Source organism: Oceanicaulis sp. (assembly GCA_040112665.1).
Classification (GTDB): Bacteria; Pseudomonadota; Alphaproteobacteria; order Caulobacterales; family Maricaulaceae; genus Oceanicaulis.
The window spans coordinates 2,498,626-2,720,064 of record CP157796.1; the positions used below are offsets into that span (position 1 = coordinate 2,498,626).

A 221,439-nucleotide genomic window follows, 5' to 3' on the forward strand; every position below is an offset into this window, starting at 1 on the left:
ACGACAACACCGAGCGCTGGCGCGACGGCGATCTGGTGGGCCTGAGCGCCCGCACGCTGAAGGACGGCGAGACCTATGAGGTCGACGCTTCGCTCGATGGCGGTCAGCTGGTCGTCGACGGACGCTACGAAGAAGGCGAGCCGTTCACGGCGGAATACCCGGCCTCGATCCTGCCGTCCTCGCACTGGCACGGCTATCCGGCAGACACCGCGTCGATCCTGAACACCGAGTTCGGCACCGAGATGGACGTCACCGTCGAGTATCTCGGCGAGACCGAGATCGAGGGCGACGGCGGGATGATCACGGTCGATCACTACCGCCTTTCGAGCTCGCTCGTCGTGGATCTGTATTACGATAAGAACGGCCGCTGGGCCGGCTGCACGTTCGATGCGCGCGGCCAAAGCGTGCGCTATGTGCGCCGGGCCGATCCGCTGGCGGGGTGATGGCGACGCTGCGCCTCATTCTCGGCGACCAGCTGAGCGCGAACATCGCCTCGCTTCGCGACTACGAAGCGGGCGATCTCGTGCTCATGGCCGAGGTCGACGGCGAGGCCACCTATGTGCGCCATCACAAGAAGAAGATCGCCTATCTCTTTTCAGCGATGAGGCATTTCGCGTCCGATCTTGAAGGCCGGCAGATCAAGGTCCGCTATACGAAGATCGACGACCCCGACAACGCCGGCACGCTTGAGAAAGAACTTGCGCGCGCTCTCAGGGACGGCGATTTCGACAGGCTGGTCGTCGTCGAGCCCGGCGAGTTCCGCTTGCGCAAGACCATGGACGGCTGGGAGCACCGGCTGGGCGTCAGGACCGAGATCCGCCGCGACGACCGCTTCATCACAACGCTCGATCAGTTCAACGCCTGGGCGGACGGCCGTAAGCGCCTGACCATGGAGTATTTCTACCGCGAGCTTCGCAAGGAGACCGGCATCCTCATGGACGGGGACGAGCCCGCCGGCGGGAAGTGGAATTTCGACCACGACAACCGGGACTCCCTGCCTGACGACATCACGCTGCCTGAGCGGCTGAGGATCGATCCGGACGAGACGACGAAAGACGTGCTCGAAACGGTGGCCGACCGGTTCGGCGCGCATTTCGGCGATCTCGATGACTTCTGGTTCGCCGTCACCGCCAAGGACGCCGAGCGCCAGCTCGACTGGTTCATCAAGGAGGGGCTGCCCTGCTTCGGGGACTATCAGGACGCGATGAAGACCGGCGAAGCCTTCCTCTTTCACTCCGTCCTGTCGCTTTACATGAACGCGGGCCTGCTCGATCCGATGACGGTGTGCCGCAAGGCGGAGAAGGCCTATCGCGACGGCGACGCGCCGATCAACGCGGTCGAGGGCTTCATTCGCCAGATCCTGGGCTGGCGGGAGTATGTGCGCGGGATCTACTGGCGCTTCATGCCCGACTACCTCAAGCGCAATCACCTCGACGCCAGGCGCAAGCTGCCGGAGTTCTACTGGACCGGCGAGACCAAGATGGCCTGTCTGCGCGACGCGGTGCTGACCACCAGGCGGCACGCCTACGCGCACCACATCCAGCGGCTCATGCTGACGGGCAATTTCGCGCTCATCGCCGGGCTCGACCCGGTCGAGGTCAACGCGTGGTACCTGATCGTTTACGCCGACGCGTATGAATGGGTGGAGGTGCCGAACACCCACGGCATGGCGCTTTACGCCGACGGCGGGATCATGGCGACCAAGCCCTATGCCGCGTCAGGGGCTTACATCAACAAGATGAGCGATCACTGCAAGAATTGCAGCTATGCGGTTAGCAAGAAGAACGGCGACAAGGCGTGCCCGTTCAACTACCTGTACTGGAACTTCCTGATCGAGAACGAGAAGACGCTGCGCGGCAATCATCGCCTCGGCATGATCTACAAGACGCTCGACCGGATGAGCGATGAGAAAAAGACCGCCGTTCGCGAGGACTCGCGCCGGTTTTTCAAAGAGATCGGCATCGCCGGCTAAGGAGGCCGCCATGGGTTCGCCCCGCCCCGCCAAACCGAAAGACGGCATCGCCTGGGTCACAGGGGCCAGCTCCGGCATCGGCGAAGCGCTGACACGCAAGCTTGTGAAGAAGGGCTGGCGGGTCGCGATCTCGGCGCGCAGCGCGGACAAGCTTCAGGCGCTCGCTGCCGAAGCGCCCGATCAGATCATTCCGGTCCCGCTGGACATCACCGACGCCGACGCAGTGAAGGCCGCCGTTGAAAAGATCGAGGCTGAGCACGGGCCGATCGTCCGCGCGGTGCTCAATGCAGGCATCTACATCTCGATCAACGCCGAGACGCCGGACTTTTCCGACTACGCCAAGACCTTCACCGTCAATCTGAACGGTACGGCGGCGTGCGTCAGCGCGATCGTACCCAGATTTGTCGAGCGTCGCGGCGGTCAGCTCGTCATCGTGTCCTCGGCCACCGCGTTCGGCGGCATGCCCACCGCATCGGCCTATGGCGCGACCAAGGCCGCGCTTCTGAACATGGCCGAGTGCCTGAGGATCGAACTTCATCGCTACGGCGTGCTGGTCCAGTGCGTGACCCCGGGCTTCGTGGAGACGCCCGCCCAGGACGACAACGAATTCCCCAAGCCCTTCATGATCAGCCCGGAAAAGGCGGCGAACCGGATGTTTTCCGGGATGACCTCCAGCCGTTTCGAAGTGACCTTTCCGCGGCGCTTCACCTGGATGCTGAAGGCGATCTACGCGCTCCCCCGCAGCTGGCATATCGGGATCGTCCGCAAACAGACGGGCTGGGACAAGCCGATCGATTAGCGGTACGCGCATCGGAAAATTCAATGCGGTTCCGGGTGCTGATGGAAAACGCCACAAAGCACGCGTGGTGAAGACAATTTTTCTGAAAACTTGTTGAATTCAGCGCGTGGTCTGAAACGATGTTCGCCGAATCGAGTCCGGGGGGGCACAAATGGCGACGCAATTCCTCAAGCCGCTGACTGTAGCGGTCGGAGCAGCTTTTCTTCTCAGCGGCTGCCTGACCTTGCCGGACGGTGCGGAGACCGCCTCGGTCACCGTGTCGGATTTCAACCAGGCGATCGCCGACAGCAGGAACGAGCAGATCCTGCTCAATCTCGTGCGGCTTCGTTACCGCGACACCTCCCAGTTCATGCGTGTGCTGAACGTCTCGGATGCGCAGACCTATTCGATCGAAGCGGAAGCGGCCACGAACCTCTCCTTTATAGGGCGCGCCCTGTCTGGCGTCGGGCTCGGCGCGACGGCGAGCGCGGAGCGCAAGCCGGTCGTGTCGATGTCGCCGATGGACGACGCGGAGTTCGCCACTGCGCTCCTGACCCCGCTCACCACGGCCGATCTGGCGCTGCTGGCCAGTTCGGGCTGGTCGATCGAGCGGATTCTGCTGTGCTGCGTGGAGCGGGTGGGCGCGCTTTCGAATTCCCCACGCGCCTCAGGCCCGACACCGGCCGAAGTGCCCGACAACGCCGCCTTCCGCGCCTTCGCCGAAGAGGTGAGGGCGCTGCAGCGCGAAGAAGCCCTGTCGCTGATCTTCGACGGGGAGCGCACCTCGCTCGTTTTCTTCGGTGACGGCGTGGACGTCCCGCCCGCCCTGACCAGCCAGCTCGGCGTCGATATTGTCGATGACCGCGTGCCGCTGCGCTCGGTTTCCGAAACCGGCGAGACCGGCGTGCCGGTGCAGACCCGGTCGATCCTGGGCACGCTCTACGCGCTCTCTCACGCCGTCGACGTGCCGCCCGCGCACGCGCAGGCGGGGCTCGTCACCAACGCCTATCCGCTGTCGCCTTCGACGCCTGACTGGGAGACCTATCTCTCAGGCGCGTTCAAGGTGCATAGCGGCCGCGAGCGCCCCGACTCTGCGTTCGTGTCGGTCTTCTATCGCGGCCACTGGTTCTGGATCGACGACGCGGATCTCAATTCCAAGACCACGTTCAATCTGGTGGACTATCTCATCCGCCTGAAATCGGCCTCGGGCGGCGCCGCGCCGTTACTGACGCTGGGGCTGAACTGAGCGGTCTCAGTCCGCGCGCTTCAGCGCGAACTGAGCCACGTCGATCCGGCCCGTGTCGAAGCCCGCTTCGCAATAGGCGAAGTAGAACTCCCACATGCGCTTGAAGCGCTCGTCGAAGCCCATCGGGGCGATCTCCCCCCAGGCGTCACGGAAGCGTTCGAGCCAGCGTGACAGGGTGCGCGCGTAGTCCTTGCCGAACGCCTCCATGCTCTCGAAGGAGAGGTTCGCCTGGTCGAACTGCTCGCGCAGCTTCTCCACGCTCGGGAGCACGCCGCCGGGGAAGATGTAGCGCTGGATGAAGTCGGTGCGCCTGGCGTAGGTCTCGAACAGATCGTCGCGAATGGTGATGATCTGAAGCCCCGCCTTGCCGCCGGGCTTGAGGGTCTCGCGCACCTTGGAGAAGAAGCTCGGCCAGTATTCCTGCCCGACCGCTTCGAACATCTCGATCGAGGCCACCGCGTCGTACCGGCCGGTTTCGTCGCGATAGTCCTGCAGTTTGATGTCGACCTTTTCGCCGAGCTGATGCTTCTGGATCCGCTCGAGCGCGTAGTCGCGCTGGCTCGGCGACAGGGTGAGACAGGTCACCCGCGCGCCGACCTCTTTCGCCGCATATTCGGCGAACCCGCCCCAGCCGCAGCCGATCTCCAGCGCATGGCTTTCGGGTTTGAGGTCGATCATCCGGGCCAGCGAAGCGTATTTCTCGCGCTGGGCGTCTTCGAGGCTCTGCGTCGCGGTTTTGAAACGCGCCGAAGAGTAGGTCATTGAAGGATCGAGCCAGAGTTCGTAGAAATCGTTGCCCAGGTCGTAATGGGCCTCGATATTCTTGCGCGCACCCGCCTTCGTGTTGGCGTTGAGCTTGTGGTAGATCCAGTGAAACAGCCGGGTCAGCGGGCCGCCCTGTACGATCGAGTGCATCTCGTCGAGATTGGCGGAGAACACCGCGAGCACCGCCGGAAGGTCCGGGGTCGTCCAGTCCCCGTCCATATAGCTTTCCGCGAACCCGACATCGCCGCCCGCGAAGACCTTCCGGACGATGGCGTAGTTGGCGAGCTCGATCCTTGCGTCCGGGCCGGGCTTGCCGCCCTGAAACACAAGCTCGCGCCCGTCAGTCAGACGAACGGCGAGCGATCCCGCCCGTAATTTCAGAAGCATGCGCAATGCGAACCGCACCTGGCGGGGTACGTCGCGCAGCGTGTCGATGAGGGAGCCGTCGGCTCTTACGGCGTCGGAATAGGAGTTCGCGGCGTCGGTCATGAGGGGCGCTCCAAAGACGGGGCTTTCGACCCGTTACCCTAACGTTAATCGATGTCCGGGCCAAACCCGCTGCGACCGGCTTCGACGGTTTCGGCGAGGCTGGCGCGACCGGGCGGTTCCGGGCGGGAATGGTAACGCGCGCCCTTGGTCCAGAGCTTCAGGGCCTCGAAATGAATCGCGCCGATCGTCTTGAGCGTCGAGAAGGGCTGACTTGCGAACAGCCCCATGAGCGCGCCGGTGGTCAGCGCCCGGCGCTGCATCGCCATGGTCGCAAGAAAGTCCGGCTTGTCCGGGCGCTGCTTGAAGATGGTCAGCTTGAAGCGGTCGTCGGGCGCGCGCAGCGTGAAGTCGTAGCGGCCCGAGACGTCGAAGAAGGGCGAGACGTGGAAGACCTTGTCCGCGGCCTGGCGTTCGGAGCCGGAGCCGGCGCATGGCGCGACATAGGCGTGCGCGTCGCCAAACGTGTTGTGGACCTGATAGATCACGCCGGCCAGAGCGCCGTCACCACGCCGGGCGAAGTAGATAGAGAGCGGATTAAACACGTAGCCGAGCACGCGCGGCGCGCAGAGCAGTTCAAGCCGGCAGCCGGCGACATCAATGCCGGCCTCGGAGAATCGGTTTCGCGCCCAGCCGGCGAGCGGCGCGCCGTCGCGAGCGCCGTGATCGCGCTCGAAGAAGCTGTAGAGATTGAACCGCTCGACGGAGAACAGCCGGCTCATCCGCGCCGCCTCGCCGAGCCGTTCGAGATCGATCAAAAGCGAGGCGATCCGGTAATTGAACCGGTGCAGGAAGGGCGCACGCCGTTCGTGGACCGTCCGGCCCACATAAAGCGCGGCGGGCGCGGGCAGGGCGCTCATTCGGCCGCCGTGGTCTTGCCGGAGGCGCGTGCCGGGGCTTGCGTGTCGCGCTGTCCCCATGGGCCGCCGCTGATATCGCCCTCGGCGAACGCCCAGGGGATCTGACCGCCCAGGCGCAGGGCTGCGCGCAGGCCCGATCGAAGACCGTCCTCGTGGAAGCCGTAACCCAGCCAGGCGCCGGCGAACCAGGTGTGCCTGACGCCCTGGATGCGGTTGAAGATCCGCTGCGCGGCCATGCCCGGCGAGCTGAACTGCGGGTGGTCGTACTGGTAGCGGCCGAAGGTCAGCGCCGGATCTGGCTCACGGGCCGGGTTCAGCGTGACGAAAAGCGGCGTCTTCGCTGCAATGCCCTGAAGACGGTTCATGTCGTAGGTGACAGACGCCTTCGTCTCGCCCGCCTCGCGCAGATAGCACCAGGCGGCGCGCGCACCCTTGCGGCGGGGGAGAAGACGCTCGTCGCGGTGAAGCACCGCTTCGTTGGGCGCGTAGGGGATCGCGCCCAGCATGTCGCGTTCGTCAGGCGTTGCGTCGGCGAGCAGCTTTCGGGCCTGATCGGAATGGCAGGCGAGGATCACTTCGTCGAAGCCATGCTCGCGCCCCTCCGCGTCGGTGACGATCACGCCACCGGACGTGCGGCGCACCTGCGCGGCGGCCGGCGCGAAGGTGCAGCCGGCGGCATCGAGATCAGCGGCGATCTTCTTCACATACACCTTGCTGCCGCCTTTGACGGTGCGCCATTTCGGGCGCGTGGCGTGCATGAGACGGTGGTTCTTGAAGAACCGTACGAACGCCTCGGCCGGGTAGGCGCGCATGTCGTCCTCGGTCGAGGACCAGATCGCCGCGCCCATCGGCAGCAGGTAGTTATGCTGGAAGCGTTCTCCGACGCCGAGCTTGTCGAGATACTGGCCGAGCGACAATCCGAACAGCCGGCCCGCCTGAAGGTCGGCCTGTGCATTGGCGTTAAAGCGCAGGATGTCGCGGAGCATCCCGTGATAGCCGGGGCTCAGCGCGTTGCGCGGATCGGCGAAAAGGCCAGACAGCCCGTTCGAGGACCATTCGAGCCTGGCGTCCAGGCTGAACCCGAAACTCATGTCGGTCTCGAAGGTCTCGATCCCGAAATGCTCGAACAGGTTCGTGAGGTTGGGATAGTTCAGCGTGTTGAACACGATGAACCCGGTGTCGACGTCGATCGGCGAACCGTCATAGTCGATGCTCACCGTATTGGCGTGCCCGCCGAGGCGGTCGCGCTTCTCAAACACCGTCACGTCATGGACGTCGCGCAGCGCCCAGGCCGCGCCGAGCCCGGCGACGCCCGCGCCGACGACGGCGATCTTGCTGCGGCGGGAGAGAATCGGGTCCGGCGAACTCATGCGGCGTCCTTGATCTTTTCAAACGCCGCGAGGGCGCGTTTTCTGGCTTCGGCGTGATCGACGATTCGTTCAGGATAGGTCTCGCCCAGCGTCACGCCCGCTTTTCTCAGCGCGCTGCGATCCGCCTCCCAGGGGGCGTGGATCGCCTTCTTCGGCAAATCCTTCAGCTCGGGGACCCAGCGGCGGATATAGTCGCCTTCGGGGTCGAATTTCTGCGACTGGGTCACGGGATTGAAGATCCGGAAATAGGGCGCGGCGTCAGCGCCGGACCCGGCGACCCACTGCCAGCCTGCGGCGTTGTTGGCGAGGTCGGCGTCCACCAGCGTGTCCCAGAACCATTCCTCGCCGCGCCGCCAATCCACCATCAGATCCTTGATCAGAAAGCTCGCCGTGATCATGCGCACCCGGTTGTGCATCCAGCCGGTCGCCCAGAGCTGGCGCATGCCTGCGTCCACGATCGGATACCCCGTCATCCCCTTCGTCCAGGCGCGGAAGTGATCCTCCGAGCCGGACCACTCGAACTTATCGAACTTTTGCTGAAAGTTCGCCTCCGGAAAATCAGGGAAGTGGTACAGAAGGTTATAGCTGAACTCCCGCCAGGCGATTTCGGAAAGGAAGGTCTGAACGTCCTCCCGATCGCCCTTGTCAGAGGCGCGTATCGCCGCCCAGATCTGCCGGGGAGAGATCTCGCCATGATGCAAGTGGGCGGACAGCCCGGACGTGCCGTCCACGCCGGGGCGGTCCCTGGCTTCGGCGTAACCCTCCAGCCGATCGCGAATGAATGCGGCGAGCCGGCCCCGCGCGCCGGCTTCTCCGGGAGTCCACGCGTCTCTAAGACCGCCTGCCCAGTCAGGTTTGCTCGGTAGTAGCTTCCAATCCTCCAGCCGATCGGACTTCGGCGCATCGGCGAAAAGCCAGTCCTTCGGCGGGCCTGCGGCTTCGCTGGGTTCGTGTCCCGCCTTCAAGGCCTTCCAGAACGGGGTGTAGACCCTGTAGGGCCGCCCGTCCTTGGTTGAGACCTCCCAGGGTTCGGCGATGAGATTGGCCTTGAACGAGCGGACCGTGAGGCCGCGGTCGCTGAGATCAGACTTGATCTTCTCGTCGCGCCTTGTCGCCCAGGGTTCGTAGATGCGGTTCCAGTACACCGCCTCCGCGCCGGTCTCCTCGATGACTGCGTCCAGCGCCTTCGCGGCGTCGCCGCGGCGGAGCACGAGCGTTCCGCCGCGCTCCTCGATGGCTCCGGCCAGAGAGGCCAGCGAATGATGCAGCCACCAGCGCGACGCGCCGCCCGGCCGCCAGGTCCCGGCGCTCTCGTCATCAAGCACGTAGAGCGCGACGAGGGGGCGGCCGCTCGACACGGCGGCCAGCAGAGCCGGGTTGTCGGCCAGACGCAGGTCGCGGCGGAACCAGACGATGGCGGGGTTTTGAGATTTCTCTGAAGACATCGAGGTATGAAATGGGGCGCTGACAGGCAGGGTGACGCAACGGGCTTCATGTCGTAATACGCTGGTCTTTAAAGGGCGGATCACGCCGGATGCAGCCCGGCGCAGCGTCCGCGCCCGCAGAACATCGGAGCGTGCGCCATGCAGCCCAATTCAGTCGTCAGCGTCCCGCGTCCCAACGGCGAGGCGATCGAGGTCGGCAACGACAAGCCGCTGGTGATCATCGCAGGCCCGTGCCAGCTGGAAAGCCGCGAGCACGGGCTCGAGGTGTCCAGCGCACTCAAGGAAATCTCCGAACGCACCGGCGTGAAGCTGATCTACAAGACCAGCTTCGACAAGGCGAACCGCACCTCGCTGAAGGGCAAGCGCGGAATGGGGCTGGAAGCCTCGCTGCCGGTTTTCGCCGAAATCCGTGAGACCACCGGGCTGCCGGTCCTGACCGACATCCACACTGCAGAGCAGTGTGCGATCGCGGCCCAGGCGGTCGACATCCTGCAGATTCCGGCCTTCCTGTGCCGTCAGACAGACCTGCTTATTGCGGCCGCCGAGACCGGCAAGGTGATCAACGTCAAGAAGGGCCAGTTCCTGGCGCCCTGGGACATGGCCAACGTCATCGGCAAGATCACCGGCGCAGGCAACGCCAACATCCTCGCCACAGAGCGCGGGGTGAGCTTCGGCTACAACACGCTCGTGGTCGACATGCGTGCGATCCCGATCATGAAGGAAGCCGGCGCGCCGGTGGTGCTCGACGCCACCCACGCCGTCCAGCAGCCGGGCGGGCAGGGGACGTCCTCGGGCGGTCAGCGCCAGTTCGCCCCGCATCTGGCGCGCGCGGCGGTCTCTCTCGGGATCGCGGCGGTCTTCATGGAGACCCATCCCGATCCGGATAACGCGCCGAGCGACGGTCCGAACATGATCCCGCTGGACCGGTTCGAGGAGATCGTGCGCGACCTTCAGGCCTTCGACGCGCTGGCCAAGTCCAGCCCCGTCGTCAGCCTCTGACCGGCCGGGGCGGGGCGATGCAGCGCGAACGTGCAGCGCGGCTTCTCGCCGGCATGGCCGGCAAGCGCGCCCTCGTGGTCGGCGACCTGATCCTGGACAGCTTCGTCTACGGCAAGGTGGCGCGGATCTCCCGAGAGGCGCCCGCGCCGATCCTGTCGGAGGCCCGCCGCACGGCCATGCTAGGCGGCGCAGGCAATCTCGCGCGCAACATCGCCGCGCTCGGCGGCGAGGCGACCCTGATCAGCGTGCTCGGCGACGACGCCGAAGGTGCGGCGGGCGGCGAACTCGCAAGGCAGGCCTGCAAGGCGAAGCTCGTCACCGAACCGGGCCGATGGACGCCCACGAAAATTCGCTACGTCGCCCAGAACCAGCAGATGTTCTGCGTCGACCGCGACCCGCAGGGGCCGATCGCGGCTGAGACCGAACGCGCCGTAATCGACGCCGCCCGCGAGGCGATGAGCGGCTGCGATGTCGTGATCGTCTCCGATTACGGTCGCGGCGTGCTGACCCCGAAGGTGATCGCAGGGGTCGTCGCGATGGCGCGCGAAGCCGGCCTTCCGGTGACCGTCGATCCGCGCGGCGCCGGGTACGAGCGCTATGACGGGGCGAGCGTCATCAAGCCCAACGCCGACGAGCTTTCCGCCGAGACCGGCATGCCGGTGACCACCGACGCCGAGGCCGAAGCCGCGCTCGACGCGCTTCTGGGCCGGCTTGCTCGCACCGACGCGCTGCTGGTCACGCGCGGCGCGCAAGGCATGAGCCTGAAGACGCGCGGCGGCGAAATCGCCCATAACAGATCTCGCCCGCGAGACGTCTTCGACGTGTCCGGCGCTGGCGACACGGCGCTCGCCGCACTATCACTGGGGCTGGCCGCAGGCTATCCGATGGTCGAGGCGATGGCGCTGGCCGATCTCGCGGCGGGAGTCGCGGTCACCAAGCCCGGCACGGCCGTGGTCGCGCCCGAAGAGATCGTTCAGGACGCCGCACTCGGCGAAGACGCGCCGGACTGGCGTGTTATCGGACGCGACTCCGCCGCGGAGCTTGCGGACCGCTGGCGGGGGCAGGGGCTGAAGGTCGGCTTCACCAACGGCTGTTTCGATATCCTGCACCCCGGCCATCTCGCCGTGCTGCGGTTCGCGGCGAGCCATTGCGACCGGCTGATCGTGGGGCTCAATTCCGACGACTCCGTGCGCCGCCTCAAGGGACCGGACCGGCCGGTCAACGACACTCAGACGCGCGCGGTGATGCTCGCCTCTCTGGAAATGGTCGACCGCGTGGTCGTGTTCGAAGAGGACACGCCCGAGGCGTTGATCCGCAAAGTCCGGCCGGCGGTGATGATCAAGGGCGCGGACTACAAGGCCGACGACCTGCCCGGCGCGTCCTTCATGAAGGAGACCGGCGGCGAGGTTCTGCTGGCTCCGCTCCTCGAAGGGCGCTCGACGACCGGGCTCATCAACAAGCTGCGCTAGCCGCGCATCTCCGCCGGCGAGGTAGCGCCGCTTGGTCAGTCGGTCCGGCGGCCCGGATTTCTGAAGTCGTCGCCGAAGAAGATCGCGTTCGTCACCAGACGCGCGCTGCCCTTCATGTAGGCGCGGAAGACCGGGTTGTCGGAGAACAGGATCACCGATCCCGCCCCCTTGCGCTCGGCGTGCACCATGCCCGCGCCCTCGAGCATCTCGCGGTTTTCCTCCGACGCGTAGCCGGACAGGAGCGGGTCGTTATCCGCGAAACGGACCGGCAGGGCGAACGGGTTGTCGGACGGGGCGAACGCGCCGGTTCCGATCTTGTGAACGGGCAGCATCTCGTCGCTATAGCCGAAGCCGAGCGGATGGGTCGGATCGATCCGGGTCTCGAACAGCGCGCCGGAGATGAACACTTCCGCGTCCCAGGCGTCGATGTCTTCATAGCGGTCGGGCGCTTCGGCGCTGTCGGAGCCGCTGTCTTCCTCGCTCGCCTCATCGTTCTCGCCGAGGAAAGCGGCGGACGAGATGTCGTGCTCGGCCGCCCAGCGGGCCGCGCCGCGCGACGCGATCAGCACCCCGCCGCCGGAGATCCAGGTGTTCAGACGCTCCCGGAAGTCTTCGTCGAGCGCGCCATAGCGGCCGTCCGCCATCAGGATGTGGGTATAGCGGGCGAGATCCGCGCGCGAAAGCTCGGTCACGTCGATCATGCTGACGGGCATGTGCATCTCGTGATCGAGCAGGTGCCAGAGTTCGCCAGCGTCGTTCATCGACACCTCGCGGCCGGTGACCAGAAGGATTTCCGGTTTCTCCACATTGCCGAGCGCGAAGCCGCCGAGATCGGAACCGCGCGAGGTGAGGGCGGTCGTCGCCGCGTGTACGGTGACGGAGTCCTCCTCTGCGGCGCGTACCATCAGGGCGTGGATCTCTTCAGCCGAGAGGTCCTGTCCTGCGATCGGAACGACGATCGCGCCGCGTCCGGGCTCGACCTCGCCGGACGGGGTCCGGACCACCGTTTCGTCGGGGATCACGCGGGCGCGAAGCCCGGCGTCGAGCACACGGTAGAGCGCGCGTGGCGCGTACCAGCTGTCCCACTCCATCACATAGGCGTAGCGCGAACGCTCCGGTGCGGGCGCGGCGCGATCCATAGCCTCGACCGGCGCGCCGGCGACGTTTGGCGAGAACAGCCGCCCGCGAACTTCCGAATAGTCGAGATCCCAGGCCAGCGGCTGGGTCCAGCCCGACACGTCATAGAACTCGGCCTTGTCCTCGATCACGCGGGTCTCGAACAGGCCTTTCACGATGCGGTACTGGTCCTGGGCGACAGGGACGACGAAAGCTTCGCCGGGCTCGTAGACGCGGCCGTCCGCGCGGAGCGGCTGGCGCAGTTCGCGGACCTCGATCTCGTGAACGGCGAGCATCTCGAGGAAATCGGCGAGGCGTCCGCGATCGGTCGAGGTGAAGACGTAAGCGTTCACGGGATCGGAGGAGGCGAGCCGGCGGCTCTCGGCGAAGAAGGCGGCAAGATGCGCCTGCAGCTCTGACCGGCGCGCCTGACCGGCCCGGATCAGCGCCAGGGCCACGCGGGCCTGCTGGCCGACCTTGTCGTCATAGCGCAGCGTCCCGAATTCGGTCTCCTGGACGATGCCCCGCACCGAGCTTTGCTCGAACAGATAGGGGATCGACCCGACGAGACCCGGATAGCTCGATCCGTAGCCCAGGTAGAAATCGTCGAAGACCTCTTCAGACACGTAGAGCGCGCCCTCGCCGTCGAGCTGCTCGGCGAGGAAGCTGTTCATGTCGAGATTGAGCTCCAGCGCGTCCTGGCTCAGCAGCGGATGCAGCCCGTCGACCGGGCCGGGCGAGAAGAAGAAGGTGGAGTCCTTGCCCATCTCGTGGAGGTCGGCGGCGATATTTGGGAGCCAGTCGTGAGTGGCCGCGACGACGGCGCGCGCCTCCGGCTGGGTCACCGGGAGCCACTGCCGGTTGAGGTCGAACCAGTAATGGTTCGTGCGGCCCCAGGGCCATTCGTAGAAATGCTCGCGATGCTGGGGATCGGCGACCGGCGCGGCGGCGTGATGCATGTTCGTCCACTGCGCGAAGCGGTTCGCGCCGTCTGGATTGACCATGATCACGAGGTGCACGACCACCTCGTCCAGCAGGCGCTCGGCTTCGGCTCCCTGGGCGGCGGCCAGGTGATACAGGATGAGCTTTGCTGAGTCGTAGGCTGACGGCTCGGAGCCGTGCACGCCGTGCGTGATCTGAACGACGGCCGGATGATCGGCCGGCGGCTCGGGCGCGTTCGCACCGGACAGCGATTGCTGAACCGCGCGGATCTCATCGAGGCGCGCCTGATTGCGCGGCGAGGTGATCGTCACCCGGTAGATCGGCCGGCCGAAATGGCTCCGACCGATCTCGCTGACGCTCACCCGGTCCGACGCCGCATCGACGGCGCGGATATAAGCCTCGTGCATGTGCGGTGGGAAAACGATCTCACCGGCCTGGTAGCCGGTCACGTCCTCGGGCTTGGGAATGGACGCGGCGTAGCTGACGTTCTGATCGAGCAAGGCCTCGATCGGCTTGGGCTCGTAGGCGGCCGCGCCGGAGGCGGCCAGAACGCCGAGCGCGAGCCCGGCCAGCAGGTGACGCAGCATGGAGGTCTCCCCGACCCTTTGTGACTTTTGCGCGACGGTAAGCGGTCGTCACGGCCCGTCAAGCATGCCGGACCGCAGCGTGCAGCTACCGTTTGCGCTTCCGCGCGTTAGGTTCCGCCCAAGCCAAGGCACCTGAGGATGACCGACATCATGAACGCCCGCCGCACGCTTCTGCTCGCTTTCGCCGCCAGTTCTGTGCTCGCGCCCGCCGCCGCCGCCCAGAGCGACGAGGTGATCGTGGTCACCGCCACGCGCGCAGAGGAAAGCCGCGACGCCGCCATAGCGCCCGTCGCGGTGCTGGGCGAGGGCGAGATCGAGCGGCTTGGGGCGCATCACATGGCGGAGGCGCTGAACCGGCTGCCAGGCGTCTTCATCCATCGCGGCAACGGTGTGGAACACCTGACCGCCATCCGTTCTGCGGTGCTGAGCGGCGGGGCCGGGGCGGGCAGCTTTCTCTATCTTGAAGACGGCATCCCGATGCGCGCACCGGGATTCGCCAACATCAACGGGCTGATGGAGGCGGTGGACGGGCTCGCGAGCCGGATCGAAGTGATCCGCGGTCCGGGTTCGGCCGTGTACGGATCGAACGCGCTGCACGGGCTCGTCAACGTGATCACGCCCGAGCCCGCCGACGCCGGCGCGCTGTTCGAAGTCGAGGCCGGCTCGTTCGGCCGGGCGCGGCTCAGAACCTATGCGGGCGGCGAAACCGGATTCGGTTCGGCCTGGGGCGGGCTCTCGATGCGCCGCGAGGACGGCTGGCGGGATGACGCGGGGCTGATGAAGGCGGGCGCTCGGGCGCGGTTCGACGGGACGGTCGGGCGAACCGAATGGTCGCTGCGAGGAACGCTGATCGACATCGATCAGGAGACCGCCACCTTCGTGGACGGGTTCAAAGCCTATGAGGATGAAGACCTGTCCAGGCGTAACGCCGATCCGCTCGCCTTCCGCAATGTCGAGGCGGCGCGCGCGAGCCTTCACCTCGACCACGCCTTCTCCGATGCGCTGAGCCTTTCGGTTGTGCCTTACATACGGTCGAACCGCATGGATTTCCGCCTGCACTTCCTGCCGAGCCTCGCGCTGGAGCGGACCGGCCATGACAGCGCCGGCTTCCAGTCCGCGCTGACCTGGGAAAGCGCCGCGACCCGCATTACGGTCGGCGCCGACGCGGACCTGACCGAAGGCTTTCTCTACGAGTTCCAGGACGAGCCGACGCGCGGGCCGTTCGTGCAGGGTCTGCACTACGACTACGTGGTTGACGCCACGGTGCTCGCAGGGTTCGTGCAGGCGCGTCACGCTCTGGCCGACACTGTCTCCATCGAAGGCGGGGTGCGGGTCGAGGAGACGACCTATGAATACGACAATCGCGCTCCGGACGGCGCGATCGGGCGCTATCTGCGTCCTGCAGACCGGACCGACGACTTCACCACGGTGACGCCCAATCTGGGGCTGACCTGGCGAGCGCGCGAAGATCTCATCGTCTTCGCCCGCGCCGCACGCGGAGTTCGCGCGCCGCAGACCGCGGAGCTTTACCGGCTGCAGCCCGGCCAGCAGATCGAGGGCATCGAACCCGAAGAACTCGACAGTCTCGAGGCCGGCGTGCGCTTCGGGCTCGCCGATCGCGGCCGGATCGAGCTGACCGGTTTCGTCATGGAGAAGCGCAACGTGTTCTTCCGTGACGCGGACGGGTTCAACGTCACCGACGGCGCGTCCGAGCATCACGGGATCGAACTCGACGCCGCGCTCACCCTCACCGAGACGCTGAGCCTCGCGGCATCGGCGACCTGGGCGGTTCACGAATACGCCTTCGACCGGCCAGTGAGCCGGGGGTCTGAAACGATCGTCGATGGCGCGCGGCTGGACACCGCGCCGGAATGGCTGTGGAACGCGCGCCTGCTGTGGGAGCCCCGGACCGACATCGACATCGAAGCCGAATGGGTCCATGTCGGGGAGTATTTCGCCGACGCCGCGAACTCGGCCACCTATGAGGGTCACGACCTTCTGAACCTTCGAGGCGCCTACGAGCTGGGCGAACACTGGGAGGTGTTCGGCGCGGTGAGAAACGTCTTCGACACCCGTTACGCCGAGCGCGCCGACTTCGCCTTCGGCGGCTATCGCTACTTCCCCGGAGAGCCGAGAAGCGTCTCGATCGGCGTGCGCGTCAGCCGCTGAGCTTGCCCTGAGGCGGGCAAGCGGGCTAGCTCCCACCCGAACTTCAGGGAGAGCCTCATGCCCGTGCGCACCGGCGGACAACATCTCATCGACGCGCTCGCCGCGAACGGCGTGGACCGGATCTTCGGCGTGCCCGGGGAAAGCTTTCTCGCCGCGCTCGATGCGCTGCACGGCGCGAGGATTCCCTTCATCCAGTGCCGGCACGAGGCCGGCGCGGCGAACATGGCCGAGGCCGACGGCAAGCTGACCGGCCGGCCGGGGATCTGTTTCGTCACGCGCGGTCCTGGCGCGACGCAGGCCGCAGTCGGCGTTCACACCGCTCTTCAGGATTCGACACCGATGATCCTGCTCGTCGGTCAGGTCCGGCGCGAGGACGAGGGACGGGAAGCCTTCCAGGAGCTCGATTACGCCCAGGCCTTCGCCGGCATCGCCAAGGCGGCCTTCGAGATCCGCGACGCCGCCCGCATCCCCGAGCAGATCATGCGCGCCTTCTCGCTCGCCCTGAACGGGCGGCCCGGCCCGGTGGTGGTGGGGCTGCCCGAAGACATGCTGAGCGGGCCGGCGGACGCGCCCGCTGCCCGCCCCTTCATGCCCGCCCGCAGCGAACTCGGCGCACACACCGCCGCGGAGATCGCCGCCCGCGTCGAAGCGGCCGAGCGCCCCGTGCTGATGGTCGGCGGGCCGGGCTGGGACGGCGAGGCGCGCCAGGCGATCGTCGATTTCGCTACGACGCTCAATTGCCCCGTCGTCACAAGTTTCCGCGTCAAACATCTGATCGACAACATGCATTCGCATTACGCGGGCGAAGCCGGGATTGGCGCGTGCCCCGCGGTCGTGCAGACCCTGCGTGAGAGCGACTTGCTGCTCGCTGTCGGGCCGCGCCTCGGCGAGATGACGACGCAGAGCTACGACCTGTTCGACGTGCCCGACGGCGTCGCCGACCGGCTGATCCACATCCACCCCGGCGGCGAGGAGACCTCGCGCGTCTACCGGCCTTCTTTATCGGCGACCGCATCGCCGGGCGCGGCGATGGTCGCGCTGGCCGCGGCGGCGTCGCCGTCGGAGAACACCGGCGCCCGGCAAGCGTGGGTGGAGCGGGCGCGGGCGAGCTATGACGCCTGGATCGAGCCGGTGAGCGTCACCGGCGCGGTGAACCCCTCGATCATCTGGCGTCAGACCAGCGAAAAGCTGGGCGGCGAGGCGATCATGACGAACGGCGCGGGCAATTTCGCCGCCTGGCTGCATCGCTTCTGGACCCATCGATGCTGCCCGAGCCAGCTCGCGCCGACCTCCGGCGCAATGGGCTACGGCCTGCCCGCCGCGATCGCCGCCAAGCTCCGCCACCCGGAAAAGCCGGTCATCGCAGTCTGCGGCGACGGGGATTTCATGATGGCCGCGTCGGAGCTGGCCACGGCGGTGCAACACCAGGCGAACATCGTCGTTTGTGTATTCGACAACGGGGCTTACGGCACGATCCGCATGCATCAGGAGAAGCATTATCCGGGCCGCGTCAGCGGGACCGGCCTCGCCAATCCCGACTTCAAGGCGCTCGCCGAAGCCTGCGGCTGCGCCGGCTTCTTCGTCGAGCGGACCGAAGACTTCGCCGCCGCGCTCGACGCCGCGCTGAACGCCGGCCGCCCCGCGCTCATCCACGTCAAGCAATCACTCGCCGACATCGCCCCGGGCAAGACCCTTCAGGTGTGAGCGGGCGCACCGCATTGCCCGCCCGCCGCCGCTCGTCTATCTCGCCCCCAACGCCGCGCAAGACCGGAGCCCGTTCATGTCCCAGTCCTTCTATGATCGCCTGAAATCAGAGCTTTCCGAGATCGAGGCGGAGGGGCTCTACAAGCGAGAGCGGCTGATCACGAGCCAGCAGTTTTCCGAGATCGACGTGAAGACCGGCGCGGGCGAGAAGCACGTGCTGAATTTCTGCGCCAACAACTATCTGGGGCTGGCGAACCGCCCCGAGCTGATCGAAGCCTCGAAGAATGCGCTCGACCGGTACGGCTACGGGGTCGCTTCAGTGCGCTTCATCTGCGGCGCGCAGGAGATCCATCGCGAGCTCGAACAGCGCCTGGCGAAATTCACCGGTCAGGAGGACGCGATCCTTTATGCGGCCGCCTTCGACGCCAATGGCGGGGTGTTCGAGCCGCTGCTGGGCCCTGAGGACGCCATCGTGTCCGACGCGCTCAACCACGCCTCGATCATCGACGGCGTGCGCCTGTGCAAGGCCAAGCGCTACCGCTACGCCAACTCCGACATGAACGATCTCGAGGCCCAGCTGAAACAGGCCCGGGCTGACGGCGCGCGAACGATCCTGATCGTCACCGACGGCGTGTTCTCGATGGACGGCTATATCGCTGATCTGAAATCGATCTGCGATCTGGCCGATAAATACGATGCGCTGACCATGGTCGATGACTGTCACGCCCACGGCTTCATGGGTGCGAAAGGGCGCGGCACGCCGGAGCATTGCGGCGTCATGGGCCGGATCGACATCATCACCGGCACGCTGGGCAAGGCGCTCGGCGGGGCGATGGGCGGGTTCACGGCGGCGAAGCAGGAAGTCGTGGACATGCTGCGCCAGCGCTCTCGGCCTTACCTGTTCTCGAACTCGCTGGCGCCGTCGATCGTCGGCGCGAGCCTGACCGCGCTCGACATGGTCGAGGCTGGCGACGATCTGCGCGCACGCCTGTTCGACAACGCGAAGCGTTTCCGGACCGGCATGAGCGAAGCCGGGTTCGAGCTTCTGCCCGGCGAGCACCCGATCATCCCGGTCATGCTGGGCGACGCCGCTCTGAGCCAGAAAATGGCCGACGCGCTGATGGACGAGGGGGTCTATGTGATCGGCTTCTTCTATCCGGTGGTGCCCAAGGGCAAGGCGCGCATCCGCACCCAGATGAGCGCAGCGCACACACCCGAGATGATCGACCGCGCGGTGGACGCGTTCACCAAGGTCGGAAAACGGCTCGGCGTGGTCTGAGGCGCGCCGCGCCGCCGCACGGCAACAGCAGCGGTTCAGGAACTCTCCGTCTCCCTAAGGCGTAACGCAGCGGAACACCTGCGATTTGATGGGAGACGATTTGATGACCCGCACTTTCACGCTGATGCTCTCGGCGAGCGTGCTCGGTATCGCCGCGTGCGCCGAAGAAGCCGCCGAAACCGAGAACGCGGCCGAGAACGCCGCCGCTGAAACCGATCAGGCGGTCGAAACCGCCGCTTCCGAGACTGATCAAGCCGCCGAAAACCTGGCCGCCGAAACCGATCAGGCGGTTGAAGGCGCTGCGCGGGAAACCCGCGAGGCCGGACGGGACGCCGAACAGGCGATGGACGACTCCGACGAGCCCGAAGCGCGCCTCGAAGACGGCATGCGCTTCGACGAGGGTGATGAGAACCCCGAGGAAGACAGCCTCGGGCAGAACCCGGCCGTCAATCTCGCCCAGGATCTCGCCGCTGGCCCGACGGGCATGGCCGCAGGCGTCGCCGCCGGGCTGAGCGGCGATGCGGAGGCCTATGTCCGTAACGTCGCGCTCGGCAACATGTACGAGATCCAGGCCGGCGAAATCGCGATGGAGCGCGGCAACTCCGAAGAGGTCCGCGCGATCGGCCGGAAGATCGTCACCGACCATGAAGTGCTTCAGGACCAGCTGCGCGATGCGCTGCAACAGGCCGGGCTCGACTGGGAGCTGCCCACAGAGCTCGAAGGCCGGCGTCAGGGGCTGATCGACAATCTCAACGCCGCGTCCGACATCGATTTCGACGCCGCCTTCCTGCACCAGCAGGAAGCCGCCCATATCGAGGCTGTCGCCCTGCATGAAGGCTTCGAGGCCGCCGGCGATGTCGACGCGCTGACCGAATACGCCGGCCGGGCCGGGAACATGGTCCAGGGCCATCTGGCGCAGGTGACCGAAAACCTGCCCGCAGCCGTCGACGGCGAGTGAGGTGCGCGGCGTTTGCCGGGCCGTCGCCCGGAACAACGCGGCCGCCTCATACGTAATCGCAGCTGAAGCCGAATAGGGAGATCACCATGCTCCGCTCATTGCTCTTCGCCGCGTCGGCGAGCGCGCTGGCCGTCGCCGGGTGCGCCGACGACGAGGCGAGCGAAACCCGCACCGCCGACGCCGGCATGGACGCCGAAACCGAGTTCGCCGAGACCCGCGAGGAACGGACCGATCCGTCCGAGGCGGGCCTGCGCAACGCCGGGGTCGACTCGGAAAGCGGCGTCGGCGAACGCGCCGGGTCGGACATGAGCGGCGCTGAAGGCGATCCTGACGCGCCGCAGAGCGAAGCGGTGAGCGACTTTACTTACGGCTCCGACTACGCCGAATCCGGCATGGGCGAATCCCCGCCCATGGACGCCATGCAGATCGCGGCCGAAGCGGTCGGCGGGCTTTCCGGCGACGCGCTCGAAAATCTCTCCGCAGAGCAGTATGTCCGTCAGGTCCAGCTCGCGAACATGCTGATGATCGAGGCGGGACGCATCGCGGCCGAACGGGCCGGTGAGCCGTCCCTGCGAACGCTCGGCGAGGAGATCGTGGAGACCCACGAGAACCAGACCGAGTCCCTGAATGAGGCGATCGAGACCGCCGGTCTCGACGTCGATCCGCCCGAGGACCTGACCGAGCGCGGTCAGGAGATGGTGGATGCGCTGAACGAGACCGCGACGGTGAATTTCGACCCGGTCTTCGTCCGCATGCAATCCGGCGCTCACGAAGCGATGGGCCGGCTGCACCTGGCTTACGCCGACAGCGGCGAGGAAGAGGTGCTCAAGACCTTCGCTGAAGCCTCCGCCGAGCTCGCCAGCGAACGCTTCGACCAGATCCGCAACGACCACGAGGCCGCGCTCGACCCCAATTGAGGAGCACCGTATTCGTTAGGAAAGGCCCCGCCGGTCTGGCGGGGTTTTTTCGTATGGGCGATCCCGCTCTGGGCGAAAATCCGTGCCCTTCGCTCCGGTTCGTGGCAAGGTTTTGTTAACCGGCGAACAGGAGGGGACCTCATGGCCGCGATCGACAGCACCGCCGCAAACCCGGCGCGCCCGTCAGACGAGCTTCTGCCGTTTCTCAATAATTTCCACGACATCTTCACAACGATCGGCGTGGTAATCCTGTTCTCGGGCCTCGGGCTCGGCGCGGTTCAAGTGATGGACGCGGCCGGCTACGACACCGGCAGCCTGGCCTTCGACGTGCTCTGGAACGTGCTGGCCGTTGCGATGGGGGCGGCCGCATGGCTGCTCTCGTCGATTCTGGTGGGCAAGCAGCGCCGCATTCTTCCGGGCATTGTGCTCACGCTGGTTTTCGCGGGTTCCATCGGCGCCGTGCTCGCTTACGTCTACACCAAGCTGACCTTCGGCGAGGCGGACTTCGAGGCCGCCTTCGCCGGGTTCGACGCGCTCGGGGACGCCGAAGCGCCGACGCGGGCGGCGATCGCCGCGGCGCTGGCCGACGTGCCGATGGCTTACCGGATCTGGCCGGTCGGGGTCGCCGCCTGCCTGACGGTTCCGATCGCGATCTACTATGCCGCCTTCCGCCTGCCGTTCGCAGGCGGGCTCGCCGGGCTGGGCGTGGTCTGGATCGCTTTCGCCGCGCTGTTCGTGGCCGATCCCTACACCGCGCTCGTGTTCAATCCGCTGGTCAGCCTGCTGATGGGGCTGACCCTGTTTCTCGCCGGGATCTGGTTCGACGCGCGCGATCCGGATCGCCAGACGCGCCTCTCGGGCACCGGCTTCTGGCTGCACTTCTTCGCCGCGCCGACGCTTTTGAGCGCTGCGGTGACCATCGCCAGCGTCGGGCTGCGCCTGGACGAGGCCGACTTGGAGAGCGCGCAGATCGCCGGCGTGTTCGGCGCCTTCGCGATGGAAGACGCCGGCGCGGCGGTGCGGACCGCCGCGGTCACGCTTGCCGTGATCTTCGCGTTTGCGATCGTCTCGCTTCTGATCAATCGCCGCGCGCTGATCGTGTCGGGCCTGATCACCGCCGGCGTCGCGACGGCGGCGCTTGTGAACCTGCTCGGCTTCGACGGCGCGGTGGTCGCTGCGATCACGCTCCTGCTGCTGGGCGGGTTTGTGGTGCTTCTGGGCGCGGCGTGGAATCCGGTCCGGCGCGTGCTTCTCGCGCCGTTCCCGAAAAGCGGGCCGATCGCCCGGGTGTTTCCCCCGGCCGACGGGCGGGAGTAGGGGGCGCTGGCGAGAAGGTCTTTTCGGCGGGGCGGCTTCGTGCTGAAACAGCGCGCCGTTCCGCCGAACCAGGACCCCCGCCGATGAAAGCCCTCGTCAAAGCCGAAGCGAAAGAAGGCCTGTGGATGCAGGATGTCGACAAGCCCGAGATCGGGCCGGACGACGTTCTGATCCGGGTGCACATGACCGCGATCTGCGGCACGGATGTGCACATCTACAACTGGGACGACTGGGCGGCGAAGAACGTGCCCGTGCCCATGGTGGTCGGCCACGAATTCGGCGGGATCATCGAGGAGGTCGGCCGCGACGTGCATCGGGTGAAGCCCGGCCAGCGCGTTTCTGGTGAAGGCCACGTCGTGGGCGAGAAATCGCGCGCGGTGCGCGCCGGACGCTTCCATCTCGACCCCGAGACCAAGGGCGTGGGCGTGAACATGCCCGGCGCCTTCGCCGAATATCTGCGCATTCCCGCCTTCAACGTCGTACCGCTGCCCGACGATGTGGAGATGGAGCAGGCGGCTTTTCTCGATCCGCTGGGCAACGCGGTGCACACCGCGACCGCCTTTGATCTGGTCGGCGAAGACGTGCTGATCACAGGGGCTGGACCGATCGGCATCATGGCCGCCGCCGTGGCCCGCCATTGCGGCGCGCGCCACGTGGTCGTCACCGACATCAACCCCGACCGCCTCGCCCTGCTCGAACAGGTCGCGCCGACCGCCGTGCCGGTGAACACCGGCAAGGAAGACCTTAGGGACGTCATCGCCCGGCTGAAAATGACCGAAGGCTTCGATGTCGGCCTGGAAATGTCTGGCGCGGAGCCCGCCTTCAAGCAGATGGTCGATCACATGGTGATGGGCGGCAAGATCGCCATGCTGGGCCTGCCCGGAAAGCCGTTCACGCTGGACATGGGATCGCTGATCATGCGCGCGATCACCTTCAAGGGCATTTACGGCCGGGAGATGTTCGAGACCTGGCACAAGATGCTGGCGATGCTGCAATCGGGCCTGGACGTCTCGAAGCTGATCACCCACCGCCTGCCGGCCAGGGAATTCCAGACCGGCTTCGACGCCATGCGCTCGGGCAAGGCGGGCAAGGTGATCCTGGATTGGCGGAAGGTGTGAGCTGACAGGGCGGGGCGGTTCGGTGCAGGGTTCGGCCATGACACCGAACCTCCTGCCTCTTGATTTCACCGAACTGCCCGCTGAGCAGATGCGCGAACGCGCCCGCGCCTTTTACGAGGCGATGGCGGCACGCCGGACCGTGCGCGACTTCTCCGGCCGCGACGTGCCGCGCGAGATCATCGAGACCGCGATCCTCACCGCCGGAACCGCGCCGAACGGCGCGAACCACCAGCCCTGGCATTTCACGGTGCTGGGCAAGGGCCCGCTGCGGGCGAAGCTTCGCGAGGCGGCCGAGGCGGAGGAACGCGCCTTCTACGCCGGCAAGGCCGGGGAAGAGTGGCTCGAAGCGCTCGCGCCGATCGGCACCGATGCGAACAAGCCCTTCCTCGAGACCGCACCCTGGCTGATCGCGGTGTTCGGCCAGAAGCGCGGCGGGCCGGAGCCGGGCGACCAGAAGAAGAACTACTACGTCACCGAAAGCGTCGGGATCGCCTGCGGCTTTCTTCTGGCGAGCCTTCATCAGGCGGGGCTGGCGACACTCACGCACACGCCCAATCCGATGGGGTTTCTGACCGAGATCTGCGAACGTCCGTCTACGGAAAAGCCTGTGATGCTGATCGTCACGGGTTATCCGGCCGATGACGCGTCCTATCCCGAGCACGCCGCTCGCAAGAAACCCCTCGATCAGATTTGCGATTTCAGATGATCTGCCTGGCATGGCCGCCCGGCTAAGTGGGCGATGTCAGGCGCTGAACAGGTCCGCCTGGCCGTGCGTTGACCTTGCGAAGCGATACGCAAGGAGCTTTCCATGCCGATCCTCACCGCCGCGGCGCTGCTCACGATGCAGGCCGCCCAGCCCACGCCCGCCCCCGACGTCGAGGATTATCAGCGCCAGACGATGATCAAGGCGCGCTGCCGTGAGTACACCGCCGACACCGATGCGGACGGGGTGGTCGATTTCGACGAGTACACGGCCTACCGCGAAGAGACCTTTCACGGCTGGGATCTCGACGCCAGCGACGATTTGAGCCTCATGGAGGCTGAAACCTGCTGGGTCGTCCGCGGCGGCGAACGCGAAACCGCGCCGTTCCGCGACTTCGACCTCAATGACGACCGGATCATCGGCTACGAGGAATACCACCCCGAAGGCTGGTGGGAGCAGGCCGACGCTGATGCGGACGGCGTGCTCGAACCGGAGGAATGGCCGGAGGCCTTCCAAGACTAGGAAGAGGCGCGCGGCTAGACCCGTACCCGCTTTTCGCTGGCCGTCACCGACCAGATCAGCGCGATCACCCAACCGACGACTGTCCAGCCGAGCAAGAGGTTGGTGAGGAAGATCGCGAACCCGTTGTGATGGCCGCGCGCCAGCGCCACGATGGTGGGCAGGAAGTAGGTCAGCGCGGAGATCAGCAGCAATTCCATGGGGAGGCTCCCTTTATCGATTTTCGATAAAGATAGGGGCGCTCGGGCGGGTTCGCAAGTGACAGGGCCGTAACCTTATGAAAAAGCCCCGGCACAGCGCGCCGGGGCTTTCCCTGTAAGCGAAGGCGAGGGCGGTCAGGCGCCCTCGGTCTCCGTGCCGGGGAACTCGTAGTCCTTGAACATGTCCCGCAGCTTGGTCTTCAGGATCTTGCCGGTCGCGCCCAGCGGCATCTCTTCGATGAACTCGATCCCGTCGGGCAGCCACCATTTCGGCACCCGCTCGGCGAGGTATTCGCGGATGGAGTCTGCGGTCGGGCTCGTGTTCGGCCTGGGCTGCACGATCAGCAGCGGGCGCTCCTGCCATTTGGGATGGCGGTGACCGATCGCTGCGGCCATGGCGACGTCCGGATGGCCCATCGCGGCGTTCTCGAGATCGATCGAGCTGATCCATTCCCCGCCGGACTTGATCACGTCCTTGGAGCGGTCGGTGATCGTCATGTAGCCGTCTTCGTCGATATGGCCGACATCGCCGGTGCGGAACCAGCCGTCGTCGGTGAAGGCTTCGGGGCCCGCGCCGCGGTAATAGCTCGAGATGATCCACGGCCCGCGCACCTGGATGTGCCCGGCGGACTGGCCGTCGCGCGGCAGGATGTTGCCGTCGTCGTCGACCGCGCGCATGTCCACGCCGTACATCAGCCGGCCCTGCTTGAGCTTGATCTTGATCTTCTCCTCGTCGGAGAGATCGTCATGTTTGGGCAGGAGCTTACCGACCGTGCCCAGCGGGCTCATCTCGGTCATGCCCCAGCCCTGCTGCATCTCCACGCCGTACTCGTCCTGATAGGCGCGCAGCAGCGCCTCGGGCATGGCTGAGCCGCCCATCAGCACCTTGTCGACGGTGTCGATGCGCTTGCCGCTCTCGCGCAGATACTGCAGCAGGCCCAGCCAGACGGTGGGCACGCCGAGCACGAGATTGACCTTCTCGCCCTCGACCAGCTCCTGGATGGATTTGCCGTCGAGCTGCGCGCCCGGCATGACGAGCTTCGCGCCGGCCAGCGCCGCGGCGTAGGGCACGCCCCAGGCGTTGACGTGGAACATCGGCACCACCGGCATGATCACACCGTCGGCGCCGACCCCGACCGCGTCGGAGGTCGCCGACATCAGGGCGTGCAGTACGGTGGAGCGGTGCGAATAAAGCGCGCCCTTGGGCTCGCCGGTCGTGCCGGAGGTGTAGCACAGGCCCGCCGCCGCGTTCTCATCGAACTCGGGCCACTCGTAATGGTCGTCGGCGTTCGACAGCAGCGTCTCGTAGACGTCGACCTTGGTCTGGATCTGCGGCTTGGTCGGCTCGGCGGTCATCGCCACCCAGCGCTTGACCGTCTTGCAGTGCTTGGCGATCGCATCGACGATCGGCGCGAAGGTCACGTCGAAGAAGACGTGCTTGGACTTGGCGTGGTTGATGATCCACGCGATCTGCTCAGGGCCCAGGCGCGGATTGGCGGTGTGGATCACCGCGCCGACGCCGGAGACCGCGTAATAGAGCTCGAGATGGCGGTGGGTGTTCCACGCGATGGTGGTCACCCGGTCGCCCGGCTTCACCTTGAGCGGACCGGTCAGAACGTTTGCGAGCTTCTGCGCGCGGGCATGGCAGTCCGCATAGCCGTAGCGGTGAACTTCGCCGGTGTCGGGCAGGCGGGAGACGATCTCCCGGCGGCCGTGGTTCATGGCTGCGTGCTTGAGAAGGTCCGCGATCATAAGCGGACGGTCCATCATCTGGCCGCGCAACATGGTGTCTCCTCCCTCATATGTGCGCCGGGCCGGCCGCCGTCTGATCGCAGCGCGCTTCGGCCCGGTGGTCTCGAGCCCATCAAAGTCGCGCCCGGCCCGTCGCGCAATACCCGGACGCGCAAATTCTCGCTTGAAAAACCGCTGCGCGCAGTGTGGAAAAGCCGACCATGAGCGTTGCGATTCCAACCTTTGAAGACGTCAGCGCCGCCGCCCGGCGGATCGCTGGAGAGGCGGTCCGTACGCCGCTTCTGACCAGCGCTGCGCTGGACGCGCGGCTCGGCGGGCGGGTTTTCATCAAGCCTGAAGTCCTGCAGCGCACCGGCAGTTTCAAATTCCGCGGCGCGTTCAACGCTCTGTCGAAACTTGACGAAGCGCAGCGCGAAGCCGGCGTGGTCGCGTTCTCCTCGGGCAATCACGCCCAGGGCGTCGCGGAGGCCGCGCGAATTCTGGACATGCCGGCGATCATCGTGATGCCGTCCGATGCGCCGGAGATCAAGAAGGCCGGGGTTCTGGCGCGCGGAGCGCAATTGCGGCTCTATGATCGGGAGACCGAAAGCCGCGAAGCGATCGCGCAAGAGCTCTGCGAGCGCTCCGGCGCTGCGCTGATCCCGTCCTTCGATCATCCGGACATCATCGCCGGGCAGGGCACGTCGGGGCTTGAGATCTTCGACGACCTGCATGCGCTCGGGGTGGCCGCCGACCGGCTCGTCTGCTGTGTCGGCGGGGGCGGACTGATCGGCGGGATCAACCTCGCCGCAGCCGAGCTGTCGCCCGAAACCGAGGTGTTCGGCGCTGAGCCCGAAGGCTTCGACGATCACGCCCGGTCTCTGGTGTCCGGCGCAAGTGAGACCAATGCGCGCAAGTCGGGCTCCGTCTGCGACGCGCTGCTCTCTGAAAGCCCTGGAGAAATAACCTTCGCCATCAACCGGCCCCGCCTGAGAGGTGTCGGCGTGGTCAGCGACGAGGAGGCGCTGGCGGCCGTTCGCTACGCGTTCGAGACGCTGAAGCTGGTCGTCGAGCCGGGCGGGGCGGCGGCGCTGGCCGCCGTGCTGAGCGGGAAAATAGAGACCGCCGGCCGGACCACGGTGGTGGTCCTGACCGGCGGCAATGTCGATCCGGGCGTGTTCGCCCGCGCGATCTCGGCCTAGAGCCGGCTTTCCGACCCGCCGAAGGGCGCGCCGGAGGCTTCGCCGTCTTCGTCCTCAGGATCGCCGAGATAGGGGCCTTCGGGCGCGATCTCGGTCTCCTCGTCCATTTCCTCGGACATGGCCTGGGCTTCACGCAGCGCGTCAACGAAATCCTCGGGAAGGGCCGGCAGGTCGCGCCGGAACTGACCGCCGGTCATGTCGGTCTCGATGTTCAGCGGGGCAGCCATCCCTTCGGACAGGCGAGCGCGATAGACCTGCACGTTCTCGATCACGCGCTGCACGTAGTTGCGCGTCTCCGAGAACGGGATGCTCTCAACCCAGTCGATCGGGTCGATGTCGCCGGTGCGCGGATCGCCGTAGCTTTCCACCCAGCGGCGGACGCGGTGACCGCCCGCATTGTAAGCCGCCAGCGCCATCACCAGCGAGCCGTCATAGTCGGTGACGACCTCTTCAAGGTGCGCCATGCCGAGCGTGAGATTGTAGTCCGGGTCGTCGGTCAGCCAGTGGAAGCTGTAGGGCACCTGCAGCTGCCGGGCGGTCTGGCGCGCCGTGGCGGGCATCATCTGCATCAGCCCGCGCGCGCCCGCACCCGAGACCGCCTGGGGATCGAACTCGGTCTCCTGACGGATCACCGAATAGGTGAGCGCGGCTTCGGGAACGATCGGCGCGTTCTCGGGCAGATCGATCACCGGATAGGCGCGTTCGGCCAGCACCATGCCCTGCATCCGGCCGGCCTTGGCCGCGCGCACTGCCTGACGCACGCGCAGGAAGTCGAGCGCGAGGTCGGCCAGCATGGCCTGCTCGATGTCGGTCTCCATCTCGTCGTCGTAGTGGTAGGTGAACACCCGGAAGAAATAGTCGCTGTCGATCTCCCCGAGCATGCGCATCGCCTTCACCGCTTCACGCTGCTCGAACGCGGCGCGTTGTTCGGCGGTCGGCACCGGATCGGGCGGCAGCTCGAGCGCGGCGGCGTCGGGGCCGAGCGCCAGCACGGCCAGCTGGCCGTAATAGGCGGTCGGGTGCTGGGCGGCGGCGGTGAAGCGCTCGCGGGCGAGGTCGAGATCGCCGGCGGCTTCTGCGGCGCGGCCCTGCCAGTATTTCGCGCGCGACAGCGAGACCGGCGTGGAGACGCCTTCCTGGAGCCGCTCGAAATGATTGAGAGCGGTTTCCGCTTCGCCGAGTTTCGTCAGCGCCAGCCAGCCGGCGAGGAACTCCGCATCTGCGAAGTCGACGCCCTCGGTCATGCCGTTATTGGCGGCGAGCTGATAGGCCGTGTCGAAATCACCGTCCCGGATGAGATCGAGGATCATGAGCTTGCGCTCGGTCCACATCGCTTCGAGCGCGGCTTCATTGCCGTGCTCGCCGGGCAGTTCAAGAAGCAGGGGAAGGGAGGTGTCCAGCCCAGAGCGCCGGCGCCAGCGGGCGCGCTCGTAGACGAGACCCGGATGGCTCTGAAGACTTTCGGGCACGGCGTCCACCGCACCGTCCACGCCGGCCGCGCGCGCGGCGAGACGGATGCGCGCCTCGGCGACACGGCGGTCGCCCGAGGTGAGTTCAGGCATCAGCCGGCTCGCCGCGGTGCGCTGGCCCGACCAGAGCAGGTAGTCGACGCGTTCGGCGTGATCGTCCTGGGAGAACAGATCGCCGTGCTCGCGCAGGACCTCGCTCTGATTGGACAGGCGAAGGGTCTCGCTGCGCCATGCCTGACGGATATGCTCGCGTCCTTCGTCGACCCGGCCGATATCGATCAGCGCTTCGCCGTAGGCGACGCGGCCTTCGCCGGTGACGGGCGGGTGTTCCTCGAACCAGGCGACGACTTCCGCGTCGCTGAGCCGGGACTCCTCGATCTTCCACTCCGCCTCGCGGCGGACGGCCCACTCGCGCGGCCAGCCGTCGAGCTGATCGACCGCCAGGTCGAGTTCGGCGAAGGAGGTTCGTGGGTCGCTGGTGGCGATGCGCCAGAGCAGGATCTTGTCGGCGACCGGATCTGAAATGTCCGCCCGGGCGCTGCGCACCGCCTCCCAGTCGTCCTCGTCGGCCGCGCGCATCGCGCGCCGGAACGCCGCGAAGTCCCGGTCGTTGAGGACCTCCGAGTAGTTCGGCGCATCCGGCTTCAACCGCGGGACCGGCGTGTCGGCGAGCGCACAGGGCGCGGCCGCGGTCAGCAGGGCTGCGGCGAGAGCGGCGGATCGAATGATCATGCGGGCAAGCCTCCGGCTGGTAAGCCCCTTCCAGAGGGAAAGGTGGGGTATGGTGAACGTCCTGTCCATGACGATCGCTTCGTCTTGGCGCAGCGAATTTGCAGTCGTATGGTCCGCGACCCTTTTTCTTCCGGCTTTTCAAGGTGACGCATGATGTTCAGCGGGTCCTTCACGGCTCTGGTCACGCCATTCAAGAACGGCGCCGTGGACGAGGCGGCGTTCGCCGATCTGATCGAGCGTCAGATCGCGGCGGGCACGCACGGCCTGGTGCCGGCTGGAACCACCGGCGAAACCCCGACCCTGGAGGCGGACGAGCGCCGCCGGGTGGTCGAGCTGACCGTGGAGATCACGCGCGGCCGCGTGCCGGTGATCGCAGGAACCGGAGTGAACGCCACCGCCGGGACCATGGAATGGCAGAAACACGCCAAAACAGTGGGTTGCGACGCGGGCCTGGTCGTCGCGCCGTATTATAACAAGCCGTCCCAGGACGGGCTGGCGGCCCATTTCGAGGCGGTCGCCGAAGCTGTCGCCCTGCCGATCGTGGTCTACAACATTCCCGGCCGGTCGATCGTGGACATCTCCGCCGAGACGATGGCGCGGATCGCGAAGCATCCGAACATCGTGGGCGTGAAGGACGCCACAGGCGAGGTCGAGCGGGTGACGATGCACCGGCTTCTTATCGGCGAGGACTTCGTCCAGCTTTCAGGCGAAGACGCCAGCGCGCTGGGCTATAACGCTCATGGCGGGCACGGCGCGATCTCGGTGAGCTCGAACGTGGCCCCCGAGCTTTGCGCCCGGTTCCAGCAGGCCTGTCTCGATGGAAAGTGGGACGAGGCGCGCAAACTGAACGACCGGTTGCAGCCGCTGCATGAGGCGCTGTTCGCAGCCCCGAGTCCGGGTCCGGCGAAATACGCGCTCTCGTTGCTGGGCCTGTGCGAACCCGGCACGCGTCTGCCGCTCGTGGAGATCCCCGACGCGGTCAAGACGAAGGTCCGCGCTGCGATGGAAGGCTGCGGCCTTCTATGAGCAAGGACAAGAGCAACAAGGACGGCCTGGTCGCAGTCAATCGCCGGGCGAAGTTCGACTACGAGATCACCGACACGTTCGAGGCCGGCATCCAACTCGTGGGCACGGAGGTGAAAACCCTGCGCGAGGGCAAGGCGAACATCGCCGAGGCCTATGTGAGCCCGGAAAAGGGGGAGATCTGGCTTATCAACGCCGACTTTCCGCCCTATCACAGCGGCAACCGGTTCAATCACGAACCGCGCCGGCCCAGAAAGCTGCTCCTTCACAAGAGGGAGATGAACAAGCTCGCCGGCTCGGTGAACCGTGGAGGGCTGACGATCGTGCCGCTGCGGCTGTATTTCAACGACCGCGGTCTCGCCAAGATCCAGATCGGCCTGGCCAAGGGCAAGAAGACGATCGACAAGCGCGAGACCAAGAAGGAGCGTGACTGGCAGCGCTCCAAGCAGCGCATCCTCAAGCAGTTCGGCTAGCCGTAGGCGGCGACGGGCACCGGTCCGAACGGTGCGAGCGCGGCGCGGGCGAGATCTGCGCCGGTGCGCCCGGGTTCGGCCTCGAAAACCCGCGTACTCAGCGACAGGCGGAAGGGGCGGCTGGGATCGCGCCCCTCATAGGCCGTGCATTCGGTGATGGCGCTGATCCGGGACGCGACGAGGCGGGCTTCGTCCGCCCGCGTGTTGGGCAGCGCCACATAAAATCCCGTTCCGCCCGACCTGACCGCGAGATCTTCCGCGCGCACGCAGTGGCGCAGCATGGCGGAGAACTGGTCGAGCGCGGCCAGCCCCTGAGCTTCGCCCGCCTCCGTGGGCGCGGTCGCCTCGATCCCGATCATCGACAGCGTGCGGCCCTTCACCGACGCCGCGTCGGCGAGCGAGGCGAGGTGGCGTTCGCCGAACTCGGCGTTGAACAGGTCGGTGTTGGTGTCCAGGAGCGCGCTGGCGCGGCAGGCTTCGAGCAGCGCCTTGGCCGCACGACGTCGGCGGCGCTCTGCGGTGAGCGCGGTGACGCGCTCGCGCATCTCGTCTGATCCCGCGTTCGTGTCCAGAAGGTCGCTGGCCCCGCGGGCGAAGGCTTCGTCCGCGCCGGGATAGCCGTCCCCGCGCGTCAGAAGAATGACCGGCGTGTGATAGAGCCGGGTGTTGCGGCGCATGGCGGAGCAGACGGTGTGGGCGAGATCGGGCCGGGGCTCGGTGTTCAGCACCACGGCGTCGAAGGCGCGCTCATGCAGGTAATCGAACGCGTTGAAGGTCGAGAACGCCGCGACGGTCTGCACGTCCGCGCCGGACATGGCGTGCTGAAGCCGCATGAAGCCGGGGCAGGGCGCGCCGACGAACAGCACGGTCGAGCCTTCACCGCCCGACGCGGGCGGGACCGGCCGGTATCCGGCGTTCTCGGCGTCCTGCGCCCTGAGGCGCGAGACCGCTTCGAGCACGTCGAGGCGAATCATCGCCCTCAACCGCGCTGCGATCTGGACCGCATGGGCGGGCGCGCGCAGCCTTGCGTCGGCCTGGCCGGCATGGCCGACCGCGAGATGGACGAGCGCGGACAGATCGTCTGTCGGCGGAGCAAAGCTCAAAACCGCGTCGAAACAGCCCTCTGAGGCTGCAGAGCCGGCGCGCTCGGGCGTCGCGAACGCGGTGTCGAACCCGAGCGGACCGAGCGCCGCAGCGGTGTCGCGCTCGCCGTCTTCCGGCGCGATCACGAGAATGGAAAAAGCCCGTCCCAAAGGCGCCCCCCGCATGGAACCGCCCGCATTGTGTCGTTCAATGTTCAGTGCCACAACAGATTTTCCCGACTCGCCGCCCCTAAAGGACGTGGAAATGGATCAACGCATTCAAGCACAAGGCCCTTTGCGCGGCGTTAAAGTGGTGGAATTTGTCGGACTGGGCCCTGCGCCCTTTTGCGCGATGCTTCTGTCCGACCTTGGCGCGGACGTGGTGCGCATCGACCGTCCCGGCGCGCTCGGCGGCGGCGCGGCGGAGGTGCTGGCCAGGGGGCGGCGCTCGATCGGGCTCAATCTGAAGAAGCGAGAAGCCGTCGATACCTGTATCGAACTTCTCAAGCAGGCTGATATCCTGCTGGAGGGCTATCGTCCCGGTGTGATGGAGCGGCTGGGCCTCGGGCCGGACGTGGCGCTCGAGGCCAATCCGAAACTTGTCTACGGCCGGATGACCGGTTGGGGTCAGCACGGGCCGCTGGCGCATGCGGCCGGCCACGATCTCAATTACATCGCGCTCACCGGCGCGCTCGGCGCGATCGGTCCGAAGGAAAAGCCGGTCCCTCCGCTCAACGTCGTCGGTGATTTCGGCGGCGGCTCGCTTTATCTGGCCGTGGGCGTGCTGGCGGCGCTGCACCATGCGAAAGCGACCGGCGAGGGCCAGGTGGTCGACGCCGCGATCGTGGACGGCGCGACCCATCTGATGGCCGCCATCCATCAGCTCTCGGCGATGGGCATGTGGGGCGGCGCGCGCGGTGAGAACCTGCTCGACGGCGGGGCGCCGTTCTACGACTGCTACGCCTGCGCGGACGGCGAATTCGTTTCGATCGCACCGCTGGAGCCCGAATTCTTCGCGCTTCTGATCGAGAAGCTGGGCCTCGGCGATCATCCCGCGATGAAGAACCAGTACGACGCCTCGACCTGGCCGGAGATGCGCACGGCGTTCGAGGAGACGTTCAGATCGAAAACCCGCGCCGAATGGTGCGAGCTTCTCGAAGGCACCGACGCCTGCTTTGCGCCGGTGCTGAGCCCTGCGGAGGCCAGGGACCATGCGCACATGGCCGCGCGCGGGGCCTTCGAGGATGTGGATGGTGTGAGCCAGTCTGCGCCCGCCCCACGTTTCTCCCGCACCCCGGGCGCGATTCAGGGCGCAGGGCCGAAGCCGGGAGGGGATACGGAAGCCGCGCTCGCAGACTGGGGCTTCGACGCGAAGGCCATCGCTCGGCTCAGAGACGCCGGGGCGATCTGATCGCCCGTCGTTTGCGCTTCGGGCTGAAAGGCGTATGTGAAGACCTGACGCCTGAAGGAAAGCGATGACGCCCGCACGCCTCGTCAACTCGGTGCGCCAGCATCTCAGCCCGGTCCTGCGTTCGCCGATTGTGACCGTCGTCGTGCGCGCCGTGGACCGGATGATGGCGCGCGAGGTGATGCTGTTTGCGGGCGGGGCCAGCTTCTTCGGCTTGCTGGCGCTCTTCCCGGCCGTGCTCCTGGGGATTTCGATCTACGGCCTGGTGTTCACACCTGACGACGCGCTCAATCAGATCACGCGGCTGCAGCTCACCGGCGTTCTGCCGCCGAGCGCTGCGGGCTTTCTCAACACCCAGCTCTCAAATCTCGCCCAGGCCTCGAACGCCTCGCTGACGGTGCAGGGCGCGATCGCCTTCGTGATCGCGCTGTTCGCCTCGGCGCGCGGCGCGAAAGCGGTGATCGCGGGGCTGAACCAGATCGCCCGGCGCGGCGATCTCAGGAACATCCTGCACTTCAATCTTCTGGCGATGGGCGCGGTGCTGGCCGGCGGCGCGCTTCTGGCGACGGCCAACATCCTGGTGCTCACCGTGCCGAACCTCATCCGCCCGCTGCTGAGGGGCCTCGGCAGCGAGGCGGCGGACGCGGCGGCGGGCGTGTTCAACGAGTGGACCATCGCCACGCTGACCATGGCGACCGCGCTCGTGCTCCTCTACCGCTTCGTGATGCAGCGCGCAGGAGAGACCAGCTGGCGGGCGAGCCTGATCGGCGCAGGCTCGGCCTGCGGGGTCTGGCTGCTGGCGTCCAAGGGCTTCAGCCTCTATGTGTCCACCATCGTCAATCCGACGATCTACGGCCCGCTCGGGGCGTTGATCGTCTTCCTGCTCTGGGTCTACTGGACGAGCTATGCGGTGTTCCTCGGCGGGGCTCTTGCGGTCGAGGTCGATCGCTGGCGGTCGCGGCGCGGCGAGGCGAAGGTCGCCGAGAAGGCCGAGCCGCCGCGTCCCCAGACCGATCGCGACGCCGCCTGAGCGGGGCTTGCGACGTGCTGCGAGCAGGATTAAACGAGCGTTGAAAATCTAACCGGCGACAGGGAGACCGGCCTTGGCGAACAAGATCTATCCGGACGCGAAATCCGCGCTCGAAGGGCTCACCTTCGACGGCATGACCGTGATGGCGGGCGGTTTCGGCCTGTGCGGCATTCCGGAGAACCTCATCCTGGCGCTGCGTGATTCCGGCGCGAAGGACCTCACGGTGATCTCCAACAACGCCGGGGTGGACGATTTCGGGCTGGGACTGCTGCTGCACACCCGGCAAATCAAGAAGATGATCAGCTCCTATGTGGGTGAGAACAAGACGTTCGAACGCCAGTATCTGTCCGGCGAGCTCGAGCTCGAATTCAACCCGCAGGGCACGCTCGCCGAGCGCTGCCGCGCGGGCGGGGCGGGCATTCCGGCCTTCTACACCAAGACCGGCGTCGGCACGCTGGTCGCCGAAGGCAAGGAGCACAAGGAATTCGGCGGCGAGACCTACATCATGGAGACCGGCCTGACCGCGGACCTGTCCATCGTGAAGGCCTGGAAGGCGGACAAGGCGGGCAATCTCGTCTTCCGCAAGACCGCGCGGAACTTCAATCCGATGATGGCGACCGCCGGCAAGGTGACCGTCGCGGAGGTCGAGGAGATCGTCGAGATCGGCGAACTCGACGCCGACCACATCCACACCCCCGGCATTTTCGTGCAGCGCCTGATCCAGGGCGAACACGAGAAGCGCATCGAACAGCGCACCGTGCGTTCGTAAGCGAGAGACAAGGAGCTAGACATGGCCTGGACCCGCGACCAACTCGCCGAACGCGCCGCCAAGGAGCTTGAGGACGGCTTCTACGTCAATCTCGGCATCGGGATCCCGACGCTGGTGGCGAATTACATTCCCGAGGGGATGGACGTCACCCTGCAGTCGGAGAACGGCATGCTGGGCATGGGGCCGTTCCCGCGGGAGAACGAGGTCGATCCCGACCTCATCAACGCCGGCAAGCAGACCATCACCGAGCTTCCCCAGACCAGCTATTTCAGCTCGGCGGACAGCTTCGGCATGATCCGGGGCGGGCACATCAACCTGTCCATCCTGGGCGCGATGGAGGTCTCCGAGAAAGGCGACATCGCCAACTGGATGATCCCGGGCAAGATGGTCAAGGGCATGGGCGGGGCGATGGACCTCGTCGCCGGCGTTCAGCGCGTGGTCGTGATCATGGACCACACCAACAAGGCCGGCGAACCCAAGCTGCTGCACGAATGCTCGCTGCCGCTGACCGGCAAGGGCTGCGTGGACCGCATCATCACCACGATGGGCGCGTTCGATGTGACCGAGGACGGCCTAAAGCTCATCGAACTCGCCCCGGACGTGACGGTCGCCGACATCGAGGCCTGCACCGAGGCGAAGTTCAAGACGGCTGAAGGGCTGGCGGCTTAGCCGATCAGCCCAAGCCCTCCACTCGGTGAATTCCCGGCCGTATCCCCGGACCTGATCCGGGGGTAGGGCCGGGACCTCGTCCCGAGTGTGGCGCAAGCGTCCAAGCGCGGTCCGGGGTTAGCGCCTCGCCTACCGCCTGTCAGGAAAACCCGCCGAACGCCCTCAACACACCGGCACGTTCACGGCGAGGCCGCCAGTGCTGGTTTCCTTGTATTTGTCGTTCATGTCGGCGGCGGTCTGGCGCATCGTTTCGATGACCTGATCGAGGCTGACCTTGTATTCGCTGGCGCCGATCATCGCCAGGCGCGCGGCGTTGATCGCCTTGATCGCGCCGATGGCGTTTCTTTCGATGCAGGGGATCTGAACGAGCCCGCCCACAGGATCGCAGGTGAGCCCCAGATTGTGCTCCATCGCGATCTCGGCGGCGTTCTCGATCTGCTTGTTCGACCCGCCCAGCGCTGCGGCCAGGGCGCCTGCGGCCATCGAGCAGGCCACGCCGACCTCGCCCTGACAGCCGGCTTCAGCGCCGGAGATCGAGGCGTTCTTCTTGTAGAGCGCGCCGATCGCTGCGGCGGTCAGGAAGAAGCGGCACAGCGCGTCGCTATCGCCCGAGCGCCGATGATGGCGGTCGAAATAGCGCGCCACGGCCGGGATGATGCCGGCCGCGCCGTTGGTCGGCGCGGTGACGACCTTGCCGCCGGCCGCGTTCTCCTCGTTCACCGCCATGGCCCAGAGATTGACCCATTCCATGCTGGCCAGCGGATCGGTTTCGGCGCGCGCGGCCTCCTCCATCAGCTTGCGGCGCAGGGCGGGCGCGCGCCGCTTGACCTTCAGCCCGCCGGGCAACTCGCCGTCCATGCGGGTGCCGCGCTCGATGCAGTCTTCCATCGTGGCGGCGATCTCGTCGACGCGGGAGCGGATCTCGTCTTCGCTACGAAACGCGGTTTCGTTGGCCATCATCACTTCAGGGATGGTCAGGCCTTCGCGTTCGCAGATCGCCAGCAGCTGATCGCAGGTGTCGAACGGGTAGGGCTCGCCGCGCAGCGCCTCTGCGGCGGAATTGCGCCCCGCCTCGGCCTCGTCGATCACGAACCCGCCGCCGATCGAGTACCAGATTTCTTCGCGCAGAACATCAGCATCTTCATCGAAGGCCATGAATTTCATGGCGTTTGAGTGAAATGGCAGGCGGGTCTGGCCCTTGAAGAGCAGATCCCGCTCGCGGTCGAACGCGATCTCCCGCCGGCCGAGCAGGCGGATGGTCTTCTCAGCCTCGATACGGTCGATCATGCCGGGCAGGGCGTCGGGATCGGCTTCTTCGGGCGGGACGCCTTCAAGCCCCCACAGGATCGCCTTGTCGGTGGCGTGACCGGTCCCGGTCAGCGCCAGCGAGCCATAGGCTTCGGCCTGCACACGCGCGATTCTGTCGAGCCCGTGCTCGGCTTCGACGCGTTCGAGGAACAGGCGCGCTGCCTTCATCGGGCCGACGGTGTGCGAGCTCGACGGACCGACGCCGATCTTGAAAAGGTCGAAGACGCCGAAATGCATCAGGCTTCGCCCAGGCCCCGGTCGGAGGTGAAGGCGTTGAAACAGATGATCGTCTGGGTGTCCTTCACGCCGGGAACGGTCTGGATCTTCTGGTTCACGAACCGGCCGATATCCGCTTCGCTGGGCACGGCGAACTGCGCCAGCAGGTCGAACGCGCCGGAGACCGAATGGACCTGCCGGGTCTCCTCGACCGTATCGACGATCTGGCTGGCGACGTCATAGGTCCGCCCCAACTCGCATTTGATGAAGATGTAGAACTGACGCATGGGTCCCTGACGTAATGGCTAGAGCGAGGTTCTGACGGTCCAGAGTTCGGGGAAGAGCCGTAGATCGAGCGCCTTGACGAGATAGCCGACGCCCGAGCTGCCCCCCGTGCCGCGCCGGAATCCGATGATCCGCTCGACCGTCTTCATGTGGTTGAAGCGCCATTGCTGGAATTTCTGTTCGAGATCGACGAGCTTTTCGGCGAACTCGTAGAGTTCCCAGTGCTTTTCGACGTCGCGATAGACCTCTCGCCACATCGCTTCGACCGCATCGGACGGCGTGTAGGCTTCCGCCCAGTCCCGGTCGGTCACCCCGGCGGGCAGATCAAAGCCGTGGCGCGCGGCCATGCACAGCGTCTCATCATAAAGGCTCGGCGCGCCGAGGGCGGCGAGCACGCGCGCCTCGTTCTCCGGTTCGTTCCTGAAAACGCGGGCGAGGCGAGGGTTCTTGTTTCCGAGCCGGAACTCCAGGCACCGATACTGCCAGCTCTGAAAGCCCGAGCTTTGCCCCAGCTTGTCGCGGAAGCGCAGATAGTCGGCCGGCGTCATCGTGGCGAGCACGGCCCAGGACTGGGTCAGCTGCTCCTGAATGCGGGCGATGCGGGCGAGGTTCTTCATCGCCGGGCGCGTGCGGTCCGCCTTGAGGTCGGCGATCGCCGCGTCGAGTTCGTGAAGGCAGAGCTTGAGCCAGAGCTCGCTGGCCTGGTGGATCACCAGAAACAGCATCTCGTCATGCTCTCCGGTCAACGGAACCTGCGCGGACAGCACCTGATCGAGCCTGAGATAGGAGCCGTAGGACAGCCCGCCCTCGGGCTCCCAGTGAATGTCCTCGCCGGACAGATCGACGGATGTCTTCAGTCGGTCGGCCATCGCGCGCTCCTCGGCCAGCGGTCTACCCTGCGGGCCCGCCGCCGGGCAAGCGCGCCGCGCGTCAGACCAGAGTGAAGCTCAGCGGCATGAGCCCGTCGATGCGCGCCTCGATCCAGTCTCCGCGCTCGACCGGGCCGACGCCGGCGGGCGTGCCGGTGAAGATGAGGTCGCCGGCTTCCAGCCGCACGAGTTTCGACAGATGGCTGACGATCTCCGCGCTCGACCAGATCATGTGCGACAGATCTGCGGACTGGCGCGCCACACCGTTCACCGAAAGGCTGATCGCGCCCTCGTCGAGGGCCCGGCAGGGCTTGAGCGCGCCCACCGGCGCGGAGCCGTCAAACCCTTTGGCCATGTCCCAGGGCTTGCCGGCTTTCTTTGCCTGGTTCTGAAGATCGCGCCGGGTGAGATCGACTCCCACCGCGCAGGCGTAGATGAGCTTTCCGGCCTGCTCGGGCGAAAGATCAGAGCCGCCGCCGCCGAGCGCGATGACGAGTTCGGCTTCGTAGTGAAGATCCTTGGTCGCAGGCGGGTAGGGGACCGTCTCACCGCTCGTCACCGCATCGCGCGGCTTGGAAAAGAAGAACGGCGGCTCTCGGTCGGGATCGGAGCCCATCTCCCGGGCGTGGTCGGCGTAGTTCCTGCCCACACAGTAAACCCGGCGCACAGGGTACTGACCGCCACCCTCGACGGGCAGGACGGTCTCGGCGGGCGGGGCGATCACGTAGCTGGTCATCTCGGGGCTCTCCATCCAGTGAAGCTGCCCCGCCGCATGAATTTCTTCAACGCTGTTCGCTGCGCTTCGTTTCGCCCGTCTTCAGGCTTCAGCCCTTGCCGCCGCCCTCGGGCTTGCCGAACGCGCCGGAGAAGCGGTGCAGAAGATCGATCGGCATCGGGAAGACGATGGTCGAGCTGCCTTCATTGCCGAGTTCGGTGAGCGTGCCGAGATAGCGCAGCTGCATCGCGCCCTCCTGCTCGCCCAGCACCTGGGCGGCTTCTGCTAGCTTCTGGGCGGCCTGCTGTTCGCCCTCCGCGGAGATGATCTTGGCGCGCCGTTCGCGCTCGGCCTCAGCCTGCCGGGCGATCGCGCGGATCATCGAGGGGTCGAGGTCGACATGCTTGATCTCGACGTTGGCCACCTTGATGCCCCAGGCCTCGGTCTGCACGTCGAGGATCTGCTGGATGTCGGCGTTCAGCTTGTCGCGCTCGGTCAGCATCTCGTCGAGATCGTGCTTGCCCAGAACGCTGCGCAGCGTGGTCTGCGCCAGCTGGCTCGTCGCCATGCGGAAGTCTTCCACCTGGTTGATCGCCTTCTGCGCGTCGACGATCCGGTAGTAGATGACCGCGTTCACCTTCACCGACACGTTGTCCTGGCTGATCACGTCCTGGCTGGGAACGTCCTCTGCGACGGTGCGGATGTCCACGCGCACCATCTGCTGAATGAACGGGATGAGGATGATCAGGCCCGGCCCGGACGTCCCGGTATAGCGGCCCAGCGTGTAGACCACGGCGCGTTCGTACTCGCGCAGGATCTTCACCGCAGAGCTGACGATCGCGAACAGGATGACCGCGACGGCCACCCAGAAACCGAGATTGATGCCGAGTTCGGCCATGAACGTCTCTCTCCTTCAGCGTTGCGCGCGCCCCGCGCGCCTAGGCCTTCTTCACCTTGAGGGTCAGTCCGTCGATGCCGGTCACCTTCACGGCGTCTCCGGGGCTTAGCGCGTCCTTTGACACCGCGCTCCAGCGTTCGCCGTCGACCTGCACGAAGCCGCGGTCGCCGGACCATTCCAGCACCGATCCGGTCTGACCGATCAGTCCCTTGTCGCCGGTGGTCACCTTCCGCCCCTGCGCGGCGAGCCCGTAGCTCACCAGAAGGAAGGTCGACAGGCCGAGCACGGCGGTTACAGCCGCGATCGTCCGCCAGTCGATCCGGAAGGCCTCGACCTCTGTGTCCATCAGCATGAGCGCGCCGATCGCGAATGCGGCCAGCCCGCCAAGCGCGAGCAGCCCGCTGCTGGCGATGAAGGCTTCGGCGACCAGAAGCGCAATGCCGAGCACGATCAGCGCCGCGCCCGCATAATTGAGCGGCAGGGTGTTGAGCGCATAAAGCCCGATGATCAGACAGATGATCCCGGCGATCGCAGTGATCGGCTCGAGCCCGTTATAGAAGCTGACCAGAAGCCCGATGAAGCCGAGATTGAGCAGCAGGAAGGCGATGTTTGGATCGGTGATGACCTGCAGAGCCTCTTCGGCGAAGGTCTTCTCGATCGCTTCGACACGCGCGCCTTCGATCTCGAGGGTGACCGTGCGGCCGTCCATGTCCATTTCGCGCCCCTGCGCCTGAGCGAAGAGATCTTCGAGGTCGCTCGCGACGATCTCGATCACGCCCAGCTCGAGCGCCTCGTCTGCAGACGCGCTGACCGCCTCGCGCACCGCACGCTCGGCCCAGTCCGCGTTCCGCCCCCTGAGATCAGCGAGCGAACGGATATAGGCGGCCGCGTCGTTGACCACCTTGTTGCGCAGCGCCTGCGCGTCGCTGGGCGCGGCGGGAGACGCGTCCCCAGCCGCCTCATCGGTCTGCTGAGCGTCACCGTCCTCGCCTGCGGCGTCAGACGGCGCGTCTTCGGCCGGTGCGGGCGAGGGGGAGGGCGCAGGCGATCCGCCCCCGCCGCCGCCCATCTGGATAGGTGTGGCCGCACCGATGGAGGTGCCCGGCGCCATCGCGGCGAGATGGCTGGCGTAGGTGATGAACGCACCTGCGCTGGCCGCCCGCGCGCCAGACGGCGAAACATAGACGATCACGGGCACGTCCGCGCCGAGGATCGCCTGGTTGATGTCGCGCGTGGCCGAATCAAGTCCGCCCGGCGTGTCCATCTGCACCACCAGAGCGGAGGCGGACGCCTCGTCTGCGTCGTCGATCGCGCGGGTGATGAAAGCCGCGGTCGCCGGGCCGATCGGGCCCCTGAGCTCGGCGGTCATGACGAGAGGCGCTTCGGCGTCCTGCCGAACCAGACCCGAGGCGGCGGACAGGGCGATTCCGGCCGCGATGAGAAGGCCAGCGATGAAACGCACGCCGAAAGTCATGTTTCGAGCCCCTTCCGCTCGCCTTTAAAGTTAGCGCAAGCCCGCCCGGAACCAAATGAAAATCGGAAAAGAAAAAGGGGCCGGCGCGAGGCCGGCCCCTGTCTCGAGGCGTGGCGTGCGGGACGCTCTTTCGAGCGCCGCCTTCGCCGGGCGATCCTAGCTCGCCGCGCGGCGCAGCAGGCCGCTGAGTTCGGCCATGCGCTTCGCGTCACGGCCTTCCACGCCCTCCATCGCTTCGGAGAGATCGTTCGCCAGCCGGCGCATGCCGCGACGGTTCGGACGGCCGTCCTCCCAGCGCGCGACCGCCTCGCGGGCGCGCTCGATCAGCTCGGCGTCTACGGATTCGCCGCGCGCAAGCTGGTCGAGATAGGCGTGGGCGACGTCGGGATGGTCGTTCCAGGTGATCGCGGTCTGGGTCTGCACGTTCGCAGCCTCAGGCTCGACGGCCTGCATCGCGGCGGCGAGTTCGGCTTCCGACAGCATGTCGCTGGGCAGAAGCTCGAACACGTGGAGACCACGGACGATCTCGCTGCCGTAGATCTTTCCGTCGCGCCAGTAGGCCGACCAGTAGCCGGCGAGGATCAGCTCGTCCTCATAGACCGGGCCCTGGTCGAAATAGGCGATTTCCTTGAGGTTCGCCGGGTCGGTGAAATCGATGATCGAGATACCGCCCTGGTACCAGGACTGCACGAAGATGTCCCGGCCGGGGATCGGCACCAGCGAGCCGTTGTGCGCGACGCAGTTCTCCGCTTCGCCCTGAACGCTCGGCAGCTTGAAGAAGCTCACGCCCTGAAGCGTGGTCCCGTCGATCTTTGCAACAAGGTTCGCGCCCCAGTTCGCCGGGTCTTCGGCGCGGCAGCGCGCACCGATGCCGCCGCCCCACTCGTCGGTGAAGATGACCGTGTCGCCGGTGTTGTTGAACGTCGCGGAGTGCCAGTAGGCCATATCCGGATCAAACAGCTCGGAAAGGCGCGCGGGGTTTTCGGGATCGGAGATGTCCAGAAGGATGCCGTTGCCCGAGCACGCGCCCGCCGCGATCCCGAGCTCGGGATAGACGGTGATGTCGTGGCAGTGATTGGTCGTCGCGGTCCGCTGGGTGGCGACGCCCGCCCGGCCGCCGCGCCACAGGCCGGCGATCTCGCCGGTGTCGCGGTCGGCGAAGATGCGCGGACGGTTCACGATGGCGGCGTTTTCCGGTGCGTCGAGCGGCACCGCGATCACGTCGATCGAGTAGAGCGCGGTCTCCGGGTTTTCCTCAGGATCGCCGGTCGAGCAGATCTCGAGTTCGTCGGTCGCCCGCACGCCGCTGGTCGCGGAGTTGTAGATATAGACCATCGACGGATCGTCCGGGTTCGGCACCAGCGTGTGGGTGTGCGAGCCCCGGCAGGTCTGAACTGCCGCGACCTGACGGATGTTCTGAAGATCGGAGATGTCGAAGATGCGGATGCCGCGGAAGCGCTCGGCGCTGACTTCGCCTTCGACGCCGCCGACGCCGCAATCGAGCCGGCCCTTGTTCTCCTCCACCGACATGAACATCAGGTCGCCGTGGATCGACACGTCGCCCTGACCGCCCGGGCAGACCAGCGAGGCGACATGCTCGGGCGCGCCCTCCACCGACGTGTCGTAGAAGTTCACCCCGTGATAATTGCCCAGGACCACAAGATCGCCGGTGAACGCGATGTCGGTATTGGAAAAGTTCATCCGCACGGGCAGGGGCGGCAGCTCCTCGCCGGCCTCTTCGGCGGCCTGACGCTCACGGAACATCTCCATCATGCGCGTGGGCGAGAAGAACGTGTCCGGGTCGTAAAAGCCCGGCGGCGGGCTGATCGCGTGCACCCGCTCCATGTTCCAGGCGGCGACGCCCGGATCCTCGACCCCGGCGGCGAGCGTGGTGCGCTCATCCTCGAGAATCGTCTGGGTCTGCGCGTAGGCCGGCGCGGCGAGGGCGATCATCGCCCCGCCGAGCAGGAGTGAACGAAAACGCTTAGTCATGGTGGTGCTCCCCGTGATGGCCGTGCCCGTCTTCCATGGCGTCCAGCATGACGCGCATGCGCAGGATTTCGGCCGATTGATCAGCGACGACGTGAGACAGAAATTCCGAAAGCGTGGTGTCCTGCGCCGCGCCGGGACGGGCGAGCAGGGCTTCGACCATGTCGATCGCGCCTTGGTGGTGAACGATCATGCCTTCGAGAAACAGCCGGTCGAACTCTCCGCCCTCGGCGGCGCGAAGCGCGGCCATCTGATTGGGGCTGAGCATGCCGGGCATGAGCGGCACGTCGCCGGGATCGGGCGCATGCGCGCCGTGATCGGAATGGTCTGCGTGATCGGCATGATCGCCGTGCATGGCGTGGGCGTCATGGCCGCCATGGGCCGAGTGGTCGCCATGCGTGCCGTGACCGGCGTGAAGATCGTCGGCCTCGACCGGTTCGCCGCGCGCTTTCAGCCAGCGCTCCATCAGCGCCATCTCGGCTTCCTGCGTCATGGCGATGCGGCGGCCCAGCAGGACGATCTCGCGATTGCCGGTGCGCTCGGCGATGAGCGCGTTCATCTCCACCGCCTGATCGTGGTGGACGATCATGTGGCGCATGAACTGCGCGTCGGCGGGAATATAGCTCGAGGCCGCCATCTCCACCGATTGCTCGGCGGTCAGCGTCCGGCCGGCCTGCCCCGGCGCGCCCGGATTCTGGATCGGCGGCGTGGCGAAGGCCGGCGCGGCGAAAAACAGCGCTGCACCGGACAGACCTGCGCGCGCCAGAAAGCTCGACGGCATGAAACTCTCCCTCAGATCGGCGGCCAGATTATCGCGTCGAACTATGCGGACAAGTGAAAGCGCGGTAAGGGGAGCGGAACGACTACAGGACGAGCGCGCGCCGGCCCCAAGCCGCGCTCCAACGCCGACGATCCAGCGCCGGTTGGAGTGGGGTCGCCCTGGTGAACGGGACCGCGGCGCGCCCGAAAGCCCAGCAGAACTTGAATTAAAGGCCTGGCGGAGGAGGAGGGATTCGAACCCCCGGAAGGCGTAAACCTTCAACGGTTTTCAAGACCGCCGCTTTCGACCGCTCAGCCACTCCTCCGTCTGAGCCGGTTTAGCGGGCCTTGAAGGCGGCGCGCAAGGCCGCCCGGCTGCACTTGGCGCTGCGCACCGCTCGGCTCTGTGTGACGGCGCGCTTTTCCGATGCGCGGGTTCGGGGCTATGGTCGCCGGGTACCGATCCGAACTGCCGCGAGGACCTCCGACGTGATCAAACGCGCCGCGCCGCTCGCCTTGAGCCTTTTCGGCCTCGCCGCACTGTCCGGCTGCGCCTCCGAAGCCGAGCGAGAGGCCGGCGACGCGCGCCCCGCCGCGCGGGTTTTCAGCCCGCCGGTCTATGAAGCGATCGCACCCGAAAACGACACGCCGCGCGTGGTGGAAACGGGACTCGCCAGCTGGTACGGGCCGGGCTTTCACGGGAACCTCACGGCCAACGGGGAGATTTTCTCCCAGCACGACATGAGCGCGGCGCATCCGAGCCTGCCTCTGCCGAGCCTGGCGCGCGTCACGCGGATCGACACCGGCGAGAGCGTATTGGTGCGGATCAATGATCGCGGGCCGTTCGTGGAGGGCCGGGTGATCGACCTCAGCCGCGCCGCCGCAGACGCGCTCGGCTTCATCGACGACGGCGTCGCCGAGGTCAGGATCGAGGCGCTCGGTCCCGCCGACGCCGCGGACCGCGCCGCGCCGCCTGAGTTCTTCAATCCCGCAGAGCGGCCCTGAGCCGTCATGCTTCCGACACGCTTTATTGCTTTCACGCCCTATCCGAGACACGCCAAAGAGGTGACCCGCCCATGCGCAGACTGATCGCCATCGCCGCCTTCGCGTTCGCAATGGCCGCAGGCCCCGCGTTCGCGCAGGGCTTCGAGACGCGCGCCACCAACGCCGTGATCATGGACTACGAGACCGGCGAGATTCTCTATTCCAAGAACGCCGAAGCGCCGATGCCGCCGGCGTCGATGTCCAAGCTCATGACTGCGCTCATGGTCTTCGAGGCGCTGGAGAACGGCGAGCTCTCCATGGACACCGAGTTGCCGGTCAGCGAGACCGCCTGGCGGCGCGGGGGCTCGGCCTCGGGCTCCTCGACCATGTTCCTCGAGGTGAACTCGCGGGCGCGTGTCGACGATCTTCTGAAGGGCATCATCGTGCAGTCGGGCAACGACGCCTGCATCGTGGTCGCCGAGGCGATCGGTGGCACCGAAGAGAACTTCGCTGACATGATGACCGAGCGCGCCCGCGAGCTGGGGCTGGACACCGCGACCTTCGCGAACGCCACCGGCTGGCCGAACCCCGAACATCGGATCTCGGCCGCCGATCTGGCGCGCCTGGCGCGGCACATCATCTCCGAGCACCAGGCCTATTACGGCCTCTACGGCATCGAGGAGTTCACCTATAACGGCATCCGCCAGTTCAACCGGAACCCGCTTCTGGGCCTGTTCGAGGGCGTGGACGGGCTGAAGACCGGACACACCAGCGAGTCCGGCTACGGCCTGGTCGCTTCGGCCGAGCAGGACGGCGAGCGCCGGATCGTTGTTTTCAACGGCATGGAAAGCGAGCGCGCCCGCGCCGACGAGGCCGAGCGGCTGATGCGCGCAGCGTTCAACGAATTCGAGATGGTCGAGCTCGTCGCCGCCGGTGGGCAGGTCGGCCAGGCCGAGCTCTGGCTGGGCCAGGCCGAAACCGTGCCGCTGCGCGCCGCCGATACGATCCGTGTGGGCATGCACCGCCGCAGCGTGGACGATTTCACCGCCGAGATCGTCTATCAGGGCCCGGTGGAGGCCCCGGTGGCCGAGGGCGATCAGATCGCCAGCCTGGAGATCAGCCTGCCTGACGGCCGCACGCGCACCGTGCCCCTCGAAGCGGCCGCTTCGGTTGAGAAGAAGGGCATGTTCGGCCGGGCCGGGGATTCGCTTCTGCGCCTGATCCGCGGCGGCTGACGGTGCCGGGCAGGGGGCTTTTCATAACGCTCGAGGGCGGCGAGGGCGCGGGCAAGACCACGCTCGCCGCCGCGCTCGCCGCGCGCCTGCGTAAGGACGGCCGCGAGGTCGTCACCACCCGCGAACCCGGGGGAACCGAGAACGCCGAGGCGCTGCGCGCGCTTCTGGTGACCGGCGATCCTGGCCGGTGGTCTGCCGTCGCGGAGGCGCTCATGATGTTCGCCGCGCGCACCGACCATGTCGAAAAGCTGATCAGGCCTGCTCTGGAGCGCGGCGCCGTCGTGATCTGCGACCGTTTTACAGACTCCACGCGCGCCTATCAGGGCGCAGCGGGCGGGCTGTCGCCGGAACGGATCGGCGCGATCGAGGATGCGGCGCTGGACGGCTTCGGCCCGGATCTCACCCTCATCGTGGATCTCGATCCCGCAGTCGGGCTCGCGCGCACCGAAGGACGGCAATCCGGCGAGACCCGGTTCGAGCGCAAGCCTCAGACCTTCCATGAAAACCTGCGCAAGGCCTTTCTCGACATCGCAAAGGCGGAACCTGACCGCTGCGTCCTGCTGGACGGCGCGTCATCGCCTGAAGCTCTGGCCGATGCGGCCGAGGCGGCGATTCGCGCACGGCTGGAGACGCTGGCGTGAGCGAGATCGACATTCCTGAACCCGACCGAGAGGGCGATCTCGCCCATCCCCGGTCGGTCTATGATCTGTTCGGACACGACGCCGCCGAAGCGGCGATGGCGCGCGCGCTCGACAGCGGGCGCATGCACCACGCCTGGATGATCACCGGACCCAAGGGCGTGGGCAAGGCGACGCTCGCCTGGCGCCTGGCGCGACGGGCGCTGGGCGCGAAGCCTGTGGGCGAGGGGCTCGCCGCCGATCCGATGGATCCCGCCTGCCGCAAGCTTGAAGCGCTTTCTCATCCCGATTTCCTTTTGATTCGCAGGCCTTTCAACGAGAAAACGAAGAAGCTGCGTGCAGAGATCACGGTCGAGGAGTCGCGCCGCGCGCCGGATTTCTTTTCGCGCAGCGCCAGCGGCGGCCACTGGCGGGTCTGTCTTGTGGACGCCGCTGACGAGCTCAACATCAACGCCGCGAACGCGCTTCTGAAAACGCTCGAGGAGCCGCCGCGGCGCGGACTGCTGATCCTGGTCGTGAACACGCCGGGACGGCTTCTGCCGACGATCCGGTCGCGCTGCCGCCGGCTTTCGCTGCGCGCGCCTTCTGTAGAGGAGACCGCAAGCTGGCTCAGCGAGGCCCACCGGATCGGCGAAGACGACGCCGCCCGCGCGGCCGCGCTCGCCGCAGGCGCGCCGGGCCGGGCGCTCTCTCTAGCGGCCACTGACGCGCCAAAGCTGAAAGACGATCTCGATCAGGCGCTTTCACGGCTTCCTTCGCTCGATCGCGCCGCTGCGGCGCGGCTCGCCGCCAGCACCGCTCGCAAGGACGGCGAGGCGATGAAGGCGCTCCTGCTCGACTTCCTGACGAGCTACGCCCGCGACCGTGCCCGCAGCCTCGCGCTCGGGCAGGGCGGTCCTGAAGCGGCGGGCGGCTGGGTGAAGGCGGCCGACGAGATCGCGAGGCTGGCGAGGGAGAGCGAAACCCTCTATCTCGACCCCAAGCAAACGATCTGGGCCGCGCTCGGCCTGGTCCAGGACGCCGCCGCCTGACGCCATGCTCATCGACACCCATGTGAACATCCACGGCGAGGATTACGCCGACGATCTGGACGCCGTGCTCGACAGGGCGCGCGCAGCCGGGGTGAGCCCGATGATCGCGATCTGCTGCCGGCTTTCCGATTTTGCGGCGGTCTCTGCGATCGCAGAGGCCCATGACGACGTCTGGTGCACGATCGGCGCGCACCCCCATCACGCCAAGGACCGGCCGGACATCACCGCCGACGAGCTGATCGAGATCGCGCGTCATCCCAAGGTCGTCGCGATCGGGGAGACCGGTCTGGACTTTCATTACGGGTACAGCCCGGCCGAGGCGCAGTTCGCCTCGCTTCGCGCGCATATCGAAGCGGCGCGCCGCACGGGGCTCCCCATCATTCTTCACTGCCGTGAAGCGGATCAGGAGATGGCTGGTCTCCTGGAAGAGGAGATGGGGAAGGGGGCGTACCGCCCGCTTCTGCATTGCTATACCGGAGGCGCGGAGCTGGCTCGCCGCGCAGCCGCGCTCGGCGCGTATTTCTCCGCCTCCGGCATCATCACGTTCAAGAAGGCCGAAGACGTCCGGGACGTGTTCCGCGACGTCGTGCCCGGCGACCGGGTGATCGTCGAGACCGATTGCCCGTATCTCGCGCCCGTGCCGCATCGCGGTCAGCGCAACGAACCCGCGTTCCTGCCGCATGTCGCCGCCAAGCTCGGCGAGCTCAAAGGCTGGACCGAGGACGAAACGGCTCAAAACACGACGCGCGCCGCGCTCTCGCTGTTTAATCGGATCGCGGCGGGGCGGTGAGTTCGAGCGCCGTCATACGCGCGACCATACTGGGCTGCGGCTCGTCCGGCGGCGTGCCGCGGATCGACGGCGACTGGGGCGCCTGTGACCCTGACGAACCGAAAAACCACCGTAGCCGCTGTAGCTTGCTTCTGGAACGTGCGGCGTCGCTCGAAGATATGAACGCCGGCCAATCGACCCGGGTCCTGATCGATACGAGCCCCGATCTCAGGTATCAGATGCTGGCCGCCGGCGCGCCGGCTCTGCACGGAATTGCGTATACCCACACGCACGCCGACCAGGCGCACGGCATCGACGATGTCCGCGCGCTCGTCTATCGCCGCCGCGAGCGGTTCTTCGCGGCGATGAGCCCGGCGACGGCCCGGACGCTGAAATCGCGCTTCGGGTATATCTTTGAAACGCCGAAAGGCTCGGGCTATCCGCCGCTTCTGATCGCCGAAGAGCTCGGCTCAGGCGAAACCGCCGAGTTCGACGGGCCGGGCGGCCGGCTGGGCGTCACGCTGTTTGATGTGGAGCATGGCGGCGCGCCGTGCTCTGGCGTGCGCTGCGGGCCGATCGTGTATACGCCGGACGTGAACGGGCTGGATGGGGCGGCCTGGCGCGAGATCGAGGGCTGCGGGCTCTGGATCGTGGATGCGCTACGCGAACGACCGCATCCCAGCCACGCCCATCTCGGCATGGCGCTCGACTGGCTGAAGCGCGCCGCGCCGCAGCTCGGCGTGCTCACAAATCTCCATGTCGATCTCGACTACCGCACGCTCGCCGAAACGCTGCCTGAGGGCGTCCGTCCGGCCTATGACGGGCTCTCGGTGACGGTGCGCGCCGAATCCGGAGAGATTGTCGCGGCGGACCCGATCTAGGCCACGCGCAGTTTCTCATAATATATCTTATGCGATAAATGGAGGCCGCTATGGCCGAGCCCTCTTCGTCCCGATCCCGCCTTTCGCAGCGCGATCTAGCGCGCGCCGAAGACCCGTCCGCGCACCCGATGACCCGGCTTCTGGCGATCATGGCGCGGCTGCGTGATCCGAACGGCGGCTGCCCGTGGGATGTCGAGCAGGATTTTGCGACGATCGCACCCTACACGATCGAGGAAGCCTACGAGGTCGCCGATGCGATCCGGCGCGGCGACATGGCAGAGCTGAAGGTCGAGCTCGGCGACCTGCTCTTCCAGGTCGTCTTTCATGCGCAGATGGCTGAGGAAGAAGGACACTTCGCCTTCGAAGACGTCGCCGAAGCCATCGCCGAGAAGATGGTGCGCCGCCACCCGCATGTTTTCGGCGCGGCTGAAGAGCGCACCGCGGAAAGCCAGACCGTCGCCTGGGAAGCGCAGAAAGCCGCAGAGCGCGCCGAAAAGGCCGATAGCGACCCGTCCGTGCTGGCCGACGTTCCCCTCGCCTTGCCCGCCCTGATGCGCGCCGAGAAGCTGATGAAGCGCGCCGCGCGGGTCGGCTTCGACTGGCCGGACATTCCCAGCGTGTTCGAGAAGGTGGATGAGGAACTCGCCGAGTTGCGCGAAGCGGTAGATCTCGGCGATCCCGCCCATATCCGGGAGGAAGTCGGCGATCTTCTGTCCACAGTGGTCAATGTCGCCCGCAAGCTGGGCGTCGACCCCGAAGTCGCGCTGCGCGACGCGAACGCGAAATTCGAGCGCCGGTTTCGCGAAGTCGAACAACGCCTTGAGGCTAAAGGTTCGAGCGTGGACGTGGCTGATCTCAAGGCCATGGAGGTCGAGTGGAACGCGGCCAAGGCCGCAGAGCGCAAGGGCTGAGCCCTACTCCGCCACCGCACGCTCTTCGGCGACTTCCAGGCCGGGGAATTTGCGCCGGAACCGGCCGGCGTCAGGGCGCGTCAGGCGCGCCACAGCCCAGGTCGCGCCGGTCTCGCGATCGATGCGGTCGTCCAGCATCACGCCATGCTCGTGGATCCATGCGAGCGCGGCCGCGTCGCTCGCACCGGCCTTGACCGTGAGAACCACGTCTTCAGCCGCAAGCGCCCGGTCGACGAACGCCATGAGCTGATCGAGCCCCTCCCCGGTCTCCGCCGAGGTGAGCACTGAAACCGGTCGGCCGGGCTTGCGCGGCAGGCGCGTGCGCCAGTGCAGATCCTCGCGGGTTTCGGGGTCGAGCCGGTCGGCCTTGTTCCAGGCCTCGATGATCGTCTGGCCATGCGCCTCGCCGGCGTCCAGGGCGTCCAGGACGCCTTCGACGTCGCGCTTGCGGCCTTCATTGTCAGGATCGGCCATGTCGCGCACATGCACCAGCACGTCGGCCTCGACGACCTCTTCCAGTGTGGCGCGGAAAGCGGCGATCAGCTCGGTCGGCAGATCGGTGATGAAGCCCACCGTGTCCGAGAGCAGGATCTTGCGGCCCGAGGGGGTCCGCACTGCGCGCGTCGTAGGGTCGAGCGTGGCGAACGGCATGTCCTTGGCGAGCACTTTCGCTTCGGACAAGCGATTGAAAACGCTCGACTTACCGGCGTTTGTGTAGCCTACGAGCGCGACCGTCGGCCAGGGCGCGGCCTTGCGGCGCTTCCTGTGCAGCTCCCGGGTGCGTTTGACCTCGTCGAGCTCGCGGCGGAGCTTGGCCATCTTGTCGGCGAGAATTCGCCGGTCGGTCTCAATCTGGGTTTCGCCGGGCCCGCCCATGAAGCCCTGCCCGCCCCGCTGGCGTTCCAGGTGGGTCCAGGTGCGCACCAGGCGGGAGCGTTCATAGGTCAGACGTGCGAGTTCGACCTGCAGCCGGCCTTCGCGGGTCTGCGCCCTGCGGCCGAAGATTTCGAGAATCAGCCCGGTGCGGTCGACGACCTTCACGTTCAGCGCTTTTTCGAGATTGCGCTGCTGGACCGGGGTGAGCGCGGTGTCGACGATCAGGACCGAGACGCCGAGTTCGGCGCAGCGCTCCTTGAGCTGCTCGACCTTGCCGGAGCCGAAATAGGCGCCGGGGTCGAGCTTGCGGACCGGTTCGACCCGGGCTTCGACAGGAACGAGATCGAGCGCTTCGGCAAGGCCCGCAGCTTCTTCGAGGCGCGCCTCGGCGCGCTCGGGATCGGTGTCCCACCCCTGGGGATGGACGACGAGCGCGGTTTCGGCGGCGGGCCGGCGGTCGATCAATCCTCGCTCTCTCCGTCATCTTCGTCGCGCTCGAACAGCTGGACGGGCTGGCTCGGCATGATCGTGGAAATGGCGTGCTTGTATACGAGCTGGATCTGGCCTTCGCGGCGCAGAAGGACGCAGAAATTGTCAAACCAGGTGACCACGCCCTGCAGCTTCACGCCGTTCACCAGGAAGATCGTGAGCGGGGTCTTGCCCTTGCGGACCGCGTTCAGGAACACGTCCTGCAGGTTCTGTTTCTTATCGTTGGACATCGGTCTTCTTTGTTCTCGTTTCGCCGGACCGGACGGCCCGCCTGAACAGGTAAACAGCCTCGCGACGCGCCGCAACAGGCAACTCCGCCGCAGCGCCGCTCAGTCGCGCGCGAAGATCACGTAGACGGCCGCGGCGGCAGCCAGCACTTCGAGCCGGCCTGCGACCATCAGCAACGCGCAGGCGGCCAGCGAAGGTCCTGACAGCAGCGCGTAATCCACACCGCCGAGCGGGCCGGCGTTCGCAAGGCTCGCCGCCGCCGCGCGCCAGGCGTCGGAAAACTCCGCCCCGCCGAGCCCGATCGCCACGGCCCCGAAGCCGAGCGCGACGGGAAAGGCGATGGCGTAGACCCAGACCCCGGCGAGCGCGTCGTCGCTGACCGAACGGCCAGCAAAGCGTGTTCTCACCGCTGCGGACGGATGGGAGAGCAGCGAGAGCTCGCCGGCCGCCCGCCGCGCCAGAAGCAGGACCCGCGGCATCTTGATCCCGCCTGAAGTCGAGATCGGCGATCCGCCGACCATCGCCAGCAGCACCAGTGCGGCGATCGGAACCGGCGCCGCGGCCGAGGCGTCGAAGCCCGCCGTGGTCACCGCGAACAGCGCATCGAGCACGGCCGGACCCAGCTGCTCAGGGCCAGCCGTGAAAAGCGCCGCGATCCCGCACGCGCCGGCCACAGCCCCCATGGCGCGCAGCTCGCCCGTGCCGCGATGAGCCCTGAACCGCGATAGGAGTTCGTACTGCACGGCGAAATTCCAGGCTCCGGCCAGACACAGCGCGGCCAGTACGAGCACCGCCGGCGCCGGGATCGCCTCGAGCAGCGGAACCGAGAACGGCGTGAACCCCGCCGTCGCCACGCCCGACAGCGCCAGGCACACCGCTGCGAATGCTGGCGTCCCGCTCAGCATCAGGGCGAGCCACCCAACCGCCGTGGCGAGCGCGTAGACCAGCCCGAGGCGCCGGATCGCCCGACCGAAATTGGTGAACAGGTCGGCCCGCTCGACGGTCAGGAGGCTGGTGCGTCTGAGGCCCACCCCTCGCCTGTCTAGCGCGGCGAAAACGGTCGCGGCGAGCACGAGGCTCACCAGGCCGCCGAGCCAGGCGAGCCAGCATCGCCAGAGGATGATCGAGGCGGGCGCATCTTCCGCGGCGAGGACGACGGCGCCGGTCGTGGTCAGCGCGGAATAGGCTTCAAACAGCCCGGTGACGGAACCGCCCGTGGCCATGATGAAAGGCGGACTCGCGAAGAGGGGCGCGACGAGCCAGCCGTAGAAGGCGAGCCTCAGCGCAGCCGCTGCGCCTGCGGGCCGGTTGAGGCTCGCGGTGCCCGCCAATGTCGCGCCGCCGACGAAGATTCCGGCCGCAGCGGTGACGAAAAACCCGCGCATGACCGCCTCCTCGCCCTCCGCCGCGGCGAAAAGCGCAAACGGCGCGGCGCTCGCCCCCAGGGCCAGAAGGCCCCAGGCGAGCGCGCGGAACATGCGGGGCGACAGGCGCACGGGTCAGAAATACTGCAGGCTGACGCGGAACATCTGCTCGACCTTCGGCACCGCCGCCTTGAGCGCGAAGAACACCACCCGGTCGTTCTCCTCGATGGTCGCCGCGTCACGCGCGAAGAAAACCTTGTCGCCGCGCACCATGGCGGCGATCGCCACGCCTTCAGGAAGATCAAGACCGTTCAAAGGCTTGCCGACCAGCGGCGACGTTGCGAGCGCGACCCCTTCGAGCGCCTCGGCCTGACCGCCGGCGAGCGTCTGCAGCCCGGTGATCCGGCCCCGGCGGATGTGCTGCAGGATGGTGGAGACCGTCACGGCCCGCGGATCGATAAGCACGTCGACATCGAGCGCGGATTTGACCGGATAGAAGGCCTGATCGTTGACGAGGCAAAGCGAGCGCAGGGCCCCTTCCCGCTTGGCCATCACCGCGGAGAGCAGGTTCACCTTGTCGTCGTTGGTCAGACAAAGGGCCAGCTCGCAGTCCTCGACCCCGGCCTCGCGAAGCACCTCGCGATCAAGACCGTCGCCATGCAGGACCACCGTGCGGCGCAGCGAATCCGCCGCGCGCTCGGCCTGCTCCTTGTCACGCTCGATGAGCCGGACCCGCACGCCGCCGACCCGTTCGAGCGCCTTTGCGACATAGAGCCCGATATTGCCTGCGCCGACGATGACGATACGGCGTGCGCGCTGAACCGAACGGCCGAATACGTCGAGCGCACGCTTCACATGGCTCGCGGAGAGCCCGACATAAACGTCGTCGCCTGGCATGAGCGGGTCGGAGCCTTCGGGGATGAACAGCGTCTTGTCGCGATGAACCCCGACAATGTCGAAGCCGAGATCCGGAAAAAGTTCAAGGATCTGATCGCGGGAACTTCCAGCGACGGGCGAGCTTTCGTCCACTGAAAGCCCCAGCACCTGGACCCGCGAGTTCGCGAACGGCGCTGTTGCGAAAGCGCCCGGCGTTTCGAGCCGCTGCAGGATCGAACGGCTGACCTCGAGTTCCGGCGAGATCGTCACGTCGATCGGCAGCGCGCCCTGGCTGAACAGGTCGCCCCACCGCTTGTCGAGATAGCTCTGCGCCCTCACCCGCGCGATCCGCGTCGGGGTCTCGAACAGCGAATGGGCCACCTGGCAGGCGACCATGTTCGTCTCGTCGGAATAGGTCACCGCCACGAGCAGATCGGCGTCGCGCACGCCGGCGCGCTCAAGCACGTCAGGATGCGAGCCGTGACCGACCACGCCGCGCACGTCGAGATCGGTCGTCACCTTGTCGATGAGCTCGCGCGACCAGTCCACCACGGTCACCGCGTTGCCTTCGGCGGCGAGTTCGCGCGCGATCCCGTAGCCGACCCGGCCGGCGCCGCAAACGACTGCTTTCATGAGACGCCTTCGTGGAGCTTGGTCAGGAGGCTTTTTCCGCGTCCGCCTCGTCAGGCCGCGACGAGCCGTTCACGCCCAGCGTCTTGAGCTTTCTGTGGAGCGCTGAGCGTTCCATGCCGATGAAGCTGGCCGTACGCGAGATATTGCCCCCGAAACGGTTGATCTGGGCCCTGAGGTATTCGCGCTCGAACTTCTCACGCGCATCCCTTAGCGGCAAGGCGATCATGCGCTCGGCGTCGAAGCCGCCGGATTCCTCGCGACCGCGCCCTGCGACCTCGCCGGGCAGGCTGTCGAGCGTCACCGGCTCGTCGGGCTCGCCCGAGGCCAGGATCAGCAGCCGTTCGACGTTGTTTCTGAGCTGGCGGACATTGCCTGGCCAGTCATGGGCCTGAAGCGCAGCCATGGCGTCCTCGCCGATGCGCCGGCGCGGCAGACCGCTCATCGCCGTCAGCCGCTCGATGAAATGATCGACGAGGTCGGGAATGTCGTCGCGGCGTTCGGCCAGAGACGGCACGTCGATCGGCACCACGGCGAGGCGGTGATAGAGATCCTCGCGAAACCGGCCCTGGGCGATCAGCCCGCGCAGATCGCGCGCGCTCGACGACAGGACGCGGACATTCACCTCGACGTCGGCGCCGCCGCCGACGCGCCGGAAGCGCTGCTCGACCAGCATGCGCAGAAGCTTGCCCTGGGTGGCGAGCGGCATGTCGCCGACCTCGTCCAGGAACAGCGTGCCGCCATGGGCCTGTTCGAGCAGGCCGACACGTTCCACCGCGCCCTCGCGCTCGACGCCGAAGAGCTCCTCTTCCACCCGGTCGGGATCCATCGTCGCCGCGCCGACAGGCACGAACGCGCCGTCCTTGCGCAGCGAGCCGCCATGGATCATCCGCGCTATAAGCTCCTTGCCGCAGCCCGGCGGGCCGGAGATCAGCACGCGCGAATTGGTCGGCGCGACCCGGTCCACGGTCTGGCGCAGCAGAACGGCGGCCGGCGACTGGCCGACGAGTTCGCCGTGGATTTCGGTCTTGGCGCGAAGCTCGGCGTTTTCCCGGCGCAGGCGGCTGGTTTCCAGCGCGCGCTCGATGGTGACGATGAGCTTGTCGGACTTGAACGGCTTTTCGATGAAGTCGTACGCGCCCTTGCGAATGGCCGCGACGGCCGTCTCGATCGTGCCGTGACCGGAAATCACGACGACCGGAAGGGCCGGATCGGCCTTCTTCACTTCTTCGAGCAATTCGATGCCGTCCAGCCGGCTGCCTTGCAGCCAGACGTCGAGCACCGCAAGCGCCGGTTTTCTTTGCCGGATTGCGGCGAGCGCGGAGTCCGCGTCTCCGGCGTAGCGGGCTTCGAAGCCCTCGTCTTCGAGAAGGCCGCCGATGAGGTCGCGAATGTCCGCCTCGTCATCGACGATGAGGATGTCCTGGGCCATCTTGGGTCACGCCTCCGCTCGCGCCGGCGCTTCCAGCGCGCCTGGGTCGGGTTCAAGCAAGGGAAAGGCCAGTCTGACGACCGCGCCGGTCTGACCCTCTGGCGGGTCGTCCAGCTCAAGCCTTCCCCCATGGTCCTCCATGACGCGGCGCACGATGGCCAGGCCCAGCCCCGTGCCTTTCTCGCGCGTGGTCATGTAAGGTTCGGTCAGGCGCGCCTTGTCGGCGGTGGGCCAGCCCAGCCCGTCGTCGCGCGCTTCGATCACCCCGAAACCGTTGTCGCGATAGACCCGGACCGAGATCGATCCTTGCGTCTTCGCGCCGTCCTGCTCCATGCGGGCAGACACGCTTTCGGCGGCGTTTTTCAGAATGTTGGCGAGCGCCTGGCTCGCAAGCCGGCTGTCGCACTCCACAGTGACCGGCGCCTCGGGCATGGCGAACGGCAACTTGATCGCGGGGCTCGCCACTCGCTGGGCGAAAACCGCCCCACCCGCGATCTCGTTGAGATCGACCCGCTCCATTTTCGGCGCGGGCATCCGGGCGAAGGCGGAGAACTCGTCGACCATCCTGCCGATATCGCTGACCTGGCGCACGATGGTGTCAACGCACTTGTCGAAGGTTTCGAGACCGGCCTCCTCGACCTGGTCGCGGTAACGGCGGCGCAAGCGCTCGGCGCTCAGCTGGATCGGCGTGAGCGGGTTCTTGATCTCATGGGCGATCCGGCGGGCGACGTCGCGCCATGCGGCGTTACGCTGTGCGGCGACCAGGCGCGTGACGTCGTCAAAGGTGATGACGAGCCCGCCCTCCTCGTCGTGACCGGCCCGGACGTTGAGGTGCACGACAGCGCCGTCTTCGGCGGCGACGTCGATCTGACGCTCGGCGATCTCCTCGGGGCGGCGCAGCACGTCCTGAACGACCGTCTCGAACACCGGAGCGGCCGTCTCCAGCGGCTCGCCGACGAGATCTTCGGGCTCGCAGCCCAGCAACTGGGCGGCGGAGCGGTTCACCAGCATGATCCGGCCGCTGGGCTCGAGACCGATGACCCCCGCGCTGACGCCGGTCAGGACGGCCTCGATGAAGGCGCGGCGGCGTTCGGATTCTTCGCTTGCTGCGATCAGCTCGCCGCGCTGGCTCGACAACTGCCGGGTCATCCGGTTGAAGGCCCGGCCGAGCGCAGCGATCTCGTCGTCGTCCCGCGCGACGTCCACCCGGGCGTCGAGATCGCCTCTGCGCACACGCTCGGCGGCGGAGACCAGGCGGCTCACCGGATCGACGACCCGCCGGGCAGAAGACAGCGCCAGCCAGACTGCGCCGACGAAGATCAATGCTGATGCGAGCGCGTAGACGAGGAAGAAGCCTCCGCGCATCTGCGCTTCGCGCGCTTCGGCCTCGCGGAAGGAGTTCGTCATCTCCTCCTGGGCGCTCAGAAGCGAGAAATCGACGTACCAGAGCGTATAGAGATAAAGGTTTTCGGTGTTCGGCAGCCGGACGAGCATGCGGACGTAATCGGGCCCGTTTTCCCGCACCTGCGGGTCTGAGGTGCCGATATCACCCTCGTTTGCAATGTCGAACATCGACTGAGAGGGGGCGACATAGGCCGGCGCGTCGGCGGCCGGTTCCGCCCGGGCGAGCACGGCGGCCTGATCGTTGACGATGTAAAGCGCCGGAAACCCGCGCAGCCGCGCCTGCTCGACGAGATAGCGCCTGTAGAGGATGCGATTGTCGCGCATTCCGCGGAGCGCATCGGGGAAGGACAGGTCTCGCGACAGCCCGTTGAGCTGGATCTGCGCGCTGCGCATGGCGACCTGAGGCCATTCGCGGGCGAGGTCGGCGGACTGTTCGACCACGGAATTGACGTGCTGGCCGAACCAGAACTCGATGCCCCGGCCCAGCACGAGCGCCTGAAACCCCGCCATTAGGAGCGCCGGAACCACGGCGGCGACGGCGAACAGGGTCATGAAGCGGAGCTGGAGCCGCGGGACGGGCTCGCCGAGCTTTCGGGCCCTGAGGTTCTGCGTCGCCTTGATGCCGACCAGCACTCCGAGCCCGAGCGTGACCACCGCCACGAAGGCCAATGCGGCGGCGAACACCGCACCGCCGGGGCCGAAGGTCCCCTCCCCGCCGACCGCCATGAGCGCCAGCGCCACAGCGCCGCCGGCCGCAGCAAAAAACGCCACGCCGAACATGGAGACGCGTTTGACCGCGCCGGGGGCGGCGGCAAGGGCTCGCACGTGGGCAGATTCCTTCAGCACGCGCCGAGTGTGATCCAACTGTGACCCGATTTCAACGACTGTGACATTCAGGGCGCATCTGCGCCGTCATCTAGTCCGAGCACGGCGATCCGCCGGGCGAAGGTGTTGCGGTTCATCCCCAGGCGCTTGGCCGCGTCCTGACGGACGCCGCCGGAGGCCTCGAGCGCAGCGCGTATGAGACCTGTTTCGAGCGCGGCCTGGGCGGTCTGGGCGATCTCTGGATCGTTTTCCGCTTCGAGCGCAGCGAACAGCCTTGCGGCTGCGTCTTCAAGCACGGTTCGCGGGTCGGCGCGGCGGGGTGCGGACATGGCCGCGGCGACATCGTCCGGCCCGATTTCGCCGCGCGCGCCTTGAACAGCGATGCGTTCAGCGACCCGTTTGATCTCGAGCACTTCGCCGGGCCAGGCCTGTGCGTCCACAAACCGCGCACCGTCAGAGCTCAGCATCGCCGCGCCCCGTGCCGCTGCGCTCAGGAAATGGCGAAACAGGAGCGAACGGTCCGCGCCCCGATGCCGGACCGGCGGACATTCGACGAGCCCGATGGCGAGCCGATCGAGAAGCGGCGCTTCGAGCCGGTCGCGAACATCCGGCCCTGCGGTGACGAGCACGCGCGGGCCGCGCTTCTCGGCTTCGAGCTGTTCGAGCACTATAGCTCCCGCCCGCACGCTCCAGGCGTCCGCCCGGCGCAGCAGCACGGCCCCCTCGCCCGCTTCGGCGAAAATCGCCGCGCCACGGTCGGCGAGCGCTTCAGGGCCGGCTTCGACCAACGGGCCTGCGCCGCCGCCCTCGGCGTGCAGCACGCGCGCCGCAGCAGCCCGGCCGGAGCCTTCCGGGCCGACGATCAGCACCGGCTCACGCCGACCGGCGAGCCGACCGAGCGTGCGGAACGCGTCCTGCATCGCCGGCGAGCGCCCGACGAGCCCGGCGTAACCATCTGATCCTGCGTGCTTCTCGGCGGAAGGCAGATTCAACGCGCGCTGCAGGATCGCGACCAGCTCATCGAGATCAAAGGGTTTGGGGAGATATTCGAAAGCCCCGCCCTTGGCGGCGTTGATCGCGGTGCCGGCGGTCGTCTGCGCGCTCATCACCACGACCGGCGCGTCGGGTCTGAGCCGGGCGACCTCGTCCAGCCGGTCGAGGAAATTTTCCCGGCCGAGCAGCACGTCTGCGACGAGCGCGTCGGCTTCGCCCGCCGCCATCTTCTCGATCGCGGTCTGCGGCGTAGCGGTCGAACGCACCTCGAATCCGGCGCGCGACAACGCCTTGGAGATCACGAGCCGCAGCGAATCGTCGTCTTCGAGCACGAGCACCCGGCCGGCCATCAGCGCGCCTCCTGAAGATAAAGCCTGAACACGGTCTCGCCGGGCCGGCTGTCGAACTCCACCCCGCCCCGGTGAAGGTCGGCGATCCGGGAGACGAGCGCCAGCCCGAGCCCCTCGCCCGCCGGCTTGCCGGTCACGAACGGATTGAAGATCGCTTCCTTCAGCCCGTCCGGAACGCCCGGACCGTCGTCGCGCACTTCGATCTCGAGCCGGGCGTCGGGCGCGGGTCCGCCAGGCCTGGACGCACGATAGCGCGTGGTCACTGAAACCCGCCCCCCTGCGTCGAGCGCTTCAGTGGCGTTGATGAGCAGGTTCAGGAGCGCCTGAAAGACCAGGTCGCGATCGGCGAAGGCGTCCGGGATGGATGGGTCGAAATGCTCCTCCCACGCGACGGCCTCTCCGCTATGGGCTGCGGCGGCCTTCACCGCGTCGCGGACGAGGGCGTGGAGGTTCACGGCTTCGAACGGCGCGGGCGCGATATCGCCGATCCGGCTCCAGCGGTCGGCGATGCGGCGGGCGCGGTCAAGCTCGCTAACGATCACGCCAGCGAGTTCGGCGGTTTCCGCGTCGCCGCTCTGAGCGATCAGCTGGGCGGCGCCGCGCGCTCCGGCGATTGGGTTCTTGAGTTCATGCGACAGCATGCGCCCGAACCCGGCCGCCGCGTTCGCCGCCGCGTCGCTTCTGGGGCTCGCGCCGGTTTCAGGCCAGCGGCGGATGGCGATACAGGCGCCCGTTCCTTCCGGGGCGGCGTCGATGGAGAGCCGGATCTGGCCGCCTTCCGCAGCAAAGGGCAGATCATGGGCGAAGACGTCGCGCGCCTCGTCCACCGCTCGGCGGGCCAGCCCCGCAGCAGCGGCTGCGATCGGCCCTGCGGCGTCCAGCTTCTGGCCGACGAGCTTGCGCCGCGACCGGCCCAGCAAGATCTCCGCGCTGGCGTTGAGGAAAGAGACCGCACCGGTCTCGTCGAGCAGGATGAGGCCGACCGAGGCCGTCTCCGCAGCGCGCGCGGCCGCGTCGGTCACGCCGCCGACCGCCGGTCGCGCCCGATGAAGGCGGTGAGCTCTGCGAGCACCTCGGCGACGGCGCTCGCCCGGCACAGCCGGCCGCGCCAAGCCTTCGCGTCGTCCGGATCAGGTTCCGCCCATTCCACAAAGCTCGCAAAATGCTTGCGCATGCAGCGCACGCCGAGCGCCTCGCCATAGAGCGTCGCGGCGTCTTCAAGCGCTTCGGCGAGGCTCGCCGCGCCCGTCTCCACGCCCGGTTCACGAAGCGCACCGCCCGAAAGCAGCGCATCGGCAACTGCGCCCGGCAGCCAGGGCCGGCCCTGGCTCGCGCGGCCGATCATCACCGCGTCCGCGCCGGAAGCTTTCAGAGCCGCGCGCGCGTCCTCGACGGTGGCGATGTCGCCATTAACGACGAGCGGGATGCTCACGGCGTCACGAACCTTCGCCACGAGCGACCAGTCCGCCCGGCCCTTGTAGAATTGCTGGCGTGTTCGCCCGTGCACGGTGACCATCTTGACCCCGGCCGCTTGGGCGCGGGCCGCCAGCTCAGGGGCGTTCAGGCAGTCATGGTCCCAGCCCAGCCGCATTTTCAGTGTCACCGGAATCGAGACGGCGTTCACCGTCGCTTCGATCAGCTCGAGCGCATGGTCGAGATCGCGCATCAGCGCCGATCCGGAAAGGCCGCGCGTCACCTGCTTGGCCGGGCAGCCCATGTTGATGTCGACGATCTCCGCGCCCGCGTCCTCAGCGAGTTTCGCGCCGATCTCCATCCATTTCGCCTCACGGCCGGCGAGCTGGACGACGTGGGGGCCGAGCGTACGATCGGCGGCCATGCGGCGCACGACGTCTTCGCGGCCCTGGGCGAGGGTTTCGCAGGCGACCATCTCACTGACCACCAGGCCTGCGCCGAAGCGATAGGCCTGCTTGCGGATCGGCCAGTCGGTCACGCCCGACATCGGCGCGAGCAGCACCGGACGGTCGACCCGGACCGGGCCGATCGTGAAGCCGTCGAGGGAAAGTTCGCGCGCCTGCGTCATCAAGGGCTTGATACCGTGTCTGGACGCCCGCTTCCAGACGCCGTAACGCTTCGCCCATGACCGAACGAACCTACAGCGCCTGCATCGTCGCCGCCGGACGCGGCGAACGCGCCGGTGGCGGCGAACCAAAGCAGTTCCGCCTGCTGGCCGGCGCGCCGGTTCTGTGTTGGAGCGCGAAGGCGTTCGACTCAGATCCCGACTGCGCAGAGATCGTTGTCGCGCACGGTCCGGGCCAGGCCGATCAGGTCTACGCCGCACTCGGCGACGTGCGGACGCCGGTCCGGCTGGTCGAGGGGGGATCGAGCCGGACCCGTTCGGTCGAAAACGCTGTGAGGGCTGCGACTTGCGGCCGCGTCTTCATCCACGACGCCGCCCGGCCCGGCCTCACGGCGCGCGTTCTTTCAGACCTCTCGACGGCGCTGGACGACGCGGACGGCGCTGCCCCCGCCCTGCCCCTCTCCGACGCCCTGGTCCGAGACGGCGCGGCGGGAATCGAAGCTGTGGACCGCAGCGGCCTGTGGCGGATGCAGACCCCGCAGGCGTTTCACACCGCGCGGCTGATCGAGGCGTTTGAAACACAGCGAGATCAGGACTTCCCCGACGAGGTCTCGCTCGCGCGCGCGGCCGGGTTCGAGGTTCGGCTCGTTCCGGGCGACGAAGCGAACTTCAAGCTGACCTGGCCGGAAGACTTCGCCCGCGCCGAGACGATGCTTGCGCCGAGCGGCCCGCAGGCCGCGATGAGCGTGACAGGGATCGGATACGACGTGCACCGGCTCGCGCCAGGTGACGGCGTGCATCTGTGCGGTGTGTTCATCGCCTGCCCGCTCCGCCTGATCGGGCATTCGGATGCGGATGCGGGCCTTCACGCGATCACCGACGCGCTGCTCGGCGCGGCGGGGCTCGGCGATATCGGCGAGCATTTCCCGCCCACCGACGACCGGTGGAAAGGCGCGGACTCAGCGATGTTTCTGCAGCATGCTGTGAAGATTGCTGCGGAAGCCCATGCTTTTCCTGTACATTGCGATGTGACGCTGATTTGCGAAAAGCCGAAGATCGGACCGCACAAGACTGCGATGAAAGTCCGGGTCGCTGCGCTGCTCGGGCTTGATTCACGCCGTGTGAACATCAAGGCGACGACGACAGAAAAACTGGGGTTCATCGGCCGTGGCGAAGGCCTGGCGGCCGAAGCGGCGGTGACGGTGAGGCTCGGATGACCCCGGAACACGCTCGCGCCCAATCGGTCCTCGTCCTGGCTAAAAACGCCGGCGTCATGCTGGCGACGGCGGAAAGCTGCACGGGCGGCCTCGTCGCGGCCGCGCTTACAGAGATCGCGGGCTCCTCGGCCGTCGTCGACCGCGGCTTCGTGACCTATTCCAACGACGCGAAGGCCGAACTGCTCGGCGTGCCGGCCGGCCTCATCGACACCCACGGCGCAGTGAGCGAGCCGGTGGCGCGCGCCATGGCCGAAGGCGCCCTCGCCCGCAGCCGGGCACAGCTCGCAGTTTCGATCACCGGCGTTGCAGGCCCAGGCGGCGGAACGGCGGAGAAGCCCGTGGGCCTGGTCTGGTTCGCGCTGGCGGAGACAGGCCTGCCCACCCAGGCCGTGCGGCGCTGCTTCGGCGATGTCGGGCGGTCGAAGGTGCGTCAGATGAGCGTCGCGACCGCACTCAGCCTCTTTGAGCGGGCTCTGTCGTAAGATCGCCGCCCTCCGGCGCGGGATCCTCGCCCTGCCCGAGCACCGTGAACGACCCGTCCGTCTCGAGCACGACGGCCGCGACGTCCTTGAGATCGCCGTAACCGGAATCGCGTGCAGCCGCCCGCACCTCCTCGTCTGTGACGCGCTCGCGCTTCATTGCGCCGCGTAAGAACCGCCCCTGATGGAAGATGAGCGCAGGGTCGGCCTTGATCAGGCTCTGGAAGCGCTCCGAGCGGGTGGCGGCGAACGTCGCCACGAACTGCAGACCGCAAAGCAGCAGGAAGGCGGCGACGCCTTCCGACACGCTGACATCTTTTGAGAGGATCACAGAGGCCAAGGTCGAGCCGAGCGCGACGGTCACCACGAGGTCGAAAGCGTTCATCTTCGACAGGGTTCGCTTGCCGGTGACACGCAAGATCGCGACCAGCGCCACATAGGCCGTCGCCCCGACGATCAGCACGCGCCAGATATCCTGCCATCCGTCAAAGAACATGGGCTGCCGAACGCCTGAGGCGGCGGGGCGTTCATCTACGGCGGAGAAAAAGCTCGCAAAGGAGCCGGAGATGGATCTGACCGGTGCAATCGCCCTCGTGATCGGCGTTTACGCCCTCGCCGCCGCGGCTGCGGTCGGCGGCAGGCCCGGGAAGCTCGAGGCGATGATGAAGGATTTTTCTGACCGGCCAGGCCTCGCCTTTTCGATCGGAGTGCTCGTCTATTTCCTCTCGGCCGCCGGACTGATCGCCCATCATGGTCTGGGGGACTGGCGCGCGGTCGTGATCACGGTGGTGCTTGCCTTGAGCGCGATCGAAGGTCTGTCGCTGATGGTGATCCCGCGGCCGTTTCTGGGCGTGGCGAGCTCGCTGCTTTCGCCCGGCCGGGCCCGCATCTGGGCGGGTTTCGCGGGGCTGCTCGGCGTGGCCCTGATCGTACTGGCCTTTCTCTAGCGGCAAACGAAAACGGGCGGCCCGAAGGACCGCCCGTTCCGCATGCGTATGCCGTAAGCCTTAGCGCTTCGAGAACTGGAAGCTGCGGCGGGCTTTCTTGCGGCCGTACTTCTTGCGCTCGACCACGCGGGAGTCGCGGGTGAGGAAGCCGGCGGCTTTCAGCACCTTGCGCAGCGTGGGCTCGTAATAGGTCAGCGCCTTGGAGATGCCGTGACGCACCGCGCCGGCCTGGCCGGACAGGCCGCCGCCGGTGACCGTGGCGACCACGTCGTACTGGTTCATACGCTCGGCGGTCTCGAACGGCTGGCTGATCACCATGCGCAGGACCGGACGGGCGAAGTAAACGTCCTGATCGCGGCCGTTGACCGTGATCTTGCCGTTGCCCGGCTTGATCCAGACGCGCGCGATAGCGTTCTTGCGCTTGCCGGTGGCGTAGGCGCGGCCGTGTTCGTCGATCTTCGGCTCGGCGACGATTTCTTCTTCGGGGGCCTCGGGAACGATCTCCGAGCCCGCGTCTTGCAGCGCGGACTTCAGGTCTTCGAGGGAACGAGCTTGCTCAGCCATTCTCAGCTCCGCGCGTTTTTCTTGTTCATGGACTTGAAGTCGACGACTTCGGGCTGCTGAGCCTCGTGAGGATGCTCAGCGCCGGCGTACACGCGCAGCTTGGAGAACTGCTGGCGGGCCAGCGGGCTTTCCTTGGGCAGCATGCGCTTGACGGCGGCTTCGAGCACGCGCTCGGGGAACTGCCCCTCGAGCACCTTGCGCGGGGTGGTTTCCTTGATGCCGCCCGGATGGCCGGTGTGCCGGTAGTAGACTTTGTCGGAGTACTTGCGGCCGGTGAACACCACCTTGTCGGCGTTGATGACCACGACGTGGTCGCCGGTGTCGACATGGGGGGTGAAGTCCGGACGGTGTTTGCCGCGGAGACGCGTGGCGATGTATGCAGCGAGACGGCCGACGACGGCGCCTTCCGCATCGATCACGACCCACTTGTTCTCGACGTCCGCGGGCTTGGCGGTAAAGGTCTTCATCGCGTCAGCCTTCGGGTTGATCCGTTGCGCGCGAAGGCCAGCCCTCCGCGCGAAGAGCGCGCTTGGTACCCGCACCCCCGTTCAGCGTCAAGCGCGTTCGAAAAAAGAAAGCAGACCAGCTGGTTAGCGATACGGTATTTAGATACCGTAGTTTTAAACCCCTCCGTATATTCAAGCATTTCGCGATCGGCTAAACAGGGTCCGAAGCGCTGCCTGGAGCCCCGCCATGACGCTGGATCGACGCAAGTTTCTGAGCCGCGCCGCGGCGACCTCGCTCGCCTTCGCCGGATTGCCGACGCTGAGCGCCTGCGCGGCGCGCCGACCGGAAGGCTATCAGAACGAGGTTCAGGGCTTCGGCCCCCTCCGCAGCGATCCGCGCGGCCTGTTCGACCTGCCCGCCGGGTTCGATTATGTCACGCTGTCTGAAACCGGCGACCCGATGGACGACGGCCTTCTGGTGCCGGGCGATCATGACGGCATGGCCGCCTTCGCCGGCCCGGACGGGCTGGTGACGCTCGTGCGCAATCACGAACTCCGGCCCCACGAGACGGAACTCTCCGCCTTCGGAGAGAACGCCGAGCGCCTGGGCCGCATCGATATTTCGCGGCTCTACGACTTCACGCCCGGCGGCGCGCCGCATCTAGGCGGCACGACCACGCTGCATGTCGACCCTCAGACCCGCCGTGTGGTGCGGCAGTTCCTGTCGATCGCCGGGACGGAAAACAATTGTGCAGGCGGGCCGACGCCCTGGGGCTCGTGGATCACCTGCGAGGAAACGCTCAGCCGGGCGGGCGAGACCGGCCGGCTCGACCACGGCTACGCGTTCGAGGTGGACGCCGCCGCGACCGGGCTCGTCGATCCGGTGCCTCTGCGCGGGCTGGGACGGTTCAAGCACGAAGCCTGCGCCGTCGATCCGGCGACCGGGATCGTCTACCAGACCGAAGACGACCGGCCGAGCCTGATCACGCGCTTTCTGCCCGACCGTCCCGGCGAACTTTGGCGCGGGGGACGCCTGCAGGCGCTCGCGATCGCGGGACGGCACGGCGCGAATACGTACAATTGGGGCGACGCCGACCGGATCGAGGTCGGCCGCCCCCTCCAAGCGGCCTGGATCGATCTCCGGGCGATCCACAATCCGGACAACGACCTCGCGCCGCGCGCGGTCGCAGCCGGCGCCGCAGCGTTCACGCGCGGCGAAGGCATGTGGTTCGGCGAGGGCGAGGTGTTCTGGTGCTGCACCGACGGCGGACCGGAACAAATCGGCCAGATCTGGCGCTACAGACCGTCGAGGTTCGAAGGCTACGCCCAGGAGCGCGAGGAGCCCGGAGAGCTGACCTTGCTCTTTGAATCGACCTCGGCCGCGGTGATGGAGAAATGCGACAACATCACTGTGGCGCCCTGGGGCGATCTCGTCGTCGTGGAAGACGGCGACGGCGAGCAATACATCAGGGGTGTGACGCCAGAAGGCCGGGTCTATACGATCGGCCGTAACGCCAGCCCGGACAGTTCGGGCGAATACAGCGAGATCACCGGACCATGCTTCTCACCCGACGGAACGATCCTCTTCTTCAACGTCCAGAACGGACCGGGACGCACCTTCGCCGTGCGCGGGCCCTGGGCGTCGCGGTCGGACTCGCCGCTGCAGGCCTGACCGCCTGTGGTGCGCCTGAAGACGCCGACGCGCCGCGCACCGACACGCAAGCCCAAAGCGACGTCGAGCGCCGCAGCGCGGTGGTGACCAGCGTTTTCGAGCCCAGCGACCCCGTTCGCGGCCTCACCTTCCTGCCCAGCGGCGAGACGCCCTGGACCGGGCTGGTCGCCGCGGCGCTGAGCGATGGCGGGTTCGATATCTTCTCCGTCGAGGGCGAGGCGATCGCGTCCGCGCCCGGCCCGGTTCTGAACGGCCTCGCCGCGGCGCCGGACTTTCCGCTGCGCGGCGAGCAGTTCCCGCTACTGTTCGGCGCCGACACCAATGGCGCGCTGCGCGGCTTCGCCGTCATCCAGCAGGCCGGAGAGGTTGTCGAGCTGCCGCTCGAAGGCGACGAGGCGATCGAAAGCGCGGCCGGCGTGTGCCGGTACAGCGCCGGGATCGGCTATGTCGAAATCGCGGTCCTGGCGGAAGACGCCGAAGCGGTCGTATTCCGCATTCGCGACACCGGCGGTGACGGTCTCACGCTAGCTGAAACGGCGCGCATCGCCCTGCCCTTCGCTGCGAAAACCTGCGCGGCGGCCGGCGATGATCTCATCGTCGGCGATCCTAACGCCGGCCTCGCCCGTGTGGACATGTCCGGCGAAACGCGCGCCTTCCGCGCCGGCGTGTCGGTCAGCGACGTCGCCTATTCCGAGCTGCTGGGCCGGCCGAGCGTGCTCGCCGCCTCGGCAGAGACCGGCGTGCTGACCGTTTTCGACGCGACGACGCTGGAGACCGCGACCGAGATCGTGTTCGAAGAGGGGCTCAACGCACCCGCGATCGCTCAGCCGGTCGCGCTCGCGCTCACCGGTCAGAGCTATGGCGGCATGGCGTTTTCGTCTGGTCTGGTGGCCGTCTATGACCGCTCGGACTCGCGCATCAAGCTGGTCGCCCGCGAGGTCGTCTCCCGGGCGGTGGTTTCCGGCGGCGAGACCGGCTGAGCCTGAGGCAGGGCCCGCGCCGCAGTCCAGGCCGCCATCCCCGCGGTCAGGAAGAGCGCGATCGCGCCGCCCTGGTGGGCGAGCGAGAGCGACAGCGGCGCGGCCATGACCAGCGTGGCGATCCCCAGAACGATCTGCACCGCCAGCACGCCCGGAAGAACGAGCGCGAAGTTGCGCAGGACCTTGTCGCCGCTCCTGTGAAAAGCCCAGGCCAGCACCCCGCCGGCGACCGCCAGCGCATAGGCGAACCAGCGATGCTGAAACTGCACCGCCGGACGGCTCTCGAAGATCGCCTGGAAGAACGGCATTCCCGAGAGGTAGTCCTGCGGGAACAGCCGGCCGTGAAAGCCCGGCCATGTGGTGTGAATGCGGCCTGCGTCGAGACCGGCGACGAACGCGCCGAGCACCACCTGCAGCAGGATCGCCGCCCAGAACGCCGCCGCCCATGGGAAATAGCGTGTCCGCTGCGTGACGCGCGTTTCGCCGTAACGCAATTCGAGCGCTGTCCAGAGCGTGAGCCCGAGGATCACGAACGCCATGGCGAGATGGGTGGCGAGCCGGTACTGGCTCACGTCCAGCCGCTCGCTGAGCCCTGAGGACACCATCCACCAGCCGATCGCGCCCTGAAGCCCGCCGAGCGCGAACAGCACCCAGAGCCGGGGCCGCAGCCGCTTCGGCGCGCGCCCGCTCCACAGGAAGAAGACGAAGGGGATGAAATAGACGAGGCCGAGCGTGCGGCCGAGCTGGCGATGGCCCCATTCCCACCAGTAGATGAACTGGAACTCGGCCATGGACATGCCGCGGTTCTGGATCTGGTATTCCGGGATCTGGCGGTATTTCTCGAGCTCGGCTTCCCAGCCCGCCTCGGTCAGCGGCGGGATCGCGCCGGTTACGGGCCGCCATTCAACGATGGACAGGCCCGAATCAGTCAGCCGCGTCGCGCCGCCCACCAGGATCATGGCGCAGACGAAGGCGGCCACGACGACCAGCCACCAGAACATGGCGCGGTCGGTCTCCGGCGCTGAGAACGGCTTTGGAAGAGCGGTCGCGGCGCGCATGCTCGGCGTCTCCGTTGTGGTGATGTTGCGCGGTACTTATCGGCTCGGGCGCGGCGGGCAAGAGCGACGTGCGCTTTCGCCGCAACTCGCAGGCCGGGACTGGTCAGCGCCGCATGCGGCGCTTACCCTTTACGTAAACGTCAGGGAGGAGATGCGCCATGTCGCTCGACACGTTCCGCAAGGAAACCCGCGCCTGGCTCGAGGCCAATTGCCCCGAGGCCATGCGCAAGCCGATCCGCTCGGAAGCCGACATCTGCTGGGGCGGCAAGAACTGGACCTTCGCAAGCCAGGATCAGAAAGTCTGGTTCGAGCGCATGGTGGAGAAGGGCTGGACCGTGCCGACCTGGCCGACCGAATACGGCGGCGGCGGGCTCTCCAAGGAAGAGGCCTTCGTCCTCAAGGAGGAAATGAAGGCGATCGGCGCGCGTAGCCCGCTCGACAGCTTCGGCATCTGGATGCTCGGCCCGGCGCTTCTGAAATACGGGACGCACGAACAGAAGCTCGAGCATCTCCCCCCGATCGCGCGTGGCGAGATTCGCTGGTGTCAGGGCTATTCCGAGCCCGGCGCGGGCTCCGACTTGGTCTCCCTGCGCACCAAGGGCGAACTCAAGGGCGACCGCTACATCGTCAACGGCCAGAAGGTCTGGACGAGCTATGCGGACAAGTCCGACTGGATCTTCGCGCTCGTGCGCACCGAGCCTGACGCGCCGAAATACTCCGGCATCTCCTTCCTTCTGATCGACATGGATCAGAAGGGCGTCTCCACCAAGCCGATCAAGCTCATTAGCGGAAAGTCGCCCTTCTGCGAGACCTTCTTCGACGACGCCGAGGCGCTGACCAAGAACCGCCTCGGAGAGGCCGGTCAGGGCTGGGAGATCGCCAAATACCTGCTCAGCCACGAGCGCGCCGGCATCGTTTCCGAAGCCGCGTTCGGCGGGCTGAACCCGGTCACTGCCGCTCACCAGTCGGGCGAAGTCGAGGAGGACGGGCGGCTGTCCGACCCGATCCTGCGCGGCGACGTCGCGCGCCTGACCATCGACGGTCTGGCGTTCGACGCGACCATGCGCCGGGTGAAGGAAGAGGCCGACCACGGCGAAGGCGTCGGCGCGCGCGCCTCGATGCTGAAATATATCGGCACCGAGCTGAACAAGCGCCGCAACGAGCTGAACATGAGCGCGCTGGGCTATGACGGCCTGCTCTGGGAAGGCGAAAAGGAAAGCGACGGCGACCCGGCGCGGTCCTGGCTGCGCAGCCGCGCAAACTCCATCGAGGGCGGGACCAGCGAGATCCAGCTCAACATCGTCGCCAAGCGCGTGCTCGACCTTCCGAGCGCCTGATCATTTAAGACCGGAGATTTGATCGATGAGCTTCGTTCTCACCGAAGACGAACAGATGCTGCGCGATTCCGCGCGCGGGTTCCTGGCCGAGGCTTCGCCAGTATCCGCCCTGCGCAAGCTGCGCGACGCGAAGGACCCGGTCGGGTTTTCCCGTGAGCTCTGGGGCCAGATGGCCGAGATGGGCTGGACCGGCGTGCTCGTATCCGAAGACCATGGCGGGGTCGACATGGGCTATTCCGCCGCCGGCGTCATCCTGGAGGAGATCGGCCGCACGCTGACCGCCTCGCCCTATCTGTCCACCGCCGTGCTCGGGGCCACCGCATTCAATCTCGCCGGAACCGAGAGCCAGAAATCGGCCTGGCTGCCGAAAATCGCGGCCGGCGAGACCGTCATCGCCTTCGCCATCGACGAAAAAGCCCGCCACGCGCCCGAAAAGATCGACACGCGCGCGGTCGCCGACGGCAACGGGTTCCGGCTCAGCGGCAAGAAACGCTATGTCGTCAATGCGATGGGCGCAGACGTTCTGATCGTCGCCGCGCGCACCGAGGACGACAGGATCAACCTGTTCCTCGTCGATCCCGAAGCCGAGGGCGTCGAGCGCACGGCGCGCCGCACGGTGGACAGCCACGTCCCCGCCGACATCGTCTTCGACGACGTCAAGCTGACCGGCGAGGCGATCCTCTCAGGCGCGGAAGATCCCGAAGCGGCCTACCGCCTGCTGCTGGACGCCGGACGCGCCTGCCAGGCCGCCGAGCTTTACGGCGCGGCGCTTCAGGCCTTTGACGTGACGCTCGACTACATCAAGGGCCGCGAGCAGTTTGGTGTGTCCATCGCGACGTTCCAGGGGCTGCAGCACCGCGCCGCCCATCTTTATGGCGAGCTTGAACTGACCCAGTCGCTGGTGCGACGGGCGCTCACCACGCTCGACACCCAGCCCAGCCAGGCCCCGCTCTGGTGCGCGGCGGCGAAAGCCAAGGCCACCCAGGTCGCGCGCCTGTCCGCCGCCGAAGGCATCCAGATGCATGGCGGGGTCGGGATGACCGACGAGTACGATATCGGGCTGTACTACAAGCGCGCCCAGGCCGCCGGGGAGTATCTCGGCGACGACGCGTTCGGCGCGGGCGAGGTCGCCCGGCTGAGCGGCTATTAAGAGCGAGACACAAGCGGCGGGATCGGCGAGACTGGCCAGATGGCGCTCACCGATCCCCTGCCCGCTTCCGCCGAAAGCGGCGCACGCCCCGGCCCGGCCGGCGGGGCTCTGGCGCGCGTGCTCCTGATCCTCAGCGTGCCCTTCCTGGCGCTCGGGCTCTGGCTTCCGGTCATGGAGACCCGGCAGCTCTGGGTGTTCAGGACGGAGTACTCGCTGCTTCAGTCCGTGCAGGCGCTTTACGAGGAGGGCGAGCTCGGGCTCGCCGCGCTCGTCTTCATCTTCTCGATCGTGACGCCGCTACTCAAATGCGTCGGGCTCACCGCACTGCATCTGCGTCCGAGTGGTTCAGGCGTGACCGGTTTCGCCAAATTCATGGACTGGGTCGGCCGCTGGTCGCTCACCGATGTTCTCGTAGTCGCGATCCTGATCGTCGTCTGGTCGAGCGCCGGGGCGCTGAACGCGGCGAGCCTGCCGGGCCTGTGGTTCTTCGCAGCGAGCGCTGCAGGCCTGATGATCGCAGCCGGGCTCATCGTGAGCGACCTCAGGGGCCGCTGAGAGCTGGCTCGGTTTTTTAGCTTGCTAAGGCCCTATTTCCTATCCGGTAATATCCTTAATCCGCACCGGCGCCCGGATCGGCCGGGCCCTCGGAGAAAGGAGTACGCGATGCTTCGTCTCTTGAACGTCCTGTTCTGCGCCAGCCTTGTCGCCTTCGGGCTCCTCACCGCGCAGGCACTCGCTGAGCAGCCACAAACTGTGCAGGCCGCCCAACCGGCACGCGCCCCTGTCGTCCACGAAGTCAGCTTCGAAGCGCCCCGAGCGATCTCCTGCGCCGAACCGTCGAACGCCGGCGTGGCGGCCCCTTCATGCAGCCCGACCGGAACGGCTTATTGCCCGGCGACGCTCGAATGGCGCACCCCCGGTCGCAGCCTCGTGCAGCAGTGCGAGGCGCGGTGCACGCTCATACGCCCGGCCCAGTCCATATCCGGGCCGTCAGGACCGGTTCGCTGCAGCTGCACGGTCGATATGTCGAATTGCAGCTGACGCTCACCGGCCCCTGACGAACGGCGCCGTGCACCGCCTGCTGGTGCGCGGCGTTCCGAACGAAGCGGTTTCAAGCGTCAGCGTGGCGCCGTCTTCGCTCAGGACCACCGTGCCGTTCTTTATGTCGCCGGGGATCTGATTGCCGCTTTCCGGTTCGAGCGTGAGCGCGCCCGAAGCCGGGTCGTACGTGTACCGGCCCCAGTAATCCTTGTAGGTCTCGAACGGGGTCCAGGTGACGGAAAACTCGCCGTCGCCTTCGAAGATGAGTTCGCGAATCGGTTCGGCGCCCTGCGCGGCGCAGGCGCTGTCCTCCTGCCGCCAGCGGCCGGTCAGCGGAGCGGCCGCGGCGTCATAGACATTGACATGCGCCCTCACCGAGCCTGCGCGTGCATAGGTCGCCTCGATCCTGACCGGGCCAGTCGGAGCGTTGTCGTCGATCGTGACGACCAGCCCGCCGAGTTCGTCGCGGCCGAGCGAGGCTGCGCCCTTCGGGCTGAGGCTCGCGCCGGTGACGCACGCAGGCGGCAGCGCCTCCATCATGCCCGGGCGTTCGGTGTAGTACGGCGTCAGGGTGACCGCCTCGCCGGGCTGCAGCGCCGGTGTCTCCCACCAGAAGACGATGTTCGTCGCGGGCCGGTCCGGGCAATCGGCGGTCGAAAAGTCCGCGCTGCCGCCGGTCAGGGCGCAGCCTGAAAGCCCGATGGCCGCCGCACCGATGATGAGAGCGTTCTTCAATTCCGCCTCCCCAAGCAAGCTCAAGCCGAGCATGGACCGCCTGCGGTTCGCAGGCCAGTGCGGATACCTATATTCAGAAAAGAGAAATGGTCGGAGCGGCCGGATTCGAACCGGCGACCCCTGGTCCCCCAGGCCGGGGGCGCATGAAGTAAATCAACATCTTGGCTGTAAACCGGCCCAAATCGGCCCCTTTAACTTCCAATACCTTACGCCCACGCTGTAAACCAGGCGAACGGCGTTCGCCTAGCTTTCGGCCAGCTTGCGCAGGGCGTCCGCGTCGAGCGTCGAGCCGTCTTCGAACTCGATTTTCGCGACCCGCTTCAGCTCGCCGTCGACGGACAGGCAGACGCGCGGCCTGATCATCGCGCGGACCTTGACCAGATCGAGCGCGATCTCGGCTTCGACCGCGGCGCCCTTGACATAGCTCAGCGACAATACGGCGACACCGAAAGGAAAAGGCGCGCCGGCGTCGGTCTCGAACGCCGGCTTCCCGTTTTCGATCACGACGCGCATGTCACACCTCCGCACAGGCCGCGATCACCGGCTCGATTTCTTCGAGCCGGGCGATGCGCTCGGCCAGGGCGCGGAAGGCGAGCTCGCCCTTCAGCGGGCCGGCGGCGGCGAGAATGTCCGCGACGCCGATCCGGTACTCAGGCGGGCTGCGCAGCTCCGGCCGGTCGGGAACGCAGGACACCGGGACCGGTGTCAGCACCTCGACGGTGCGCACGGCCTCGGGTTTCGGGGTTGCACCGCACCCGCCCGTGGCGAGCGCCAGCGCAATAACGCAGAGCGCGGCGAGGAAGCGGGTCATGGGCGGGTCTCCATCGCGGCGAGCAGCAGCCGCGCCTCGGCGTCGATCCGGGCGGCGGCGGCGTCATAGGCGGCGCACCTGGCCGCCTCTGTCTGAGGCGAACCGGCCGGGCCGGCCGGTTCGACGCGCGCGGCGATCGCGCGGCCCGTGTCGATCACCGGTCCGGCCGCGTCGATCCCGGCCGCCGCGCGCTCGGTCGCGGCCCGCCCGCGCGCCTGCAGGTCCAGGACCGCGCCGTTCTGGATTTCGACGGCGGCCGCGAGCGTGTCGGCGCGCAGCTCCGCCGCGGTCAGCAGCGCGACGAGCCCGGTCTCGGGATCGCCGATGCGCGCTTCGAGCCGGTCGATCGTGCGGGCCTGCAGGGCGATCACCGTCAGCGCGGCGGTGACGGCCGCCAGCGCCGCCCCGCCGGCGATTTTCAGCGCCAGCGGGCTTGCGATGAGCGCGCGGATCATGACCGCACCCGATCGCGAAGGCGCACCAGCCCGGCGATGCAGACCAGCAAGGCGGCGAACAGGTTCGCGGCGACCGCACAGACGCCGGCTGCGATGAACGGGTCCGGGGCTGCGCCGAGCACCAGGCGCATGACCGGCGCGGCCAGTGCGCTGAAGACGTAGCCGCACGCCGCGCCGAAGATTGCGAGCACGAGACAGGTCACGAGCACTGCGCCGGTCCGGCGCAGCGTGATTTTCAGAGTATGCATGACGGCCTCCTAGGCTTCGTTTGTGGAAAGCCCGGCGCCGCCGGGCTCGATCAGGGCGGGCTCGCCCCAGCCCGGATGGCCACCGGGTTTCACCGGCGCGCGGCGCGCGGCGAGCAGGCGGTCTCGGGCGATGCGCGTGATCGTGACGGCGTCGGACTGGTTGCCGCCGAGCACGTGGAAAGCCTCGGCGTCCTCGCCCGCGTAGAGCCCCACGTGCCCGGCCGTGCCGTGACGCTTGCCCCGCCAGAACACCAGCACGTCGCCGACCGCCGGCGCATCGACCGGATCGCCGAACCCCGTCCATTCGCGCGCGCGGAGGAATTTCGCCGGAACGGCGCACCCGGCGCGGTGCGCGCAGATCGCCGCGAACAACCCGCACCACGGCACGGCGTCGTCGGTGAACACGTCGCCCGCCCATGCCGGAACCGCGTTGGCGAGCACCAGCTCGGCGAGCCATCCGTCGATCACCGGATTGCTGGCCGGCCCCGGCGTCTCGACCGTGCCGTAGAGCGCGAGCGCCTCGAGCAGGATCGGCGGGCCGGGGTGACGGGCGAGGAAGGCGTAGGCGGGCGGGAGCGCGGCTTCGAGCGCGCGATCATGGACGGGCATGTCAGCCCCCCGCCCCGCCGCCTGGGGGCTCGGGCGGCTTCGGCTTCGGCTTCCACCGCCATCGCTCGGGCAGGCGGTTGTTGATCCACAGCCACGCCGCCGCCGGGTTGTCCTCGATCCACTTCGTGCCGGCGCGCAGCAGGATGACCAGCGGGAGCAGGGTCATCATCGTGAGGAACCCGACCGCCATCCGGGCGCTTGGCGGCGTGCCGGGCCAGGCGGCGAGCGCCCAGTCCGAGATCGGCCAGACGAAGGGGAGCGCCGCGAAGAAGCTCGCCAGCGCGTAGAACAGCCGCTCCCACCAGAGCAGCTTTCGCCGCAGCCAGAAGAGCAGGCAGAACCCGCACCCCATGCCGGCCAGCGGCAACAGGATATGGCTTTGCGCGATGAACACGCCGAGCGAGGCGACGCCCGCCGCCCCGGCGCTGACATGGGCGATGACGGCGCCCGGCGCGTCGGACGCGCCCGGCGGTATGCGGTGAACTGGCGACACGAAAAGCCTTTCCCTTCAGGCATGAAAAAGCCCGGCGCGGCGGCCGGGCGGATCGTCGTCGGCGGGTGTAAGGGCGTGCGCTACGCGAACACCCGGCGCGGCGCGGTCGGCTGCACGATCACCTCGGCCGGCACGTTCGGCGTATACGCCCCGATCAGCCGCAGGTTCGCGTGGAAGCCCTCATCGACCACGGGAGGCGTCAGAACCGTCTCGCCGTCTTCGTCTAGGACCGCATCGGTCACGGTGATCGGGCCGATCAGGTCGAGGGCGTAGAGGCCGGGCTCGGATGTTTTCCAGTCGCCCGCGCTCGGGCCGTCCGGCACGTCCGCATCGTGGACCGCCCACGGGAGTGCGGCTTTGAGGGCGGCTTCATCGGCGGCGCGGAGGTAGAGATCGGTGAACATGACGGCTCCTAGTTTCCTACGAGGGTTTCGAGTTCGGCGTTGGAGATACGGCGGGAGGCGTAGCGGATGCGGGAGATGTAGCCGTTCATAGAGTTCGACCCGCCCGGCCTCGCCCCGATCGTCAGCGCGTAATTTCCGGTCGGTATCGCGCCAGACGTATCGAGCGTCTGCGCCTGCCCTCTGATCGACAGCGCAAAGTCGTTCGTCGCCCAGCCCGCCGCGATCCGGCTCGCGGCGCCGGGCGACAGCGCCGCACCGGTCATCGTCGCAGAGACCCCCCCGCCGGCCAGGATGAATGCGCGCTGAGACGCCGAGCTTTCGCCGAGATAAATACGGTTCGCACTCGACCCGGCCTCGAGCTGGGCGTAACAGCCCTCGCCCGGCGCGGCCGTCAGCGCGTCGACGAAAAGGGTTCCCGGCCCGGAATTGTTGACCCAGGCGCCCCCGGCGAGGCTGAGCAGATCGGCCGCCCTCGTGGCCGCCGCCAGCGCGCCTTCCGGCGGGAGGATCGGGGACGTGGGGTAGGCTTTCTGTTCGAGCTGAGGGGCGTAGATACGGAGGGTGAAGCTGGTCGCGCCGGACAGGCTGGGGAACGTGAGCGACGCCTGAGCGCGCGCCACCGTGCCGCCTCCGGCAAGGGTGCGGGTAAACGCGAAGCGCCTATGCGAGCCGTCGATCGCCAAGGCGGCGCTTGACGCGCTGGCGACATTCGAACCGCCGCTGTCGTTCTCGCGGATGGTCAGCTCCGCGGCCCCGCTAATCGCGCCGGAGACAAGGCGGGCGCCCGTCGAAGCCGTCCACGCCTGCCCGTTGGACGCCACAATCTGCGCAGCCGCTTCAAAGTCGATCCGCGCACCACCGCTGGCAGTTCCCGAAGCGGTCACATCGACGTACGGCCAGCCGTTCTCGTAGCCGCGCGCAAACGTCCACGCCAGCCCGCCGCTTGCACCTACCGCCCAATGCGTCGGAGCCGTCGATCCGCTCGCCCCCTGTCCGTGGGGGTTGCGAATGTGGTTCGTCGTACCCTCCTCGGTGAGCAGGCCGCGCCCGGTGATCGCCGGGGCGTTCGGACGGAACTCCCGGTATGCCCTCACCGCGCCGCCGCTGGTGAAGTCCCACTCCCCGGCGTTGCTCTTGCGGCTCGCGCGGGAAACCGTGGTCAGGCTGGTGACGGTCTCGGCGGCTCGGGTTGCGGCGGCGGGAGCGCCGACCGGCGGAAGCACGGGGGAAGACGGCGCGGAGCCCAGTTCGAGTTGCGGAACGAATACGTCGAGCGTGAGGTCGATCGCGCCGGACCCGTCCCAATCGACGACCAGGCCCGACCGGACGCGGGCCACCGTGCCGCCGCCCGCCAGCGTGCGGGTGAGAAAGAACCGGCGGTGATTGCCGTCGAGATCGGACAGTGCCCTGTCGCCTGTCGCGACACTGACCCCGGCGGACGTATTCTCCTGAATACGCAGATTGACCGCCGTGACGTTGCTCATATCGCCCGCGACACGCGCCGCGCCGACCGAGGCCGTCCACGCCTGCCCGTTGCTCGCGGTGATCTGGTTAGCCGCTTCAAACCAGATGATCGGATCGCCGGTCGGCGTGCCGGAAAACCGCAGCCTTACGCGCGCCCAGCCGTTCGCATAGGCTTCGACCGCTTCGACCGTGATCGTCGCGCCCTGCGCATCCGCCGCCCAATGCGTCGGGAGCTCGCCGGACGCGGCCAGAGATCCGACCGTCAGCCCCTCCCCGCGCGGATTGCGAAGCGAGTTCGTCGCCGCGCTCGTCTCTTTCAGAAGCCCCGCGATCCGGTTCCACCGAACGCTGTTCGGCCCCATCTCCGTCAGCGCGCCGCAGAGGGCGCCGTTCAAGAAATCCCACTCCGGGTTCGTTGCGCCGCTCGCCCGCGCGCAGACCGTATCGAGCAAGGCGAAATTGCGCTGATACTGCGGGCCGTCCGCCTGCTCAACGTAGGCCGCCTCCCCAACCTCGCGGAAGTCCAGATGCAGGGACGGATCGAAGCCGTCAGAATTGACGACCTGTTCGATCAGGGACGCCGAGCCGATGTACTCGCCCTGAATGCCTTTTTTGAGATCGAGGGTTTTCATCGCGGGCTCCTAGAAGGTGGCGGTCTGGTTGACGACGGGCGTGACGGCGATACGCGATCCGCTGTCGAACTTGGCGGTTACGGCGTTTGGCGATGCTGATTGTCGCCGCGCGCTCAGCACGACATAGCCGTCAGGGAAGCGGGTCGAGACGAGGCCAAGCCTATCGACGGCCGCCTCGAACTCTTGCAGCTCGGTTGACCAGAGATCGTCGCTGTCGCGGTTGATCTGGATGCGCTCCTCGACCAGCGGAATGTCGGTTGCGAGGAACGTATGCTGAGAGCCCGGAGAGGTGGCGAAGGTGGACGGCATGAAGTCAAGCCGCACGTCGAAATAGCCGAAGCCCACGCCGGAGCCTGCAAGGTTGCCCGGCGGGCTTTTCAGAGCAAGCGCGGTCTTGGAAAACGCCAGCGCGTTGATCGCCTGAATGTCGCTGAGTGCGAGCCGAGCCAGGACTAGATAGTTCGTGCCGCTGTAGCCGGTCACGTCATACCCGACGCCTCCGGTCGCGGTCGTTTGCGTCGGGTACTGCGCGCCGTATTCGCCGATCGCAAACCTTGCGTTCGCGCGGGTGGCTGTATCCTCGGTGATCGTGGGCGGGCCAGACCACAGGCTCATCCCGTCCGCCAGCGGGCCGATGATCGTGCGCGTGGTCGGGGTCGCGTCGCCGTCATCAATGTGGATCGGCGAGGCGAAGAATACGAGATTGCCAGACACCGAAAAGGGCACGATGTCTTCGCTTGATCCGATGATCTTGAAGTCGCCGGCTTGGGCGCGAACCGTGCCGACCTCTACCGTCGGCATCCGCACCACGCCGCCCGACACCGTGAACGGCGCAACGTCGCTCGACCCGTCGAAGATTGTGAACACGTCGGCGAGGAAGGACAGGCTCGACGTAGTGCCGTCGTTGAGGAACTGAAGGCCAGAAATCTTGCCGTCTACGTTCAGCGTCACGCCGTAGGCGGCGGCGAGATTGCCCTCAATATCAGCGATGGCGCTGGCGTTGGTAGAGACGTTCGCGCTCACCCCATCGATATTGGCTTGCAGGGTGGTGTCGGCCGATGCGCGCGCACTGCTTTCGTTTGATATTGCGCTGGCGTTGGTCGTGATGTCGGCTTCGGCGGTATCCACGCGCGCGGTCAGGGCGGTCAGCGCAGACGCTTCAGCCTTGTCGTTTTCAAGATCGACCAGCGTGCTTTCAGCCGTCGTGACCCGCGCCTCAAGCCCGTCCGCCTCAGCGCTCAGATCCGCGATGCGCTTGGCTTCAATCTTGAGCCCGTCGGCGACAACGCTCACGCCCTGGACGGATTGAGCCGCCCCAGCCGCAATTTCGGCCAGCGCGCGCGTAAGCCGATCAGCCTGAGCCCGGTCGGCTTCCGCCGTCGCGGTCTCAAGGGTCTGGATCAAAGCGGCGTTCGTCTGAATGTCGCTCTGCGCAGTGTCGATCTCGCCTTCATTCACCGTGACGCGCGCTTCCAGCGTGGTCAGGGCGGACGCTTCAGCTTTCGTGCTGTCGAGATCAGCGACCGCGCTTTCATTCGCCGCGACACGGGCGAACAGAGCGCCGGCGCTGTCGTCGGTTCCGACTTGCGCTTCCAGCGTGTCGATCCGCGCAGCCTCGGCGGTCAAATCGGACGCATCGGCCTTCGTCGTTTCGAGCGTGCTGATATTGGCCTCAGCCGCCCCGGTGCGCACGCCGAGATCAGAAACCCGCTTGGCCTCGATTTTAAGATCATCAGCGACGACGCTGACGCCCTGCACCGCAAAGGCTTGGCCCGCCGCGATCTCCGCCAGCGCGCGCGTCAGACGGTCGGCCTGCGCTCGGTCGGCTTCGGCGGTAGCCTGATCCAGAGCCTCGACGCTCGCAATCGTCGTGGTGATGTTGCTCGCGTTGGCGTCCGCTTCGCCCTCAACCGTCGTGACGCGGGCTTCCAGCGTGGTGAGCGCCGAGGCCTCGGCCTTGCCGGTTTCGAGATCGGAGATCGAGCTTTCCGCCGTCGCCACGCGCCCGAACAGCGCGCCGCCGCCGTCATCGGACCCGACGAGGGTTTCAAGCGCGGAGAGGTCGCTCGCCTCGGCCTTATCGGCTTCAAGGCTGACGACCTGACCCTCAAGGGTCGCGGCCCGGCTGAACAGCGCGCCCTGCCCGTCATCGGTGCCGACGAGCGCCTCAAGCGCCGTCAGCGCAGACGCCTCGGCCTTGTCGTTTTCAAGATCGACCGTCGCGGACAGGGCCTGTGTAGCGGTCGCCTCGATCCCGTCAGCGCGCACTGTGAGCGCCGTGATCTCGGTCTGCCTCAGCAGGTCCGCGTCCGCAGCAGCCCCAGCCCCGGACTTGATCTCGACAAGCTGCGCCGCGACCTCGGCGAACAGCCGATTTGAGCGGTCCCGGCCTTCGCTAAGGTCGGTCTTCGCGCCGGCCAGCGCTTCGGTCAGATCGGCCGCCGAGCTGTCGAGCGCAGCCGCCGCGCTGTCGAGCTCCGCGCGCACCGCGTCGAGATCGGTGTTGACCTCCGCCGCCGTCCTGTCGCCCAGCTGCGTCGCATCAAGCGCGCCGGTCGTCACCTCGCCCAGGTTCGCGACGGGGCTCAGCACGCCGAATTGCGAGACATAGCCCGCGCCGATCTCGTAAGCGGTCGCCGGCTCGAGCCCGCCGATCTGATACTCGGTCGCCGCCGCGTCGAGCTGGGCGACCGGACGCCAGCCCGCCTGCGGGTCTTCCCAGGGATTGCCGAGATCGTCGTTCGGCGGCCGGATATAGATGATTTGGCCGGGGTTCGGCGTCGACGGCGGATCGATCCTGACCCGGAAACCGGGGTTTTTCGACGGCGGAACGTCGACCGTGTAGTCGCCGCCGTCCGGCGGGTCGACGTCGGTCAGGTCCGGCGCGCTGAGCGCGGGCGGCGTCGGCGCCGTCTGGGTCCGGCCGAGCGCAAAATCATGCTTGCCCTCGGTTTCGCTGATAAACGAAATCCGCACCACGTTTTCGGCGAGATCGAAGGCCCGGCCGACGCACAGGCACTCGACGCCATTTAGAAGCAACCCCGGCGCGTTGATCGTGAACACGTCGCCGGGCTCGATCTGCGCACCCCAGGGCTTCAGCGCGACCGCCCCCGCGATCGTCTCCCGGCTGTCTGCGATCGCATAGGCGGCGAGCTGGGCGGGCTGGTCCTTGTTCGCCCCGCTCGCTTTCACCGCAACGTAAGGAAAATCAAGCCCCCGCTCGCGCCGCCCGCCATCTGCGGTCACATACGCCGCGACCGTCACCGCATCCTGCGCGACCATCTCCCATTGATGGCTTTCCATGACGCAGCGCGGAACGACCGTGTTCGTCGCGGTCAGCCGGTCGGCGGCCGTCGCAAGCTCGAACGGGCCGGCCGTGTCTTCGGCCGACAGCGTCACGACCGAGGTTTTCGGCGCGCGCGCAATCACCGAAATCCGGCCCTTGCTGCGCGAATAGCGCGCACCGCCCGCCTGCATAAGACCGAGCAGGACTTGATGTTTGTCGTCGGCCGACGTCGCGTTCGCCGAGACCGTCCAGCCGTTCTGATCGCAGACGTTCGCCCATTCGATGAAAGCGGGAAGGTCGACTCCCTCGACCGGCGCGCCGAGCCCGCCGACGACCACGCCGTTTTCGCGAAGCCCCAGAACCCAGTTCACCGCCGCGATCGATGGATTTTCCGAGTATTCATACGTCGACGGGTCGGCCAGCCGGTGCGATCCCGACCCGCCCGCCACCGTGCTGTCCTTCCTCGGATCGTAAAGCTTGATCCCCCGCATTTTGAACAGCGGTCTCGGCTCTCCGGTCGGGTAGGTCTTTTGCTTGCTGTCTTGGCGCAGCGTCAGAAGCGCGTGCGCCTTGCCCGAAATCCGGTACGACGCCCCCCAGTTCGACATAGGGTTGCCGGCGAGCTGCGCCGCGTCGACTTCCTGGACCAGAGCGGCGGTCTGGGGCTGGTCGCCGCGCGCGGTCTGAAGGTGCATGTTCTGGGCGAAATTGCCGCCGTTCGTCGCAAGCCCGTCCAGGTTAAACTGCACCGCAACGTCGTCGGCGTAAAACTGGTCGAAACTTTCGATCGGACCGGCGCCGGAATAGACCGTGACGAAGCTTTGAAACCGGTTGTCCTTGCCCCAGGCGTCGCGGTGCACGATGACCCCTGCGGTCGCGCGCTCGCCCATGACGAAGGGAATTCCCGCGTTGGGATCGGCGCGCCAGTCGGTCGGTCTGCCCTCTATGTCAAGCTTGGGCGCCAGCAGGAACGAGGCCGCCGCCGAAGCGGCCGCCATAAGGACATAGGGCGTGACCTTGAACACAGCGGCGGCGATCGCGCCCTGGACGGCGAAGCTGGCGCCCACCGCCGCAGCGACGGCCGCCGCCGTGTTCGCCGCAGCGACCGCGATCGCGGTGACGGTTGCGGAAATCGGGTCAGCCATGATCGACCCTCCAGGCGGCCAGGCAACAGCTCAGATCGGGCGCGACGACGCGGAACACCCCGTGACCGTCAAGGCCGATCACGCGCCGCGCGCCGGCGGTGTGAACCACCATGAGCGAAGCCCCGAACGGATCGCCGTCGGGCGTCGGCATGGCGATCAGATCGCCCGGCCAGGCCGAGGCCGGCGCGATGCGCGCCAGGCCCAGCGCGTCGACAGCCGCGCAAAGATCGGAAAACCCCGACGCGGCGAGCGCCTTCATCGCCCCGACCCTGGTCCGGTATTGCACGCCCTTCAGAAGCGGGATCGCGACGCCTTGCTTGCGAAGCGCCAGCGCGGCCAGCCGCACGCAATCGGCCTTTCCGAAGCTGAGCGCACGTTCGTCGAATTTCTTCAGACATGCGGAAACCGCCCGCTGGCGCGCCGCCGCAGGATGAACGCCCTTTTTCATGATCGCCTAGCTCAGAAACAGATCGAGACCCGCGCTCACCGCCCCGCCGGGCGTTGTGATCGCACCGGCGGGATCGTTGGCCCGCCAGAAGCCTTTCTTGTTGTAACGCGTGACGTTGTTCAGCCCGTCTTCGTTCACCGCGCCCCAGACCGATTTGTGGTGCGCGGCGGTCAGCCGGCTTTGACTGTCGTCGAGCAGCTGGAATTGCTCTTCGCTATAGGTCGAGAACTGCAGCCCCCGCACGCCCGGCGCGACCGCCAGCGTCGGCACGTTCAGACGCCCCCGCGCGACCAGTTCGGGCGCGCCGATCACCGCCCCGGTGTCCGGTGCGACAAGCCCCCAATGGATCTCGAACGCCGCGCCCTGACCGCCCGCCAGCTCGGCGAGCCCGGCGTCGGTAAAGGGTGCGAAGGTCAGGGACGGCGTGACCGCGCTGTCGACCTCGCCTTCCTCGACCTCGCCGATCTCCGAAAGCACCCCGATCGCGGCGTCTTCGGGATGATAGGTGTGCCCCCCGAACGTGACGGTCCCGCCGCTGGTCAGCCTGACCGTCCGCTCTGCCAGATCGAGCGAAATCGCGATGAAGGCGTGCGGGTTCGCCTCTTTCCAGGCGGCGACGACGACGGCGTCCATCAGCCACGCTCCTCGATCGTGAAGGTCCGCCCCGCCGAGCGGTGCAGATATTCGAACTTGAGCGGCGCCGCCGTGACATAGCCCTCGACCTTGGGGCTCGCGATCTCGACGACCGCGTCGTCAGGCGGCGGAACCCGGATCAAGGGCCTCACGGGAAGCGTGATCAGCCCGCCCGCGTCTGCGGTCCGCGCGGCGCGGACCGTGTAGCAATAGCGCCGCCCCGAAATGATGACCGAGACAAAGGCGCCTTTATTGACGACATAGCCCGGCGTCACCCCGTCCAGATCGAGCGCGTTCCCGCCCTGCCCGGCACCGGCGACGCGCGGCGCGCCTTCGTTCGCCGCCTGCAGATCGCCCTGATCGATCGGCCAGACCAGCGTCTCGGTCTCTTCGTCGAGATCGGACCAGTCGAGCGCTTCGGCCTGGTCGAGCAGGGTCAGCGCCACGTCGAACGCAAAATGCCGGCCCAGCCGCGCCGACCGGCTGAGATTGGTTCCGTACGCAGACCGGTTTTCGGTCGGCTGGGGGACCAGGCGGAACGCCCAGTCCTTGACGCCGCCGCTGGGAAGCATGATCGCCACGGCCCTACCTCAGCTTTTTCTGCAGCCGCTCGCGCATCCGGGCGAGCTGAAGGCGGGCGTCTTCGCGCGCCTCGGCGGCGTGTGCGCGCGAGCGTTGATCCATGCTTTCGATCAGCTCTTCGGTCATGACCGCCCCTTCGGCGTGAAGATGGAAATACTGAGGCGCGAACATGACGATCCCGCCGCCCGCCGACGCGCCGCCGCCGCCGGAAAAGGCCCGCCCCGCCGGTCCGGTCGGTCGCACCTCGACCTCTTCGCCGGGCGTCCCCCAGAAGCTGACGAGCTGACTGTCGACACCGCCCGCCCCGGCGACCGTGAACCGCCCGCCCCGCTGGAATTTCTTGCCGGGCTTGCCCGCCGAGGACGCACCCCCGGTCACCGCCGCAAGCCCGATATCGAACAGGGCGTTCAGCCCCCGCCGCAGCGGATCGGTGACCAGCCGCTCGATCGCCAGGCGCTGAAACTCCATGGCGATCGAGCGGATGATCGAGGTCGCCGCCTCGCCGAAGGATTTGAACCCGCTCAGCGCATCAAGCAGCTCGCGATCAATCGATCGCAGGCCGCCTTCAAGCACGTCCCTGAGATCGTCTTTCAGCCCCCGGACCGGCTCACGCAAAAGCTCGATCTGGGCGCGCGCCGCATCGGCCGCCGCCGGATCGATCAGGCCCGCCTGGGTCAGCCGCCGTAGCTCGGCGAACGCCGTTCGCGTGTCATCGGCGGCGCTGGCCATTTGCACAAGCGCGGCGACCCGCGCGCGGATGGCCGTGTCCGCCCCGCCGGCGTCGGCGAAGAACCCGCCGCGTTCAAGATCGCCGATCCGGGCGATCTCCGCCTGAAACACTTCGACTTCGGTGCGCGTCGCCTCAAACAGGGCGCGCGCTTCCCCGCGCAGGCCCTCGCGATGCGCTTTCAGCGTCTCGCGGGCGTTCGTCAGCATGTCGCCGAACGGATCGCCTTCACCGAACAGGTCACGACCGCCGGAGCGCCCGACCCCGTCGCCGTCCTCGCCGTCCGCCGGCGCGCCGGCGCCGCGCCGGCTGGCAAGCTCGGCTTCGATCTCGGCGGCCTCTTCGGCGGCCTGGCGCACGCGCTGCGCTTCCTCGCGCAGCCGCGCAGCCGCTTCGAGATACGCGTCGGGAAGGTGCTCCGCGTTACGGAGCATTTCAGTTATTTGGCGGTGGAGCGCACCGCCGTCGCTTGCCCCAACCGCCCGCGCGACCAGCCGCTGTTCCGCAGTCAACAAGGTGCCACGGTCGCGCGCGCCGGTCGCGCGCAGCGTGTACATCTGCGCGGCTTCTTCCAAGGTGCGCGCCGAAGCCTCCGGATCGCGCGCAGCGAGCCCGCGTCCCATGTTCATCGAGCGCGAAACAGCCGCAGCCGCACGCAACGCACCTAGCCGCAAATCCTGCCAGGCCCTCGCCGCGTCGAGCACGTCGTCAGTGTGCTCGGTGATCGCAACCGTCCAGCGCTGTCTTACCTGGCGCTGAATGCGGTCCATGGCGTCGTTAAAGCGCTCGGCGGCCTCGGCGTTGTCGGTGCCGAGCACGATGCCCAGCCGCTGGGCCTCTTCACGATATCGCGCGATCCCCTGCCGGCCCTCGGCGAAGGTGTTCGTCAGCTGGGTGCCGGTCCGGCCGAACGCCGCGCGCGCCAGCGCGACGCGCTGGGTCACGTCGGTTTCCCGCGAAATCGCATCGGCCAGCACGTTCACCGCCTCGGCCTGGTCTTCGGTCCCGGCCAGAGTGCGCGCCAGATCGCGATCATACTCGCGCAGGAAGGTCAGAAGCGGCCCCGTGCCGACGCGCAGCTGGCCGAGATTGTAGGCGAGCGTTCCGAGCGCGCGGTCGAACCCGTCGAGCGCGCCGGTCTGACTGGCCTGATACTGCAGCGCGCTGATCTGTTCGACCGTGAACCCTGTCGAGCGCGCGAGCTTGGCCGCCGCATCGGCCGCTTCGAGCGACTGTTGCGTCATGACTCCGAAACCGCCGATCCCGACCGCCGCAGTCAGAGCCCCGCGCATGCTCAGCGCCTGGCGCGCGATCCCGCCCATATTGCGCTTCACGCTTGCAAAACCGCGATCGATGGCGCCGAGCGATCGGTTCATCCGCGCCGAGTTCGAGCGCAGCGCGTTGGTCGCCTGGGACATGTCGCGATTGAACGCCGCCGAATTCGCGCTCAGATCGGCGACAAGGCTTCCGATGATCGCCATGGATCACCCCTTCCCCTGACCGGATCGCTTGCCGCGCCCGGCCGATTTCATGAGGTCTATCGCGCGGCCGTCCCGCGCCCTGGTTTCAAGCGCGGCCAGCTCCGCCTCGCGCTCCCGCGCTTCGAGGGTGTAAAGCGCCCGCCAGTGCGCGATCTCGCGCGCGCCAAGGCGCGAGACCTCGGCGGCGCTCTTGCCGAGGTCCCGCGCCAGCACGAACAGGAACCGCACGGACGGGCGGTCTAGTTTCCCGACGCCTCTTTCGCGCCGTCTTCACCGGCCAGATTGAGCGCCCTGATCTTCGCCATGAGCCGTATCAGGACTTTCCCGTTCTTTTTCGCCAGCGCCTCGACGTCATCGGCCGTGAACAGGCGGCTCCCGGCCTCGTCGATCGCCGACATGGAGATGGCGACCGCGAGCGCTCTGGACCCGTCCGCCTGTTCCGCCTCGGTCTCGTAAGCGAGCATGTCCACGCCCGACCACTCGCGAAGCCGGATCGCCCCGCCCCATTCGGGGACATCGACGTCCTCGGTTTTCAGATCCTCTGCGGCGAGTATCTCCGCAGCGCTGAGCAAAGCCTTTTTCGCCATCGGACTAGCTCGTCAGACGGCTGAGAACGCCGTCGCCGGGAAGCTCGACGCTGGTTTCCGCGAGATCGCCGACCGAGCCTTCAAGCGGACTGTATTGCCGGACCAGCACGTTTCCCGAATAGCGCGGGTTCGTCGCCGAAACCGAGCCCGATTTGGGCGTCATCGTCAGCGCGACGACCGAGCCCACGGCGGAGAACAGGGTCGCGTCGACCGAGCCGGCGTCGAAATCCTGATTGAAGTTCAGCGTCGCGGTGAAATCCTTCAGCCCGCCGATACGCCGGCGCGCGCCGTCGCCCATAGCGGTCCGGTCCTGTTCCTCGGCGGAATAGGTCAGGGACACCGATTTGACGTGATCGGTCAGATCGACCGAGTTCAGAACGACTTGCACGTCGTCGAGTATCAGTTCGGCCATGTCGGAATGCTCCTTATTGCACGGCGAGGATCAACGCGACCGAGGCGCTCGCCTCGTCGCCGGTCAGGGTGAAAGACGGGCGGAACCAGGTGTGAGACGTCTCGCCCGAAAAGACGCCCCAGAAGCCGCCGACCGCGTCGATCGTCGGAAAGGTGATCCGCGTGGCAGGCGCGCTGAACGCGTCGCTGGCCGCAGACCGGACCAGCACGTCGAGCGACGCGCCGGCGGAAAGCGCGGTGACGAAAAGCGCGGCGTAAAGCTTGCGGCCCGCCTGGACGCTGGGAAGCTCCGACCCCGCTCCGACACCGGTCGCGGTGACCTCGCGAAGCGCGTTCAGCTTGCCGCGAATGATCGGGCCGTCGCTCATCGCGGCGAGATTGAATTCGGCGAGATCGCCGACCTCCCCGCCGAGCGGCGCATATTCGCCGACATGGACTTGCGCGGCGAAGGCCGTCGCGCCTTCCGCGGCGTCCGGCGCGGTCACGCCGACGACCTGCCCGGCGAGCCCGACCGCGCCGAACAACGCCGCATCGGTCGCCGACGCGTCGAAAAACCCCGTCGCCCCGATCCGGCCGTCTTCGAGGCCACCGCGGCGGCGGCGCGCGGTGTCGGCGAGCGACGTGCGGTCCAGCTCGGCGACCTCGCGCGCCAGGGCGACCGAATTCGATTGAGAGGACAGGTTCGACCCGCCCAGAAAGAGGCGCTGATCGCGCAGCACAGTTTCGGTCATCGGCCCTAGCTCCGGTAGGTGATCAGAAAATCGAGATTGCGGCGATAGCTGCCCGCGCCTCCGGCCGCAGGCGAACGGCGTTCGTCGAACCCGTCGAACGCGGTCTCGAACGCGCACCCCATGACGACCGGGTTCGAGGCGGGATCGCGCCAGTCCTTCAGCGCAGCCTTTACCGCGTTCGCCAGCGCCGCGACGCCGTCGAACCCGGCGGCCTTGGCCGTGATCTGCACGCGGCGCGGCGTGACGCCGGTGTCGGTCGTCATCGCCCGGACGCGGCCGTCGCTGACCAGCCGGTAAACCAGGTGCGGAAGCGCCGCGCCTTCGGGCGCCTCGACCGGGTAGACCCGCGTTCCGACGATCGCAGCGATCGCAGCGTCGCCGGTCAGCCTGGAAAACAGCACCGCCTCTTCGCTCATCGCCCGCCCCTAGCGCCGCCGGCCCCGGCGTGCGCCGAGGCCCGATTTCGAATAGTTCCCGGCGACCTTTTTCGCCGCGCGTTCGAGCCGGTCGCCGAGCGCCTTGCCGATCGCGTCGAGCACCCGCATTTTCTCCGCCTCCCAGACCGGCCGCGCGAAGGGCGCGCGCTCTTCCTCGAAGACGGCGAAGAAGCCGCGCCGGAACCAGCCGACCAGCACTTGCGCGGAGAACTGCGTCTTGCGCACCCGGACCCGGCTGACATTGCGTTCGAGCACACCGCTGACCTGATCGCGCGGCCGGCTCGCCGCCGCGTCGCGCAGCGCTTTCCTCAGCCCGTTCGATCCGGTCATGATCGCGCCTTCGAGTTCGGTCTTGCGCATGAAGGCGGGAAGGCGTCTCAGCGTGCGGTCCAGCTCCCGCGCGCCTTCGATCCGGGTTCTGATCTCGGTCATGACGCGACCTCGGCGCGCGCGGTGATCAGAAGGCCCTCGCGCCGCCCGATTTCCTCGATCCCGGTGATCGCGTAGAGCGTCCCGGCCTCGCCGGCCGGATAGCGAACGCGGTGATCGGTCTTCACGTCGGTCCGGAAATACACCCGGAAGGTCGAGACGCGGCTTGCGACCGCCTGGTCGTCTTCGCGTCCCTGGTCGTTCGACCGGTCGCGCTTTTCCGCCCAGACCTCGGACGCGTAGACAGACCAGTCCGAAGAGGCCGCGCCGGTCGCGCTTTGCGACGACCCGCGCGACAGCAGGTCGATCTGCCGATCAAGCGAACCGGATCGCATGGGGGTTGTACACCAGATAGGAGCGAAGCACGCGGTCGACGGTCGCGTTCGGTTTCAGGTCGACGCCCATCGTCTGCGCTTCGCGATGTTGAAAGAGATCGGCCGCGATCAGCTTGATCGCGGACTTGATCGGTTCGGGCACAGAGGCCGCGCCGCCATAGCCGGCGGTGAACTCGATCGTCACCGCGTCGAGCGCGTCGGCGAGATCGGACGGCCAGGACTGGCCGGGATTGAGGGTGATCGCGCCCGGTTCGCTGTCGGCGTCCACGTCGTACACCGCCGGGTCGACGGTCGCCGTCGCGCCCAGGGCGGTTTTATAGGTGATCGCGTCCACGCTTTGCAGCGGCGCAAACGGAAGCCCCAGAGACCCGCGCCAGAAGCGCGGGAGCTTGAGCTCCCAGGTCTGGGTCAGAAAGGCGCGGTTCAAACGCCCCCGGCGGCCTTCGAGCGAAGCTTCGGCCGAAACGATCGCCGCTTCGATCAACACATCTTCGCTGTCGGTCTGCCAGCGAAGATGCGCCTTCATGTCGGCGAGCGACACAGCCGTTCCGTCCGGCGCCGCAGTAAGGGACAGTCGCATGAACCGCGCCTTTCCAGTTCAGCCCGGCCTAGCCGACGATCTCGGCGACGCTGGCCGCGTCGAAACCCGAGGCGGGCGCGTAGCGCGGTTCGAGACCGAGCACGATCCCGGCCGCGCCGGAGTTCGCGACAGCCGGCGTCACCGTCAGCCGGAAGTGACCGAAGCCGTTCGCGACGTCGAGTTCGTCGGGCGACAGCTCGATCAGCGCCTGCTTGTTGCTGTCGTCGGTCCCGGCCTGGGTGAGCTGGGTGATCGACTTTCCGGTCACGTCTTTCGCGCCGGTACCGGTATTGTCGGTCGCCTGTTCGAGCTTGGCGTCGAACGTGGCGTCGGACCCGAGCGCGCCGGCGAGGACGACCGCGACGAACTGATAGAAGTTCTTCGCTTCGATCCAGCCGGTCGAGATTGCGGACGTGCCGACCGCCGGCGACGCCGCGCCGACGACCGCCACCTTGTCGGAGGGAGGAAGGTTCGAGTTCATGGTGTGCGCGCCTCCTAGCGCGAGCCTTGAAGGGATCTGAAACGAAACGGGGCGGCCCGGTCAGGACCGCCCCGTTTCGAGGGTCTTCAGGTTGACGGAACCGTCAGACGCCGGCGCTTAGGCGCGCGCGGCGATCTGGACGAAGTGCGACATGGACGGCTTGCCCTTGTCCGACGAGATCGGCGCGGACAGGTGCGGCTGACCGCCGAGACGGAAGGTCCAGCGGAACGCCGCCGCGTCGCGATCGAAATACAGATGGATCGACGACGCGAACTTGATCTGTTCGCGCTTGGAGTACGACGCATAGCCCGCCGGGTTGATCAGCGTGAAGTCGCCCGCGTCGCCCAGCTTTTCGGCGTGCTGGGAATACACCAGCGGGATACCGTTGATGAACCCGCCGACCCCGCGCGCGAAGTTGTCGGGGCTCGGCGGCGTATACACGATATTGTCGCCGATCGTCATCACGCCGAGCTGAGGGAGCGCGTCCTGCCCGCACATGAAGAACGAACGCGGGCCGAGGAAACACCGGCTCATAAGGCCGAAGATGTTTTCCGCGACGATCGTGTCGGCGGCCTGGCCCGCCTTCTTCGTGACGTTGATCACCGCCTGCGACTGGCGGAAGCCGAGCGGCCGGTCCTTGCCGTTGCCGTTGATGAAGCTTTCGACTGCGGCATACCGGATCGCCTCGCCGGCCTTGCGGGTCAGACGGTTTTCAAGAAGCGGCGCGTCGCTAAGCAGCTCGTCGGACGCGGTGACGAGCGCGTAAAGCTTGTGCAGCTTCACCGCGCGCCCCTCCGTGCTGAGCTTCGACTTGGCCATCTCGCTCAGCTCGCCGGCCCAGCCGGCCTGAACGCCCGCCGCGCCCCAGGGCGTCGTTTCATCCGCGCCGCCCTCGACCGTGTTCGACGCGGTCGGTTCGGGATCGAAGCGATTGAGAAGCCCGTCGTCAGCGAAGACGACTTCCCAGATCGTTTCGCGGATTGCGGGCGGGACCATATAGCCCTCGCCGTTCGGACCGCCGGTCGTGTGCGTGTTGTCGCCCGTGACGCTCGCGGTCAGGCGTTCGTCGACCGAGCCGCCCACGATCGCCGCCCGGACGCTCGACGCAAATTCGGCCGCCGAATGAAACCCGCCCATAAGCACCGGGTCAGGATCATGCGCCCGCGCCGCGCCGAGCGCGGACGGACGCAGACGCTGGCCGGCCTCGTAGGGCCGCACGACTTCGATCGCCTGACCGGCGTCGACCGCGCCCGGATCGCTCGCGCCGCCGGCGAACAGCCGGTCGCGGTCGAGCCTGGCTTCGGCCGCCGCGATCTCGGTCTCGCACGCCTCGATATCGGCGGTGAGCTGTTCGATCGCCGCGCTGAGCGCGGCCATTTCGGCGGTCTCGGCGTCGGTCCGGTCGGTTTTGGCGTCGAGCGCGTCGAACGCCTTAGCCTTGGTGCGGCCGTCTTTTTTCAGCGCTGCCAGCCGCTCGCGCAATTCCTTCAGCTTCATTGAAGGGTTCCTTTTTGCTCTTGCCGGGCGTTAAACATTTCCAGCCTGTCCACCGCCCGGCGTAAGGCGACGGCTGGAACTTGTCGGACCTGTTCGGCGACAGGTCTGAGATCAGAGATCGAAGGCCATGCGCGCGGCGCGGCCGACCCGCGGCGCGCCAGCCCGGCGCGCGGGCCGTGCCAGCCCGGCGACGACGGCGTCGAGCGTGGCGATCCGGTCGATCATGCCGGCCGCCTTCGCGGCCCGACCCTTCATGATCCGCCCCCGGCCGTACTGGTCGAGCACGTCGCCGGGCTTGATACCCCGCCCCTTCGCGACCGCTGCGACGAAGAGCTTCAGCTCGGCGTCGACCAGGCCCTGAAGATGCGCCCGCGCCTCATCGCTGAGATCGTTTTCGGGATAGGTTTCCACCTTTTCCAGGGTCGAGCTGACCAGCGTGACTTTCACGCCCTGCGCTTCGAGCGCGGCCTTGACGCTGGTGTGCGTGCCCACCACGCCGATCGACCCGACCACCGCGCTTTCAAGCGCGACGATCTCCGAACACGCGCTCGCCAGCCAATAGGCCGCCGAGGCGCACACCGTCTCGACCATTGCGATCACAGGCTTGGTCGACGCCGCCTTCCGAATTTCCTCGGCGGCCTCGGCGAGCCCGAAGGTCGCCCCGCCCGGACTGTCGAACCGCAGCACGATCGCGGCGACCGCATCGTCGGCGACCGCTTCGCGAAGACGCTCGGTCAGCCGGGTGAGCGACGCGCCGAAGGAAATCCCCAAAAGGCGCTCTACCGGCGAGGGATGCATCCGGATGAAGCCCGAAACAGGGAGGATCGCGACGCCGCCCTGCGTGGTCGCCTGGCCGACCGCCGCAGCGGACACGCGAACGCCGTTCGCGTTGATCGCCGCTTCAGCTTCGCGCGCCGCGGCGAGATACGGCGCGGCGAGGTCGATATCCACGGCGCAAAGCCCGCCGAGCGCGGCGAGCGCGGCTTTCAGTTCCTCAGTCAACATCGTCGACCCCCTGTTCGAGCTTGATCGATTTAAGCGCAGCGGCGAGCTGGTCCGGGTCGCACCCGTCCAGGGCGGAGACCAGGGCGCGCACGCCGGGGCTCGCGCCCTGTTCGCCCTGGCCGGCTTCGCCCATGTTCATGGGCGTGAGGTAGATATCGCCAGCCGGGCCGATCGGATTGAGGTTTTCGCGCCTGAGAATGTCGTTCACAGACAACCAGCCCCATTGACGGCCGATCGCATACGCCGCGTAGCGCGCGCCGAGATCGCCGCGGAGCAGCGCCGCGAGGACGTGCTCGGCGTAGAAGCGGCCCTTCGCGATGATCAGATCGCGGCGGACCGCCTGTTCCCAGGCTTCGAGATAGACCAGCAGCGTGTCCTGAACGAATTCGAGCGCCTGTTGCTCGATATTGGAGAAGGTCGCCTTTTCCAGATCGCCGACCTTGTGCGGCGGAATGTCGAAAAGCGCGATGATCTCGCGCGCGGTCGCCTGCCAGGTTTCGAGAAATTGCGCCTCATTGTTCTTGACCCCGCCCTTTGTGATCGTCGCGCCGAACGGAACGATCTTCGTTTCGTGCCGGCGGCGCGGCGAAGTCTTTTTTCTGATCCAATCTAGAAAGTTGTCGCGCTCTTCGTCGTTCGCGAACCAGCCGTCTTTCATTGAAATCCAGTCGCCGGCGCCGCCGTTGTTCTGAAAATAGCTGTTTGCATATTCCTGCAGCGCGAGGGCCTTTGAAAACGTCTCCCGCCCCAGCTCGAAAATCGGCTTCGGCGTGATCCCGTCTTCGCGATAGGGCGGAAGCTGGACGCGGAACACTTCAGAATGATGAAGCATCCGCCGGCCCATTCCGTCCCGGCCCGGGGCCTCAAACCAGAGTTCGCCGCGCACCCGGCGCGGCTTCACGTCGCCGGCGGGCAGGTGGCGCAGCTGGTCGACAGCCCCGCGATCGCCCGGAACGATTTCCGCATAGGCGCCGCGCCAGAACGCCAGATCCCAGGTCATCGCCGTGCGGAACTCGAGCGCGGTCTGTTCGGCGTTCGGCGCGTAGCGCAACAGATCGGACAGCGGGTGATCCGCCGCCTCGGCCTTGGTTCCGTCCGCGCGCCGCTCGTAGATTTTAAGCGGGAGCGAGCCGACCGACTTCGCGATCTTGTTCGCACAGGTGACGACGAGCGCCAGGCGCATGACCGTGCGCGCGGAGACCGGATAGCCCGCGGCGGTGACGATCGGATCGTCGACGTCGCCTGACCAGCCGAGATCGCCCTCGGCGGTGACCGCGCTCGCGCCGGAGAGGCCGAAGACCGCACGGATCGAAGAAACCAAGCCCATGTCAGGCCCTCTCGTAGAAGCCGGCGGAGATCGAGACCCGTTTGCTGTCCGGTTCCTTGCTCACGCCGGCGTGAATAAGTCCGACGCCCATGATCATCGTCATGACGCCGTCGACGCGGAGCTTCTGGGACGCCTTGAACGGCATGTAATTCTCTTTCCCGTCGACGCGGACCGAGACGTTTCCGAGCATCCAGTCGGTGATCGGGTTGCCGTCATGGCAGAACCGGCCGTCAGCGATCAGCGCCTCGAACTCTTTCGACGGGCCGGAAAAGCTCGGCATGCCCTGGCGATATTCGAAGACCTCGAACCCGTCCTTTTCGAGCTGGTTCGCGATCGCCTGGGCGTTCCACGGGTCGACGCCGATGACCTCGAACCCGTGTTCGTCGCGCAAGGCCCTGATCTCTTCGAGGACGCGGTCGTAATCGACCCGCGCGCCCGGCGTGGCGATAAGGTGACCGGCCTCCTTCCATTGCAGGTACGGAACGCCGTCGTTTTCGGACCGCGCGACGACGCCGACTTCCGGGCAGAAATAGCGCTGCAGGAAGCGCCAGGGCTCGCGGTCGTTTCCATCATCGCCCCAGGTCAGACACAGAGAGGTCAGGTCGGTCTTGCTCGACAGGTCGAGGGTGCAGACCGGCCGCCGGCCGGCGACGTCGGACAGGATGAAGGGCGCGCGGTTGCGGTCGAGCGCTTCGGTCTCGAACCAGCGGCTTTCGACTTCAAGCCACTGGTTACACCGCTTGCGGCGAAACTCGCTTTGCCGGGCGGGCTTGGCGAGCGCCTGGTCGCGCTGGCGCTTGAGAACGTCGAGCGTCACCGAGACGCCGAGATTGGGGTTCGCCTTGATCCAGACGCTTTCGTCTTTCCAGTCGTCGCCGTCGTCGAGCCCGGCGATATAGACGAAGGTCGTGTCGTCGTCGAAATTCCCTTTGACGACCTCTTCGCCGTAGGTCCGCTTTTCCCAACAGACCGCCGCCTTGTCCGAACTCGACCCTGCAGTCGTGATTATCAGGGTCAACGGCTGGTCGCGCGAGCCCTCGGCGCTTTCGATCACGTCGACCAGGTCGCGCGTCTTGTGCGCGTGAAGCTCGTCGATCACCGTGCAATGCGGGTTGAGCCCGTCCTGCGTCTGGGCGTCGCTCGACAGGGCGCGGAACTCGCCGTCGCTCGGCCGATGGAAAATCACGTTTTCCTTGATGTCGAACAGCTTGCGCAGGGCGGGAACCGAACGCGCGAGACGGCGCGCCTCGGAAAACACGATCTTCGCCTGGTCGCGCTTCGTCGCGGCGGAGTACACTTCCGGCGCGCCCTCCCCGTCCAGGCCGAGCATGTAAAGCGCGGCCCCGGCGAGCAGGGTCGATTTTCCGTTTTTGCGGGCGACCTCGATATAGGCCGAGGTGAACCGGCGAAAGCCGTTCGCCTTTTTCCAGCCGAACAGAGACCCGACGATGAAGCACTGCCAGGGTTCGAGCCTGAAGTGCCCGCCCGCCCCGCGCCCCTTGCCGAGCCTCAGCTGTCCGAAGAACCGGAAGGCCCGGTTCGCCGCCTCTTCGTCGAAGTGAAGGCCGCGCTCCGCGCCGGTTTGCAGATCCTTCAGGTGACGCTCGCACGCCAGCCGAACCAGCCGGCCGGCGAGTATGTCGCCCTCGACCACGGCCGTCGCGTAGGCCGTCGTCAGGTGCATCGGTGCGGTCACGGGTCTAACCGTTCGTTCCGTTGATCTTCTTGGCGAAGTCGAAAAGGTCGTCTTGTTCGCCGAGCGCGAGGCGCATGCGCGCGAGCGGCGACATGCCGAAGTCGGACGCGCAGGAGTGAATGATCTTGATCAGCTCGTTTCGCCGGCCGACCTCCGGGCGGTTCTTGCGCTGCGTACCGTTCCGGCCCTTCGAGGTGTAGGTGAACCCCTCCTGTTTGAGCTCGCGGGTCACCTGGTCGTATTCGCTGACGGCCTGGCAGTAGATCGCCAGCCGCATGACGTCCAGCTTGTCCAGGATGCCTTTTGCGCTGAGGAGCGGAACGATCCGGCGCCATTCCTCCATCGCGATCCGGTCGTCGAGCATGAACTCAGGCGGGTCGAGCCGCTCATCCTTCACGACGTCGCCGCGGGCGGCCTCGTGGGGAATGAACGCGTCCGCGCCGCCTTCGAGCGCGACAAGGTAAGGCTTTTTACCCTTGCTCATCGTTCGCCTTCGTTCGCCGTCGTCACGGGGCTTTCAGCTTTCATCGCCGTTCGCCCCCGTTCACCCTCAACCCCCAAGGGGCTTTTCATTTCAAAATCCCAGCCGCGAAAATTAAATTCCCCCGCCGGTCCACGCTCGGACCGGCCGGAGGGATTTTCACCCCCCTACCCCCTGCGCGTGCCAGGTCTCCCGCGCGGTCTTGCGGGAGTGACAGGGTTTGCAGAGCGACCGCAGGTTCTTAGGGTCCAGCCGCTTGCGGTGATCGATCCGGCCGTCCGCATCGCGGAAGCGTTCGACGTGGTCGACCTCGCGCGCAGGTTCGGTCCGGCCATCGGCGAGGCAATCCTCGCAGAGCGGATCGCGCTTGAGCTTGATCTCGCGGAGCTTGCGCCAGTCTCGATCATAGCCGCGCTTCGCAGCGCTTCCGCGGAAGCGGTCTTCGAGCTTCGCGCCTTTGCGCTTGGCCGGCGCGCCGAGCGGCCGGAAGAGCTTGGGAGCCGAAGGCATGACCGCCCCGCTGAAAACAGGCGCGGCCCGGCGATCAGAACCGCCGGGCCGCGCCAGTGAACCACGATCGGGAGAACAGACGGGCGCAAGAAGAGCCCGCCGCGCCCCCGCCCCTGGGCCACGAAAAAGCCCCGCGCGGCGCTGGCCGGCGGGGCTCTACCCGTTTCACAAGAGCGGGAACGTCGCATAAATGACCCGTTCTGCGTCCCCGCGTCAACCCCCCTGTTCTCTGCCGGTCCACTTTGCAAGCCGGGCATACTCGCGGAGACCGTCGCACAACAGGCCCATGCACGTTCCGTTGCGCTTGCCGACCGCCCCGTCCAGTTCGCGCGGCGTCCGCCCGTCCCGGATCACCGCGATCACCACCGCCAGCACCGCCCGGCCCGGAAGCCCGGCGCGGACATAGTCTTCGGCCATAAGCCGCCGCGTCCACGGGACATACCGGTCGAGATAGCCCTCGATCGCCATGAATTGGGGCGCGCCCCGCCGCCCGCTCGCCTTGACCCCGCCGGTCTGCAGCGTGTCCGGGTCGGACGCGGCGAACACCCCGGCCTCGACGGCGGTCAGAATGCGGTCGATATCGTGACCGGCCTGCACACAGATCACGGGCAGGCAGTCGCGCTCGACCAGCCACGAGAACCCGCCCGGCCTCGGCGTGACAGGCAGGCCGCCGCGCCGCGCTTCGGCCGCCCGCGCCGCCCGGCGCTGCGCCTTCAGCTCGGCCCGCCGCGCCGCCTTCGCCCGATCGGGATCGGAGCGCACCGAACTCACCCGCATCGCCTCGCGGCGCTTCGCCCGCGCCGCGTCGATCAGCGCGCCGGCGTCCAGGCTTTCAAGCGCGGCGTCGAACGCCGCCTCCCGGCGAGAGGCGGCGACGGCGTCCGCGCTCGCTTTGGACTTCCCGCCCCGCCGTCCGGCGATCTCCGCGCCGATCCTGCGCGCGCTGGCCGCCGCCCCGTCCGGGTCGGTCAGGGTGTGAAGACCGGGAAGCCGCTCCCAGTCGATCAGCGCGTCGAACCCGCCCGTCTCGGGGCGAACGGCGTTCGCCTCCCGTCTCGCTCCGCCGCTCATCGCGCCGCCCTCTTGCCGGTGTGAAGATTATCAAGCGCGATGCTTTCAGACCGGGGCGCGTCCAGTGCGATCACGCGCACCCCCAGCCCGCCGAGCAATCGGCTGTGACGATCCCTCGCCTCTGCAAACTTGAACCCGTTGGCGAACAGCAGGGTCGAGCCCTGCAGCCGCGCCCCCGAGATCAGGTTCAAGCCCGCCTCCCGGCCGAGCGCCGCCGTCAGACCCTCGCGCAGCCCGCGCCAGTCGACCGCGGACGCCTCCCGATCCGGAGGGGGGGGACTACAGGGGGGGGAGGGGTTAATAGGGTTGTGGCTCACCGTTGAGCCACTTTTCGCCGACAGTTGAGCCACTTTTCCGGGCTCGGCGGGGCGGTTTTCCCCGACCGGGTCGGAGTTTGAGCCACTATTGCAAATCGGCCCAATGTTTTCAGCGCCTTGCGAACCTTTATCGGCCGAGTTTGAGCCACTAACGCCCGCCGCGCCCTGGTCGCCCGCCTCCCCCGGAATGTCGTCGTCCAGATCGACCGGCGTGCCCGCCCCTTCGGGCTCGACGGCGAAGATTTCGGCCTCGCGGGCGCGGATGTTCGCACGCAAAAGGTCCACGTTGACGCGGTACAGGGCCACGCGCCCGCGTCCGCGCCGCGCATGACCGATCAGCGCAAGCCAGTTGTCTTCGACCAGTTGCGCCTTCGCCCGCTTCACCGTGGCGACCGACCGGCAGGCGATATCGGCGAGCCGGTCGTTCGACGTCTTGCCCGCGTATTGCGCCGGAATGACGCCCCCGTCCGTCGCCTCGTTACAGAAGGCGATCAGGATGAGCTTGCGCACCGCAGCGCCGTCGTCACGCCCCGGCCGCCTGAGATTGGCGTGCAGCGCCAGAGATCCCAGAATGAAGCTCATCGCCGCCCCCTGGACGCCTGCGCCCAGCCCGCGACCAGGCCGAACCACAGCCCCGCCCCGGCGCTCGGAAGCGCGATCAGAAGGAAATCGGGAAGGGTCATGACGCGTAGGCTCGCGCCTGTTTCCAGCAATCGCACGCCGCGCACATGCCCGCATTCGGATCATTGCAGATCACATGATCCTTGACCGGCTCGCGCAGGATCGCGGCGGCCCGGTCCAGCGCGCCGGCCGCAAGATCGTACTGACCGGCCTTCATCCAGCTGATCGCACTGTCCATCGCCCCCAGGGCGCGGTTTTTCCTTATCGCCGCGGTCTGCACGCGCTTGCGGGTCATGACGCCGCCCTTTCCTCGCCGCACGCGGCGACATTGCGGATGCGCGCCGCGATCGCTTCGGGATCGGCCGCAGGAACGCCCGTCGCGCCCGGCGCGCCGCCGCGCGGCGACCACAGCCGAACCCGCACCTCGATCTCGTTCGGCCCGGCCGCACCGGCCCCGGCGGTCACGCCGATCACGCCGCAGGCGCTGGCCTCGTCGATAAAGGCTTTCCACCGGGCCAGGCCGGGCTCGCGCTCGGCGATCTCGCCGAACATGGCGCTCAGCGCCGCGCGCAGCGCAGCTTGTGTGTCGCTCATCATGTCCGCGTCTCCATCATGGTGAGGGGATAGGCGCCGCCCGCGACCGCCGCTTCGGCCAGCACGTCGAGCACATGGCGCGGCTCGCGGCCCGGATCGGGCGGGGCGGGATCGCGCCGGTGGGGCGCGTCGTATGTGTTGTGACAGCGCTGACACCACGCCCTGAGATTGGACGGGTGCGAGTTGGCCGGATCGTGATCGAGATGGGCGATCGTCAGCACGACCTTCGATCCGGTGACAGGGTGCGGCGCACCGTTCACCGCCCGGCATTCGGGATAGGCGGGCGAACCTTCGCAGGCGTGACCGGCGCGGCCGAGGATCAGCGCCCTCAGCGCCCGCCATTCGGGCGAATTCAGCGAGCCGCCGGGATAGAGCGCCGCCTTGATCTTCGAGATCGGCATGTCAGCGCCTCCCCCGAACGATGAAGTCAGCCGGCGTCTCGCCGAGCACGGCGCACGCCTCGCCAATCCGCTCGGCCAGTGACGCGGCGAGCACAGCCTGCACAAGCCCGATATGAAAGCCGCACATGCTCAGCCCTCCCCCGCTTCTGGAACGAGCGCGAAGACGGGCTGCTCGATCAGCGCGAAGGTGATCGCGACCACCTCCGCGCCGTCATGGAAGCGGCGGCCCGGATTTCTGTGCAGCCGGTCCCACAGCGCGGCGAAGGCGCGGACCGGATCGCCCCGGCGCGCCTCGTGCGGCGCGTTCAGCGCGTCTTCGCGCGCGGGCCGGTAGAACGCCCCGTAGGGCGCGAAATAATCCTCGCGCACGCCGATTTTCCGGTTGATCTCCGAGAACGCGACGATCCCTTCGCGCCGCGCCGCCTCCCGATCGATGGCGCGCAGGGGCTCGACGCTGACCGCCGTCACCCGCCCGCAGGCCCGGTTCGCCCATTTCGGCATGTAGCGCGGCGTGGTCCGCTCGGCGCGCGGCGTCCAGTCTTCGGGCCGGCCGGTCATGTCCACGGGCGCGCCCGCGCCCGACCGGCTCAGCACCTTCTTCAGGTCGCGCCGCGCGGCGTACACCGCAGGCGGCGCGCCCGGATGCCAGTTGATCGCTTCCTTGAACCAGACGAGATCGCCCGGCTCGAGTTTGAGTAGCGGGTTCGCCCGCCCGCTTTCCGAGCGCACATGACGCCGCGTCTCGGTTTTCTCGCCGTCCAGGACCGCGGTCATGTTCTCCGGGCTCATTTCCAGGGGAAGGACTTTCATGGCCTAGCCCTCCCAGTCGTGCGCAACCGAAAGCGCGATCCCGACGACGCAACAGACCAGAACCATGCCGAGCGCGATCCAGCCGTCCGGCCAGCCCATGATTTTCGAGACCAGCCCGGCGAGCCCGCCGAGCATTGCGCCGACGATCAGGCCGAGCCCGCCGCCGATGATGAGTTTCACGCTTGTGGAACCCGTGTGAACCTGTCGCATGACGTTCGTCTCCCGTTTGCGGGGCGTGCGGCCCGGCCGCCGGCGCGCGATGGGCTGCGCGGCGGCCGGGCCTTCATGCGCGGCGGGAACACCCCGAAACCGCCGCGCACGCCTTCAGCCGGGGGTCAAAGCCGGCCGAAGAACACCGGAAGGCCGCAGCCCGCCGACACGCCTTCGGCGATATCGGCGAACGCGGCCCGCTTGATCCGCGCCACGCGGCGCATTTCCAGTTTCAGCAGCGCCCCGGCCCCGCCCGCGCGCCAGCGCAGCGCGCATTCCAGCTGCGCGGGGGGCTCGCCGTCATAGATCGGGATTTCGAGGAACACCTTGCGGGGGAGCTGGACCGGCTGAAGCTGGCGCGTCTCGGTCTCGAAGTTCAGCGTCACGTCGCCGCTGTCGAGATTGACCTTGCCCTTGAACTGGTGATCGGCGACCGTCTGAAGGTCTTTCACGATCTCAAGAAGGCTGGCCCCGTCCGGATCGGCGACGTCCGCCGCGTTCTCTTCCAGGAAATAGGCGAACTCCATCTGCTCGTGAAACTCGCCGCAGAAGTCCGACCAGGCGCGGAACTCTTCGGTCTCGCGCAGCTGCAGCACCGCGACATGCGCGTCATGCGCAGGCCCGCCCAGCTCGCGGCCCGGAATGATCTCGCCGGCCTCGGCGATCAGCGCGCCCGCGCCCGCCTCGCTCAGTTCGTGATAATCGATCCGCGCGATCACCTGACCGCGATCGATATCGGCGAACAGCACGCTCTGCGCGCCCTTGAAGCGCGTCGCGTAATCGATCAGCGAGCCGCGATCGTCGACCGTGACGCGCTGGCGCACGAAGCCGGGAAGCCGGTGCGGATCGGTGACGTCGCGCAGCTCGAACCCTTCGGGCACGACGACATGCTGACGGCCGTCCTCGCCGGCGACAAGATTGTAGGACGCCATCGCATAGGCGGCGACAAGGCCCGTATAAAGCGGGTTGTCCGGCGCGTCCTTGGTGTGGTTTTCGGTGTTCATACTCAGATTCCTTCCCTGATCTGTGCGCCGCCCGCCGGACCGTCCGCGCGGGCGCGCGCTGGCCTAGTCGGTGAACTCTTCGAGATCGGTCTGTCTGAGGTCGTTGCGCGCGATGCGCCCCTCGCCCTGGTGAAACAGCACGCCGATCCCGATCGGCTTTGCGGGACGCTTGCGCTCGACCTTCGGGCGAAGCTCGATCACCCCGCCGTTTCCGAGCGCGAAGTCGAGCTTCAGCGTCACCGAGCCCTTGCCGGCGTACTCGGCGACCTTTTCGACGACCTCGGCGATCGCCGCGTCGAGTTCGTCAAGAATGTCCCCGCGCCGGTGCGTCTCCAGAAGCTCGATCGCGCTCAGCGCCTTGGGCTTGCCGCCCGCCTTCGCCGCGCCCTCGCGCGCCGCCCGCTCGATCCCGCGAACGCCGTTCGCCGGTGCGCCCTGGGGAGGGTTCCGGCGCGGATCGGCCTGCGCGCTCAGCGGCCTTTTGTCCGGTTCGTCTGTCATCGTCATGGTCTCCGTTTCCTGCGGGCGGATCGAACCCGCCCCGGCGCGCCCGCTCACGCCGGGGCGGCGGGTCAGGACGTACAGCCCGGCGTCATGAACACGTGGAACCCGTTGCGCTTGGACACCGCGTTGAACTTGTCGCAGAGCGCTGTTTGCGGCTCGGCGCGGAACGCCCGGAACGCCGCGTTCAGCGCGGCGAGCGCATGATCCAGCTCGTCGGCGAGCTGCTCGCTGAGCGCGGAAAAATCCATCGTGTTGCCCGCGAGCCGGTCATGATCGCGATTGAGTTTCTTGATCGTGTCGCCGACCACGAGGACGAACTGAGCGGCGCGCAGCATCGACAGCGTTTCGCCGATTTCATGGGCGTAACGGACGCCAGGGTCCCGGAAGGCGTGACCGGCCCTTGCGGCGAGCAAATCGAGATAGAGCGTCACGTCGCAAAGCTCGTTCACGACCCGATTTCGCGCTTTCGTTCGCTTGCGGGACGCCGCCCGGACGGGATCGCCGGGCTCGCCGTTGATCACAAGCTGACCGGTGGCGACCAGATCATGCGACGCCCATTCAGCAAACGCTTCCAGCGCCTCGCCGACTTCGCCCGCCGCCGCCGTGAACCACTGGTTCAAATCCCAGTCCGCGACGCCGTGCCTATGCCAGTGCGCGCACCGTTCAAGGTTCTTTTCGCGCACATATCTCATGAACCCGAGGCTCATTTCGCTTTCTCCCTGTCCGCGCGCAGCTCCGCGCGCAAAAGCTCTGTCGTCGCGTCCTGCAGGCGGGTGCGGGCCTTGGTTTTCCAGCCCGTCCGCGCCGCGCGCGCGGCGCGCCAGGCCCGCGCGCGTTCGGCCTGGGCTTCGGGCAGGCTCAGACGGCGGCGCGTCATGACGCCCGCCTTTGCGCCGCCGGCGCGTCGTGTTCGTGTTCGTGTTCGTGCTCGCGAAGGTCGGCCAGCACGTCAGACGCGCTCAGGCCGGTCAGCTTCACGATCTCGGTCAGATATCCGATGCGCGGAACGCGCCGGTCACGATGACCCGCGGGAAGACACCAGCGGCGCGCGGTCTGATGCGGCACGCCGCCGAGCTTCTTGCCCAAAGCCTCGTAAGTCAGCTTGTTTTCGACGCGCCAGGCGTCCAATCTGTTGCCGGTCGAAGGCTCGTTTCCGGTCATCGACTACACCGCACCGTTGTTAATTGCACCATAACGGTGTAATTGGTGCGGGTGATTTGCCCCGATCCGTCAACCCCTTTCGGTGACTTTGCACCGAACCGGCGCTCAAATCTCACCGCGAACGCCCGCAAAATAGCTGGGTGCTTTGGTGATTTCGGAGGCCCGGCCATGTCGCGCGCTTACGGCGCCGTCCGGCGAGACGTACCCCATCGTCTGCGCGAGATACGTCACGCGCGCGGGCTGACGATCGAACAGCTCGCCGAGCTGGTCGGGCTCACCTATCAGACCGTGCAGAGATACGAGACCGGCGACCGCTCGCTGCGCGTCGAGGACCTGCCGCGGTTCGCCGCCGTGCTGAAATGCCGGCCCGGCGATCTTGTAGACGACGACAGCGCCGATCCCGACGAGCTGGTCGCCCGTGACCTGTTCCGAAAGCTCAGCCGTGAAGACCGCAAGCGCTTACTTGCGGCGATGAACGCGTGGGCCGGCGACGACGCCGCCTGATCAGCGCTTTGATTTTGCCGCCTTCCGGTGCGCAATCCCGGTCACCGCCCAGACCAGGGAGACGACCCAGCCGATCAGCGTCCAACCCAGAAACAGGTTGAGAAAGAAGATCGCCAGGTGATCGGGGTGCGCGCGAAGTGCTGCGATGAACGCCGGCAGGAAATACCCGACGAACAGCCCGCCGAGCACGATCGCGGCCAAGGTCTCATCATTCATGCCCCACCCCTTTCAGCCCGCAAGCGCCTAATACCAGTAACGTAATTTTCGACACACGCGCCAGTCTAGCACCAAATTGGTGCACACCGTATTGACGCCTTTGCACCGGTATGGTGCATTACCGTTCGTCTGATTTGCGAACGGAGAGCCCGCCATGACCGCAGCAACCGCCGAAGCCCCCGCCGGGACAGCAGAGGCGAACGGCGTTCGCCCGCTTCCGCCCGAACCGGTGAACGTCAGGGATACCGCCCTTCTGGCCGAACTCGCCGGGCGGGCCGAGCCCGCTTTGGCGCTTGAACTGGCCAGGGCGCTCGACCGGTTCGATCCGGTCAAGAAGCGCTTTCGCTCCGATCTGGTCCTGCGCAGCCTCAGAAGCTTCGCCGATCAGGGGCTGGTCAAGCTCAGCCATGAAGGCGAGGGCGCGACGATCACGCCGCGCGGGCTTGCGATCTGGCGCGCGCTTTCAGGTCAGACCGATCAACCCGGAGAAGGCGGCGCGTTCGGCGTCATTCACGATCTGATCGAGCCCGACCCGGACAATCCGCGCACCCTGTTCGACGGCGACGCGATCGAGGACCTTGCGCAAAGCATCGCCGACGCCGGACAGGTGCTTCAGAACCTCATTTTGCGCCGCCATCCGGACGCGGAGAAAGCCGCAGCCGGCCGCTTCATGATCGTCGGCGGCGAACGCCGCTGGCGCGCGGTCGGAACGCTGATCAAGGCCGGGCGCTGGCCGTGGAACAGGCCGCTTCCTGCGATCGTCCGCGACTACGCCGAAGACGACCCGCACGCCGCGCGCGTCGACGCGCTTGTCGAGAACCTGCAGCGGGTGAACCTGAGCCCGCTTGAAGAGGCCGAAAGCTTCGAGCGCCTGCGCAAGGCGGGCCTGTCGACCGCCCGGATCGCCGAACGCATCGGCCGCACCCAGAGAAACGTGCAGCAGCGCCTGCAGCTTCTGAAGCTCGACCCGGCCGACCGCGCCCGCCTCGCGAGCGGCGAGATCACCGTCGAACAGGCTCGCGCCATGCTGAGCGCGGGGAGCGGCGATCAGACGGCGGAGGCGTCCGCGCCGCGTCCGATCCCGGCGGCGCGACAGCGCCAGTTCTGGACCGAGTTTCTTTATCAGGACAAATACATTCCCGACGCTACGCTGATTGCAAACCTGTCCCGGCGCTATCGGCTGTCGCGCGAGGTGGCCGAGGCGTCGATCCATGACGCCAGCGCGGCCGGCGTGATCGCCGGGAACACGCAAGGCTGGCGTCTGGCGAGCCCTGACGTCCAGGACACGACCCCGCCCGCCCCGCCCCCCGCCGACGACCCCGCGAGCCTGTACGCCGCCGCCCGCGCGAAGGTGCTCGACGCGCTCGAAGACCTCGCGCGGATCGTCGTCACCGAGATCAGCAATTCCAACAGCCACAACCTCATTCTCTCCGCGCTGGAAAGCGGCGCGGACGGGCTGAAGGCCGCGCACGCGCGCGAGAAAGGCGACCGCAAATGACCCGCCGCAATCCCTCCCCCTGGGCGCTCCCGCCCGGCGCCGAGCCCAGCGAACGCCCCGCGCCCGACCGCGCCAGCCCGGCGCCCGAAACCACGCCGCGCGCCTATGACCGCGCGCACCCGCGCCGGGGCGGCCAGAACGCGAACGCGCACTTGCGCACCTTCGCCGACAAGGCCGCCGCCGTCGCCGCCCATGAACGCGCGCTGAAACGCATGCTTGAAATCGGCCAGGAAGAGGGCGTCCGCGTGCTCGCCTTCGTCTTTTCAGACGTCAGCGGCGAGCCGAAAGACCCGGTCAATTCAGGGCTCGCCAAGGGCTGTTTTCGCACCGACACGGTAGCCGCCGCGCAGCATCTCAGCGGCGATCCCGACGTCGTCAGGACATACGCGATCGACGCGATGACGGCGATCTTCGGCGCACCCGCCCCCGCCGGCCAGAAACCCGGCTCCGACCCAATCGGAGAACCGGAGGGCTCGGCATGAACGCGGTGACCAAAATCCGGACCGTCCGCCCGCCCCGCGCCGGCCGGACCGGCCCGGCGGCGCTCGACGAGCTGGCGCAGTTTCAGCGCGGTCCGAAGGACGCGGCGAGCTACGCCGGATCGCTGCGCCTGAAAGAAAAGATCGAAGCCTACTGGCGCGCACGCGGCCGGACGGCGGTCGTCACGCTCGAAAACGGCGGTGCGAACCCGCATCTGAAAACCGCCCATGTCGTGACCCGCTCGAACATCGTGAACGGCTTCCCGCCGCGCGCGAAGGGGCGCCGGTCATGATCGGCCCGAACACCTTCGCCGCGCTCGGCGGGCGGACCGGCTTTCCCGACGCCCAGGCCGCCGCCGATCACGTCCCGCCCTGCCCTGTGTGTCACGGCGCGCTCGTCACCGACGACCCCGCAGACCCGTTCAACCCCGCGCCCGTGCCCTGCCCGGCCTGCGCCGACGAAGAAGAGGATGCGTTTTGATGAACGATCACCAACGCAAGGCTGTCACCGCCTACGCCGCGATCGCTGCAGCCGAGACCGCCTTCAGGCACGCGGCTGAGGCGGCCTTTCCGCCGGGCTCTGTCGCTCGCGTTTGCAGGCACAGCACGCAGACCGTCGAGATCATGAAATGGCTTTTCGGCAGCCGGGTTCGCGTTCGCAACCCGAAGACCGGGAAAACATACGACGTGCACGCCGCTTACATCGTTCCTGCAGGATCGGCCGCCCCGATTTACGAGCTGGCCTCGACCGTGTCCGCCGCTCATTGCGAAGGGGCGGCGTCATGACCCGACCGGCCCCCGCCCGCCGTACCCCGCGCGCTGCGGCGACCGTCATGGCCTGGATCGGCTTCGGCGCGCTTCTGGGCGCGGTCACCGGCGGCGTCATGGTCGCGATCGGACTGATCGCCCGCGATCCCGACGCCTTCGCGACCGGCTGGCGCATCATCGCGATGTTCATCGCCGTCTTTGCAGCCTTCGGCTTGCTCGACGTGCGCCGGGAGCGGCGGACGTGAGGCGTTGCGACACCGGTTTTCGACTTCACCCGCTCAGCAAAGGAGACCCCTCATGAGCACCCTTCCCGCCGGCATGAAGCCTGTCATGGTCACCACCAAGCATCGCGGCGTGTTCGCCGGGCTCGTGCCCGACGACGCCGACCTCGCACAGCCCACGCTGGCGCTGAAATCGGCCCGCATGGCGATCAAGTTCGGCACGACCAGGGGCGTGCAGCAGCTGGCCGAGAGCGGCCCGACCGGAAACTCGAAGATCTCCGCGCCGGCCGATATTCCGGTCCTGCACGACGTGACGGCCGTGTTCGCCGTGACCGAAGCGGCCTGGGCGAAGTGGGAGGCGGCGTGATGGATCGCGATCGGCTGGTCACGGCGGACGATCTTGTCCGCGGCGGCTGTTGCCGAGACGGCGTGCGCGCGGCCCTTCTCAGAGAACACGAGAAGGGCCGCGCCGCGGCGGCCATGCCCGTTCGCGGCGTCGTCGCGCTCGCGACCGCGAGCGAGCGCGAGCCGGTGAGGCGAGCGCTTCAGCTCGACGGCTACGGCTACGGCTACGGCGACGGCTACGGCTACGGCTACGGCTACGGCGACGGCTACGGCGACGGCTACGGCGACGGCGACGGCTACGGCGACGGCTACGGCGACGACTACGGCGACGGCGACGGCTACGGCGACGGCTACGGCTACGGCTACGGCTACGGCTACGGCTACGGCTACGGCTACGGCGACGGCTACGGCGACGGCTACGGCGACGGCGACGGCGACGGCGGATACTGAAAGGGCGCGGGCATGGATCAGGCCTATCTTGATCTCATCACGACCGGCCGTCAGGCCCGCGCCTTCCGCGCCGAACATGAAGCCCTGTTTGACCGGCTCCATCTGCGCGGCACGGCGATCCGCTGGGCGATGGGCGGAACCGTTCGCTCGGGTGTCGTCATTTGCAGCGGCTTCGGGCGAAGACTTCTGGTCGCGGCCTTTGAAAGCGACGCGTGCCAGTGGCTCATGCCGTCGCGTGTGATCCTGCCTGACGGCCGCGAACTGGCCGAAGCCCTGAGCAACGACCGAGCATGAACGCCCCCTCCCCCTCCCGGCGCGCCCCGCGCGCATACCCGCCAGACCGCGAGATCAGGCGCGCGCTCGACGCGGCGCGCGCGGCGGGGTTAAATCCGGCCGGGTTCACGATCGGCCGGACCGGGGAGATCACCGTCTTTGAACAAGCGCCGCACGCCGCCGAACCCGCGCCCGCCGACGACGCGCCGGACCCCGCGCGCGCCGCGCTCGACGCCCGCCGCCGGCGCAAGGCCGGCGAGCCGGGCCGAGGCTGAGGCCGCCGCCATGTCCGGCGCGCCGCCCGCCCGCATTCATCGGGTTTCGAAGATCCTTTCAGGCGGCGAACGCCGCTGGTTTTACTACGCCTGGCGCGGCGGCCCGCGCTTCTGGACGTGCGACGGCGCGCCGGTCGACTACGCCCGCCCGCCCGAAGGCTTCGGCGCCGCGCTCGACGCCGCGCGGGCCGAGGGCCGCCAGACGGCCGCAGGCCGCACCGGCGCGCGCACGGTCAGCGCGCTGATCGACCGCTACCGCCGGTCCGGCGACTTCGCCAGGCTGAGCGAGGCGACGAAAGAGACGTATGGCGTCTATTTCGCCCAGATCGAGGCGGAGTTCGGAGACGACGCCGTCATCGCCTTCGACGATCCTGAAATCGTCGACGACATTCTCGCCTGGCGCGATGAAAAGGCCGCAGCGGGCCAGCTCCGCGCCGCCGATCACCGGGTCCGGGTGCTCGCGCGGCTGTTATCGTTTGCAAGGCTTCTGAAATGGTGCGCGCACAATCCCGCCCAGGGCGTCCCGCGCCTTTATGACGCCGACCGGTCGGAGATCGTGTTCAGCCGGGCCGAGCGGGCGCTGATCTTCGAAGGCGGCCCGGCCGCCGATCCGGAGACCGGCCAGGTGCGCCAGGTCGCCCCGGCCGAGCCCCATCTCGCGGCGATCTTCACCCTGGCCTTTTACACTGGCGCGCGCCGCGCCGATCTCGCCGCCATGCCGCTCAGCGCCGATCACGGGCTCGAACTGGTCTGGCGCACGTCCAAGAGCCGGGGGCGGACCGAGGCGATCGTTCCGGTCCTTCCCCCGCTGCGCGCCCTGATCGATGCGCGCCGCGCTCAGGCCCAGGCCGCCGCGCCCGCGGAAAAGACCCGGATCGCGGCGACGACGATCCTGACGACCTCGCGCGGCCGGCCCTGGACACGGCGCGGCCTGTCCGACGCGGTGGCCAAGCGCCTGGCCGAATGTGCGATCACCGGAAAGCACCTTCACGACAGCCGGGGCACGTTCGCGACCGAGTTGTGCGAAGCGGGCTTCAGCAACGCCGATATCGCCGAGTTCTGCGGATGGAGCGGCGACGAAAAGAAGGTCGCGCGCATCCGCGCCCGCTACGTCAACCGCGCCGCACTGGCGCGACAGCGCATCAAGCGATGGAACGACGGGAAGCGATAGGCCCGGCCCCGAGGAACGCCGCAGGGACAAATCTGTAAACCGGGCTGTAAACCGCCGGGTCACGAAACCCGCTAAGTAATGGTCGGAGCGGCCGGATTCGAACCGGCGACCCCTGGTCCCCCAGACCAGTGCGCTAACCGGGCTGCGCCACGCTCCGATACCAGATCGCCCGGCGGGGTGGACCGGGAGCCCGGCGCGACGCCGGGAGGCGGGTTATAGGCGCGCCGCGCGCCCGGAGCAACCGGGCAAACGCCGCGCTGCGGTCTCAAGCTGCAGAACGGTTCTCGAGGGCTTCGGCGAGCGCGTTGCGCGCCGCTTCGACCCGCTCGAGCGCAGCCTCCAGACGGCTCCGGGCTTCATCGCTGATCGCCGCAGCCGGATGGCTCGATGCGGCCGGTGCGTCCTGCGAAAGCGCCGGCTCTGAATAGGTTTCGGACGAACCGGGAGGACCCGCCGGCGAAGCCGTGATCGGCGCGTCCCCTTCGCCTTCGCCGAGGGCCGCGACTGCGCCGACCCCGTGTTCGCGCAGATATTTCTGCGCGCCCTTGATGGTGTAACCGTCCTCGTAGAGCAGCCGCTTGAGCCCCTTCAGAAGGCTCACGTCCTGGGGCCGGTAGAGCCGCCGGCCGCCCGCACGCTTCATCGGTTTGAGTTGCGCGAAGCGGCCCTCCCAGAAGCGCAGCACATGCGCTGGAAGGCCGGTCTCTTCGGACGCTTCCGAGATCGTGCGGTAGGCGTCGGGCGACTTGTCGGCCATTTAGGCGAGGTCTTTGCTCAGCGCGGCGTCGACTCGGTCCTTCAGCACCTGGCTGGGCTTGAACACCAGCACGCGGCGGGGCTCGATCGGCACTTCCTCGCCGGTTTTCGGGTTGCGCCCGACCCGGCCGTTCTTGTCGCGCAGCACGAACGAGCCGAAGGAAGAAAGCTTCACGGACTCGCCGGCCACAAGCGTGTCGGAGATCATGTCCAGAACCGCTTCGACGAGCTGCGCGCTTTCCTGACGCGGCAGCCCGACATCGCGATGGACGGCGTCCGAAAGGTCGGCCCGCGTGATGGTCTTGCCCATTGGTTGTCCCCTGTCCTGTCCTAGGCCCGCGAGATTAGTTGCACGGGCGCGGCGCGGTCAACGTTAACCATAGGGAAACGCTCAATAACGCGCTAACGCGGCGCCCCAGGTGAACCCGCCGCCGAGCGCCTCCATCAGAACGAGGTCGCCGCGCTTGATCCGGCCGTCGGAAATCGCCTGGTCGAAGGCCAGCGGAATCGAGGCGGCCGAGGTGTTGCCGTGCCGGGAGACCGTGGAGATCACCTTCTCCTCCGGAATGCCCAGCTTCTTTGAAACGCCCAGCAAAATTCGCTGGTTGGCCTGGTGCGGCACGAACCAGTCGATGTCGGAAATCCCGACGCCGGCCATTGCGGCGGCTTCGCTCATGGAGTCCGCGATCTTCGTCACGGCGTGCCGGAACACCTGATTGCCCTGCATGCGCAGATGCCCGACGGTCTTGGTCGAGGACGGCCCGCCGTCGACATAGAGCAGATCGCAATACCGACCGTCAGAACGCAGATGGGTCTGGAACAGGCCCTTCTGCTCGGCCGGATCGCCCTCCTCCGCGGTCAGCACGGCCGCGCCGGCGCCGTCGCCGAACAGCACGCAGGTCGTCCGGTCCGTCCAGTCCAGGATGCGCGAAAAGGTCTCCGCGCCGATCACGAGCGCGCACTTGGCCTGGCCGCACTTGATGAAATTGTCCGCCGTGGCCATGGCGTAGAGAAAGCCCGAGCACACCGCGTGCACGTCGAAGGCCGCGCCCTGCCTGACGCCGAGCTTTTCCTGAACGATCGTCGCCGTCGCCGGAAAGGTCAGATCCGGCGTCGCCGTGGCGAGCACGATCAGATCGACCTTGTCCGCTTCAAGCCCGGCGGCCAGCAGCGCCCGGCGCGCCGCAGCCGCGCCGAGATCGGAGGTATATTCGCCGTCCGCTGCGATATGGCGCTGCTCGATCCCGGTGCGCTCGCGGATCCAGGCGTCGGAGGTCTCGACGATGGCTTCCATCGCCGCGTTGGTCAGCACCTTCTCGGGCAGATAGGCTCCGATGCCGGCGATGCGCGAATAATACGAGGTCAAAACTTATCCTTCCGCCGTCCCGGCGGCGACGTCCATTCTGGACAAGGTATCGAGATTCTTTTCAATTTCGGTAAGGAAGCGGCTGTCTGCCAGCTCGAGCGCGATCCTGAGCGCGGTCGCAAAGCCGTGCGCGTCCGTTCCGCCATGGCTTTTGACCACGACGCCGTTGAGCCCGAGAAACACGCCGCCGTTCACATTGCGCGGATCGACCTTGGCGCGCAGCGCCGTGAGCGGCCCGAGCGACAGGATCGCTCCGGCGATCTTGCCCGGCAGCGTCGCGGTCAGCGCCTCACGGAACCAGCCGCCGACCAGGCGCGCGGTGCCTTCTGCGGTCTTCAGCGCGACGTTTCCGGTGAAGCCGTCGGTGACCACGACATTGGTCGTGCCCGCTGAAATGTCGTCGCCCTCGACATAGCCGCGATAGTCCATGTCCAGACCCGCCTCGCGCATCAGCGCATCGGCGTCCCGGATTATCTGGCTGCCCTTGAGCTCTTCCTGGCCCACGTTCAGAAGACCGACCGTCGGCCGCTCAACCCCGTGCACAGCGCGGTGAAACGCTTCGCCCAACACCGCGAACTCGACGAGCTGGGCGGGGCTGACCTCGACGTTCGCGCCGACGTCCAGAACCGTGGAGAACCCGCTCGGCGCAGGCCAGCTCGCGGCGATCGCAGGCCGGTGCACGCCGGGTTTCATCCGCAGGACGACCTTGGAGATCGCCATCAGAGCGCCGGTGTTGCCCGCCGAAACCGCGACCTGCGCTTCGCCGTCCTTCACCGCATGCACGGCGTTCCACATCGAGGAGCCGCGCGAGCGCCGTACCGCTTCGGACGGCTTGGCGGACATGTCCACCTCGCTGTCGGTGTGGCGAATCTCGCTCGCCGCCTTGAGCGTATCGTGCCGATCGAGCAGCGGTCCGATCCGCGCTTCATCGCCGTGCAGCAGGAAGCGCACCTGGCGCCGGCGGTTCTTGAGGAAGTGCGCTGCGCCTTCGATCACGCTGTCGGGCGCATGGTCGCCGCCCATGGCGTCGACGGAGAGAACCAGAGAGGCCGTCATGCAAATTCCGTCAATGAATGTCCCGAAGGCCCCTTGGGGCGGTCGGACCTTACCCATCGAACCGTGACTTGCAAGCCGCGCTCGCGTCCGGCGGCGCCTCAGGCAGCGGCGGGAAAGCGCGGCGCAGCGCCGTCGAGCAGGTCTTCGGCCGGCTGATCGGCCAGCGCGCGTTCGGACGCGGCTGCGTAGGCGGCCAGACGGCGTGCGGCGGGCCCGGCTTCGACCGGCGCATCCTCAGCCGCCTCGTCTTCTGCGGCGAAAAGATTGCGCTCTATCACCTCGGCGAGCGCGCCTTCGTCGCCCGCGTCGAGCGCGGCCTCATAGGCTTTCGCCCGTCCGTAGAAGGCCTCGCCCATCTCCCGGATTTTCTTACCTACGGAAAGATCGCCGGTGCCCATCTCGCGCAGCGCCGCGTCCATGTCGTCGAACATGATGTCGAAGACGAGCTGGCTCATATGCCGGCCCGCCTCGCCTTGCGACCGCAGACGGCGGAAGACCAGCACGGCGTGCAGCGTTATGAGATCGAACCGCCCGTCCACGGTGTCCGGCGCACCGTCTGGGCCGTAGAGCGAGGGCTTGCGCGCTTCGCGCACGAGGGACACGTAAAGCGCCCGGGCGGGCGCTTTCATCGAATCTTTCTTGAACAGGCGGGCGAACATGCGCATGCGGCTCCCACATCAGCGCGCTTGAAGCTATGCTCGCGAACAGTTACGTCAAACCTCGACCGGCGCATAGCCGCCGACCGCATCTCAGCTCTGGAGGGGTCATGCGACTTCGCCGCGCCGCCATCGCCGCCGCCGTCATCGTCAGCGCCGGCATGGTTTCCGCCTGCAACCCGACCCTGCGGAGCCACGGCTTCCGCTATCCCGACGGCGAAATGCCCGCGCTGACGCCGGGCGAAGACACCCAGGCGAGCGTGCTGGCCGCGCTGGGCAATCCGTCCACCCGGGGCACGTTCGAGGACGACACCTGGTACTACATCTCGGCGACGCGCGAGTATCTCGCCTATCTGCGCCCCGATACGCGCGAACGCCGCGTGATCAAGCTCACCTTCGACGACGCCGGCGTGCTGACCGCGCAGGAAGAGTACGGCCTTGAAGACGGCCGCGTCGTGGCGCTGGTCGATCGCGAGACCCCGACCCGCGGCCGCGAACTGACCCTGCTCGAGCAGCTGCTCGGCAACGTCGGCCGTCTGCCGAGCGAACAATTCGGCGGCGAACAGAACCTGCCCGGTGGCGCTGGCGGCCCACGTCCCGACGGCGGAATGTAAATTCGGGCCTGCACTCGCAAGCCACGACAGCTCGCTCGATCACGACAATAAAGCCCCGGCGTCACCGCCGGGGCTTTCTTGTTTCAAGCTTCAGCCTTTGATCAGAACCCGGCCAGCACCGCCAGCATCAGAAGCGCGACGATGTTGGTGATCTTGATCATCGGGTTCACGGCGGGACCCGCGGTGTCCTTGTAGGGATCGCCCACGGTGTCACCGGTCACGGCCGCCTTGTGGGCTTCAGAGCCCTTGCCGCCGTGATGGCCGTCCTCGATGTACTTCTTGGCGTTGTCCCAAGCGCCGCCGCCGGCGGTCATGGAGATCGCCACGAACAGCCCGGTCACGATCACGCCGAGCAGCATCGCGCCGACCGCGGCCAGCGCCTGGTCCTTGCCCGCGACGAAGAAGATCGCCGTGAACAGCACGATCGGCGACAGCACTGGCAGCATGGACGGCACGATCATCTCCCGGATCGCGGCCGTGGTCAGGATGTCCACCGCGCGGCCGTAATCGGGCTTCTCGGTGCCCTGCATGATGCCCGGCTTCTCCTTGAACTGCCGGCGCACTTCTTCGACCACCTTCTGAGCGGCGCGGCCGACGGCGGTCATGGACATGCCGCCGAACAGGAAGGGCAGCAGACCGCCGAAGAACAGGCCCACGACCACATAGGGGTTGGACAGGGCGAAGTTCACGTCGATCCCGGCGAAGAAGGGATAGCTGTCAGGATTGGCCGAGAAGTAGTTGAGATCCTCGGTGTAGGCTGCGAACAGCACCAGGGCGCCCAGGCCCGCAGAGCCGATGGCGTAGCCTTTGGTGACGGCCTTGGTGGTGTTGCCGACCGCATCCAGGGCGTCGGTGGTGTCGCGGACCGACCCTTCCAACTCGCTCATCTCGGCGATGCCGCCGGCGTTGTCGGTCACAGGGCCGAAGGCGTCGAGCGCCACGACCATGCCCGCGATGGCCAGCATCGTGGTCACGGCAATGGCGATGCCGAAAAGCCCTGCGAGATTGAAGGTGGTCACGATCGCCACGATGATCACGAGGGCGGGCAGCGCCGTGGCCTCCATGGAGACCGCGAGGCCCTGGATCACGTTCGTGCCGTGACCGGACTCCGAAGCGCGCGCCACCGACTTCACCGGGCCGTACTGGACGCCGGTATAGTATTCGGTGATCCACACGATCAGGCCGGTCACGATCAGGCCGACCGTTCCGCACAGGAACAGGTCCATGCCGGTGACCGAAACGCCGGTCGACGTCGTCGCCTCCGAACCGAAGCCCAGAAGGAAGTGTGTGGCGACCGCCGTTCCGACGACCCCGAGCAGCGCGGTGGCGATGAAGCCCTTGTAGAGCGCGCCCATCACATTGGTCGAACCCTTGCCGAGCTTGACGAAGAACGCGCCGATGATCGAGGCGAGGATGCAGGTCGCGCCGATCGCGAGCGGGTAGACCATCATCGCGTCGAGCCCGAAATCGCCGGCCGCGCCGCGGAAGTAGATCGAGGCGAGCACCATGGTCGCCACGACGGTCACCGCGTAGGTCTCGAACAGGTCGGCGGCCATGCCGGCGCAGTCGCCGACATTGTCGCCCACGTTGTCGGCGATGGTCGCGGCGTTGCGCGGGTCATCCTCGGGAATGCCGGCTTCGACCTTGCCCACCATGTCGCCGCCCACGTCGGCGCCCTTGGTGAAGATGCCGCCGCCCAGCCGCGCGAAGATCGAGATCAGCGAGGCGCCGAAGCCGAGGGCCACGAGGCCGTCGATGATCGTGCGCTGGCCTTCGGCGTTTTCAAAGCCGTTCCCGCCGGTCAGAAGCGCGTAGTAGACCGCGACCGAGAGGAGCGCGAGACCGGCGACGAGCATGCCGGTCACAGCGCCCGCCTTGAACGCCATCGACAGGCCCGCCTGAAGCGAGGTCTTGGCCGCTTCGGTCGTACGCACGTTGGCGCGCACCGACACCAGCATGCCGATGAAGCCAGCCGCGCCGGACAGCACCGCGCCGATCAGGAAGCCGATCGCGACCACCCAGCCCAGGAGCACGCCGACAAGGATCAGGATCACCACGCCGACGATGGCGATGGTGGTGTACTGGCGCTTCAGATAGGCGTCCGCGCCTTCCTGAATCGCCTTGGCGATTTCCTGCATGCGTTCATTGCCGGCGCTCGCCGACAGAATGGAGCGGATCTGCACCGCGCCATACACGATCGAAAGGACCCCGGCCGCCACAGCGAGCCAGAGCCAAAGCGCTTCCATACCCATGTCTGTTCGTTTCCCGTACAGGCGTTGTTCTTATGAGGCGCCCGCCGCACTTGGTTGGGAGAAAAGAAGAATCAGTGCGGTTCAAGCCCTCCCCGATGGGGTCGGACTATGCCCAAACCACAATCCGGGCGCAACAAAGCCGTAAAAAACCCGAAACGCCCATAAGAACGCTAGGTTACCGGATGTAGCGCACGTCCTCGCCGAGCAGGTCCAGCCGGTCGATACGATCGGCTTCGATGATCTCTCCGGCGGCCTCGAGAAAGGCGGCGTGGGTGATCGACTTATCCAGGCTCTCGTCATCGGAAAGCCGAAGCGGGGCGCGGTGCCCCGCCCGAACGAACCGGTCGTTCAGGATATGGACCTTCGCGATGTAATCGAACCGGTTTCCCCGCCTGAGGCAGACCCGCGGGGTCAGGAAGGCGTAGCCCGCGAGACGCTCCGCTTCGCCACGGACCACCGGAACGACCACGACCGGCGCATCGAGCGCCTGCGGGCAGGTCTCGTCGGGCCCGAACACGGTCTGGGCCGCGAGCGCCGCTTCTTCAAGCGCGTTATAGACCTCGGTCGGACCGTCGTCCTGCGCCGGCCCGGCGGGCGCAGCCGAAGCTCCAGCCGTCAGAGCGGCGGCGCAAAGCGCCGAAATGAAGAACGTACGAACCATGAGCGGAGCTATACGCCCACAGCGTCAAAAATGCGTGAATCCGCTCCGGCGCGCTTCGATCGTTCGGCCGTCGCAGGTGACGGTCGCGCCCGCCGCGCCGTCCGTGAGCCTTCCGATGGCGGTGAGGCCGACATCGCCGATCATCGCCTTTAGGCCGTCGAACCGGGCTTCCGGCACGGCGAGCACCAGCTCGTAATCGTCGCCGCCGCCTGCGAGCGAGAGCAGCGCCTCGACCCGGTCGTCCTGCCTGTCGAGCCATCCGCGTGCAGCGTGTGAAAGCGGCAGGCGACCCAGATCGATCTCGGCGCGCAGGCCAGAGGCGTCTGCGACATGTCCGGCGTCCGCGATCAGACCGTCGCTGACATCGATCGCCGCGTTCGCGTAGGCCCGAACCGCTTCGGCGAGCGCGATGCGCGGTTCGGGCAGAGTGAAACGCCGGCTGACATGAGCCGCGGCGGCGACGTCAAAATCGATCCGTCCTAGCCGGTGTTCGAGCCCCAGCCACGCGTCCCCGATCGTGCCCGTGACCGCAAGGATATCGCCCGCCGAAGCGCCGCCGCGGCGGACGGCCCGCCCGGCCGGAACCGTCCCGAGCATCGTCACGGCGATGGTCCAGGGTCCGTCGGCGGCGGTGGTGTCTCCCCCGGCGAGCGTCACGCCGTAACGGTTCTGGTCTTCGGCGAGCCCGTCGGCGAAGCCGTCCTTCCGCGCCTCGAACCCGCCGATCGGCCAGACGATGTTCAGAAAATAGCACCAGGGATCGGCCGCCATCGCGGCGAGATCCGACAGGTTCGCCCGCAGTGCCTTGCGGGCCGCGAGCGCAGAGTCTTCCTCCTCTGGGAAGTGCCGGCCCTCGATCAGCGTGTCGGTCGTCACGACCAGCTCCCGCCCGGCCGGGACCGCGAGCACGGCTGCGTCGTCCTTCAGACGGGCCGCGCCGGGCAGGCCTTCAGTAAGCGGAGCGAGCCGCCGGGCGATGTAGGCGAATTCGCCCTCTCCGCCCTGCCCGGCCATCAGCCGGTCCTGACCTGCCGGGCCAGCGTGTCGAGCGTGGCGTTCACGAAACCCGGCTCCGGGCCTTCGAAGAAGGCGTGCGCGACGTCGACATACTCGTTGATCACCGTGGCGGTCGGCACGTCGGGCCGCGCGACCAGCTCATAGCCGCCCGCGCGCAGGATCGCCCGCACGGTCGCGTCGAGCCTGGACAGCTTCCAGCCAGTCTTCAGGGCTTTGGCGATGATCGGATCGACATCGTCCTGGCGCTCGACGATGCCGCTGAGCAGATCCGCGAAGAAGTCCTCGTCCGCCTCGACATACTCGCCGGGCTCGCCTTCATGGCCGAAGCGGTGATTACGGAACTGCATGACGACCGATTTCGCGCCCTGACCGGTCAGCTCCATCTGGTACATGGCCTGTACCGCCGAGAGCCGCGCAGACCGGCGCAGACGCGCGCGGCGCTGCGATCTAGTCTCGGCCGCGTCCGGCGTCTCGGTGGCGCGCTCGGGTTCGGTCATCGGGCGAATTTCCGTTTCAGGGCCAGCATGGCGAGCGCGGCTTCTGCGGCGTCCCGGCCCTTGTTCTTCTGATCGACATGGGCGCGCACGCGCGCCTGCTTGATGTTCTCGACGGTGAGGATGCCGTACCCCAGGCAAACGCCCTGAAGCGACAAATCCATCAATCCGCGTGCGCTTTCTCCGCACACATAGTCGTAATGGCTCGTCTCGCCCCGGATCACGCAGCCCAAAGCGACATAGGCGTCGTAGCCGGCCCCGCCCTTTTCGGCGAGCGCGATGACGCCCGGGATCTCGAACGCGCCGGGCACGTGCTCGACCTCATAGCTCGCGCCCTGTTCGTCGAGATAGCCGCTAGCGCCGCGGACGAGTTCTTCGGCGATGTCTTCATAGAACGGGGCGGCGATCACCAGCACCCGAGGCTTATCGGCCATGTCGGCCCCCTTCGATCTCGCGCTGCTCGACGACTTCGAGGCCGTAGCCGTCGAGGCCGACGATGGTCTGCGGCGCGGTGGACAGCAAAATCATCTTTCTCACGCCCAGATCAAGCAGGATCTGAGCGCCGACGCCGTATTCGCGCAAGCGGCGCGCTTCGCGGGTGTCGGGCGAATCTGCGGGCGCGGCGCCGAAGCGCTCGGTGATGGCGGCCGGGTTCGTCTCCCGGATGAAGACCATCACGGCGGGCCCGTCATGGGCGGCCAGCGCCTCGACCCCGTGCTCGACCAGCTCGGACCGCCCCCCGAGCGCGCCCAAAACGTCGTCGGCGAAGCTCACCTTGTGCATCCGAACGAGCGCCGGCTCGCCGGCTTTCGGCGTGCCCTTGCTGATCGCGACGTGTTCCACATTGTCGACGAGCGAGCGGAACACGGTGAGCTTGAACGGACCGCCCCAACGGGTCTCGACCTCGGTGTCGAGCCGGCGTTCGACGAAGCGGTCGTGCTTTCTGCGATAAGCGATGAGGTCGGCGATCGTGCCGATCTTCAAGCCATGGCGTTGGGCGAAGGCGACGAGTTCAGGCAGGCGCGCCATCGAGCCGTCTTCGTTCATGATCTCGCAGATCACGCCCGACGGATTGCAGCCTGCGAGCCTTGCGACATCGACAGCCGCTTCAGTGTGGCCTGCGCGGACCAGAACACCGCCGTCGCGCGCGACGAGCGGGAAGACATGGCCGGGCGACACGATGTCGTCCGCGCCCTTGGTGGGGTCGATCGCCGCAGCGATCGTGCGGGCGCGGTCATGCGCGGAGATGCCGGTGGTCACGCCCTCGCGGGCTTCGATCGAGACGGTGAAGTTCGTCGTGTGGCGGCTCTCGTTGCGCTGGCTCATCAGCGGCAGTTTGAGCGCCTCGGCGCGCTCGCGTGGCATGGACAGGCAGATCAGGCCCCGGCCATGCTTGGCCATGAAGTTCACCGCCTCGGGCGTGGCGAACTGGGCGGGCATGACCAGATCGCCCTCGTTCTCCCGGTCCTCGGCGTCCACCAGGATGAACATGCGCCCGTTGCGCGCGTCCTCGATGATGTCCTCGATCGGGGAGAGCGGGCTTTCAGGACCGGTGTCGTTCGCGGTGTCGCTCAAGACGAAGCGCCTTCGCTGTCGGGCGCGCCGGGCCGGCGCGACTGCATCAGGCGCGCGGCGTAGCGCGCCATGACGTCGATCTCAAGATTGACGTGCGCTCCCGCCTGCAGCGCGCCCAGCGTCGTGGCTTCGGCGGTGTGGGGAATGATCATCAGCGAGAACCGGTCGCCGTCCACGCCGTTCACGGTCAGCGACACGCCGTCCACGGCGATCGAGCCTTTCTCGGCGATGAAGGGAGACAGCGCTTCAGGGGCGGCGATCTCGAACGTGATCCAGCCGTCCGCGTCGCGGCGGGAGACCACCTCGCCGACCCCGTCGACATGGCCCTGAACGATATGGCCGCCGAGCTCGTCGCCCACTTTCAGCGAGCGCTCGAGATTGAGGCGCGCGCCCTCGCTCTTTGCGCCGAACGTCGTGCGCGCAAGGGTCTCCGGAGAGACTTCCACAACGTGACGCGCGCCGCCCTCTTGCGCTTCGACCGCGACGACGGTGAGGCACACACCATCGTGGGCGACAGAGCAGCCGAGCTCGAAGCTTTCGGGCGCATACGGGCTGTCGACATGCAGCCGGCGCACGGCGCCATCCTCGACTTTCGCGATTCTGCCGATCGCCGTGACGATGCCTGTGAACATTCGGCTCAGCCCCGCTCGTAGGTTTCCCAGAGGTCCGCGCCCGCCTCACGTACGCTGACGCGGGTGAAGATGGGCGCAGCGCCCAGGCTCTCAAGGCCGAGCGCTGCGACGCAAGGCCGCCCGTCGCCGCCGATCAGCGTGGGCGCGCGGAACCATTCAATCCTGTCGACCAGGCCTTCGCGCACCGCCGCGCCCGCCAGCGTCCCGCCCGCCTCGATCATCAGGCTGCGCACGCCGTCTTCGAACAGTGCTCGCAGCGCCGCCGTAAGGGATGCCCTGCCCGCACCGTCAGTCTCGACCGCGACCAGCCGCGCCCCGTTCGACGACAGAGCCTGGGCGTCTGTGTCGGTCTTCGCGTGGAAGAGCGTCGCGGGGCCGGCTTTCAGCAGCGCGCAATCGGCCGGCGTGCGCAGACGGCTGTCCATCACCGCCCGCAGCGGCTGATGCTCGCTCGGCGCGCCGCCAGGCCGTGCGGTCATCTGCGGGTCGTCTGCGAGCACGGTCCCCACCCCGGTCAGAACGGCGTCGTGTGCGGCGCGCATGTGATGAACCGCCTCACGCGCCTCGGGCCCCGTGATCCATTTCGACCGGCCGTCGCCGAGCGCGATCTTTCCGTCGAGCGAGGTGGCGAGCTTGAGCGTGACCGTCGGGCGCGGCGGCTCGCTCACGCCTCGTCCCCTTCTCCGCCCTCGTCGTCGGGCGCGTCATCCTCGCCGTTGAGGTGATGCTGGCGGATGAAGTTCGAGAAGTCGTCGACTTCCTTGAAGTCGCGATAGACCGAGGCGTAGCGCACATAAGCCACGGTATCGAGATGGCGCAGCCCGTCCATGACCAGCTCGCCGATCGTCTTGGACGGCACGTCCGGCTCGCCGCCGCTTTCCAGCCTGCGCACGATGCCGGAGATCATCTGATCGAGCCGATCGCGATCGATCGCCCGCTTCTGGGCTGCGAGATTGATCGACTTGGCGAGCTTCTCGCGCTCGAACGGCTCACGCGTTCCGTCGGACTTGATGACGTTGAGGTCGCGCAGGTGAACGCGCTCGAACGTGGTGAAACGCGCCCCGCACCCCGGGCAGAGCCTGCGCCGGCGTATCGCCTGGCTGTCCTCAGCCGGGCGGGAGTCCTTCACCTGGGTGTCGGGGTTCGCGCAGAAAGGACAGCGCAAGTCAGGCGCGCTCCACGTTGAGTTCGGGATAGATCGGGAAGCGGTCGCACAGCGCGATCACTTCCTCGCGGATACGGCCCTCGACGGCGGCGTCGCCGTCACGGTTCGCGGCGAGCGCGTCGAGCACTTCGGCCATCATCTCGCCCACCCGGCGGAACTCAGCCGCACCGAAGCCGCGCGTGGTCCCGGCCGGCGAACCGATACGGAGCCCGGAGGTCACCATCGGCTTTTCGGGGTCGAACGGCACGCCGTTCTTGTTGCAGGTGATGTGGGCGCGTTCGAGCGCCTTCTCCGAAATGTCGCCGGTCAGGCTTTTCGGCCTGAGATCGACGAGCGCGACATGACTGTCGGTGCCGCCGGAGACGAGGTCGAAACCCGCCTCGCCGAGCGCGCCGGCCATCGCCTTGCAGTTCTCGACCACGTTGCGCGCATAGGCCTTGAACTCAGGCCGCAGCGCCTCGCCGAAGGCCACCGCTTTGGCTGCGATGACGTGCATGAGCGGGCCGCCCTGAAGGCCGGGGAAGACCGCGGAGTTGAACTTCTTGCCCAGCTCGGCGTCGCGCGAAACGATCATGCCGCCGCGCGGCCCGCGCAGCGTCTTGTGCGTGGTCGTGGTGCAAACGTCCGCGTATTCGACGGGACTGGGATAGGCGCCGCCCGCGACCAGGCCGGCGAAATGGGCCATGTCCACGAGGAGATAGGCGCCGACCTCGTCGGCGATCTCGCGGAACGCCTTGAAATCGATCGTGCGCGGATAGGCCGACCCGCCCGCGATGATCATCTGCGGCCGGATCTCCCGGGCCTGTTCGCGGAGCTTGTCGTAGTCGATCAGCGCGTCGTCTTCGCGCACGCCGTAGGAATGGGCCTCGAACCACTTGCCGGAAATGTTCGGACGCGCCCCGTGGGTCAGGTGACCGCCGGCGGCGAGATCGAGCCCGAGAATCTTGTCGCCCGGTTTGAGCAGAGCGAGAAAGACCGCCTGATTCGCCTGGCTGCCCGAGTTGGGCTGAACGTTCGCGTAGGCCGCGCCGAACAGCTTTTTCGCGCGCTCGATGGCGAGTTCCTCGGCGATGTCGACAAACTCGCAGCCGCCGTAATAGCGCCGGCCCGGATAGCCTTCGGCGTACTTGTTGGTGAGCGGCGAACCCTGCGCTTCCAGTACGGCGCGCGAGACGATGTTCTCAGACGCGATCAGTTCGATCTGGGTCTGCTGACGCCGAATCTCCTTCGAGATCGCGTCGGCGAGCTCGGGGTCGGCCGCGCCGAGCGCCTGCGTGAAGAAGGGGTTCGCGGGATCGTTCGCGTGCGCGTCGGCCATGGGCGCCTGTGCTCCATCTGCTTGGGGTCTTTACATACGGCCCGGCGCGGCGGGCGACAACCACGCGAGGCGTCAGCCCGAAGCTGCGCACCGCTCAACCATGAACTGGCAAAACAAAAGCAATGAGGCGTGATTTTATTCAGCTGTTTACTTGCGCTCAAGACAGTGGGCTCATATACAGCCGCCAATCCGAGGGATTCGGACCGGGTCAAAACCACTTCAGGATCATATGATGAACGAAGAGCACATTCCGACCGTCGATAACGAAGAACTGCTGCGCATGACGACCGACATCGTCGCGTCTTTCCTTACGCACAATTCGGTGCCGGCGGAGAGCGTTCCGGACATGATCAAGTCCGTGCACGCCACGATGAAAGACATTGCGACCGACCAGCCCAAGCCCGAGCCCAAGGCGAAGCCGGCGGTTCCGGTCTCCAAATCGGTGACCGACGATTACATCGTCTGCCTGGAAGACGGCAAGAAGCTGAAAATGCTCAAGCGCTATCTGCGCTCGCAGTACCACATGAGCCCGGAAGACTATCGCCGGAAGTGGGGCCTGCCGGCCGACTATCCGATGGTCGCGCCGAACTATTCCAAGCGCCGCTCCGAGTTCGCCAAGGAAATCGGCCTGGGCCGCGGCGGCCGCAAGAAAGGCAAATAAGCCTTTCTTCGCCGTTTCAGACGATGACGCCCCGGCCGCCACGCCGGGGCGTTTTCGTTTCCGAACCGTCTTTCGAGACGAGACCGAGTTTTCGGGCGAGCTTGCGGCCCGCGATGCGTTCGAGATCAAGCTGGGCGGCCGAGCGCGGCCCGGTGACCACGACTTCCTCGCCGGTGGCGACGTCGACCGCGGCGACGCGCACCGAATCGCCGATCGCGACAAACTCGAAGATCACTTCGCGACCTTCGAGCGGCTCGCTCATCAGGCCACCTTCTCCGCTGCATGGACGGCGTAAACCGCCCTCACCGCCTCGACGAGTTCGTCCATCAGCGCGTCGTCGTGCAGCGGCGTCGGGGTCAGCCGCATCCGTTCGGTCCCGCGCGGGACGGTGGGATAGTTGATCGGCTGTACGTAGATGCCGTGCTTCTCCAGAAGCTCGTCGGTCATCCGCTTGCATAGCACCGGATCGCCGACATGAAGCGGCACGATATGGGTCTCGGAGTCCATCACCGGCAGGCCCGCTTCGCGGAAACGGCGCTTAAGCGTCGCGGCGCGCTCCTGATGGGATTCCCGCAGATGATGCGCGCTTTTGAGGTACTCCACGCTGGCGCGCGCGCCAGCGGCGAGCGCCGGGGCGAGCGAAGTCGTGAAGATGAACCCCGGAGCCCACGAGCGGATCGCGTCGACGATGACCTCGTCTGCGGCGATGTATCCGCCCATCACGCCGAACGCCTTGCCCAGCGTGCCTTCGATGATGTCGAACCGGTGAAGCAGGCCGTCGCGCTCGGCGACCCCGCCGCCGCGCAGCCCGTACAGCCCGACCGCGTGCACTTCGTCGAGATAGGTCAGCGCGCCGTACTTGTCGGCGAGATCGCATACCGCCTCGAGCGGGCCGATATCGCCGTCCATCGAGTAGACCGACTCGAGCGCGATCAGCTTCGGCGCGTCTTTCGGCGCAGCCTTGAGAAGCTGTTCGAGATGGTCGATGTCGTTATGCCGCCAGACATGCTTCTCGCAGTTCGCGTTCTTCACCCCTTCGATCATCGAGGCGTGATTGAGCGCGTCCGAGAAGATGATCAGGCCGGGCAGGATCTTGCCCAGCGTCGCGATCGTCGCCTGGTTGGCGATGTAGCCCGAGGTGAAGAGCAGCGCGGCTTCCTTCTGGTGAAGGTCGGCCAGAGAGGTTTCGAGCTCGACATGGTAGTGGGTCGTGCCGGAGATGTTCCGCGTACCGCCCGCGCCGGCCCCGACATCGTCGATCGCCTGCTTCATCGCGCCGGTCACGCAGGGGCTCTGGCCCATGCCCAGATAGTCGTTCGAGCACCAGACCACGACTTCGCGCACGTCGCCGTCTTCGGTCCGCCAGCGCGCGCGAGGGAACTCGCCGCGAACCCGGCGAAGATTGGCGAACACGCGATAGCGGCCCTCGGCGCGAACACGCGCGAGCGAAGCCTTGAATGCGCTGCGATAATCCATGGCGTCCGCGCCGGCACGCGAAGGGGCGGAACCGGCGGCTCTCCGTTGCTGGTCTATGTCACCCGTTCGACATAGACCGAACCGCCCGCTTCGTCGCCCCCCGGATGACTAAAGGTCGCGGCCCTTGTTTGAAACTGTTTCGCAAACTCAAGCGCTTGGCTTCAGCTCGCCCGACAGAAGCTTGATGACGCCGGAGAAATCCTGACCCTCGCCGCCATTGTTCACGAACATCTCGTAGAGCGCCTCGGCCTGCGCGCCCATCGGCGTGGAGGCGTTCGCGCGATGGGCCGCGCCCATGGCGAGCTTGAGATCCTTGAGCATCATCGGCGCGGCGAAGCCGGGCTTGTAATCGCGGTTGGACGGCGCGGCGGGCACCGGCCCGGGGACCGGGCAATAGCTCGTCAGCGACCAGTTCTGCCCCGACGCCTTGGAGGCGATGTCGAAGAAGTTCTGCGGGTCGAGGCCGAGCTTGATCGCGAGGTTCATCGCCTCGCAGGTGCCGATCATGTGTACGGCGAGCAGCATGTTGTTGCAGATCTTCGCCGCCTGCCCGGCGCCGGCGTCGCCGGCCCGGATCACCGCCTTGCCCATCTTCTGAAGGATCGGTTCGGCCTTGGCGAAGGCCTCTTCAGGGCCGCCGACCATGAAGGTGAGCGTGCCGCCTTCGGCCGCAGCGACCCCGCCGGAAACCGGCGCGTCGACGAAGCTGAACCCGGCTTTCGCTGCAGTCTCGCCGACCTCGCGCGCGGTCTCCACATCGATGGTGGAGCAGTCGATGACTACGGTGTCTTTCCCGGCCAGCGACAGCACACCTGCGTCGCCGAGATAGATCGATCGAACATGCGGGCCGGCGGGCAGCATGGTGACGACCACTTCCGCGCCCTCGACGGCGTTCTCGACGCTGGAGGCGGCTTTCGCGCCCTTTTCAGCCAGCGCCTTCACCGCGTCGGGATTGAGATCATAGGCGCGCACGGCGTGGCCGGCCTTCACCAGGTTCGCGGCCATGCCCGAGCCCATGTTTCCAAGTCCGATGAATGCGATCTCGGCCATGCGGGCCTCCCTTAAAAGTATTCGGCTTCAGTCCAGAAACGTCATTTCCTGATCGTCGGGCAGCGGCTCGAAATACGCCGCCACTTCAGCGTCTGTCGCCTGGTCACCCCAGTTCGGCGAATTGTCCTTGTCCAGGATCACCGCACGCACGCCTTCATAGAAATCCGAGCCCTCGCGCAGGAAGCGGGTGGAGACGCGCAGGTCCTGGACCATCACGTCGCGGAAGCTGAGATCAACGCCCTTGCGCAGGGCGGCGAGCGTGACGGCGAGCGAGGTCGGCGACTTGGTGTTCAGGATCGAGGCCTGCTTTTCGCTCCACGGATCGCCGGCGTCCTTCAGGCGCTGATGGATCGCGGAAAGATCGTCACCGGCGAAGGCCGCGTCGATCATTGGGGCGCGTACGCCCAGCTCGCTCTCTCCGGCGTCGCCGCCGAACCCGTCGAGCAGCGCGTCGATACGGTCGCCGTGCGGATCAAGGTTCTCGGTCTCGAGCGCATGGATGAGCTCGCCGAACCGCTCGGTGGGCACGTAGTGGGTCGCGACGCCCGACGCGATGCAGTCCGCCGTTTTCAGCCGCGCGCCGGTCAGGCCCATCCAGGTCCCGAGCTCCCCGGAGAGACGCGGCAGGAAATAAGCGCCGCCCACATCCGGGTGAAACCCGATCCCTGTTTCGGGCATAGCGAACAGCGTGCGATCGCCCGCCACACGAAACTCGCCGTGCACGGACACACCGACCCCGCCGCCCATCGTCACGCCATCGATCAGGGCCACATAGGGTTTGGGGTATTCCTCGATCAGCGTGTTCAGCCGGTACTCGTCGCGCCAGAAGGTCCAGGCGCGTCCGTCGCCCGCCTTGCCGCTTTCGGCCAGCATCCGGATGTCGCCGCCCGCGCAGAACCCCTTCTCGCCCTCGCCGTCGACGACCACCGCCTTCACCGCGTCGTCCTCGGCCCAGTCGAGCAGCGCCTGCGTCATCGCCTCGACCATGTCCTGATTGAGTGCGTTGAGCGCTTTCGGCCGGTTCAGCGTGATCCGGCCGACAGAGCCGGTCCTGCGGATGATGACGTCCTCGGTCATGAAAGGCCTCTCTGGCGGTTCGGAGTGGTGCGGAGGGCATCGCGCGTCAACCCTCGCCGGTCAAGGCGAGGCGCCCGGGCCTATTTCAGCAAATCCTTGGCGATGATGACGCGCATGATCTCATTCGTGCCCTCAAGGATCTGGTGGACCCGGAGGTCACGCACGATGCGCTCGATCGGATAGTCTTTCAGATAGCCGTAGCCGCCATGGATCTGCAGCGCGTCGTTGGCGATCTTGAACCCCAGATCGGTGGCGAAGCGCTTGGCCATGGCGCAGTATTTCGGCGCGGCCGGATCCTTGCGGTCGAGCGCGTCGGCGGCGCGCAGCAGCATCAGGCGGGACGCGTCGAGCTCGGTCGCCATGTCGGCGAGCTTGAACTGGGTCGCCTGAAAGTCCGCGATCGCCTTGCCGAACTGGTTGCGACCCTTGGCGTATTCAAGCGCCAGCTCAGTCGCCTCGGCCGCCCCGCCCAGCGAGCAGGCGCCGATATTGATCCGTCCGCCGTTGAGCCCCTGCATGGCGAAGGAGAAGCCCTGCCCCTCCTCGCCCAGCCGGTTTTCGACCGGCACGCGGCAGTCCTCGAAATTGACGACCGCCGTGGGCTGGGAGTTCCAGCCCATCTTCTTCTCGTTGGCGCCGAAGCTGAGCCCTTCGGTCCCCTTCTCCACCACGATCGCCGAGACCCCCTTGGGCCCCGCATCGCCCGTGCGGCACATCACGACATAGACGTCGCTGGTCCCCGCACCGGAGATGAAGGCTTTCGAGCCGTTCAGCACGTAGTGATCGCCGTCGCGAACCGCCTTGGTGCGCATGGCGACCGCGTCCGAGCCCGAGCCCGGCTCGGTCAGGCAGTAGGACGCGATCTTGTTCATCGCCGTGAGATCGGGAAGCCAGCGCTGGCGTTGCTCTTCGCTGCCCCAGCTGTCGATCATCCAGCTGACCATGTTGTGGATCGAGATGAAGGCTGCGGTGGACACGCAGCCCCGGCTCAGCTGCTCGAAGATCAGCGCGGCGTCGACGCGGCTCATGCCCGATCCGCCGACATCGTCGCGGGTGTAGATGCCGGCGAAGCCGAGTTCGGCGCTCTCTTTAAGGACGTCGACGGGGAAGTGCTTCTTCTCGTCCCATTCCGCCGCGTTGGGCTTCAGGCGATCTTCGGCGAAACGGCGCGCCGCATCTTGGATGAGGGCTTGCTCTTCGGTCAGCTCGAAATGCACGTCGAAACCTCCTAAAACGGGCGGCGCGGCCGGGCCGCGAAGTCGAATCGAGAGGCCAGATACACCGAGATGAGCCGCTTCCCAACCACGCGCCTGCGCCGGATGCGCGCAACCGACTGGTCGCGCCGGCTGATGCGCGAGACCGTTTTGACCCCCGACGATCTCGTCTGGACCATGGTGATAACCGACAAGTCCATGTCGGAATCCGTGCCCTCCATGCCGGGCGTCAGCCGTCTGACGGTCGCCGACGCCGCGAAGGCCGCCGTCGAAGCGCGCGATCTCGGCATTCCCGCCATCGCGATCTTTCCGAACGTCGATCCGGGCAAGAAGAATCCCGAAGGCTCCGAGGCGGACAATCCCGAAGGTCTCGTCGCGACCGCGATCAAGGCGATGAAGAACGCCGCCCCGGAGGTCGGGATCATCTGCGACGTCGCGCTCGACCCCTTCACCGATCACGGCCATGACGGCGTTCTGAATGACGGGAAGATCCTCAACGACGAAACCGTCGAGCGGCTGGTCAACCAGGCGCTGATGCAGGCGCGCGCGGGCTGCGACGTGATCGCACCGAGCGACATGATGGACGGCCGGGTCGGCGCGATCCGCGAAGCGCTCGATTCCGAGGGCTTCGAGCATGTCCTGATCCTGAGCTATGCGGCGAAATACGCCTCGGCCTTCTACGGGCCCTATCGAGACGCGATCGGGTCCTCCGCGGCGCTCCAGGGCGACAAGAAGACCTATCAGATGGACCCGGCGAACACCGACGAGGCGATCCGCGAGGTCGAGCTCGATCTCGACGAGGGCGCGGACATGGTCATGGTCAAGCCCGGCATGGCCTATCTCGACATCGTCGCGCGGGTGAAGCTGGAGTTTCAGGTCCCGACCTATGTGTTTCAGGTCTCGGGCGAATACGCGATGATCGAGGCGGCCGCCGCGAACGGCTGGATCGACGGCGAGCGCGCGATGATGGAAAGCCTGCTGGCGTTCAAGCGCGCCGGCGCGGACGGGATCCTGACCTATTTCGCGCCGCGCGCGGCGAAGATCCTGAATGGATAAGCAGCCCGCCACCCTCGCCGCGCAGGCGCTGCACCGGACCGATCCCGAGACCGGCGCGGTGATCCCGCCGCTTCACGCCTCGACGACCTTCATGCGGGACGCGCATAACCAGCTCGTCGGGCCGATGGATTACCGCCGCCCGCAAGGGCCGACCGAGCTGCACGCCGCAGACATCCTCGCTGCGCTGGAAGGCGGAGCGGCGGCGCGGCTGTTCGGTTCGGGACTGGCGGCGGCGGCCGCAGTATTCGACACGGTGAAGCCGGGCGCGGTGATCCTGGCGCAGACGCAGATGTATTACGGCGCGAAGAAGCTGCTGCAACACATTGAATCATCTGGCCGTATCAGGCTCGCCTTTTTCGATCCGTCCATCCCCGGCGATCTCGCCGCCAAGGCCCGCGAGGCCTTCCCCGAACTGATCTGGGTAGAAACCCCGGCCAACCCCGCCTGGACGGTCGTCGACATCGCCGAAGCCCATGAGGCTGCGCGCGACGCTGGCGCAGTCCTGGCCGTGGACGGCACCTGTTCGCCGCCCTGCACCACGCGCGCGCTGGAGCATGGCGCGGACCTCGTCATGCATTCGTGCACAAAGTATCTGAACGGCCATTCCGACGTGCTGGCGGGCGCGGTGGTCACGAAGGCCGAAGACGAGCGCTGGGCGCGGCTGTGCGCCCATCACAGCCTCGCTGGTGCGGTTCCGGGCGCGCTCGAGACCTGGCTGCTGATCCGCGGCATGCGCACCCTGTTCGTCCGGTTCGAGCGGCAGAGCGCGAACGCGATGGCGCTGGCGAAGGCGCTGCAGGGTCATCCCAAGCTGGACGCGGTGCTCTATCCCGGCCTCGAGACCCATCCCGGTCACGCTGTCGCGGCGCGTCAGATGACCGGCGGGTTCGGCGGGCTTCTGTCGGTGCGGGTGAAAGGCGGCGCGAAAGCCGCCGCAAGGCTCGCCACGTCGACCGAAGTGTTCCTTCAGGCGACCTCGATCGGCGGGGTGGAGAGCCTGATCGAGCACAGAAAACCGATCGAAGGCCCGGAGAGCCCGACCCCGGACGATCTGGTGCGACTGTCCTGCGGGATCGAGGCGGAAGCCGATCTGGTCGCGGACATGATGCAGGCGCTGGAGCGGGTCTGAGGCGCGGAAGATGGCGTCTCGCTCTGAAGGAGGTCCCGGCGCTTCCCCCGGATCAAGTCCGGGGATTCGGCCGGGAATTCAGGGCATGCTCAGGCTTCGGCGGCCTGGCCGTACTCGCGCGGATCGCCCATGCCTTCCTTCACGCCGAGCTTGACCAGCAGGTAGTTCACCGGCCAGGCGGCCACGAAGCCGAGCGTCAGCGAGATGATCAGCGCGCTCCAGAAGCGCGGGCTACCCATCCCCGCCTCCCCGGCGAGATAGAGGTCAGCACCGATGGCGACGATCTCCATAACCGCGATGGAGGCGGTTTCGGAATAGACCGCGTCCTTGAGCGCGGTCTTGAGATCCACCCCCTCCTGCATCATCGGGAACACCGTCGCCGCGTAACCGAAGACGTAGGCGAGCGTGAAGGTGATCGCAGCGACCCAGATGTTTGAAAGCGAGAGCAGGCCCACGGCGATGACCACGCCGGAAATCTCGCCCATGCCGCATCCTGAATAACAGTGCGCCGTCGACCGGAAGCCGCGCCGCCAGTCGCGATCGTCGGAGATTTTCGGCCGGCCGCTCGACCAGTAGATCAAGAGGCCGAAAAAGCCCGAATAGGCGACCGAGAACCCCCACACCCATTTCATCATCGAGGGCATGGCCGGGTTGTTCTTGCGGATGTCGAGCACGAGGATCACCACCGCGCACGCCGCCTGGGCGACCAGAAACGCGAGCAGCCACGGGCTTTCGAGAAGCGAGAATACGGTCTGCATGTGAGCCTTAACGCACCGAGATCAAACGCGTTCGCGCTGGACGCAGGACGCCATTGAATGGCATTCTCTGCCTGGGAGGATGTATGCGATGAAGCCGTGTCCGCATTGCGACCAGACGCTTGGCGTTGCCGCCTATCTCAGCATGAGCGCCCACGCACGACCGACATGCCCGCATTGCGGCGAACGCTACGGTTGGGACGTGAGCGGCCGGATGATGCTTCTGGTCCCCGTGATCGCAATCGGTTCGATGAGCGCGCTGATCTCGCTGCTGCCCCGCGACTGGCCGGCCTGGAGCATGCTGGTGATCATCCCGGCGCTGATCGGTGTTTGCGCAGCCGTCGCGATCGCTGCGATGAAGCCCGTTCCGCTCAATCCACCTTCCCGATCGGCGGCAGGCTCCACCTGAACACGATCGCGCAGCCCCTGAGCGCGAAGGCCGCCAGCGCAGCGATGGGTGCGGCGAGGCTTTCGCCGAGACCTAGAGCGACCAGGATCACGTAAACGCCCGCCCCAAACAGGGCGGCGAGCGCATAGACGTCCTCGCGAAAGATCAGCGGCACGTCGTTGACGATGACGTCCCGCAGCACGCCGCCGAACGCGGCGCTGAGCACGCCGGTGACGAGCGCGATCGACCAGTGCGCGCCCGCTTCGAGCCCCGCCTGCGCGCCGAGCACGCAGAACACGCTGAGCCCCGCCGCGTCAGCCCAGACGAGCGCCCGTCGGCGGGCGCCGGTCTCACCGCGCACGAGCTCCGAGCCGTAATAGCCTGCAACGCCTGCAATAACCGCGACGGCGAGGTATTGCGGCGCTTCGATCCAGTAGACCGGCAGCGCCCCGAGAAGGATGTCGCGAATGGTCCCCCCGCCCATGCCCGCGGCCACCCCGATCGCAGCTGCGCCGAACGGATCCAGGCCTTTCCGGGCGGCGATGATCCCGCCGGAGAGCGCGAACAGGGCGATGCCCGCAAAATCGAGCGCGATGAAGACGAGCGCGACGGTGACGAGCTCGGGCATGGGTCAGGCGCTCGTTGCAGCGAAATGCGCCGCAAGCGCGCTGAGCGCGAGAATGAGCACCAGCCACACCGCCGCGTTCACATAGACAGAGCGCTTGGCCGAACGCCGCTCGAGCCAGGTGCGGGGCCTGACGCCCTTGAAGAAATAGACGAGCAAGGCGGCGAGATTGACCGCCACGACATTGATCGAAAGCAGAAGCGCGGCGCGCGCGGCGAGCGTCCACTCCCCCGCCCCGGCCAGCAGCCCCGCCGCGGCTGCAGGCGGCAGCAGCGCGACGGCGACCATGACGCCCACGAGCGCCGCTGGAAGTCCGGTGGCGATCGACAGGGCGGCGGCCGCGCCTGCTGCGAGCGCGAGCGCAGGGCTGTCCAGCCCCACTACGGTGCGGCTCATCAGCTCGTCGGAGAAAAGATTGGGGTCGTAGACGAGCCCGATCGCGAAGCTGATGAGAAGGCCGAGCGCCAGCCCTGCCGCTGCGGTCTTCGCCGCCCGGCCCATGAGCGAAAGATCGCCGAGCGCGGAGGCGAAGCTGAATGCGAGGATCGGCCCCAGAAGCGGCGCGATCACCATCGCGCCGATCACCGCAGCGACGTTGTCGGCGCTCAGACCGAAGACCACCACGATGGTCGAGAGCGCTGTCAGCAAAACGAAATCGGAGTTGAGCTTCGCGCCCTTGGCGACGTCCTCGTAAAGCTCTTCACGAAGCGCCAGCGTCCGGCGCTGCTTCTGCGTGGCCTGATCGGCGCTTTCATCGACGCGCGGCGCGGTGGCTTCTACGGGCAGGACGACGAGCCGCCAGTCGTCCTCGTCTTCGAGCAGCGCCTGGATCGCATCGACCGCCTTCTGCCCGTCGCCGTCGCGGAAAACCAGGCGCAGGAGGCGGCGGCCGCGGGCGTCGGGCTCTGTCAGGCGATGATCGAGCGGACCGGTCTTCAGCGTCGCTTTCAGAAGCGGCTGGACCCGTTCGCCGTCAGGAAAGGAGACCTCGATCAGGCGCAAGGCCGCTATCCTTTGCGAGCCGGCGTATCGGCGTTTTCGAGCCGGGCGATCAGGCTGGAGGTGTCCCAGCGTTCGCCGCCCATGGCCTGGACTTCGGCGTAGAACTGATCGACCAGCGCCGCGACGGGGAGCCGCGCGCCATTGTTTCGCGCCTCTTCAAACGCGATGCGAAGATCCTTGCGCATCCAGTTCACAGCGAACCCGAAATCAAACTCGCCTTCGACCATTGTGCGCCAGCGATTTTCCATCTGCCAGCTCTGCGCCGCGCCTTTGGAGATCGCGCCGATCACCGTTTCGGGATCGAGCCCGGCGCGCCTTGCGAAGTGAAGCCCTTCGCTGAGCCCCTGCACCACGCCTGCGATGCAGATCTGGTTGACCATCTTGGTCAGCTGACCGGCCCCGGCCTCGCCGCAATGAACGACCGCCTTGGCGTAGGCCTGCATCACCGGCTCGGCGCGCTCGAACACGGCCGCGTCCCCGCCGCACATGACCGAGAGCTGACCGTTCTCCGCCCCCGCCTGCCCGCCGGACACCGGCGCGTCCAGAAAGCCGATCTCGCCAGCGGCGAGCGCGGCTTCGTGAAGCTGGCGGGCGAGTTCGGCCGAGGCGGTCGTGTGGTCGACGAGAACCGAACGGCTGGGCATGGCTTCGAGGGCGGGTTCGGCCACCGCGCGCACGTCCGGATCATCGCCCAGGCACATGAAGACGACGTCCCTGCCTTCGACCGCCTCCTCGATCGTGGCGCAGGCGCGGCCCTCATGGCGGGCGGCCCAGTTGCGCGCCTTTTCAGAGGTGCGGTTCCACACGGCGACCTCGTGCCCTGAAGCGGCGAGATGGCCCGCCATCGGGAAACCCATCACGCCGAGTCCGAGAAATGCGATCTTGGCCATTGAACCCTCTACGCTTTCGCGCCTGCTGCGTGATATTTCGAGCGGTAGAAGACGAGCGCCGGCGCATCGCGCGGCGCATCGAACCCGGTCACCTCTCCGATGATCACGTCATGGTCGCCGCCTTCGTGCACGGCGCGCCGCGCGCATTCGAACCGGGCGATCGCATCGGTGACCAGCGGCGCGCCGTTTGCGCCGGAGGAGAACTGTGCGCCGGACGCCCCGAGGTCGTCGTTCTGCGCGCAGGCGGTGGAGAGAAACTCCTGGTCCGCGCCCAGCACGTTCACCGCAAAGACCGGCGCATCCCGGAACGCCTTGTAGCGCAGGGAATCGCGTGCGACCGACCACAGGATGAGCGGCGGATCGAGGGAGACCGAAGCAAAGGAGTTCACCGTCATCGCGCGGGCCCGCCCGGCGTCCATGAAGGTGATCAGCGCCACGCCGGTGGGGTACCGGCCGAGCGCGTCGCGAAAGCCGCGCGCCTTGTCCAATGGATCGAACTCCTGATTCGCGCCGGGGCAACCGGCCCTTAACCCTAAGGCGCTTACAACGCCCTGTAAGGTGCCGAAGGGTGGATGAGCATGGCGACGGATCAACCGATCATCATCAAGAAAGTCAAGAAGGGCGGCGGGCACGGCCACCATGGCGGCGCGTGGAAAGTCGCCTATGCCGACTTCGTGACCGCGATGATGGCCTTCTTCCTGATGATGTGGCTCATCAACAATACCGAACCCGAGCAGCGCCAGGGCATTGCGGACTATTTCGCCCCGGCCAGCGTCAGCCAGTCCACCTCCGGCTCGGGCGGCATTCTCGCAGGCACGGCGTTCGGCGAGGAAGGCGTGCGCGGTTCCGGCTCGGCCTCGGTCGTCGACCGCCTCGCCCCCCGCCCCGCCGAGGTGCGCGACCGCGAGCAGGAAAGCCCCGACACCGGCGCTGAGAGCTCCGCCGAGCCCGAACCGACCGTCGACGCAGTGGCGAACGCGCTGGCCCGCCGCGAGGCCGCCCAGTTCGAAAGCGCCGAGCAGTCCCTGCGCCAGGCGCTGCAGGACATGCCTGAACTGGCCGAGCTGTCGCGTCATGTGATCATTGAGGAGACGCCCGAAGGGCTGCGCATCCAGCTGATCGACCAGGAAGGCCGGCCGATGTTCAACCCCGGCCAGGTCGAACCCAACGAGCGGGCGAGCGTGCTGCTGCGCGCGATCGCCGAGATCGCGGCCCGCCTGCCCAACCGGATCAGCGTCTCCGGTCACACCGATGCGAGCCCGGCGCCGGCTTCCGGTCCGTCGAACTGGGAGCTCTCCTCGGCGCGCGCCAACGCGGCGCTGAGCGTACTCACAGGCTCGGGCATTCCCGAGCACCGCATCGCCGAGGTGCGCGGCAAGGCGGGCGCAGAGCCCCTCTTCCCCGACGATCCCTATCTTCCGGGCAATCGCCGCCTGTCGATCACGCTTCTGCGCGAAGCTCCGGTCATCCCGCCCGACCGCCGGCTCTGAGCGGGCGCAGAAAACGGGTTTCAGAGCCCGGCTGAACCTCGCTAAGGTCGTTCGCTCGCGCGGGCTTCGCCGCGCGGAGCAGACCGGCGGGAGGCCATGGAAGACCTCGCAGCGCTCAGCGACTGGCGAATGTGGGCGGTCCTCGCCGGGGTCGGCGTGGCGATCGTATTCTATTGCTGGGAGCGGTTCTCGCTCGAGCTGGTCTCGGCGGCCATCGTCTGCGGCGTGCTCGTCTTCTTCGAGCTCTTCGGCCGGGCGCAAGGCCCTGGCGCGGGCGAGATCCTGGCGGGGTTCGCGAACCCTGCGCTCCTGACCATCATGGCGCTGTTGATCGTCGGTCAGGGCATCTTCCACACCGGCGCCCTGGACGGCCCCACCCGGGCGCTTCTGTCGATGTTCGACGTGCGGCCGCTTCTGACGATCGTGGCGATCTTCGCGCTGGTCTTCGTGGTCTCGGCCTTCATCAACAACACCCCCGTCGTGGTGATGTTCATACCGATCCTCGCGGCGATCGCGGCGCGCATGAAGGGCTCGCCGTCGAGCTTCATGATGCCGCTGAGCTTCGTGTGCATCTTCGCCGGGATGACCACGCTCATCGGCTCGTCGACCAACCTTCTGGTCTCGGATTCGCTGAGGGAGGCGACCGGCGAGTCGATCGGCTTTTTCGATCCGCTGATCCCGGGTCTCTTCCTGGCCGTGCCGGGCCTTCTGTACATCGCCTTCATCCTGCCGCGCCTGACCCCGCAGCGGGCGGACATGGAGACCGAGTTCGCCGGCAGCGCGGGCAAGCAGTACATCGCCCAGATCGAGGTGAACGCGGGCCATCCGCTGGCGGGGCAAAAGCCGGTCGCCGGCCTCTTCCCCGATCTTCAGGACATGACCGTGCGCATGATCCAGCGCGGCGAGCAGGCCTTCCTTCCGCCCTATGACGATATCGAGCTGCAGCCCGGTGATCTCGTCATCGTCGCGGCCACCAGAAAACGCCTGACCGAGCTTTTGTCGAGCCGTCCCGAATTCGTGCGCGGCGTGCTGCGCTCGGCCGGGCCCAGGGACGCGCCGACGCCCGGCGAGCGGCTGGCGCTGACCGAAGCGGTGGTCTCGCCGGGCTCGCGGCTGATCGGGCGGACCATCCGGCAGATCGGCTTTCGCCATTCTGTCGGCGCGATCGTTCTGGGGGTTCAGCGCCGCTCGCGCATGCTGCGTGCGCGCATGGGCGAGATCCGGCTCGAAGCCGGCGACGTGCTTTTGCTGTTCGGCTCGGCGGACGCGATGAAGAGCCTGCGCGCAGACCGTGACGTGCTGCTGATGGAATGGGCGACCAGCGACCTGCCCGACATCCGCAAGGCGGCGATGGCGCGCCTGATCCTTCTGGGCGTGGTGGTGCTGGCGGCGAGCGGGATCCTGCCGATCGTGGTCTCCTCGATCCTGGGGGCGACGGCGATGATCGCGACCGGCTGCCTGAACGTGCGCCAGGCCGCGCGCGCGGTGGACCTCAAGCTCTTCCTCTTGATCGGCTCGGCGTTCGCGCTGGGCGAGGCGATGGACGCCAGCGGGGCGGCGAACGTTCTGGCGTTTTCGGTGGTTACGGTGTTCGAGCCTTTCGGAGCGACCGCGTTGCTGTCCGCCCTGTTCTTCCTGGTGATGGTGCTCACCAACGTGCTTTCGAACAACGCCACCGCGATCCTGTTCACCCCGATCGCGGTGGGGGCTGCGGCGCAGACCGGCGCTGATCCGCACATGTTCGCCCTGACGGTTCTGTTTGCGGCGAACACCTGTTTCGCCACCCCGATCGGGTATCAGACCAATCTTCTGGTCATGGGGCCGGGCAAGTACCGGTTTGCAGACTTCATCCGCGCCGGCGCGCCGCTCTCCTTGCTGGTGTGGGCGGTCTTCACGATCTACGTCGGTGTGAGTTTCTCGATCGGCGCTGGCGGGTTAAGCTGAGCCATGACAGGAGAGTCGAGGCCGTGACCCGTCCGTTCGCCGCCAAACAGCTGCCGTTCTTCCTGACCGCGCCCTCGCCGTGCCCGTACCTGCCCGGCCGGATGGAGCGCAAGGTGTTCACCAAGCTCGAACTCGGCGACGGCCCGGCGCTGAACGACGCGCTCACCCATGCCGGCTTCCGGCGTTCGCAATCGATTCTCTACCGGCCGGCCTGCGAGCGCTGCTCGGCCTGCCGCTCGGCGCGCATTCCGGTCAGCGAGTTCAAGGCGTCGAAAAGCCAGAAACGCGCGATCAAGCGCAACGCCGACCTCCTGCGCCTGCCACGCCACGCCGAAGCCACGCCCGAGCAGTTCGCCCTGCTCACACGGTATCTGGAGATGCGCCATGGCGACGGCGACATGGCGGGCATGGATTTCTTCGATTTCGCCGGGATGATCGAGGAAGGCGCGCAGCGCACCGAGATCGTGGAGTATCGCGACGCCGACGGCGCGCTCGTCGCCGCCGTGCTCGCCGACCGGCTCGCGGACGGCTGGTCGCTGGTCTACAGCTTCTTCGAGCCCGAGCTGCCCGCCCGCAGCCTCGGCGCCTACATCATTCTCGACCATGTCGAGCGCGCCCGTGCAGAAGGCCTTCCTTACGTCTATCTCGGCTACTGGGTGCAAGGCAGCCCGAAGATGGAATACAAGGCGCGTTACCGGCCGCTGGAGATTCTCGAGCCGGCGGGCTGGCGGCGTCTATCCGACGAGGAGGCCGCGTCCGACACGCCACTGCCGCTCGACGGCGCACGATTCGAATGATCTAAACGGCGCGCAAGACGGACGCAGAGCCGCAACGCGCTTCAGGGGGAGAAAAACATGGATCGCCGCACATTTCTGTCCGGGGCCGCCGTGGTCGCCGCGGGCGCCGCTTCGGCCTGTTCCCAGGAAGGCGCAGAGCAGACCGCGCCGGCAGCGCCCGCAGTCAATCGCGGCCGCACCCGCAAGCTGCGCATGGTCACCACCTGGCCGGCCGGCTTTCCGGGGCTGGGGACCGCGGCTGAGCGGACTGCACAGCTGATCGGGGAAATGAGCGGCGGCGCGCTCGAGGTCGACGTCTACGGCGCGGGCGAGATCGTCGGCGCGTTCGAAGTGTTCGACGCGGTCTCCAACGGCGTGGCGGACATGTACCACGCCGCCGAGTATTACTGGCAGGGCCGCTCGCCCGCCTACAACTTCTTCTGCTCGGTCCCGATGGGCATGACCGCCTACGAGATCATGGCCTGGGTGGAGTACGGCGGCGGCCAGGAGCTGTGGAACGAGCTCGCCGGCCAGTTCAACATCATCGCCTTCCAGGCCGGCAACACCGGCCACCAGATGGGCGGCTGGTTCAAGCGCGAGGTCAACACGCTCGAAGACTTCCGCGGCCTGAGGATGCGCATCCCGGGTCTTGGTGGCGCGGTGATCCGCGAGCTCGGCGGCGCGGCGGTCGCGCTTTCAGGCGGGGAGATCTACCAGTCGCTTCAGTCCGGCGCGATCGACGCGACCGAATGGGTCGGCCCCTGGAATGATCTCGCCTTCGGCTTCTACCGCGAAGCCCCCTTCTATTACGGCCCGGGCTTCCACGAGCCGGGATCGGCGCTGGCGGTCGGCATCAATCGCGGCGTCTGGGACGGGCTTCCCGCCGACCAGCAGGCGATCGTGCGCTCCGCGTGCCGTGCGGCGAACAACCAGTCGCTGGCGGAATTCACCTATCAGAACGGCCTGGCGCTCCGCACGCTGACGGGCGAGCACGGCGTGCAGCTCAGAAGCTTCTCCGACGAGATCTGGCGCGAGGTCGGCCGCATCGCCGAGCAGGTGGTCGCCGACACCGCGAACGCCGATCCGCTGACCCGCAGGGTCTATGACAGCTATCTGCAGACCCGGCGTCTGGGCCGCGACTGGGCGAACGTCTCCGACGCGCCCTACTACCAGAAACGCGAACTGGTCCTCGGGCGCTAAGCGATGCGGGCCGGCGACGTCCTTCTCATCGCGATCATCGCGGCGAGCGTCGCCGGCGTCGCGGCCGACGCGGCGAGCTCAGGCGCGCTCGGCGGCTGGCTGTCTGCGAACCTGTCGGCGATCGGGCTGACCGCCGGCCGGGTGATCGGCTGGATCGGCCTAGTCCTTTCACCGCTCATCCTGCTGCCGCTCGCCGCCGCGCTCTGGGGCCGTTTCGCCGGCCTGCCCGATCCGGTCGCCGGTTTCCTCAGCGCCGGTGCGAAGACGATCGACGCGATCTCGATCACCGTCGCCGACGCGGTCCGCTGGGCCGGGCTGGCGCTGGTCCTGATCACTGCCATCATCGTGATCCAGCGCTACGTGTTCGGCGTCTCGATCACGGTGCTGCAGGAGAGCGTGATCTATCTGCACTCGATCCTATTCCTCCTGTCGAGCGCGGCCGCGCTTCTGACCGGCGGGCATGTGCGGGTCGACATCCTCTATTCCAAACTCAAGGCGCGCGGGCGGGCCTGGACCGATCTGTTCGGCACGTATCTGGCGCTCATTCCGATGAGCTGGCTGATCCTAGAGACCTCGCGTTCCTATGTCGGCGGGGCCTGGCGCATTCTCGAGCGCTCGCGGGAGAGCGACGGCCTGCCTCTGGTCTTCCTTCTGAAGACCGCGATCCCGCTGTTTGCGGTGATGATGATCCTTCAGGGCCTGTCCATGGCCGCCCGCGCCGCTCTCACCCTGTCGGGCCGGCAGGCCCCCGCGACCGGTGAGAACGCCGGCGATAAAGAACTCTAGGGGGGGCGGGCGTGGCGCTGTTTCTGGAAATCCTGCCCTTCCTGATGTTCATCGCGGCGTTCGCTGCGCTGCTGCGCGGTTATCCGGTCGCGTTCAGCCTGGCCGGCGTAGGCATCGCCTTCGCGCTTCTGGGCCTGGCGCTCGACATCTTCGACCCGCTGCATCTGCGCGCCTTCCCGCAGCGCATCTACGGCAACATCATGGAGATGGACAAATCCATCCTCGTGGCGGTGCCGCTCTTCGTCTTCATGGGCGTCATGCTGGAAAAATCCCGCATCGCCGAGGAACTCCTCGAAGCGATGGGCGCGCTGTTCGGCACGATGCGGGGCGGGCTCGGCATTTCAGTCGTGGTGGTCGGCGCCCTGCTCGCCGCCTCGACCGGCATCGTCGGGGCCACGATCGTGACGATGGGGCTCCTCTCGCTGCCGACCATGCTCAAGCGGGGCTACGATCCCGCGCTCGCCTCGGGCTCGATCGCCGCGGCCGGCACGCTGGGGCAGATCATCCCGCCCTCGATCGTTCTGGTCCTGCTGGGCGATCAGCTGAGCTCGGCCTACGCCGAGGCGCAACGCGCCCAGGGCATATTCTCACCCGACATCGTCTCGGTCGGCGATCTGTTCGCCGGCGCGCTGATCCCCGGCCTGATCCTCGTGCTGATCTATGTCGGCTATCAGGTCGGGACCGCGATCCTCAGACCCTCCGCCGCGCCGGCCATCCCGCGCGAGGAGCTGAAAGCGGACTGGGGCAAGATCCTCGCCGCGCTCGTCCCGCCGCTGGTGCTGATCATCGCCGTGCTCGGCTCGATCCTGGGCGGGCTCGCCACGCCCACAGAAGCCGCCGGCGTCGGCGCGGTCGGCGCGACCCTGCTCGCTGGCTTCCGCAACGCCGGGGTGAAGACCAATCCGGTGCGGGGCAGGATCGTCGTGGGGGTTTCGGCGGCCGCCCTGCTCTGCCTGATCGCCACGCCGCTGATCTTCGATCTCAGGTCCGGCGCGTCGGGAACCGGGCTCGTCATCGCCTACGCGCTCGCCGCAATCGCCGCGGCCGGAGGCGTCTGGGCGCTGGTGCGGCTGTTCCGCTCCGGCGTTCTGGACGCGGTGATGAAGGCGACCGCGCAGATCAGCGCCATGGTGTTCGTGATCCTGATCGGCGCGAGCCTCTTCGCGTTGGTCTTCCGCGAGCTCGGCGGGGACGAGAGCGTCCGCCATGCGCTCGAAGCCGTGCCCGGCGGCGTGTTCGGTGCGCTCGCGGTGGTCATGCTGGTGATGTTCCTTCTGGGCTTCTTCCTCGATTTCATCGAGATCACCTTCGTGGTGGTCCCGATCGTCGCGCCGATCCTTCTGATGATGGGGGTCGATCCCGTCTGGCTCGGCGTTCTGATGGCGCTCAACCTTCAGACCAGCTTCCTGACCCCGCCCTTCGGCTTCGCGCTGTTCTATCTCCGGGGCGTCGCGCCCAAAGAGGTGAAGACAGGGGCGATCTATCGCGGCGCTGCGCCTTTCGTCATCATACAGCTTCTGATGATCGCCGCCGTCGCCGCCCTGCCCTGGCTCGCCACGGCCCTGCCGAACGCACTCTATGACTGACAACGCCCGCCGACTGTCGCTTCAGAGGACCTTCATCGCAGCGCTCGCTCTGCTGCTGACGGGCGTCTTCCTGTGGATGATCAAGGCTTTCCTGAGCGCGCTCTTCCTCGCGGCGGTGCTCGCGATCTTCGTCTTCCCGATGCAGCTTTTCTTTTCAAAGCTCTTCGGCGGACGCGACAAGCTCGCGGCGAGCATGGTGCTGATCGTCACGCTGTTCCTGGTGCTGCTGCCGCTTCTGGCGATCCTCGCGCTGGTCGCCGAACAGGCGGTCGATGTCGGCCAGACGGTGATCCCCTGGGTGCAGGAGCAGATCCGCGCGTTCCGGGCCGAAGGCTTCGCGGGCCTTCCTGACTGGGTCCCCTTCCGCGACGCGCTGGCCCCCTATCAGGAGCAGATGGCCGCCCGGCTCGGCGAAGCGGTCTCCGGGCTCGGCGGCATTCTGGTGGGCGGCGTGCGGCGGGCGACGGGCGGCGCGCTGAGCTTCTTCCTCAACGTCGTCATCCTGCTTTTCGCACTGTTCTACCTTCTGACCTCGGGCCCGCGGGCGCTGAAATACGCCCTGGCGCTTCTGCCCATGCAGCCCGACGACCGCGACCTTCTGGCCGAGCGCACGCTCTCCACGATCCGGGCGACGGTGAAAGGCACCTTCGTCATCGCCATCATCCAGGGCGCGCTCACCGGCGGCGCGCTGGCCGTGGCCGGCGTGCCGGGCGCAGCCTTCTGGGGCGCGATCGCAGGTGTGCTGTCGGTCATTCCGGGCGTCGGCCCGCCGCTCGTCTGGCTTCCCGCCTCGATCTGGCTCTGGGTGAACGGCGAGCAGGTGCCCGCTGTCGCGCTCTTCGCCTGGGGCGCGGCGGTGGTGGGCGTCGTCGACAATCTGCTGCGCCCGGTTCTGGTGGGTCAGGACGCGAAGATGAGCGACCTGATGGTGCTGCTCTCCACGCTGGGGGGTCTCACCCTGTTCGGCGCGGTGGGCATCATCGTCGGCCCGGTGATCGCCGCGCTCTTCACCTCGGCCTGGTATATCTACGCGGAAAGCTTCAAGGGCCTGCTCGCGCCCAGCGAGCCGATCCCCCATCGCGGCGATGACGAGGACGAAAAGGGCTAGGCGGTGGCCAGAGGCGGCGCGGCGCCGGCGTAGGCGCGCAGGGCGTCGATCCGCTTTTCGATCGGCGGATGGGTCATGAACAGGCCCATGAATCCTGCGCTGTCGTCATGCAGGAACATCTGTCTGAGTTCGCGCGGCGCGTCCTTCACCGCGCTACGGCCGGAAACCTTTTCGAGCGCGGAGATCATCGTTTCGGGGTTTTTGGTGAGTTCGACCGCGCCGGCGTCGGCCATGTATTCGCGAGAGCGCGACATGGCGAAGCGGATGACGATCGCCAGCACCCAGCTCAGCGCGACGATCCCGAGCGCGATCAGCAGGATCACGCCCGCATTGCCCGACTTGCCCCGGCGCGCCCCGCCGAGCCGGGCGGCCGAACCTCGCAGCACGCCGCGCGTGAGGATCTCGCCGACGAACGAGATGATGCCGACGAAGATCACCGCGATCACCAGAAGCCGGACGTCGCGGTTTCGCACATGGCTGAGCTCATGGGCGAGGACCGCTTCGAGCTCGGCGTCGTCGAGCGTGTCGATAAGCCCGCGCGTGACCGTGATCGCCGCGCTCTTCTCGCTGAGCCCGGACGCATAGGCGTTCAGCGCGCCGCTTTCGATGATCCTGAGCGAAGGCATGGTCAGCCCGCGCGAAATGCAAAGATTTTCAAGGAGGTTGTAGAGCCGCGGTTCGGCTTCGCGCTCGACCCGGCGGGCGCCGGCGGCGCGGTCGATGATCGCCTGGTGCCAGAACCAGGCGGCGAGAAACCAGACGAAAGCTGCGGCGACCGCAAAAGGCGCGGCCTGCATCGTATAGCTGAGCGCCAGCCGGTGCTGATCGGCGAGCGCGAACCTCCCGCCTTCGAGCGCGCCATACCCGATGAGCAGCAGGATGACCGCATAGGTCAGCGCCAGCAAAAGCACTGGAAACCCCGCCATCAGGGCGAGGCTCTTGAGATTATTGTTCCAGATATGGGTGCGCAGACCGATCGCGGTCATGCGCCCGCTCCGAGACGGCTGGCGCGCGCCGAGGCGCCCCTCCCTCCCCCTCGGGGGAGGGAAAAGGCCGGCGTGCGCTTCATCGGCCCTAGAACTTCACCTGCGGGCCGGCGTCGACGCGGGCGCGTTCGGACGCGGCCACCTCGAAGAACTCCTCGGACTTGAAGCCGAAGGAGTTCGCCAGCACCACGGCGGGAAACTGCTCGATCGCGGTGTTGTACTCGGCCACCGCGTTGTTGAAGAAGCGCCGGGCCGCGGCGATCTTGTTCTCGAGATCGGCGAGCTCGTTCTGCAGCGACAGGAAGTTCTGGTTCGCCTTGAGGTCGGGATAGGCTTCGGACAGCGCGAAGAGCTGGCGCAGCGCGCCCGACAGCATGTTCTCGGCCTGGGCGAGCTCCTTGGTGGAGCCTGCGTCGACCGCCTGCTGGCGCGCCTGAACGACGCGTTCGAGCGTCTCTTTCTCGTGGCTGGCGTAGCCCTTCACCGTCTCCACCAGGTTCGGCACCAGGTCGTGACGCTGTTTCAGCTGCACGTCGATGTCGCCCCAGGCCTGGCGCGTGGTCTGCCTGAGCGCGACGAGCCGGTTGTAGATGAGGACGACGACGAGGCCGACCAGCACGATCAGGCCCAGAATGATCAGTTCCATACGCTCCGCTCCCGCTCGGGCGCGCCGCGCCCCGTGTTCCGTCCCTACCGCTTTACCCCAGCTTCGCTCCGCTCGCCAACGCGCAGCGTCGGAGTTTGCTTGATCAGACCCTAGCGCGCGTCGAAGGTCTTCGACGAAAACCCGCGCGGCGCCATGCGGCCGGCCTGGGCGCGCCTGGCCTCGTAGAGCTTCCATTGCTCGACCGGGTGACGCCGGCCGGCCGGGTCGATCCGCACCAGGCCTTCGCTGCTGTCGAACACGGCGATGTCGGCGATCTCGCCGCCCTTGCCGCCGAGCAGGCGCACGCCCTTGCCGCGGGTCATCTCCGGGATCTCGTCAAGCGGGAAGACCAAGAGCTTGCCGTTCTTGCCGATCACCGCGACACGGTCGCCGGCCGCCGCGATCGCGGCCATCGCCTTTTCGCCGGACTGCACGTTCAGCACCTGGCGGCCGGCCCGCTTGGAGGCAGGCAGGTCCTTCTCCGACACCAGGAAGCCGTGCCCGGAGGTCTGCGCGATCAGCAGCTTGCGCTCAGGCTCGTAGCGGAACAGCGCGATCGGCTCGGCGGCCTCATCGAGATCGACCATCAGCCGGACCGGCTCGCCGAAGCCCCGCCCGCCGGGCAGCTTGGAGGCGTCGAGCGTGTAGAACCGCCCGTCGGTCGTGAACATCAGAAGCTTGTCGGTCGTCTCGGCCTTCACTGCGAACAGCGTTTCGTCGCCGTCCTTGTGCTTGAGCCCCGACAGGTCGTCGACATGGCCCTTCAGCGCACGGATCCAGCCCATTTTCGACAGCACGACCGTAACCGGCTCGCGCGCGATCAGCGCTTCCTCCACCGCGTCGGCGAGGTCGGCGGCGGGCGCGTCGGCGAAGTCGGTGCGGCGCTTGCCGATCGTGGTGTTCGGACCGAAGCGCTTCTTCACCTCGGCGACTTCCTCGTCGACCTTCTTCCACTGCAGCGCCTCGTCGCCGATCAGCGCGGTCAGCTCGTCGCGCTCGGCCTGGAGGCGCTCCTCCTCGGCGCGGATCTCCATCTCCTCGAGCTTGCGCAAGGAGCGCAGTCGCATGTTGAGGATCGCCTCGGCCTGCCGGTCGCTCAGCTTGAACGCCTTGATCAGCTCCTCCTTGGGATGATCCTCATAGCGGATGATCCGGATCACTTCGTCGAGATTGAGGAAGGCGATCATGTAGCCGGCCAGCACTTCGAGCCGGTCGGTCACCTGCTCCAGCCGCTTTTCCGCGCGCCGGCGGACCACGACGCGGCGATGGTCGAGCCAGATCTGCAGCGCCTCGCGTAAGCCCACCACACGCGGCGCGCCGCGCGGATCGAGCACGTTGAGGTTCAGCGCGAAGCGGACCTCCAGATCGGTGAGCTTGAACAGGCTCTCCATCAGAAGCTCGGGATCGATCGTCCGGCTCTTCGGCTCGAAGACCAGGCGGATGTCTTCCGCGCTTTCGTCCATCACGTCGGCGAGCAGCGGCAGCTTCTTGCCTTCAAGAAGCGCGGCGATGCGCTCGATCAGCTTGGCCTTCTGGACGAGATAGGGGATCTCGGTGACCACGATCTGCCACTGGCCCCGGCCCAGATCCTCTTTCTCCCACCGCGCGCGCAGGCGGAATCCGCCGCGCCCGGTCTCGTAGGCGTCGAGCATGCTTTCGCGCGGTTCGACGCAAATTCCGCCGGTCGGGAAATCAGGTCCCTGCACGTAATTGAGCAGCGTCTCGGTCTTCGCGTTCGGCGTCTTGATGAGGTGGCGCGCCGCATCGCACAGCTCGGCGGCGTTATGGGGCGGGATGTTCGTCGCCATGCCCACCGCGATGCCGGCCGAGCCGTTCGCCAGAAGGTTCGGGAAGGCGGCCGGCAGCACGATCGGCTCGGAATCCTCGCCGTCATACGTCTCGCGAAAATCGACCGTGCCCGCGTCGTAGTCCTTGAGCAGCAGCTGGGCGGCTTCGGTCAGGCGCGCCTCGGTGTATCGCATGGCCGCCGCGCCGTCGCCGTCGACATTGCCGAAATTGCCCTGCCCCTCGACCAGCGGGTAGCGGCTGGCGAAATCCTGCGCGAGACGGACGAGCGCCTCGTAGACCGCCTGATCACCGTGAGGGTGGAAGCGGCCGATCACGTCGCCGACCACGCGCGCGGACTTCTTGAACGCCGCCTCGGGGTCGAGCTTCAAGAGCCGCATGGCGTAGAGCAGCCGGCGATGGACCGGCTTCAGCCCGTCGCGCGCGTCGGGCAGCGCCCGCTGGGTGATGGTCGACAGCGCATAGGCCAGATAGCGCGAGCTCAGCGCTTCGTCGAAGCCCTGCTCGAAAATCCGTCCGCCCTCGCCGGTGAACTGCTCGCCCATGACGCCGCCCGTGCCGCTTTCGTGATTCGTTCAGCGCTCAGTATAGGCGGTCGCACGCCGCCCCGTCGCCAGCGGCTGCAGGGGTTTTGCACAGGCGGATGAAGCGGTGGGGTGCGGAGCGCCGCCCTATAGCAGCCCCGCCGCCTCCAGCCGCTCGATCATTCTGGCGCGGGCGTCCGGCAGGCGCTTGTCGGCGGGCCAGAGGACGCGGCGGTCGATGAAATGGGCGGTGAGCTTCAGGCCTGCGGCGACCGCGCCGGGCTCCACCGCGCCCGAGCCGACGAGAAAGCCGGGAAGCGCCAGCATCTTGTCGTGGTAGGGTTTGCCGGCCTCGGCGCTGACCGCCCGGCCTGATTTCGGGCTGACATAGACGAGGTCGTGGGTCTGGCCCGTCGCTGCGCAGCGCCGGAAATCGACGCCGTAGCCCAGGTCCGCCAGCAGACCCGCCTCCCACCGCACATAGAGCGCCGGCCAGAGTTCGGGATCGTCGAGGGCGGAGATCAGCACTTCAAAGGCTTCGGCGACGGCCGGATGGGCTTCGCGCTCGGGCAGGCAGAGCGAAGCCATGGCGCAGGCGGCGTTGAGGCCCGACAGCGCGAGCGGATCTTCCATCAGGTGACCAGCGGAGAGGTCTTCGGCCTCGACCTGAAAGCTTCCCAGATGATCTTCGAGCCGGGCGCGCCAGACCGCCCTCACCCGGTTTCCTGGCTGCAAAACGGGCCGGAGTGCACGCGACCGCCCGCCGCGGACCAGGCCTGCGTGCCGGCCCTGGTCGGAGGTGAGAAGCTCGACGACCGCGCTCGTCTCACCGTGCGGGCGCACGGCGAGGATCCGGCCTGAGCCCGACCACTCCATCAGGCGTCGAAATCAAGTCCGAGCGGGGCGTAGCGCGCCCGCTCCTCGCCCCAGTTCGGGCGCACCTTCACGAACAGGAAAAGGTGAACCTTGCGGTCGAGGAGCGCCTCGATGTCGGTGCGCGCCGCTGTCGAGATCCACTTCACCGTCTGCCCGCCCTTGCCCAGGATGATCGGCTTGTGGCCCTCGCGCTCGACATAAATCGTCTGCTCGATCCGCACGTCGCCGCCCTTGAGCTCCTTGAAGCTGTCGGTCTCGACATGAAGGCCGTAGGGCAGTTCGTCATGGACGCGGAGATAGAGCTTTTCGCGGGTGATCTCAGCGGCCAGCAGGCGCTCGGACAGGTCCGCGATCTGGTCTTCGGGGTAAAGCCAGTGGCTTTCGGGCATCGCCTTGCCGAGGAAAGTCGCAAGGTCTTCGATGCGGTCGCCGTTGCTCGCGCTGATCATGAAGACGTCGCTATAAACCCCTGTTTCATAGAGACTTTGGGACAAAGCGAGAAGCTGGTCGCGCTTGACGAGATCGATCTTGTTCAAAACGAGTACGGCCTTGAACTCATGCGTGCGCAAGCCCTCGATCACACGCTCGACATCCTCCACCGTGCGGCCTTGGCCTTTCAGCTGAGCGGCCGCATCGACGACATGGACGATCGCGTCCGCATCGGTCGCGCCTTCCCAGGCGGCGGCGACCATGGCCCGGTCGAGCCGGCGGCGCGGGCTGAACACGCCGGGCGTGTCGACCAGCACGATCTGCGCGCTGTCGCGCATCATCACGCCGCGCACGTTGAAGCGCGTGGTCTGAACCTTCGGCGTGACGATCGAGACCTTGCGGCCGACGAGCGCGTTCACCAGCGTGGATTTTCCGGCGTTCGGCGCGCCGACGACGGCGACGAAGCCGGCGCGTGTGGGCTCAGCCATGAGCCTTCTCCCGTTTGAGCAGCGCGTCTGCGGCCGCGCGCTGAGCGGCCTGTTTCGATCCGCCCTCGCCGCGCATCGGCGAAAGCCCCTCGACCCGGACCTCGACCTCGAACACGGGCCGGTGATCGGGGCCTTTCTGGCCGAGCGTCTCGTATTGCGGAACGCCGAGCCCCTGGGCTGCGGCCCATTCCTGAAGCGCGGACTTCGCATCTTTCGGGCGCTTGCGCAGCCCCTCGATCTCATCGGCCCAGTAGGTGTCGAAGAAGGCGCGCGCAGCTTCAAGCCCGCCGTCCAGGAACAGCGCCCCGATCACAGCCTCGCAGGCGTCGGCGAGGATCGAGGGCTTCTCCCGGCCGCCGAGGCGCTCCTCAGCCGGGCTCAGACGGATCGCCTCGCCCAGGCCGCAGCGCCGGGCGGCGCGCGCGCAGGCGTCCTTGTTGACGATCGCGTTGAGCCGATGAGCGAGACCGCCCTCGTCCACGCCCTCGAAGGTCGCAAACAGGGTTTCGGCCGCCATCAGGCCGAGCACCCGGTCGCCGAGAAATTCCAGGCGCTCGTTGCTGGCCGAGCGCGAGCGACCGTCCCCGTGCGAGGCGTGGGTGAGCGCGCGCTCGAGCAAAGCGCGGTCCTCGAACCGGTGGTCGATCCGCTTTTCGAACAGGGCCAAACGATCGCTCATGACGGGTCGAGCGCCTCGATCACGACGAAGGCTTGCGCCCAGGGATGATCATCGGTCAGCGTGACATGGATGCGCGTCTGAAGCGGCGCAGGCGCGAGTTCGGCGAGCCGTTCGGCCGCAGCGCCGGTGAGCTTCAGCGTCGGCTTGCCGCCGCGCAGATTGATCACTTCCATCTGTTTCCACGTCACGCCGCGATAGATGCCGGTGCCGAGCGCCTTGGCGCAGGCTTCCTTGGCCGCGAAGCGCTTGGCGTAGGTGTCCACGCTGCGGCGGCGGGACTCCGCCTTGGCGCGCTCGCCCTCGGTGAAGACGCGATTGAGGAAGCGGTCCCCGAAGCGTTCGACGGACCGTTCGATGCGCCGGATATCGATGAGATCGCTGCCGATTCCGACGATCACGCCGCCGCCTCGCGCCGGGCTTCGGCGATCAGCTCGCGCATGCGCCTGACCGCAGCGTCCAGCCCGATGAAGATCGCTTCGCCGATCAGGAAATGGCCGATATTGAGCTCGGCGATTTCGGGGATCGCCGCGATCGGCTTGACGTTCGCAAAGGTCAGCCCGTGACCGGCGTGCGGCTCGATCCCGCGCCTGCGCGCTTCGGCGGCGGCGGCCGCGATGCGCTCGATCTCCGCCCGCGCGCCCTCGACGTCGCCGGCGAAATCGAGCTCGGCGTAACGTCCGGTGTGAAGCTCCACCACCGGCGCGCCGAGCACTTCGGCGACGGCGATCTGGACCGGGTCGGGTTCGATGAAGAGCGAAACGCGGCAGCCCGCATGCGCCAGGCGCTCGACCACCGGGCCGACCTCATTGTGAAGGCGCGCGACGTCGAGCCCGCCTTCGGTGGTCCGCTCCTCGCGCTTTTCAGGGACGAGGCAGGCCGCATGCGGGCCGAAGCGCTCGGCGATCGAAACCATTTCGTCGGTCGCGGCCATTTCGAGATTGATCGGCAGATCGCTCGCAGACCGGATCGCCTCGAGATCGGCGTCGCGGATGTGGCGTCGATCCTCGCGCAGATGCACGGTGAGCCCGTCCGCGCCGGCCTTCTTCGCCATCGCCGCAGCGCGCGCGGGATCGGGGTGCGCGCCGCCGCGCGCGTTCCGGATCGTCGCGACGTGGTCGATGTTCAGGCCGAGGCGGCAGTACTCCATCACGCGAGCCCCCGGCTGCCGGGCTTCATCGCGGGGATGCGCTCGAGTTCAGGCGGCAGCTGGTCGGCCGGATAGGCGGGAAAGCTCACCGTGGCGAGCGCGACCAGCGGCGCGCCCACCTGCGCCTTGCCGCCGGAGCGGTCCACCAGGCAGCCTTCGGCGACGACCTTCGCGCCGGTCTTTTCGATCGCAGCGATGCATTCGCGCGAGCTGAGCCCCGTCGTGACGATGTCCTCGATCACTAGCACCCGGTCCGAGGCGTTCAGTTCGAAGCCGCGGCGCAGGGCGAACTCGCCCTCCTCGCGCTCGACGAACAGGAAGGGCAGCTTCATCTGCCGGGCGGTCTCGTAGCCGGGAATGATCCCGCCGAGCGCCGGGCTGACGATGGCGGTGAAGGGTCCCAGCCCCGCCGCCTCGATCTTCTCAGCCAGCGCCTTGCACAGGCGCGCAGTCCGCTCGGCGTCGCGGAAGACGAGCGCCTTTTGCAGGAAGACCGGGCTTCTGAGGCCCGAAGACAGGATGAAATGGCCTTCGAGCAGGGCGCCTGCGTCCTTGAACTCTGCGAGCACGTCGTCGGCGGTCATGCGGTCTCCGCTGGGGTCTGGTCGTCCTCGGGCGCGGTGTCGTCGACCGAAAAGCGGGCGCGCTCGACGCTCACCACGCGATCGGACGTCTTCAGCGAGGAGATGATGTTGGACAGGTGGCGCGCGTCGAACACCTCGACGTCGAAGGCCATGGCGAAGAAGTCGCGCGTGCGTTCGAGCGTCTTCACATCGGAAATATTGCCGCCCGCCTCGCCCACGGCGCTGGCGAGTTCGGCGAGCACGCCGGGTTCGTTGCGCACCGTGGCGTGAATGCGGCCGACCGACACGGCGTTATGGTTCGCTTCGGGCGTCCATTTCAGGTCGATCCAGTTCGACAGCTCCTCGTCGTCGTCGAAGCGCGCCAGGCGCTCGCAGTCGATGACGTGAACCTCGACGCCGCGCCCGGGGCGCACCACGCCCACGATCCGGTCGCCCGGCATGGGCGAGCAGCAGCCCGCGAAGTGAAGGCTCACCCCCGGGGTCAGGCCGCGGCCGTGCACGTAAAGCTCGCCGCTGGTGTCGGAGATGCGCTCCTTGTCCTGGGGCCGCCGGCCGCGCATCTCGCGATAGCCCGGATAGACCGCTTCAAGCAGCTCGGCGGACCGGATCCGGCCCCGGCCGAGCGCATGGTAGAGGTCCTCGACGCCCTCCAGTTCGAGGCGCTTGAGCGCGTCGCCAAGCCCCGCCTCGCGGAAAACCTTGCCCTCGCGCAGGAAGGCGTGCTCTGCGATGACCTTGCCGATGCGGATGAATTCCTCGGTTTCAGACGAGCGGATCAGCTTGCGGATCGCCGCCCGCGCCCGGCCGGTGATCACCAGATCCTCCCAGCCCGCCGGGGGCTGGCGCACCCCGCCCTTGATGATCTCGACCATGTCGCCGTTATTCAGGCGCGTGCGCAGCGGCCGCTCGCGGCCGTTGATCTTCGCGCCGATCGTGGCGTGGCCGAGCTCGGTATGGACCGCATAAGCGAAATCGAGCGGGGTCGCCCCGCCGGGCAGCGCGATCAGCTCGCCCTTCGGCGTGAAGCAGTAGACCTCGTTGGCGAACATTTCGAGCTTGGCGTGCTCGAGGAATTCTTCCGGATCCCCGCCCTGTTCGAGAATCTCCACGAACGGCCGCAGCCGCTCCAGCGGATCGCCGCCCGCTTCACGCGCGGCTTTAGGATCGTACTGGTATCCACCTGATTTGTAACGCCAGTGCGCCGCCACGCCTGTCTCCGCGACCAGCTCCATCGCTTCGGTGCGGATCTGCAGCTCGACCCGGATATTGCCCGGCCCGATAATGGTGGTGTGAAGGCTGCGATACGAGTTCGGCTTGGGCGTCGAGATATAATCGCGGAAACGTTCGGGCACGCAGCGCCAGGTCTGATGCACCACGCCGAGCGCGCGGTAGCAGTCGTTCGGATCGTCCACCAGAATACGGAAGGCGTAGATGTCGGCGATCTCGTCGAAGCTGACGCCCTTTTTCTCGAGCTTGCGCCAGATCGAATAGGGCCGCTTCTCACGGCCGAAGACCCGGCAGTCGATCCCTGCGTCCGTCAGGCGTTCGGAGAGGCTGGAGGAGACCTGGCTCACGGCGTTCGCGCGCTGGATCCGCATCTCGGCGAGGCGGCGCGTGATGGACTCGTAGGCCGCCTCGTTCATGTTGCGGAAGGCGAGGTCTTCAAGCTCGACGCAGACCCGGTTCACGCCGATCCGGCGCGCGAGCGGGGCGTAGATGTCCAGCGTCTCGCGCGCGATCCGCTCGCGCTTTTCAGGCTTTGGCACGAAATGCAGCGTGCGCATGTTGTGCAGCCGGTCGCACAGCTTCACCAGCAGGACGCGGACGTCCCGGGTGATCGCGACGACCAGCTTCTGAAGGTTCTCCGCCTGCTTGGTGCGCTTGGAGTTGAGCTGCATTTGGCCGAGCTTAGTCACCCCGTCGACCAGCTGGGCGACGTCCTCGCCGAACAGATCCTCGATGTCCTGAAGCGTGGCCGGAGTGTCTTCGACCGTGTCGTGCAGCAGCCCCGTGCAGATCGTCGCCGCATCGAGCCTGAGCTCGGCGAGCAGCATCGCCACCTCGACCGTGTGCCCGTAATACGGCGCGCCAGAATGCCGGGTCTGGCCTTCGTGGGAGGAGCGGGAGAACTCGTAGGCGCGCCGCAAAAGGTCGGCGTCGACCTGCGGGTGGTAGGACTGGACGCGCGCGACCAGATCCTCGGCGCTCGGTATGGCGTCGGCGGGAAGCGTGGGCGCGGACGGGGTCGCCAGCGCGCTCACGGCTTAGAGGCGGCCGTCGGCCGGCCCGTCGCGGTCGGACTGAAGCGCCTTGAGCATGGCGGCTTCGTCCATTTCCGGCTGCGGCAGCGCGGGGCGCTCCTCGGCCTTCTGCTCGCCGCGGCCGTCGCGATCCTCGTCCTCGTCGGAGGGGATGACGCGCTGAAGGCCGGAGACCAGGCTTTCGCCGAGGGCGTCCAGATCGAGCTTGTCCTCGGCGATCTCGCGCAGCGCCACGACCGGGTTCTTGTCGTTGTCGCGATCAAGAAGCAGGGACGCGCCGGCGGAAATGTTCCGCGCGCGATGGGCCGCCAGCAGAACCAGCTGGAAGCGGTTGTCGACCTTCTCGATGCAGTCTTCGACAGTGACGCGGGCCATGAGGGGGAGCGCTCCTTTGGAAACGTCGTAAACCTTGCAAGTAGCCTAGGCGCGCGGCCGCTTCAAGTGCTGCGGCGCAGCGCAAAAAACACCGCCCGCCGGGCGGCATGCGCCCCGGTCGGCCTGCGGCGTCGCCGCGATCAGCTTTTGCAGGCTAGCACCGCTCGCCGGATCGCGCCAGTTCGGCGCAATGTCTCGAAGGGGCAAAAGCACGAAGACCCGGCTCGCCGCACGCGGATGGGGCAAAGCCAGACCGCCCTCGCCCGCCGGCGTCTGCACAAGGCCGCGATAGTCGATCAGGTCGAGATCGAGCGTCCGCGGCGCGTTGCGCCGGCCGCGCACACGGCCGAAGCGGGACTCCGTCTCATGCAGCAGCGCCATCAGCGCCTCGGGGCCGAGATCGGTCTGCACTTCCGCGCAGGCGTTCACGAACGGCGGATCGGTCGGATCGGGCCAGGCCGGGGTGCGCCAGGGCCGTGAGCAGGCGATCGCGGAAACGCCTGCAGCGCCAAGGAAACCCATTGCATGATTAAGGTTTTCAAGGGGCCCCGCCCCCCGGTATGCTTGGTTCGCTCCGAGCGCGATGTAAATGCGTCCCTGAGCGTGATTTGAAGCCGCGTTTCGACTGAAAGGCATAACGTATGACCTTCTACCCCGCCGAGCGCCTCGGCCTGTTCATCGACGGCGCAAACCTCTACTCCGCCGCCAAGGCGCTCGATTTCGACATCGACTACAAAAAGCTGCTCGAGGAATTCCGCAAGCGCGGCCGGCTCGTGCGGGCGAACTACTACACCGCGCTGATCGAAAGCGAGGAATACACGCCGATCCGGCCGCTGATCGACTGGCTGGACTATAACGGTTTCAAGGTCGTCACCAAGGCGGCCAAGGAGTATTCCGACGACACCGGCCGGCGCCGCATCAAGGGCGACATGGACGTCGAGCTGGCCGTCGACGTGCTCGAGGCGGCCTCCTATCTCGACCATATCGTGCTGTTCTCCGGCGACGGCGATTTCCGCAAGGTCGTCGAGGCGGTCCAGCGCAAGGGCGCGCGGGTCTCCGTCGTCTCCACGCTGAAATCCTCGCCGCCCATGGCCAGCGACGATCTGCGCCGTCAGGCGGACGCGTTCATCGAACTCGCCGAGCTTGGCAAGCTGGTCGGGCGCGAGCGCCGGCAGCGCGATTACGACGACGATGAAGACTGAGGCTGCGGCAGTCGCCGAACCGCCGCGCGACTGCCCGCTCTGCCCGCGCCTGGTGGACTTCCGCAAGGAGAACCGCAGCGCGCATCCGGACTGGTGGAACGGTCCGGCCCCGAGCTTCGGGTCCGACGGCGCGCGCCTGCTCGTCGTCGGGCTCGCGCCGGGCTTGCGCGGGGCGAACCGCACCGGCCGGCCCTTCACCGGGGACTGGGCGGGCGATCTTCTTTACCCCACGCTTGCGAAGTACGGCTTCTCCGAAGGCCGGTTCGATCCGGACGGCGAGGACGATCTGCGCCTTGTCGAGGCGATGATCACCAACGCGGTCCGGTGCGTACCGCCGCAGAACAAGCCGACGGGCCCCGAGTGCAACACCTGCCGGCCCTTCCTGACCGCTCGGATCGAACAGCTGCCCCGGCTCGAGGTGGTGATCGCGCTGGGCGGGGTCGCCCATCAGAACACCCTGAGAGCGCTCGGCTACAGGCAGAGCACTTTCAAATTCGCCCACGGCGCGGCGCATGAGATCGACGGCCCGAACGGCCCGCTCACGCTTCTGAACAGCTACCACTGCTCACGCTACAACACGAACACCGGCCGGCTGACCGAGGCGATGTTCCATGACGTGTTCGCGCGCGCCCGCAGCCTGCTGGACGCGGCCTAAGCGGCCTCTTTCGAGCGCCGCGCGGCGTCGGCGACCGGGGCGAGCAGGCGCTGCACGCCTTTGAGCCGGTCCTCGACGCTGGGGAACTCGCCCTTCAGCACCAGCGTGTTGTCGGGCCGGATCTTGTAGTCCTCAGGCCGTCTCGCCATGAGCTTGACGAGTTCGGCCGGGTCCTCGAAGGCGTGATCGCGGAAGGTCGCGACCGCGCCCTTGGGTCCGGCGTCGAGCTTGGCCACGCCCGCGCGCTTGCACAGCGCCTTGATGGCGACGACCTGCATCAGGCTTTCGACTTCCTCGGGCAGCGGACCGAACCGGTCGATCAGCTCGGCGGCGAACGCCTCGCGCTCGGTTTTGGTCTCGAGCCCCGAGAGCCGGCGATAGAGCGCCATGCGCACGTCGAGATCGGGCACGTATTCGTCGGGGATCAGCACGGCGGCGCCGATATTGATCTGCGGCGACCAGTCCCGGCTGTCTTCGGGGTCCGCCCCTTGAAGGCTGGCGACGGCCTCTTCCAGCATGGACTGGTAGAGCTCGACGCCCACGTCCTTGATGTGGCCCGACTGCTCCTCGCCCAGAAGATTGCCCCCGCCCCTGAGATCGAGATCGTGGCTCGCCAGGGTGAAGCCGGCGCCTAGGCTGTCGAGCGATTGCAGCACCTTCAGACGCTTGTCGGCGCCTTCGGTCAGCTTCTGGTTCGCAGGCGTGGTGAGATAGGCGTAGGCGCGGGCTTTCGAGCGCCCCACCCGGCCGCGCAGCTGGTAGAGCTGGGCCAGGCCGAACCGGTCGGCGCGATGGACGACCAGCGTGTTGGCGGTGGGGATGTCGATGCCGGACTCCACAATCGTCGTGGACAGAAGCACGTCGTAGCGGCCCTCGTAAAAGGCGGTCATGATGTCTTCGAGCTGGCTCGCCGCCATCTGCCCGTGCGCCTGAACGAAGCTCACCTCCGGTGTCTGCTCGCGCAGGAATTCCGCGGCTTCTTCAAGATCGGCGATGCGCGGCACCACGAAGAAGCTCTGCCCGCCCCGATAGCGCTCGCGTAATAGCGCCTCGCGCACGGTCACCGCATCGAACGGGGTGACGTAGGTGCGCACCGCCAGGCGATCGACGGGCGGCGTGGCGATGATGGAGAGATCGCGGATCCCGCTCATGGCCAGCTGCAGCGTGCGCGGGATCGGCGTTGCGGTGAGCGTCAGCACGTGCACGTCCGAACGCAGCTCTTTCAGGCGCTCCTTGTGCTTGACCCCGAAATGCTGCTCCTCGTCGACGACCAGAAGGCCCAGACGGTCGAACTTCACCGTCTTGGCGAGCAGCGCGTGCGTGCCCACCACGATGTCGCAATCGCCGCTCTCGAGTTCCTTGCGGGTGGCGGTCGCTTCTTTCTGCCCGACGAGCCGGGACAGCTGGCGGATCTTCACCGGCCAGCCGCGGAAGCGTTCGCAGAAGGTGTTGTAGTGCTGGCGCGCTAGCAGCGTGGTCGGCGCGACCACCGCCACCTGCCGGCCGCTGAGCGCGGTGATGAAGGCCGCCCGCAGCGCCACCTCGGTCTTGCCGAATCCCACATCGCCGCAGATCAGCCGGTCCATGGGACGGCCCCGCTGCAGGTCGGCGAACACGTCCTCGATCGCGTTGAGCTGGTCGTCGGTTTCCGCATACGGAAAACGCGCCGCGAACTCGTCATAGAGCCCGCTGGGCGGCTCGATCACTTCGGCGTCCCGGGCGTTGCGCTGGGCGGCGATCTTGATGAGCTGGTCGGCCATGTCGCGCAGGCGCTTCTTCGCCTTGGCCTTGCGCGCCTGCCAGGCCGCCCCGCCGAGCTTGTCGAGCTGAGCGGTCTCGCTGTCCTGCCCGTAGCGGCTCAGAAGCTCGATATTCTCGACCGGAAGGTAGAGCCTGGACTGGCCGGCGTATTCGAGCTCCAGACAGTCATGCGGCGCTTCCCCGACGGTCAGGGTCTTCAGGCCCAGATACCGGCCCAGCCCGTGATCGGCGTGCACGACCAGATCGCCGGTCGACAGCGCGCCGGCTTCGGCGATGACGTCTGAGGATTTCTTGCGCTTTCTGGGCCGGGCCAGCCGGTCGCCGAGCACGTCCTGTTCGCTGATCACCGCGAGGGATTCGGTTTCAAACCCGCGTTCGAGGGGCAGCACGATCCGGCCGACGACCTTCTTGTCGAGCGCGGCCGCCGCGCTCCAGTCCTCGGCAGGCTTGATCGGCGACAGTCCGTGTTCGGACAGAACGCTGGCCAGCCGGTCGGACGCGCCCTCGGTCCAGCTGGCGAACAGCACGTGCTTGCCCGCCTTCCTGAGGCTGACCGCATGTTTGGCCGCCACGTCGAAGACGTTCTGGTCGGCCTGGCGTTCGGCCGCGAAAGTCCGTCCCTGCTTGCCGCCGAGATCGACCGCGCCGGGGCCGGCCTCCTGAAAGGCGGTGAAGCGGCGCGCAGGCCGGGCCTCGATCGCCGCGTCCCAGGCTTCTTCGGTCAGGTAGGTCGCTTCGGGTTCGATCGCCCGGTAGGCCGGCGCGCCCATCGCGCCAGCGCCCTGTTTCTGGGCGTCCTTGCGGGCGGCGTAATAGTCCCGGATCTGTTCGAGCCGTTCTGCGCGCGCGTCGCGCACCAGCGGGTCGAGGCCGATGAGCGCGTCCTCGCCGACATAATCGAACACGGTGTCCAGCCGCTCGTGAAACAGGGCGAGCCAGTGTTCCGCACCGTTGGGCCGCGCGCCGGCGCTGACGCTGTCATAGATCGGATCGCCCTGCCCGGCCGCGCCGAAGCGCTTGATGAACCCTGAGCGAAAGCGCGAGATCGAGGCGGCGTCCAGAACGATCTCGCTGACCGGGGTGAAGGCGGCCTCCTTGAGCTGCCGTGTCGTGCGCTGGGTTTCGGGATCGAAGGCGCGGACCGTCTCCAGCGTGTCGCCGAAGAAATCGAGCCGGACCGGCTCCTCGGCGTCGGCGGGGAAGACGTCCACCACCCCGCCCCGGATCGCGTAGTCGCCGCGCTCGGTCACCGTGCCGGTGCGCGCATAGCCGTTCGCGGCGAGGTGGGTTTTCAGATCCTCGATATCGAGCGTGCCGCCGGGCGTGGCGCGCAAGCCCCCGCCCGCCATCGCCTCTTTCGGCGCGCAACGCTGCAGCACCGAATTCACCGTAGTCACGACGATCAGCGGCGCCTCGCCTGAATAGCTCGCGAGCCTGTGCAGGCCGCCCGCCCGGCGCGCCGCGGTGCGCGGGCTGGGGCTGATCCGGTCATAGGGCTGGCAATCCCAGGCCGACAGGCGCAGCCGCGCGATCTCAGGCGCGAAGAAGGCGCAGGCGCTCTCGAACGCACGGGCGCGCGCCTCGTCCGACGCGACGAACATCGCGATCCCGCCGCGTGTACGCACGAGGTCTGTGAAGATCAGCGCGTCATACCCGTCCGGCGCCCCGCACACGGTCAGGGTCTCAGGGCTGCGGGCGAGCTTTTCGAGTTCGTTCACGGGCGGGTCCTCAAACGAAAAAGCGCCCGCACGGCGCAGCCGGGCGGGGTGTGGTGGTGTCGTCACGGGCCGATATGTCTCCCCCCGCGAGCGGGGGGAGTGGCCCGAAGGGCCGAGGGGGGCTGCAGCGGCATCAGTGCGCGCCGCCCCCTCCGTCCGCTTCGCGGACACCTCCCCCGCGAGGCGGGGGAGGACAACCGCGCGTTATCTCGCCTCGCCGGTCAAACCCCCGGCCCGTCGCCTTCGCTCGCGGCGCGGTCGAAGCGGAAGGCCTTGAGCTGGTCGAGCACCGGACCGTCGTAATTCGCCGGCGTCTCCAGCGTTCCGGAGATCCAGCCGTAGACCTCGGTGTCCGGCGCGTCCAGCAGCCGCTCGAACTCGTCGATCTCGGCGGCGCTGAGATCATCGAGCCGCGCATCGGCGAACCGGCCCATGATGAGATCGGCCTCCTTGAACCCCCGCCGCCAGGCGCGGAAGGTCAGCCGCTTCTTGCGGTCCTCGGGGTTCACGGGCGTGTTCGGATCAGTGAAAGGATCGTCGCTCATGGGCCGCGCATATAGCGCGGGGGTCCGGGCGGGTGAAGGGTGAGCGCTGGTCGGCGCAGCCGATCAATCGACCCGGTGGGTCGATTGAAAGCAGCGAACGGGCCGGCAGGCCATGGCAGGCGCTGGTCGCGGGCGCCTATTCCAACCGCTCTGCGATCCACATCTTGATGAGCGATTGCCGCGTCACGCCCAGATGGCGCGCCTGCTTGTCGAGCGCGTCGACCACCCAGGAGGGAAAATCGACGTTCACGCGGCGCGGCGCGTCGTTCGGGCGGCGAGCCGAGGACCAGTCCACGGCGGCGGACACGTCTTCGCCCGCATCGAAAGCGGCGTCGAAATCTCTAGCCTTCATAGGCGGCGATCTCCTCCTTGCGTGCGCGCCGGACCGAGATGATCCGGATGCTTTCGTTCTGCGGCGTCCAGACCGCAGTCCAGTGTTTCCCGTCGATGAGGCCGATCGAGACGAAGCGCGGCTCGTCGACGGTCCGTGCCGCAGCTTCAAGGAGCCACGGATCAAGCCAGAGCGCCTGCGCCTGTTCGAAATCGATCCCGTGCTTCTCGCGGTTCGCCTCGCTCTTGGCCGGATCGAAGGAAAATTTCATGGAGAGATAGAGTATATTTTCTATACCTTTTTGAGAAGGGTGCCTGTGCAGGCCGGGACATTCCGCTGAACGGCTTCCCCTCCCCGCCCCGCGCGACCAAACTCGCGCCCATGCGCCCGCAGATTCTCTTTCCCCTTTTCGCCGACCTGACCACGATCAAGGGGGTCGGGCCGCGCCTGGCCGCCCTGATCGAGAAGGTGGCCGGCTCGCGGGTGAAGGATCTGGTGCTGACCGCGCCGACCGGGCTGGTGGACCGCACGCGGCGGCTGGCGATTTCGGATGCGGGCGACCAGGGCGGGCTCGTCACGATCGAGGCGGTGGTCGAGGTCCATGTGCCGCGCCCAACCATGAAGCAGCCCTACAAGGTGCGCATGCGCGACGAGACGGGCTTCCTGCATCTCGTCTTCTTCAACGCCAAGGCCGATTATCTGCGCCGCGTGCTGCCCGAGGGCGCGCGCCGGGTGGTGTCGGGCAAGGCCGAGCGGTTCGGCTCGGAGGTGCAGATCGTCCATCCCGACCTCGTCGCCGCGCCTGACGAGATCGGGGAGGCCGATCTCCTCCAGCCGGTCTATCCGCTCACCGCCGGTCTGAGCGCCGGCGTGATGCGCAAGGCGGTCAGGGGCGCGCTCGAGGCCACGCCCGACCTGCCCGAATGGATCGACGCCTCCCTGCTGAACCGCGAAGGCTGGCGAGGCTGGCGCGCGGCGCTGTCCGAGCTGCACGCGCCGCAATCGGGCATGGAGCTGATGCCTGAAAGCCTGACGCGGCGCAGGCTCGCGTTTGACGAGCTGTTCGCCCATCAGCTGGCTCTGAAGATCGCCCGCGCCGAACGCCGCGCGCGCCGCGGACGTGCGCTGAGCGGCACCGGGCGGACGGTGCAGGCCGTGCTCGATCACGCCCCCTTCACCCCTACAGGCGCGCAGATGCGGGCTTTTGAAGCGGCGAAGACCGACATGGAGAGCGCGCAGCGCATGATGCGGCTCGTCCACGGGGATGTGGGTTCGGGCAAAACCTTCGTCGCCGCGCTCTGCGCCGCGCACGCCGCCGAGGCCGGGGTGCAGACCGCGCTGATGGCCCCCACCGAGATCGTCGCGCGCCAGCATGCGAAGGTGCTCGAAGCCCTGCTCAGCCCCGCAGGCGTGAGCGTCGTCGCGCTGACCGGCCGCGACAAGGGCCGCGCGCGCGCCGAGCTGACCCAAAAAATCGCCAGCGGCGAAGCCCAGGTGGTCTGCGGCACGCACGCGCTCTTCCAGCAAAGCGTGGATTTCGCCGATCTGGGACTGGTCGTGATCGACGAGCAGCACCGGTTCGGCGTGTCCGACCGCAGGAAGCTGACCTTGAAAGGCGCCGCGCCTGACGTTCTGGCGATGAGCGCGACGCCCATACCCCGCACCCTCACCCTCGCCGCCTTCGGCGATCTCGACGTCAGCCGGCTCGACGAAAAACCCGCAGGCCGCGTGCCGCCGACCACGCGCGTGGTCAATGCGAGCCGGCTGTCCGAAGTGGTCGAGGGGCTCGGCCGGGCGATAAGGAAAGGCGAGCGGGCCTACTGGGTCTGCCCTCTGGTCGAGGACAGCGACGTCTCCGACCTCGCCGCCGCCGAGGCGCGCCATCACATGCTCGGCGAAATGCTGCCCGGCGTTCGGATGGGGCTGGTGCACGGCCGCATGCCCGCCCGCGACAAGCAGCAGGCCGCCGAGGATTTCCGCGCCGGGAAGATCGATCTTCTGGTGGCTACGACCGTCATCGAGGTCGGCGTGGACGCGCCGGACGCGACCATCATGGTGATCGAGCACGCCGAGCGCTTCGGCCTGGCCCAACTGCACCAGCTGCGCGGCCGGGTCGGGCGCGGCGACAAGGCCTCGACCTGTCTGCTGCTCTATCACGGCGAACTCGGCGAGACCGCGCGCGCGCGACTGGACGTGATGCGCCAGACCGACGACGGCTTCCAGATCGCGGAGAAGGACTGGGAGCTTCGGGGTTCGGGCGACCCGCTCGGCCTGCGCCAGTCGGGCCTACCGCATTACCGCATCGCCGATCTCGCCGCCCACGCCGACCTGCTCGAACTCGCGAGCGAAGCGGCGCGCTACGAGGTGGCGAAAGAAGACATGTTCGCCGGCGAACGCGGCGAAGCGCTGAGGGCCCTGCTCTACCTCTTCGAACGCGACGAGGGGATCAGATTGATGCGGGGCGGGTGAGCCCTAGGCCCGCTTGCCGGACTCCGGCTCCGCCGGATCGTCGGGCATCGTCCCCGCCCCCGCCTTGATCGGCGCATCGGCAGGAATCGCGCCTTCGGGCAGGCGTTCGGGCGTGACCATGCCGAAACTGATGATGAGCTTGGCGGCTTCCTCGACGGTGAGGTCGAGCTTCACGACGCTGGCCTCGGGCACGAACAGCAGAAAGCCCGAGGTCGGGTTCGGCGTGGTCGGGATGAACACCCCGATCACCGGACCGCCCTTGCCGACCACCTCGCGGATCACTCCGCGCCCGCGGCTCGCCACGAAGGCGACGGCGTAGCTGCCCTTCATCGGGTATTCGACCAGCACGACCTCCTTGAAGGAGTTCTGCTGGCCCTGGAACACTGTTTCCACGATCTGCTTGAGCGCGGAATAGATGTTCCGGATCAGCGGTACGGAATTGACGATTCGCTCGCCGATATCGATCAGCGTGCGCCCGAAAATGTTCGCCGCCAGCGCGCCCAGAAGCGTCAGTCCGAGGATCGCGATCAGAAGGCCCATGCCGGGAATGGCGAAAGGCAGATAGCTTTCGGGATTGTACCGGTCGGGGATGAGCGGCTTGATCACCCGGTCGACGAAGCCGACGAAGGTGTAGATCAGCCATACGGTGATCGCGATCGGCGCGGCGACCACGACGCCGGTGAGAAATCTGTTTCTGAGCCAGCGCAGCACGGGCGGGGTCTCCAAGGGCGAGCGAAGTCATCTAACGCCGCTTCGGCGGGTAGGTATATGGCCTCGTCCGGCGCTGCGGCGAAATCAAGGCGCCGCGGCGCTTGCCCGAACCGCTAGCCGGGCCGTATTTTGACGCCATGTCCGTGATGTCACGCCTTTGGCCGCAATCGGTTTTCCTGCGCGCGCTGTTGATCGGCGCGGTGGGGTTCGTGCTGTTTCTCGCGCTGGCCGCCGTGCTGCTGCGCGATCAGATTTTCCAGACCCTGCTCGATCCCGGCGTGCCGTTTCAAACCTATGAGCGGCCCGACCCGCCGGACTACGCCGAACCGGCCGCCTGGGCGGCGCGGCCGGGCGGGGAGATCGCCGAGGGCGCCCCGGCGGTGTTCTTCATCCATCCCTCGACCTATGACGGCGGCGGGCACTGGAACGCGCCCTACGACCGGGCGCAGGAAATTGCTGAGGTCGACAGCGTCGCCCTGCCGAACTGGGCCGCGCCGCTCCTCGTCGAAGACGCCGTTCTGTTCGCGCCGCGCTATCGCCAGGCGAGCCTCTACGCGTTCATGAACAATCGCGAGGACAGCGTCCAGGCGCGGCTTCTGGCCTATCAGGACGTTCAGGCGGCCTTCGACCGGTTCCTCACCGAAATCGGCGAGGACCGGCCGATCGTGATCGCCGGCGTCGGTCAGGGATCGCTGCATGCGCTGGGGCTTCTGATCGATCGCGTGGCGCCGTCGGAGGAGCTCAGCCGCCGGCTCGCGGCGGCTTACCTGCTTGAAGCGCCGACCCCGCTCGACCTGTTCGCGGGATCGATGGGCGCGCTGACGGTGTGCGCCGGCCCCGAGCAGGCGCGCTGCGTGCTCGGCTATTCCGCCGTCGAGCCCGACGAGCGCGGCCGGATCGAGGCGCTGACCGAGCGCTCCATGAGCTGGTCGGGTCCCGGCGAGCTCGACTTCGTGTCCAACCGGGCGCTGATGTGCGTCAATCCGATCACCGGGCGGGCGGACGAGGACTACGCCCCGGCGCGGCTGCATCGCGGCGGCGCGGCGGCGGAAGGCCTGAGCTTCGAGGACGCGCCCTCGCCGATGGCCGCGCAGACCGGCGCGCAATGCCAGAACGGTCTTCTGATGGTCGAACAGCCCCGAACACGGGCGCTGCGCCGCCCCGGCCGGCTGGGCGAAGACCGGCGGACCCCGCCCTATAACCTGTTCTACATGGATCTGCGCGAAGACGCGCGACGCCGGGTCGAGACCGTACAGGCGCTTTTAGCCGACGAAGCGCTCTATGCGCCGCCGCTGGGCGATATCGAGGAAGTCGAGGTCTTCGAAGTCAAACCGATCGACGGCTAGGTCTTCTTGTTGCGGTCCTGAAGCACGCGGGCGACGTCGGCGAGGGTCTTGCCGCGCGCCTTCAAGAGCACTGTGAGGTGGAAGACCAGATCGGCCGCCTCGTCGAGCAGCGCCTCCTCGCTCTCCGCCGCGCCGGCGAGCGCGGTCTCCACCCCCTCCTCGCCGACCTTCTGGGCGCATTTCAGCGTCCCCTTGGCGAGCAGTTTCGCGGTGTAGCTCTCGGACGGATCGGCTTCGGCGCGCTCGTCGACGATGCGCTGGAGCTTGCCGAAAAACCCGGTGGACGGCCCCGGCGCGTCGCCGAAACAGGTCGCCGTGCCCAGATGGCAGGCCGGCCCTTCAGGCCGTGCGCGGACGAGAAGCGTGTCGCGGTCGCAATCGACCGCGAACGACACAAAATTCAGAACGTTTCCACTGGTTTCGCCCTTGGTCCACAGACGCTGCTTGGAGCGGGAGAAGAAGGTCACGCGGCCTGTCTCGCGCGTCGTCCTCAGCGCCTCGGCGTTCATATAGCCCAGCATCAGGACCGCGCCGCTGTCCGCGTCCTGGACGATCGCGGGGACCAGCCCGCCGCCCTTTTCAAAGTCGATCTCGCTCACAGCCGGATCTCCACGCCTTCGCCAGCGAGATAGCGCTTGAGCGCGCCGATCTCGATGATCTGCTTGTGAAACACGCTCGCGGCCAGCGCGCCGTCCACGTTCGCGGTCCTGAACACGTCGCGGAAATGGGCCTCCGCCCCCGCCCCGCCCGAGGCGATCAGCGGAACCGGACACACATCCCGAGCCGCGGCGAGCTGTTTGACGTCATAGCCTTCGCGCACCCCGTCCTGGTCCATGCAGTTTAGGACGATCTCACCGGCGCCGCGGTCGCAGACCTCGGCGATCCACTCCAGCGTCTTGCGGTGCTCGGTCGTCGTGCGGCTGGGATCGCCGGTGTTCTTGTGACAGCGCCAGGCCCCGTCGATCACCCGGCTGTCTATGCCCACGACCACGCACTGGCTGCCGAACTCGTAAGCCAGCGTGTCGACGAGATCGGGCGTTTCGAGCGCGGGCGTGTTGATCGAGATCTTGTCCGCACCGGCGAACAGCCGCGCGCGGGCGTCCTCGACCGAACGGATGCCCCCGGCGACGCAGAACGGGATATCGATCGCGCGCGCCACACGGCTCACCCATTCAGGCTCGACCGAGCGCGATTCCGGGCTCGCCGCGATGTCGTAGAAAACGAGCTCGTCCGCGCCTTCAGCGGCGTAGCGCGCGGCGAGATCGACGATGTCGCCGACCACTTCGTGGTTGCGGAAGCGCACGCCCTTCACCACCCGGCCGTCCTTGACGTCCAGGCACGGAATTATCCGGCGCGCTAGCATTTCGACAACGCCTCGGAGAGATCGACCTTGCCCTCGAACAGGGCCCGTCCGACGATCGCGCCAGCCAGCCCCGCGTTTCTCAGCGCGACGAGATCGTCCACAGAAGACACCCCGCCGGAGGCCTGCCACTGGATGTCGCGGCGGATTTTCACGAGGTCCTCGTAAAGGCTGAGATTGGGCCCTTCCATCATGCCGTCGCGGTTCACGTCGGTGACGAGCGCATGGGCGAGCCCGGCCAGACGATAATCGGCCAGAAGCTCCACGAGCGGCTTGACGCTGCGCTGGGTCCAGCCCCGCGTGACCGGATAGGCCGCGCCGTTCTCGAGCCGGACGTCGAAGGCCGCCGCGATCGCAGCGGCGCCGAACTGGCCGATCCAGCCGATCACGGTCTGCGGTTCAGCGACCGCGAGACTTCCGACCACCACCCGGCTCGCCCCGGCGTCGAGCATGGACTTAACGTCCTCGGCGCTGCGCACACCGCCGCCGGTCTGCACGCAGAGCCCGCATTTTGCGACATTCTCGACCAGATCGTGCTGGCGGCGCGTGCCGTCCCGCGCGCCGGACAGATCGACAAGATGCAGCCACTCCGCGCCGGCATCCTTCCAGGCCTGAGCGGCGGCGACGGGATCGCCGCCATAATCGGTCACCGCGTCGAAATCGCCCTTGGCGAGACGGACCACGCGCCCGTCCAGCACGTCGATGGCGGGGTAGAGGATCATGACGGGTTCTCCAGGAAATTCTTCAGAATGCGCGCACCGACGGCCGCCGAGCGCTCAGGGTGGAACTGACAGCCCGCGATGCGGCCCTTGCGCGCGATCGCGGTGATCTCGGCCCCGTAACGCGTGCGGGCGGCCGCGTGGTCCCCGGCGGGCACGTAGAAGCCGTGCACGAAATAGACGCGCGCGCCCGGCTCGATCCCGTCGAGCAACCGCTCGTCTTCAGCGAAATCCTCAAGTGCGTTCCAGCCCATGTGGGGCCACGGCCCGGCCGAACCCGGATCGAGCCGCTCGACCCGGCCCGGGATCAGGCCCAGAAGCGCGCAATCGCTCTCCGCCGACCACTCGAAGAGAAGCTGCATCCCCAGGCACACGCCCAGCAGAGGACGGTCGTCGGCCTTGAGCCGTTCGGCCCAGCCCGACGCCTGCAGCTTGCGCATGGCGGGCCCCGCCGCGCCGACGCCGGGCAGGATCAGCCGCTCGCACGCGGCCGCCTCGTCAGGCGTCGCAGCCAGCACGTAGGGCGCGCAAAGGCGTTCGAGCGCGAAGCGCACCGAGGCGATGTTCGCGGTGGAGGTGTCGATGATGCCGGTGGTCATGAGGAGGGGTCGCTCAAGGACGATGAGATTTTGAATTTAAACGCACGCCTCACTCCCTCCCCCTTTGTGGGGAGGGTGGGCCGGACCGACAGGTCCGGGTCGGGTGGGGGAGCGCCGAGTTCTGCAGAAGACGGCGCGTGCGGCCTCACCCCACCCGTCCGCTTCGCGGACACCCTCCCCATCAAGGGGAGGGAGTTGAGACGCTCCGACCCGCTCACAGCACGCCCTTCGTGGACGGCAGGGCGTCGCCCTCGATCGTCTTGGCCATGCGCAAGGCGCGACCGAAGCTCTTGAAACAGCTTTCGATCATGTGGTGGGCGTTCTCGCCGTCGACCTCGACATGGATCGCCGCTTTCATGGTTTCGGCGAGCGAGCGGAAGGCGTGCGCGCACATTTCGACCGGAAAATCGCCGACGCGCTCGCCGGGAATATCGCCGTCGAACCGGGCGTAGGGCCGTCCCGAAAGATCGATCCAGACCTTGGCGCGGGTCTCGTCCATCGGGGTTTCGAAGCCGAACCGGGCGATGCCGCGCTTGTCGCCGAGCGCGTCGCGCAGCGCCTCGCCGAGCGCCAGGCAGACGTCCTCGATCGTGTGGTGGGCGTCGACCTCCACATCGCCTTCGCAGATCGCTTCGAGCCCGATCCCGCCGTGCCGGGCGATTTGTTCGAGCATGTGATCGAAGAAGTGCACGCCGGTGCAGACCTTGGCCCCCTCCCCGTCGAGATCGACCCTCAGCGCGATGTCGGTCTCCTTGGTGGAGCGGCGCACGGACGCGGTCCGGCCCGACTTCGAAAGGCCCAGATGGGAGGCCAGCGTCTCGGCCGTGGCGAGGTTCCTCACATGCACGATCCTGCCGTCGGCGCGATCCTCGGCCTCGATCCCGAGCGCGGTCAGATCGCCGGCGAGCTTGAGCCCTTCGGTGCATAGCGCCGCCTGCACGCCGCAGTGATCACGCAGGAAATCGGCGATCTCCACGAGCCTTGCGTCGCGCATGGCGCGTTCGGATTTTTCAGCCAGGCGCGCGGCGGGCTTGAGCGCGTCGAGCCCGGCCCTGAGCAGGATCTGCGGCGGCGTGGCGACCTGGGCGAGCACGCGGCGGATCTCGTCGGGCGCGCCGGTGATCGCGCAGATCGGCGCTGCGACCGGGCCGATCCGCGTCACGCAGGGCCGGCCGGTGTGTTCGTGATCGAAGGCGGCCGCACCGGTGGCGCTGTGATCGTCGAACGTGGTGAACCCCGCTGCGGCGAGGCCGCGGCGGGCGTCGCTCGGAGACGCGGCGAGCGCGATGCGATCGGGGTCGAGCCCCAGCACCGGCGCGAGCCGGGTGATGAGATCGGTCGCCAGCGCGCCGGTGTCGGTCTCAGGCGCACGCGACAGGTCCAGACGTCCGCTCATGATTTCGCCCTTTCCCGGCGCAGCTTCATCGCCAGCCTGTGCGCGTCCAGACCCTCGAGCGCGGCGAGCCGCTCCACCGTCGGGGCCATGTTCAGAACGCCCTGCTCCGTCATCTGAAGAAGCGTCGTCGTCTTCTGGAACGCCTCGACCGTCACCCCGCCATAGGCGCGCGCCGCGCCGGCGGTCGGCAAAGCGTGGTTCGGACCGGCCGCATAGTCGCCGGCCGCCTCGGGCGTCCAGGGGCCCAGGAAGATCGATCCCGCGTGGCGGACCTTGCCGGCGAAATCCCGGGGATTTCCAGTCTGCACGATCAGGTGCTCGGAGGCGTAGCCGTCACAGGCCGCAACCGCTTCGGCCTCGTCCGCGGCGATCACCGCGACGGAATTGGCGAGCGCGGCGCGGGCGGTGTCCGCGCGCGGCAGCTGGGCGAGCAGGCGTTCGGTCTCCGCCTCGACCTTCTGAACGAAGGGCTCCGAGAAGGCGACGAGGACCACCTGGGCCAGCGTGTCGTGCTCGGCCTGGCTCAGAAGGTCGGCGGCGACGAGTTCGGGGTCGGCCGCGTCGTCGGCGACGACGAGCACTTCGCTCGGCCCCGCAGGCAGGTCCGTCGCCGCGCCGCCGGACTGGACCAGCAGCGCCTTCGCCGCAGCGACATAGGCGTTGCCCGGCCCGAAGATCTTGTCCGCGCGCGGCAGGCCGGCCACGCCGTAGCCGAGCGCGGCGATCCCGTGCGCGCCGCCGATCGCGTAGACCTCGTCGAGGCCCAGGAGCTTTGCCGCGGCCAGCACGGTCGGCTCCACGCCCTCGCCCTTCCGGGGCGGGGCGATCACCGCAATGCGCGGCACGCCGGCGATCTGGGCGGGCACGGCGAGCATGATCAGGGTGGAGACGAGCGGCGCGGTGCCCGCCGGCACGTAAAGCCCGGCCACGTCGATCGGCGTCGCCCGGCGCTCGGCGATCACGCCCGGCCAGGTCTCGGCCTTCACGGCGCGATAGCCCTGGCCGGCGTGGAAGGTCCGAACCGCTTCGGCGGCGGCGAGGATCGCCGCGCGGTCTTCATCGGCGAGCGCAGCCTCAGCCGCATCGAGCTCGGCCTCGCTCACACGGAAGCCCGCCTCCGGCGCCCAGCCGTCGAAGCGCTCGGCGTAGTCGCGCACCGCCGCCTCGCCGCGCTCACGGACGTCTGCGAGGATGCCGCGCGCGACATCAAACGCGTCCGCACCGAGCGAGGGCCGGGTGAACAGCCGCGCCCGCTCAGCGTCGGTGGCGGATTTCCAGATCAGCCGCTTGAGCATGTCAGGCCATCATCTTTTCGATCGGCATCACCAGGATGGAGCGCGCGCCCACGGCCTTGAGCTTTTCAAGCGTCGACCAGAACACCTCCTCGGTGCACACGGCGTGCACGGCCACGACGTCTTCGCGGCCCACCACCGGCGCGACGGTCGGCGCGTCGGTGCCCGGCAGGATGGCGCGCACCTCTTCGAGCCGGTCGGCGGGGGCGTTCAGAAGGATGTACTTGGTCTGCCGCGAGGCGATGACTCCCTTGAACCGCTCGACCAAAAGCTCGGCGGTCTGGTCGATTTCCGGCGCGCGGGCCTCGGGACGCCGCACCAGAACCGCTTCGCTTTCCAGCACCGTCTCGAACGCTTCAAGCCCGTTGGCCTCGAGCGTCGCGCCAGTGGAGACGAGATCGCAGATCGCGTCGGCCACGCCCATGCGCGGTGCGACCTCGACGCTGCCGCCCATCTCGACCATTTCCGCGTTCACGCCGCGCTCTGCGAGGAATTTCGCGGTGAGGCCGGGATAGCTCGTCGCCACCGTACGGCCTTCGAGATCGGCGATTGAGCGGATCGCGCCGTCCTTCGGCGCGGCGAGTTTCAGACGGCAGCGCGCAAAGCCGAGCTTCAGCGCGATCTCGAGCCCTGCGAGGCGCTTGGACCGCGCCTGGGCTTCGTACAGCACGTTCTCGCCGACGATCCCGTAATCGCATGCGCCGGAGGCCACGAAGCTCGGAATGTCGTCGTCCCGGATCAGCATCAGATCGAGCGGCAGGTTTTCCGCCCGGCGCATCAGCTCGTCACGGCCATAGGCCAGTTTCACGCCGGCGCGCTTGAGCAGCTCCAGCCCGCCCTCGGCGAGCCGGCCCTTCTTCTGGACGGCGAGGATCAGTCGCGGCGCGCTCATTCGCGCTCCTCCTTCAATCGGTCGAGCACCAGCCGGTAGCCCTTGTAGTTTTCCTGCCCGAGAAAGCGGGCGACGCGGGTCACCGTGGTGGTGCTCACCCCGGTCTCCGCGCTGATCTCGCGATAGGACTTGCCGCCCGCGTCCAGCATGCGCGCCACGCGCCAGCGTTCGGCCAGCGCCTGAAGCTCGCCAGGCGTGGTGAGGTCCCGTAGGAACCGCTCGGCTTCACCAGCGGTTTCAAGACGCAGCAAAGCGGCGGCCAGCGCCGCCACGTCTGCGGGCCCGCCCGCCTTCTGATTTTCAAGATCGACCGCCGCCATGGCCGCCTCCCCGGGTTTCGTCGAGGGGCGTTATAGCGTGTTAGCGTGATGATACAAGATCACGCATATGGGTTTTGCCACAGCAGGGTGCGGAACCGCTCCCCGATGCGCTCGGCGCGCTCCATGAAGAAGGCGACCGCCGCAGGGCTTTCGCTCATCTCTTCAAGCGTTTGCCGGAACAGGCTCAGCCAGCGATCGAAGTGCTCAGGCGCCATCCGGTCGACATGCTTGTGATGGGCGGGCAGCGGCCGCCCGGAATAAACCCCCGTGCCGAGCGCGATCGAGGACCAGAAGCATTTCATGGTCGCAAGATGCGGCGCCCAGTCCTCCCCGATCGCATGGGCGAAGACCGGCCCGAGCGCGGCGTCCGCGCGGACCTTCTCATAGAACGCCTCCACCAGCTGGTCGATGAACGCCTCGTCGACGCCGAGCGCGTCGGCCTCGGCGCGCATCTCGGAGCGGCGGGCCGAGGCGGTGCGGATGACGGTGGGCATGGGGTAACGCTCTCGAACGCTTGCAGGGCGTCATGTGCGCGGGTCTGCTCACAGGTTCAAGGCGTTGCGGCGCCGCACCCCCACCCCGGCCCTCCCCCGAGGGGGAGGGAGGGCGGTGTCGGGCGCGATAGACAGGCGAGAACGAGGGCGCCGAACGCCCGGCGGGAAAATTTCCGCAGACCGGCGAGCCCCTCCCACCCTCCCCTTGAGGGGAGGGCCGGGGTGGGGTGGAGCCGCGCGCACCGCCGCGGCAAGGCTCGCAGAATCCTGACTGGCTGGCAGCGCCAGCGCCGCTAGGCCTGCCCGCCGCCCGCATGGCCTTCGCCGGAGGGGCGGTCGGGGGCTTCGTCGCGGCCGTCCCAGCTGTCTTCGTGGGCGGGATCCATCGGCAGATGGGTGAACCCTTCGAGATCGCCGACCTCCTGGGAGTCGTGATTGATCTCCACCCGGCTCAGGCAGTAGGCGCGGACAAGGCGCGCGACCGAATGCAAAGCGTGCATGTGGATGCGTTCATAGCCGTGGCTCGCGTCGATGCCGAAGCAGACGAGCGCGGTGCGCACGTCCGCGCCGGACTCGATCGCGCTGGCCGAATCCGAGCGGTAATAGCGGAACACGTCGCGCTGATGCTCGATCTCGTGCTCGCGGGCGAGCCTCAGGAGCTTCTGGGTCAGGTGGTAGTCGAACGGCCCGGTCTGGTCGGCCATGGCGACCGTCACACCGAACTCGCGGCTGTTCTGGCCCTCGGCCTGGGTGCCGTTGTCGATGGAGACCATCGAGGCGATGTCGTGGGTGAGGATCGAGCTCGCCCCCGAGCCGACCTCTTCGGTGATCGACAGGATGAAATAGGTGTCGACCGCCAGGGGCTCGTCGCCGTCCAGGATCGCCTTGAGCGCGGCGAACATCGCGGCCACGCCCGCCTTGTCGTCGAGATGGCGCGAGACGATGAAGCCGTTGTCCATGAACTCGGGCTGGGGATCGATGGCGATGATGTCGCCGATATTGAAGCCGAGCGCTTCGAGATCGCCCGCGCTTTCAGCGATCACGTCGGGGCGCAGCTCGACCTGCCGCCAGTTCACCGGCTGGGTGTCGACCTCTTCGTTGAAGGTGTGCCCCGAGGCCTTCAGCGGCAGGATCGTGCCGCGGAACGCGCCGTGATCGACGGTGAAGACGGTCGCGCGCGCGCCTTCGGCGAAGCGCGAGGACCAGTTGCCGATGGGCACGACCTCGAGCCTGCCGTTCTCCTTGATCGCCTTCACCTGAGCGCCGAGCGTGTCGATATGCGCGACGATGGCGCGCGCCGGAGAACGCCTACCGCCCTGGATCTTGGCGCGGATCGCGCCGCGGCGGGTGATCTCGAAGGGCACGCCGAGCCGGGCGAATTCCTCACAGCACAGCCGGGTCACCTCGTCGGTGTAGCCGGTCGGGCTCGGGGTCTCCAGAAGGCGCTGGAGCATGGATTTGAGGTACTGGTCGTCGATGGAGATCAAACCGTCGCCTCCGGTCGGGCGTTGCGCGATATCGAAAGCGGAAAGAGCAAGTCCACAAAGCGTTCCGCCGTCGGCTGCGGCTCGTGATTGGCCAGCCCCGGCCGCTCATTGGCCTCGATGAAAACGTGTTCGGGCTGGTCGGGGCGGTCGATGATGAAGTCGATGCCTGCAAGCGGGATCTCGATGGCGCGGCAGGCTTCCACCGCGCTTCGGGCGATACGCGGATGCAGGCTGTGGGTGACGTCATGCAGGGCGCCGCCGGTATGGAGGTTCGCCGTGCGCCGCACGCGCAGACGCTCGCCGGCGTCGAGCACGCTGTCCCAGTCATAGCCCGCGGACCGGATGCAGCGCTCGGTCTCGGCGTCCAGCGGCACGCGGGACTCTCCCCCCGTCGCCGCCGCGCGCCGGCGCGAGAAGCTTTCCACGAGCTTGCGGACCGGACGCTTGCCGTCGCCGGTGATCTCGGGCGGCTTTCTCAGCGCAGCCGCGACCACCTCGTCGTTGATCACCAGCACCCTCAGATCGTCGCCGGAGCAGAACTGCTCGATCAGCACCGGCCCGCCCTGCCCGCGCGCGGAATTGACCGCGGCCTGAAGGTCTTCAGGCGTATCCACGCCCACCGTGACGCCGCGGCCCTGCTCGCCGCGTGCGGGTTTGACGACGACGGAGCCGTGCTCGGCCATGAAGGCCTCGGCTTCTGACAGATCCTCCGCAGACGGATCGACAGCCAGCTGGGCGGGCACGGGCACGCCGGCCTGAAGCATCAGCCGCCTAGTCACCGCCTTGTCGTCGCACCGGCTCATGGCGACCGCGTTGGTGAGTTCGGACAGGCTTTCCCGGCAGACGATAGACCGGCCGCCATGGGTGAGCTTGAAGAACCCGCCCTCGGCGTCGAGCACCTCCACCCCGATGCCGCGCCGCCGGGCTTCGTCCACGATGATCCTGGCGTAGGGGTTGAGCCCCTCCTCCGGCGGCGGCGCGATGAAGAGGTTCTGATTGATGGTGTTCTTGCGCTTGAGCGTGAAGAAGGGCGCGCGCTTGAACCCCAGCTTCTCGTAGAGCTTGATCGCGCCGGAATTGTCGTGAAGCACCGAGAGATCCATGCACGCGCAGCCGCGCGCCTGGAAGGTCTCGGCGAGACGGCGCACGAGCGCTTCGCCCAGGCCCGGATGGGCCGCGCGCGGATCGACCGCCAGGCACCAGAGCGAGCTGCCCTTCTCCGGATCGTCGAAGGCCCGGCCGTGATCGACGCCGGTGACCGCGCCGAGCACTTGGCCTGTGCGCTCGTCCTCGGCGACGAGGAAGGTCAGCGTCCGGCTGTCGCGCTGGCGCCAGAAGAAGTTCGGCTCCACCGGCACCATGCCGCGGGACACGTAGATCGTGTTGACCATCTCCGCGTCGGCTTCGGAACACAGCCGGCGGATGAAGAATCCCTTGGGCTGTTCGGCGCTGGAGCGGTAGGTCGCCAGATCCAGGCGGTAGGTGTGGCTGGGATCGAGGAAGACTTCCTGGGGCGCGACCGACATCACCACGTGCGGATCGCGCACATAGAAGGCGATGTCGCGCTTGTCGCGCTTTTCCGCGCGCAGGGTCTGAACGAGCGCGTCGGCGTCGTCGAAGGTCTGCGCGAAGATGAGCCGGCCCCAGCCGACATCGATCTCCACCTCCCGGCGACGGTCTTCAGAGGGCGGGCCAGAGGATTTCAGCGCATGCTCGCGCAGGCGCTTCAGCCGGTAATTCAGGGCCTTGCGGGACTGATCGGAAGTTTTCACCGAAGCGCTCCTTTCAGAGGCCGTGGCTCTCCAGCCAGAGAGCGAGAAGTCCGATCTGGTACAGCTTCGATCCGCGCAGAGGCGTGATGTGCGCCTCGGGATCGTCCAGAAGCTTAGCGACATAAGGCTCGCGGACCACCCCGGCCTCGCGGAAACGGCGCGAATTGACCGTGTCGCGGACCTTCTCGAGATACGGCCCGCGCAGGTATTTCAGCGCCGGAACAGGGAAATAGCCCTTGGGCCGGTCGATCACCTCGTGCGGGATCACGTCCCGGGCGACGTCCTTCAGGATGCCCTTGCCGCCCTCGGCGGTCTTCATCTCGGCCGGCACGCGCGCGGCGGCCTCGACGACCTCGTGATCGAGGAAGGGCACGCGCGCTTCCAGACCCCAGGCCATGGTCATGTTGTCGACCCGCTTTACGGGATCGTCGACCAGCATGACCTGGGTGTCGATCCGAAGCGCCTTGTCGATCGGACGCTCGGCGCCGGGCCTGGCGAAATGCTCGGCGACGAAGTCGCGCGGCTTGTCGCCGTTCAGCCAGCGGTCCTGCAGAAGCTCGCCCATCTCCGAGCGGTCGCGGTCGAAGAACGCCTTGGCGTAGGCGGCCAGCGGATCGTTGGCGTCCAGCATGGGCGGATACCAGTGATAGCCCGCGAAGATCTCGTCCGCGCCCTGGCCGGACTGGACGACCTTGACGTGGCGGGACACCTCCTGGCTCAGAAGATAGAAGCCCACGCAGTCATGGCTCGTCATCGGCTCGCTCATTGCGGCGATGGCGTCGTCCAGCGCGGGCAGCGCGCGGGCGGTGTCGATCTCGATCTTGTGGTGATCGGTTTCAAAGCGCTTCGCGACGATGTCGGAATACTGGAACTCGTCGCCTTTCTCCTCGCCCACGCTCTCGAACCCGATCGAGAAGGTGGAGAGCCCGGTCTGCCCGGCCTCGGCCAGCAGCCCGACGATCAGCGAGGAATCGAGCCCGCCGGACAGCAGAACCCCGACCGGCACGTCGGCGACCAGCCGGCGTTTCACGCTGGCGCGCAGCGTGTCGGCGACCAGCCGCTTCCAGTCGGCGTGGGTGTAGCCCTGCTCGTCCTCGCGCGGGCCGAAGGCGACGTCCCAGAACTTCTTCGTCGACCGCGAGCCGTCCGGCTTGATCCGCATCAGGGTGGCGGGGGGCAGCTTGCGCACGCCCTTGACCATGGTGAAGGGCGGCGGGACGACCGCATGGAAGCTGAAATAGAAGTTCAGCGCGTCCGGATCGAGGCTCTTATCGACATCGTCGAAACAGGTCAGCGCATGAAGGCTGGAGGCGAAGCGGAAGCCGCCCTGGGTCTCGGCGTAGTAGAGCGGCTTGATCCCCAGCCGGTCGCGGCCGATCAGCACCTCGCCGCCCTCGCGATGAACGATGGCGAAGGCGAACATGCCGTTGAGCTTCTGGACGAAATCCTCGCCCCAGGCGTGATAGGCCTTGAGGATCACCTCGGTGTCGCCGTGCGAGAAGAAGCGATAGCCCTGCGCCTCAAGCTCGCCGCGCAGCTCCTTGTGGTTATAGATGCACCCGTTGAACACGATCGACAGGCCCAGCTCGGCGTCCACCATGGGCTGCTGGGCGGCGTCGGAGAGGTCGATGATCTTCAGCCGGCGGTGGGCCAGCGCGGCGGGTCCCTGAGAGACCATGCCCGCCGCGTCCGGGCCGCGGCGCGCCATGCGCTCTGCGGCCGCGTCGAGCGCGGCGAGGTTCGGACGTCGGTCGTCGAAGCGTATCTCTCCGGCGATTCCGCACATGCAGGGCCATCCTTTCGTCGAGTGGACAGTGAATTCAAAAAAAACGCGGATCGGCGGACCCGCGCTTGCTGAGGCCATTCAAGCCGATCAGGATCGTGGAAATCAAGTTTTGCAGGGCGTTTTCGCTGTGCTTTGCATGTATTCGGACTGCTGAAAATTTTTTGGAACGGTTGACGGCGCCCGCGCGTTCCATACCCTGTTCGGACTCGTCTAACTTGTCATTTGTCGAGCGCCGCCGCGCGGCGCCAGGAGGAATCGTGGCCTTTCAGAAACCCTATAACCGTCAAAAGCGTATCGACCTCGCCCATGTCGGCGAAGAGGGAGTCATCGCCGTTTTGGTGGCCGAAGGTTTCGCGGCCTCGGATCTGACCCTGGTGGCCAGCGCCGCAGAGCGCGCCGGGTACAAGACCTGCATCCTCAGCCCGAACAAGTCGCTGGTCGGCGGCCGTTCGGAAACGCGTGAGGAGATGAATTTCGTCGTCGACGGCCACCCCGGCGACCAGGGTCCGGACAAGTTCTCCGGCCTGCTCGTGCCCGGCGGCAAGACCAGCATCGACAAGCTCGCCGGCGATCAGGACGCGCGCCTGCTGCTTCTGGATTTCATCCGCGCGGGCAAGCCGGTGGTCGCCATGGGCGAAGCGGTCGGCTTCCTCGGCGACGCCGCTGAAAAGACCGGCGTTGAAGGCGACGCCGCGGTGGCGCTGAACGGCGAGGTGTTCGCCGCCGAAGGCGAGACCGCGCGCGAGGACGCCTCGGGCACCTTCATCAAGACGCTGTCGCTGAACACTGAAGCGGCATAGCGCTAACTTACCGCGCTCGGACAGGCGCTTTAACGAAGAACGCCCCGGCCGTCGGCCGGGGCGTTTTTGTTTGCGCGGCGGGTTGCGGCCCTCACCGCTCCCAGTCGTTCTCGATCGTCTTGGCCGCCAGAAGGAACAGCGCCCCGGCGATCACGTAGAGGAAGGCGCCGATCATGATCGAATAGCGCAGCGCCTCCGCCCCGAAGGTCGGGGTGAGCAGGGTGGAGAGCTCCCCGAGCACGTACACCCCCACCCCGATCCCCAGAAGGTTGTTGATCAGCAGGAACACCGCCGACGCCATCGAGCGCATGTTCGCGGGCGCCAGATGCTGGAAAGCCGACAGCGTCGGGCCGAGCCAGGCCAGACCCAGCCCTGTCGGGATCACGAACAGCAGCGCCCCGATCAGCGGCGTCGGCGCGAGCGTACCCGCGACATAGAGCGGGAAGGTCAGGAAGAAGGCGGTCGCAGGAACGATCGCGTACATCTTCTTCGATCCCTTGCCCATCAGGTCGCCGAGAATGCCGCCGAGCAGGATGCCGAGCGAGCCGCCGACGAACAGGATGCCGCCGAACAGCCAGCCGGTGTCGATGATCCCCAGCTCGAAGCTGCGTGCAAAGAAGCTCGGGATCCAGAAGAACACGCCATAGCCCATCATCGACGAGCACGACGCGCCCAGGACCAGGAACCAGAAGCTGGGCTTTTTCGCGAGCACCTTCAGGACGTCGCCGAAGCCGGGCGCTTTTTCCGCCCTGGTTTCCGCCGGCGCCGCGGCGCTGGCCGCTTCACCCGGTTCGGGCTGGGCTTTCGCCTCTTCGGCCGGATCGGGTTTCTTGACGTCCAGGCCGCCGCGCTTGGGCTCGCGAACGGTGAGCTTGAAGAGCGGCGCGATCAGGATGCCGGCGAACCCGACAATGATGAAGGCGGCGCGCCAGTCGAGGTTCTCGCCGACATTGCCGCCGGCGATCTGAGCGCCGGCCACCACGCCGAAGGCCGAGCCGATCGGAATGCCGAGCGAGTAGATTGCGAGCGCCCGCGCCCGGCTCTGCGGCGGGAAATAGTCCGCAATCAGCGAATAGGACGGCGCCACGCCGCCCGCCTCGCCGACCCCGACGCCGACGCGCGCCAGGAAGAGCTGCCAGAAGTTCTGAGCGAACCCGCAAACGGCCGTGAAGCCCGACCAGACGGTCAGCGACACGGTGATGATCCAGGTCCGGTTCGTCCGGTCCGCGAGCCAGGCGATCGGCACGCCCAGCGTTGAATAGAGCGCGGCGAAGGCGATGCCGCCCAGAAGGCCGAGCTGGCGGTCGGACAGGCCGAGATCTTCTTTGATCGGAATGGCCAGGATGGAGATGATCTGCCGGTCCAGGAAATTGAACGCGTAGACCAGGAACAGCATCACCAGGACCCAGGAGCGGTATCCCGCCCCCGGCGCGGCGCTGCTCGCGCCCGCCGTGTTCGACGTGTTCGCCATGAAACTCCCCGACAGTCTTTGTTTTTCAGCGCGCTGCGCGCGCCCGTGCGCTCATCTTGGAGCCGGTTCGCCCCTGAACGCAAAGAAAAAGCGCCGCCGCCCGGGTCCCGGACGGCGGCGCGTTTCAGTCCCGGCCCGGCCTAGTAGCGGTAGGTCAGGCTCGCGGTGAAGGTCCGCGGCGGGCCGTAGAAGGCGATGACGGAGTCGTCGAACAGAGCGCCGGGGAAGTTATACCCGCCGATCTTGTACTCCTCGTCGGTGAGGTTCCGGCCGTACAGCGCGACCTGGAACTTCTCGTTCGGCGAATTCCACACCGCGCCGATGTCGAACAGGGTGTAGCCGCCCTCGTCCAGCAGCGCGTTCGGGAACTCGAACTGGCTGTAGGAGCTACGGTGCGCGATCGACGGCGTGATGGCCAGATCGCCGCCGGCCAGCTCGCCGGCCCAGGTCACGCCCAGGAAGGCCGACCATTCCGGCGCGTTCTGGAAGACCACCTGATCGGAAATGTCCTCGAACGCCATCGTGGTGAGGTTATAGCGGATGAACTCGTCGAATTCCGCCTGAAGCCAGCCCACGGCGAAGTTCGCCGTCAGGGAGTCAGACAGGAAGGCCGTGCCTTCGAACTCGGCGCCGTAAATGGTCGAGCTGCCGACATTGTCCACGAAGCTCGCGATGCCGGTGGTGGCGGGCACCTGGGTGGTGATCTGCTGATCCTGGTACTCCGACCAGAACAGGGCGGAGCTGAAGTTCAGGATCCCGCCGATCCCCTCGCCTTTCCAGCCGATCTCGTAGCTGTCCACGGTCTCCGGATCGTAGCCGTCCACGGTGTCGGGCGTGAAGATCGCGTCGCCGCGCATGTCGAAGCCGCCGGACTTGAAGCCCTGGCTGAACGAGGCGTAGGCGGTCGTGGCGCCGAAGTCGTAGGACACCGAAACCCGCGGGGTGAACTGATCGAAGGTGCGGGTGTTGGTGTAGTCGGTCCGGACCAGGGTCGGCGTCGCAGCCGGTCCGCCGGTCAGCGGCGTGCGGCCAGCGCCGGCGTAGTTCGCGCGGAACACCGTTCCGGTCTTCTCGTCCTCGGTGTAGCGCGCGCCGACCGAAACGCTGAGCTGGTCGGTGAGATCGAAGCTGAAGTCGCCGAACAGCGCGATGCTTTCAGTGTCGACCACGCCGCCGGTGCCGATGGTCAGCCCGAGAACACCGAGCACTGTGTCGAACGCGCCTTCGGCCGAACCGTCGAGATAGTAGACGCCGACCACACCCTGGGCCCGGTCGCCTTCATAGGCCAGCTGGAATTCCTGGGTGAACTGCTCGTCGGCGTAATAGGCCGGAATATCGAGCGTGTTCGACGGGCTGCCGTCGAAGTCGATGACGGTGTCGGTGTCGCCTTCGCGCGCCGCGGTGATCGACTTGAAGGTCAGCTGGTCGTTGATCGCCCATTCGCCGGTCAGCGAAAGGCCTTCAGTGCTCACAGACTGCTCGCCGGTCAGCCCTGCGCGGGTGTCGTAGATGTCGTCGAGCACGGCGGTGCCCGGCGCCGTTCCGGGAAGCAGGCGGTGGCCATGACGGGGGTTGGAGTCGTCCTCGACCCGGTCATAGGCGAGGCGGAAGAACAGCGCGTCGGACGGCTCCCATTCCGCGCTCAGGCGGTAGGCCGTGACGTCCTTGTCGTAGTGGTCCTCGCCGGTGGTGAGGTTCTCGCCGAAGCCGTCGCGGGTGTAGCGCGCATAAGCGCCACCGACCGAAAAGCCCTCCGCGACGGGAAGCGCGGCGGAGGCCATGTAGTCGAGCTGGTTGTAAGTGCCCGCAGCGACCCGGCCCATGAAACGAGGCTCGTCGCCAAGACGGCGGGTGACGTACTTGATCGCCCCGCCGACCGTGTTGCGGCCGTAAAGCGTGCCCTGCGGACCGCGCAGCACTTCGATGCGCTCGATGTCGAAGATGTCGAGCACGGCGGCCTGCGGACGGGCGACGTAAACGTCGTCGACGTAAAGACCCACGCCCGGCTCGAAGCCCCAGAGCGGGTCCTGCTGGCCGACGCCGCGGATGAAGCTGATGAGGGTCGAGTTCGAACCGCGCGCGACCTGAACCGTCGCGTTCGGCGTGACCTGCTGGAGCGCGGTGATGTCGGCCGCGCCGATTTTCTCGAGCTGGTCGGCGCTGAGCGCGGAGACCGAAACCGGCACGTCCACGAGGCTCTCCTCGCGGCGGCGGGCGGTGACGGTGATGACGTCGCGGGTCTGAGCCGGGCTGGCGGCGTCTTCCTGCGCATGAGCGGCGACGCCGAGCGGCAGGGCCGAAGCGGTCGCGAGCAGCGCGGCGCCGGCGAGAAGATTGCGGCGGATGGTCATGGGAACTCCCCTCCCTTGGTGAATCGGTCGCTCTCTGTCGGAGCGGTCGGCCGGAATTAATTTCAACGTTGAATGAAAAGTCAACGCATCATACATTTTCACGCGTTGATGAACTTCGCTGTGCGGCGCAAACGTCACATGCAGCGGACGCCTCGAAACGCCGGGGACGCTTGTTGGGGAGGTCCACGCCCATGCCGGAGACGCGCGGCAATCGCCGTGGCGAGCGCACGCGGGAACGCCTGCTCGACGCCGCTGAAAAGCTTTTCGCCGAGAAGGGTTACTACGGCGTCACCGTGCGTGCGATCGCTCGCGAAGCGGACGCCGATCCGGCGCTCGTGACCTATTATTTCGGCGGCAAGCGGGAGCTGTTCGACGCGGTGCTGCTGCGCCGCGCGGACGAGCTCAACACGATCCGGCTCGCGCGGCTGGAGGCTTGCGAGCGCGAGGCCGGCCCTGACGGCCCGCAACTGGAAGAGATCATCGCCGCCTTCACCGGACCTCTGCTGGACCGGAGCGCGAACGGCGGGCCGGGCTGGAAAAGCTATTTTGCGCTGATCGGCCAGGTCACCAACTCGCCTGAATGGGGCGCGGCGGTGATGTCGAAATATTTCGATCCGATCGTGCGGCGCTTCCTTCAATCGGTGCGCAAGGCCCTGCCGGAAATGGCCGAGGAAGACCTGTTCTGGGGCTATCACTTCCTGTCGGGCGCGCTGGTGCTGACCTTCGCGGACACCGGACGGGTGGATTCGCTGTCGGGCGGGCTTTGCGAATCAAGCGATCTGGAAGCGGTGCACGACCGGATGCCGGACTTTCTGGCCGCCGGTTTCAGAAAGCTCGCTTCGCGCGATTCCGAAAGCCGCACGCCCCGACCGCTGAATCTGGACGCCGCCCAGTGACCGATTACTCCGAGCATTTCTTCACCGCGCCCGACGGGGTGAGGACCTATTACCGCCGCTATCCGGCCCAGGGGTCGGAGGACAAGACACCGGTGATCTGCCTTCACGGCCTCACCCGGAACTCCAAGGACTTCGCCGAAATCGCCCCGCGCATCGCCGCCTCGGGCCGCACGGTCATCGTGCCCGACATGCGCGGCCGGGGCCGGTCCGACCATGATCGGAATCCGGAGAACTACACCCCGGCCACTTACGTGCAGGACGTGATCGGGCTGCTGGACGGCGCGGGGATCGACCGGGTCGTTTCGGTCGGCACCTCGATGGGCGGGCTGATGACCATGATCTGGGCGGCGCTGCAGCCCGGCCGTATCGAAGCGGCCGTCATCAACGATATCGGCCCTGTGATCGACCCCAAGGGGCTTGCGCGCATCCAGGGCTATGTCGGCGGCGCGGGGCCGTTCAAGAGCTGGGACGAGGCCGCAGAAGCGGTGCGCGACATCAACGGCGTCGCCTTCCCCAACGAGACGGGCCAGGCCTTCTGGATCGCCTTCGCCAAGCGCATCTGCCGCGAGACGGACACCGGCGAGATCGTCTTCGACTACGACAAGAACATCTCCAAGCCCGTGCAGGCCGGACAGGCCGCACCGCCCGATCTCTGGCCGTTTTTCGACGCGCTGGCGAAAAAGCCGCTCCTGCTGATCCGCGGCGCGCTGACCGATCTCTTGAGCGAAGCGACCGTGGCCGAGATGGCGCGCCGATGCCCGCACATGATACGGGTCGACGTGCCCGCTGTCGGTCATGCGCCGCTGCTCACCGAACCGGTCGCGCGCGGCGCGATCGACGATTTCCTCGCCGCTCAGGACTAGACCCATGCTTTTGCGGATACTCGGCGCTCTAATCCTGATAGCGGTCGCGCTCGTCGCTCTTTTCGCCTGGATGATGCAGCCGGTCGGAGCTGACGCTGCGGCCTCGCAATGGATGACCGAGGAAGACCGGATGGTCGACGCGGCCGGCGAGACCTGGCGGGTCCGCGAAAGCGGTCCTGAAAACGCCCCGGCGATCGTGCTGATCCACGGCTTCTCCCACTCGCTTGAAAGCCTCGAACCGCTCGCCGATGCGCTGGAGGCCGACTGGCGCGTGATCCGCTTCGACCTGCCCGGCCACGCGCTGACCGGGCCGCGCGCCGACGGGGACTATTCGGTCGCCGGAACGGTCGATCAGGTCGCCGCCCTGCTTGAAGAGATCGCGCCCGAGCGCTTCGTGCTCGCCGGTCATTCGCTGGGCGGGCTGGTGGCCTGGCGCTACGCCGCGCGCAAGCCTGAGGCGGTGCGCGGCCTCGTCCTGATCGCGCCGGGCGGCTACCCCAATCTCGGCGTGGGCGATGAACCCGCGCCCGTGCCCCAGCAGATCAAGCTGTTCCTGACCGCCGCGCCTGAAAGCGCGGTGAGCGCGGCGACCGGCGCGATGTACGCCGATCCCACACGGGTGAGCGAAGATCAGGTCGCGCGTATCCACGCCATGATGCGGATCGAGGGCGTCGGCCCGGCTCTGATCTCCAGGCTCGAACAGTTCACCCTGCCCGCCCCGAACCCGGACCTGCGCAACATCGAAGCGCCGACGCTGATCGTCTGGGGTCAGCGCGACACCATGGTGCCGCCCCAGCACGGACCTCGCTTCGCCGCGGCGATACCCGACGCGCGCCTGGTGCTGATCGAGGACGCGGGCCATCTGCCCGCCGAGGAAAAGCCCGAAGAGACGGCAGCGGCGGTGCGGGCGTTTCTTGAGACGCTCGGCGGCTAGCTCCGCGCCACTTCTTCCATCCGCCCGCTCGCCGGGTTGAAGCGGAAATACGGCAGGCCCGCCGCCTTCCAGCCTTCGATGCCCGACGACAGATGCGCGGTGACGTCGATCCCCGCGTTCATGCAGGCGTTCACCGCCTGCATGGTGCGGCCGCCCGATTTGCACGAGAGCACGACCTTCTTTCCCTGCCCCAGCGGCAGGCCGGACGGATCGAAGGTCGACAGCGGATAAAGCAGCGCGCCGCGAATGCGCTCGGCGTGGTATTCGTCAGGCTCGCGCACGTCGACGAGGATGATCTCCTCGTTCTTCATCGCCTCGGCGACCTGTTCGGGCGTCCAGTTTTCCATGCCTGCCTCCTAATCCTCGAAGACGATTTCGGGCGCTTTGCGCTGCACCGCCTGGGCCTGATGCAGCATCGCTTCGGCCGCGCGCCCGAAGGCGGACGCGACCGGGCCGTCGCCGAGCGCGACCAGCCGGCCCGCGTCGCTCGCCTCTCTCAGCTCGGGATGAAGCGGGATCTCTCCCAGGAAGGGCGCGCCGGTCAGCTCGGCTTCGCCGCGCGCGCCGCCCCGGCCGAAAATCTCGGTCCCCTCCCCGCAATGCGGGCAGAGGAAAAAGCTCATGTTTTCGATCACGCCCAGCACCGGGATCGCCGTGCGGTCGAACAGCGCGATCGCCTTCTTCGCGTCGTCGAGCGCCAGGTTCTGCGGGGTCGAAACGATGACCACGCCGGAGATCGGCGCGCTCTGCGCGATGGCGAGCTGGGGATCGCCGGTGCCGGGCGGCATGTCGATGATCAGGACGTCGAGATCGCCCCAGTTCACCTCGCCGAGGAATTGCCGGATCGCGCCGGTGACCATCGGCCCGCGCCAGACCACCGGGTCGCGCTCGCCGACGAGAAAGCCCATCGAAACCACCTTCACGCCGTGCGCGCTCACCGGCTCGATCCCGGCGTCCGATTTCCTGAGGCCCGGCACGCCGGTCAGCCCGAATATGCGCGGCGCGCTCGGCCCGTAGACGTCCGCGTCCATCAGCCCGACCTTCAGGCCCAGCTTCACGCAGGCGCCGGCGAGATTGGCGGCGACGGTGGACTTGCCCACACCACCCTTGCCCGAAGCCACGGCGATCACCGCGCGGGCGGGCGGCTTGATCGGCTCGTTTCCACCTGTCTTGGGTTTGGGCCGCGCTTTTTCCAGCGAGGTCTCGACGATCACCCGGCTGCGCGTGACGCCCTCGACCCCGGAAAGCGCGGACTGGATCGCTTCACGCAGGGCGGCGACGTCCTCTTCGCCGCTGGCGGGCTTGAGCACGATCGTGGCGACCCCGTCGCGCAGGTCGGCGCCGGCGACGCGGCCTGACTGAGGCAGCGGCGTCCCGGTCGAAGGATCAGGCACGGCGGAGAGCGCGTTTAGAAGAAGATCGGTCATGGCCCGGAGATAACGCGCCGCGCGCGCACGCGGAAGCCCCGGCGCAGCCGGCGCCGGCCTACAGCCCCGCGATCTTCCGCCTGAGGGCGACCGTCACGCCGTTGGTCCAGCCGAACCCGTCCTGGACGGGATACTCCCCGCCCCCGCCCGGCCGGCGCTCGGCGACGTCGTATTTCTCCATCAGCCTGCCGGTGTCGGCGAACACGGTCTCGATGGTGTCCAGCCACCGGCTCGCGGTATCGCCCGCAAGACCGGTCTCGCCGTACGCCTCGAGCCCCTCCACCGCGATCCAGTGCAGCGGCGCCCAGCCGTTCGGGCTGTCCCATTGCTCGTCGGAGGTGCGATCGGTCGCCACGAGCCCGCCGGGTTGAAGCAGGCGCGAGGCCGCCGTCGCGGCGACCCGGCGCGCCCGGTCCGGCGCGCACAGTCCGCTGAAGAGCGGGTAGAACGCCGCGCAGGAGACGTTTCCGGCGTGCCGGCCCGTCGTCCAGTCCAGATCGTCGTAGCAGCCGGTCTCGGCGTTCCACAGCCAGGTCTCGATCGCCTCGGCGCGGCGTTCGGCCCGCCGGTTCCACTCGCGCGCCGCATCCCGGTCGCCGCGCCAGGCCGCGCCGTCCGCAATCGCGCGCTCCAGCCCGTAAAGAAGACTGTTCAGGCAGGGCGGAACCAGATCAGTGGTCTGGATCGTGCCCATGGTGCGCCCGTCGGCGAACCAGCGGGTGGAGAAATCCCAGCCGCTTTCCGCCGCGGCCCGGATATGCCGGAAAAAGCCCGGCCCGCCCTTTCCGCTGATCGTCGCGAGCGCCACGTCCTCGCCGAAGGATTCGTCGCGCGGCCGATCCAGATCGTCCCAGAACCGGTTGAGCGTGGAGCCGTCGGGCAGGCGCACCACACGGCGCGCCGGCGCGCCGGGCGTCGCCGCGTTGCGGCCCTCGCTCCAGAACTGGTGCTCGATCATCAGCTCGTCCAGGAACGCCGCCCAGCCCGCCGCCGGATCGTCGGCGCTCGCGAGCGCGACCATCTCGTAGAACACCGGCGGCTGTGAGCGGCTGAGATAGTATGAGCGCGCCCCGTTCGGGATGCGGCCGTAGACGCGCAGCATGTGGGCGAAATTCTCCACCATCTTGCGCTTGGTCCCGGCGTGCGCATCGCCCAGGCCCAGCATGGTGAAATAGCTGTCCCAGTAATAGATTTCGGAGAACCGCCCGCCCGGCACCACGAAAGGATGAGGCAGCGGCAGGCGTGAGCAGCGCCCGTCGCCTTCCCCCGCCCGGGTCAGGAACGGCCACAGCGCCTCGATATGGTCGGCCAGGGCGAGCCCGCCGGGCGGGGTCTCGCCCTGAATCGTGTCGGGATCGAGCTCGAAATGCTCTAGGAAGAAGCGCCGCAGCGCGTCGCCGTCGGCCGGGCGCGCCTGGCGGAAGGCGGCCAGGATCTGTTCGGGATCGGTGCGCGGGGCGGCGTCGGCCAGCGTCTTGCTGTCCTGAAACAGCCCGCTCAGCGCGGCCGCCTCATAGACCTCGCCGAACAGGCAGGAGGGCGGGCGCACGCTGCGCGGACGCGGGGATGCGCCGTCGGCGCGGATGCGCCGGGTGCGGGAAACGTCTGAATCGGTGTCGGACGCCGCCATCGCAGCCTCTCGGCCGGTCAGCGTTCCGGCCCCTGCTCCACCCCTTGCAAATCCCGACCGCCGAAGCGCCGGGCCGGGTAGACAACGCCTCTTCGGCGCACATGTCCACCGCCGCGCGGCAGCCCCCGAACAGCCCAAGCGCAGCGATTACGCGCCCTGTCACTTGATCCGGCTTCACAAAGGCGGCTAAACCCGTCCGCGGAGACGTGGCCGAGTGGTCGAAGGCGCTCCCCTGCTAAGGGAGTATACCCCAAAAGGGTATCGTGGGTTCGAATCCCATCGTCTCCGCCATTTATCTTATCAATTGGCCTATTTTTTAGACCCTTAGCGAAGGCGCCTCCCATCGCGCCCCAACACAAGCCCCAACAGACGACACGAGGCAATCTAATGGGCGAGCCCGCCCCTCGGCACGGGACTCCACCATCACATGACCAAACATTTTGCTTCGACCAGCCTTGTCGCGAGATCGTGCGCATGTTTCGCTCGGAAAGAGCTGCAGATCGCAAACCCCTGAACAATTGCAAATTCCAGCAATGAGAAGCGCACCGCCAGGGGGACCTGGCGGTGCGCTGGGGGATGCTTGTCTGCCGTTCATGGGGGTGAACGAGCGCTTCGTCGAATGCGCACTACAAGCTAGGAATATTTATCTCGGCTCGCATCGTGGCGCATACCCTAATTCAGGTAACGCCAGCGCACGCCCCGATGAAGAGCCCGCTTCAGGCGAGAGGCGTGAGATGCACGCGAAGCATCCGTGAAACTTGTTCGGCCTGCTCGGCAGAAGACAGGTCTACTTTTACGACCGTTACCGCATCGAAATAGGCGGGACGCAGCAGCGCACCATAGGGACCGGCAGCAGAATCATTCACTGATACGACGGCGTTCGGGTCGGTCAGGCCGCTGATGCGGAGTTCGTGCACGGTATTGCACCGCGCATCGAACACAGCTGTCACGGTCTGACCCTCGACCGTCCGGCTGAGCGCGTCCCCACTGGAGCAGGCCGCGGGCACGACACCGACGACGCTAATCCGAACAGTCGCATCTTCCGGGTGCGCGGCGCCCGCTCCAGCCAGGAGCAAGGCGGCGGCGGCGAGAAACTTGCTGGTGGTTTTCATATCGCCCTCGCGTTTCCATCCACGAGGGCGACACTACACCGGCAATCTTAACATCTACTCGATTTATGTAGTTAATCTCGGGTAAAGCTATCCGGGCAGCGCCGTTACTGTGATCGTCACTCGATCCCGATAACGGTTGGATGGCTGAATTCCAAAAGGCTCAATTCTGAAAGTAAGCGGCAGAGATAATCCGTCCAGAGAAACTGGGGCAGGCTGCGCGAGGCTTTGGGGTGCGATGAGTTCGATGTACGCCCCGGCGAGGTAGGCGGAGTACGGAACCCTGCCGGAGCCGCCGCCGACCTCATTGAGTGTCCCACCGTTGTTGGATTGGAATTGAACAGCGACATCCTCATTGGCGCGGATTTGAAGGTAGACGGTCCGTTCAATCCCAGGCTCCAGCGACCCGAAAGAAATCTGATTGATCGCAAAGTCCCGATCGTACGGCGCGTCAACTCCAGCCAGATTGATTTGGGCGCGGCTCACTATGTCGACGCTTAACGATAGATCGATCCGGTCGTATTCCTGCCCAGACGCCTGATCGCTAACGATCAGTTCGTCCAAAGTGGTTTCGGTAGCGGGCACCGCGAACTGCGGGCGTTCGATCACGAGCGTTATAAGTATGTCTCGAGTCGCATTCGCCCCAACAGAGAAATCGAAGGCGCCGGTGACTGTGCCAGGATCATTATCCAACAATCCGTTTGTCGGGTCGAACAGGGCGTAGGGAAGGCCCGCCCCGGTCAGTAGCCGGGCACCCATCGCCGGATTCAACGCCCTCAGTCTGAGCTGGCAATCGTCCGTTCCATCATTAGCGACCGTGAGGCGGACGACCCGTCCGTAGTCGACGGATTCGAAAGGGTCGAACGTCGAGGAACCGGTGACCTCTTGCAATGACTGGATATAGGCGTCGCAATCCTGCGAATGAGCGGACCTCGCCCCGCCAATGAAGAGTGCGGCCACGAGGGCCATGATGATGGTCAGGAAAAGCCGGGTCATCCCTCTGGACCTTCTGTGAAGATGATCGTTCCAACGTCAACGAAGCCGCGAGCGTCCTCACCAATTGAAAGGACAGCCACCCCTTCTCCGGGGAGGGCGAGGCGATACCGACCCGGCGAAACGTTTTCGACGACGAATCGCCCTGTCGAGTTCGTGAAGGTGTCTAGCGGCGGGCCACCTTCGACCGGTGTCACAGATCCGACGCTCAGCCCGATCGGATCGCCGTTCGAGTTGAGTGCGCGCCCCATTACGGTCACCTCAATCTTCTCACCAATGGTGAGCCGATATCCGGTCCGCGAACCGGGGACCACCTGTTCACTAAGGTCATTGCCCAAGAGCTCGATATCATCACTGTCGACGACCGCAGATATCCGCGACGGGGCGAAACCGCGTAGCGTTGGGACGACCGCTCCCCCGAGGAGGTCTGTTTGCGCTCGATGGCCCCGTTCAGTCGGGTTGATCAGGACACGCGCTCCGGGCACCGCCGGTCCACGATCAATAATGGCGAAACTGTTTTGCCCCACCGGGCCGATTGCCGAAGCGCCGCCCGCGAAAGCTATGCCGGATTGAACGCTGACGCTGGAGACTTGGGAAGTAACGTCCGACCCGAGCGAGTCGTAGATCGCCGAGTGACTCGCCGAGCCGGTGAAGCGGTTGCCGAGATATCGCGCCGTGCCCAAAACGCGGTCGCCGGCTTCCGAAGATTCCACAGCCAGCGTTCCGGATACGGATCCGACCCCGTAACCAGGCAAATAGCTCAGTTCGGTCCGATAGCGCTCATCGACCGAGTCATAAGAGGCTCGGCCGAGGAAATTTCCTCCGCGCGGCGTCCAGACCGCGGAGATTAAAAAGCGGTGGTCATCCGCCCCGGCGACTTCGGTGAACTCGTATGATGCGTTGGCCGAAAACGGGCCGATGCGGCGAGAGAGTGCAACCGTGTAACGGCTCACGTCATCGAAAGCGTCGCGGGCCTCACGAAATCCTGCCGAGACGGACGCTCGCAGGTCACCGAACAAAGTGAAATTCGTTCGCGCTGAATACTCCCAGCGATACGGATTCACTCGCCCGAACGATGTCACATTCGCGAAATCACGATCCGTATATATCGCGTTGAAGTCGATTGAGAAGTCGCCGTTCTCGGCCCAGGTCGGTCGATAGCGGACATTTAACTCACCTGCGAGGCCAACCCCGTCTGCAGGACCGAACTCGCTCTCGCGCTGGGCGCTCAGGGCCAGATCAGAAGAAATGAGAAACTCGCTGAAGCCGCCCGTTGCCTCCACTGCAAGCTGGGCGACGTAGGGATTGGCCTGGGCCGACGCCCCGAGAGTCAATCGATCGCTCGCCCCGAAGCGGTAGAAGCCGCTCGCTGTAAAGAGGTCTCGTTCATATTCGATGCCGGTGTCGCCGATCACTGCGGGAAGCCCCGCGGACACACCGAACTCGCTTAGTCCGGAGGACAGAAGCGAGCTACTGGAGAACGCATCGAACCTGAGCGTTTGGACGAAGCCGTCGTCCTGACGGATCACCAGCTCGACTTGGTTCGCCCCCTCAGCGAATGGGATGTCTGTTAGATCATAAGAGCCTGCGCCGAAACGGATGGTGCGGATGAGATTGCCGTTGATGAGCACATCGACGGTTGCATCTGCTTCGAGAACAAAGCTTGTCCGTCCGGTTGGGCGTACGCTTCGGAATGGGTCGATTTCTGAATAAAGGCGCTGGTACGAAACCCCTCCCAATTGCGGCGTTCCCTGGAAGCCTCCGCCTGGCACGATCACGTCGCCTAGGGCCAGGCGAGCCGCGACCGAGGGAAAATCGCGAAAAAGAGTCAGGTCTCCACGCCGAAAGCTCTGGTCCGCGTCCTCCTGATAAAACGCCTCAAAGTCCAAGGACCAGCCCTCGGCGCCGCCGAGATTGACAAATCCGTACACGCGACCTGCGATAGGAGAGAAACCCGGATCCCCTCCCTCGTGGATGTAATTGGCGCCGAGATTGAATCCGATGGCAGCCGCGGCATCGGCGGCCGGTACCGGATCGATGCCGTCCAGATCGGGTTGCTGCCCCAGCGAAATGTCTCTCGCCCGAAGCCGCTCCAGCGGAACGCTCGCCGCGATCTCGATCCGGCTGGTGTCAAGCGTCACATTAGCGAAGGGCTCGACAATCTCCGCCATGACGAGATCAGCGTTCGGCAATGCCGTATTCAGCGCGACGGCCTCCGAGGCGGTCAGCCGCTCGGAAAGAAGATCGATCAGTCTTGATCGATCCACCAAAAGAACGCCCTGCTGGTCGGTTTGGACCGTGATGTCGCCGACATACGTTCCATTGACAACGAACGGCAGCTCCAGCCGGACCCCAGGTGGAAGAATCTGCGGGACCTGAGCCTGAGAGGGGGGCGTATGCACGAGCAGCAGAGCAGCTAGGGCCGCCCCTGCAGCCAGTCTCGATAGTCTGGTCATCGTGGTCCCCCCAACCTGCTCTTAGTCAAGGCCCTCTGGTTGACGCCTCACGGCAGATCTACACGAACGTCCAGCGGGCCCGAGGTGGGCCACCCGTCCGGCAGTTCGACATAACCCCATCGTGCGCCACCGCCCGGAACGAGGGTGTGCCTCAAAGCCCGGTTCAGGCTCTCCCCTTCCAGCACCATTTCCTGCCCGCCGGACGCGAGCGTGATTGTCGATCTCGCGAGACCCTGGTAGCGGTTTCCAAGGTTTTCGAGCCGAAAGCGCGCGACAGGCGTGCCGTCCTCATCAGCGCTGATCTCGGCTGACGCGACCTGCAGGGCCGCCGCAGCACGCGGCGGCACGACCTGAACCGAGGCGGCGAAGTTCACCAGAACCTGCACACCGCTTTCCTGCAGTTCCTCAAGCGGCACCTGACGGACAGTCAGAGCGTAGTGCTGGGACTCTGTGATGTCGGGGCGACCGATGTATCGGACCCGGATTTGCTGGGACTCCCCTGGTTCGACCCGCGCCTGCGGAGGTATGATCAGGAAGTCATCGACAGCGTCTTCACGTGTCTCTTCACCAAACTCGTCAATGAAACGCCGCTCCGCGACCACTTCGAAGACGATCGGGACCTGCTGCGTGTTGTTGACGAGGATCGTTTGTGACGCGGCCCGGCCGAACGGAGCCAGGTCGAAAATCAGAGGTTCGACCTCATAGGCCCTGACGGAAGCCGCGCTGAACGCAATGACGAGAGCCGCGCTTAGCGCCGCGATGATGGACTTCAGCCTCATTCCTCTTTCCCCTCAATACGTCAGCCCGTCGGCGCGACGCTAATGATGATCGTGTCCGTGTACTCGCCCGCCTCGACCGACAGCGGATCGACCTCCCCGACGTCCAGCGTCATGCGTCGGCTCACCGACGGCTGGCTTGAGTCGAGATAGCTGCTCTCAGCCCCGACGCCTCCGGAAATGGACGTGCCGGCGACTGCGAGGACGAACGGAATCTCGCGGTTTGGCCCGCCACCCTGGTTGAAAAGGCGGAAGTTGTTTTGCGTCGCCACCGTGACGACGGCGACGCCGGTGTTACAGCGCGCAAGGATGTCAGCCACGACGAGTTCGGCTTGATTCACCGGATTGAACGATGCAGCGAGCCCTGTTTGCCCGGCGTCGACCACTTGGCCCTGCTCGAGCACTGCACTTACCGTGCACACTTGAGGCACGTCAGTGCTGATCTCATAGCTCAAGTCGAGCCGTTCCTGGGCCGCAGCGCATGTCGCCCCGAAAACTGAGCAAAAAAGAAGTGCAATCAGACTACGCATTGGGCACCACCACGATCCGGATGACGTCGCTGTAGGGGCCCGGCGCGAAATCGATCGCGGAAAGCGGGCCGAGATTCACCAGCAAAGTCCGCTCGACCGGGTTTCCCGGGAACGCGTCCGCGGTGAATGAAGAAGATTGTGAAAAGCCGCCGGAAAGGCTTGCGACTTCCGGGATACGAAGGGTGAACGGGATGGGGTTCGCTGAACCCGCCTGCCCGAGCTGAAAATCGTTGGCGGTGTCGACCGTTACCGTCGCAGTACCGCTATTGCAGAGGAGGGTGAAACGCCCGATTTCCTGATCGTTGAAGTCGCTGAAATCCACCACCGAAAGACCGATCTCGCCGTCTTCCAGATCCTGCGGTGCGCCTGGGGCGCTCGCTTGCTCGAAATATATCCCGGAGAGGGTGCAACCGGCATTGATTGATCCATCCAGAGAAACGGAAAGAATCGCTTCCTGAGCGACTGCGTGCTCGGTCATCGCAGCATCGAGACAAACGATCGCCGCTCCGGCGATCAGCGCCCGGCCCGCCATGCATAATCTGGACATGATCCGTTCCCCTCTGAGAGAATCGGGGCGGGTTTCGCCACCCGCCCCGACGTCTCGACGTCGTGTCCTTACGGCTGCGGAGCGACCGTGAAGATGACGCTGTCGGTGTACGACCCCGGGGCCTGGCCCAGCGCGTTGAACGACGCCAGGTTCATGGTGACCGTGCGGGTGTTGCCGTTCGGAAGGTTCGCGCCGCCGGCGACATAGGAGCCCGGCGAGTTGAACGTGCCGGCGCCGCCGCTGATCGCGATATCGTAGGCGATCGAAGCCGAACCGTTCTGCAGCTGGAAGCCGTTCACGGTGTCCACGCTCACGATCGCGTTCTGGGTGTTACAGACCGCAGCGAGCGAGCCGAGCACGTTCGATTCACCGGAGTCGAGCGTGCCAAGACCGATGCCGAGGCTCGCGTTCGCGGCCCAGGTGCCGCCGCCGCCGCGCGGACCCAGATCGTCAGCCGCGCTGTCGGGCTGCGATTCAAGGCCGACCAGGCCGCTGTACATGAAGACGCCGCACTGTGTGTCGACGGTGCCGTCGAGGGCGACCGACAGGGTGGCGTCCTGCGCCATCGCCGGAGCGGCGGTGACGAACAGAGCGGCCGCGGCCGCCATAAGTTGCTTCTTCATCTCGAAGTCTCCCACATGGGTTGCTTTTATGAAGAGCCAAGAGAGCCTGTGGAACAGCCGTCCCCTCAACGGCGTCTCCTCCCCTTCAAGCCGGACGCTACGCCGTTAACTCCCGCTCAACATCGTTTAACAAATCATTAATGCCCTAAATTCGTACCCGCTTTTACTTCATATGGGCTATTCTCGCGGTTAATTTCTAAAGGAACGATAATCCTCCACCCTTTCCTATATTGCATATTTTTATCATCTAAATTGCGGATGCTCTCCAGATCGCCGATACGAACTCTGACTGCTTGGAAATGCCGGTTTTCTGATAGATGGAACGGAGTTGGGCGCGCAGCGTGCTGATATGCGTGCCGCGCTTGTCCGAGATTTCAGCGAGCGAGTGTCCCGCCGCCATTTCGACGGCAAGCCGCGCTTCGGCGGGGGTCAGACCGAATAGGGACATGGCGTCCGCCCCACTCATAGGTTCACTCTTGATGAGCGGACGAAGCGCAAAAAGGATGGTCTGCGAACCGTCCTTGGTTCGAAGAAGAATGCGCGACGACGCGACCCACTTCAGGTCGGCCCCGTCCTCGGGGCAGCGCATGATCGTGCGGTAGCCCTTCTGGCTCGCCGAGCCGATCAATTCGTTAAGCAGAGGCTCGAACGCCCGCTTCACTGCTCGGACCTGTCCGTCCACCAGCTTGACGCAACGCTCCTGGCGCAGCAGCGCTTCGCCAGACATGTTCGCGCCAAGCAAGCCCAGCTGAGGGGTCACAATATACTGCGCCGGGTCTACCGAAAGCCGATTGAGCCATTCAGTGTCCTTCGCCTCACGCAAATCGATGACCATGGGCCCACTCCTGATCGAACCATTCGTTTCGAAGCAGGAGGAGATTGTCCCGTTATGAGACGGGAACAACGAATTTAACCATAACTTCCGCTATTTAGCGCTCGCTCCTGAGGAATTTGGGCATCGCCTTACCCCATTTTGGTTGTGCACTCTACTTTTGCGAGAAGGCAGATATTGCCACTCGCACCATGGCTATCTCGCACGTCTCTCTGGAACGCCGTTCTGTCGGAAAGCCACCAAGAAAGACTTTTGGCGCCGTCCAAATGGTTTGAGACCGCACGCTCCTGTCGCACCCCGTCCTGCTCGACGAGGTCCTCAAGGGGGCGTCGGGTTGCACCTTCAACACGATCGCGTAACCGCCGAAGCGAGCCGAACCCGCATGCCTTAGCGATACCTTCGACATCTTCCATTCTTGAGATAACTGACAACCGAGCCAGCGCGGCGCGAAGACGCGTCTGCTCGATACGCTCCCGGATAGTAAGGCGATCGGATTTTGCATAAGCGCGATACAAGGTCGCCCGGGACACCCCAAGGCTTTCGGCGACCTTCTGCGGACTGAGATCGGCCTCGACGTACCGGGCTGCGATTAGGTTGCGGGCCCGGCGGCCGATTTCAGCCGGATGTCGCGTGGCGAACTCGTCGGCTCCTTCGAGCGCATCTGCGCAGACGGCGGTTATGGTCCGGCACATAGCGTTCCGTGCACGCTCCGACATGCCGCCGAGCGTGGCCTGAACCATCGAGAGAAGCTTATTCAGCGTCAACACAGCTGGCGCGTCGGCCGGTGGGACATATCCGTGAACAGAGTCCAGAGCGACAGATCCGGCCAGGAGGCGGCGCGGAAAGGCGAGCGTGATCAAGCGGACGTCTGAACAGACGACGCGCGCAGGCTGGCTCATGTCGACGACCAAAAGAGCGCCTGCGCTCGCTCTCGGGCCGTCATCAAACCCGAACGCCAGCTCCCCCGATCGCACCACGTGCACGAGAATATGATCGAGGCCGTCTTCGCGAATTAGTTGCGGCGGACGGCGGCCCTCTTGCGCACTGGCGAGGATAGAGGCGACCAGAATCTCACCGCAGATGGCTGCATCGATAGCACCGCTTACGTCACCTTCGGCCAGAACCGGCGTCTGAACCCAAGCCCCCATGGCCGCCTGCCATTCGGCAGCGCTCATTTTTTTCGGCGTGAAAATGTTTCGTTCGGAAATTTTTCGCTCTCCGCGACGTTATACTGTTACAATAGCGATACATGAATTGCTCGAAGCGCCCATCCATTAAATGAGGTATACGGATGAGGCCGAAACGCCGGAAATTGGCGCTTGTCCAGACGATCTCGATCACTTCGTGGCGCTAGTGCTAACCGCTTGACGCTGCGGGTGGGCATTTCGGGGACCCGTTCGCGTTCGTCTGAAACCGCCGCCAGATTTTTCGCCGGTCTGAACGCGCACCCCGCCTGCTGCGCACCGGTGAACCGCCCCTGAACCTTTCGGGCTCCCAACCACCCGCATTCCGCCATAAATCCGCCTGCGCGGGCGCTGATGGTCGGGGTCGAATACGCCCTTTCCTTCAGGACGCACCGCCATGACCCTGCGCCTTCGCTCCGCCGTGCTTGTTCTTTCCGCCGCGCTTCTGGGCGCTGGCGCGGCTGCGCCCGCGTTCGCGCAAAGCCCTGCGCCGCTTCAGATCGAGGCGGAGTATTCCGCCAGCGTCTGGGCGATCCCGGTGGGCAAGGTCGCGTTCGAAGCGAGCCTGGGGCCGGCGCGCTATGAAGCCCGCGCGGAGTCCCAGGCGGCGGGGCTTGCGGCGCTTTTCACCGACATCCGCATCGTGTCCGAGGTCGAGGGCGCGGTCGCCGGCGGGCGTGCCCGACCGCAGCGCTACGCTCATGACGAGTTCAACGGCCGCAAGCATCGCCGCGTCGACATGAGCTTCGAGGGCCGGGTGGCCCGCTCGGAGGCGACGCCGACCTTTTCCAACTGGGGCGAGCCGCCCGCGAGCGACGCCGACCGCACCGGCGCGATCGACCCGATGACCGCAGTGTTCATGCTCGCCCAGTCGATGACCGGGGCGGCGCCCTGTTCGGGGCATCTGCCCGTGTTCGACGGCCGGCTGCGCTATAACCTCAATCTGCGCGCCCGCGGCGTGCAGCCGGTGCGCACCGCAGCCTGGCGCGGCGAGGCGCTCGTCTGCGACGCCTTCTATGAGCCGATCTCGGGCTATACCGACGAACAGCGCCCCGAGCCGCGCGAGCTGCGCCATCCGCTGACCCTGTGGCTGGCGCCGCTGGAAGGCGGCCGGCACCTGCCGGTGAAAGCCCAGACACGCGCCGGCTTCGGCGCGACGATCGAGCTGCGCTCGCTGGAGATGCGGTGAGGCGCGCAACGCGCCGCGTCGTCAGAAGGTGAAATAGACCACCTCGCGCAGATCGTGCGCGCGCCAGAGGCTGGCGAGCAGGAGCGCGATCGTCATCGCCGCCCAGCCGGCGTTCGGGCTCCAGCTCGGGATCGTCACCCCGAACAGACGGCGCATGTCCGCCTCGCGCTCGCCGCCGAACAGGGCGTGGGTCGGGATCTCGAACGGCAGAAGCACGAAGACCGCGCCCAGCAGCACCAGCCGCCAGACGGTCTGGGCGGGGTGGCTGAAGACCAGGTCGAAGCCCGGTCCGACCGTGAAGAGCGTCGTCATCACCCCGCTCGCCGCCGTCCAGCTGGGCGCGACGAACACCGCGCAGGCCGAGATGAGGAAGGCGAGGCTGACCGCATAGTCCGCCACCCGGCCCGCAGGGGTGGCGAGCGCCTGGCGGAAGACCAGCTTGAACGCCAGCACGAGCACGGCGCCCAGCCCCCAGAGGGCGTAGATCAGCTGCGGGCTGTGCCACAGGATCACCAGCACGTAGATCAGACCGATCACCGCGCCCCGGCGCAGCAGCGAAGGGTTCTTCCCCGCCAGCGGCACGAAGACGTTGTCGCGCAGGAACTCATGGAAGGTGACGTGCCAGTGCCGGTCGAACCGGCGCATGTGCGCGAAGCGGAAGGGCGCGTTGAAATTGACCGGCAGCTTGAGGCCGAACATCAGCCCGATCCCGATCGCCATGTCGCTATAGCCCGAAAAGTCGAAATACAGCGCCAGCGTCGCGCCCAGCCCCGTGATGAGGCTTGTGACCGCCGAGCCCTCGCCCGCCGAGGCGAGATTGTAGTAGGGCGCGATCAGCCGGAACATCTCCTCGGCGATGACCGCCTTCTTGAACGCGCCGATGGCGAACCAGGTCAGCCCGCGCGCCAGCCGCCCCTCCCATTTCGCCGCCGGCATTCCGGCCCGCACCTCGTCGAGCTGGGCCTTGAACTGGCGGTAGCGCACGATCGGCCCGGCGGCGAGCTGGGGGAAGAAGATGACGTAGCTGGCGTAGTCCACCGGCCCCGGCGGAGCGGTCCTGCGGCGGAACACGTCGAAGGCGAAGCCGATCTGCTGGATGGTGAAATACGACAGGCCCAGGGGCACGATGAAGGCGAAGCCCAGCCCGTCCTGAAGCCAGGTCTTGAACCCGCCCAGCCAGACCATGTGGTACTTCACCAGCACCAGGCATCCGACATTGAAGACGATCACGCCGGCCAGGCAGGCCCGGCGCAGCGCTTCGCGCCCCTCGGCGAGCGCGATGGCCCAGCTCAGCGCGTAGGTCACCACGATCGTGGCCAGAAGCACCGCGCTCGCGAACACGCCGAACAGCAGGTAGACCACGGTCGAGAACACGAAGATCAGGACCAGCTGCAGGTCCAGACCACGGATCGCCCGGCTCAGATGGTAGAGCACCGCCATCGCCGGCAGGGCGAACAGCAGGAAGGCCGGATCGACGATGCTCATCGCGCCGGCTTAGAAGCTCTCGGCGCTGAACTGAAGGATGTCGCGCGCCAGCCCCTCGACCGTCTCCGCGGCGTAGAGCAGCGAGGGGTCGAGCTCGATCTTCAGCGCGTCCTCGAGGATGTTCGCGATGATGACGATCTGAAGGGAATCGGCCGCCAGCGCCTGAAGATCGGTCGTTTCGTCGACCGGCTCGGCGCGGTGCTCCATCGCCTCGTTGATCGCGCGAACGATCTCGGTCTTCACACGCGCCAGGGTGAGGGTCTCAGCGGTCACGGACCACCTCCAGATGCTCGATACAGCGTGAGAACACGCCGAATTTCCACGTCGTTTCGACCGGGCGGCAATCGCTGAAGCGCGCCACCACGCCGGGCAGCGTGGCGCGCAGCATCTTCATGGTCAGCGCTTCGCCCGGGCATTTGTGGCGGCCGCCGGCGAACGCCATCGGGCGGTAGTCGACGTCCTCGCGAGGCTGGGCGGCGATGTCGATGCAGACATGCGCGCCCGCAGCCACGCGCCGGCCCTCGAATTCGCAGTCCTCAAGCGCCTTTCTGAAGACGTAGCGCCCACTGCTGCAGCGGGTCAGGACCTGGTCGATGTCCGCGCTCAGCCGCTCGGCGTCAAAGAAGGCGTCTCTCGCGTCGCCCGAGGCCGACATCGCCGCAAAGACCACGTGCACATAGGCGTTCAGAAGCTGATCCATACCTAAAAGCACGCCCGTCGTCGCCCGGGTCAGAAGCTCCAGCGGATCGGCTTCGCCGGCCGCCAGACCGCGCGCAGTGTGCACGATCGGCGCGTCGCCGCCCTCGCCTTCCAGCCAGGCGCGCCGGACCGGTTCGCGCATCGCAGAGAAGATCGCCGCGTCGGCGTCTGCGATGGTCTCCAGATTGCGGCGCGCCCCGATCGGGTGACAGTTCAGCATGTAGGCCGCCGTATGCCGCATCACGCCGGCCGGATCGGGATGCTCGATCCTTAAAAGATCGAACAGCACGCGGGAGACGGCCGGCTGCAGTGCGTCGGCCGCCGCGTCGAAGCGGGCCGCGCCGTCGAACGGCGCCAAAGCGGCGTCGAACAGCGCATTGGCCCGCCGGGCGTCGAAGCCGGTTTCCAGCGCCTTGATCAGAGCGACCAGCACCCGTTTGCGCTTGGTGTGATCCTCCGGCCGGGTCTGAGGCAGAGGCGTGGCGTCGACGGTGGCGAGCAGGCTTTCGGTGTTCGCTGCGACACGGCCGATCTGGTCGGACACGCTCATCGAATTGATCAGCCGCCGGTCACGCAGCACGGCCAGCGCAGCGGCCGGTTCGGTCACGACCAGCGCAGCCAGCCGCTCTCGCGCCGGGTGCGGCGGGCTTGCGATTCCGTGGCGGTCGAGGAAGCGGTCGTTCGCCATCTCACGCCTCCGCCATGACGTCGCCGCCGGCGTGTTCGACTTCCGCACCACCGAGCATGTGGGCGCGGCGGCGGACCTTCCCGCTCGGCGTCCGGGGCAAGGCGCGCGGCGGCAGGAACTCGACCTGCGCGATGCGCACGCCGAATTCGCGGGTGAGCTGAGCGGCGATGCGGCGCTCTAAAGCGGCCTCGTCGTCAATAATGTCTCGCCGCGATTTGCGCTCGATCCGCAGGATGAGTTCAGGACCGGATGCGGTGACCGGGCCCGGCGCCTCCACCGTCACCGCGCCGTGCGGGTCGAGCGCCGGGTGCAGCCGGGCGGCGGCGAACTCCAGCGTCGCGGCCGCGATCTTCCGGCCGTTGGCGAAGAACACGTCCTTGCTGCGACCCACAATGAAGAGCGCCCCGCCCCGGATCGTGGCGAGGTCGCCGGTCCTCAGCCGGTGCGGGCCGGTCAGGAATGCATCCGCCCTGGCTTCACCTTCACCGCGATAGCCGTCGGCGAGCGAGGGGCCTGAAAGCTCGACCTCGCCGATCTCGCCCTCGGCGACCTCCGCTCCGGTGTCCGGATCGACCAGCCTGACGATCCGGCGGGCGGCCGCGTCCAGCGTCATGCCGGCGACGAACTCGGGGGCGGGCTCTCGGTGCGGCGCGCCCGGACGGCCCGCGACATAGAGCGTGGCTTCAGCCAGGCCGTAGGTGCAGAACACCGCATCGCGCCGGAGCCCTCTGGGCGCGAACGTCGCGGCGAAGCGGTCCAGAAGGTCGGCCGGCACCGGCTGGGCACCGCAATAAACCCGCTTCAGGCCGGACAGCCCGTCAGGCGACCCCGCCTCGCCGCGCGCGCTTCGCGCCGCCATGATCGCGCGTTCGAGGGCGAAAGGCGGTCCGCCGGTGGTGGTCACGCCGTGGCGCTCAGACAGGTCCATCCAGCGCTCGGGACGGCGGACGAACTGCGCCGCGGACCATTGCAGGCAGCGAAACCCTCCGCACACAGGGGTGATCAGGCCGCCGACCAGACCCATGTCGTGATAGAGCGGCATCCAGTTGAAGGCGAGATCGTGTTCGTCCATCGCCCAGGCGGCCATGATGCGTGCGACATTGTCCTCGATCGCCGCACCACCGATCACCACGCCCCTCGGCGCGGCTTCCGAGCCGGAGGTGAACTGGATCAGGGCGGGCGCACCGCTCACGCCGCGCGCCGGCGTGGGCGCGGCATCGACCTCGTCGTGAAGGCTGACCGCGATCACCGGGGTGTCGGCAGCACCGTACCGGTCGAGCCAGGCGCGCGCCTCGTCTGCAGCTGACGCAGCACAGAGCATCGCAGACGGATCGGACACCCGCAGCACGTGGCGCAGGCGATCGGCCTTGCCCGGCGACATCGCCCCATGGTCGAGCGGCGCAGGGACCGCGGTGTAGCCCCCGAACTGGCAGGCGAAAAAGGCGATCGCGAACTCAGGCGTGTTGTGAGCGCTCAGCAGCACCCTGGCGCCGGGTTCGATCGTGTCCGCGAGCCGGCGCGCCAGCGTCGACGCTCGTCCGGCGAGTTCAGCATAGCCGAGGCTTTCGCCGACCTCGCCGTCACTGCGCAGATACGACGCCACACGCAGATCGGGCCGCCGCTCGGCGTGCCGCAGTACCGCTCTAGCAAGCCCCTCGCCCGACACGTCACACCCCAGATCCGGACCGGTCTTCGACTACACCCTTCAGGCTCGCCCGCCTCCCCCGTCAGGCGAACCTCAGGGTATGGGCGAATGCACCGTTCACGGTGTACTTCATTCGCCGGGTTTACGATATCGTCGGTTCGCGCGCTACCGATAATGGAGCGCACCGGGGCGGTGGGAACGAGATGAGTGCAGCGAAAAACGCTTGGCGTCTGGGGCTTTCGAACACCGGCCATGACGGCGCGGTCGCGCTCGTCGACCCTTCCGGCGTGCTCGTCTTCGCCGAATCGGTCGAGCGCGAAACCCAGTGCAAGATGGCCTGGGGCATCCGGCCTGATCGTCCCGAGATTCTCTCCCGGCTCCGCCGCTTTCTGGGACCGGACGCGGCAGACCTCGCAGCCGCGACGAGCTGGAGCCGGACGATCTCGGAGGAAGACCTCAGCCGGCCCGGCCCGTTCGTGGACGCCGCGACCTTCGCATGGCTCGCGCACGGCCAGCGCCTCGCCTTCGACCGGTACGAACCCTCCATCGCGCACGCCTTCGATCTGGACCAGGCGCCGGAGACATCCCGCTTCGACCACCACGCCTGCCACGCGGCCTACGCCTGCGCCGCCTCGCCGTTCGACACCGCGGTCTGCCTCGTCGTCGACGGCGAGGGCGAAGAAGGCGCGGTGTCGGTCTTCGACTATGCCGGCGGCAAGATTGAACGGCGCTGGCGCGCGCTGGGCCGGGCGTCTATCGGCGGGTTCTACGCCTGGCTGACAGGCCTGTGCGGGTTCAGCTTTCTCAAGGGCGAGGAGTGGAAGGTCATGGGTCTGGCCGCCTGCGGCACGCCGCGGGAGGACTGGACCGCAGAGCTATCAAGGACGCTGCATTTCGTGCGCGGCCGTCCCACCCAGGGCCGGGAGGCCGAAGCGATAACCGCTCGCTTCGAAACGCTCGCCGCGAGCCTCGACGAGGCGGGCCGCGCCGACCTCGCCGCGAGCGGCCAGGCCGCATTCGCCGGCTTCATGACCGCGATCATCGAGACCCTGGAGTTCGCGCCCGGCGCGCCGCGCAATCTGGTGCTGACCGGCGGCTGCGCGCTTAATTCCTCTTTCAACGGCAGAATCGAGGAACGCGGCCTCGTGGACGCCCTGTTCGTGCCGAGCGCGCCGGCCGACGACGGCAACGCCATCGGCGCAGCCCTTTTGAGCTGGGCGGCCGCGAACCCGGACCGGCCGCTCTCCAAGGCGCTCGACTGGGGCCTGCCCGCGCCGTTCTATGGCACGGACGCCGCATCCACCGGAATCGAGGACATCGATCCGGACCATGTTCCGGGACGTGTCACCGCGCTTTCCGGGGACGGACCGGAGCGCGTCGCGAGGCTGATCGCCGAGGGAAAGATCGTCGGGGTGATGCGCGGACGGGCCGAATTCGGCCCGCGTGCGCTCGGCCATCGCTCGATCCTGGCCGATCCGCGCGATCCGGAGATGAAGGACCGCATCAACGCGCGCGTGAAGCGACGAGAGGGGTTCAGGCCGTTCGCACCTGCGATCCTCGAGGACCGCACCGCCGACTGGTTCGACATCGCGACCCCCTCGCCCTTCATGGCGACGACCCGGCGGTGGAAGCCGCACGCCGCCGCGCGCGTTCCGGCGGTCGTGCACGACGACGGGACCGGACGGCTTCAGACCGTCAGCGCTGAGAGCGATCCCTGGTTTCACGCCCTGATCTCGGCGTTCGAGGCTGAGACCGGCGTGCCGATCGTGCTCAACACCAGCCTCAACGTCATGGGCAAGCCGATCGTACACGCCGTGTCGGATGCGCTGGCGGTCTACGCCGGAACCGGGCTGGACGCGCTCGTCGTCGAGAACCTGCTGATCGAGAAGACCTAGGCGCGTCAGCCTTCGCCGGGCGTCTCTTCGGCGTCGGCGGCAGCGTCTTCAGCGCCGGCGTCCGTCTCGGCCTCTTCAACGTCTTCGCCGTTCGCTTCGTCGAAATCGACCAGCGGCTCGCCGGGTTCGGGCGGCAGGTGAAGGTCGAGCAGCGCCTTGTAGCGGCGGATATTGCGAACATAGTGCACCGGCTCGCCGCCGCGGGCGTACCCGTATGGCAGGTCCTTGTAGTATTCGGGCTCGGACAGCAGCGGCAGCGTGCGGCGCACGTCCGTCCATTCGTCCTCATTGAGGCCCTGTGAAACCGCGAGCCGGCGCGCGTCGCGTACATGGCCCAGACCGACATTGTAGGCCGCCATCGCCTTGAACAGCCGGTCCTGGCCCTCGACGCCTTCGGGGATCCGATCGAGCAGACGCGCCATGTAGAGCGCACCGCCTTCGATTGACTGGAACGGATCGGTCCGGTCCTCGACGCCCAGCTCTCCCGCGGTCGGCAGGGTGAGCATCATCAGGCCGCGCACGCCGGTCGGGCTCTTGGCGTCTGGATCCCAATGGGATTCCTGATAGCCCTGCGCGGCGAGCCAGCGCCAGTCCAGGCCATGCTCGGCGGCGGCCTCCTTGAAGGCGTCCTGATAACGCGGCAGGCGCTCCTCGATCCGGCGGATAAAGCGGCGCACGTCGACATAGTCGAAGGCCTCGGTGGTGTGGCCGTACCATTTCTCGTCGAGGTCCTCGAGCAGGCCCTCGTCGTGGGCGCGCGTGAACCAGGTATCGAGCGCGTCCTGAAGATCGCCGCTCTCGGGCGCGAGAATCCAGGCGTGGCTGCGATCGTCCTCTGTCAGGTTCACCGGTGACAGCAGCTCGGGAAATTCGAGACGGGCATGGGCCAGAAGGTCTGAGTCCGAGATCGTCGCATCGAGCGCTTCGGACTGCACCTCTTCCAGGAGCGGAAAGGCCGAAGGCGCCTCGACCGCGCGCCAGTCGAGACCAGCGACCTCTTCAGCGATCTCTTCGAGCGACTCCACATAGCTGGATCCCGCGACCACCGCGAGATCGGCGCCGGACAGCCCCTCGACGCTATTGATCTCCAGCCCGCCGCGGCGCGTGACGACATGTTCGGTCACGGTCTTGTAGGCCGGCCCGAACGGATATTCCGGAATCCGCGCTTCGCTGCGCGTAATGCCTGCAGCCGCGATGTCGCCCTCGCCCTCGGCGATGCCGTCGAGCACGCCGGACAGGTCCTCGTAGACGACGAAGCGGACCTCGACGCCGAGATCCTCGGCCAGTGCGCGGGTGAGGTCGACTTCATAGCCGACCGGCTCGCCTTCGGGGTTTTCCTGATAGGTCGTCGGCCCACGCGTCGTCAGCACCACGAGCTCGCCGCGCTCCTGGATCGCCGCAAGTCCGGTGGCGGACAGCTCGCGCGCATCCTCACCGGTGACGGCGCCGTCCTCGCCCCCGCCGCCGCACGCGGCGACAAGGCCGGCGGCGCTCGCAAAGGCGATCAATTTCATTCGGCTCAAGGCCATGTCTCATGGTCCCTCGCTCTGCTTACATGTGTCAACGCAGGCGCGGTGAACCCGGTTCAGAATTCGGCCCGGCTTAATCCGCCTTATTCAAGGACCAGTCGTACCCATGCCCGCGAATGTCGGGATGGGCGCGAATATGGGCGGCGAGCTCTGGCTCGGCGAAGCGAAGAAGATGCGCGATCACGCCCTCTTCGCTGTCACCGAAATCCTTGCGAAACCAGCGGTATATGCGCGATACCTCAACTCCGTTCTCAACGGGGGTCACTCCGCGCGGATGGTTCACATAGGCGCGCGCCGCCGCATCCAGATCAGCATCGAGAGTTTCGGCGCGCCAGGCGGTCGGTTTGAGGTTGGGACAACCGATCGAGGCGCAATTGACCGCGTAATGCACCATCGCCGCTTCGAAGCTCGGGCGCATGATCTCGTGCTCGATATCGTCGAGCGACAGCGCCTCGCCCTCCACAGTGACCCGCTCCACGCCCCAGGGTCCGATCGCGAACAGGTGCGGCCGGATCTGCCGGATCGAGCGCTCGGGCGCTTCGTCGACGATCAGCTTCACTGTGACTGCGTTATAGAGATTGGCCCAGTAGGCGAAGGCTTCGTCGGCTCTCATCTCGGATGGCCGAGCCGCCTCCAATACGCCGATATAGGCCTCGAGCGCGGCCCGGTCTTCGGCGTCGGAGCGCAGGGCGTCGTAGTCGAACCGGTTCACCCCGTCCGGGCTCTCGACGAGATGCTCGGCGAGGATGGCGTCCCAAGGCGCATGGAGATCCTGTGCGGCAGCCGGCGAGGCGACCAGCGCGACGGCGAAGAGGAAAGGTGCGAAAGCGGCGAGGCGGATCATGGCGGGCTCCGTAACGGCTCGACCTTCAATCTAGAACGCTGCAGCGCCTGCGGCTTGCCGCACCGGTGAATCTCGCCAGTTTGTGATCGATGTCACGCCTTCCAGACCCGATCCGCGAGACGATCGCGCTGCCCGGCGGCGAGATGGCGCTGCTGCGCTGGCCGAACGCTGGCGCGCCGCGCCTTGTGTTCGCGCACGCCAACGGGTTTTGCGCCATGGCTGCTGCGCCCATGCTCGCCCGGCTGGCGAACAGGTTCGACATCGTCGCGCCCGACCTCAGAGGCCATGGCCGCACAGCCCTGCCCGCCGATCCGGCGACCCATCGCAGCTGGAAAGTCTATGCGGACGATCTTTTGTTGCTGAACGCCGCGCTCGACCGGCCGGCGGCCTTCCTGGCGGGCCATTCCATGGGCGCGACGAGCAGTCTTCTGGCCGCCAGCCGGATGGACGACCCGCCCCCGCTCGCCCTTGTCGAACCGGTGATCCTGCCCCCGCCGCTCTATCTCGCCGCGCGCACGCCCGCCTGGGGCCTCTTCAAGCGCTCGATGAGCATCGCCAAGGCCGCCCGCAAGCGCTCGCGCGCCTGGCCGGACAGGGCGGCGGTGCGCACGCGATATAAGGCGAAACCGAACTTCGCGCGCTGGGACGACGCGGCGCTGGACGGTTATCTCGAAGACGGGCTCGCCGAGACCGCAGACGGGGTCGCGCTGTCCTGTTCGCCGGAGTGGGAGGCGGCCAATTACGAGGCGCAGGGACATGATCCCTTCGCCGCAGCCCGGCGCATCGGCGAGCGGGCGCGTGCTTTCAGGGCCGAGCACGGCTCCACGCTCATCGGCGCGGGTGCGCTTCGCCGCCGCGGTGTCCGGATCGACGCGCAGGCCGGGATCGGCCACCTTGCGGTGATGGAGGATCCGGCGCGCGTGGCGGACTGGATCGCATCTGTATGGGACGAGACGCGATGACGATCGATCTTCAGACCCGCGGCCCGGTGCGCATCGTCACGATCAACCGGCCCGACCGCCGCAACGCGGTCGATCGGGCGACCGCTCACGCCCTCGCCGAGGTGTTCCGCCAGTTCGACAACGATCCGGACGTGTCCGTCGCCGTTCTGACCGGCGCGGGCGGTCAGTTCTGCGCGGGCGCGGATCTCAAGGCGATCTCCGAAGGCGATCCCAACCGGGTCGAGCTCGACGGCGACGGTCCGATGGGACCCACGCGCATGCGGCTGTCCAAGCCCGTCATCGCCGCGGTGGAAGGCCACGCGGTCGCCGGCGGGCTTGAGCTGGCGGTCTGGTGCGATCTCAGGGTCATGGCGTCCGACGCGGTGTTCGGCGTGTACTGCCGGCGCTTCGGCGTGCCCCTGATCGACGGCGGCACGGTGCGCCTGCCCCGCCTGATCGGGCAGAGCCGCGCGATGGACATGATCCTGACAGGCCGGCCGGTCCACGCCGCCGAAGCGCTGAGCTGGGGGCTTGCAAACCGGGTGAGTGAGCCTGGGCAAGCGCTTGAAACAGCGATTGAACTGGCAGAACAGATCGCGGCGTTTCCGCAAGCCTGCCTCAGAAACGATCGCGCGAGCGTCTACGACGCGCAGGCGCTTTCAGACCCCGACGCGCTGATCAACGAGACCCGCCGCGGGATGGACACGCTTGCGAGCGGTGAAACCCTCGCGGGCGCGACCCGCTTCAGGGACGGCGAAGGTCGCGGGGGAAAGTTCTAGCTCCTCCCCGGCTCCTTCCCCTAGATGGAGAGGGTCCGCCCGAAGGGCGGCGGTGGGGTGAGGATCGTAGAGCGCTTAAAACTGCATACGCTGGCGTTCCCCCACCCGACCCGGACCTGTCGATCCGCCCCACACTGAGGAGAGAGTTTGCGCGGGCGCTGACAGGGTGTGTTCGCCCCTACCCCGCCGCGCGGCTGGCTTTCTTGCGTTCGTGTTCGAGCAGCAGCTTCTTGCGCACGCGGATGCTCTCGGGGGTCACCTCGACGAGTTCGTCGTCGTTGATGAACTCCAGAGCGTATTCCAGCGTCAGGCGGATCGGGGGGACCAGAACCACCGCCTCGTCGGTGCCAGAGGCGCGCATGTTCGTGAGTTTCTTGCCCTTCAGCGGGTTCACGATCATGTCTTCCTCGCGCGCGTTCACGCCGATGATCATGCCTTCATAGACCTCGACGCCGTGGCCGATGAACAGCTTGCCGCGCTCCTGGATGTTCCACAGTGCGAAGGCGAGCGCCTTGCCGGTGTCCATGGAGATGATCGCGCCCTTAGGCCGCTGGCCGACATCGCCGGCCGCACGCGGGGCGTAGTGATCGAAGGCGTGGAACATCAGGCCCGAGCCCTGGGTCAGGGTCAGGAATTCCGACCGGAAGCCGATCAGCCCGCGCGTGGGCGCGAGATATTCCAGACGCACCCGGCCCTGCCCGTCTGGCACCATGTTCTTGAGCTCAGCCTTGCGCGCGCCGAGCTTTTCCATGACGCCGCCCTGATGGTCTTCCTCGACGTCTACGGTCAGGGTTTCGAAGGGCTCGCAGACCTGGCCGTCGATTTCCTTGGTGATCACCTGGGGACGGCCCACGGCGAGCTCGAAGCCTTCGCGGCGCATGGTCTCGATCAGCACCGAAAGGTGCAGCTCGCCCCGGCCCGAGACGGTGAACTTGTCGGCGTTGTCCTGCTGGACCACGCGCAGGGCGACGTTGTGGATCAGCTCGCGATCGAGCCGGTCCTTGATCTGACGGGAGGTGACGAACTTGCCCTCGCGGCCGGCGAACGGAGAATCGTTCACCTGGAAGGTCATCGAGATCGTCGGCTCGTCCACAGTGAGCGGCGGCAGCGCCTCGACATGTTCGGGATCGCACAGCGTGTCGGAGATGTTCAACGGATCGACGCCGTTGAAGGTGACGATGTCGCCCGCGCTCGCGCTGTCGCGCTCGACCTTCTCAAGGCCGTGGAAGCCGAACACCTGCAGCACCTTGGCCTTGCGGGTCTTGCCGTCCGCGCCGACCACCGCGACCTGCTGGTTCTTCCTAAGCGTGCCGCGGCGGATGCGCCCCAGCCCGATCACGCCGGTATAGCTCGAATAATCCAGCGCGGAGACCTGCAGCTGGAGCGGCGCGTCCTGATCGACTTCAGGCGGGCTCACGCGGTCGACGATCGTCTGGAACAGCGGGCTGAGGTCTTCGCCCCGGCTTTCCGCGTCCAGGCTCGCCCAGCCCTGAAGGGCGCTGGCGTAGACCACGGGGAAGTCCATCTGCTCGTCGTCTGCGCCGAGCCGGTCAAAGAGATCAAACGTCTGATCGACGACCCAGTCGGGCCGTGCGCCGGGACGGTCCACCTTGTTGACCACCACGATCGGTTTGAGGCCGAGCGCCAGCGCCTTTTTGGTCACGAAGGTGGTCTGGGGCATCGGCCCGTCCACCGCGTCCACCAGAAGCAGCACGCAGTCCACCATCGAGAGCACGCGCTCCACCTCGCCGCCGAAATCGGCGTGGCCGGGCGTGTCCACGATGTTGATCGCGTAATCGCCCCAGGTCACGGCGGTGTTCTTGGCGAGGATGGTGATGCCGCGCTCTTTTTCCAGATCGTTGGAGTCCATGACCCGCTCGATCTCGCCGGCGCGGTCGCCCAGCGTCCCCGACTGCTTGAGGAGCTTGTCGACGAGGGTCGTCTTGCCGTGGTCGACGTGTGCGACGATGGCGATGTTGCGGATGCGCTCGACCGGAGCGGTCATGGGGAGGCCCTTCATGCGGGGGAGTGTTTTCGCGCGCCCTCATAGAGGTTTCCGCCTCATAGCGCCAGCACTGGAAACCGCCGGGGCGCGGCGCTAGTCTCCGCCGAAAGAACACTGACGCAAAACCCGTTGTGAAAGTGGGTTTTAGGGGAGAAGCCATGAAAAAGACCCTCGCCCGCCTCGCTGCGGCTTGCGCCGCCTTCGGCCTGAGCGCCGCCGCGCATGCCGAACCGACTGATTTTTTCAAGGTCGACGGGGTGCGCTACGACCCTTCCGTCGCGACCTTCGAATCGGGCGCAGGCTATGAGATCGGCGAGCGGCCGGTGCGCTATGACGACATGCTCGCCTATCTCAGAACGCTCGCAGTCGCCTCGCCGCGCATCGAGGTGGAGACGATCGGCTATTCCCACGAGCGGCGTCCGATTCTGACCTTCACGGTCACGAGCCCCGAGAACCACGCCCGGATCGACGAGATCCGGGAGACCCATCTGGCGCGCCTGCGCGGCGAGGCCGCGCCGGACGCGGCCCCGATGGTGCTGTGGATCAATTTCGGCGTCCACGGCGCGGAGAGCTCGGGCATGGATGCGGCGATCCCGCTGCTCTATCACTTCGCCGCCGCCCAGGGCGAAGCGGTCGAGGCCAAGCTCGACGACGCGGTGATGCTCTTCACCGTCGCGTTCAATCCGGACGGCCACACCCGCCGGATCGACCATACCGAGCGCTTCTGGTCCTACGCCGACAACACCGATCCCAACGACATCGCCCACGATCTGTGGGTCACCGCGCGGACGAACCACTACTGGTTCGACCTCAACCGGCAGTGGCTGCTGCTGACCCAGCCTGAATCCCAAGCCTGGATCCGCAAATGGCATGAATGGAAGCCGATGGTTTCGGCGGACTATCACGAGATGGGATCCGACAGCCCGTTCTACTTCCATCCCGGCGAGCCGCTGCGCCGCAATCCGCTGATTCCCGCGCGCGCCCGCGAGCTGACCTTCGAGATCGGCCGCCGGCATGCGGCCTTCCTGGATTCCGAATCCCGGCTCTATTCCACCCAGGAAGTGTTCGACAATTTCTACATCGGCAAAGGCTCGACCTACCCGCAGATCAACGGCTCGCTCGGCATCCTGTTCGAAGCCGGCGCGGCGCGCGGCGGTGCGATCCAGACCGAACGGGGCCTCGTCGAGCACGCCGACAATGTGCGCACCCAGTTTCGCACCGCGCTGACCACGCTTGAAGGCTCGCTCGACCTGCGCAGCGAGATCACCGCCTATCAGCGCGAGTTCTTCGCCGGCAATCTCTCCCGGGCCCAGCGCGCCGACCAGCAGGGCTGGGTCTTCACCGCGCCCGGCGATCCCGAACGCGCGCGCCGCTTCGTCCGGCTTCTGCGCATGCACGACATCGAGGTTTACGAAAACGGCCGCGACATTCGCGCGGACGGCAAGGTCTATCTCGCCGGTCAAAGCTGGTTCGTGCCCACGGCCCAGCTGCAGCACGCCATGATCCGCGGGATCTTCGACCGGCTGACCGAGTTCGAGGAGAACATCTTCTACGACGTCTCGGGCTGGACCCTGCCGCTCGCCTATGACCTCGATTACGCGCCGGTGCGTGCGGGCCTGTTCCAGGCCGCTCCGGCCCGGCTCGATCTCGCCGACGGCGCTTTCACGCCTGCGCCCGAGCCTGACGAGGCGCCCTACGCCTATGTCTTCGACTGGGGCCACACCTATGCGCCGCGCGCGCTGAACCGCGTGCTCGGCGCCGGCGTTCTGGCCCGCGGCGCGAAGGAAGCCTTCAACGTGGACACGACCACGGGCGAAGCCGCGCTCGACCGCGGCGCGATCGTCGTCCCCCTCGCTGGCCAGACGGTCGGACGCGACGAGATCCACCAGATCATGCGCACGATCGCGGCCGAGGACGGCGTGACGGTTCATGCGGCGACCTCGGGCCTCACCCCGGTCGAGGGGCGCGATCTGGGCGCCTGGAACGTGTTCGAGGCGCTGGAAGCGCCGAAGGTCGTGCTCGCCATCGACGACGGGCTGAGCTGGTATGACGCCGGCGAGATCTGGTGGACGCTGGACTATCGCCACCGCATGCCCGCCACGCTGGTGAAGAAATCCGATCTCGGCCGGCTGGACTGGAGCGAATACACCCACCTCCTCCTGGTCGGCGGCGACGCCGACCTGCCCGAGCGCGCCCAGGAGACGCTCGAACGCTGGATCCGCGGCGGCGGCACGCTTGTCGCCATGACCGACGCCGCGCGCTGGGCCGAAACCGCCTTCTTCGAGGACGACGGCGAAGACGCCGAGAAAGGGCCTGACGACGCCGAGGACGAGACCGTGCGGCGCTACGACGTCTCCGAAATGAACGTCCGCGAAGCCGAGCACGTGATCGGCGGGGCGATCTTCGAGGCCGATCTCGACACCTCCCACCCGCTGGGCTTCGGCTATCGCGACCGCTTCCTGCCGGTGCATCGCAACGAGACCTTCACGCTGCGCCGTCCCGAAGACCCCTATGCGGTTCCCGTGCAGTACGCCGACGCGCCGCTTCTGACCGGTTATGCCTCCGACAAGCGAATCGGCGAGATCGCCGGAACGCCCGCGGTCGTCACACGCAGGCTGGGCGGCGGATCGGTGATCCTGATGGCCGACAATCCCGTGTTCCGCGGGACTTATCCGGGCACCGAGAAGCTTCTGATGAACGCGATCTTCTTCTCCGGGATGATCGACGCGGCGCGGGGCGAGTACGAGGAATAGGCGCAAGGCCTGTCCGCCCCCTCGCACCCCGCCTGCATGATGGCCTCACCTCCCGCCGGGACAGGGCGGATCGCGACCGAAAGGTCCGGGCGGGAGGGCGGCGCTCGAGCGCCGGCGGGGATAACGCACGCGTTTCGCTTGCGAAATCGAACGAACGTTCGCATTATTCGCGCATGAGAACCGCCGAGACCACCCGCACCCGCGTGCTCAACACTGCGCTGGACGCCCTGCCCGATCACGGATTCGGCGGGCTCAGCGTAGGCCGGCTCGCCAGCCTTACCGGGATGTCGAAGAGCGGGCTTATCGCCCGGTTCGGCGATGTCGAACGCCTACAGATCGCACTGGTCGACCACGCTGCGGAGCGATTTTCCGCCTCGGTGATCAAGCCTGCCTTCTCCGCGAGCGCCAAAACGCCCGCCCGTTTGCGCGCCCTCGCCAGCGCCTGGCTCGACTGGCTGGACGCCCGCCGCCCCTGCCCGCTCATGCAGGCTGCGTTCGAATCCTGCGCGCTCGCTGGGACCGCCGGCGAATACGCCCGCGCCGTCCGCGCGCGGTTTCAGCCCTTCGTCGCCGGGCTCGCCCGGCCCGCGCTAGGGGAGCGCGCCGAAGCCTTCGCGTTTTCCTTTGAAGCGATCGGGCTCGCCGCGGGGCTCGCCGCGTTGACGGGCGCAGAAGAAGGCCGGGCCCGCGCCGAGGCCGAATACGACCAAGTTTTCAGCCGTTACGGACTTTGAGCATGCTCGCCGCCAATCTCGCCGCCCGGTTCGCGCCGGAGCGGTTCAAACGCGTCGCCGGCGCCCGTTTCGTCACCCCGCGCGTGAGAAAGCAATCGGACACCGGACGGGACTGGCTCGAGACGCTGACGCCCGTCGATTTCCCCGCGCCTTGCGGCATGCAGCGCGCCTGGACGGGCGGTGACGGCCCGCTCGTGGTCTTTCAGCACGGCTGGGAGGCCGACAGCGCCGACCTCAGCACGATCGGTCGGGCGGTGCTCGGAGCGGGCTTCGCCGTCGCATTGATCGACGGGCCCGCCCACGGCGCGAGCACGGGCGAACGCGCACACATGCTCGCCTTCGCTGAAGGCCTCGCCGCGGCTCAGGCCGCGCTGGGCCGGCCGTTCGCGGTGGTCGCCCATTCGATGGGCCTGCCGGCGACCGTCATCGCCATGACCCGGCACGGGCTTTCGCCGCAGCGCGTCGTCTCGCTTGGCGCGCCCGACGCGCTGGAGGCCAACGTCAAATTCCAGGGCCGGGCCATGGGCCTGTCGGACCGGGCGATCGGTCTGATGCTGGACGCGGTCAGCCATCGCTTCGCAGAGGACGCGCGAAAGCTGTCGGTCGTCGCCGACGCGCCCTCGCTCACCGTACCCGCCCTCATCTGCCACGGACGCGGCGACACGATCGCGCCGCCCGAGGCGGCCGAACGCATGGCCGCCGCCTGGCCGGGCGCCGAACTCGCCCTCTTCGACGATCTCGGCCATCGCGGCGTGCTGCGCGACGAGGCGGTGGTGGCGCGGGTGCTGAGGTTTCTGAAGGGGTGAGCGGGCGGGCGAAGTGACCGCGCGGCGCCGAGCAGACGCCGCGAGAGATGGGGCGGGAAGCTGCAGCCTTCAACGCGAAAAGCCCCGCGCTTTCGCGCAGGGCTCTTCAAACCTGAAAAGGCCGCGAAGACTTAGTCTTCGCTGACGTCCAGGATCTGCTTGCCGCGATACATGCCGGTCTTCAGATCGACATGGTGCGGACGGCGCAGCTCGCCGGTGTCCTTGTCCTCGACATAGGCCGGGTTGTTCAGCGCGTGGTGCGACCGGCGCATGCCGCGCTTGGACGGGGTGGTCTTACGCTTAGGGACCGCCATCGGTCACTCCTGCTGTTCGAAACGCCAAATCCTGCGCGCCCAGGGACTCCCGGCGCGGCTGAGCGGAGGGTGATACTCTGTTCGCAGCCGCGAGGCAACCGTTTCAGGCGCTTCGCCTACACCAATCTCGACTGCGTCACGGCCGCGGCCACGAAACTCGCGAACAGCGGATGCGGGGCGAAGGGCCTCGACTTGTATTCGGGGTGGAACTGCACGCCGATGAACCAAGGGTGGTCGGCGTATTCGACGATCTCGGGCAGCACGCCGTCAGGCGACATGCCGGAGAAGACGAGCCCGGCCGCTTCCAGGCGCTGCTGGTAGGCGATGTTCACCTCGTAGCGGTGCCTGTGGCGCTCCTCGATCCGGCTTTCGCCGTAGATCTCGGCCACGCGCGAGCCGTCCTTAAGTTTGGCGATGTAGGCGCCGAGCCGCATCGTGCCGCCCAGATCGCCGCCCTCGTAGCGGCGTACGACCTCGTTGTCCTTCACCCATTCGGTGAGAAGGCCGACCAGAGGCTCTTTCGCCGAGCCGAATTCGGTCGAGCCCGCGCCCTCGACGCCGGCGAGGTTCCGCGCCGCCTCGATGACGGCCATCTGCATGCCGAAGCAGATGCCGAAATACGGGATCTTGCGCTCGCGGGCGAACTTCGCCGCGGCGATCTTGCCTTCCGCGCCGCGCTCGCCGAAGCCGCCGGGGACCAGGATGGCGTGCACATCCTCGAGGGCGGAGAAATTGTCCGGCTCCTCGAACTGGCTGGCGTCCAGCCAGCGCACGCGCACCTTCACCCCGTTCGCGATGCCGCCGTGATTGAGCGCTTCGAGCAGGGATTTGTAGGCGTCCACCAGCACGGTGTACTTGCCCACAACCGCGATGGTCACCTCCCCGTCGGGATTGTGGACGGTGTGAGAGATCTGCTCCCAGACCGACAGGTCCGGCGCAGGCGCGTCCTCGATCCCGAAGCGTTCGAGCACGACGGTGTCCAGCCCCTGGGCGTGGTATTCCAGCGGCACGTCGTAAAGGCTCGCCGCGTCGCGGCCCTCGATGACGGCGCGTTCGGGCACGTTGCAGAACAGCGCGATCTTGCGCTTGTCGCCCGGATCGATCGGAATCTCGCAGCGGCACAGCAGCACGTCGGGCTGGATGCCGATCGAGAGCAGTTCCTTGACCGAGTGCTGGGTCGGCTTGGTCTTCATCTCGCCCGCCGCCTTGATGAAGGGCAGCAGGGTGACGTGCAGGAACAGCGCCTTGTTCGCGCCGAGCTCCTGGCCGAGCTGACGGATCGCCTCGAAGAAGGGCAGGCCTTCGATGTCGCCCACCGTGCCGCCGATTTCGCACAGCACGAAATCGACATCGCCCGCGTCGGACAGCACGAACGCCTTGATGGCGTCTGTGACGTGCGGGATCACCTGCACGGTCGCGCCCAGATAATCGCCGCGGCGTTCGCGCTCGATGATCTCGGAATAGATCCGGCCGGTGGTGATGTTGTCGCTCTGGGCGGCCGACACGCCGGTGAAGCGCTCGTAATGGCCCAGATCCAGATCGGTCTCGGCCCCGTCGTCCGTGACGTAGACCTCGCCGTGCTGGTACGGACTCATCGTGCCCGGATCGACATTGAGATAGGGGTCGAGCTTGCGCAGCCTGACCTTGTACCCGCGCGCTTGCAAAAGCGCGCCGAGAGCGGCTGAGGCGAGGCCTTTTCCGAGCGAGGAGACCACGCCGCCGGTGATGAAGATGTATCGCGGCATGGGCGGACGGCTTAGCGCAGAATCGCGCCGCCGCAAAGGCCGCGCGCAGACCCTGCGCCGGTTAAGCGCAGCCTGCGCGCAGCTTTTCTTCTAGCGGTTCGGCAGAGCCGGCTCTTCTTCCGCCGGCGCGTCCTGCGGCGCGTCCGCGGGAAGATCGGCCGGCGCGTCGTCCGAACCGGCCGGCGGCTCGTCGAAATCGAACGGCAGTTCGCTGTCGCGGGTCTCCCCGGCGCGGTCGATGACCGAACGGTTTGTGGAATCAACGCCCGAGAGCACCGCCAGGATGATCGAATTGGCGATGAACAGCGCGCCGAGCACCATGGTGGTGCGGGTCAGAAGGTTCGCCGCCCCGCGGCCGCTCATCATGCCGCCCGGGCCGCCGCCGCCGATCCCCAGAGCCCCGCCTTCGGAGCGCTGCATGAGGATGACGGCCACGAGCGCGACGGTCACGAGAAGGTGGATGATGAGCAGTACGGCGGTCATTGGGCTCTCGCGGAAATGGATCAGGACGCCCCGGAGAGCCCGGGGCGCTAGCTGGCCGCGCGTTTTAGCTCAGCCTGATCCGAAGCGCCACCGTCGGTGTGCGTCGGGTTCGCCGCGGCCGACGCCATGCGTTTCTGAAGCGCGGCGGCGGCCTGTTCGATCTCGCTGGCCGAGCGCTCGATCCCGTCGTCTCCGGCGTAGGCGACATAGGCCGCCATGGCGAGCTCCTTGGCCAGGCCCAGATTGCCCGCGCTGAAGCCCTGCGGCTCGCGCAGCTCGGCCGCCACCTCGCACAGCGCCTGTGAGACGCGCTTGGCTTCAGACGAGCGCGAGCGGGCGAGCCGTTGGCGCACTTCACGCGCGCCGCGCTCGAACTCGCCGACATCCATGACCGGCGTGCGGCCTTCCTTCATCTCGCGCAGCCCGGCCTCCGCGCCGATGATCACCCGCAGACACAGACGGCGCAGCCGCTCGCCGTCGACCGTGCGCTGGGCTTCGTCGATCCAGGCGCGCGCCCGGGCCAGCGCGGCGTCGTCCTCGGTGACGACCGCCTTGAGCACGTTCGGCGCTTCGATGGGCGGCGCGCCGCCTGCGCGCTTGGGATCGCGGCGCCGGTCCGGGCCGATATAGTCGCTCGTCACGATGAAGGGCTTGCGCGCCTTGACCAGCGTGCGGATCCGCTCCTCGGCGAAGGCGGTGGAGAAGGGCCGGATGATGACGTCGTCGGCGCCGCAGCTCACCGCCTCGCGGACCACGGCGGTGTCGCGCCGCCAGCTCGTCACCAGGATCGCAGCGAACGGATTGTTGGACACCTCGCCGGCGCGGATCGCGCGCACCAGACCGAAGACTTCGGCCTCATGGTCGGAGGTTTCGATCACCAGAAGATGGGGCGCGTCGTCCTGAACCCGGCGCTTGAGATCGCGCAGGGTGGAGATCGATTCGATCTCCTTGAAGCCGATCTGCTGCAGCGCATAGCGCGTCGTGCGCAGATTGACGTGCACAGGGTCATAGAGCGCCACAGTGGCGCGCGCGTACGCGATCTCGCTCATCACCATCCCCGCATCCCGCTTCGCATGGCGGGAGTTTCGGCCATGTGACGGGAAGTTAGGGAAAACTTCTGAAGATCGCCTTACCGCACCGCGCGGAGCACGCCGGCGAAGTCCTCCGCCTCGAGGCTCGCGCCGCCGACGAGCGCGCCGTCGATGTCGTCCATCGCGAACAGATCCGCCGCGTTTTCAGGCTTCACCGAGCCGCCGTAGAGAATCCGCAGCTCGTCCCGCCCCTCGCCTGGAAACGCGCGGCGGATCTGGGCGTGCATGGCCTGGGCGTCCTCCGGCGTCGCGGTCTTGCCCGTGCCGATCGCCCAGACCGGCTCGTAGGCGATGACAAGTGATTTGGCAGACGCGTCCGCAGGCACGGACCTGGCGAGCTGGGCGATCACCACGTCTTCGGCCTGCCCGGTCTCGCGTTCGGCCAGCGTTTCTCCGATGCAGACGATCGGAACGAGCCCTGCGGCGATCGCCGCCTCGGCCTTGGCGCGCACGAGGTCGTCGCCCTCGCCATGGTTCGAGCGGCGCTCGGAATGACCCACTATGACGTAGCGGCAACCGAGCGCTGCGAGCATGCCCGCAGCGAGATCGCCGGTATGCGCGCCCTCCCCGTGCTGCGAGCAGTCCTGAGCGCCCAGGGCGATCCACGAAGGGAGCCGCTCGGCGAAGGGTGCGATCAACGTTGCGGGCGGGCACAGCGCGGCGTCCACGCCCGGCCCGTCAGCCCCGAAAGCCTCAACGAGATCGTCAGCCCAGGACAGATCGTCCAGGCCGCCGTTCATCTTCCAGTTTCCGGCGATCAGGGCGGGGCGCGTCATGGGCGGGTCTCCGGGTCTGTCGGCGCGAAAGCGGGCGCTAGCGGTACCAGCGGTTCCCCGCCGCGGCAACGCGCAGCCGCGCTTCTTGCGGGGGGCGGGCGCCGCGGCTAGGTTCCGCCGGTCCACAACTCAGCAAGGCACGCCGAAGTTCATGCTTTCCGCCATTCGCAATTTCGCCCGCTCGCCCTGGTTCGGCGGCATGATCATCGCGCTTCTGATCGCGGCCTTCGCGCTCTGGGGCGTGAACGACATCTTCCGCGGGACCGGCAACGCGGCGGTGCTGGTAGGCCCTGAACGGGTGACCGTGCAGGAGCTGCAGCGCGCCTATGAGCGGCAGATCTTCCAGATCCAGCGCGAAAACCCGCGCTTCACCCGCGAGCAGGCCGACGAGATCGGGCTGGGCGAGCGCATGGTGGAGACCCTCACCGTGCAGGCCGCGATCGACGCCAAGGCCGGCGAGCTGGGACTAAGCCTGTCTGACGAGCAGCTGATGGAATCGCTGCGCGAGATCGAGGCGTTCGAGAACCCGTTCACCAACCGGTTCGATCCGCAGACCTATCTGTCGATCCTCGCCGAGAACGGCTATCGCGGTCAGACCGGCGCGCGCCAGTTCGAGGCCGAGCTGGCCGAGGAACTCTCCCGCGCCCAGCTCGTCGAGGCCGCTCTGGGCGGGGTCGCCGCGCCGCAGGTCTTCGCGCGCGCCCGCCGCGCCTACGAGCAGGAGCGCCGGGAGATCCGCGCGCTGTTCCTGCCCCCGAGCCTGGTCG

The 221,439-nt window shown here is 67.2% G+C and carries 229 protein-coding genes and 3 tRNA genes (2 of these 232 cut by a window edge); 78 read left to right on the forward strand and 154 right to left on the reverse strand.

The annotated features are described in order from the left end of the window. The 4 genes from ABL308_12270 to ABL308_12285 form a co-directional block, all read left to right on the forward strand. Nucleotides 1–443 carry the 3' portion of a DUF6134 family protein gene (locus ABL308_12270; GenBank protein XBQ15719.1) on the forward strand. The gene continues 238 nt to the left of window position 1, outside the view, so only the last 443 of its 681 coding nucleotides appear in the window; its start codon lies beyond the left edge, outside the window; it ends in the stop codon at nt 441–443. Continuing rightward, nucleotides 443–1,972 carry a cryptochrome/photolyase family protein gene (locus tag ABL308_12275; GenBank protein ID XBQ15720.1) on the forward strand — a complete coding sequence of 510 codons (1,530 nt, stop codon included), beginning with the start codon at nt 443–445 and terminating at the stop codon, nt 1,970–1,972. Before ABL308_12270 ends, ABL308_12275 begins: the two co-directional genes overlap by 1 nt. Nucleotides 1,973–1,982: 10 nt before the next feature. After that, nucleotides 1,983–2,771, forward strand: a complete 789-nt coding sequence (locus tag ABL308_12280; GenBank protein ID XBQ15721.1) for an SDR family NAD(P)-dependent oxidoreductase — start codon at nt 1,983–1,985, stop codon at nt 2,769–2,771. A gap of 151 nt (nt 2,772–2,922) precedes the next feature. Continuing rightward, nucleotides 2,923–3,996, forward strand: coding sequence for a hypothetical protein (locus ABL308_12285; protein XBQ15722.1), 1,074 nt, complete (start codon nt 2,923–2,925; stop codon nt 3,994–3,996). A 6-nt stretch (nt 3,997–4,002) separates the two neighbouring features. Here ABL308_12285 and ABL308_12290 read toward each other — a convergent pair whose 3' ends face one another. The 4 genes from ABL308_12290 to ABL308_12305 are packed head-to-tail and all read right to left on the reverse strand — an operon-like array spanning nt 4,003 to nt 8,922. After that, the gene (locus ABL308_12290) at nt 4,003–5,250 is read right to left on the reverse strand and encodes a cyclopropane-fatty-acyl-phospholipid synthase family protein (protein XBQ15723.1); all 1,248 of its coding nucleotides are present in this window, start codon (nt 5,248–5,250) and stop codon (nt 4,003–4,005) included. 44 nt (nt 5,251–5,294) lie between these two features. Next, nucleotides 5,295–6,107 (reverse strand): DUF1365 domain-containing protein, encoded by an 813-nt coding sequence (locus tag ABL308_12295; protein XBQ15724.1) that lies wholly within the window; start codon nt 6,105–6,107, stop codon nt 5,295–5,297. Then, complete coding sequence (locus ABL308_12300; protein XBQ15725.1) at nt 6,104–7,477, reverse strand: FAD-dependent oxidoreductase; 1,374 nt, start codon at nt 7,475–7,477, stop codon at nt 6,104–6,106. Before ABL308_12300 ends, ABL308_12295 begins: the two co-directional genes overlap by 4 nt. Beyond that, nucleotides 7,474–8,922, reverse strand: coding sequence for a deoxyribodipyrimidine photo-lyase (locus ABL308_12305; GenBank protein ID XBQ15726.1), 1,449 nt, complete (start codon nt 8,920–8,922; stop codon nt 7,474–7,476). Before ABL308_12305 ends, ABL308_12300 begins: the two co-directional genes overlap by 4 nt. Before the next feature lie 138 nt (nt 8,923–9,060). Here ABL308_12305 and kdsA point away from each other — a divergent pair, with 138 nt between their 5' ends. Beyond that, nucleotides 9,061–9,921: a 3-deoxy-8-phosphooctulonate synthase gene (kdsA, locus tag ABL308_12310; GenBank protein XBQ15727.1), complete on the forward strand. Its 861-nt coding sequence runs from the start codon at nt 9,061–9,063 to the stop codon at nt 9,919–9,921. A 17-nt stretch (nt 9,922–9,938) separates the two neighbouring features. Then, nucleotides 9,939–11,390: a D-glycero-beta-D-manno-heptose 1-phosphate adenylyltransferase gene (rfaE2, locus tag ABL308_12315; GenBank protein ID XBQ15728.1), complete on the forward strand. Its 1,452-nt coding sequence runs from the start codon at nt 9,939–9,941 to the stop codon at nt 11,388–11,390. Between the two features lie 35 nt (nt 11,391–11,425). On the opposite strand, the gene ABL308_12320 is transcribed toward rfaE2, so the two are convergent. Further along, nucleotides 11,426–14,035 (reverse strand): M14 family zinc carboxypeptidase, encoded by a 2,610-nt coding sequence (locus tag ABL308_12320; protein XBQ15729.1) that lies wholly within the window; start codon nt 14,033–14,035, stop codon nt 11,426–11,428. Between the two features lie 138 nt (nt 14,036–14,173). Here ABL308_12320 and ABL308_12325 point away from each other — a divergent pair, with 138 nt between their 5' ends. The 9 genes from ABL308_12325 (at nt 14,174) to ABL308_12365 (ending at nt 24,722) form a co-directional block, all read left to right on the forward strand. Then, a complete protein-coding gene (locus ABL308_12325) occupies nt 14,174–16,204 on the forward strand; it encodes a TonB-dependent receptor (protein XBQ15730.1) in 2,031 nt (676 codons plus the stop codon). Nucleotides 16,205–16,261: 57 nt separating this feature from the next. Then, on the forward strand, nt 16,262–17,908 hold the full coding sequence (locus ABL308_12330; GenBank protein XBQ15731.1) for a thiamine pyrophosphate-dependent enzyme: 1,647 nt from the start codon (nt 16,262–16,264) through the stop codon (nt 17,906–17,908). A 76-nt stretch (nt 17,909–17,984) separates the two neighbouring features. Beyond that, on the forward strand, nt 17,985–19,187 hold the full coding sequence (locus ABL308_12335) for a glycine C-acetyltransferase (GenBank protein XBQ15732.1): 1,203 nt from the start codon (nt 17,985–17,987) through the stop codon (nt 19,185–19,187). Nucleotides 19,188–19,290: 103 nt separating this feature from the next. After that, entirely contained in the window at nt 19,291–20,145 is an 855-nt protein-coding gene (locus ABL308_12340; GenBank protein ID XBQ15733.1) for a DUF4142 domain-containing protein, read from the forward strand. A gap of 86 nt (nt 20,146–20,231) precedes the next feature. Next, nucleotides 20,232–21,062 (forward strand): DUF4142 domain-containing protein, encoded by an 831-nt coding sequence (locus tag ABL308_12345; protein XBQ15734.1) that lies wholly within the window; start codon nt 20,232–20,234, stop codon nt 21,060–21,062. A 141-nt stretch (nt 21,063–21,203) separates the two neighbouring features. Beyond that, on the forward strand, nt 21,204–22,379 hold the full coding sequence (locus tag ABL308_12350; protein ID XBQ15735.1) for a hypothetical protein: 1,176 nt from the start codon (nt 21,204–21,206) through the stop codon (nt 22,377–22,379). 83 nt (nt 22,380–22,462) lie between these two features. Continuing rightward, nucleotides 22,463–23,497 (forward strand): L-threonine 3-dehydrogenase, encoded by a 1,035-nt coding sequence (gene tdh / locus ABL308_12355; protein ID XBQ15736.1) that lies wholly within the window; start codon nt 22,463–22,465, stop codon nt 23,495–23,497. A gap of 37 nt (nt 23,498–23,534) precedes the next feature. Then, entirely contained in the window at nt 23,535–24,203 is a 669-nt protein-coding gene (locus ABL308_12360) for a nitroreductase family protein (protein ID XBQ15737.1), read from the forward strand. Nucleotides 24,204–24,305: 102 nt separating this feature from the next. Then, nucleotides 24,306–24,722, forward strand: a complete 417-nt coding sequence (locus tag ABL308_12365; GenBank protein ID XBQ15738.1) for a hypothetical protein — start codon at nt 24,306–24,308, stop codon at nt 24,720–24,722. Between the two features lie 14 nt (nt 24,723–24,736). On the opposite strand, the gene ABL308_12370 is transcribed toward ABL308_12365, so the two are convergent. Together ABL308_12370 and ABL308_12375 are read right to left on the reverse strand one after the other, a co-directional pair. Further along, on the reverse strand, nt 24,737–24,919 hold the full coding sequence (locus ABL308_12370; GenBank protein ID XBQ15739.1) for a superinfection immunity protein: 183 nt from the start codon (nt 24,917–24,919) through the stop codon (nt 24,737–24,739). 135 nt (nt 24,920–25,054) lie between these two features. After that, nucleotides 25,055–26,704: a long-chain-fatty-acid--CoA ligase gene (locus ABL308_12375; protein ID XBQ15740.1), complete on the reverse strand. Its 1,650-nt coding sequence runs from the start codon at nt 26,702–26,704 to the stop codon at nt 25,055–25,057. A gap of 167 nt (nt 26,705–26,871) precedes the next feature. On the opposite strand from ABL308_12375, the gene ABL308_12380 reads away from it, so the two are divergent. Further along, nucleotides 26,872–27,852 carry a threonine/serine dehydratase gene (locus ABL308_12380; GenBank protein ID XBQ15741.1) on the forward strand — a complete coding sequence of 327 codons (981 nt, stop codon included), beginning with the start codon at nt 26,872–26,874 and terminating at the stop codon, nt 27,850–27,852. On the opposite strand, the gene ABL308_12385 is transcribed toward ABL308_12380, so the two are convergent. Beyond that, nucleotides 27,849–30,053 carry a lytic transglycosylase domain-containing protein gene (locus ABL308_12385; protein XBQ15742.1) on the reverse strand — a complete coding sequence of 735 codons (2,205 nt, stop codon included), beginning with the start codon at nt 30,051–30,053 and terminating at the stop codon, nt 27,849–27,851. The genes ABL308_12380 and ABL308_12385 overlap by 4 nt on opposite strands. A gap of 153 nt (nt 30,054–30,206) precedes the next feature. On the opposite strand from ABL308_12385, the gene dapA reads away from it, so the two are divergent. Both dapA and smpB read left to right on the forward strand, forming a co-directional pair. Continuing rightward, entirely contained in the window at nt 30,207–31,079 is an 873-nt protein-coding gene (gene dapA / locus ABL308_12390; GenBank protein ID XBQ15743.1) for a 4-hydroxy-tetrahydrodipicolinate synthase, read from the forward strand. Next, entirely contained in the window at nt 31,076–31,549 is a 474-nt protein-coding gene (gene smpB, locus ABL308_12395) for an SsrA-binding protein SmpB (GenBank protein ID XBQ15744.1), read from the forward strand. The genes dapA and smpB overlap by 4 nt, the downstream gene beginning before the upstream one ends. Here the strand turns inward: smpB and ABL308_12400 are convergent. Further along, complete coding sequence (locus ABL308_12400) at nt 31,546–32,802, reverse strand: diguanylate cyclase (GenBank protein XBQ15745.1); 1,257 nt, start codon at nt 32,800–32,802, stop codon at nt 31,546–31,548. The genes smpB and ABL308_12400 overlap by 4 nt on opposite strands. Before the next feature lie 94 nt (nt 32,803–32,896). On the opposite strand from ABL308_12400, the gene ABL308_12405 reads away from it, so the two are divergent. From ABL308_12405 to ABL308_12420, 4 genes are all read left to right on the forward strand, one after another. Beyond that, on the forward strand, nt 32,897–34,042 hold the full coding sequence (locus ABL308_12405) for a CaiB/BaiF CoA-transferase family protein (GenBank protein ID XBQ15746.1): 1,146 nt from the start codon (nt 32,897–32,899) through the stop codon (nt 34,040–34,042). Between the two features lie 64 nt (nt 34,043–34,106). Next, nucleotides 34,107–35,069 carry a YihY/virulence factor BrkB family protein gene (locus tag ABL308_12410; GenBank protein XBQ15747.1) on the forward strand — a complete coding sequence of 321 codons (963 nt, stop codon included), beginning with the start codon at nt 34,107–34,109 and terminating at the stop codon, nt 35,067–35,069. Between the two features lie 73 nt (nt 35,070–35,142). Beyond that, on the forward strand, nt 35,143–35,838 hold the full coding sequence (locus ABL308_12415) for a CoA transferase subunit A (GenBank protein XBQ15748.1): 696 nt from the start codon (nt 35,143–35,145) through the stop codon (nt 35,836–35,838). Nucleotides 35,839–35,859: 21 nt separating this feature from the next. Continuing rightward, nucleotides 35,860–36,507 carry a CoA transferase subunit B gene (locus ABL308_12420; protein XBQ15749.1) on the forward strand — a complete coding sequence of 216 codons (648 nt, stop codon included), beginning with the start codon at nt 35,860–35,862 and terminating at the stop codon, nt 36,505–36,507. A 162-nt stretch (nt 36,508–36,669) separates the two neighbouring features. Here the strand turns inward: ABL308_12420 and ABL308_12425 are convergent, their stop codons facing one another. From ABL308_12425 to ABL308_12465, 9 genes are all read right to left on the reverse strand, one after another. Beyond that, on the reverse strand, nt 36,670–38,052 hold the full coding sequence (locus ABL308_12425) for an L-serine ammonia-lyase (protein XBQ15750.1): 1,383 nt from the start codon (nt 38,050–38,052) through the stop codon (nt 36,670–36,672). After that, nucleotides 38,052–38,318 carry an Lrp/AsnC ligand binding domain-containing protein gene (locus ABL308_12430; GenBank protein ID XBQ15751.1) on the reverse strand — a complete coding sequence of 89 codons (267 nt, stop codon included), beginning with the start codon at nt 38,316–38,318 and terminating at the stop codon, nt 38,052–38,054. The genes ABL308_12425 and ABL308_12430 overlap by 1 nt, the downstream gene beginning before the upstream one ends. 18 nt (nt 38,319–38,336) lie before the next feature. After that, nucleotides 38,337–39,185, reverse strand: a complete 849-nt coding sequence (locus ABL308_12435) for a tryptophan 2,3-dioxygenase family protein (GenBank protein XBQ15752.1) — start codon at nt 39,183–39,185, stop codon at nt 38,337–38,339. A 61-nt stretch (nt 39,186–39,246) separates the two neighbouring features. Next, nucleotides 39,247–39,921 carry a fumarylacetoacetate hydrolase family protein gene (locus ABL308_12440; protein XBQ15753.1) on the reverse strand — a complete coding sequence of 225 codons (675 nt, stop codon included), beginning with the start codon at nt 39,919–39,921 and terminating at the stop codon, nt 39,247–39,249. Nucleotides 39,922–40,009: 88 nt separating this feature from the next. Then, nucleotides 40,010–40,798 carry a slipin family protein gene (locus tag ABL308_12445; protein ID XBQ15754.1) on the reverse strand — a complete coding sequence of 263 codons (789 nt, stop codon included), beginning with the start codon at nt 40,796–40,798 and terminating at the stop codon, nt 40,010–40,012. A gap of 40 nt (nt 40,799–40,838) precedes the next feature. Beyond that, nucleotides 40,839–42,272, reverse strand: coding sequence for a nodulation protein NfeD (locus tag ABL308_12450; protein ID XBQ15755.1), 1,434 nt, complete (start codon nt 42,270–42,272; stop codon nt 40,839–40,841). A 156-nt stretch (nt 42,273–42,428) separates the two neighbouring features. Beyond that, entirely contained in the window at nt 42,429–44,264 is a 1,836-nt protein-coding gene (locus ABL308_12455) for a hypothetical protein (GenBank protein XBQ15756.1), read from the reverse strand. Then, nucleotides 44,257–45,042, reverse strand: coding sequence for a DUF305 domain-containing protein (locus ABL308_12460; GenBank protein ID XBQ15757.1), 786 nt, complete (start codon nt 45,040–45,042; stop codon nt 44,257–44,259). The genes ABL308_12455 and ABL308_12460 overlap by 8 nt, the downstream gene beginning before the upstream one ends. 214 nt (nt 45,043–45,256) lie before the next feature. Beyond that, nucleotides 45,257–45,346: transfer RNA gene (locus tag ABL308_12465), tRNA-Ser, on the reverse strand. 163 nt (nt 45,347–45,509) lie between these two features. On the opposite strand from ABL308_12465, the gene ABL308_12470 reads away from it, so the two are divergent. The 7 genes from ABL308_12470 to mazG all read left to right on the forward strand — a co-directional run bounded on the left by ABL308_12470 (nt 45,510) and on the right by mazG (nt 51,469). Further along, nucleotides 45,510–46,025, forward strand: coding sequence for a septal ring lytic transglycosylase RlpA family protein (locus tag ABL308_12470; protein ID XBQ15758.1), 516 nt, complete (start codon nt 45,510–45,512; stop codon nt 46,023–46,025). A 71-nt stretch (nt 46,026–46,096) separates the two neighbouring features. After that, nucleotides 46,097–47,239, forward strand: coding sequence for a D-alanyl-D-alanine carboxypeptidase family protein (locus tag ABL308_12475; protein XBQ15759.1), 1,143 nt, complete (start codon nt 46,097–46,099; stop codon nt 47,237–47,239). A 2-nt stretch (nt 47,240–47,241) separates the two neighbouring features. Then, nucleotides 47,242–47,880 (forward strand): dTMP kinase, encoded by a 639-nt coding sequence (tmk, locus tag ABL308_12480; protein XBQ15760.1) that lies wholly within the window; start codon nt 47,242–47,244, stop codon nt 47,878–47,880. Further along, complete coding sequence (locus ABL308_12485; GenBank protein XBQ15761.1) at nt 47,877–48,908, forward strand: DNA polymerase III subunit delta'; 1,032 nt, start codon at nt 47,877–47,879, stop codon at nt 48,906–48,908. Before tmk ends, ABL308_12485 begins: the two co-directional genes overlap by 4 nt. Nucleotides 48,909–48,912: 4 nt before the next feature. Further along, complete coding sequence (locus ABL308_12490; GenBank protein ID XBQ15762.1) at nt 48,913–49,698, forward strand: TatD family hydrolase; 786 nt, start codon at nt 48,913–48,915, stop codon at nt 49,696–49,698. A 158-nt stretch (nt 49,699–49,856) separates the two neighbouring features. After that, on the forward strand, nt 49,857–50,558 hold the full coding sequence (locus tag ABL308_12495; protein XBQ15763.1) for an MBL fold metallo-hydrolase: 702 nt from the start codon (nt 49,857–49,859) through the stop codon (nt 50,556–50,558). A gap of 128 nt (nt 50,559–50,686) precedes the next feature. After that, a complete protein-coding gene (gene mazG, locus ABL308_12500) occupies nt 50,687–51,469 on the forward strand; it encodes a nucleoside triphosphate pyrophosphohydrolase (protein ID XBQ17740.1) in 783 nt (260 codons plus the stop codon). 3 nt (nt 51,470–51,472) lie between these two features. Here mazG and hflX read toward each other — a convergent pair whose 3' ends face one another. From hflX to dusB, 9 genes are all read right to left on the reverse strand, one after another. Then, nucleotides 51,473–52,810 (reverse strand): GTPase HflX, encoded by a 1,338-nt coding sequence (hflX, locus tag ABL308_12505; protein XBQ15764.1) that lies wholly within the window; start codon nt 52,808–52,810, stop codon nt 51,473–51,475. Next, nucleotides 52,807–53,064 carry an RNA chaperone Hfq gene (gene hfq, locus ABL308_12510; GenBank protein ID XBQ15765.1) on the reverse strand — a complete coding sequence of 86 codons (258 nt, stop codon included), beginning with the start codon at nt 53,062–53,064 and terminating at the stop codon, nt 52,807–52,809. The genes hflX and hfq overlap by 4 nt, the downstream gene beginning before the upstream one ends. 99 nt (nt 53,065–53,163) lie before the next feature. Then, nucleotides 53,164–54,558, reverse strand: coding sequence for a potassium transporter TrkG (locus ABL308_12515; protein XBQ15766.1), 1,395 nt, complete (start codon nt 54,556–54,558; stop codon nt 53,164–53,166). 3 nt (nt 54,559–54,561) lie between these two features. Continuing rightward, a complete protein-coding gene (gene trkA, locus ABL308_12520; GenBank protein XBQ15767.1) occupies nt 54,562–55,935 on the reverse strand; it encodes a Trk system potassium transporter TrkA in 1,374 nt (457 codons plus the stop codon). Nucleotides 55,936–55,957: 22 nt separating this feature from the next. Continuing rightward, entirely contained in the window at nt 55,958–57,364 is a 1,407-nt protein-coding gene (locus tag ABL308_12525) for a sigma-54 dependent transcriptional regulator (protein XBQ15768.1), read from the reverse strand. Between the two features lie 6 nt (nt 57,365–57,370). Beyond that, the gene (locus ABL308_12530) at nt 57,371–59,593 is read right to left on the reverse strand and encodes a PAS domain-containing sensor histidine kinase (GenBank protein ID XBQ15769.1); all 2,223 of its coding nucleotides are present in this window, start codon (nt 59,591–59,593) and stop codon (nt 57,371–57,373) included. A gap of 68 nt (nt 59,594–59,661) precedes the next feature. Further along, nucleotides 59,662–60,936, reverse strand: a complete 1,275-nt coding sequence (locus ABL308_12535; protein XBQ15770.1) for a response regulator — start codon at nt 60,934–60,936, stop codon at nt 59,662–59,664. Then, on the reverse strand, nt 60,936–61,958 hold the full coding sequence (locus tag ABL308_12540) for an ATP-binding protein (protein ID XBQ15771.1): 1,023 nt from the start codon (nt 61,956–61,958) through the stop codon (nt 60,936–60,938). Before ABL308_12540 ends, ABL308_12535 begins: the two co-directional genes overlap by 1 nt. Further along, the gene (dusB, locus tag ABL308_12545; protein XBQ15772.1) at nt 61,955–62,977 is read right to left on the reverse strand and encodes a tRNA dihydrouridine synthase DusB; all 1,023 of its coding nucleotides are present in this window, start codon (nt 62,975–62,977) and stop codon (nt 61,955–61,957) included. Before dusB ends, ABL308_12540 begins: the two co-directional genes overlap by 4 nt. A gap of 56 nt (nt 62,978–63,033) precedes the next feature. Here dusB and ABL308_12550 point away from each other — a divergent pair, with 56 nt between their 5' ends. Both ABL308_12550 and ABL308_12555 read left to right on the forward strand, forming a co-directional pair. Next, complete coding sequence (locus ABL308_12550; protein XBQ15773.1) at nt 63,034–64,191, forward strand: bifunctional 2-C-methyl-D-erythritol 4-phosphate cytidylyltransferase/2-C-methyl-D-erythritol 2,4-cyclodiphosphate synthase; 1,158 nt, start codon at nt 63,034–63,036, stop codon at nt 64,189–64,191. After that, complete coding sequence (locus tag ABL308_12555; GenBank protein ID XBQ15774.1) at nt 64,188–64,673, forward strand: CinA family protein; 486 nt, start codon at nt 64,188–64,190, stop codon at nt 64,671–64,673. The genes ABL308_12550 and ABL308_12555 overlap by 4 nt, the downstream gene beginning before the upstream one ends. Here ABL308_12555 and ABL308_12560 read toward each other — a convergent pair. Continuing rightward, on the reverse strand, nt 64,645–65,166 hold the full coding sequence (locus tag ABL308_12560; protein ID XBQ15775.1) for a YetF domain-containing protein: 522 nt from the start codon (nt 65,164–65,166) through the stop codon (nt 64,645–64,647). The two genes, ABL308_12555 and ABL308_12560, sit on opposite strands and share 29 nt — an antisense overlap. A 70-nt stretch (nt 65,167–65,236) precedes the next feature. Here ABL308_12560 and ABL308_12565 point away from each other — a divergent pair, with 70 nt between their 5' ends. Next, nucleotides 65,237–65,617 (forward strand): DUF2065 domain-containing protein, encoded by a 381-nt coding sequence (locus ABL308_12565; protein XBQ15776.1) that lies wholly within the window; start codon nt 65,237–65,239, stop codon nt 65,615–65,617. Between the two features lie 60 nt (nt 65,618–65,677). Here ABL308_12565 and rpsI read toward each other — a convergent pair whose 3' ends face one another. Both rpsI and rplM read right to left on the reverse strand, forming a co-directional pair. Beyond that, nucleotides 65,678–66,181, reverse strand: coding sequence for a 30S ribosomal protein S9 (gene rpsI / locus ABL308_12570; GenBank protein XBQ15777.1), 504 nt, complete (start codon nt 66,179–66,181; stop codon nt 65,678–65,680). Between the two features lie 2 nt (nt 66,182–66,183). Next, nucleotides 66,184–66,648 (reverse strand): 50S ribosomal protein L13, encoded by a 465-nt coding sequence (rplM, locus tag ABL308_12575; GenBank protein XBQ15778.1) that lies wholly within the window; start codon nt 66,646–66,648, stop codon nt 66,184–66,186. Nucleotides 66,649–66,874: 226 nt separating this feature from the next. Between rplM and ABL308_12580 the strand changes: the two genes are divergently transcribed. Beyond that, nucleotides 66,875–68,299, forward strand: a complete 1,425-nt coding sequence (locus ABL308_12580) for an alkaline phosphatase PhoX (protein XBQ15779.1) — start codon at nt 66,875–66,877, stop codon at nt 68,297–68,299. A gap of 83 nt (nt 68,300–68,382) precedes the next feature. Further along, entirely contained in the window at nt 68,383–69,279 is an 897-nt protein-coding gene (locus ABL308_12585; GenBank protein XBQ15780.1) for a hypothetical protein, read from the forward strand. Here ABL308_12585 and ABL308_12590 read toward each other — a convergent pair. Further along, nucleotides 69,195–70,337: a COX15/CtaA family protein gene (locus ABL308_12590; GenBank protein ID XBQ15781.1), complete on the reverse strand. Its 1,143-nt coding sequence runs from the start codon at nt 70,335–70,337 to the stop codon at nt 69,195–69,197. The two genes, ABL308_12585 and ABL308_12590, sit on opposite strands and share 85 nt — an antisense overlap. A 158-nt stretch (nt 70,338–70,495) precedes the next feature. On the opposite strand from ABL308_12590, the gene ABL308_12595 reads away from it, so the two are divergent. The 3 genes from ABL308_12595 to ABL308_12605 are packed head-to-tail and all read left to right on the forward strand — an operon-like array spanning nt 70,496 to nt 73,379. Continuing rightward, nucleotides 70,496–71,674 (forward strand): acyl-CoA dehydrogenase family protein, encoded by a 1,179-nt coding sequence (locus ABL308_12595; protein XBQ15782.1) that lies wholly within the window; start codon nt 70,496–70,498, stop codon nt 71,672–71,674. Nucleotides 71,675–71,699: 25 nt separating this feature from the next. Next, complete coding sequence (locus ABL308_12600; GenBank protein XBQ15783.1) at nt 71,700–72,824, forward strand: acyl-CoA dehydrogenase; 1,125 nt, start codon at nt 71,700–71,702, stop codon at nt 72,822–72,824. 39 nt (nt 72,825–72,863) lie between these two features. Next, the gene (locus ABL308_12605; protein ID XBQ15784.1) at nt 72,864–73,379 is read left to right on the forward strand and encodes a paraquat-inducible protein A; all 516 of its coding nucleotides are present in this window, start codon (nt 72,864–72,866) and stop codon (nt 73,377–73,379) included. 489 nt (nt 73,380–73,868) lie between these two features. Here the strand turns inward: ABL308_12605 and ABL308_12610 are convergent, their stop codons facing one another. The 41 genes from ABL308_12610 to ABL308_12810 all read right to left on the reverse strand — a co-directional run bounded on the left by ABL308_12610 (nt 73,869) and on the right by ABL308_12810 (nt 105,218). Beyond that, nucleotides 73,869–74,600: a hypothetical protein gene (locus ABL308_12610; protein ID XBQ15785.1), complete on the reverse strand. Its 732-nt coding sequence runs from the start codon at nt 74,598–74,600 to the stop codon at nt 73,869–73,871. 243 nt (nt 74,601–74,843) lie between these two features. Then, on the reverse strand, nt 74,844–75,113 hold the full coding sequence (locus ABL308_12615; GenBank protein XBQ15786.1) for a hypothetical protein: 270 nt from the start codon (nt 75,111–75,113) through the stop codon (nt 74,844–74,846). Between the two features lies 1 nt (nt 75,114). After that, on the reverse strand, nt 75,115–75,411 hold the full coding sequence (locus ABL308_12620) for a hypothetical protein (GenBank protein XBQ15787.1): 297 nt from the start codon (nt 75,409–75,411) through the stop codon (nt 75,115–75,117). Then, a complete protein-coding gene (locus tag ABL308_12625) occupies nt 75,408–75,866 on the reverse strand; it encodes a hypothetical protein (protein ID XBQ15788.1) in 459 nt (152 codons plus the stop codon). Before ABL308_12625 ends, ABL308_12620 begins: the two co-directional genes overlap by 4 nt. Beyond that, entirely contained in the window at nt 75,863–76,114 is a 252-nt protein-coding gene (locus tag ABL308_12630) for a hypothetical protein (GenBank protein XBQ15789.1), read from the reverse strand. Before ABL308_12630 ends, ABL308_12625 begins: the two co-directional genes overlap by 4 nt. A gap of 9 nt (nt 76,115–76,123) precedes the next feature. Next, on the reverse strand, nt 76,124–76,723 hold the full coding sequence (locus tag ABL308_12635) for a TIGR02594 family protein (GenBank protein XBQ15790.1): 600 nt from the start codon (nt 76,721–76,723) through the stop codon (nt 76,124–76,126). A 1-nt stretch (nt 76,724) separates the two neighbouring features. Continuing rightward, a complete protein-coding gene (locus tag ABL308_12640) occupies nt 76,725–77,216 on the reverse strand; it encodes a hypothetical protein (GenBank protein ID XBQ15791.1) in 492 nt (163 codons plus the stop codon). An 80-nt stretch (nt 77,217–77,296) separates the two neighbouring features. After that, nucleotides 77,297–77,620 (reverse strand): hypothetical protein, encoded by a 324-nt coding sequence (locus ABL308_12645; protein ID XBQ15792.1) that lies wholly within the window; start codon nt 77,618–77,620, stop codon nt 77,297–77,299. 8 nt (nt 77,621–77,628) lie between these two features. Continuing rightward, complete coding sequence (locus tag ABL308_12650; protein XBQ15793.1) at nt 77,629–79,716, reverse strand: hypothetical protein; 2,088 nt, start codon at nt 79,714–79,716, stop codon at nt 77,629–77,631. A gap of 9 nt (nt 79,717–79,725) precedes the next feature. Beyond that, nucleotides 79,726–84,147 carry a hypothetical protein gene (locus ABL308_12655; GenBank protein ID XBQ15794.1) on the reverse strand — a complete coding sequence of 1,474 codons (4,422 nt, stop codon included), beginning with the start codon at nt 84,145–84,147 and terminating at the stop codon, nt 79,726–79,728. Then, a complete protein-coding gene (locus ABL308_12660) occupies nt 84,140–84,595 on the reverse strand; it encodes a hypothetical protein (protein XBQ15795.1) in 456 nt (151 codons plus the stop codon). The genes ABL308_12655 and ABL308_12660 overlap by 8 nt, the downstream gene beginning before the upstream one ends. Before the next feature lie 6 nt (nt 84,596–84,601). Next, nucleotides 84,602–85,228, reverse strand: coding sequence for a hypothetical protein (locus tag ABL308_12665; GenBank protein XBQ15796.1), 627 nt, complete (start codon nt 85,226–85,228; stop codon nt 84,602–84,604). Continuing rightward, nucleotides 85,228–85,809 carry a hypothetical protein gene (locus ABL308_12670; GenBank protein XBQ15797.1) on the reverse strand — a complete coding sequence of 194 codons (582 nt, stop codon included), beginning with the start codon at nt 85,807–85,809 and terminating at the stop codon, nt 85,228–85,230. Before ABL308_12670 ends, ABL308_12665 begins: the two co-directional genes overlap by 1 nt. Nucleotides 85,810–85,813: 4 nt before the next feature. After that, nucleotides 85,814–88,018, reverse strand: a complete 2,205-nt coding sequence (locus ABL308_12675; protein ID XBQ15798.1) for a hypothetical protein — start codon at nt 88,016–88,018, stop codon at nt 85,814–85,816. A gap of 3 nt (nt 88,019–88,021) precedes the next feature. After that, nucleotides 88,022–88,246: a hypothetical protein gene (locus tag ABL308_12680; GenBank protein ID XBQ15799.1), complete on the reverse strand. Its 225-nt coding sequence runs from the start codon at nt 88,244–88,246 to the stop codon at nt 88,022–88,024. Between the two features lie 11 nt (nt 88,247–88,257). Beyond that, the gene (locus tag ABL308_12685; protein ID XBQ15800.1) at nt 88,258–88,605 is read right to left on the reverse strand and encodes a hypothetical protein; all 348 of its coding nucleotides are present in this window, start codon (nt 88,603–88,605) and stop codon (nt 88,258–88,260) included. A 4-nt stretch (nt 88,606–88,609) separates the two neighbouring features. Next, entirely contained in the window at nt 88,610–89,017 is a 408-nt protein-coding gene (locus ABL308_12690) for a radical SAM protein (protein XBQ15801.1), read from the reverse strand. 13 nt (nt 89,018–89,030) lie between these two features. Continuing rightward, nucleotides 89,031–89,747, reverse strand: a complete 717-nt coding sequence (locus tag ABL308_12695; GenBank protein XBQ15802.1) for a hypothetical protein — start codon at nt 89,745–89,747, stop codon at nt 89,031–89,033. 5 nt (nt 89,748–89,752) lie between these two features. Continuing rightward, nucleotides 89,753–90,163 carry a DUF3168 domain-containing protein gene (locus ABL308_12700; protein XBQ15803.1) on the reverse strand — a complete coding sequence of 137 codons (411 nt, stop codon included), beginning with the start codon at nt 90,161–90,163 and terminating at the stop codon, nt 89,753–89,755. A 9-nt stretch (nt 90,164–90,172) separates the two neighbouring features. Further along, nucleotides 90,173–90,616, reverse strand: a complete 444-nt coding sequence (locus tag ABL308_12705) for a hypothetical protein (GenBank protein XBQ15804.1) — start codon at nt 90,614–90,616, stop codon at nt 90,173–90,175. Then, complete coding sequence (locus ABL308_12710) at nt 90,613–90,948, reverse strand: head-tail adaptor protein (protein ID XBQ15805.1); 336 nt, start codon at nt 90,946–90,948, stop codon at nt 90,613–90,615. Before ABL308_12710 ends, ABL308_12705 begins: the two co-directional genes overlap by 4 nt. Then, nucleotides 90,929–91,528 carry a hypothetical protein gene (locus ABL308_12715; GenBank protein XBQ15806.1) on the reverse strand — a complete coding sequence of 200 codons (600 nt, stop codon included), beginning with the start codon at nt 91,526–91,528 and terminating at the stop codon, nt 90,929–90,931. Before ABL308_12715 ends, ABL308_12710 begins: the two co-directional genes overlap by 20 nt. Before the next feature lie 28 nt (nt 91,529–91,556). Next, complete coding sequence (locus ABL308_12720; GenBank protein XBQ15807.1) at nt 91,557–92,009, reverse strand: hypothetical protein; 453 nt, start codon at nt 92,007–92,009, stop codon at nt 91,557–91,559. A gap of 117 nt (nt 92,010–92,126) precedes the next feature. Next, nucleotides 92,127–93,506 carry a phage major capsid protein gene (locus ABL308_12725; protein XBQ15808.1) on the reverse strand — a complete coding sequence of 460 codons (1,380 nt, stop codon included), beginning with the start codon at nt 93,504–93,506 and terminating at the stop codon, nt 92,127–92,129. 111 nt (nt 93,507–93,617) lie between these two features. Then, nucleotides 93,618–94,511, reverse strand: coding sequence for a S49 family peptidase (locus ABL308_12730; GenBank protein XBQ15809.1), 894 nt, complete (start codon nt 94,509–94,511; stop codon nt 93,618–93,620). Continuing rightward, nucleotides 94,501–95,838 (reverse strand): phage portal protein, encoded by a 1,338-nt coding sequence (locus ABL308_12735; protein ID XBQ15810.1) that lies wholly within the window; start codon nt 95,836–95,838, stop codon nt 94,501–94,503. The genes ABL308_12730 and ABL308_12735 overlap by 11 nt, the downstream gene beginning before the upstream one ends. 1 nt (nt 95,839) lies before the next feature. Continuing rightward, nucleotides 95,840–97,534 (reverse strand): terminase TerL endonuclease subunit, encoded by a 1,695-nt coding sequence (locus tag ABL308_12740; protein ID XBQ15811.1) that lies wholly within the window; start codon nt 97,532–97,534, stop codon nt 95,840–95,842. Between the two features lie 4 nt (nt 97,535–97,538). Beyond that, complete coding sequence (locus ABL308_12745; GenBank protein ID XBQ15812.1) at nt 97,539–98,018, reverse strand: phage terminase small subunit P27 family; 480 nt, start codon at nt 98,016–98,018, stop codon at nt 97,539–97,541. A gap of 156 nt (nt 98,019–98,174) precedes the next feature. Further along, nucleotides 98,175–98,525 carry an HNH endonuclease signature motif containing protein gene (locus ABL308_12750; protein XBQ15813.1) on the reverse strand — a complete coding sequence of 117 codons (351 nt, stop codon included), beginning with the start codon at nt 98,523–98,525 and terminating at the stop codon, nt 98,175–98,177. 213 nt (nt 98,526–98,738) lie between these two features. Then, complete coding sequence (locus tag ABL308_12755; GenBank protein XBQ15814.1) at nt 98,739–99,596, reverse strand: hypothetical protein; 858 nt, start codon at nt 99,594–99,596, stop codon at nt 98,739–98,741. Beyond that, nucleotides 99,593–100,495 carry a hypothetical protein gene (locus ABL308_12760; GenBank protein ID XBQ15815.1) on the reverse strand — a complete coding sequence of 301 codons (903 nt, stop codon included), beginning with the start codon at nt 100,493–100,495 and terminating at the stop codon, nt 99,593–99,595. The genes ABL308_12755 and ABL308_12760 overlap by 4 nt, the downstream gene beginning before the upstream one ends. Before the next feature lie 97 nt (nt 100,496–100,592). Continuing rightward, the gene (locus ABL308_12765; GenBank protein XBQ15816.1) at nt 100,593–100,829 is read right to left on the reverse strand and encodes a hypothetical protein; all 237 of its coding nucleotides are present in this window, start codon (nt 100,827–100,829) and stop codon (nt 100,593–100,595) included. Further along, nucleotides 100,826–101,131, reverse strand: a complete 306-nt coding sequence (locus ABL308_12770) for a hypothetical protein (GenBank protein XBQ15817.1) — start codon at nt 101,129–101,131, stop codon at nt 100,826–100,828. The genes ABL308_12765 and ABL308_12770 overlap by 4 nt, the downstream gene beginning before the upstream one ends. Next, nucleotides 101,128–101,529 carry a hypothetical protein gene (locus ABL308_12775; GenBank protein ID XBQ15818.1) on the reverse strand — a complete coding sequence of 134 codons (402 nt, stop codon included), beginning with the start codon at nt 101,527–101,529 and terminating at the stop codon, nt 101,128–101,130. The genes ABL308_12770 and ABL308_12775 overlap by 4 nt, the downstream gene beginning before the upstream one ends. 129 nt (nt 101,530–101,658) lie before the next feature. Next, entirely contained in the window at nt 101,659–102,339 is a 681-nt protein-coding gene (locus ABL308_12780; protein ID XBQ15819.1) for a hypothetical protein, read from the reverse strand. 3 nt (nt 102,340–102,342) lie between these two features. Next, the gene (locus ABL308_12785) at nt 102,343–102,519 is read right to left on the reverse strand and encodes a hypothetical protein (GenBank protein XBQ15820.1); all 177 of its coding nucleotides are present in this window, start codon (nt 102,517–102,519) and stop codon (nt 102,343–102,345) included. Between the two features lie 155 nt (nt 102,520–102,674). Next, nucleotides 102,675–103,553 (reverse strand): DUF2303 family protein, encoded by an 879-nt coding sequence (locus tag ABL308_12790; GenBank protein ID XBQ15821.1) that lies wholly within the window; start codon nt 103,551–103,553, stop codon nt 102,675–102,677. 63 nt (nt 103,554–103,616) lie between these two features. After that, entirely contained in the window at nt 103,617–104,054 is a 438-nt protein-coding gene (locus tag ABL308_12795; GenBank protein ID XBQ15822.1) for a hypothetical protein, read from the reverse strand. 71 nt (nt 104,055–104,125) lie between these two features. Then, on the reverse strand, nt 104,126–104,764 hold the full coding sequence (locus ABL308_12800) for a hypothetical protein (GenBank protein ID XBQ15823.1): 639 nt from the start codon (nt 104,762–104,764) through the stop codon (nt 104,126–104,128). Next, the gene (locus tag ABL308_12805; GenBank protein ID XBQ15824.1) at nt 104,761–104,934 is read right to left on the reverse strand and encodes a hypothetical protein; all 174 of its coding nucleotides are present in this window, start codon (nt 104,932–104,934) and stop codon (nt 104,761–104,763) included. The genes ABL308_12800 and ABL308_12805 overlap by 4 nt, the downstream gene beginning before the upstream one ends. Further along, nucleotides 104,931–105,218 (reverse strand): helix-turn-helix transcriptional regulator, encoded by a 288-nt coding sequence (locus tag ABL308_12810; protein XBQ15825.1) that lies wholly within the window; start codon nt 105,216–105,218, stop codon nt 104,931–104,933. The genes ABL308_12805 and ABL308_12810 overlap by 4 nt, the downstream gene beginning before the upstream one ends. A gap of 168 nt (nt 105,219–105,386) precedes the next feature. Between ABL308_12810 and ABL308_12815 the strand changes: the two genes are divergently transcribed. Further along, nucleotides 105,387–105,722, forward strand: coding sequence for a helix-turn-helix transcriptional regulator (locus tag ABL308_12815; protein XBQ15826.1), 336 nt, complete (start codon nt 105,387–105,389; stop codon nt 105,720–105,722). Here ABL308_12815 and ABL308_12820 read toward each other — a convergent pair whose 3' ends face one another. Beyond that, the gene (locus tag ABL308_12820; GenBank protein XBQ15827.1) at nt 105,723–105,923 is read right to left on the reverse strand and encodes a superinfection immunity protein; all 201 of its coding nucleotides are present in this window, start codon (nt 105,921–105,923) and stop codon (nt 105,723–105,725) included. A gap of 169 nt (nt 105,924–106,092) precedes the next feature. Here ABL308_12820 and ABL308_12825 point away from each other — a divergent pair, with 169 nt between their 5' ends. Genes ABL308_12825 through ABL308_12875 form a run of 11 tightly spaced genes read left to right on the forward strand, consistent with a single transcriptional unit; the run spans nt 106,093 to nt 111,418 of the window. Further along, on the forward strand, nt 106,093–107,436 hold the full coding sequence (locus ABL308_12825) for a ParB/RepB/Spo0J family partition protein (protein XBQ15828.1): 1,344 nt from the start codon (nt 106,093–106,095) through the stop codon (nt 107,434–107,436). Continuing rightward, nucleotides 107,433–107,918 (forward strand): hypothetical protein, encoded by a 486-nt coding sequence (locus ABL308_12830; protein XBQ15829.1) that lies wholly within the window; start codon nt 107,433–107,435, stop codon nt 107,916–107,918. Before ABL308_12825 ends, ABL308_12830 begins: the two co-directional genes overlap by 4 nt. Then, nucleotides 107,915–108,208: a hypothetical protein gene (locus ABL308_12835; protein XBQ15830.1), complete on the forward strand. Its 294-nt coding sequence runs from the start codon at nt 107,915–107,917 to the stop codon at nt 108,206–108,208. The genes ABL308_12830 and ABL308_12835 overlap by 4 nt, the downstream gene beginning before the upstream one ends. Further along, nucleotides 108,205–108,396 carry a hypothetical protein gene (locus ABL308_12840; GenBank protein ID XBQ15831.1) on the forward strand — a complete coding sequence of 64 codons (192 nt, stop codon included), beginning with the start codon at nt 108,205–108,207 and terminating at the stop codon, nt 108,394–108,396. The genes ABL308_12835 and ABL308_12840 overlap by 4 nt, the downstream gene beginning before the upstream one ends. Then, the gene (locus ABL308_12845) at nt 108,396–108,701 is read left to right on the forward strand and encodes a hypothetical protein (GenBank protein XBQ15832.1); all 306 of its coding nucleotides are present in this window, start codon (nt 108,396–108,398) and stop codon (nt 108,699–108,701) included. Before ABL308_12840 ends, ABL308_12845 begins: the two co-directional genes overlap by 1 nt. Continuing rightward, nucleotides 108,698–108,928 carry a hypothetical protein gene (locus ABL308_12850; GenBank protein XBQ15833.1) on the forward strand — a complete coding sequence of 77 codons (231 nt, stop codon included), beginning with the start codon at nt 108,698–108,700 and terminating at the stop codon, nt 108,926–108,928. Before ABL308_12845 ends, ABL308_12850 begins: the two co-directional genes overlap by 4 nt. Nucleotides 108,929–108,980: 52 nt before the next feature. Then, nucleotides 108,981–109,271 (forward strand): hypothetical protein, encoded by a 291-nt coding sequence (locus tag ABL308_12855; GenBank protein ID XBQ15834.1) that lies wholly within the window; start codon nt 108,981–108,983, stop codon nt 109,269–109,271. After that, a complete protein-coding gene (locus ABL308_12860; GenBank protein ID XBQ15835.1) occupies nt 109,271–109,699 on the forward strand; it encodes a hypothetical protein in 429 nt (142 codons plus the stop codon). The genes ABL308_12855 and ABL308_12860 overlap by 1 nt, the downstream gene beginning before the upstream one ends. A gap of 12 nt (nt 109,700–109,711) precedes the next feature. Next, nucleotides 109,712–109,993, forward strand: a complete 282-nt coding sequence (locus tag ABL308_12865) for a hypothetical protein (protein XBQ15836.1) — start codon at nt 109,712–109,714, stop codon at nt 109,991–109,993. Next, nucleotides 109,990–110,247, forward strand: coding sequence for a hypothetical protein (locus ABL308_12870; protein XBQ15837.1), 258 nt, complete (start codon nt 109,990–109,992; stop codon nt 110,245–110,247). Before ABL308_12865 ends, ABL308_12870 begins: the two co-directional genes overlap by 4 nt. Before the next feature lie 10 nt (nt 110,248–110,257). Then, nucleotides 110,258–111,418 carry a site-specific integrase gene (locus tag ABL308_12875; protein ID XBQ15838.1) on the forward strand — a complete coding sequence of 387 codons (1,161 nt, stop codon included), beginning with the start codon at nt 110,258–110,260 and terminating at the stop codon, nt 111,416–111,418. Nucleotides 111,419–111,497: 79 nt separating this feature from the next. Here the strand turns inward: ABL308_12875 and ABL308_12880 are convergent. The 6 genes from ABL308_12880 to ABL308_12905 all read right to left on the reverse strand — a co-directional run bounded on the left by ABL308_12880 (nt 111,498) and on the right by ABL308_12905 (nt 115,261). Further along, nucleotides 111,498–111,575, reverse strand: a tRNA-Pro gene (locus tag ABL308_12880). A gap of 108 nt (nt 111,576–111,683) precedes the next feature. Continuing rightward, entirely contained in the window at nt 111,684–112,175 is a 492-nt protein-coding gene (locus tag ABL308_12885) for a MerR family transcriptional regulator (protein XBQ15839.1), read from the reverse strand. Further along, a complete protein-coding gene (locus tag ABL308_12890) occupies nt 112,176–112,484 on the reverse strand; it encodes an integration host factor subunit alpha (protein ID XBQ15840.1) in 309 nt (102 codons plus the stop codon). A gap of 81 nt (nt 112,485–112,565) precedes the next feature. Further along, nucleotides 112,566–113,540 (reverse strand): beta-ketoacyl-ACP synthase III, encoded by a 975-nt coding sequence (locus ABL308_12895; protein XBQ15841.1) that lies wholly within the window; start codon nt 113,538–113,540, stop codon nt 112,566–112,568. Between the two features lie 3 nt (nt 113,541–113,543). After that, entirely contained in the window at nt 113,544–114,596 is a 1,053-nt protein-coding gene (gene plsX, locus ABL308_12900) for a phosphate acyltransferase PlsX (GenBank protein XBQ15842.1), read from the reverse strand. Nucleotides 114,597–114,694: 98 nt separating this feature from the next. Next, nucleotides 114,695–115,261, reverse strand: coding sequence for a ubiquinol-cytochrome C chaperone family protein (locus tag ABL308_12905; GenBank protein ID XBQ15843.1), 567 nt, complete (start codon nt 115,259–115,261; stop codon nt 114,695–114,697). Nucleotides 115,262–115,362: 101 nt separating this feature from the next. Here ABL308_12905 and bamE point away from each other — a divergent pair, with 101 nt between their 5' ends. Next, nucleotides 115,363–115,866, forward strand: coding sequence for an outer membrane protein assembly factor BamE (gene bamE / locus ABL308_12910; protein XBQ15844.1), 504 nt, complete (start codon nt 115,363–115,365; stop codon nt 115,864–115,866). A 101-nt stretch (nt 115,867–115,967) separates the two neighbouring features. Here bamE and ABL308_12915 read toward each other — a convergent pair whose 3' ends face one another. The 10 genes from ABL308_12915 to glyA form a co-directional block, all read right to left on the reverse strand. Further along, nucleotides 115,968–118,118 carry a sodium-translocating pyrophosphatase gene (locus ABL308_12915; GenBank protein ID XBQ15845.1) on the reverse strand — a complete coding sequence of 717 codons (2,151 nt, stop codon included), beginning with the start codon at nt 118,116–118,118 and terminating at the stop codon, nt 115,968–115,970. 175 nt (nt 118,119–118,293) lie between these two features. Next, nucleotides 118,294–118,779, reverse strand: a complete 486-nt coding sequence (locus tag ABL308_12920; GenBank protein ID XBQ15846.1) for a hypothetical protein — start codon at nt 118,777–118,779, stop codon at nt 118,294–118,296. A gap of 24 nt (nt 118,780–118,803) precedes the next feature. Continuing rightward, a complete protein-coding gene (thiL, locus tag ABL308_12925; GenBank protein ID XBQ15847.1) occupies nt 118,804–119,793 on the reverse strand; it encodes a thiamine-phosphate kinase in 990 nt (329 codons plus the stop codon). Next, complete coding sequence (gene nusB, locus ABL308_12930) at nt 119,793–120,293, reverse strand: transcription antitermination factor NusB (protein ID XBQ15848.1); 501 nt, start codon at nt 120,291–120,293, stop codon at nt 119,793–119,795. The genes thiL and nusB overlap by 1 nt, the downstream gene beginning before the upstream one ends. Then, a complete protein-coding gene (locus ABL308_12935; GenBank protein ID XBQ15849.1) occupies nt 120,290–120,724 on the reverse strand; it encodes a 6,7-dimethyl-8-ribityllumazine synthase in 435 nt (144 codons plus the stop codon). Before ABL308_12935 ends, nusB begins: the two co-directional genes overlap by 4 nt. Further along, nucleotides 120,714–121,865 (reverse strand): 3,4-dihydroxy-2-butanone-4-phosphate synthase, encoded by a 1,152-nt coding sequence (ribB, locus tag ABL308_12940; GenBank protein ID XBQ15850.1) that lies wholly within the window; start codon nt 121,863–121,865, stop codon nt 120,714–120,716. The genes ABL308_12935 and ribB overlap by 11 nt, the downstream gene beginning before the upstream one ends. Next, entirely contained in the window at nt 121,862–122,497 is a 636-nt protein-coding gene (locus ABL308_12945) for a riboflavin synthase (protein ID XBQ15851.1), read from the reverse strand. Before ABL308_12945 ends, ribB begins: the two co-directional genes overlap by 4 nt. A 5-nt stretch (nt 122,498–122,502) precedes the next feature. Then, the gene (locus tag ABL308_12950) at nt 122,503–123,165 is read right to left on the reverse strand and encodes a RibD family protein (GenBank protein XBQ15852.1); all 663 of its coding nucleotides are present in this window, start codon (nt 123,163–123,165) and stop codon (nt 122,503–122,505) included. Then, nucleotides 123,162–123,662: a transcriptional regulator NrdR gene (gene nrdR, locus ABL308_12955; GenBank protein XBQ15853.1), complete on the reverse strand. Its 501-nt coding sequence runs from the start codon at nt 123,660–123,662 to the stop codon at nt 123,162–123,164. The genes ABL308_12950 and nrdR overlap by 4 nt, the downstream gene beginning before the upstream one ends. Before the next feature lies 1 nt (nt 123,663). Next, nucleotides 123,664–124,980 (reverse strand): serine hydroxymethyltransferase, encoded by a 1,317-nt coding sequence (gene glyA, locus ABL308_12960; protein XBQ15854.1) that lies wholly within the window; start codon nt 124,978–124,980, stop codon nt 123,664–123,666. Nucleotides 124,981–125,212: 232 nt separating this feature from the next. Between glyA and ABL308_12965 the strand changes: the two genes are divergently transcribed. Then, nucleotides 125,213–125,641 (forward strand): MucR family transcriptional regulator, encoded by a 429-nt coding sequence (locus ABL308_12965; GenBank protein ID XBQ15855.1) that lies wholly within the window; start codon nt 125,213–125,215, stop codon nt 125,639–125,641. A gap of 16 nt (nt 125,642–125,657) precedes the next feature. Here ABL308_12965 and ABL308_12970 read toward each other — a convergent pair whose 3' ends face one another. The 5 genes from ABL308_12970 to ABL308_12990 form a co-directional block, all read right to left on the reverse strand. Next, on the reverse strand, nt 125,658–125,903 hold the full coding sequence (locus ABL308_12970) for a serine hydroxymethyltransferase (protein XBQ15856.1): 246 nt from the start codon (nt 125,901–125,903) through the stop codon (nt 125,658–125,660). After that, nucleotides 125,903–127,117 carry a 5-aminolevulinate synthase gene (hemA, locus tag ABL308_12975; protein ID XBQ15857.1) on the reverse strand — a complete coding sequence of 405 codons (1,215 nt, stop codon included), beginning with the start codon at nt 127,115–127,117 and terminating at the stop codon, nt 125,903–125,905. The genes ABL308_12970 and hemA overlap by 1 nt, the downstream gene beginning before the upstream one ends. Nucleotides 127,118–127,264: 147 nt before the next feature. Beyond that, the gene (gene mmsB / locus ABL308_12980; GenBank protein XBQ17741.1) at nt 127,265–128,188 is read right to left on the reverse strand and encodes a 3-hydroxyisobutyrate dehydrogenase; all 924 of its coding nucleotides are present in this window, start codon (nt 128,186–128,188) and stop codon (nt 127,265–127,267) included. Between the two features lie 6 nt (nt 128,189–128,194). Then, entirely contained in the window at nt 128,195–129,244 is a 1,050-nt protein-coding gene (locus ABL308_12985) for an enoyl-CoA hydratase/isomerase family protein (protein XBQ15858.1), read from the reverse strand. An 80-nt stretch (nt 129,245–129,324) separates the two neighbouring features. Continuing rightward, on the reverse strand, nt 129,325–130,461 hold the full coding sequence (locus ABL308_12990; GenBank protein ID XBQ15859.1) for an isobutyryl-CoA dehydrogenase: 1,137 nt from the start codon (nt 130,459–130,461) through the stop codon (nt 129,325–129,327). A 69-nt stretch (nt 130,462–130,530) separates the two neighbouring features. Here ABL308_12990 and hemB point away from each other — a divergent pair, with 69 nt between their 5' ends. Together hemB and ABL308_13000 are read left to right on the forward strand one after the other, a co-directional pair. Then, the gene (hemB, locus tag ABL308_12995; GenBank protein XBQ15860.1) at nt 130,531–131,514 is read left to right on the forward strand and encodes a porphobilinogen synthase; all 984 of its coding nucleotides are present in this window, start codon (nt 130,531–130,533) and stop codon (nt 131,512–131,514) included. Next, entirely contained in the window at nt 131,507–132,643 is a 1,137-nt protein-coding gene (locus tag ABL308_13000) for a PLP-dependent aspartate aminotransferase family protein (GenBank protein XBQ15861.1), read from the forward strand. Before hemB ends, ABL308_13000 begins: the two co-directional genes overlap by 8 nt. A gap of 89 nt (nt 132,644–132,732) precedes the next feature. Here the strand turns inward: ABL308_13000 and ABL308_13005 are convergent, their stop codons facing one another. Then, complete coding sequence (locus ABL308_13005; GenBank protein XBQ15862.1) at nt 132,733–133,401, reverse strand: DUF4396 domain-containing protein; 669 nt, start codon at nt 133,399–133,401, stop codon at nt 132,733–132,735. A gap of 211 nt (nt 133,402–133,612) precedes the next feature. Between ABL308_13005 and ABL308_13010 the strand changes: the two genes are divergently transcribed. Beyond that, nucleotides 133,613–133,807 (forward strand): hypothetical protein, encoded by a 195-nt coding sequence (locus ABL308_13010; GenBank protein XBQ15863.1) that lies wholly within the window; start codon nt 133,613–133,615, stop codon nt 133,805–133,807. On the opposite strand, the gene ABL308_13015 is transcribed toward ABL308_13010, so the two are convergent. From ABL308_13015 to ABL308_13030, 4 genes are read right to left on the reverse strand one after another with little or no spacing between them, the layout of a single operon-like run. Beyond that, entirely contained in the window at nt 133,770–134,414 is a 645-nt protein-coding gene (locus ABL308_13015; protein ID XBQ15864.1) for a trimeric intracellular cation channel family protein, read from the reverse strand. The genes ABL308_13010 and ABL308_13015 overlap by 38 nt on opposite strands. A gap of 3 nt (nt 134,415–134,417) precedes the next feature. Then, complete coding sequence (locus ABL308_13020; protein ID XBQ15865.1) at nt 134,418–135,413, reverse strand: TIGR00341 family protein; 996 nt, start codon at nt 135,411–135,413, stop codon at nt 134,418–134,420. 5 nt (nt 135,414–135,418) lie between these two features. Then, nucleotides 135,419–136,303: an NAD(P)-dependent oxidoreductase gene (locus tag ABL308_13025; GenBank protein ID XBQ15866.1), complete on the reverse strand. Its 885-nt coding sequence runs from the start codon at nt 136,301–136,303 to the stop codon at nt 135,419–135,421. Between the two features lie 8 nt (nt 136,304–136,311). After that, entirely contained in the window at nt 136,312–136,791 is a 480-nt protein-coding gene (locus ABL308_13030; GenBank protein ID XBQ15867.1) for a flavin reductase family protein, read from the reverse strand. An 84-nt stretch (nt 136,792–136,875) separates the two neighbouring features. Here ABL308_13030 and ABL308_13035 point away from each other — a divergent pair, with 84 nt between their 5' ends. The 7 genes from ABL308_13035 to ABL308_13065 all read left to right on the forward strand — a co-directional run bounded on the left by ABL308_13035 (nt 136,876) and on the right by ABL308_13065 (nt 145,193). Then, nucleotides 136,876–137,793 (forward strand): flagellar motor protein MotB, encoded by a 918-nt coding sequence (locus ABL308_13035; protein XBQ15868.1) that lies wholly within the window; start codon nt 136,876–136,878, stop codon nt 137,791–137,793. 96 nt (nt 137,794–137,889) lie between these two features. Continuing rightward, entirely contained in the window at nt 137,890–139,737 is a 1,848-nt protein-coding gene (locus ABL308_13040; GenBank protein ID XBQ15869.1) for an SLC13 family permease, read from the forward strand. Nucleotides 139,738–139,760: 23 nt separating this feature from the next. Then, nucleotides 139,761–140,534 (forward strand): arginyltransferase, encoded by a 774-nt coding sequence (locus ABL308_13045; GenBank protein ID XBQ15870.1) that lies wholly within the window; start codon nt 139,761–139,763, stop codon nt 140,532–140,534. Between the two features lie 57 nt (nt 140,535–140,591). After that, nucleotides 140,592–141,713, forward strand: coding sequence for a TRAP transporter substrate-binding protein (locus ABL308_13050; GenBank protein ID XBQ15871.1), 1,122 nt, complete (start codon nt 140,592–140,594; stop codon nt 141,711–141,713). Between the two features lie 3 nt (nt 141,714–141,716). Continuing rightward, complete coding sequence (locus ABL308_13055; GenBank protein ID XBQ15872.1) at nt 141,717–142,499, forward strand: TRAP transporter small permease subunit; 783 nt, start codon at nt 141,717–141,719, stop codon at nt 142,497–142,499. A gap of 11 nt (nt 142,500–142,510) precedes the next feature. Continuing rightward, on the forward strand, nt 142,511–144,085 hold the full coding sequence (locus ABL308_13060; GenBank protein ID XBQ15873.1) for a TRAP transporter large permease subunit: 1,575 nt from the start codon (nt 142,511–142,513) through the stop codon (nt 144,083–144,085). Further along, nucleotides 144,078–145,193: an AI-2E family transporter gene (locus ABL308_13065; GenBank protein XBQ15874.1), complete on the forward strand. Its 1,116-nt coding sequence runs from the start codon at nt 144,078–144,080 to the stop codon at nt 145,191–145,193. The genes ABL308_13060 and ABL308_13065 overlap by 8 nt, the downstream gene beginning before the upstream one ends. On the opposite strand, the gene ABL308_13070 is transcribed toward ABL308_13065, so the two are convergent. From ABL308_13070 to folK, 12 genes are all read right to left on the reverse strand, one after another. Beyond that, entirely contained in the window at nt 145,190–146,179 is a 990-nt protein-coding gene (locus ABL308_13070; protein ID XBQ15875.1) for a M48 family metallopeptidase, read from the reverse strand. The genes ABL308_13065 and ABL308_13070 overlap by 4 nt on opposite strands. An 88-nt stretch (nt 146,180–146,267) precedes the next feature. Beyond that, the gene (locus ABL308_13075) at nt 146,268–146,825 is read right to left on the reverse strand and encodes a LemA family protein (protein ID XBQ15876.1); all 558 of its coding nucleotides are present in this window, start codon (nt 146,823–146,825) and stop codon (nt 146,268–146,270) included. A 110-nt stretch (nt 146,826–146,935) separates the two neighbouring features. Further along, a complete protein-coding gene (gene parC, locus ABL308_13080) occupies nt 146,936–149,176 on the reverse strand; it encodes a DNA topoisomerase IV subunit A (GenBank protein ID XBQ15877.1) in 2,241 nt (746 codons plus the stop codon). A gap of 126 nt (nt 149,177–149,302) precedes the next feature. Further along, complete coding sequence (gene recO / locus ABL308_13085) at nt 149,303–150,031, reverse strand: DNA repair protein RecO (protein ID XBQ15878.1); 729 nt, start codon at nt 150,029–150,031, stop codon at nt 149,303–149,305. Next, the gene (gene era, locus ABL308_13090) at nt 150,031–150,948 is read right to left on the reverse strand and encodes a GTPase Era (GenBank protein XBQ15879.1); all 918 of its coding nucleotides are present in this window, start codon (nt 150,946–150,948) and stop codon (nt 150,031–150,033) included. The genes recO and era overlap by 1 nt, the downstream gene beginning before the upstream one ends. Then, nucleotides 150,941–151,627, reverse strand: coding sequence for a ribonuclease III (gene rnc / locus ABL308_13095; GenBank protein XBQ15880.1), 687 nt, complete (start codon nt 151,625–151,627; stop codon nt 150,941–150,943). The genes era and rnc overlap by 8 nt, the downstream gene beginning before the upstream one ends. Further along, nucleotides 151,624–152,025 (reverse strand): holo-ACP synthase, encoded by a 402-nt coding sequence (acpS, locus tag ABL308_13100; GenBank protein ID XBQ15881.1) that lies wholly within the window; start codon nt 152,023–152,025, stop codon nt 151,624–151,626. The genes rnc and acpS overlap by 4 nt, the downstream gene beginning before the upstream one ends. Further along, complete coding sequence (locus ABL308_13105; protein ID XBQ15882.1) at nt 152,022–152,774, reverse strand: pyridoxine 5'-phosphate synthase; 753 nt, start codon at nt 152,772–152,774, stop codon at nt 152,022–152,024. Before ABL308_13105 ends, acpS begins: the two co-directional genes overlap by 4 nt. After that, on the reverse strand, nt 152,774–153,358 hold the full coding sequence (gene pyrE / locus ABL308_13110; GenBank protein XBQ15883.1) for an orotate phosphoribosyltransferase: 585 nt from the start codon (nt 153,356–153,358) through the stop codon (nt 152,774–152,776). The genes ABL308_13105 and pyrE overlap by 1 nt, the downstream gene beginning before the upstream one ends. Beyond that, nucleotides 153,355–155,619, reverse strand: coding sequence for a bifunctional (p)ppGpp synthetase/guanosine-3',5'-bis(diphosphate) 3'-pyrophosphohydrolase (locus ABL308_13115; protein XBQ15884.1), 2,265 nt, complete (start codon nt 155,617–155,619; stop codon nt 153,355–153,357). Before ABL308_13115 ends, pyrE begins: the two co-directional genes overlap by 4 nt. Before the next feature lie 3 nt (nt 155,620–155,622). Beyond that, on the reverse strand, nt 155,623–155,994 hold the full coding sequence (gene rpoZ, locus ABL308_13120) for a DNA-directed RNA polymerase subunit omega (protein XBQ15885.1): 372 nt from the start codon (nt 155,992–155,994) through the stop codon (nt 155,623–155,625). A gap of 45 nt (nt 155,995–156,039) precedes the next feature. Continuing rightward, nucleotides 156,040–156,630 (reverse strand): 2-amino-4-hydroxy-6-hydroxymethyldihydropteridine diphosphokinase, encoded by a 591-nt coding sequence (gene folK, locus ABL308_13125; GenBank protein XBQ15886.1) that lies wholly within the window; start codon nt 156,628–156,630, stop codon nt 156,040–156,042. A 5-nt stretch (nt 156,631–156,635) separates the two neighbouring features. On the opposite strand from folK, the gene ABL308_13130 reads away from it, so the two are divergent. Beyond that, on the forward strand, nt 156,636–157,196 hold the full coding sequence (locus ABL308_13130) for an NYN domain-containing protein (protein XBQ15887.1): 561 nt from the start codon (nt 156,636–156,638) through the stop codon (nt 157,194–157,196). Then, nucleotides 157,186–157,851, forward strand: coding sequence for a uracil-DNA glycosylase (locus tag ABL308_13135; protein ID XBQ15888.1), 666 nt, complete (start codon nt 157,186–157,188; stop codon nt 157,849–157,851). The genes ABL308_13130 and ABL308_13135 overlap by 11 nt, the downstream gene beginning before the upstream one ends. Here ABL308_13135 and mfd read toward each other — a convergent pair. The 4 genes from mfd to ABL308_13155 all read right to left on the reverse strand — a co-directional run bounded on the left by mfd (nt 157,848) and on the right by ABL308_13155 (nt 162,477). Then, nucleotides 157,848–161,330, reverse strand: a complete 3,483-nt coding sequence (mfd, locus tag ABL308_13140) for a transcription-repair coupling factor (GenBank protein XBQ15889.1) — start codon at nt 161,328–161,330, stop codon at nt 157,848–157,850. The genes ABL308_13135 and mfd overlap by 4 nt on opposite strands. A 221-nt stretch (nt 161,331–161,551) precedes the next feature. Continuing rightward, complete coding sequence (locus tag ABL308_13145; GenBank protein XBQ15890.1) at nt 161,552–161,875, reverse strand: succinate dehydrogenase assembly factor 2; 324 nt, start codon at nt 161,873–161,875, stop codon at nt 161,552–161,554. Nucleotides 161,876–162,011: 136 nt separating this feature from the next. Further along, nucleotides 162,012–162,227: a CopG family transcriptional regulator gene (locus tag ABL308_13150; protein ID XBQ15891.1), complete on the reverse strand. Its 216-nt coding sequence runs from the start codon at nt 162,225–162,227 to the stop codon at nt 162,012–162,014. After that, nucleotides 162,217–162,477 carry a BrnT family toxin gene (locus ABL308_13155; protein ID XBQ15892.1) on the reverse strand — a complete coding sequence of 87 codons (261 nt, stop codon included), beginning with the start codon at nt 162,475–162,477 and terminating at the stop codon, nt 162,217–162,219. The genes ABL308_13150 and ABL308_13155 overlap by 11 nt, the downstream gene beginning before the upstream one ends. A 110-nt stretch (nt 162,478–162,587) precedes the next feature. Here ABL308_13155 and recG point away from each other — a divergent pair, with 110 nt between their 5' ends. Beyond that, nucleotides 162,588–164,675 (forward strand): ATP-dependent DNA helicase RecG, encoded by a 2,088-nt coding sequence (recG, locus tag ABL308_13160; protein ID XBQ15893.1) that lies wholly within the window; start codon nt 162,588–162,590, stop codon nt 164,673–164,675. 3 nt (nt 164,676–164,678) lie between these two features. On the opposite strand, the gene ABL308_13165 is transcribed toward recG, so the two are convergent. Then, nucleotides 164,679–165,386: a DUF502 domain-containing protein gene (locus ABL308_13165; GenBank protein XBQ15894.1), complete on the reverse strand. Its 708-nt coding sequence runs from the start codon at nt 165,384–165,386 to the stop codon at nt 164,679–164,681. Between the two features lie 146 nt (nt 165,387–165,532). Here ABL308_13165 and ABL308_13170 point away from each other — a divergent pair, with 146 nt between their 5' ends. Beyond that, on the forward strand, nt 165,533–166,732 hold the full coding sequence (locus ABL308_13170) for a DUF3089 domain-containing protein (GenBank protein ID XBQ17742.1): 1,200 nt from the start codon (nt 165,533–165,535) through the stop codon (nt 166,730–166,732). Here ABL308_13170 and hisIE read toward each other — a convergent pair. The 12 genes from hisIE to ABL308_13230 form a co-directional block, all read right to left on the reverse strand. Next, nucleotides 166,729–167,331: a bifunctional phosphoribosyl-AMP cyclohydrolase/phosphoribosyl-ATP diphosphatase HisIE gene (hisIE, locus tag ABL308_13175; GenBank protein XBQ15895.1), complete on the reverse strand. Its 603-nt coding sequence runs from the start codon at nt 167,329–167,331 to the stop codon at nt 166,729–166,731. The genes ABL308_13170 and hisIE overlap by 4 nt on opposite strands. Next, complete coding sequence (gene hisF, locus ABL308_13180; GenBank protein ID XBQ15896.1) at nt 167,328–168,095, reverse strand: imidazole glycerol phosphate synthase subunit HisF; 768 nt, start codon at nt 168,093–168,095, stop codon at nt 167,328–167,330. The genes hisIE and hisF overlap by 4 nt, the downstream gene beginning before the upstream one ends. Continuing rightward, a complete protein-coding gene (locus ABL308_13185) occupies nt 168,089–168,814 on the reverse strand; it encodes a 1-(5-phosphoribosyl)-5-[(5-phosphoribosylamino)methylideneamino] imidazole-4-carboxamide isomerase (GenBank protein ID XBQ15897.1) in 726 nt (241 codons plus the stop codon). The genes hisF and ABL308_13185 overlap by 7 nt, the downstream gene beginning before the upstream one ends. Next, a complete protein-coding gene (gene hisH, locus ABL308_13190) occupies nt 168,811–169,410 on the reverse strand; it encodes an imidazole glycerol phosphate synthase subunit HisH (protein ID XBQ15898.1) in 600 nt (199 codons plus the stop codon). The genes ABL308_13185 and hisH overlap by 4 nt, the downstream gene beginning before the upstream one ends. Before the next feature lie 214 nt (nt 169,411–169,624). Further along, on the reverse strand, nt 169,625–170,806 hold the full coding sequence (hisB, locus tag ABL308_13195; protein ID XBQ15899.1) for an imidazoleglycerol-phosphate dehydratase HisB: 1,182 nt from the start codon (nt 170,804–170,806) through the stop codon (nt 169,625–169,627). Further along, entirely contained in the window at nt 170,803–172,101 is a 1,299-nt protein-coding gene (gene hisD / locus ABL308_13200) for a histidinol dehydrogenase (protein ID XBQ15900.1), read from the reverse strand. The genes hisB and hisD overlap by 4 nt, the downstream gene beginning before the upstream one ends. 1 nt (nt 172,102) lies before the next feature. Continuing rightward, the gene (gene hisG, locus ABL308_13205) at nt 172,103–172,990 is read right to left on the reverse strand and encodes an ATP phosphoribosyltransferase (GenBank protein ID XBQ15901.1); all 888 of its coding nucleotides are present in this window, start codon (nt 172,988–172,990) and stop codon (nt 172,103–172,105) included. Next, nucleotides 172,987–173,310, reverse strand: a complete 324-nt coding sequence (locus ABL308_13210; protein ID XBQ15902.1) for a YerC/YecD family TrpR-related protein — start codon at nt 173,308–173,310, stop codon at nt 172,987–172,989. The genes hisG and ABL308_13210 overlap by 4 nt, the downstream gene beginning before the upstream one ends. 59 nt (nt 173,311–173,369) lie before the next feature. Continuing rightward, entirely contained in the window at nt 173,370–173,804 is a 435-nt protein-coding gene (locus ABL308_13215; GenBank protein ID XBQ15903.1) for a group III truncated hemoglobin, read from the reverse strand. A gap of 293 nt (nt 173,805–174,097) precedes the next feature. After that, complete coding sequence (locus ABL308_13220) at nt 174,098–175,291, reverse strand: osmoprotectant NAGGN system M42 family peptidase (GenBank protein XBQ15904.1); 1,194 nt, start codon at nt 175,289–175,291, stop codon at nt 174,098–174,100. Further along, a complete protein-coding gene (ngg, locus tag ABL308_13225) occupies nt 175,288–177,063 on the reverse strand; it encodes an N-acetylglutaminylglutamine synthetase (GenBank protein XBQ15905.1) in 1,776 nt (591 codons plus the stop codon). The genes ABL308_13220 and ngg overlap by 4 nt, the downstream gene beginning before the upstream one ends. Nucleotides 177,064–177,076: 13 nt before the next feature. Beyond that, on the reverse strand, nt 177,077–178,849 hold the full coding sequence (locus ABL308_13230) for an N-acetylglutaminylglutamine amidotransferase (protein XBQ15906.1): 1,773 nt from the start codon (nt 178,847–178,849) through the stop codon (nt 177,077–177,079). A gap of 257 nt (nt 178,850–179,106) precedes the next feature. Here ABL308_13230 and ABL308_13235 point away from each other — a divergent pair, with 257 nt between their 5' ends. After that, the gene (locus tag ABL308_13235; GenBank protein XBQ15907.1) at nt 179,107–179,649 is read left to right on the forward strand and encodes a DJ-1/PfpI family protein; all 543 of its coding nucleotides are present in this window, start codon (nt 179,107–179,109) and stop codon (nt 179,647–179,649) included. A gap of 91 nt (nt 179,650–179,740) precedes the next feature. On the opposite strand, the gene ABL308_13240 is transcribed toward ABL308_13235, so the two are convergent. Together ABL308_13240 and ABL308_13245 are read right to left on the reverse strand one after the other, a co-directional pair. After that, nucleotides 179,741–181,120 carry an MFS transporter gene (locus ABL308_13240; protein ID XBQ15908.1) on the reverse strand — a complete coding sequence of 460 codons (1,380 nt, stop codon included), beginning with the start codon at nt 181,118–181,120 and terminating at the stop codon, nt 179,741–179,743. A 140-nt stretch (nt 181,121–181,260) separates the two neighbouring features. After that, the gene (locus tag ABL308_13245; protein XBQ15909.1) at nt 181,261–183,471 is read right to left on the reverse strand and encodes a TonB-dependent receptor; all 2,211 of its coding nucleotides are present in this window, start codon (nt 183,469–183,471) and stop codon (nt 181,261–181,263) included. A 191-nt stretch (nt 183,472–183,662) separates the two neighbouring features. Between ABL308_13245 and ABL308_13250 the strand changes: the two genes are divergently transcribed. Genes ABL308_13250 through ABL308_13260 form a run of 3 tightly spaced genes read left to right on the forward strand, consistent with a single transcriptional unit; the run spans nt 183,663 to nt 186,164 of the window. Continuing rightward, nucleotides 183,663–184,367: a TetR family transcriptional regulator gene (locus ABL308_13250; protein XBQ15910.1), complete on the forward strand. Its 705-nt coding sequence runs from the start codon at nt 183,663–183,665 to the stop codon at nt 184,365–184,367. Next, the gene (locus tag ABL308_13255) at nt 184,364–185,230 is read left to right on the forward strand and encodes an alpha/beta hydrolase (GenBank protein ID XBQ15911.1); all 867 of its coding nucleotides are present in this window, start codon (nt 184,364–184,366) and stop codon (nt 185,228–185,230) included. Before ABL308_13250 ends, ABL308_13255 begins: the two co-directional genes overlap by 4 nt. Before the next feature lie 4 nt (nt 185,231–185,234). Then, complete coding sequence (locus ABL308_13260; GenBank protein XBQ15912.1) at nt 185,235–186,164, forward strand: alpha/beta hydrolase; 930 nt, start codon at nt 185,235–185,237, stop codon at nt 186,162–186,164. On the opposite strand, the gene ABL308_13265 is transcribed toward ABL308_13260, so the two are convergent. From ABL308_13265 to treF, 3 genes are read right to left on the reverse strand one after another with little or no spacing between them, the layout of a single operon-like run. Beyond that, nucleotides 186,161–186,511 carry a rhodanese-like domain-containing protein gene (locus tag ABL308_13265; protein XBQ15913.1) on the reverse strand — a complete coding sequence of 117 codons (351 nt, stop codon included), beginning with the start codon at nt 186,509–186,511 and terminating at the stop codon, nt 186,161–186,163. The two genes, ABL308_13260 and ABL308_13265, sit on opposite strands and share 4 nt — an antisense overlap. Before the next feature lie 9 nt (nt 186,512–186,520). Beyond that, a complete protein-coding gene (locus tag ABL308_13270; GenBank protein ID XBQ15914.1) occupies nt 186,521–187,591 on the reverse strand; it encodes an Mrp/NBP35 family ATP-binding protein in 1,071 nt (356 codons plus the stop codon). Between the two features lie 58 nt (nt 187,592–187,649). Then, nucleotides 187,650–189,221, reverse strand: coding sequence for an alpha,alpha-trehalase TreF (treF, locus tag ABL308_13275; GenBank protein ID XBQ15915.1), 1,572 nt, complete (start codon nt 189,219–189,221; stop codon nt 187,650–187,652). A gap of 200 nt (nt 189,222–189,421) precedes the next feature. On the opposite strand from treF, the gene ABL308_13280 reads away from it, so the two are divergent. Beyond that, nucleotides 189,422–189,512: transfer RNA gene (locus ABL308_13280), tRNA-Ser, on the forward strand. Nucleotides 189,513–189,937: 425 nt separating this feature from the next. Here ABL308_13280 and ABL308_13285 read toward each other — a convergent pair. The 9 genes from ABL308_13285 to ABL308_13325 form a co-directional block, all read right to left on the reverse strand. Continuing rightward, nucleotides 189,938–190,333, reverse strand: coding sequence for a hypothetical protein (locus ABL308_13285; protein XBQ15916.1), 396 nt, complete (start codon nt 190,331–190,333; stop codon nt 189,938–189,940). Between the two features lie 87 nt (nt 190,334–190,420). Next, nucleotides 190,421–191,326, reverse strand: a complete 906-nt coding sequence (locus tag ABL308_13290; protein ID XBQ15917.1) for a hypothetical protein — start codon at nt 191,324–191,326, stop codon at nt 190,421–190,423. After that, on the reverse strand, nt 191,323–193,779 hold the full coding sequence (locus ABL308_13295) for a fimbria/pilus outer membrane usher protein (protein ID XBQ15918.1): 2,457 nt from the start codon (nt 193,777–193,779) through the stop codon (nt 191,323–191,325). Before ABL308_13295 ends, ABL308_13290 begins: the two co-directional genes overlap by 4 nt. Before the next feature lie 47 nt (nt 193,780–193,826). Then, nucleotides 193,827–194,558 carry a fimbria/pilus periplasmic chaperone gene (locus ABL308_13300; GenBank protein ID XBQ15919.1) on the reverse strand — a complete coding sequence of 244 codons (732 nt, stop codon included), beginning with the start codon at nt 194,556–194,558 and terminating at the stop codon, nt 193,827–193,829. Nucleotides 194,559–194,578: 20 nt separating this feature from the next. Beyond that, nucleotides 194,579–195,010, reverse strand: a complete 432-nt coding sequence (locus ABL308_13305; GenBank protein ID XBQ15920.1) for a hypothetical protein — start codon at nt 195,008–195,010, stop codon at nt 194,579–194,581. Between the two features lie 67 nt (nt 195,011–195,077). After that, nucleotides 195,078–195,632: a hypothetical protein gene (locus ABL308_13310; GenBank protein XBQ15921.1), complete on the reverse strand. Its 555-nt coding sequence runs from the start codon at nt 195,630–195,632 to the stop codon at nt 195,078–195,080. A 68-nt stretch (nt 195,633–195,700) separates the two neighbouring features. Beyond that, complete coding sequence (locus tag ABL308_13315) at nt 195,701–196,255, reverse strand: hypothetical protein (protein ID XBQ15922.1); 555 nt, start codon at nt 196,253–196,255, stop codon at nt 195,701–195,703. Nucleotides 196,256–196,502: 247 nt separating this feature from the next. Next, complete coding sequence (locus tag ABL308_13320) at nt 196,503–197,090, reverse strand: helix-turn-helix transcriptional regulator (protein XBQ15923.1); 588 nt, start codon at nt 197,088–197,090, stop codon at nt 196,503–196,505. 128 nt (nt 197,091–197,218) lie between these two features. After that, complete coding sequence (locus ABL308_13325; protein XBQ15924.1) at nt 197,219–198,262, reverse strand: hypothetical protein; 1,044 nt, start codon at nt 198,260–198,262, stop codon at nt 197,219–197,221. Between the two features lie 406 nt (nt 198,263–198,668). Here ABL308_13325 and ABL308_13330 point away from each other — a divergent pair, with 406 nt between their 5' ends. After that, a complete protein-coding gene (locus ABL308_13330) occupies nt 198,669–199,460 on the forward strand; it encodes a DUF3108 domain-containing protein (GenBank protein ID XBQ15925.1) in 792 nt (263 codons plus the stop codon). A gap of 21 nt (nt 199,461–199,481) precedes the next feature. Here the strand turns inward: ABL308_13330 and ABL308_13335 are convergent, their stop codons facing one another. Genes ABL308_13335 through ABL308_13350 form a run of 4 tightly spaced genes read right to left on the reverse strand, consistent with a single transcriptional unit; the run spans nt 199,482 to nt 203,998 of the window. After that, entirely contained in the window at nt 199,482–200,945 is a 1,464-nt protein-coding gene (locus ABL308_13335) for an MBOAT family O-acyltransferase (protein XBQ15926.1), read from the reverse strand. Between the two features lie 9 nt (nt 200,946–200,954). Continuing rightward, entirely contained in the window at nt 200,955–201,218 is a 264-nt protein-coding gene (locus ABL308_13340; protein ID XBQ15927.1) for an acyl carrier protein, read from the reverse strand. After that, a complete protein-coding gene (locus tag ABL308_13345; GenBank protein ID XBQ15928.1) occupies nt 201,208–202,332 on the reverse strand; it encodes a hypothetical protein in 1,125 nt (374 codons plus the stop codon). Before ABL308_13345 ends, ABL308_13340 begins: the two co-directional genes overlap by 11 nt. Before the next feature lies 1 nt (nt 202,333). Continuing rightward, nucleotides 202,334–203,998, reverse strand: a complete 1,665-nt coding sequence (locus tag ABL308_13350; GenBank protein XBQ15929.1) for an AMP-binding protein — start codon at nt 203,996–203,998, stop codon at nt 202,334–202,336. 182 nt (nt 203,999–204,180) lie between these two features. Between ABL308_13350 and ABL308_13355 the strand changes: the two genes are divergently transcribed. Next, nucleotides 204,181–205,872 carry a carbamoyltransferase C-terminal domain-containing protein gene (locus ABL308_13355; GenBank protein ID XBQ15930.1) on the forward strand — a complete coding sequence of 564 codons (1,692 nt, stop codon included), beginning with the start codon at nt 204,181–204,183 and terminating at the stop codon, nt 205,870–205,872. Nucleotides 205,873–205,877: 5 nt separating this feature from the next. Here the strand turns inward: ABL308_13355 and mltF are convergent, their stop codons facing one another. Both mltF and ABL308_13365 read right to left on the reverse strand, forming a co-directional pair. Then, the gene (gene mltF / locus ABL308_13360; protein ID XBQ15931.1) at nt 205,878–207,386 is read right to left on the reverse strand and encodes a membrane-bound lytic murein transglycosylase MltF; all 1,509 of its coding nucleotides are present in this window, start codon (nt 207,384–207,386) and stop codon (nt 205,878–205,880) included. Nucleotides 207,387–207,474: 88 nt separating this feature from the next. After that, entirely contained in the window at nt 207,475–208,245 is a 771-nt protein-coding gene (locus ABL308_13365; GenBank protein ID XBQ15932.1) for a DUF547 domain-containing protein, read from the reverse strand. An 89-nt stretch (nt 208,246–208,334) separates the two neighbouring features. Here ABL308_13365 and ABL308_13370 point away from each other — a divergent pair, with 89 nt between their 5' ends. Both ABL308_13370 and ABL308_13375 read left to right on the forward strand, forming a co-directional pair. Then, on the forward strand, nt 208,335–209,207 hold the full coding sequence (locus tag ABL308_13370) for an alpha/beta hydrolase (GenBank protein XBQ15933.1): 873 nt from the start codon (nt 208,335–208,337) through the stop codon (nt 209,205–209,207). After that, nucleotides 209,204–209,965 (forward strand): crotonase/enoyl-CoA hydratase family protein, encoded by a 762-nt coding sequence (locus ABL308_13375; GenBank protein ID XBQ15934.1) that lies wholly within the window; start codon nt 209,204–209,206, stop codon nt 209,963–209,965. Before ABL308_13370 ends, ABL308_13375 begins: the two co-directional genes overlap by 4 nt. Before the next feature lie 178 nt (nt 209,966–210,143). On the opposite strand, the gene typA is transcribed toward ABL308_13375, so the two are convergent. Then, complete coding sequence (typA, locus tag ABL308_13380) at nt 210,144–211,970, reverse strand: translational GTPase TypA (protein ID XBQ15935.1); 1,827 nt, start codon at nt 211,968–211,970, stop codon at nt 210,144–210,146. 158 nt (nt 211,971–212,128) lie between these two features. Here typA and ABL308_13385 point away from each other — a divergent pair, with 158 nt between their 5' ends. From ABL308_13385 to ABL308_13395, 3 genes are all read left to right on the forward strand, one after another. Beyond that, a complete protein-coding gene (locus ABL308_13385; protein ID XBQ15936.1) occupies nt 212,129–214,723 on the forward strand; it encodes a M14 family zinc carboxypeptidase in 2,595 nt (864 codons plus the stop codon). A gap of 173 nt (nt 214,724–214,896) precedes the next feature. Next, entirely contained in the window at nt 214,897–215,457 is a 561-nt protein-coding gene (locus ABL308_13390; protein ID XBQ15937.1) for a TetR/AcrR family transcriptional regulator, read from the forward strand. A 2-nt stretch (nt 215,458–215,459) separates the two neighbouring features. Continuing rightward, nucleotides 215,460–216,263, forward strand: coding sequence for an alpha/beta fold hydrolase (locus tag ABL308_13395; GenBank protein XBQ15938.1), 804 nt, complete (start codon nt 215,460–215,462; stop codon nt 216,261–216,263). Between the two features lie 131 nt (nt 216,264–216,394). Here the strand turns inward: ABL308_13395 and rpmF are convergent, their stop codons facing one another. From rpmF to tpiA, 5 genes are all read right to left on the reverse strand, one after another. Then, nucleotides 216,395–216,577 carry a 50S ribosomal protein L32 gene (rpmF, locus tag ABL308_13400; GenBank protein XBQ15939.1) on the reverse strand — a complete coding sequence of 61 codons (183 nt, stop codon included), beginning with the start codon at nt 216,575–216,577 and terminating at the stop codon, nt 216,395–216,397. A gap of 116 nt (nt 216,578–216,693) precedes the next feature. Next, nucleotides 216,694–218,322: a CTP synthase gene (locus ABL308_13405; GenBank protein ID XBQ15940.1), complete on the reverse strand. Its 1,629-nt coding sequence runs from the start codon at nt 218,320–218,322 to the stop codon at nt 216,694–216,696. A 90-nt stretch (nt 218,323–218,412) separates the two neighbouring features. Next, a complete protein-coding gene (secG, locus tag ABL308_13410; GenBank protein ID XBQ15941.1) occupies nt 218,413–218,805 on the reverse strand; it encodes a preprotein translocase subunit SecG in 393 nt (130 codons plus the stop codon). Between the two features lie 47 nt (nt 218,806–218,852). Then, nucleotides 218,853–219,854 carry a response regulator receiver protein gene (locus tag ABL308_13415; protein ID XBQ15942.1) on the reverse strand — a complete coding sequence of 334 codons (1,002 nt, stop codon included), beginning with the start codon at nt 219,852–219,854 and terminating at the stop codon, nt 218,853–218,855. Between the two features lie 80 nt (nt 219,855–219,934). Next, entirely contained in the window at nt 219,935–220,672 is a 738-nt protein-coding gene (tpiA, locus tag ABL308_13420; protein ID XBQ15943.1) for a triose-phosphate isomerase, read from the reverse strand. 151 nt (nt 220,673–220,823) lie between these two features. Between tpiA and ABL308_13425 the strand changes: the two genes are divergently transcribed. Then, nucleotides 220,824–221,439, forward strand: partial view of a SurA N-terminal domain-containing protein gene (locus tag ABL308_13425; GenBank protein XBQ15944.1) — the start only. 1,292 nt of this gene lie beyond the right edge of the window; the window shows 616 of its 1,908 coding nt (coding positions 1–616); the start codon lies at nt 220,824–220,826; its stop codon lies beyond the right edge, outside the window.

What these genes read in the sequence shown, in the direction of transcription:
- ABL308_12275 (XBQ15720.1), top strand. Translation starts at nt 443, where the DNA reads ATGGCGACGCTGCGCCTCATTCTCGGCGACCAGCTGAGCGCGAACATC.
- ABL308_12280 (XBQ15721.1), top strand. Translation starts at nt 1,983, where the DNA reads ATGGGTTCGCCCCGCCCCGCCAAACCGAAAGACGGCATCGCCTGGGTC.
- ABL308_12285 (XBQ15722.1), top strand. Translation starts at nt 2,923, where the DNA reads ATGGCGACGCAATTCCTCAAGCCGCTGACTGTAGCGGTCGGAGCAGCT.
- ABL308_12290 (XBQ15723.1), bottom strand. Translation starts at nt 5,250, where the DNA reads ATGACCGACGCCGCGAACTCCTATTCCGACGCCGTAAGAGCCGACGGC.
- ABL308_12295 (XBQ15724.1), bottom strand. Translation starts at nt 6,107, where the DNA reads ATGAGCGCCCTGCCCGCGCCCGCCGCGCTTTATGTGGGCCGGACGGTC.
- ABL308_12300 (XBQ15725.1), bottom strand. Translation starts at nt 7,477, where the DNA reads ATGAGTTCGCCGGACCCGATTCTCTCCCGCCGCAGCAAGATCGCCGTC.
- ABL308_12305 (XBQ15726.1), bottom strand. Translation starts at nt 8,922, where the DNA reads ATGTCTTCAGAGAAATCTCAAAACCCCGCCATCGTCTGGTTCCGCCGC.
- kdsA (XBQ15727.1), top strand. Translation starts at nt 9,061, where the DNA reads ATGCAGCCCAATTCAGTCGTCAGCGTCCCGCGTCCCAACGGCGAGGCG.
- rfaE2 (XBQ15728.1), top strand. Translation starts at nt 9,939, where the DNA reads ATGCAGCGCGAACGTGCAGCGCGGCTTCTCGCCGGCATGGCCGGCAAG.
- ABL308_12320 (XBQ15729.1), bottom strand. Translation starts at nt 14,035, where the DNA reads ATGCTGCGTCACCTGCTGGCCGGGCTCGCGCTCGGCGTTCTGGCCGCC.
- ABL308_12325 (XBQ15730.1), top strand. Translation starts at nt 14,174, where the DNA reads ATGACCGACATCATGAACGCCCGCCGCACGCTTCTGCTCGCTTTCGCC.
- ABL308_12330 (XBQ15731.1), top strand. Translation starts at nt 16,262, where the DNA reads ATGCCCGTGCGCACCGGCGGACAACATCTCATCGACGCGCTCGCCGCG.
- ABL308_12335 (XBQ15732.1), top strand. Translation starts at nt 17,985, where the DNA reads ATGTCCCAGTCCTTCTATGATCGCCTGAAATCAGAGCTTTCCGAGATC.
- ABL308_12340 (XBQ15733.1), top strand. Translation starts at nt 19,291, where the DNA reads ATGACCCGCACTTTCACGCTGATGCTCTCGGCGAGCGTGCTCGGTATC.
- ABL308_12345 (XBQ15734.1), top strand. Translation starts at nt 20,232, where the DNA reads ATGCTCCGCTCATTGCTCTTCGCCGCGTCGGCGAGCGCGCTGGCCGTC.
- ABL308_12350 (XBQ15735.1), top strand. Translation starts at nt 21,204, where the DNA reads ATGGCCGCGATCGACAGCACCGCCGCAAACCCGGCGCGCCCGTCAGAC.
- tdh (XBQ15736.1), top strand. Translation starts at nt 22,463, where the DNA reads ATGAAAGCCCTCGTCAAAGCCGAAGCGAAAGAAGGCCTGTGGATGCAG.
- ABL308_12360 (XBQ15737.1), top strand. Translation starts at nt 23,535, where the DNA reads ATGACACCGAACCTCCTGCCTCTTGATTTCACCGAACTGCCCGCTGAG.
- ABL308_12365 (XBQ15738.1), top strand. Translation starts at nt 24,306, where the DNA reads ATGCCGATCCTCACCGCCGCGGCGCTGCTCACGATGCAGGCCGCCCAG.
- ABL308_12370 (XBQ15739.1), bottom strand. Translation starts at nt 24,919, where the DNA reads ATGGAATTGCTGCTGATCTCCGCGCTGACCTACTTCCTGCCCACCATC.
- ABL308_12375 (XBQ15740.1), bottom strand. Translation starts at nt 26,704, where the DNA reads ATGTTGCGCGGCCAGATGATGGACCGTCCGCTTATGATCGCGGACCTT.
- ABL308_12380 (XBQ15741.1), top strand. Translation starts at nt 26,872, where the DNA reads ATGAGCGTTGCGATTCCAACCTTTGAAGACGTCAGCGCCGCCGCCCGG.
- ABL308_12385 (XBQ15742.1), bottom strand. Translation starts at nt 30,053, where the DNA reads ATGATCATTCGATCCGCCGCTCTCGCCGCAGCCCTGCTGACCGCGGCC.
- dapA (XBQ15743.1), top strand. Translation starts at nt 30,207, where the DNA reads ATGTTCAGCGGGTCCTTCACGGCTCTGGTCACGCCATTCAAGAACGGC.
- smpB (XBQ15744.1), top strand. Translation starts at nt 31,076, where the DNA reads ATGAGCAAGGACAAGAGCAACAAGGACGGCCTGGTCGCAGTCAATCGC.
- ABL308_12405 (XBQ15746.1), top strand. Translation starts at nt 32,897, where the DNA reads ATGGATCAACGCATTCAAGCACAAGGCCCTTTGCGCGGCGTTAAAGTG.
- ABL308_12410 (XBQ15747.1), top strand. Translation starts at nt 34,107, where the DNA reads ATGACGCCCGCACGCCTCGTCAACTCGGTGCGCCAGCATCTCAGCCCG.
- ABL308_12420 (XBQ15749.1), top strand. Translation starts at nt 35,860, where the DNA reads ATGGCCTGGACCCGCGACCAACTCGCCGAACGCGCCGCCAAGGAGCTT.
- ABL308_12425 (XBQ15750.1), bottom strand. Translation starts at nt 38,052, where the DNA reads ATGCATTTCGGCGTCTTCGACCTTTTCAAGATCGGCGTCGGTCCGTCG.
- ABL308_12430 (XBQ15751.1), bottom strand. Translation starts at nt 38,318, where the DNA reads ATGCGTCAGTTCTACATCTTCATCAAATGCGAGTTGGGGCGGACCTAT.
- ABL308_12435 (XBQ15752.1), bottom strand. Translation starts at nt 39,185, where the DNA reads ATGGCCGACCGACTGAAGACATCCGTCGATCTGTCCGGCGAGGACATT.
- ABL308_12440 (XBQ15753.1), bottom strand. Translation starts at nt 39,921, where the DNA reads ATGACCAGCTACGTGATCGCCCCGCCCGCCGAGACCGTCCTGCCCGTC.
- ABL308_12445 (XBQ15754.1), bottom strand. Translation starts at nt 40,798, where the DNA reads ATGGCCGAACTCGGCATCAATCTCGGTTTCTGGGTGGCCGTCGCGGTC.
- ABL308_12450 (XBQ15755.1), bottom strand. Translation starts at nt 42,272, where the DNA reads ATGACTTTCGGCGTGCGTTTCATCGCTGGCCTTCTCATCGCGGCCGGA.
- ABL308_12455 (XBQ15756.1), bottom strand. Translation starts at nt 44,264, where the DNA reads ATGACTAAGCGTTTTCGTTCACTCCTGCTCGGCGGGGCGATGATCGCC.
- ABL308_12460 (XBQ15757.1), bottom strand. Translation starts at nt 45,042, where the DNA reads ATGCCGTCGAGCTTTCTGGCGCGCGCAGGTCTGTCCGGTGCAGCGCTG.
- ABL308_12475 (XBQ15759.1), top strand. Translation starts at nt 46,097, where the DNA reads ATGCGCAGACTGATCGCCATCGCCGCCTTCGCGTTCGCAATGGCCGCA.
- ABL308_12490 (XBQ15762.1), top strand. Translation starts at nt 48,913, where the DNA reads ATGCTCATCGACACCCATGTGAACATCCACGGCGAGGATTACGCCGAC.
- ABL308_12495 (XBQ15763.1), top strand. Translation starts at nt 49,857, where the DNA reads ATGAACGCCGGCCAATCGACCCGGGTCCTGATCGATACGAGCCCCGAT.
- mazG (XBQ17740.1), top strand. Translation starts at nt 50,687, where the DNA reads ATGACCCGGCTTCTGGCGATCATGGCGCGGCTGCGTGATCCGAACGGC.
- hfq (XBQ15765.1), bottom strand. Translation starts at nt 53,064, where the DNA reads ATGTCCAACGATAAGAAACAGAACCTGCAGGACGTGTTCCTGAACGCG.
- trkA (XBQ15767.1), bottom strand. Translation starts at nt 55,935, where the DNA reads ATGAAAGCAGTCGTTTGCGGCGCCGGCCGGGTCGGCTACGGGATCGCG.
- ABL308_12525 (XBQ15768.1), bottom strand. Translation starts at nt 57,364, where the DNA reads ATGGCCCAGGACATCCTCATCGTCGATGACGAGGCGGACATTCGCGAC.
- ABL308_12535 (XBQ15770.1), bottom strand. Translation starts at nt 60,936, where the DNA reads ATGGCCGGCCGGGTGCTCGTGCTCGAAGACGACGATTCGCTGCGGCTC.
- dusB (XBQ15772.1), bottom strand. Translation starts at nt 62,977, where the DNA reads ATGACGCAGGCGCGCGAACTTTCCCTCGACGGCTTCACGATCGGCCCG.
- ABL308_12550 (XBQ15773.1), top strand. Translation starts at nt 63,034, where the DNA reads ATGACCGAACGAACCTACAGCGCCTGCATCGTCGCCGCCGGACGCGGC.
- ABL308_12555 (XBQ15774.1), top strand. Translation starts at nt 64,188, where the DNA reads ATGACCCCGGAACACGCTCGCGCCCAATCGGTCCTCGTCCTGGCTAAA.
- ABL308_12560 (XBQ15775.1), bottom strand. Translation starts at nt 65,166, where the DNA reads ATGTTCTTTGACGGATGGCAGGATATCTGGCGCGTGCTGATCGTCGGG.
- ABL308_12565 (XBQ15776.1), top strand. Translation starts at nt 65,237, where the DNA reads ATGGATCTGACCGGTGCAATCGCCCTCGTGATCGGCGTTTACGCCCTC.
- rpsI (XBQ15777.1), bottom strand. Translation starts at nt 66,181, where the DNA reads ATGGCTGAGCAAGCTCGTTCCCTCGAAGACCTGAAGTCCGCGCTGCAA.
- rplM (XBQ15778.1), bottom strand. Translation starts at nt 66,648, where the DNA reads ATGAAGACCTTTACCGCCAAGCCCGCGGACGTCGAGAACAAGTGGGTC.
- ABL308_12580 (XBQ15779.1), top strand. Translation starts at nt 66,875, where the DNA reads ATGACGCTGGATCGACGCAAGTTTCTGAGCCGCGCCGCGGCGACCTCG.
- ABL308_12590 (XBQ15781.1), bottom strand. Translation starts at nt 70,337, where the DNA reads ATGCGCGCCGCGACCGCTCTTCCAAAGCCGTTCTCAGCGCCGGAGACC.
- ABL308_12595 (XBQ15782.1), top strand. Translation starts at nt 70,496, where the DNA reads ATGTCGCTCGACACGTTCCGCAAGGAAACCCGCGCCTGGCTCGAGGCC.
- ABL308_12600 (XBQ15783.1), top strand. Translation starts at nt 71,700, where the DNA reads ATGAGCTTCGTTCTCACCGAAGACGAACAGATGCTGCGCGATTCCGCG.
- ABL308_12605 (XBQ15784.1), top strand. Translation starts at nt 72,864, where the DNA reads ATGGCGCTCACCGATCCCCTGCCCGCTTCCGCCGAAAGCGGCGCACGC.
- ABL308_12615 (XBQ15786.1), bottom strand. Translation starts at nt 75,113, where the DNA reads ATGCGCGTCGTGATCGAAAACGGGAAGCCGGCGTTCGAGACCGACGCC.
- ABL308_12620 (XBQ15787.1), bottom strand. Translation starts at nt 75,411, where the DNA reads ATGACCCGCTTCCTCGCCGCGCTCTGCGTTATTGCGCTGGCGCTCGCC.
- ABL308_12625 (XBQ15788.1), bottom strand. Translation starts at nt 75,866, where the DNA reads ATGATCCGCGCGCTCATCGCAAGCCCGCTGGCGCTGAAAATCGCCGGC.
- ABL308_12630 (XBQ15789.1), bottom strand. Translation starts at nt 76,114, where the DNA reads ATGCATACTCTGAAAATCACGCTGCGCCGGACCGGCGCAGTGCTCGTG.
- ABL308_12635 (XBQ15790.1), bottom strand. Translation starts at nt 76,723, where the DNA reads ATGCCCGTCCATGATCGCGCGCTCGAAGCCGCGCTCCCGCCCGCCTAC.
- ABL308_12645 (XBQ15792.1), bottom strand. Translation starts at nt 77,620, where the DNA reads ATGTTCACCGATCTCTACCTCCGCGCCGCCGATGAAGCCGCCCTCAAA.
- ABL308_12650 (XBQ15793.1), bottom strand. Translation starts at nt 79,716, where the DNA reads ATGAAAACCCTCGATCTCAAAAAAGGCATTCAGGGCGAGTACATCGGC.
- ABL308_12655 (XBQ15794.1), bottom strand. Translation starts at nt 84,147, where the DNA reads ATGGCTGACCCGATTTCCGCAACCGTCACCGCGATCGCGGTCGCTGCG.
- ABL308_12660 (XBQ15795.1), bottom strand. Translation starts at nt 84,595, where the DNA reads ATGAAAAAGGGCGTTCATCCTGCGGCGGCGCGCCAGCGGGCGGTTTCC.
- ABL308_12665 (XBQ15796.1), bottom strand. Translation starts at nt 85,228, where the DNA reads ATGGACGCCGTCGTCGTCGCCGCCTGGAAAGAGGCGAACCCGCACGCC.
- ABL308_12675 (XBQ15798.1), bottom strand. Translation starts at nt 88,018, where the DNA reads ATGGCGATCATCGGAAGCCTTGTCGCCGATCTGAGCGCGAATTCGGCG.
- ABL308_12685 (XBQ15800.1), bottom strand. Translation starts at nt 88,605, where the DNA reads ATGGCGAAAAAGGCTTTGCTCAGCGCTGCGGAGATACTCGCCGCAGAG.
- ABL308_12690 (XBQ15801.1), bottom strand. Translation starts at nt 89,017, where the DNA reads ATGGCCGAACTGATACTCGACGACGTGCAAGTCGTTCTGAACTCGGTC.
- ABL308_12695 (XBQ15802.1), bottom strand. Translation starts at nt 89,747, where the DNA reads ATGACCGAAACTGTGCTGCGCGATCAGCGCCTCTTTCTGGGCGGGTCG.
- ABL308_12700 (XBQ15803.1), bottom strand. Translation starts at nt 90,163, where the DNA reads ATGAGCGAAGAGGCGGTGCTGTTTTCCAGGCTGACCGGCGACGCTGCG.
- ABL308_12705 (XBQ15804.1), bottom strand. Translation starts at nt 90,616, where the DNA reads ATGACCGAGATCAGAACCCGGATCGAAGGCGCGCGGGAGCTGGACCGC.
- ABL308_12710 (XBQ15805.1), bottom strand. Translation starts at nt 90,948, where the DNA reads ATGCGATCCGGTTCGCTTGATCGGCAGATCGACCTGCTGTCGCGCGGG.
- ABL308_12715 (XBQ15806.1), bottom strand. Translation starts at nt 91,528, where the DNA reads ATGCGACTGTCCCTTACTGCGGCGCCGGACGGAACGGCTGTGTCGCTC.
- ABL308_12720 (XBQ15807.1), bottom strand. Translation starts at nt 92,009, where the DNA reads ATGAACTCGAACCTTCCTCCCTCCGACAAGGTGGCGGTCGTCGGCGCG.
- ABL308_12725 (XBQ15808.1), bottom strand. Translation starts at nt 93,506, where the DNA reads ATGAAGCTGAAGGAATTGCGCGAGCGGCTGGCAGCGCTGAAAAAAGAC.
- ABL308_12730 (XBQ15809.1), bottom strand. Translation starts at nt 94,511, where the DNA reads ATGTTGACTGAGGAACTGAAAGCCGCGCTCGCCGCGCTCGGCGGGCTT.
- ABL308_12735 (XBQ15810.1), bottom strand. Translation starts at nt 95,838, where the DNA reads ATGGGCTTGGTTTCTTCGATCCGTGCGGTCTTCGGCCTCTCCGGCGCG.
- ABL308_12745 (XBQ15812.1), bottom strand. Translation starts at nt 98,018, where the DNA reads ATGAGCAAGGGTAAAAAGCCTTACCTTGTCGCGCTCGAAGGCGGCGCG.
- ABL308_12750 (XBQ15813.1), bottom strand. Translation starts at nt 98,525, where the DNA reads ATGCCTTCGGCTCCCAAGCTCTTCCGGCCGCTCGGCGCGCCGGCCAAG.
- ABL308_12755 (XBQ15814.1), bottom strand. Translation starts at nt 99,596, where the DNA reads ATGAGCGGCGGAGCGAGACGGGAGGCGAACGCCGTTCGCCCCGAGACG.
- ABL308_12760 (XBQ15815.1), bottom strand. Translation starts at nt 100,495, where the DNA reads ATGAGCTTCATTCTGGGATCTCTGGCGCTGCACGCCAATCTCAGGCGG.
- ABL308_12765 (XBQ15816.1), bottom strand. Translation starts at nt 100,829, where the DNA reads ATGACCCGCAAGCGCGTGCAGACCGCGGCGATAAGGAAAAACCGCGCC.
- ABL308_12770 (XBQ15817.1), bottom strand. Translation starts at nt 101,131, where the DNA reads ATGATGAGCGACACACAAGCTGCGCTGCGCGCGGCGCTGAGCGCCATG.
- ABL308_12775 (XBQ15818.1), bottom strand. Translation starts at nt 101,529, where the DNA reads ATGCCGATCTCGAAGATCAAGGCGGCGCTCTATCCCGGCGGCTCGCTG.
- ABL308_12780 (XBQ15819.1), bottom strand. Translation starts at nt 102,339, where the DNA reads ATGAAAGTCCTTCCCCTGGAAATGAGCCCGGAGAACATGACCGCGGTC.
- ABL308_12790 (XBQ15821.1), bottom strand. Translation starts at nt 103,553, where the DNA reads ATGAACACCGAAAACCACACCAAGGACGCGCCGGACAACCCGCTTTAT.
- ABL308_12795 (XBQ15822.1), bottom strand. Translation starts at nt 104,054, where the DNA reads ATGACAGACGAACCGGACAAAAGGCCGCTGAGCGCGCAGGCCGATCCG.
- ABL308_12800 (XBQ15823.1), bottom strand. Translation starts at nt 104,764, where the DNA reads ATGAGCCTCGGGTTCATGAGATATGTGCGCGAAAAGAACCTTGAACGG.
- ABL308_12805 (XBQ15824.1), bottom strand. Translation starts at nt 104,934, where the DNA reads ATGACGCGCCGCCGTCTGAGCCTGCCCGAAGCCCAGGCCGAACGCGCG.
- ABL308_12810 (XBQ15825.1), bottom strand. Translation starts at nt 105,218, where the DNA reads ATGACCGGAAACGAGCCTTCGACCGGCAACAGATTGGACGCCTGGCGC.
- ABL308_12815 (XBQ15826.1), top strand. Translation starts at nt 105,387, where the DNA reads ATGTCGCGCGCTTACGGCGCCGTCCGGCGAGACGTACCCCATCGTCTG.
- ABL308_12825 (XBQ15828.1), top strand. Translation starts at nt 106,093, where the DNA reads ATGACCGCAGCAACCGCCGAAGCCCCCGCCGGGACAGCAGAGGCGAAC.
- ABL308_12830 (XBQ15829.1), top strand. Translation starts at nt 107,433, where the DNA reads ATGACCCGCCGCAATCCCTCCCCCTGGGCGCTCCCGCCCGGCGCCGAG.
- ABL308_12835 (XBQ15830.1), top strand. Translation starts at nt 107,915, where the DNA reads ATGAACGCGGTGACCAAAATCCGGACCGTCCGCCCGCCCCGCGCCGGC.
- ABL308_12840 (XBQ15831.1), top strand. Translation starts at nt 108,205, where the DNA reads ATGATCGGCCCGAACACCTTCGCCGCGCTCGGCGGGCGGACCGGCTTT.
- ABL308_12845 (XBQ15832.1), top strand. Translation starts at nt 108,396, where the DNA reads ATGAACGATCACCAACGCAAGGCTGTCACCGCCTACGCCGCGATCGCT.
- ABL308_12850 (XBQ15833.1), top strand. Translation starts at nt 108,698, where the DNA reads ATGACCCGACCGGCCCCCGCCCGCCGTACCCCGCGCGCTGCGGCGACC.
- ABL308_12855 (XBQ15834.1), top strand. Translation starts at nt 108,981, where the DNA reads ATGAGCACCCTTCCCGCCGGCATGAAGCCTGTCATGGTCACCACCAAG.
- ABL308_12860 (XBQ15835.1), top strand. Translation starts at nt 109,271, where the DNA reads ATGGATCGCGATCGGCTGGTCACGGCGGACGATCTTGTCCGCGGCGGC.
- ABL308_12865 (XBQ15836.1), top strand. Translation starts at nt 109,712, where the DNA reads ATGGATCAGGCCTATCTTGATCTCATCACGACCGGCCGTCAGGCCCGC.
- ABL308_12870 (XBQ15837.1), top strand. Translation starts at nt 109,990, where the DNA reads ATGAACGCCCCCTCCCCCTCCCGGCGCGCCCCGCGCGCATACCCGCCA.
- ABL308_12875 (XBQ15838.1), top strand. Translation starts at nt 110,258, where the DNA reads ATGTCCGGCGCGCCGCCCGCCCGCATTCATCGGGTTTCGAAGATCCTT.
- ABL308_12885 (XBQ15839.1), bottom strand. Translation starts at nt 112,175, where the DNA reads ATGGCCGACAAGTCGCCCGACGCCTACCGCACGATCTCGGAAGCGTCC.
- ABL308_12890 (XBQ15840.1), bottom strand. Translation starts at nt 112,484, where the DNA reads ATGGGCAAGACCATCACGCGGGCCGACCTTTCGGACGCCGTCCATCGC.
- plsX (XBQ15842.1), bottom strand. Translation starts at nt 114,596, where the DNA reads ATGACGGCCTCTCTGGTTCTCTCCGTCGACGCCATGGGCGGCGACCAT.
- ABL308_12905 (XBQ15843.1), bottom strand. Translation starts at nt 115,261, where the DNA reads ATGCGCATGTTCGCCCGCCTGTTCAAGAAAGATTCGATGAAAGCGCCC.
- bamE (XBQ15844.1), top strand. Translation starts at nt 115,363, where the DNA reads ATGCGACTTCGCCGCGCCGCCATCGCCGCCGCCGTCATCGTCAGCGCC.
- ABL308_12915 (XBQ15845.1), bottom strand. Translation starts at nt 118,118, where the DNA reads ATGGGTATGGAAGCGCTTTGGCTCTGGCTCGCTGTGGCGGCCGGGGTC.
- ABL308_12920 (XBQ15846.1), bottom strand. Translation starts at nt 118,779, where the DNA reads ATGGTTCGTACGTTCTTCATTTCGGCGCTTTGCGCCGCCGCTCTGACG.
- thiL (XBQ15847.1), bottom strand. Translation starts at nt 119,793, where the DNA reads ATGGCCGGGCAGGGCGGAGAGGGCGAATTCGCCTACATCGCCCGGCGG.
- nusB (XBQ15848.1), bottom strand. Translation starts at nt 120,293, where the DNA reads ATGACCGAACCCGAGCGCGCCACCGAGACGCCGGACGCGGCCGAGACT.
- ABL308_12935 (XBQ15849.1), bottom strand. Translation starts at nt 120,724, where the DNA reads ATGGCCGATAAGCCTCGGGTGCTGGTGATCGCCGCCCCGTTCTATGAA.
- ABL308_12945 (XBQ15851.1), bottom strand. Translation starts at nt 122,497, where the DNA reads ATGTTCACAGGCATCGTCACGGCGATCGGCAGAATCGCGAAAGTCGAG.
- glyA (XBQ15854.1), bottom strand. Translation starts at nt 124,980, where the DNA reads ATGGCCGACGCGCACGCGAACGATCCCGCGAACCCCTTCTTCACGCAG.
- ABL308_12965 (XBQ15855.1), top strand. Translation starts at nt 125,213, where the DNA reads ATGAACGAAGAGCACATTCCGACCGTCGATAACGAAGAACTGCTGCGC.
- ABL308_12970 (XBQ15856.1), bottom strand. Translation starts at nt 125,903, where the DNA reads ATGAGCGAGCCGCTCGAAGGTCGCGAAGTGATCTTCGAGTTTGTCGCG.
- hemA (XBQ15857.1), bottom strand. Translation starts at nt 127,117, where the DNA reads ATGGATTATCGCAGCGCATTCAAGGCTTCGCTCGCGCGTGTTCGCGCC.
- ABL308_12985 (XBQ15858.1), bottom strand. Translation starts at nt 129,244, where the DNA reads ATGACCGAGGACGTCATCATCCGCAGGACCGGCTCTGTCGGCCGGATC.
- hemB (XBQ15860.1), top strand. Translation starts at nt 130,531, where the DNA reads ATGAGCCGCTTCCCAACCACGCGCCTGCGCCGGATGCGCGCAACCGAC.
- ABL308_13000 (XBQ15861.1), top strand. Translation starts at nt 131,507, where the DNA reads ATGGATAAGCAGCCCGCCACCCTCGCCGCGCAGGCGCTGCACCGGACC.
- ABL308_13005 (XBQ15862.1), bottom strand. Translation starts at nt 133,401, where the DNA reads ATGCAGACCGTATTCTCGCTTCTCGAAAGCCCGTGGCTGCTCGCGTTT.
- ABL308_13010 (XBQ15863.1), top strand. Translation starts at nt 133,613, where the DNA reads ATGATGCTTCTGGTCCCCGTGATCGCAATCGGTTCGATGAGCGCGCTG.
- ABL308_13015 (XBQ15864.1), bottom strand. Translation starts at nt 134,414, where the DNA reads ATGCCCGAGCTCGTCACCGTCGCGCTCGTCTTCATCGCGCTCGATTTT.
- ABL308_13025 (XBQ15866.1), bottom strand. Translation starts at nt 136,303, where the DNA reads ATGGCCAAGATCGCATTTCTCGGACTCGGCGTGATGGGTTTCCCGATG.
- ABL308_13035 (XBQ15868.1), top strand. Translation starts at nt 136,876, where the DNA reads ATGAGCATGGCGACGGATCAACCGATCATCATCAAGAAAGTCAAGAAG.
- ABL308_13040 (XBQ15869.1), top strand. Translation starts at nt 137,890, where the DNA reads ATGGAAGACCTCGCAGCGCTCAGCGACTGGCGAATGTGGGCGGTCCTC.
- ABL308_13050 (XBQ15871.1), top strand. Translation starts at nt 140,592, where the DNA reads ATGGATCGCCGCACATTTCTGTCCGGGGCCGCCGTGGTCGCCGCGGGC.
- ABL308_13055 (XBQ15872.1), top strand. Translation starts at nt 141,717, where the DNA reads ATGCGGGCCGGCGACGTCCTTCTCATCGCGATCATCGCGGCGAGCGTC.
- ABL308_13065 (XBQ15874.1), top strand. Translation starts at nt 144,078, where the DNA reads ATGACTGACAACGCCCGCCGACTGTCGCTTCAGAGGACCTTCATCGCA.
- ABL308_13070 (XBQ15875.1), bottom strand. Translation starts at nt 146,179, where the DNA reads ATGACCGCGATCGGTCTGCGCACCCATATCTGGAACAATAATCTCAAG.
- ABL308_13075 (XBQ15876.1), bottom strand. Translation starts at nt 146,825, where the DNA reads ATGGAACTGATCATTCTGGGCCTGATCGTGCTGGTCGGCCTCGTCGTC.
- parC (XBQ15877.1), bottom strand. Translation starts at nt 149,176, where the DNA reads ATGGGCGAGCAGTTCACCGGCGAGGGCGGACGGATTTTCGAGCAGGGC.
- recO (XBQ15878.1), bottom strand. Translation starts at nt 150,031, where the DNA reads ATGGAGTGGTCGGGCTCAGGCCGGATCCTCGCCGTGCGCCCGCACGGT.
- era (XBQ15879.1), bottom strand. Translation starts at nt 150,948, where the DNA reads ATGGCTGAGCCCACACGCGCCGGCTTCGTCGCCGTCGTCGGCGCGCCG.
- rnc (XBQ15880.1), bottom strand. Translation starts at nt 151,627, where the DNA reads ATGAGCGATCGTTTGGCCCTGTTCGAAAAGCGGATCGACCACCGGTTC.
- ABL308_13105 (XBQ15882.1), bottom strand. Translation starts at nt 152,774, where the DNA reads ATGGAGTACTGCCGCCTCGGCCTGAACATCGACCACGTCGCGACGATC.
- pyrE (XBQ15883.1), bottom strand. Translation starts at nt 153,358, where the DNA reads ATGACCGCCGACGACGTGCTCGCAGAGTTCAAGGACGCAGGCGCCCTG.
- rpoZ (XBQ15885.1), bottom strand. Translation starts at nt 155,994, where the DNA reads ATGGCCCGCGTCACTGTCGAAGACTGCATCGAGAAGGTCGACAACCGC.
- folK (XBQ15886.1), bottom strand. Translation starts at nt 156,630, where the DNA reads ATGCCTTTCAGTCGAAACGCGGCTTCAAATCACGCTCAGGGACGCATT.
- ABL308_13130 (XBQ15887.1), top strand. Translation starts at nt 156,636, where the DNA reads ATGACCTTCTACCCCGCCGAGCGCCTCGGCCTGTTCATCGACGGCGCA.
- ABL308_13135 (XBQ15888.1), top strand. Translation starts at nt 157,186, where the DNA reads ATGAAGACTGAGGCTGCGGCAGTCGCCGAACCGCCGCGCGACTGCCCG.
- ABL308_13145 (XBQ15890.1), bottom strand. Translation starts at nt 161,875, where the DNA reads ATGAGCGACGATCCTTTCACTGATCCGAACACGCCCGTGAACCCCGAG.
- ABL308_13150 (XBQ15891.1), bottom strand. Translation starts at nt 162,227, where the DNA reads ATGAAGGCTAGAGATTTCGACGCCGCTTTCGATGCGGGCGAAGACGTG.
- ABL308_13155 (XBQ15892.1), bottom strand. Translation starts at nt 162,477, where the DNA reads ATGAAATTTTCCTTCGATCCGGCCAAGAGCGAGGCGAACCGCGAGAAG.
- recG (XBQ15893.1), top strand. Translation starts at nt 162,588, where the DNA reads ATGCGCCCGCAGATTCTCTTTCCCCTTTTCGCCGACCTGACCACGATC.
- ABL308_13170 (XBQ17742.1), top strand. Translation starts at nt 165,533, where the DNA reads ATGTCACGCCTTTGGCCGCAATCGGTTTTCCTGCGCGCGCTGTTGATC.
- hisF (XBQ15896.1), bottom strand. Translation starts at nt 168,095, where the DNA reads ATGCTAGCGCGCCGGATAATTCCGTGCCTGGACGTCAAGGACGGCCGG.
- ABL308_13185 (XBQ15897.1), bottom strand. Translation starts at nt 168,814, where the DNA reads ATGATCCTCTACCCCGCCATCGACGTGCTGGACGGGCGCGTGGTCCGT.
- hisH (XBQ15898.1), bottom strand. Translation starts at nt 169,410, where the DNA reads ATGACCACCGGCATCATCGACACCTCCACCGCGAACATCGCCTCGGTG.
- hisB (XBQ15899.1), bottom strand. Translation starts at nt 170,806, where the DNA reads ATGAGCGGACGTCTGGACCTGTCGCGTGCGCCTGAGACCGACACCGGC.
- hisD (XBQ15900.1), bottom strand. Translation starts at nt 172,101, where the DNA reads ATGCTCAAGCGGCTGATCTGGAAATCCGCCACCGACGCTGAGCGGGCG.
- hisG (XBQ15901.1), bottom strand. Translation starts at nt 172,990, where the DNA reads ATGAGCGCGCCGCGACTGATCCTCGCCGTCCAGAAGAAGGGCCGGCTC.
- ABL308_13210 (XBQ15902.1), bottom strand. Translation starts at nt 173,310, where the DNA reads ATGGCGGCGGTCGATCTTGAAAATCAGAAGGCGGGCGGGCCCGCAGAC.
- ABL308_13215 (XBQ15903.1), bottom strand. Translation starts at nt 173,804, where the DNA reads ATGCCCACCGTCATCCGCACCGCCTCGGCCCGCCGCTCCGAGATGCGC.
- ABL308_13230 (XBQ15906.1), bottom strand. Translation starts at nt 178,849, where the DNA reads ATGTGCGGAATCGCCGGAGAGATACGCTTCGACGACCGACGTCCGAAC.
- ABL308_13240 (XBQ15908.1), bottom strand. Translation starts at nt 181,120, where the DNA reads ATGGCGAACACGTCGAACACGGCGGGCGCGAGCAGCGCCGCGCCGGGG.
- ABL308_13245 (XBQ15909.1), bottom strand. Translation starts at nt 183,471, where the DNA reads ATGACCATCCGCCGCAATCTTCTCGCCGGCGCCGCGCTGCTCGCGACC.
- ABL308_13250 (XBQ15910.1), top strand. Translation starts at nt 183,663, where the DNA reads ATGCCGGAGACGCGCGGCAATCGCCGTGGCGAGCGCACGCGGGAACGC.
- ABL308_13260 (XBQ15912.1), top strand. Translation starts at nt 185,235, where the DNA reads ATGCTTTTGCGGATACTCGGCGCTCTAATCCTGATAGCGGTCGCGCTC.
- ABL308_13265 (XBQ15913.1), bottom strand. Translation starts at nt 186,511, where the DNA reads ATGGAAAACTGGACGCCCGAACAGGTCGCCGAGGCGATGAAGAACGAG.
- ABL308_13270 (XBQ15914.1), bottom strand. Translation starts at nt 187,591, where the DNA reads ATGACCGATCTTCTTCTAAACGCGCTCTCCGCCGTGCCTGATCCTTCG.
- treF (XBQ15915.1), bottom strand. Translation starts at nt 189,221, where the DNA reads ATGGCGGCGTCCGACACCGATTCAGACGTTTCCCGCACCCGGCGCATC.
- ABL308_13285 (XBQ15916.1), bottom strand. Translation starts at nt 190,333, where the DNA reads ATGAAAACCACCAGCAAGTTTCTCGCCGCCGCCGCCTTGCTCCTGGCT.
- ABL308_13290 (XBQ15917.1), bottom strand. Translation starts at nt 191,326, where the DNA reads ATGACCCGGCTTTTCCTGACCATCATCATGGCCCTCGTGGCCGCACTC.
- ABL308_13295 (XBQ15918.1), bottom strand. Translation starts at nt 193,779, where the DNA reads ATGACCAGACTATCGAGACTGGCTGCAGGGGCGGCCCTAGCTGCTCTG.
- ABL308_13300 (XBQ15919.1), bottom strand. Translation starts at nt 194,558, where the DNA reads ATGAGGCTGAAGTCCATCATCGCGGCGCTAAGCGCGGCTCTCGTCATT.
- ABL308_13310 (XBQ15921.1), bottom strand. Translation starts at nt 195,632, where the DNA reads ATGTCCAGATTATGCATGGCGGGCCGGGCGCTGATCGCCGGAGCGGCG.
- ABL308_13315 (XBQ15922.1), bottom strand. Translation starts at nt 196,255, where the DNA reads ATGAAGAAGCAACTTATGGCGGCCGCGGCCGCTCTGTTCGTCACCGCC.
- ABL308_13320 (XBQ15923.1), bottom strand. Translation starts at nt 197,090, where the DNA reads ATGGTCATCGATTTGCGTGAGGCGAAGGACACTGAATGGCTCAATCGG.
- ABL308_13325 (XBQ15924.1), bottom strand. Translation starts at nt 198,262, where the DNA reads ATGAGCGCTGCCGAATGGCAGGCGGCCATGGGGGCTTGGGTTCAGACG.
- ABL308_13330 (XBQ15925.1), top strand. Translation starts at nt 198,669, where the DNA reads ATGACCCTGCGCCTTCGCTCCGCCGTGCTTGTTCTTTCCGCCGCGCTT.
- ABL308_13335 (XBQ15926.1), bottom strand. Translation starts at nt 200,945, where the DNA reads ATGAGCATCGTCGATCCGGCCTTCCTGCTGTTCGCCCTGCCGGCGATG.
- ABL308_13345 (XBQ15928.1), bottom strand. Translation starts at nt 202,332, where the DNA reads ATGGCGAACGACCGCTTCCTCGACCGCCACGGAATCGCAAGCCCGCCG.
- ABL308_13355 (XBQ15930.1), top strand. Translation starts at nt 204,181, where the DNA reads ATGAGTGCAGCGAAAAACGCTTGGCGTCTGGGGCTTTCGAACACCGGC.
- mltF (XBQ15931.1), bottom strand. Translation starts at nt 207,386, where the DNA reads ATGAAATTGATCGCCTTTGCGAGCGCCGCCGGCCTTGTCGCCGCGTGC.
- ABL308_13365 (XBQ15932.1), bottom strand. Translation starts at nt 208,245, where the DNA reads ATGATCCGCCTCGCCGCTTTCGCACCTTTCCTCTTCGCCGTCGCGCTG.
- ABL308_13370 (XBQ15933.1), top strand. Translation starts at nt 208,335, where the DNA reads ATGTCACGCCTTCCAGACCCGATCCGCGAGACGATCGCGCTGCCCGGC.
- ABL308_13375 (XBQ15934.1), top strand. Translation starts at nt 209,204, where the DNA reads ATGACGATCGATCTTCAGACCCGCGGCCCGGTGCGCATCGTCACGATC.
- typA (XBQ15935.1), bottom strand. Translation starts at nt 211,970, where the DNA reads ATGACCGCTCCGGTCGAGCGCATCCGCAACATCGCCATCGTCGCACAC.
- ABL308_13385 (XBQ15936.1), top strand. Translation starts at nt 212,129, where the DNA reads ATGAAAAAGACCCTCGCCCGCCTCGCTGCGGCTTGCGCCGCCTTCGGC.
- ABL308_13390 (XBQ15937.1), top strand. Translation starts at nt 214,897, where the DNA reads ATGAGAACCGCCGAGACCACCCGCACCCGCGTGCTCAACACTGCGCTG.
- ABL308_13395 (XBQ15938.1), top strand. Translation starts at nt 215,460, where the DNA reads ATGCTCGCCGCCAATCTCGCCGCCCGGTTCGCGCCGGAGCGGTTCAAA.
- rpmF (XBQ15939.1), bottom strand. Translation starts at nt 216,577, where the DNA reads ATGGCGGTCCCTAAGCGTAAGACCACCCCGTCCAAGCGCGGCATGCGC.
- ABL308_13405 (XBQ15940.1), bottom strand. Translation starts at nt 218,322, where the DNA reads ATGCCGCGATACATCTTCATCACCGGCGGCGTGGTCTCCTCGCTCGGA.
- secG (XBQ15941.1), bottom strand. Translation starts at nt 218,805, where the DNA reads ATGACCGCCGTACTGCTCATCATCCACCTTCTCGTGACCGTCGCGCTC.
- ABL308_13415 (XBQ15942.1), bottom strand. Translation starts at nt 219,854, where the DNA reads ATGAGCGAGATCGCGTACGCGCGCGCCACTGTGGCGCTCTATGACCCT.
- tpiA (XBQ15943.1), bottom strand. Translation starts at nt 220,672, where the DNA reads ATGACGCGCCCCGCCCTGATCGCCGGAAACTGGAAGATGAACGGCGGC.